The organism is Alkalicoccobacillus porphyridii (assembly GCF_007293315.1).
Taxonomy (GTDB): Bacteria; Bacillota; Bacilli; order Bacillales; family Bacillaceae_D; genus Alkalicoccobacillus; species Alkalicoccobacillus porphyridii.
Genome location: NZ_VLXZ01000001.1, coordinates 576,713 through 743,261, shown reverse-complemented (window position 1 = coordinate 743,261; position 166,549 = coordinate 576,713). Strand labels below are relative to the sequence as shown.

Here is a 166,549-nt window from a genome sequence, read left to right as displayed (position 1 = left end):
AGAGCAATACCAAGAGCCAGAGCCCGATACCCAGAAAGAAGCCCCGCATACCAAGAGGAACCAGAGCAATACCAAGAGCCAGAGCCCGATACCCAGAAAGAAGCCCCGCATACCAAGAGGAACCAGAGCAATACCAAGACCCGGAGCCCAATACCCAGAAAGAAGCCCGGCATAGCAAGAAGAACGAGCGCAATACCAAGACCCAGAAAGAAGCCCTGCATACCAAGAAGAACCAGCCTCCCACCAAGACCCAGAGCACGATACTCAGAAAGAAGCACCGCCTACCAAGAAGAATCCGCCCCATACCAAGCCCCGGAGCACATACCCAGAAAGCCCCCCCACCCCCCAACCCAAAAACTTGATCCCTCACCCTCTATAAGCTATAATCAACCTATAATAAGTTCCCTAGGGTTCCGCAGAGGCTATTAGCTCTGGTCTGGTCCGAGAGGGGGCGCGCGGTCGGATGGCTGTGACACGGAGGGATAAAAGCCCGGGAGATCTTTGCACAAGAATGTGCGGACATCTTCCGGGCTTTTTTGTGCGTATATGAGAGGTGAGAGCATGATGGGTAAGAATTGGTTGTATGTGGTGATTGGTGCGATGTTTGAGGTGGGCTGGGTGATTGGCTTGAATCGGGCGGGGACGTTTTGGCAGTGGGCCGTGACGGTGCTTGCGATTGTTGTGAGTTTTTTGCTGCTTATTCAGGCGACGAAACGGCTGCCGGTTGCGACAGCCTATGCGGTGTTTGTAGGCCTTGGTACGGTGGGGTCCGTTGCGGTGGATACGCTTCTTTTTGGGCAATCTCTTCCGCCACTAAAGCTTCTATTTATCGTTACGTTATTAGTGGGTGTGATAGGACTTAAGATGGTGACCAAAGAGGTCGATACAGGGGGTGTACGTGAAAATGGCTTGGATTAGTGTAATTATCGCTGGGCTTTGTGAGTTGTTTGGTGTGACGATGATGAATCAGCTTAAACAGAAAAAAAGTCTCGCACCCCTCATAGGTTTAATTGTGGGCTTTGCTTCTAGCTTTGTGCTTTTATCGTATGCCATGAATTCTCTACCGATGGGGACGGTCTATGCGGTTTGGACTGGGATCGGAGCGTTTGGTGGAGCGGTTGTAGGGATGATTTTTTATGGGGAATCTCGAAATGGATTGAGGTTGTTTTTTATTAGTTTGATCTTGCTTTCCGTTATTGGTCTTAAAGTCGTAAGTTAACAGATTTATACAGGCTGGGTGTTGCCGGACAGGCTAACACCGTCAAAACCGCGCTCGTCCTTATAATAAGGTGGTATATCTATATCTACTCTCTAATAAACTGTACCAATCACCAACACAGAATTAGGGAGGCGAGTCGTGTGCATGATTACATCAAAGAGCGAACTATCAAGATAGGCAGGTACATTGTTGAGACTCGAAAAACGGTGAGAACGATAGCCAAGGAGTTTGGAGTCTCAAAAAGTACCGTACACAAGGACCTCACGGAGCGTCTGCCCGAAATTAATGCGGAGCTAGCGAATGAAGTGAAGGATATACTTGAGTACCACAAATCTATTCGCCACTTACGGGGTGGTGAGGCAACAAAAGTAAAATATCGGAAGACGGTAGATGTATCGGATCATTTAATTGTAAAATCTCGTCAATAATTTTCCCCAAAATCGTCCCTGACCGAGCATATTATGATAAAATCTACAATTAGGTATATAGGCCTGTCAATCTAGACTCGAGCACGATATGAGTACTGCCCCAGCACTATGCATGATTGCAATTCTGTAAGGGTGACTCAGTAAGATGCTGGTAATAAGAGACGATAGCCTTTAGAAAATTGTAAATGATGACATAATGTTCATATCACAGGGAGGAACGTATCATGTTTGGTCGAGATATTGGAATTGATTTAGGAACAGCAAATGTATTAATTTTTGTTAAAGGAAGTGGAATTGTCCTAGATGAGCCATCTGTTGTGGCTATGGAAACCTCTACAAAACGCGTACTCGCAGTAGGTGAGGAAGCATATCGGATGGTAGGACGTACTCCTGGGAATATTGTTGCACTTCGCCCTATGCAGGATGGTGTCATTGCTGACTTTGATTTAACGGAGTCTATGCTTAAGCACTTTCTAGATAAGATTAAGGTGAGAAGCATGTTTAGTAAGCCTCGCATCTTAATCTGTTGCCCAACGAACATTACGTCTGTTGAGCAAAAGGCGATCCGTCAAGCAGCTGAAAGAAGTGGTGGTAAGGATGTCTATCTAGAAGAAGAGCCAAAGGTAGCAGCAATTGGCGCGGGCATGGATATTTTTCAGCCAAGTGGAAACATGGTCATTGATATAGGCGGTGGAACAACAGATGTTGCTGTTCTTTCGATGGGTGATATCGTCACCGCCTCATCCATAAAAGTAGCTGGGGATCGGTTTGATTCCGAGATTTTGACCTATATCAAAAAAGAGTACAAGCTCTTAATTGGTGTACGCACAGCTGAAAATATTAAAAAAACCGTGGCAACAGTTTTCCCAGGCGGACGTCAGGAGGAATTGGAAATTCGCGGTCGTGATCTAGTGAGTGGTCTTCCACGGACGATTACAGTAAAAACCGATGAGATCCAAGGGGCATTAATTGAATCAGCGGCTTATATTGTCCAAGCTGCAAAAGAAGTTTTAGAAAAAACACCACCAGAGCTGTCAGCAGACATTATTGACCGCGGCGTTATTTTAACAGGTGGGGGAGCGTTGCTTCATGGAATTGACCAGCTTCTTGCTGAGGAGCTAAAGGTTCCTGTACTTGTAGCAGAGGATCCAATGCACTGTGTGGCTAAAGGAACAGGCTTAATTTTAGAAAATCTAGATAAAATGGTGAAAAAACGAGTACGCGCATAATCCGAGAGGAGAGAGTAGATGCTACGAGGTTTATATGGCGCAGCGGCGGGAATGCTTACGCAGCAACAGCGTCAGGAGTTATTGACGAACAACATGGCCAATGCGAATACACCGGGATATAAAGCGGATCAATCCAGCATTCGTTCATTCCCTGAAATGCTACTTCAAGCAAGAAATGCTCAGTCGGTTACTGGAAGAGGTTATCAGGTTGGCAGTATTTCAACCGGTACCTATCTGCAGGAGGTACTGCCGAATTTTCGTCAGGGCTCGATTGTGGAGACGGGGAACGGAACAGATCTGGCGTTAATTGATGGCGTATTGCCAGAGGGTGAGAACGGGCAGCGAGGCATGCTTTTCTTTGCGGTTCAAGGAGATGACGGGCAAGCCCGTTATACCCGCAATGGTCAATTTGCAGTCAGTGACTCAGGCCAGCTTGTCACAACAGAGGGTCATCCGGTGTTAAATACAGCGGGTGAGACCATTCAAGTGGAAGATGAAGAGTTTATCGTTAACGAGTCGGGCATCGTGACAAGCTCTGCCGGGGCCAATCTAGGCCAAATTGGCATAAGCTATGCGGAGAACCCAGCTGAACTAGTGAAGGAAGGCAATGGCTTGGTACGCGCGGAGGAAGAGCTTCCTGCTGCGGCATTTGATTATCAAATTAGGCAGCGTTTTATAGAGCAATCTAACGTGGATGCCAACCAGACGATGACGGAAATGATGAGTGCCTTACGTTCCTTTGAAGCCAACCAAAAGGTCCTACAGGCGTATGATCAAAGTTTAGATAAAGCCGTGAATGAAGTAGGAAGAATTGGCTGATCGACAGCCGAATAAAGGAGCGTATGCATGAATATTTCATCTAATATTGCCTCGGGGACAATGAGACAGCTTCAAAGTAAGCTTGATATCATTTCGCATAATGTGGCAAACAGTGAAACCACTGGCTTCAAAAAGCGTGATGTCTCGTTCTCGGACCTCTTGCATCAGGAATATTCTAACCAACCAACGGAGGGCAACCGATTAACCCCTCCAGGACTACGTGTTGGCTCAGGAGCAAAAATTGCCCAAACACGTCTATCAAATGAACCGGGCATTGCGATGCAGACCGGACGAATGCTTGATTTTGCGCTGACAAACGGCTATCATTTCTTTCAGGTAGAAAGAAACGATAACGGAGCTTCGGATACAAGGCTGACTCGAGAGGGTGCCTTCTTCCTAACGGAAAATCCAGCGAATCCAGAAGAGCTAGTGATAGCGAATGAAAATGGATTCTATTTACTTGATGCGAATGGCGAACGAATGACGGTACCCTATACATTTGAATCCCTTCAGTTGATGGCAAATGGTCAGCTTGAAGCGCGACTTCAGGATGGAACGGTTGCCGCCGTAGGCCAGATTGGGCTCATGCAGGTTGCCAAGCCACAGCTTCTTGAAGCGGCAGGGGAAACAGATTTCCTGATGCCAGATGGGGAGAACCGCATGCAAGCCATCGCGGCCACAGACCAACTTGTTCAACAAGGAGCACTTGAGGGTTCAAATGTTGATATGGCTAAGGAAATGAGTGACTTAATCCTGACTCAGCGCCACTATCAGTTTAATGCCCGTTCCTTATCCATCGCCGACGAGATGTCAGGTCTTATCAATGGAATCCGTCGCTGATAGGTAACGAAGCTCACCGACTGGAGAGAGACGCATGAACAATGATCAAGCGAAGAACACAGATCAGAAGCTGGACGTTGAAGCTTCTGACACCAAAGCAAAGCAAACCAAAGCCAATCCCATGAACCGTGCGGAGATTCGTAAGGCAAAAGCAGAGCAAAAAGCTGCCCAAAAAGCCGAGGCCGAACCACGCACAAAAAAAGGTCGGATCCGCATCCTGCCTATTTGGCTACGTTTATATATTATCCTCACCCTCATCGGAGCCTCTCTATTCCTTGGAATGATGATAGGCTACGGAGTCATCGGCGGCGGTGACCCATTCGATATATTCAAACTAGAAACCTGGTATCACATCGTGGATTTGATGTCAGGAGTGGAAGACTAACGCGAAGAGCGTTAGTCTTTTTTTGTTGGGGGGATGGGATGGGGGATCAGCGGTGGTTCCCTTTAGAAGCTATCGTTTCACATAGGGGCCCATCGTTTCAAAGTGAGGACCTATCGTGTCACTCGGAGGTCCATCGTTTCAAAATGAGGACCTATCGTTTCACATAGAGGCCCATCGTTTCAAAATGAGGACCTATCGTTTCACATAGAGGTCCATCGTTTCGAAATGAGGATCTATCGTTTCACATGGGCGTCTATCGCGCCAATCCAGAGGTCCATCGCTCCAATTAAGGTTCCATCGCACCAATCCGGAGGTCTATCGCTCCAATTAGGCTTCCATCGCACCAATCCAGAGTCCCATCGCTCCACTTTAGGATCTATCGCACCAATCCAAGTTCCATCACTCCACCCCCTACCAAAAAAAAGAGAGCCTCGGCTCTCTTTCCATACTACTCACTTTTTTAAATCTCAACCTTCCTAGCAAGATACCACCAACATAACCAGTATGTTATAACGTAGAATATGATCTCAAAGATTTGGCCGCTAACATAAAGGAAGGGCTCCGCTTCTTCTGGACCTAAGAACATAGAGAAGTCTCCTTCAGAGAAGGTAATATGCTCTAAGCTTTCTAGATACACAGGGCCTTGCTCTAGAAAAGCAGGAGGATCAAAGGCTGAGAACCATGGAATGAAGATGATATAGACAAACGCGATCAAGCCTGCAAAGATCCACCCTTTCCAACCTCTCTCTCCTTTAATCATAAATACAATAAGTAACACCGGTATCGATCCTGCGATCGACGCATAAATGATCATGATTATAGCAAACAAGTATAGTGATGGAGGGAATTGACTGAGAATATGGTAAGTCCCTTCATGGATAATTGTATACGAGATGAGCCCCGAGGCCATCCAAAGGATTGAGCTAATTAGAAAGGTATAGATGATACATAGTAGAATAGAAATCAGCTTGCTCCATAATTTTGTATGAACAGAGCCAGGTAGCATAAGCCAATGGGCTGCTGTTTTCATTCGCCACTCTCGCCATACTGAGAAAATGGGAAGTAAAAAGGCGATCACAACATTTTGTATAAGAAAAAAGGTTAGAATACCAATATAAAGCATTTCGCCGTAACGGAAGGATAGTCCAATAAAGGTTAACACAATCAATAAGGCAATACCTGTATATCCAATCATCAGCGGCATCTGCAGCCTTAAATCTCGTTTTAAAAGGGTAACAAAAGAGGTCATTGGTTTACCTCCTTAAAGATTTGTTGAATGGTTTTGCCGTGTTCTAACCGCATCTTCTCTAGATCCTCTGTAAAGTAAACGAGACGAGAGTCCTTTATGATGATTAGACCGTCAATTAAAAACTCAATTTCATCATACTCATGAGTGGCGAAAATAATAAGGCGCTCTTCATCTAAGGTAAAAGTAGAGAGCAATTGAACCAAGTCTTCTTTTTTGTTGGTGTCAATACCAGATAGAGGCTCATCCAATACCAAAATGGGCGCAGGGTTTGCCAAAGTTAGGATCAAATTGAATAGGTTACGATGTCCTTTAGATAGGTTTTTTATTTTCTGATCAACGGATAGGCGAATGGTGTTGAGCATGTCGTAGACGCGGTCCACCTGAAATCCGGTAACCATTTTTTGGTGAAAGTCCACCTGATAGGCAATGGTTGAGAAGCCATCAAACGCCTCTTGATCGGATAAATAAGCAATTTGACTTCGGCGCTCTTCGGCATTCTTTTTTCCATTTACCTCAATGGTTCCTTTTGTGGGTCTGGCGAGTCCGCTAATCAACCGCAGCAGGGTGGATTTTCCGGTGCCATTTTCCCCGATTAATCCATAGATGCGGTTTCCTTCGAGGGTCAGAGTCAAATCCTCAATCACTTTCTTTGAGCCATATGACTTAGACAGATTCTTGATTTCAATTTTTTGCATGCGAGTCACCCTCCTGCCCTGCGAGTAACGCATCTACATGTTCTTTTATCTGATCGTTCGTAAACCCGAGCTTATGCAAAAACTCAACAAGCTCTTCTATACGGCTTTTGGCTAATCTAATGCGAAGCTGCTTCACGATTTCCTCATCCTCCGTTACAAAGGTCCCCTGACCACGTTTAGTAAAGGTCACACCATCACGTTCCATTTCTAAATAGGAACGCGACGCGGTATTTGGATTCACACGCAGCAATTGGGCGGTTTCCCTGACTGAAGGGAGTTTTTCTCCGGGAGGGAGCTCCCCATTGCTGATTTTTTGATAATAATATTCGGCAATTTGCCGGTATATGGGTTTTGACGGGTCAAACTCAATCGTCACTGAGATCCCATCCTTTCTTCGTTCGCTTTCTATGATAATACATCTTTCTTATGGAACACGAGATGAGCTGCCACCAACAAAGCTACGGAGTAGAGGGCAATCATGGTGAGAGAGAATCCGAGTGTCATGCCCTCGATTAAAGGGCCGCCTGCGTATTGAATCAACTCATTCTCGCTGTAGTACTGAAGGTTGAGGTTAGGAATAATTAAAAATTTTGACCACTCAAAGCGCTGGACGAACAGCATCAACACATTGCCTGTAAAATGCAACACAATGACAGCTGAAAGTGAAATCGCTGTACTTCTAGTCAGAATCGCCAAGCAAAGAGCCATGGCCTGATAAAAGAATAGCATTGGCATCCTATAAAGAACAAGCTGGGTTAAGGTAGAAAGGGATTCGCCAAACGTTGTGTTATTCTCAAAAAGAATGGCCCCTACTATCCAACTTAAAAAGGACAAGGCAATCAGGACTGCAAAGGAAGCAATATAAACCATGACCCACTTGGATAGTAAGATCTGCGCTCTTGAAACAGGGCGTATGAGTAACTGCTTCATCGTCCCATTTTTGTACTCACTCACCACACCTGATACAACCATCACGGTGCTAAAGACCAACACAAAAACAAACAAGGTATCAACCGCACCAGTAGCAAATTCTAGCGAACCAACTGCTGGAACGGGGACAGCATCTTCACCAAAATCATAGTTATTAAAAAATAGAGTCGCGCCAGCCCCGAGCAGCAGTAACCCAACCATCACTGAGCTAAAAATAATAAACTTATTACGGTGGTAGGCCTTCATCCATTCATTTTGGAGTAATGATACAAACATTTATTTCACATCCTTCCCTGTAAGCAGGTGGTACGTGTCCTCAAGTGATTTCTTAGAGGAAACATGATAAACCTCAATATTCTCCTGCACGAGCGCAGCCACAATGATCGGAATTTGATTTACCGTAATGCTTTCCACAATACAGCGATGATCCTCAATCCGAACATTTCCATACTGAGCAAGAAAGTCACTAGCTCTTTCCATCTCACTGAGCTCAAAAACTACAGTTACCTCTTGTTCACCGCCACGATCACTCTCATTAATGGCAACTTCATTCACGACCTGCCCCTTTTTAATAACAATCGCACGATCACACATCAGCTCGACCTCAGATAACAGGTGAGAGGAGACAAGAATGGCGACATTCTCTTTCTGCGCGAGATTCTTTAAGTACTCGCGTAGCTCGCGGATCCCCTTTGGATCAAGACCATTTGTTGGCTCATCTAAAATCAATACCTTTGGTTTGTGCAACATCGATAAAGCAATCCCAAGTCTCTGCTTCATTCCAAGCGAATAGGTTCTCACTTTTTTATCAATCGCATGGTCAAGTTCGACCATCTTCACAATTTCATCAATGCGCGAGGCGTCCACCTTGTCACGAGTCATTTTTGCAAAGTGTATTAGATTCTTACGCCCACTTAGATAATCATACAGATCCGGGTTCTCCACAATGGCCCCAATTTGCGCTAATGCCTCTTCCCGGTCCGTACGAATACTGAAGCCGCCAATCTTAACATCACCCTCATCCAGACTAATGAGACTCACAATCATACGGATCGTAGTCGTTTTTCCTGAACCATTGGGCCCTAAAAAGCCATAGATTTTCCCTGGCTCCACACTAAAAGACATGTTATCAATGATCTTTGTCCTACCAAGGGTTTTACTAACATTCTCTACAATTAGCGGAGAATCACTCAAGTGCTCAGCTCCTTTTTGTTATGGTGTATTAATCACATAGTACACTATGATAGTCTATGTAGCAAACAAATCATTTCTAAAAACAGCAACATTGTATGTGTTTTTAGCAGAATCATTCATTCTAGTAACCAGGATCACAGCGGTACAATACACATGATAGGAGGCGAACCAATGACTCAACCTAAACCTAAGCAACCGAAGCGCTTGGAAGTGATCATGTCATGGTGGGGAATGAATGGTCTGTTTGAAGATGAGAAGGGAACGGAGGAAAAAGTACATCTCATTGCAGAGGCAGGCTACGATGGGATTAACGGCTTTTTACCGGATGAAAGAGAAGCGGAGCAATGGCATAGATTATTGGACCAATACAATCTTTCCTTCAGTGTAAATGCGTATCCCAAAACGGTACATGATTTAGAAATATTTCTTAGAAGTGCTCAAGAATTTGGAAAAGTAGATTTCATTAATGTTCAAGTGATGAGACCTTTTCTTATAGGAGAGGAAGCAGTAAAATTACTTGATGGTATGGTTAGAATAAGTCGATCCATAGGAATTCCAGCGTACATAGAAACCCATCGCGGGACGATTACGCAGGATTTGATTCGCACGGCAGAGTATGTTCAATGTTTACCTGAGCTTAAGCTGACAATTGACCTTTCGCATTATATCGTTGCTGGAGAAATGCATACGATATCGGAAGAGGCGGAGGAGAAAATCCAATCATTACTTACGCAAACTACAAGTATTCACGCTAGAGTTTCAAATGGTGAGCAAATACAGGTTGATATAGATGAAGCAAATCATCAAGTGCTAGACCATTTTAAACGCTGGTGGCTGACAGGAATGCGTAATTGGAACGTCCATTCAGAGGATGAAGTATTACCATTTGTATGTGAACTGGGGCCACCTCCTTATGCAATCAAAGTTGGAGGCACTGAACCAGGTGATAGATGGTCACAGAGTTTAGAGTTTGCGCGTATTGCTCGGTCTTTGTGGGATCAGGTGTAAGTGTGAAGTGATCAGTTTGTGTTTAAGGCCCGCACCATTTAGATCAAATTTATTGTCATACTTTAAATAAGAGATTAGCCAACTTTGGCTAATCTCTTATTTTGTATAGAGTGCATAAGTTGGCTTTTCTTTTGGGCACTATAAATAGTTGAATGTCTTGAGTGATCCTCGATTTATTCCTTGTCACCTATTTCCAGAAAATATTTTAAATGAATACGTTTACATTTTTGAATAAGGATGATAGACTGACTAACATGTAATATTTATTACTAAAATAAATTAAAAAGTAATAATTAGTACTTGGGAGGAGTTGATTACATGGGTACTGCGGTTTGGGCACTAATTGCATTCATCGTTGTAGTATTAATTTGGGCCATTTTTACAAAACGTAATATTGGCGAAGCTATGATACTAGGCTTTATTATGACTCTTATTTTTTCGGGAAGTCAGGCTTTTGATTTATTTTTACCTAGTTTAATGACAGGGCTTACACACTCCGTTGTCTTTGCAACATTAGCCTTTATTTTTATGGCACAGTTAATTAACTACACAGGCCTTATAGGAAGGATTATTCAGATTCTAAATTCACTGCTTGGTCGTTTGCCAGGCGGAGCAGCATATGTAAATACGTTAGGGTCAGGGTTATTTGCTCTTGTTGCAGGGTCCGGTTCAGGGATTGCGGCAACAACGGGCTCCATAACCATCCCTTGGATGGAGCGTTCGGGCTGGCGTAAGGAGCATGCAGCGTCAGTTGTAGCGGGGAACTCGGGGTTTGGAAGTATTATTCCCCCAAACTCAACCATGTTTATTATGTTAGGGTTTGCACCTGTTGCAGCAAGCGTAGGTCAAGGGGACTTATTTATCGCATTATATGTAGCAGGTCTTTACGCATTAATCCACCGTGTTGTGGTTGTTTATATCATGACAAAGAAATATAACATTCAGCCTGTTCATGCTGATTTGATTCAGCCCATAAGTAAGTCATTTGCTGAAGGATGGACGTCTTTACTTATTTTCTTAGGTATTATCATCCCGCTTATTATTAATTTCGGACCGCTTGCTAACTGGTTCACGTCAGTGGATAACATTGGTGAGACGGCGATGGATGCCATATCGTTTATTGTTTGGGTTCCAGTCTTTATGATTATTTTTACATTACTAGTAGGTCGTAATCATTTGCCTAAAGGAAAAAGCCAATGGACCAAATTCTTTGAAGAAACGGCGCCAGCTTATTATGTCATTGGTCCGGTCTTAATCTTTACATTTGCGACGAGTGCTGTTCTTAATCAAATGGGATTAACAGATCAGCTGCAGGCGTTAATGACTTCTTTTGCAGTACCAAAATGGCTAATGATTGCAATTGTAGGCATCATTATTACCTTAGTGGCTACACCACTCGCTACGTCAGCCACGATTGCAACGATTGGACTTGCCTCGTTTGGTGCATTAACAGCAGTTGGAGTGGATCCACTACTCGCTGTTGTAACCATTATGATGTTTGGTGCAACGGAAGGTAGTACACCAACTTCAGGACCAATTTATGTCGCAACAGGAATGGCGCGGGTAGCACCAGAAAAGACGTATATGCCATTGCTTTTGTATTACACGCTTCCATTAATGATCATAAGCTGGTTGATAGGTATGGGCATTATACCTATCCCATTGTAGGAGGGATATTATGAGAAAGATCATTTTAACTATTTTTATACTTTCTGTGTTCTTATTTACTGTACTTGGCTCAGTATTAGTGTTTGGTCAAATGATTGGACTTTTTGCTTTACAAGGCAGCTGGGTAGTGGGACTAGATGAAAACTTAGCTAACACCGTTTATTTTATGACGTCCATTGCAGCGTTTTCAGGATATTTACTATCATACTTCAAAAAACCGAAAGTAAAGGAAGTGGAGAATTAACATGACAAATATAGAGATACATCATGCTCCAGAGGTGTTACCAAAGGATTGGGTGGAGAGAGCCAAAAAACTAAGCACAACACTCATAAGTGATGGCATGGATACGCCAGTTGAAATGAATCATCTAATTAAACCTTGTAATATAGACAGTGTATTAGTAGGAGCGGCAGTTACTATTGACGTCGAGAATGGTGACAATCTGGCCGTTCACCATGCCATTTATAACTCTCAACCTGGACATGTATTGGTTGTTGATGCGAATGGCTACGAGCAAAGGGCAATCATCGGGGAATTAATGGTGGCAGCAGCGTCTGCACTTCAATTAAGCGGCTTCGTGATAGATGGATTAATAAGGGACTACCATACCTTATCAAAAGCCTCACTTCCTGTGTTTAGTCGAGGGGCGATTTCAGGGGGACCAACAAAAAATGGTCCTGGTGTCTTAAACCAACCCATTACTTGTGGGGGCTTAGATGTTAAGCCCGGAGATTTCGTGATGGGTGATGCAGACGGCGTCATTGTTTTATCCAGAGACAAAGTGGAGGAAGCACTGGCAAAGGCTGAAGAGAAAGCAGCTTACGAAGACAACCGTTTAGAGCAAATAGCAGCAGGAAACATCCGACCCAAGTGGTTGAAATAAAAAAACAATAAATCTCCCTATAGAAGGATAATAGACACTCTAAGCGAAGTTAGATATGCTTTTTAAGAGAGCGTTTATTATCCTTTAGGAGTTGGCAGAATGAAAAACCCTTTAGAAACTTTAAAAGAGAAGGTAGGGTCTTTACCGAGATCTCAAAAATTAGTCGTTGATTATATTATTGATCATTATTCTGAGGTCGGATTTATGACAGTAGAACAATTATCTAAAAAAGTAGGAACAAGCACAACAACGATTATGAGGCTTATGTCTAATGTTGGTTATTCAGGTTACTCAGAATTTCAAAAGAATTTACAATCACATATACGAGAAGAAACAGCACCGCAAACGCGGTTTGAAAATAACCTGAAACACCTTTCGAAAAATGAAAGCTGGTTACGTCATTATGATTTGCAAATTGATCAAATTCAGAAAGCTAATCAATTAAATGAAGCAAGCCTTGATGACGCGGTCAAAATGATTAGCTCATCTTCAACGATTTATTGTACAAGTGTCAGAAGTGGGTTGCCTGTAGCCCAATATCTTACTCACAATTTAAATCGTATGCTAGGTAATACAAAACTGACCATTGCGGATTCAAGTGATTGGGTTGACGATGTCATTGCATTTACTGAGAACGATCTACTGATTGTTGTAAGCTTTGCTAGATATGGGGAACGTCTAATGTACTATGCGGAGCAAGCAAAGAGAAGAGGAACAAAAGTTATTGCGATCACAGATAAATTTTCATCGCCTGTAGTTTCATTTGCAGACATTGTATTGGCTTGTCCAGCAGATAGCATAGCCTCACATAATTCCATTGTTTCTTCTATTTTTATCGTAGATTATCTTATTGGATCATTATCTTTAGAGAAAACCGATATGATCTCTCAACGTTTGAAGGAAGTGGATGGCATTTTGACTCAGATGAATTACCATGTTCAAAAGAAAAATGTAGATTGAAATTAATAGAAATGAAAGGTGATAAAAATGAAAGTAGGCTTTTTAGGATATGGAGAAGCGGCTTATGAACTATCCAATGGATTAAAAGAAGAGGGACTCACTGAGATCAAGGCGTATGATGTGATGATGCGTCACGAGAAAATGGGCGCACAAATCAAAAGTCGAGCGGAGAGTGCTAACGTTCAACTTGTCGCAAGTCTTTCAGAGCTGATTCAAGATATTCAGATCCTTTTTGTTGCCGTACCAGCAAGTAAGGCACTGGAAGTGAGTCTAAATGTAAGAGAAGAATTGAAAGATCAATCCTTCTTGTACGTAGACGTATCCGCCTCAAACCCCTCAATTAAACAAGAAATTGAAAAGGCACTAACAGAGAGACATATTAAATTTGTAGATGCTGCGATGCTTGGTCCTTTACCAGTGTATAAGCATAAAGTTCCTATCTCAGCGAGCGGAACTGGAACACAGGAGCTTATTGACCAAATGAGTCCTTATCACATGAACATCACTGTGGTGGGAAATAAGGCTGGGGATGCATCCGCGATAAAATTAATTAGAAGCATATTTATGAAAGGCATTGTGGGTCTGTATCTGGAGACATTACAGGCTTCAGAATCCTATAACGTCTCTTCTGAAGTGCTAAGCTCATTAGAAGAGACAATGGACAGCCATCAATTTATGGATACGTTAAATCGACTGGTGACAGGTAGTGCCGTCCATGCTGAAAGAAGATCGTATGAACTTCAAAGCTCTATTGATATGTTAGACGAAGTAGGACTTAATTCAGATTTAACCAAGGCTGCTAAAGAAAAGTTGGTAGAGCTTGCGAAAGTGTCTACTAATCAATCTAATAAGCCATCTGACTGGAAAGAGGTATTAAGCTACTATTCTAAATAAATGGTATCTAAGTCAATAAATAAGGCAACAAATAGGGAGCTGACATTTATGACAAGTATACTAAGTAAAGATGCGTTGGAAGTCTTTATAAGAGACATCTTTAAGGGAGCAGGGCTAAACGAAGAAGATGCAAATATCATATCAAAACACCTTGTCCTAGCGAACTCAAGAGGAGTAGAGTCTCATGGGGTTAGTAGGGTGGATATATACACCAAAAGGCTAGACATAGGGATCACAAAAGGATCATCAGAACTACAAGTCATAAAGGAAACACCAGGAAGTCTTTTAATAGATGGCGATGGAAAAATAGGTGTAGTCACAGCAACAAAAGCAATGAGACGAGCCGTGGAAAAAGCAAAGAAAAATGGATTAGCCGTAGTCGCTATTAAAAACTCTACCCATTCCGGCATGCTGGCCGATTATTCAATGTATGCAGCGAAAAACGATTGTATTTCATTAAATATGACGAATGCTACGGCAAGTATGGCACCTTGGGGAGGGAAAACGGGATACTTCGGAACAAATCCAATGTCTTATGGTCTCCCAGCAGGGAAAGAGAATGATATCATTTTTGATATGGCAACAAGTGTAGTAGCACGAGGCAAGATTGCGTTAGCAAAGAAAAACAATCAAAATATTCCTATAGGATGGGCTATATCTAAAGAAGGCAAACCAACAAGTGATCCACATGAAGCATATGAAGGGCTTGTTTTACCAGTGGGTGGACCAAAGGGGTACGGTTTAGCTCTACTAGTGGATTCTTTATCAGGTCTATTTTCAGGCGCAGCTTACGGACCTCATGTAGCTAGCCTGTATAGGGATTTAGATAAAAATCAGAATGTCGGAAATTTCTTTCTGGTTATGAGAGCAGATCTATTTGAAGATCTAGACGCTTATAAACAAAGAACCGATCAGATGATTAACGAAATAAAGAACCTTCCGCTTGCTGAAGGCTACGATAGGATCTACTTACCGGGAGAAATAGAGCACAATCATATGGTTAAAGCCCAAAAAGAAGGCATTCATCTCTCAGATGCGGTGTTAAATGATTTGATACATGCAGCCAAAAAATATGATATTGATCACACAAGTTATCATATGATCGTGAATTGAAGAAAAAAGAAGAGTAGAGCAGCTATATTGCTGCTCTACTCTTTAGTTTCCACAACCCTCTTCATAAAATCCTCAATACAATAATCCCAATAATCCCATGTGTGCGGGGCTGGTGATTCTTCGTAGTGGGTGAGGTAATTCAGTTGTTTTAGATGGTCTCTAAAAGCAATGTTCATATCATAAAGAAAATCCTCTGTGCCACAATATTGATATAGCTCTGGCAATGTGCGTGCGTTCTCCTTATGCTCGGTGGCAAGATGGAAGAGGTCTCCTCCGAATGTGGTGAAGTCAGGGTTCTCTCCGAAGTTGGCATACATAATCTGTTTACGCTGATCATTCTGGCCCTCTGGTGCATAGAGGCCAGCTGCATCTAGTGCTCCGGAGAAGCTGGCAGCGGCCACAAAGCGTTCTGGCTGGTTAAGAGCTAGCTTAAAGGCGCCATAGCCTCCCATAGATAAACCGGCAACATAGGTAGAAGCAGGATTAGGCTTAATGCCGAAGAAGGTTTCTACGGCTTTGGGAAGCTCTTCAGACACATAGGTCCAGTAGGCTTTTCCGTATTTCATATTAGAATAAAAGCTCGTATCAACATTAGGCATAATAACAGTGAACCCATATGTATCCGCATATCGTTCAACAGCAGAACGGCGTGTCCAGGTTGTTTCATTGTCTGTCATGCCGTGTAGTAAATACATGACGCGTCGTTCTTTTTGTTGAAAGTGCTCTGGCTGAATGACATGAATTCCGGTTTGAAGACCTCCAAGTGCCTCAGAAGTAAATTGTCCCTGAAAAATCGCCAATGTAATCGCTTCCTTTCGTGTTATTTCTTTTATATTACACTAAAAGCAGTCAGGAGGCATCAGCAGATTCCAGAGGCAATTATGGTATAATGCCAGGTATGATACCTTGAGAGGATGTTGACAATGTTTACGATTGAACAGATTAAAGAAATTATTCCCCACCGCTACCCATTTCTATTGATTGATAAGGTTGTAGAGGTTGAAGAGGGTAAACGAGCAGTCGCAATCAAAAATGTAACCGCAAATGAAGAATTTTTTAATGGGCACTTTCCCGACTATCCGGTAATGCCTGGAGTTTTGATTCTTGAAGCTCTAGCACAGACTGGCGCCGTATCAATTTTAACGAAGGAAGAAAATAAAGGAAAAATTGGTTTGTTTGGCGGAATCGAGAAGTGTCGTTTCAAAAGACAAGTCAAGCCAGGGGATCAGCTGCGTCTTGAGGTGGAAATCATTCGCTTAAAAGGGCCAGTCGCTAAAGCTCACGGTGTCGCCACTGTGGATGGGGAAGTAGCGGTAGAAGCGGATATGACCTTTGCCTTACAGCAAAATAGCTAATTCTTCCTTTGAACATAGACCATCCACATCTATCGTTTGGCCTGAAATGTATGAAAGACCGTGTGAGATTGTATAAGTACAGCTAATACGATAGACGCTTGTCCGCTCCCGTTGGTAAGATGATGGTTGTATCACGATTATCAAGTCTGCGGGAGGTACCAGCATGTTTAAACCATCAAGATTAATTACTTCACTCCTTTCTGCAGTTGTATTCATGACCGCTTGCAGTGACGGTGAGCAGTCACCAAATTCATCAAGCACAAATCGGGAAAGTATAACGGATCCGGCCACGAAGGATGGCGAACCTCAGAACATGGAGGAAGAAGGAGACGTAGATCCTGATTTACAAATAGAAGAATCAGACGAGCAGATCATGGGTGATGAGGACGACGGTATGCAGAATGGATCTGTGGAACAGGAAGAAGACACAGAGTAGTACTATAGATGGATATAAAAGGAAGACCCCAATTCAGTATCGGGGTCTTTTTCCTATATGAGAAGATGAATAATATCATACAAAAGTCCTTTTTGCTTGAAAATATGCAGAATGCAAGTATACTTATAGAAATACACAAATAGCATGGAGGAGCCTATGGGTAGAGCTAGGATACTAATCATTGATAATCGGACATTACTGTTTGAACAGATCCGTTTAAAAGCAGAAGAGGATGGCTTACACGTTGTCTATCACAAGCCTGGCATCAATACCAATGAGGTAGTTGAACAACAAAGCCCTCAACTAGTCATTATTGGAAGTGAGCTTATGTCCACCTGCCAAGTGGAACTATGTAAAAAAATTAGATTGAAGCTATTAATCCCTATTATTGTTATTGAAACAATCGGTACCATAATGATCGATTCCTTTGAAGCGGGAGCCAATGATTTTTTGAAACAACCCTTGGACTACACGGAGTTATTTATTCGAATGAAATTACATCTAGGAAAATTTAGAAGAGAAGTAGAAGCAAGCCCATACAGTATCCATTACACCAATCTTTCCATTTACTTAATTACCCAGACGGTCCAGTTAAAAGGGGTAGACGTTGAACTATCCGCACAGGAATTTAAACTACTAACTTATCTAGCCTCTCAGCCCAAGCGAATTTCCAACTCAAAACAACTGTACGAACAAATATGGGGACCGGGAAGTTATCAGGATACCCGCACCGTATTAGTTCATATCAGTAACATACGAAGAAAACTAGCCACAGACTGCGATCTTCCCCCCTACATCCAAACCATCCGTGGCGTCGGATACAAATTCCATGAGTATTATTTGTAATTTACTAAATAATTTGAATAAATCAATTGCATATCAGTTATCTTATTAGTATAATTTTAATTGAAATGACAATAGTGTATTTGTCATTCCATTTTTCGTGGATCACCAATGGCTTGGCCCGCCTGACGTAATTTACGACGCGCTGTCTTGCTCCAGCTGGAAACCGTATGTAGAGACACCCCTTGTTCTTCTGCAACAGCTTTACGGCTTTTGCCTAGAATAAGAATCTGTTCCACATAGAGCCATTCACGCGCAGACAAATTTTGTAGAAAGGGTGTGAAGGAAAAATCGGCTGTAAGATCCATCATCTCTGCTGTCTCGTGTTCTAGCAGATGCTCTGTAGATTCACTCGTTAAGAGATAACGCTCACTATGCACTAGCTCTTTGCGCAAAGACGAAATCAACTCACCACGAACTCGTAGCTTAGCATAGGCCGCAAACTCACCCTTTTCAGGCTCGAATCTACGAAAGGCATCCCAAAGAGCGATGACGCCTACCTGATAATATTCGTCGTAATTCTGCGTAAGACGCAGCTTTTTAATCTGTCCTTTAATGAGAGGCGTGTATTGCTGTAAAACTTCATCGAATATCAAAGTCATCATATGCACCATTCTGAAAGCGCGCTTTCTAAGTATTCCGCGGTAAGGATAGAGTACGAAAGTTTGCTTACATACGCACATCAAGAAATGAAGCAAAACACGTAGTAGATAACCTGTTTTGACCGTTTTTGAGTAGCGTAAACTTACTAAACAAGCGATAACTTCCCTAGAATCGCTAAAAAGCGGCATATTTCCAACAAAAATTGTAGGAGGCGACTTTGAATGAAATATGAAAATAATGACAGAGAGATACGCTATGTACCAGATTATGATATCAATGAAAAGACATTACTTATTCTCCCTCACAAGGATATTGAATACGAGTCTAAAGTGTTCGAACCAAATATAGAGTATTACGTAAAACGAAAACCACTTGAACTGCTAGAACAATCATGTCTGGACAATGGATCTAATCTTCAAGGCCGAATTGACTTCGTACGCTCTCGACTAGGACAGCGAAATAAAGTACCTGTTCTTATCAAAGAAAATCAACCCGTTGTGGCCAGTCCTACTCATTCGCCTAAAAATCCAGAATGTCAGTGGATATTCACTACCCATATTTCAGATAGTAAACAGTATAAGAACTCCGGAAAGAACGGTACTCTAGTCACCTTCAAAGACCGCAGCATGATCTTTCTGAACATACCGAAAAGTCAATTCAGCATCATGGTCAACAGAGCACACATGTGCCATGGACTTATGAGGTATTTCTTAAAATAGATATAAAGTAAGCAACCGGCAGGCACTAGGTCCTGCCGGTTTGTTTCCTGTTTAGGTGCGGAGATGGGGAGGGAGGTTCTTGGTAAATGCGTTGAATTGGAGCGATAGGCAAGTGAATGGAGCGATAGAGAGGCAAAGTGAAACGATGGAACCTGAAGTGAAACGATAGAGAGGCAAAGTGAAACGATGGAACTTAAAGTGAAACGATAGAGAGGCAAAGTGAAACGATGGAACCTGAGGTGAAACGATAGAGGGGCAAAGTGAAACGATGGAACCTAAAGTGAAACGATAGAGGGGCAAAGTGAAACAAAGGAACCTAAAAGTGAAACGATGGAGAAAGAAAGTCGCCCAATAGAATCACCAAGCCACTCCCAATCCCTCCCATGTTTACCTCCTACCGCATCAGGGTAATGTTCCTCGATAATCTTATAGAGAGGACTGATAACATGTCCGAGATGTTATATGGTAATACGCCGCCATTTTTATGCGGCATTAACGGTACGACAGATTCAATCGACGAGGCTGATGTGCTCGTTTACGGTGTGCCCTGGGAAGGCGCGGTGACGTGGGGGGATTTCACGGGCTGTGAAATGGGTCCAAAGGTGATGCGTCTCTGCTCGGGCCGCTATTCTGGCTATCTACCCGAGCTTGAGCACATCGATGTTTTTGAGCATCTAACCCTTGCTGATATGGGGGACGTAGATGTGGTCCCTGCAGATGTCGAGGAGACGATGGACCGGATAGAATCGTTTGCAGCTGACATCTGGAAGACAAGCAAGTTCCCGATTGCCCTGGGCGGGGATCATGGCATTACCTACCCGATCGTACGCGGCTTAACCAAAGCCCATCCTAATAAAAAAATAGGCATTCTCCACCTGGATACTCACTATGACAACATGCCTCACCAAGACGGGGAACGTTTTGCCCGCTCAACTCCTTTTGCAAGATTGTATGAGCTTGACGGAGTTGTAAATGAAAGCCTCATCCACACAGGCATTCACGGCCCGCGTAATAAACCAGCTACCGGTCGCTATGCAAGAGACGCTGGTGCGAAAACCATCACAAGTAATCAAATTAGAGAAGCGGACGACCTGCGAACATTTGCTGGAGAGTTATATGAAATGGCCAGCGCCAATGTCGATGTTGTTTATCTCTCCATTTGTAGTGACGTGCTTGATGTGGCGTTTAACCCGGGTGGTCCTACCGATGTCAACGGACTCACTAGTTATGAACTACTAACTCTTGTATATGAGTTTACCTCCCGGGGCATTGTCGGCATGGATTTTGTGGAAGTGTACCCACAACAGGATCCGAACAACGTCTCCTCTCACTTTGCTTCAACATTAACCCTTTATGCCTTAGCCGGTCATATAAAAAGTAAATCTAGCAACACCCCCAGCTAAATCTTTAGCAGGGGGTTCTTTAGTCCTATGCGCTATATCAGTATGCAAATGTAATATTACAGTTTCGTTACAATGATAGATTAGAAGGCAAAAATCGTGTAGAATTTAAGGACATATTCGAATTTTATCCCTTATTTTGACAGAGAAGTGAGAGATAATGGACAGGTCTTCTGTAATAGATGACACATACAGCCGAAATAAATAATAACTAAGATAAATCATAAGGAGGTTCTATTTTTGAACCATACAGCTAGAATGAAGAAGGCCGTGTTAACATCAACCGTTGCTACTGGACTCGCATTGGCAATTCCTACTGTCGCAGACGCTGCACTTGGAGATCAAACACTTCGTCAAGGTATGAATCACTCCGATGTCACTCAGCTTCAGGATCAATTGAAATCTAAAGGGTTCTTTACATATGAGCAGTCTACTGGATACTTTGGTACGATCACAACTCAAGCCGTTCGTGACTTCCAAAAAGCCAACAATCTTAAAGTAGATGGAATCGCTGGACCACAAACAATTGGAGCACTTAAAGGTAACTCTTCAAACAGTAACAACAACAGCAATAATAATTCATCTTCAAATAATACAAGCAATGCATCATCTAATACGTCTTCATCTAATGTTTCCTACTCTGGAATCCTGCGTGTAGGAAGCCGAGGAAACCAAGTGACTCAGCTTCAATCACAGCTTCGTTCTGCTGGTTTCTTTAACCAGAACCCAACAGGCTATTATGGAAATGACACACGCGAAGCCGTACGTTCATTCCAACGTAGCAAGAACCTAACTGCTGATGGAATCGCTGGACCAAAAACATTCGGAGCACTTAACAATACTGGCGCCAAAGCACCAGCTCCAACCAATCAAACAAACAAAAACACAAACCAAGCAAGCCCAGCTCCATCAAGCTCAACCGTTCTACGTGTAGGAAGCCGAGGTGCCGCAGTAACTGATCTTCAAAACCAACTTAAATCAGTGGGCGTATTCAATCAGAACGCTACTGGCTACTATGGAAACGACACAAGAGACGCCGTACGTAAGTTCCAAAGCGCCAACGGCCTAACAGCAGACGGAATTGCTGGACCAAAAACGTTCGCTAAGCTAGGACAAGGCTCTACCTACAACCCAGGCACTAACGTAAAAAATGAAACAGCCAACAACAACTCTGGTAGCTCTAACTCTGGCGCAACCGTCACAAACCTCATTGCCGAAGCATCAAAACACATCGGCGTATCATACAGATGGGGCGGCGCAACACCAGCAGGATTTGACTGCAGCGGATTTATCCAATATGTCTTCAAACAACAAGGCATCAATGTACCAAGAACAGCAGCTTCCCAATACAGTGCTGGCCAAAGCGTATCTTCTCTACAAGTGGGAGATGTGGTCTTTTTCGAAACCTACAAATCAGGTCCGTCTCACAACGGAATCTACATCGGAAATAACCAGTTCATCCACTCAGGCACAAGCACAGGCGTAACCATTACTAGCATGGACAACAGCTACTGGAAGCCTCGCTACCTCGGCGCAAAACGATTTTAATTAAACGTTTATTTAACCCTCTCTAGTTGGTGCTGGAGAGGGGTTTTTGGGTTTGGGGAGAGGGAGTTGATCTTGATAAAGGAGAGGATCTTCTTGGCAAAACCTTAATCCTTCTTGGAGACGGCCCATGCTTCTTACTAAACCTCCCAATCTTCTTAGCAAAAGCCGGACCCTTACTTAGATCCAATCCCACCAACCCCCTTAGAAACAGTGCTCCTTGCCCTCACCACACCACAAAAAAACCCCCTCCGCCACCCAGGCGAAGAGGATCCCACTCTATCAATCTAACTCTAAATGCTCTCTCAATTCACTGCTCAAACTAGCAACCGTCTCATCGCTTAACAATACATACGATGCACCGTCAATAGTTTGCGTAGTATAATCAAACTCCAACTGATCTACAGTTCCTAATGCACTACGATAGTTGTTCTGAAGTGTCCACATCTGGTCCAAAGACATATCCGTTCTTACCGAACCACCAACTACATTCAAAATGTCGTTTGCTTTTGTAATAGAACTAAACTGTGCCGCTTCATTCATAACGGCTTCAAGAATTTCGCGCTGGCGAGCTGCGCGTCCAAGGTCGCCACGTGGATCTTCGTATCGCATACGAGAGTAAGCCAATGCTTCATCTCCACTTAAAAACTGCTGACCTTCTGGAAATGTGTATCCGCTAGACTCAAAAGCAAAATCATTATTAACCGTTACTCCGCCTAATGCATCAATTAACTCTTTAAAGCCTTCCATATTGATCGTTACATAGTGATCAATACTTACATCAAATAAATTCTCAACAGAATCCATCGCCATCGCAGCACCACCATAAGCATGTGCATGGTTAATCTTCTCAATCGTTCCACGTCCAATAATTTCAGTCCGTGTATCACGAGGAATACTTAGCATTTTAACTGAACGCTCCCCGGGATTTACGGTAACAAGAATCATAGTATCTGATCTGCCTGCTAGATCATCCCCTCTAGCATCAATACCAGCAATCAAAAACGATACAGGCTCAGCATTATCAATATCTACTTCTCTAGAAGGAAGCTCTCTATCGCCAATTGGCTCATGTATGGCAGAAGCCGTATCTCGTATAGAATCATAAACATAATAAGCAAACCCAGCACCAGCTAAAAACAAGACACCAACAATTATGATCGCAATTTTAAATCCTTTTCTCATATAATCAAAACGCCTCTCTCTTGATGTTGTATAGGTCTTAAGACCTCTAAGGCACTATTACTTTCATAAGTATAGAGAATATTTAACAGATTAACAAGAAAAAATTAGTCGATATTCCTTATGCAACTATGATATAATCCTGTTTAGCTATGAAAAGATATATAATGTAGGAGGTTTCTATACCGGATGGAAGAAACAATTAGTCTAAAAGACATATTTCAAACTCTCAAAAGACACTTTAAGCTGCTTATATTAATACCAATTGTGGCAATGGCAATAGCAGCGTTAGTGAGCTTTTTTTTACTAACGCCAATGTATCAGACAAGCACTCAGTTATTAATTAATCAAACAAACCAAAATCCAGATCAAATGTATAGTCAAAATGATATTCGCACTAACATTGAATTAATCAATACGTACAATACGATTATAAAAAGCCCGAGAATATTAGAACCGGTTATTGCCGAATCAGGAGTAGATTTAACTGTATCGAATCTACAAGACATTATCTCGGTTGAAAGCGCTGATCAATCCCAAGTATTAGATATTACTGTGCAAGATCGTTCGCCTGAAGAAGCGGTATTAATTGCAAATACAGTCGCTCAAGTCTTTGAAAATGAAATTCCTAGTATCATGAATGTGGATAACGTAAATATTTTGTCCGTAGCCTCTGTAGGTGAGAATCCTTCTCCAGTGAGCCCAAATCCAATTCTTAATATGTTAATTGCTGCCGTGGTAGGATTAATGATCGCTGTTGGTCTCGCATTCTTATTAGAATATTTAGATACTACAATTAAAACAGAGAAAGATATAGAAGACGCTTTAGGAATGCCTGTGTTAGGTGCAGTCTCCAACATGGATAGTTTAACAAACGAAAGCAACAAATAACACTCAAAAGAAAGTAGGTGTATGATGATGATGCAAACAAGATCGAGAAAGAAACCAAAAAGCGGAAGAATGAATAAGACTCAACGTCAACTAGTAGCAGACTTACATAAACATTCACCCATTTCGGAACAATATCGAACAATCCGTACAAATATTGAATACTCATCAGTGGACAAAGATTTACGTAGTTTTGTTGTTACCTCTGCGGGGCCAAGTGAAGGGAAGTCAACAACAGTAGCTAATCTTGCTATTGTTATGGCACAGAATGGACAAAAGGTACTAGTTGTTGATGCAGATATGCGTCGCCCAACTGTCCATTACACCTTTGCAATCCCTAATACTAGAGGCTTAACAAATGTATTATCAAAACAGACTTCTTTGGAAGAGGCTTCCCAGCAGACGACAATTGAGAACCTATTTATTTTAACATGTGGACCAATTCCGCCAAATCCGGCAGAACTCATTAATTCACAGATGATGGAGATTGTTCTTAGGGAGGCTCTTGAACAATTTGATGTAGTCTTTTTCGATGCACCTCCAGTTATGGCCGTAACGGACGCTCAATTACTAGCTAATAAAGCGGACGGAACAATTATCGTGACATCAAGCGGCAAAACAGATCGTGAAGAACTAATCAAAACAAAAGAGCTTCTAACTAAAACAAATGCTAATTTACTTGGTGTTATTTTAAACAACAAACCAGTTGATGAGAAAAACTATTATTATTACTCATAATAGAAGGTTTAATTAGAGAAGGGGATTTACTTTATGATAGATTGTCATTGCCATATCCTACCTAATCTAGATGACGGAGCAGCTTCACTTGCTCACAGTATAGAAATGGCAAAAGTAGCTGTTTCAGAGGGAATCTCAACTATTATTGCTACGCCACATCATGCTAATCCTTATTTTGATACAACAGCTGAACAAATGCTTACAGGAGTTGAAGAGGTAAATAGAGCCTTAGTAGCTGAATCTATTCCTTTAACCATTTTACCTGGACAGGAAATTAGACTTTATGGTGAATTATGCGAGCAATTAGCGCTTGGAAAGTCGCTACCGTTAACAGGAGAAGGACGTTATGTCTTAGTTGAGTTCCCGAGTAACTCAGTTCCAGCTTACAGTGAACGTTTGTTCTACGAATTAGCTGTACAAGGCTATATTCCAATTATTGCTCACCCTGAGCGTAATAAAGCACTAATAGAAAAGCCGAGTAAATTATTTGAGCTTGTTCGTAATGGGGCACTGACGCAAATAACAACATCAAGTGTAACAGGTCATTTTGGTAAGAATATTAAAGAATTCACGAATCAACTAATAGAAGCAAATCTTGCGCACATTCTTGCGTCCGATGCACATAATCTTGAAGCGCGTACTTTCAGGATGAGACAAGCAACGGAAATCATTGAAAAAGAGTATGGAAGTGGTACGTTATATCAATTTAGAGAAAATGCTGAAAGAATTGTCACTAATGAAGTTATGTCAATATTTCCTCCAGAGCCAATTAAAAAGAAAAAAAAGAGATTTAAAATCTTCGGATAAATAGTGCGATCCTTTGAAAAGAGGGTTTGTGCTATTTTTTTGTCAATAAATCTCGCAGATAGAAAATTAATAGATCTATATCGACAATTATTAATGTAAAGTTAATAGATATTAAAAAAATGTTAAGATACTATCGATATTTGTTAAGAAATGTAGTAAGATTAAATCATATTATGGGATAAATTAGTTTCTCAAGTTTATGGAGATGAATTGCTTTAATGATGAGAATCTAAGAATCTATTTTTAATGAGAGAGAAGAGCTAGAAAAGCGCTTAAGTAATTTACAGAGCGATTCTCTAGCTCTTTTTAAGTGACATGTAAAAAATATTTACGATTATAAAATTAAGGAAGTTTTTGAGGAGAGATGTTTATATGGGCATGAAGCAAAGACTGCTAATGCTGATTTCTGTTGATTCAGCAATTGTTTTATTTTCAATTTTTATTTGTAATTTTATTTTGTCTGCAGGTCATTCTCCATTAACTGAAGTACTCATTGTGAGTTCAATTGTATTACTACTAGTTCATCATCTGTGTGCATATCGATTTAGGTTATACAAGAGAGCATGGGAGTATGCAAGTGTGACTGAATTAAAATCGATTGTGTACGCTGTGACGATATCTATAATAGCTACAGCTTTAGTACAAATAGCAGTATTTCAAGTGTTTTATGTTAGAACATTAATTATGACTTGGATGATGCATGTCATCTTAATTGGTGGTTCAAGAATGTCATGGAGACTATATAAGGATACATACATGACCAATAAAAAAGCCGGAAAAAGAACGTTGATTATAGGAGCCGGTTCTGCTGGTGCTATGATTGCGCGACAATTAAAACAAGATCAGGATACAACATTAATGCCAATAGGGTTTATTGATGATAATTTTACTAAGCATGGATTAGAGATTATGAATATACCCATATTAGGTGGAACGAAAAGTATTAAAGAAATGGTATCATTACATAAGGTTGAGCATATTGTCATTGCGATTCCTTCACTTATAAAAACAGATTTAAATCGAATTGTGAAGCTTTGCACGGATACAAAAGTCAAGACGCAGATTCTTCCACGTCTGGAGGATCTTGTTCTTGGATCCGTGGAAGTAAGTCAATTTAAGGATGTCGAAGTAGAAGATTTATTAGGTCGCGAGCCCGTAGAATTAGATGTTGATGGTATTGCGGAATATATTACTGGTGAAACGATATTAGTAACTGGCGCGGGCGGATCAATAGGATCTGAAATATGTAGACAGGTTGCCAGATTCTCACCCAAGCAACTAATTCTATTAGGCCACGGTGAGAATAGTATCTATTCCATTGAAATGGAATTGCGAAGAACATTACCTGACTTAAGTATAGATACCGAGATTGCAGATATACAGGATAAAGAAAAAATGCATCTCGTTATGAGGAAACATCAGCCTCACGTTATCTTTCATGCAGCTGCGCATAAGCATGTGCCTTTAATGGAGCGTAACCCAGAGGAAGCCGTCAAGAACAATGTCATGGGAACACGTAATGTTGCAGAAGCAGCAGATGCAGCTGGAGTGAACACTTTTGTCATGATATCAAGTGATAAAGCCGTTAATCCTACCAGTGTGATGGGGTCAACAAAACGAATTGCCGAAATGGTGGTTCAGCATATGGATATGGTTAGTAACACACGTTTTGTAGCAGTTCGATTTGGTAATGTACTTGGTAGTCGTGGTAGTGTCATTCCATTATTTAAAGATCAAATAATAAATGGTGGTCCAGTAACAGTCACTCATCCAGATATGGTACGTTACTTTATGACAATACCAGAAGCTTCAAGACTAGTCCTTCAAGCTGGCTCTTTAGCAGAGGGGGGAGAAGTTTTTGTTTTGGACATGGGCGAACCAGTAAAAATTGCTGAATTAGCCAAAAATCTTATCCGCCTATCTGGATACAACGAGGAAGAAATCCCGGTTGTTTTCACAGGGATGAGACCTGGCGAAAAAATGTTCGAGGAGTTATTAGGCGAGGATGAAGTTCATAGTGAACAAGTATATCCAATGATCTATAGAGGTAAAACACCTGAAGTCGATATTAATGTAACCTATAACTTAATTGAAAGATTTCAAGGAAATAGTCAAGAGGATTTAAGACAAGGATTACTTGATATTGCTAATTTTAAAGTTAGAACATCAAGGGCTCTAAATGCTGTTAAATAGCTCTCCTATTTAAAAAAGTAAAAGAAGGAGTATTGTCTATGTATTTAAAAGTGAAAAGGTGTTTTGATTTAATCATTTCATTAGTAGGACTGGTCATGATATCACCTATCCTACTAGTGTTAGTTTTAGCAATTAAGCTTGAGTCTCCGGGACCTGTTTTCTTTAAACAAAAAAGAGTTGCAATAAATAAAACTTATTTTAGCATTTTAAAGTTTAGAACCATGCGTGTGGATACACCTAAAGACACCCCAACACACTTATTAAAGAATCCAGATCAATATATTACAAAAGTAGGGAAGTTTCTTAGGAAAACATCACTTGATGAGCTACCTCAAATATTTAATATTATAGCAGGACAAATGAGTATTATAGGTCCAAGACCAGCTCTATGGAATCAGTTTGATTTAATTGAAGAAAGAGATAAATATCACGCAAATGATATACGTCCAGGCTTGACTGGCTGGGCCCAAATCAATGGACGAGATGAATTACCCATTGACATTAAAGCAAAGTTGGATGGAGAGTACATTAAAAAGATAGGTGTTTTAATGGATATTAAATGCTTCTTTGGTACTTTTGTCAGTGTGGCGAAAAGTGATGGCGTGGTTGAAGGCTATAAAGAAGTAAAGGAAGAAGACAAAAAGGAGTATGTATCAAAATGAAAAACGTTCTAATTACTGGTGAGCACAGTTATGTTGGGAATTCCTTTGCCGAATGGGTGAAGAATGATTCTGAGATAAACATTGAGAAAGTCAGTTTGCGCGATGGGAAATGGCGCGAAAAGGATTTTTCAAAAGCTGATGTGGTATTGCATGTTGCGGGTATTGCTCATGTCTCTACAGATCCCAAACAAGAACAACTTTATTATGAAGTAAATAGAGATTTAACAATTGAAATTGCAATAAAAGCAAAACGAGCAGGAATTAAACAATTTATTTTTATGAGCAGTATTATTGTATATGGGGACAATATTAATGGTGGTGTGATAACAGAAGATACTATTCCAGATCCAGCAAATTTTTATGGTAAGAGTAAATTGGAAGCGGAAAAAGGGATTGTACCATTGCAAAGTGACCAATATGACGTTGTGATAGTACGACCACCAATGATTTATGGTAAAAATTCAAAAGGTAATTATCCAAAGTTAGCAAAGTTAGCAAAAAAATCCCCCTTTTTTCCAGACATAGATAACAAAAGAAGTATGCTGCATATTGATAACTTGTCAGAATTTATTAAGCTCCTAATTTATAATCAGGAAAAAGGTTATTTTTTTCCGCAGAATAAGGAGTATGTGAAGACTAGCGAAATGGTTAAAATGATAGCAAGTGTGCATGGTAAGAATATAAGACTTGTAAATGGCTTCAACCCCTTTATAAAACCACTGGTATCTAAAATTAATATACTAAATAAAGTTTTTGGAAATCTATACTATAAAGAAAATATAACTGCTTTAGGTAATTATCAGGTAAACGATTTAGAAAAATCGATTGCGGAAACTGAAAGTAGGAATAAGAATATATGAAAAAAAGAGTACTTTTTTTAGTTAATCATGATGTAGTAATCTATAATTTCAGAAAAGAAATAGTGGAAAAATTGATAGCTGAAGGATTCGAAGTCATAATTTCTTCTCCGGGGGGTGAAAGAATAGAAGATTTAAAGGCTATGGGTTGTGAATATGAAGAAATTATATTTGACAGACATGGAACGAATGTATTTAACGAATTAAAACTAATCAAGTATTATAAACAACTTATTAAACGTGTAAAAGCAGATGTAGTGCTGACTTTTACTATAAAACCAAATATTTATGGTGGGATTGCATGTAAAACTCTCGGGATACCATATATAGCCAATATAACCGGTCTTGGAACAGCTGTAGAAAACGGTGGTTTGATGCAAAAAATTACAACTGCATTATATAAAAATGCTTTCAAAAAAATCAATACAGTTTTCTTTCAGAATCAAGAAAATATGGATTTCTTCAAAAGAAGAAATATCGCTGTTAGTAAACATAAACTATTACCTGGTTCAGGTGTGAATTTGGAGCAATTTAACCTTCTAGATTATCCAAGTGATGATAAAATTGAATTTGTATTTATTTCGAGAATAATGAAACAAAAAGGAATAGAGCAATACTTAGAAGCTGCTGAATTTATAAAAGGTAAATATCCTAATACACGATTTCATATCTGTGGTTTTTGTGAAGAAGCATATGAAGATAAGTTGTATAAATATCATAATGAAGGCATTATTCACTACCATGGTATGATAAGGAATATTAATAATATCCTTGAAAGAACACATTGTACCATTCATCCAACATATTATCCGGAAGGTTTATCTAATGTACTGCTTGAAAGTGCCGCAGTAGGTAGGCCAATAATTACAACTGATAGAAGTGGTTGCCGAGAGGTTGTAGATGATGGAATAAATGGTTATATTGTCAAAGCGAATAATAGTGAGGATTTAATATTAAAAATTGAAGGCTTCTTAAAATTAGAGTTTTTAGTAAAAAAGCAAATGGGACTAGCCGGAAGAAAAAAAGTTGAAAAGAGTTTTGACAGAAATACTGTTATTAAAGCATATATGGAAGAAATAAATAAATGTTAAATTATCTTAAAACTAGTAATAAGGAGGAACATTTTCTTATGAATATTCTTGAAAACGCAAGACTTATAAAAAAAGAGCATTTCAATACTCCAACTGAAATAAGTCAAGAAAAAATTGAAAGATTAATTTGTGAAAAGATAAATAGTATAGAATTATGGATAGAAAATAGGAATTCAAAAATTTATAAGGTTAAGACTGATAGTTTAAAGAATTTAATCATAAAACAGAATAAAACAATGAACTTAAATAGTTTCAAAAGTGAATATGAATCACTTATTAATTTAGCATTAATTAAATCAAATAATTTATCAGTACCAAAGGCATACGGTTTCATTTCTGAAGACAATTTATATATGATGGACTTAGTAAATGGAGAATCAATTGCCTCTTTAGTAGATAAAAAAAAAACGGCTGAACTTTTAGAAGCATGTAGATTAGCGGGCAAAGTTATTTCAGAAATTCATTCATCATGGAATTGTAAGATTGAATATAAAAATAGTATAGAAGAAGTATTCGAAGATTTGAAAAAAATCCCTAAAGAATTAACTAGTAAAGAGAGAAAAATATTAGATAGATCTTTTCTGCTAATTCACAATAAAGGTTGCCCTATAGGAAAAGTATATAAAGATTTTGATCCCTTAAATTTATATTTTTTTCAAGGGGAAATATCTTTAATAGATCCACCAGAATCAGCAATGCAGAATACACTGTTTTGGGATCTCGCTACTTTTAATATTGGCTTGCGCAAAGCGTTTATAAAAAAAGGGTTATTTTTTAATAGGACAAGTGTAGAGGAATGTGAAAATATTTTCTTATTGGAATATAAAAAAAACCTAAACTTTGCTGACTTAAATGAGAAAGAATTTAATGTATTTCTATCTATTTTGGAATTACAGCGAATAGGCGAATTAATGATTTTTCAAGAAAAACATAAAATAAAGAATAAATTCTTATCTAAGAGCTCAGTTTATAATATATTTGCTTTTAAGATGCTACATTATGAAAGGCGAAGAGTAATAAGAAAACTTGAAAAAATAATATCAGTTAAATAAAAGGAATGATATTTATTAAAATATTACATGTTATAAATAGACTGAGTCCTGGTGGAGCTCAGAGATTACTTATAGATACAGTTCGTCTAATGAATCAAAAAAATAATATTGAGACAGATATTCTACTTCTTTCGGATGAAAAAAATATATTCAAAGATGAGATTATTAAAACTGGAATTAATGTTAAAAGTATTAAATTACAGAGTGTCTACAATCCGTTAAATAGTTTGTACATTAGAAATTTTATTAAAGAGGGGGATTATGATCTAGTGCATGTACACTTATTTCCGAGTAATTATTGGGTGTCGCTAGCATCAAAATCTCTTTTAAAAAGTAAAACTAAATTTTTAACTACTGAACATAGCACTCATAACAAGAGAAGAGATAAACTTTACTTAAGACATTTAGAAAAATTTATTTATAGAAGCTACAGTAAAGTTATATCAATATCGGACCATACTCAAAAAAATCTAATAAGTTGGTTAAAGCCTAAAAGAGAAGATTATAATAAATTCGCAGTCGTACATAATGGTGTGGATGTAAAGAAATTCAAAGTAGCTAAACCCTATTATAAAAGAGAAATAATTAATCATTTTACTGAAGAAACAAAATTGTTATGTATGGTTGGTAGCTTCTCACCCCAAAAAGATCAGGAAACTTTAATAAAAGCTATGATTCAATTACCCAGAGAAGTTCATTTATTATTAATAGGGGATGGAAAGAAGAAAGTAGAGCAAGAACAGCTAGCTAAGAATTTAAAAGTTGATGAAAGGGTGCATTTTTTAGGTGTTAGAAATGATGTTGATAGAGTTTTTAAGACTGTTGATATAATTTTAGTTTCATCGAATTGGGAAGGTTTTGGTTTAGTTGCAGCTGAAGGAATGGCTGCTGGGAAACCAGTTATTGCAAGTGATGTTCCTGGACTAAATGAAGTTGTACAAGATGCGGGTTTGTTTTTTAATAAAGGAGATACCCAGGAGTTAACTTATAATATTAATAATTTGTTAAATAACCATAAGCTATACCATGATGTACTAGAAAGATGCTCGCAAAAAGCAGAAATGTTTAGTATAGAATTATTAGTAGAAAAGTACCTTAAAGAGTACAAAAGTATCATATCATAGTACTTTATCATTATGTAAGTATTATTCTAAACTTAAAAAATGAACATTTTTAATTTATTTTCATGGAGATGAATATATGAAAAAAAAACATATTTGTTTTGTTACTAAATTTTATGGAGTTCCTAAAAATGGACCGAGTACATTTGCTAATAATTTTGTAAAGGAATTGGTGAATTCTAAAGAATATACTATAACAGTAATTTCTGGTGAAGATGTTGAATCGAAGTTCGGAGAAAATGTATTAGCTTATAAATCTAGTAAGCACATAGCAGATGGATTAAAAATAAGAAAGTTAATAAAAGAGTTAAGTAAAACAACCACTATTGATTTTATCTACTTTAATTGTTTTAGAAATGCGATTTTTTCATATGATCTAAATATACCTTTTTATTTAAATATTAACGATCACCATTCATTTATTAAAAGAAAATCTTTCATATGGAAATTATTAAGCTCTCCCGTATTTAAAAACTCAACTAAAAGCTTTGTTAATTCTAAATTTACATATAATAATATAAGTGTAAGTGATAGAGTAAGAAAAGAGAAATTTTTAGTTACAGGAAAAGCGATTAATCTAGAGGAATTCCAATTTAATTATAATCAAATACAGAAATCTGTTAATATACTTTATGTTGGTAGCGAATTCCAGAGAAAAGGTTTGGACATTGCATTGCATTCTATTAAAATATTTAAGGAGAAGACTTCATTTGATATTAGATTTGACGTTGTAGGAGAGAGTGTCAATCAATTATCAGTCTATAAAAAAATAGTTGAAGACTTTGATATAACTGAAAACGTAAACTTTCTTGGAAGGAAGAGCAAGGAAGAGATAATGAAGCTTCATGAAGATGCACACTTTTTTATATTACCTTCTCGAGAAGAAGCTTTTGGAGTAAGCTTGTTGGAAGCATTAGCTTCTGGAACAACTGTGGTAGCTTCTAATACTGGTGGCATACCTTCAATTATAACAGATGGACTAAACGGTTTATTAGTAGAAGTAGGAGATTATAAAGAATTAGCATCAAAATTAATTTACTTGACTAATAATGATACTACAAGAGAAAATATTACAAATGAAGGACTTAAAAGGTCTAAAGAGTATGACTTTAAAAATTTATACAAAGAAATTACTAGCTTCTTACCATAACAGCTGGTTGTATATAGGATTTTAAATAAATTGGTGGAGATTATAACTTGAATGAAAAAGACTTATTAAACAAAACTATTAATGGATTTTTATGGGTTTTTTTTGGGAATGGGATAAAGACCGTTTCAAAATTAGTATTTTTAATTATTATGGCTAGGCTTTTGTTTCCCGAAGATTTTGGTTTAGTTGCATCTTTAGGTATTATAATTAGTCTAATGGAAGTCATAAATAGGGCAGGTATTGCTCCATCTTTAATTAATATCAAAGAATTAAACAAGAATCATATTAGTACTGGATTTTCTTTATCGTTAATATTGGGCGTATTATTATATATATTTGTATACAGTTTGGCTCCAATATTTCAAAATTTTTTAAATGCAAATGAAGAATTTATATTAGCAATTAGAGTAATGGGTGTATTGTTTATTATAAATGGTATTTCAAGAGTATCAGACGGGATGTTACAAAGAAATCTAAACTTTAAAAGAATAAATCTTATACAAATTATATCTATGGTAATAGGTTATACTTTAGTGGGATTAATTTTAGGTTTTTTAGGATTTGGATACTGGGCTTTAATTATTGCGGAAATGACCAAAAAAACATTAAATACCATTCTCTTGTTTATAAGTTATAAGCATTCATTAAGTGTAAAAATTAAAAGAAAAGAGTTTAAAGAAATACTGAGTTATGGTGGGGGATTTACATTAGGAACACTAATTGATTATCTTGCTAATAGAGGAGACGAAATTATTATTGCTAGGGTGTTAGGAACCATTTCTTTAGGATACTATACAAGAGCATTTCAGTTAATGTCAGTGCCTGTTGAGATATTAAATCAAATTTTTGAAAAAGTACTCTTTCCCGTTATGTCCAAAATTAAAGATAATCCTAAAAAATTAGCTGATATATATCTGAAAAATATTTCATTTATATTTTTAATTTCCTTACCATTTAGTTTATATTTATTTTTGCTTTCTTCAGAGATTATAAGAGCTGTATTAGGGCCAAATTGGGAAGAAGCAATTGGGGTTTTAAAAGTATTAGCGATTGGAATGGTTTTTCGTTCTGGATATAAGGTAAGTGAATCTTTGGCAAATGCTAGTGGAGCAGTATATAAAAAAGCAGGTAGACAAGCCATATTCGTTACATTTATTTTTATTTTTGGTTGGATTGGACATTATTGGGGATTGGTGGGTATATCATCAGGGATACTACTTGCTTTTATATTAAACTTTCTAATAATGCAGTATTTAACTATTACTTTGGTTCCATTAAGCTTTAGTGATATCTTAAAATCTATACTCCCCTCAATTATTTTAACTTTTGTTTCTGGTGTCCCTTTATATATATTAACTATTACTTTAAGAAATATTGATTTGAACTTTATATTAATTGTATTAATTACCTTTACTTTATATATAATATTAATTTTATCTCTAATAAAAATTAAACCGATATTATTTTTAGGTTACGATGGTGCTAAACTGTTAAAATCAATATTAATAAGGTTTAAATTAGAGAAGTATTATTATATAAATATTTCAAAATAAACTTTTTCAATTAAAATTTAGGTTTAATTTTAAATACTATAAAAAATTTTTAATTCAGTTAGTTTATTGAATAATTTAATCTCATTAGATAAAAGGTTGATGATATGCTATTTTATTGGTTTAATTTATTTTTTATTATTTTGTTAAGTATAATTAGTATTACTGGAAAACAAAAAGTTTATAAAATTATTCATTGGATTATGTTTGTTCAGCTTTATCTAATAATAGCATTACGTGATTTTAGTGTAGGTTCAGATACATATAACTATATATGGTGGTTTGAAAGAGCTAAAGAATTTGCTTTTTGGGATTTTCAGTATAGTAGGCATGAACCAGGGTATTTATTTATAAATAAGATTTTTAGTTTTATCCAAGAACCCCAGCTCTTTGTAGCCATTATTGGAATCATACCTCTGTTTATAATATTTAAATTTATTGCTAATGAGTCCAAAATGGCATGGTTAAGCGTTTATCTTTTTATAACTTTGGGTTTTTACTCAGATTTGTTCAATCTGTTTAGGCAAATGCTCGCATTGTCTTGTATATTGGTTAGTTATAAATATTTGAATCAGAATAAATCAATTAAATTTGTAATAACCATTCTAATTGCATCCTTATTTCATATCTCTGCACTAGGTTTTATAATAGTATACTTTGTAAAAAAATATAAACCTTCATTTAAAATGCTTTACTTATATTTTATTGCAGGCTTAGGTTTATTTATTTTAGGTAAACCAATTATAAATTTTATGATAAGTAATTTTGCCACTCGGTCAAATATTGAAGTGTCATCACAGGGTGGTTTTTCACTACTTGGTGTTTTAATTATTACTTTAGTATTCGGATTAATTTTCAAGAAAAACGACTTGGAATTTAACGCTAAATCAAATATTCTTTTCAACATCTTATCGGTAGCAATTATGGTACAAATTTTAGCCTTAAACTTTTCTTTATTCACTAGGGTTACTTCTTATTTCATGTTTTTTATGATTATATTTATTCCAGAAATTCTAAACTCTATTAAAGATAAATCATTAAAAGTATTTAGTGTAATTATGGTAATTCTATTTGCTGCGTTATACTATTATTTATCTTTGTTAAGAGACAGCAGTGGTATAGTACCATATATCTTTAATTAAATTCTTAAATTGTTTTCTTATATAATAATTTAAAAAGGTTTTCCAATAAAAATCAGAAAATTTCCCTAGTAAAAATAAATTAAGTAAAGGCAGGCATAGTATATGAAAAATCTTGCGGTGGCCGGTACTGGCTACGTCGGACTCGTTACCGGTGTATGCATGGCAGAGAACGGACATAACGTAACATGTGTAGATATAGACGAACAAAAAGTACAAACCATGCGAGAAGGAATCTCTCCAATTTATGAGTCTGGTTTAGAAGAATTAATGCAGAAAAATATAGAAGCTGGTAGATTGCACTTCACGACGGATTATCAAGCTGCTTATAAAAATGCTGAGACTGTATTTATCGGTGTAGGTACACCAGAGCGAGAAGATGGTTCAGCTGATTTATCCTTTATAGCAACAGTCGCTAGACAAGTAGCAGAATCTATTGAACAAGATTGTCTTGTTGTTGTCAAATCTACTGTTCCAGTGGGGACGAATGATAAAGTAGAACAGTTTATTAGAGATTTCCTTATCAAAGATGTAAGAGTTGAAGTAGCATCAAACCCGGAATTCCTTGCACAAGGATCCGCAGTAAAAGATACATTGGAAGCAGACCGTATTGTTATTGGAACAGAAAGTGAATGGGCAGAAAAAGTATTAACTGAGGTGTATACTCCATTTAATTTGCCTATTGTTTCGGTAAACCGTCGATCTGCAGAAATGATTAAGTACGCTGCCAATGATTTTCTAGCTTTAAAAATCTCTTATATGAATGATATTGCGAATCTTTGTGAGTTAGTCGGCGCAGACATTCAAGATGTTGCTAAAGGAATGAGCTATGATGAGCGTATCGGCAGCAAATTCTTAAATGCAGGTATCGGCTATGGTGGCTCTTGCTTCCCAAAAGATACTAAAGCATTGGAATATATCGCAAAACAAAATGGCTACGAATTAAAAACAGTGAAAGCTGCAATTGATATTAATAATGAGCAGAAGCTTGCTCTTTATAATAAAGCTAGCAAACGTTTGATTACTTTTAATGGCTTGAAAATAGCAGTTCTTGGGCTAACCTTTAAACCAGGAACAGACGATTTACGTGAAGCCCCTTCCTTAGAGAATATACCGTTATTACTTAAGGACGGAGCAGATATCTATGCTTTTGATCCAGTAGGGGATAAGAACTTTGCTAAAGTGTATCCTGAGGGTAAACAAGAAAACGGAAGTATCACCTATGTAACTAGCCCGGAACAAGCATTACAAGATGCTAATGTGTGCTTTATCTTTACTGAGTGGGGAGAAATTAAAGCCGTGACCCCTACCCAGTATAAAGATCTAATGCGTACACCGCTTGTATACGATGGTCGCAATTTGCATAATATCATGGAGATGGACATGAACGGTGTGGAGTATCATTCTATAGGTAGACAGTTAATTAAATCCGCAAAAGGAGCTGTCTTAGCGTGAATGAGAGAAAAGTATTTTTTGTTACAGGTGCTGCTGGATTTGTTGGGTATTACCTTTCCAAAAAGCTCCTTGATCAAGGAAATATAGTAGTTGGTATTGACAATGTGAATGATTATTATGATGTGAAACTAAAAGAGACTCGCTTAAGCCAATTAGAGCCATACGGAAATTTCACGTTTATTAAAGCTGATATTGCTGACAAAGAACGTTTAATGAACCTCTTTGCAGAATATAAACCTTCTATTGTGGTGAATCTTGCTGCACAAGCTGGTGTTAGATATTCTATCGAAAATCCAGATGTTTATATGCAAAGCAACGTTATTGGTTTTTATAATATTTTAGAAGCTTGCCGCCATTATCCAGTGGATCATCTGATTTATGCGTCATCTAGCTCTGTATATGGCGCAAACAAAAAAGTACCGTTTGAAGAAAGTGATTTTGTAGATAATCCAGTATCGTTGTATGCATCTACAAAGAAATCAAATGAATTAATGGCTCATACTTATAGTCATTTATATAATATCCCGGCAACTGGACTGCGCTTTTTCACTGTCTATGGACCAATGGGAAGACCAGACATGGCTTATTTCGGATTTACGAATAAATTCTTTAACAATGAACCAATTCAAATCTTTAACAATGGAGACTTTGACAATGATCTATATAGAGACTTTACCTATATAGATGATATTGTAGAAGGTATTGAAAGGTTAGCCAGCCATGCTCCAACTGGGGATAATGGAGAGGTAAAACATAAAGTATTTAATATCGGAAACAACAATCCAGAAAAACTAATGACGTTCATAGAAACATTGGAAAAATGTATTGGTAAATCATTAGGGAAAGAAGTAGCTTTCCAGAAACAATTTGAACCAATCAAACCTGGTGACGTACCAGCTACATACGCGTCCACTGAGCAACTTCAGCAAGCTGTTGGATTCAAACCACAAACTACGATTGAAGAAGGGTTGCAGCAGTTTACAGATTGGTACGTGGAGTATTATGGGTTAAAAAGCTAATTATAGAATCCCCTTAAAATCTCATATAGGAGTTTTAAGGGGATCTTAATATGAACTTCTAAGAATTTAGTAGAGAGAATAATCAATTTATAGAAGAATAATATGCCTAATCCTTGATGGATGATTTATAGAAGAATCTTATTAAAATAGACTATAAGCTTTTCTTTATTGTAGTTAATATTCGTTACTTATTAGATGACATTGTACTATTATTTTTAATGAGGTGTAATATATGGATGTTTCAAATAGTATCTTGCTTGAAGTAATGATGAAGCTTAAGCGTGACGGAGAAGAAAATATAGAATTTACATTAGAAGAGGCTTTAACGTTTGTTGAAGAAGAATTGAAAATATTAGAATTAGCTCAATCTTCTATTAAATAATGTCCATAAAATAATACTGTCACAATTATAGATAAAGTCTAAGCAGTAGAAATTATTGTTTAAGGCATCATTTCCTCAAGCATAGAAGCAAGAAATAATCTCTTGTTAACCATATAATTCCCCTCGTAGCAAATATTCTATCTTCTTCAGATTACATTACTCAATTTATTTTCAAAAAATGCTTAAGTTTTAAGATAGAGTAGCTTTTATGCTTTTTATTAGAAGTTACTATGAAGTTTTGACCTTTATTTAATAAATTTCCTTATTCTCTCCTCTTTTTAAGACTCTTACATTATATATAGCTGCAACAATCCCCTGACTTCCTATTCGGTAACCCATGAATGCTAGTCCTGCTACTAACCTCCCATTTTTTACTCAATTCCCTATTTGAATAAGGGACTTTTGCAACTCGCTTCATCTTCTCTCTTATTTTACCATGGAAATAAAGTGAAATAATTGGATGGGGAGGGAAGAGATGAAGACACTTCAGGCATCGTTTGTTTATAGCATGATCGGTAATATGAAGTCTGATACGGCTACTCAGATGACGCAGTTGGCTACATATCAGGGGACACTCCTGCAATTTATTACAAACGAAGAAGCGATGACAGGTGCGGGCGGGGATGCCATCCGTGGATATTTTCAAGATGTACATTTGACCTTTGTTACGCACTTGGGAGACACGCTGCAAAGCTGGACGCATGGACTGGACAAGCTTGAAGCGGCGATTAAGGATTTGGACTCGGACGAAAATGCTTCGATCCGTGAGGAGTTTCTAGAAGGCGAGCTCATTCCCAAACTAAAAGATTTAAAAGAGTCCGTTACCACAGCTACAGATGGCATTAATGATGTCTTTAGTGAATATGCCGATGTCATCTCCTTAGATAGACTGAGCGATAGTGATGTTGTGCACGGATTACGCCAAGCAGAGGATGCCGCTGAGGGAATGATAGAGGATCTCTATCATATGGATCAGATGGGTATGAATATCATGCAACCGATAGAAGAGCGAATCGCTCTGATCTCTAGTTTCTTGCAAGAAATTACCGCAAGAACGATCGACGGTAGCCTTTCCCCGATTGGGTACAAGCGAAGCCAAATTGAAGATGTGCAAGACTGGCAAACCATCGCAAGCCAAAATGCAGCGGTTCGTAACGCGCATATGGCTAAGATACAAGAGACACAAATGTACGGCCACACCCTGCCGACTGAATATCTTTATAAAGGCATGTACGAACAAGCGCGAATTGATCCAGAAGTAAGCCCGTGGTATTACATGGAACATTTGCCGGTGAGTGCCGAGGTGAATACGGAAGCGGCGGTGAAGGCGTGTGGTCCGCCACCGGTCGGCGAGGAAGTCGAAAGAGTTTCAGTTGGAAATCAAGGTTACCTTGATGGATATATAAATTTCTTTAAAGGTGTTGGACAGGGAATCTGGAATGCTGGAAAAGATACTCTTGAAGGTCTCAATAATCTTGTAACGGATCCATTGGGCGTATACAATGACACCAAGGACTTCGTTGTCGCTGTAGTAGACGACCCTGCCATTCTAGTAGAAATGGGACAAGCGCTTGTAGACAGTTTTGAGAGAGATGTCATTAATGGTGATGTACAATCTGCAGGGCAATGGTATGGCTACGCTGCGGCAATTGTTGGTACATCTGTCGTTGGTGATAAAGGAATATCCAAAGTGGGCGGCGCTGGAAAGTTAGGAAAAGTAGGCGGTAGCCCAGGCAATACCAGCCAACATAACGTAGGGGTCCAACTCTCAACGCAGAATCCCGTTAGCAAGCCATCATTGACAAGCACCATAAAGCAAACAGGCTTAAATGGTGTCAACGCCATGAATGACTTTGCCCAAAAAACAATGACGAGCACAGCTCAGTTCGCAAACCAAACCGCTCAGAACGTACAAAGAGTCACCAATAAGGCGATAGATAAATCCGTAGAAGCCATGAGCAACCTCGCCGGAACTGGGACGGCAGCATTCGCAACCGTAACAAACGCCGGACGGGCTGTGCCGCCACCACCGAATGTGTTGAATGCAGCTAAGATTCAGAGTGATTTGAGAGTAGCGAATCAGGCGAATTTACGAAAGGTTGAGGCGAAGGCTGGATATCCGAATATATATTGGAATAAAGTTGCAACCTTTAATGGTGTAAAAGTTTATCAAAGAAATGATTTAATAGATCCAAATTTGAAAGATGCTAGAGGCAGAACAAATATTGAAAGAATGAGTAAAGGTTTAGCACCGCTAGGCCCCGATGGTAAGTCAATTAATTTGCACCATACTATCCAGAAGCATGATGGATCTATAGCAGAAGTTACGCACACTTTTCATAAGACTAATAGTTCTATTATCCATATAAATCCTAATACTATACCTTCAGGAATAGATAGGAAGGATTTTAATAAATGGAGAGCATCATACTGGAAAAGTCGAAAAAATGATTTTATAGGAGAATGAATATGACCAATGAGAAATATGAACTTGCCAAAAAGATAATTAAAGAAAATGATGATATTGCAGACTTCACAGATGGATGCTCTGATGTAGCAATTAAAAAAGCAGAGCATTTATTAAATCTAAAATTTGATGGTGTATATCTAGACTTCCTTTTAACGTTCGGAGCTGGAAATTTCGGTTCTCAAGAGATTTATGGTATTATACATGACGATTTTGAACAATCATCTGTTCCTGATAGTATATGGTTTACGTTGACTGAAAGAAAAGAACAAAACTTACCATCACACTTACTTGTAATTCATGATACAACTGTTGGAGAGTTATACTGTTTAGACTTCTCAAATACCAATGCATCTAATGAACCAAAAGTTGTATCATATATATTAGGTGTGGAACTAAATGAGCAGGTTTACAAATTAGTTGCTGATGATTTTGGAGAATTTCTATTGAACTTAGTTAGTCAAGAATTAGAATAATATCCAGTAGGGGGTGATAGATAAAATTTCTATTACTCCTATTAAATATATTAAACTAATACATAATTGTACATGAACTAAATATTGATTATGTAACAAGAGAAGGCTACCTGGTGGCCCGGATCGACTGTCAACTGATAATGGTGGTCATTTGATAGCGAGTATTATTAATGACTCTGGAGAGATTGATAACTTAGAGTTTTGTAAACTAAATGAGGCTATTAACGATACTAAAGATTTCGAATATGATATTTCTATAGAGCGTCGAAGAGGTGTTTTGAATATAATAAATAAAGATATAGAGCAATTAATTAAATTAGGTCAACAATATAATAGAAATGTGCCTTTAGAAATAAAGATTATTTAAAACATCCCTGAAAAGAGTCCATGATTTAGTTTATTCAAATCCTCCAGTCAAATTAGCATCTGACACTTCGACGGGATGGTTTGAAGAAATAAAAACAAGTTTATAAATTGACAAAATGATCGCAACTAATAATTAATTATTTTCTTTAAGGAAACGGCTATTTAGCCGTTTTTTTTTTGGACTTATGGAATATCTAAAGTAGGCGGTAACCCGGGCAAACTTGCCTTTACAGATTGAGAAGGATTCATCAAATTAGAAATGAGCCTAAAGGGAATTCTTTATTTATATAGATAGCGTACCACAACTATCTAACTCGAAAGGGGTGTGTTGTTCAAGCACAATGTCTATTATCCTATCATTATTACGTTTAAATAGAGGTCATTTATAAATGAAAGTTAATAAACTCTAAACGAATATTAGATTAATTGTAGTATTTATGTATTTCAACGGCGATCTCTAAATGTAAACGTGGGGGGACTAGACATAGTATTTTCAACAATAAAACTTGTACTATTGACCAGGATCATAGTAGGGAACAAAAAGAGTTATCCAAATAAAGGGGTATATATAAAACGATAGTATTTCTTAATTTCTATAAAAAAATTTTTAAAAACAGTTGTTTATACACAGTTCTTTAATCCTAGTTTAAATCCTTTTTAGTGTAATTTATCTAAGTTTTCAGTATCTTAATTATGGAATTTATTATGTTATTACACGATTTCTTTACTTTGTAATTACATTTTTGCTTGTCAGTATTTCTAACAATGGCTAAGTAATAGGCGTCGAAAGGTTTCATATCTTCAGGTCCTTCTATCAAAGTGCTTATGAACTTCTACTACACAAGTTAAAAAGTATTAAACATTTAATAAGTCTATATATATGAGTCTATTTACTTAAATAAAATCCAATTTTTAAAATAATTGAGTTGTTTATACGACTATTTGCGGGTGATTAAATTGACATGATATTTAATGATGATATGCTTTCTGTGTAAATATATGGAGTGGAATGACTCAATTTGTCGTATGTTCGATTAAAGTCATATATTTACCAATTAAATTAAAGGAGGGCAATATGAGAAAACAAAAAAGTTTTGTAAGAAAGAGCTTTATGTTACTGCTTATTTTCTTAATTCTTTTTTCTCCGTACGGGCAAGCTGGTTTGACGCAGGCTTCTGAAAGAGATTTTGATGAAGAGCTCGATATTTCAGTTGAAGGGTCGCCTAGCCGAGAGCAAGTTGTTCTTAAAGTGGAAACTAGTTATTCGGATTTGATGAATTTGGAGCTATTGCTTCCTAAAGGTGTGCAATACGACGCAAAGAGCACAAAAGATTTGAATTCTACTAGTCAAGTTACGTATGATGACGATGAAAATAGTTTAAATATTCCGAAAGAAGATACATCTTCTATATCTGAAAAGATTGTATTAACAGGATTTGATATAGGAGAGAACATTCTACAAGTGAGAGGTCATTTAGAGGAAGGTATGACGGATCGTGTAGAATATATCGTATATGTGGAAGAAGAATCTAGTGACTCGTTGAACGATGAGATTGTAGAAGAAGATTCCAATTTCGATGAAGTTGACGAAAGTAAGCCTGAGCAATCAGAATCAGATGGTTCAAGTAAGGATGAATCGTCCGAAGAACAGAATGCTGAAAGTGACACGCCCGAAAGTGAGAAATCTGATGAAGCAAGCGAAGGTACGGAAGATGAATCGTCCCCTCCAAACAGTGAAATAGAATCCCAACAACAAGAAGAATCAAATCAGCATGAAGAAAGCAATGAAAATGAAGATGAGCTTATCTTTACACCAATGGTAGGAGATCTTAATGTAGATATTGATATATCTCCGTTAAATACTAATGTGCTAGCTGGAAATGATGCGGCGTACAAATTAGTATTCAAAACAACTGGTGCTATTACAGAATACACAAATGCTACGATTACAGTGGATTTACCGCTCTCAAATGAAGTAGGATTTAATCAATCGTTGTCAGAACTAAGAATAGCTGGTGTCGAACCAACGTTTGATGCAGAAAATAATCAGTTAGTGTATCAATTTGACACGTTACAAGCAGGACAAACCTATGAAAATATTATTAAATTAACAACTACGAATGGTTTAATAGCGAATGGCTCAGAGCTTGAGGTACAAGCATCCTTTGAAGCGGATCAATTTGATGAAGTTCAAGACACCGCAACCGTCGTTGTTGATGCTTCGACCACGATCTCTGCTTCTAAGCGATATACCGAAGCCAGAGGTAATGATCGAAATATTCCTATTCCTAACGCCCAAACGGTTTGGGTTATGAATGTCGACATTCCGAAGAATAGTACTGGGCAAAACTATCTGGAGCCGGGTTCTCAGATTACTGTAGTAGATACGCTTCCAAATGGATTGTCTTATCATTCTATGGTTGACGGACCAGAACCTGAGCAAAGCGGTAATGTATTGACTTGGACATTCGAAGCACCAAGTATTGAAGATCAAGAAGCAGCAGAAGACACGTTGTTTAACACGGAGCTTGAGATAGTATTAACGGTAGGAAGTAATACAGTGGATCAAACTCTGACGAATAATATCGATGTGACTGCTCAGTTTATTGGTGATGATAATGAGAACAGTGTTAATGCAAATCATAGTGTAACGATCGCTGATTCTGATAGAGCAACTGGAGAAATACGAGGCAGTGTGTATGTTCCTAGTCATCTTGGTCCTATAAATGATAGAGGGAATGTGGGCTCGAATACCAATAGAGACCCCAATCCACTTGTATATGACGACGCGCTCTTAGCTTTTTATCATAATATTTCACCCTTGCATGAGAGCAGTGAAGGGGACTTCCAATCATATACAACAGTAATGAACATTGATGAGAATTTAGTTTTCAAAGAAATGAGAACAGGGGGAACGGCAGCTAGATTTATATATAGACCAACGGCTGATTTTCCACCCGGCGTTCCATTTTTAGATCCCCCTCGATTTAATATTGAGGCAGATATAGATGGACAGTCGAGAGTTGTTCTAATTGAGAATGCAGAGATTGGAAGGATTTACACTAGAAATGATTTAGGGATTGAAGCAAATGCAAGAGTAAATGCTATATACCTAAATTTCACTCATGCTCCTAGTGGCATGGGCGGTGCTCATCCAACATATTATTTTGAAGTTGAACCAGGCTATGTTGGTAATGTAACGAATGAATTTGATGTGTATGGTACTGGAGCCAATGGCACAGTATTTGGGAACAGCACAAATGGAAGGAAATATGGATCTCCAGATTTCTTTAATAATATTGGTGGTCCACGCTCAGCCCAAATTGCCCCAAGACCAACAGATCAGCCACCAATTGCTACAGTAGACGTAGAATTAACGAATCATCAAGGATCCTATGTTGATTTTGGTGATAACCGTATGCGAGTGAACTTAAATACGGAAAATAGTTCTACATTAGCGATGAGTGAGCCATTAGAGGCGATGGTGTTATTACCACCTGGTGTCACTATATCTGATGATCCAGACGCTGGTTTCACCGATGCGGATGGAAGAGCTTCAGATGGGTCATTTGAAATTGTAAGTGATAATTACAATGATACAGGACGACAGCTTGTTAAGTTTAATTGGACAGATCGTCTTCTTAGACCAGGTAAAAACGTAGCCTCTGAGATTAATGTTCAGATCAATGAAGGGGCAGCAAATGTCCTTACCTTTGATGTCTATGGTTTCTCAGGAGATGAGTCATTAACGGTCCCATCTGTTGATAATCCAGGACAAACAGATACTGTTTTACAGACGGATTCAGAAGATTTAAATGAGAATGGAAACACTGACCAACCTCGTTTGAAATCAGGCAACGAATATTATATGAGTGGTCAGTATAATATCCAGACAGAGAAGCTTGTCAGAGGAGAATTAGATGACGCGTTTACGACGTTTGGAAGAACGGTTCCTGGTGGGGCTATTGATTATCAATTAACCCTAACGAATACAACCGGAAGTACGATTTCTACGATGACATTAATGGATGTATTGCCATCTATTGGAGACTTAGGGATTACCGATAATATTGACCGGGGTAGTCAATTTACACCACAGCTGACAGAAGCGATTCAGCTTCCGTCACAATGGGAAGATCGAGTGGATGTGTATTATAGTACGGCACTCACTCCAGAACGAGATGACTTAACAAGAAATACAAACTATCCTGACACGACAGAACAGCTCTCTAACCCAGAAGGGGCACAGGCACCTAATTGGGTCTTGGCATCAGAGGTAGAGGATTGGTCTTCCATTCATTCCTTTAAAATTGAGCTTAGTGATGGAGTAGAGTGGATTGATGGGGAAGATATCGCCATTGCTTTCTCTATGATGGCTCCAGAAGCAGCGGACGTTGATCAAAGTGTATTGGATAAGACAATCAATCCTACACAAAGAGCCGCATGGAACTCTTTTGCCATCGCGACTGATCAAGGACAACCTGTTGAACCAGCAAGAGTTGGCGTGTATATGGATTTAGATAACTCTGTTCAACTTACTAAACAGAGTGAGGATGGAGAGCTCCTTGAGGGAGCCGTGTTTACGCTATTTAATGAGGTTGGTGAAGAGGTAGCTACCGGCTTAACAACCGATGAAAATGGTATTCTTTTCATTGAGGATCTTTTGCCTGGAAACTATGAATTAGTTGAGACACAGGCGCCAACGGGTTATGTGTTAGATGCTACACCTATTCCTTTTACCATTGATTTGGCAGTTCAAGAATTAATTGAACTGACAAAGGAGAATAGTCCCGTACCAGGATCTGTAGAACTTAGTAAAGTCGGAGAGGATGGCGAAACGCTTGAAGGAGCTGTTTTCAGCCTATTCGATTCCGACGATAATGAGCTTCAGACTGGTCTAACCACAAATGAAGAAGGTTTACTAGTAGTAGAAGACTTAGCGCCAGGCAGCTACTATTTTGTAGAGACGGAGGCACCATTTGGTTATGTGTTAGATGATACACCATTACCATTTGACATCGTTTTTAACCAAGAAGTACAGGTAGGAGTAACGAAAGAAAACACGTTAATACCAGGTGCGGTTGAACTGACGAAGGAAGATGAGGATGGAACGATTCTTGAAGGCGTAGAGTTTGAACTTCAGGATCGTGATGGCAATACAGTACGAGAAGGTTTGCTAACGGATGATGAAGGTAAACTTTTCATTGACGATTTAACACCGGGACGTTATCAATTGGTTGAAACAGCAACACTTCCAGGCTATGAGTTGGATCCAACACCGATCCCATTTGAGATTGGCTTAGGTCAAACAACCGTAACGGAAGTAAGCTTTGTGAATGAGTTTACACCAGGGTCTGTCGGTTTAACGAAAGTCGGCGAAAGTGGAGATACACTTGAAGGAGCTGTTTTCAGCCTTTTCGACTCCGAAGATAACGAATTACAAACAGGTCTAACGACTAATGAAGAAGGTCGATTGGTTGTAGAAGAACTAGCACCAGGCAGCTACTACTTTGTAGAGACGGAAGCACCGTTTGGTTATGAGCTGGATGATACGCCATTAGCATTTGACATCGACTTTAATCAAGAAGCGCAACTGGAACTAACAAGAGAAAATCTCTTGATTCCGGGAGCGGTTGAATTAACAAAAGTGGATGAAGAAGGAACCGTTCTTGAAGGCGTAGAGTTTGAGCTTCAAGATGCTGACGGAAATGTGTTACGTGAAGGATTACTTACAGATGAAGAAGGTACACTCTTTATTGATGATTTAACTCCAGGAAGCTATCAGTTGGTGGAAACAGCAACGCTCCCAGGATATGAACTGAATCCAACACCGATTCCTTTCGAAATTGGTTTAGGAGAGACGACAGTAGGAGAACTCAGCTTCATGAATGAGTTTACGCCGGGATCTGTTAGCCTAACAAAAGTTGGGCAAGACGAGGCAGTACTTGAAGGAGCAGTCTTCAGCTTATTTGATGCAGAAGATAATGAACTCCAAACAGGACTAACCACTAACGAAGACGGTCAAATCGTCGTCGAGGATTTGGCACCGGGTACCTACTATTTTGTAGAAACAGAAGCACCATTCGGCTATGAGTTAGATGCTACGCCGTTAGAGTTTGAGATCATCTTTAATCAAGAATCGCAGCTAGAATTAACCAAAGAAAACACGGTGATTCCAGGCGCTGTTGAATTGACGAAAGAAGATGAGGGTGGAGCTGTCCTAGAAGGTGTAGAATTTGCCCTTCAGGATCGTGAAGGAAATGTATTACAAGAGGGCTTGCTAACGGACGAAGATGGAACGTTGTTTATTGATGGTCTAGTACCAGGCAACTATCAACTAGTCGAAACAGCAGCGATTCCGGGATATGTATTAGATCCAACACCAATCCCGTTTGAGATTACACTTGGTCAAACAGAAACTGTAGAACTAAGCTTTGTAAATGAGTTTAGCCCAGGATCTGTTGGATTAACCAAGGTTGGGGAGAGTGGAGAAACACTTGAAGGAGCTGTTTTCAGCCTATTTGATGCAGAAGACAACGAACTTCAAACGGGACTAACCACAGATGAAGACGGAAGAATTGTCGTTGAAAACCTTGAACCAGGCAATTACTACTTTGTAGAGACGGAAGCGCCATTCGGCTATGAGTTGGATGACACACCGTTAGAGTTTGAGATTGTCTTTAATCAAGAGGCGCAATTGGAGCTAACGAAGGAAAACACCTTAATTCCAGGAGCGATTGAGCTAACAAAAGAAGACACAGACGGAACGGTTCTTGAAGGGGTAGAATTTGAACTTCAAGATAGCGAAGGAAACACCCTACGTGAAGGATTGCTCACAAATGAGGAAGGCAAGCTGTTGATTGATGATTTAGCACCAGGAAATTATCAACTCATTGAGACAGCAACGCTTCCTGGATATGAGCTAGATCCAACACCGATAGTGTTTGAAATTGGCTTAGGAGAAACAACGGTAGGAGAATTTAGTTTTGTTAATGAATTCACGCCAGGATCTGTCGGACTGACAAAAGTCGATCAAGAAGGAGAAACGCTTGAAGGAGCAGTCTTCAGTTTATTCGATGCAGAAGACAATGAACTGGAAACAGGACTAACTATAAATGAAGAAGGACGCTTGGTCGTAGAAGAGTTAGCACCAGGGGCGTACTACTTTGTGGAAACAGAAGCACCATTTGGATACGAGCTAGACTCTACACCACTCGAGTTTGAGATTGTATTCAATCAAGAAGCACAGCTAGAGGTAACAAAAGAAAACGTATTGATCTTAGGTTCCGTAGCGTTAGCAAAAGAAAACGAAAATGAAACAGGTCTTGAAGGGGTAGAATTTGAACTTCAGGACACTGAAGGAAATACATTGCGTGAAGGGCTACTCACAGACGAGAATGGTGTGCTGTTGTTAGATGATTTAGAACCAGGCAGCTATCAATTCGTTGAAACAGCTACAATTCCGGGATATGTGTTAGATCCAACACCGATCTCCTTTGAGATTGAACTAGGTCCAACGGATATCATTGAATTGAACTTCATCAATGAATTTACACTAGGATCTGTCGGACTGACTAAGGTCGATGAAGAGGGAGAAACGCTTGAAGGAGCGATCTTCAGTTTATTCGATGCAGAAGACAATGAACTTCAAACGGGACTGACAACAGATGAAGAAGGACGCTTAGTCGTAGAAGAGTTAGCACCAGGGACGTACTACTTTGTGGAAACAGAAGCACCGTTTGGGTACGAGCTAGACTCTACACCACTCAAGTTTGAGATTGTCTTTAATCAAGAAGCGCAGCTGGAATTAACAAAGGAAAATACCTTAATTCCAGGAGCGATTGAACTGACGAAAGAGGACGAAGATGGTACAGTGATTGAAGGAGTAGAGTTTGAGCTTCAAGACAGCGAAGGCAATATGCTGCGTGAGGGACTCCTTACAAACGAAGAAGGTAAGCTGTTGATAGATGATTTAGAACCAGGCAGCTATCAACTAGTGGAAACAGCGACGCTTCCAGGCTATGAGTTAGATCCAACACCGATTTCATTTGAAATTGGTTTAGGCCAGACAACGATTACTGAAGTAAGCTTTATCAATGAGTTTACGCTCGGGTCTGTCGCACTAACAAAAGTGGACGAAGAAGGAGATACGCTTGAAGGAGCGGTCTTCACATTATATGATGCAGAAGACAATGAACTCCAAACCGGTCTAACGACAGATGAAGAAGGTCGATTAGTCGTTGAAGAATTAGCAATAGGTAACTACTATTTCGAGGAAACGGAAGCACCAGTAGGGTATGAGCTTGATAACACGCCACTTGAGTTCGAGATTGTTTTTAACCAGGAAACTCAGCTGGAGGTTATAAAGGAAAACTCTGCAATTCCGGGCGCCGTTGAACTGACAAAAGTGGATGAAGAGGGAGAGAATCTCGAAGGAGCTGTCTTCACTCTATATGACTCTGAAGATAATGAACTCCAAACCGGTCTAACCACAAACGAAGAAGGCAAACTGGTGGTCAATGATTTAGCGCCAGGTAGCTACTATTTTGTAGAAACGGAAGCACCGTTTGGATACCAGATTGATGAGACTCCACGATTATTTGAAGTAGAGTTTAATCAGCAGGAAGTTGTCATGATTGAGGTAGTCAACGAATTGATTCTAGGTCATGTCACCATTATTAAAGTGGATTCGGAAACCGATGTTACCTTACAGGGTGCGGAATTTGAAATCCGAGATGGACAGGATCAAGTAGTTGAGACGGTCACGACAAATGATCTTGGCTTGGTAGATGTACAAGATTTAACGCCAGGTGACTATCAATTAATTGAAACGAAAGCGCCTGAAGGGTATCAACAGTTAGTTGAAGCAATTGCGTTTACGGTGCAGGTTGGAATGGAAGAAACTCTAGAGCTATTCGTACAAAACACGAAGCTGCCACCTGGAGAATCAACTCCACCACCACCAACTGAAACACCAGATCCACCGACTACACCAGAACCACCAGAACCATCTGATACGCCGCCAACAAGTGGATCATCAGAGGATGTTCCTAAAACATTGCCTCAAACAGGAGAAGAATGGTTTAGATATCTACTAATTGCAGGTTCATTATTGATCATTGTTGGAAGCTTACTCATTGTATTTAATCGAAGAAAAGTGACCATGGCTTAAACAAGAGGAGGTGAGTTCAATGAGAAAGGCAAAAGTAATAGCAGGAATGGTCTCCATACTCATTGGACTCATTCTTGTCTCTATTCCGTTTTATCATGAGTGGCAGACAGGAAAAGAGATTGACCAATTAACACAGGCTGTCAATCTTATCTCGAATGATGCACGTGCTGCGGAGGTAGCTGAGGAATTTGAGTATGCGAAGGATATAATCTGGTTAGAAATCCCTGATATTGACCTTAACCAAATGATCTTGCCTGAAACAACGGAAGAAACCTTGAATCTAGGATTGACCCAGATTAAACCTAATCAAGTCCCGGGAGAAGGGAATTTTACCGTTGCAGGTCATAGAGGTTATAGGGGAGATCGCTTTTTTCGTAATCTACCAGATGTACCCATTGGGGCTACGGTGAATCTAATCGTAGAAAACAAAACGTACACCTACGAAATTACCTCATCAGAGATTATTGAGCCTACGCAAACAGATATTTTGCTAGATGAAGAAGGTAAAAATGAAATTACGTTAATCACATGCACCGTTGATGGCAAACAACGAATTGCTCTCAAAGGAGATCTCGTCATGTAACAAAGAAACTGAATAAACGAGGCCACATCATTTGTCATAGAAATGGTGTGGTTTTTTTGAATCATATAAGATGGTTAAGTTCATACTAAACGCAAGTGATAAGGATTATGAGGAAAGAGTGACTAGATAATGAACGTTGAAGAAATGAATCTTAGATATGAAGAGATCATACATTCAAATCGGCCAGAGGAAATAAAGCAGAATCAATTAGAAATCCTATTAGTCTATATGGAAGGAGTGTACTCTATTCCAAGAAGGAAAAATGAAGAATGGGAAAGAAATAATAGAGAGGTAGCTCAACTATATAAGAAAATAGTCAAAAAGTGCAGTAGTGTTTGAACATCATTCACTTTGAAAATAATCTTGTAACCGTTTTTAAGACATGATACAATCGGAATATACAATTTTTTGTACTTTAGAAATGAGTGACAGCATGAATAGTTATGAGAGCATTTACTCCAAGAGCGGCATTACTTTACAGAAGGTCTCTGAAGAACTACTTTTTGTTGAGCTTAATCAACGAATTCCAAAGGTTGTTGATTTTGCTAACAAATTTGAGGTGGGTAGAGGTACCATTCAAACGGCATTAAGATACTTAGAACAAATTGATTGCATTAAGCTTGAATCAAGAGGACATCTTGGTACATTCTTACGGGAAAAAGATACGAATAAACTACTTAATCATTCGGGGATTAAGCAAATTACTGCAGTTATGCCTTTGCCTTATTCAAAGAAGTATGAGGGGCTTGCAACTGGTTTAACTTTTGAATTTGAAAGATTACATGTTCCTTTTAATATTGCATTTATGAGGGGGGATAAGCTTCGGTTAAGTGGATTGAAAGAAGGAAGATATGATTTTGCCCTTGTATCTAAGTTCTCTGCTTTAGAAGAAATAAAAGAAAGTGAAGAACTAACACTTGCTATGGGTTTTGGTGAAAAAAGCTACGTATCTAATCATGAGATGATTTTCTCGGATTCTCAAAAGAAAGAGATTAGGGACGGGATGAAGATTGGTATTGATATCAATTCTACGGACCAGGCGACTCTGATCGAAGCAGAAACTGAAGGTAAAAATGTAGAGTACGTAAAGCTGAATTATATGCACTTGTTAGAGCATCTTAAAGCGAACAATATTGATGCTACGGTATGGAGTACAGATGAAATGAAAGATCAATTTAATAGTCAGCCGCTATCTACAAAAAAAGCGATCGAATATGAAAAAAAGATGACAGAAGCCGTTTGCTTAATAGAAAAAGATAATCGCAAACTCGAGTACATTCTAAATCTGCTTTCTCAGGAAAAAATAATTGAGATACAAATGTTAGTTGAAGGGGGGGATTATATCCCTAGGTACTAATTTTTTAGAATCAAAATACAAAAAACTGTACTTTGAATAATGAGGAAGGGATATGAAGAATGATTCTACATACACGTTTAAAACTATTGCATTCCACTGGTACGGTAACTGATCAAGCTAATCTAGTATGTGAAAAAACCATTGAGAAGTTTATTGAAAAAGAGAACGAAGAGAGATATATCATGCTTATTACCCATTTGGCCATGGCCATCACAAGAATTGAAAGGGAGGAGGAACTAGCTTCTCCACCTGAAGTGATTATGAAGGAAGTTCGAGAATCTCCTCATCTTCCATTAGCACAAGAAAATGTTGAGTGGGTAGAGAATCAACTGGGTGTACGTTTACCAAACGAAGAAAGAGATTTCTTAATCATGCATTTTGTTAGTGTTCTAAATTAATTTCAATAAAAGGAAGGGTGTACATGCTATGAAAATTGTCATCGGTGGTCAGGTTGAAAAGAAAGAGATTGAATCCTTAGTTAAAGAGTTTGGTGGAGACAACGTAGAAACCGTCGTTAAATCAGATCTAGATGCAGCGATGCTAATGAAAAATGGTGGGGCGGATTACTACTTCGGTGCTTGCTATACAGGCGGTGGGGGGGCACTCGCTATGGCGATTACCTTGTTAGGTAAACCGAATTGTGCCACTGTTTCCATGCCTGGAAAGCCACCTGTCAAAGAGAAGATAGAAGAAGCAGTGACTGGTGGGGCAAAGGCATTTGGTTTTACAGGGGATCATAAGGAAAAGGCCGTACAGCTTCTGATGGAAACATTATTAACAAAATAAACAAGTTCATTCACTCTATTTATAAGGGGGTCACAATATGTTAGAACCTATTTTGATTGTTAGTATCGGTGTTGTTGCTGCTATTATGGCAAACCTAGGTATCGCCGTATTTAATGACGGTTTAAGGCCAATTGTACCAGAGAATTTAGAAGGACGAATGACACGCAAAGAGCTATCTGTCACGGCATTCGCGATGAGTTTTGGTCTTGTTATTGGTTTTGGTATTCCTATATCAATTGCGGGAAGCATTCTTTTAATTCATAGTATCTTACTTGGAACGGATATTATTGGTTTGACCTTTAATAAAGGCAAAATTAATACGGCTATAGCAGGAGTGCTAGGTGGGCTATATGGTGCTGGGATATATTTAGGGCTTCAAGCGGTTGTGAAGGTATTTGAGTCCTTGCCACTGAACTTTGTTGATGGGTTTAACTTAGTTGGAGAACCTGTTGTGGTGTCATTTATGGTATTTCCTGCAATTGCTGTCGCTCTTCAATTCACCATTAAAAAAGGGATACTAACCTTTTTGGTTTCAGCGATTGCTAGGCAGATTATTGTATTTTTAAATACAGAAGAACTTATTAGCATTGGCGATGCACCTGTTGTATTGAGTCCTGAAGGAATTGCCCTAGTTGTTGGGATGACGTTTCTCATGATTTTTGCTATGAAAGAAAAATCGACTGAACAGAATTTATCACAGCTAGCTACACTATTTGTAGACCGTGTGAATCGAATTAAGAAAAACATCTGGCTGATTATGGTCAGTGGAGCGCTTATATCAGCTGCTACTAATTTACTCATAATAGCTGGAGACCCTATTTCATTAAATCTACTGTCTGAAGGAAGGTTATCTGAGGGAGGAATTGCAGCACTTGCAAAGGCTGTTGGATTTGTTCCTCTGATTGCTAGTACAGCCATCGCAACAGGGGTATATGGACCTGCTGGTTTTACTTTTGTATTTGGAGCAGGAATCTTAGCACCGAACCCGCTTATTGCGGCTATTCTTGGAGCAGTCATCATATTCTTAGAAGTCTATTTATTATCAAAAATGGCTAAATTCTTGGATCGTTATCCGGGTGTACGCGCGTCAGGTGAAAATATCAGGACAGCTATGACAAGGGTACTAGAAGTTGCTTTACTGATTGGAGGAGCGAATGCTGCCAATGCGATCGTACCTGGATTTGGATTCTATGCAATCGCAGGGTTTTATCTATTAAATGAGGCAGGCGGTCGTCCAATTGTTCGAATGGCAGTAGGTCCATTAGGCGCGATTGCAGTCGGAATTATTGGAAACATCTTAGTCTTGCTTGGATTATTCACACCACCCGCCTAATAAAGGAGTCTTCTTATGTATATTCAAACAGTTTTAGGTAAAATCAAGCCAGAAGATTTAGGTGTTTGTGCGTGTCATGAGCACCTCTACATTGATCTGAGTCATATAAAACAAAATGAAGATACTCGCTTACAGGATATAGATTTAGTGATGGGGGACCTCCAGCATTTTCTAGATGCTGGAGGTAAAGCGATGATTGAAGTAACCAACGACGGTATGGGAAGAAACGTGCAACAGTTAATGGAAATGAGTCAAGTTCTTAATCTTCACATCGTTGCAAGTACAGGCTGTTATAAGGATCCCTTTATTCCTAAAGAAAAAAAGAACTGGACGAGAGATCAGTTTGCTAGTTGGATGATTGATGAAATTAAAAATGGAATCGATGGAACAAATATAAGACCAGGAATTATTGGTGAGATAGGAAGCAGCTTAAATACCTTTGAGCCGATTGAGGTGGAGCTTTTTCATGGAGCCATTGAAGCCGCTAAACAAACCCATCTGCCATTATCTACACACACTACACTCGGCACAATGGCAGTAGAACAAATCAATCTATTTACAAGAGAAGCGCTACCACTAAATCAAGTGATTATCGGACACCAAGACTTGAACAAGCATGATGATATTGTTCTGGATGTCCTGTCTTCAGGATCATTTGTAGCATTAGATACCATCGGCAAGGAGAATTACAGATCTGATGAGGACCGGATAACCTCTTTAATTCATTTCATCGACCGTGGCTATGAAGATCAGCTTTTACTATCTAGTGATTTAACACGCAAATCTCACTTACGTGTGAACGGTGGACAAGGCTATGACATTGTTCTAAGAGATTTTATCCCTCGTCTAAAAGAGAAGGGTGTACCAGAAAAAGTAATCCAAAAATTACTTGTTACGAATCCTCAAAGAGCATTTAGCATACGAGAAGAGGGTGACGCCATATGAGCAACAAATACGAGCAATCCGTGCTAGATAATATGAGTCTAGAGGAAGCAACGGCCTTACAGTTTCGTCTAATTGATGAGATCACGAAGGAATTTACGAACAATGAATTTTTTCAAGTGGGAGATGTAGGGCTACATTTAGAACATAATCGTCCGCTCACAACCGCAAGAGTTGAAAGGGTTTTGGCCAATACATTCGGTGCAGAGGCATGCGCCTTAGTTAGAGGCAGTGGGACGGGAGCTATTCGTATCACACTAAGTGTGCTGATGGAGGCTGGTGATACATGTATGGTTCATACGGCTCCAGTTTATATGACAACGAAAGAAACCTTTAGATTGATGGGTTTAAAGCAGAACGCTGTTAATTTTAATAATCTGGATGAACTGAAGCACGCACTCCAAACCGACACTGAGTCAAAGGTGTTCTACGTCCAGCACGCTCGTCAACAGCCAACAGATACCTATCAACTTCAAGAAGTGATTTCATTGGTCAAAGAGCTGCGCCCTGACCTGCCTATTGTAGTGGACGACAATTATTGTGCTATGAAAATGAAGGGTGTCGGTGTAGAGTACGGAGCGAACGTCTCTACGTTCTCAGGCTTTAAGCTATTAGGACCACAAGGGATTGGCGTTATTTTAGGTGAAAAAGAGCTAATCGAGACGATCCATACTCGGAATTATTCAGGTGGTGGACAGGTTCAAGGATTTGAGGCACATGAATTAGTCCGTAATATGACATTTGCTCCCGTTATGCTAGCAATTCAAAATGAACAAGTAGAAGAACTATGTGATCGCTTGCGTAATGGAGAGGTTAAAGGCATATCTGATGTGTATATTACCAACTCTCAATCAAAAAACGTCATTGTGGAATGGGAGAAACCGATTGCTTCACAAATCATTAATAAGGCTGCTAGTCATGGAGCAGCAACATTTCCTGTAGGGGCAGAATCGAAATATGAATTAATACCTATGATCTATCGTGTGTCTGGTAGTTTTCTTGAGAGTCAGCCTGAATTAAAGGATTATGGTATTCGAATCAATCCGATGAAATCCTCTGCAAGTACGCTTATTAGAATATTAAATAATGTATTGGGAGAGTTGTCGGAAGGATGAGATTGACATGTTTATAGATATGACTTTACGGAGAAATGAGGGTCTCATTAAAGCTGGGACAAAGCTACACCAAGAGGGGACCATTGCTGCAAATACGTATGTCATTGACTTAGATTCACTGGAATACAATGTGAAGTCTTTAAGTGAAACGGCGAGTGAACACTCATTAAGCCTTTACTATATGACAAAACAAATTGGAAGAAGTGGCTTCATTGGAGATATCATTGCCCGCAACGGTATAGAAAAAGCGGTTGCTGTTGACATAGATGAAGCCATTCAATTAAAGAGCAACAATTGTCAGATTGGTAATTTCGGGCATATTGTTCAACCAAGCCGATCTCAGTGGAAGTATGTTCTAACAGACCTTAAGCCAGAAGTGATTACATTATTCTCGTATGAGCGTGCCGAACAATTATCAAGGGCTGCTGAGTCTTTAGGGATAATTCAGGATGTGATTTTACGCGTTATAAGAACAACTGATAGTATTTACCCTGGTCAATTTGGTGGATTTCTCCTTCATGAGCTTGATCCAGACCTAGATAAGCTAAAGTCATTAAAAGGTATAACGGTTGTCGGCATTACTAGTTTTCCGGTACTGCAGATGAATGATACGAACGATGATTTTACGTTTACATCTAATCTTGAAACACTGAAGCTAGCAAGAGGGATTTTAGAAAATAACAATATAACCGTGAAGCACATCAACGCACCAAGTGCAACTAGCTGTTATACCATACCGATGCTAAAAGAACACGGGGTCACTCATGGTGAACCGGGACATGCAATCACAGGTACGACACCCTTGCACGCCTACAACCCATACCTTAAAGAAGTGCCGTCGATTATTTATGTATCTGAAATATCACATATGGATGATCAATCTGCCTACACAATCGCAGGAGGCTTTTACAATCGCTCTAATATGGAGTACGCCTTATTTGGACAGAATGGCTCACAGCTGACGAATCAATTAACTCAAGTAGGCTGCAATTCACCTACGAATATTGATTATTACGGAAGCCTTAAGAAGCAAGCTCAGATGAAGGTTGGTGATACCGCGATCTATGCATTTCGTACCCAAATATTTGTAACGAGGGCTCACATAGCATATGTCCGAGGCGTTAATACCAACAACCCTAAGCTTGTTTATCTTCAAAGAAGGGGAATGTAGACATGAGCAAAAAGATTACCTTACTCATCTTAGATGGCTTTGGCATGGGTTCTATGAAAGATTGTAAAGAAGTTAAGCCGGAAGATATAACAGCCAATACGTACAAAAATCTGCGGAAATCGATTGATCTGAAGATCCCTACTTTATACGAATTAGGTCTTAATCAGATTGCAGATCAAACAGGCAAACCTAAAGCTGCATACGGTAAAAGTAATCTAGCACACCACGGTGCTGACACATATATGGGTCACCAAGAGTTGATGGGAAGCTTACCAGGTATTCCCCAAAAACGTTTAATGAGTGAAGTAGCTTCATCATTAAAAGAAGCATTAGAGGCTAAGGGCTACAGCGTCACGTATCCAGTAGAGGGAGCAACGATTCTACTTGTGAATGATGCTATCGTCATTTGCGATAATATCGAATCTCAGCTAGGAAATATCATTAATGTTGTAGGAGATGTGAATCACTATACGTTTGAAGAGGTAACTGCAGTCGGTAAAGTGGTTAGAGAGCATATTGATACTAGCAGAGTGATTGTATTTGGAAATAAAAAGACGAATATCGAAACAATCTTGTCAACTGTAAGAGAAAACCACCCAGGACAATGGGGCGTTGATTCTCCAAAAGCTAATGTTTATGGAGAGGGCTACAAGGTCTTACATTTAGGCTACGGTGTTGACTTTGAGAAGCAATTTGCTCACATGGCAGAGGGGAATGGCTATCCCGTGTACCGTATAGGAAAAACAGCCGATGTGATTCAGGCGGATGGATATGAGGATCCGGTTGTGGATACCAAGAAAGTACTAGAAGCCTTTAAGTATATGTATCATCAAACACATGAAGATGCGGTATTTTTAGTGAATGTGCAAGAAACGGATTTAGCAGGACACAAAGAAGATTGTGAATGGTATAAAAACGTACTCGAATGTGCGGATCTTTTTTTGACTACATTTATACCGACATTAAAAGAGAATGAGCTGCTAATCATTACAGCTGATCATGGTAACGATCCTACAATTGGGCATTCAGGGCATACTAGAGAACAGACACCTATCCTGATAACGGGGCCAAATGTCAATCCTGTTTCAATAGGAACTAGAGCAACAATGGCAGACATTGCAGCAACAATGGCAGAGTACATAGGCATCAATAAACCCGAACATGGTGAGAGTTTTCTTTCAATCATTCAGAATGCCTAAACAGTTTTTTGAGGAAGTGAACACATGAGAATCATTGAAGCAGAAAATTATCAAACCGTAAGTGAAGCTGCAGCTAGTATCATCATAGATAAAGTGAAAACAACCCCACAACTGACTCTAGGTCTTGCAACCGGTGGAACACCTGTGGGCACATATGAGTGGTTAGTTAAAGACCATCAAAAGTATGATACATCTTATGAGCATGTATCAACATATAATCTAGACGAATATGTAGGCATTCATCCAAGTGACCAGCAAAGCTATCATCACTACATGGACAAGTACTTGTTTAACCACATTAATATCAAAAGAAGCCATATTCACATTCCAGATGGGACCGCGATGGATGTCCAAGCAGAAGCCAGTAGGTATGAAGGGCTCATTCATAGCATTAATGGTGTAGACTTGCAGCTACTTGGAATTGGAGGAAACGGTCATATAGGTTTTAATGAACCAGGCACTTCTTTTACAAAAGAAACTCATATTGCTACGTTAGCAAGGTCTACTAGAGAAGCCAATGCTCGCTTTTTCAGCTCAATGGAGAAAGTTCCAAAACAAGCCATTACAATGGGCATCCAAACGATTTTAAAAAGTAAAGAAATACTTTTACTTGCTTCAGGTGAACAGAAAGCAGGGGCACTGCTTGGATTGATTCGAGGAGATATCAGTGAAGATTGTCCGGTTAGTGTGTTAAGGAATCACGATCATGTGACGGTCATTGCTGATCACGCAGCACTGTCACTTATTAAGCAGAAGAATATGTAATAATTATAGACGATAGACACCACAGCAAGTAAGGCTGTGGTGTTTTTCCTTGCCTAACTATAAACTTTTAAATATACACGGGAGCTATTATCATTAATTCTGTCTAACCCGAGTAAGCAGAGAGAGACTCTTCTACTAAATACGCACCAAAAACTCAAGCATCTTAGATACTTGAGTTTTTTTATCTACTTACAAGCTTCCAACAACAGATCAACAATATGAACAGCTCTCACACTGTCGGATAAGCCTTCTCGCTCTATTCCTACCTTCATCTGTAATAGGCATCCTGGGTTTGTGGTAACGATGGTTGTTGCGTGTGTGGCTTTGACGTGTTCCATTTTGTGATCAAGTATTTGCATAGACATGTCACTTTCGACGATATTATAAATACCAGCTGACCCACAGCAGGAATCGGCCTGATCCATCTCTTTGTAGGCAGCACCTCCAATGGATTTTAACAGAGTCCGTGGGGCTACCTCGGTGCGCATAACATTGCGTAGGTGACATGAATCCTGGTAGGTAATAACCTGCGGAGCTACGTGTAGCTCACTATTCATATGGAAATCTAATTCAAACAGAATTTGAGTAATATCTTTCATTTTGGATGTGAACAGTTTAGCTCGCTGAGCGTATTGGGGATCATCCTTTAATAGATGATCATAATCCACTAAAAATGCACCACATCCACCGGCATTTGTAATAATATAATCTGCTTGTAGTTCTTCAAACGCATCAATATTTTGTTTAGCTAGTTTTTTTGCATGAGCTTTTTCACCACTATGTCCATGAAGGGCACCACAGCAGTTCTGCTCTTCTGGTATGACGATGTCACAGCCTGCTTTTTGCAGAAGTGTGATCGTTGCATTGTTTGTCTCATGAAACATGGTATCCATTAAACAACCAGTAAAGAAAGCAACCTTTGTGGTTGTTTCTTTTTGTGAAGAGAAAGTTCTTTCTCGTTTTTTCATTTCTCTGCGAGAAGGTACGGCAGGTAAGACTTTCTCCATCGTACTTAAATTCTTAGGAAGCAATTCCATGAACCCTAGCTTACGAACGGTTTTCTGCAGACCACTTCGTTGGTACAGGTTTAGTAAAGAAACAGAGTGTTCCATTCGATTTTGATGGGGGAATAGTCCTTCAAACACGGTCTTACGCACAGCTTTGGTTAATGGTTTGTATTGGTTATGGTCAGCGAATATATCACGAGCCTCTTCTAGTAAGTGGCCGTATTGTACGCCCGCAGGACAGACTGGTTCACAGGCACGACATCCGAGACAGACATCTAACGATCGTTCCACTTCCTCATCAGGAGCGATAAGTCCATCGTGTACCGCTTTCATTAAAGCAATTCGACCACGTGGTGAATGTGTTTCATCAAATCCTGTTTCGATATAGGTCGGACAGGATGGGAGGCAGAAGCCACAGCGCATACAGTTCAGCAGTTCCCCTTCATCCATCCGCTCACTAAATTCCTTTTGTATCGCTAGTTCTCGTTTGGTCATCGTCATTATGTGACCACCACTCTTTTTCTAGTTTCTTTGGCAAAGATTTTGTCTGGATTCATAATGTTATCCGGATCAAAGGAGTGCTTAATCGCTTTCATAATGGCTATACCTTCTGAACCAATTTTCCATTCTAAATAAGGAGCTTTCATCATTCCCACACCGTGCTCGCCCGTAATCGTTCCACCGAGTTCTATGGCTTTAGCGAAGATATCCTCGAATGCAGCTTCCACACGCTCCATTTCTTCATGATCTCGAGCATCTGTTGTACAGGTTGGGTGAAGGTTTCCATCTCCAGCGTGACCAAATGTTGCGATCGGCACTTGATGCTTCTCAGCAATCTCATTAATTGCTTTAACCATCTTGGCTATTTCTGACCGAGGAACCGTAGCATCTTCTAAAATCGTTGTTGGTTTTAGTCGCGCAAGGGCAGAGAGTGCAGCTCTTCTCGCTGTAGTCAGAGCAAGTGCTTCGGTTTCTGTAGCGGCAATTTGAACGGAAACGGCTTCTTCGTCCTTGCAAATCTGTTCAATTATTTTGATATCATTCATTACATTTTCAGTTGAACCATCTTGCTCTATGAGAAGAACGGCTTCAACATCAGTAGGCAAGCCAATTTTTGCAAAATCTTCAACAGCCACTAGCGTGGGCCGGTCCAAGAATTCGAGAGTCGCTGGAATAATTTTAGATGCAATGATGGCGCTTACGGTTTTTGCGGCAGCTTCCATATTCTGATAAAGAGCGAGTAGGGTCTTCTTTGTTGCTGGCATGGGCACAAGCTTCAAGGTTGCCTCAGTAATGACGGCAAGTGTGCCTTCTGAGCCGACAAGCAGTCTCGTTAGATCATATCCAGCTACGTCTTTTGCGAGCTTTCCGCCAGTACGAAAAATATCACCATTAGGTAAAACAGCTTCAAGTGCTAAGACATAATCACGTGTCACACCATACTTTAATCCACGTAGCCCTCCTGAATTTTCATTTATATTGCCACCTATTGTTGAGATTTTCATTGAGCTCGGATCGGGAGGATAGAACAATCCCTTTTTCTCGACCGCCTTAATCATGTCAAGCGTAATAACGCCTGGCTGTAAGGAGACTGTCAAATTCTCTTCATCAATTTCTAAGATGTCATTCATGTTTTTAAATAAAAGAACAATTCCACCTTGAGATGGGATTGTACCCGCAGCTAGGTTTGTTCCGGAACCCCGTGGGATGATCGGGATCTTGTGCTTGCTACAAACCTTAACTATCTGGGAGATTTCTTGAGTATTACGAGGTGCAATGACTGCGTCAGGCATTGCTTGAAAATTAGGTGTAGCATCATATGAATATACAAGGCGTCCCGTAGTAGACAGGATGACATTATCTGAGCCGACAATATCTTGAAATAGGCTAACAGTTTCTGAGGTAAGCAAAAAATATTCCCTCCTTTTTCTTTAGTTTACTAGGTTTCTTTGTAGAATAATATAGATTAAACACCAGAAAATGAAGGTATTTATTCGTTTAATTTGTATGTTCATCTAAAAAGAAGAATGCTAGATAGGTGGAGACTATGGAATCTGTTTTCTTTAAATCAAGATTTGTGAGCTGATGCCATCTCTTTAATCGGTAATGAAGAGTATTTATATGAATATTTAAAGCTTCTGCTGTACCCTTAATTGCCATGTTTTGTTGGAGGAATATTCGTACCGTATGGAGTAAAGTTTCCTCTTTCATTACTTGGGATAGGACTCTTTTTATATATTCTTTCTTAACTTCCGAGTTGATTTCTTGTAGACACAGGGATAATTGAAGATCCTTTTCAAAAACGATAGGGTTGTTTATGGATGATGCATTTAGCGCTTTTTTTGCTTGAGAGTAACTTCTTGATACTAGTTCAGGAGAGACGGCTTGGCCAACTCCTATCTTAGCGTTTGTGTATGTGCATAATTTCTTCAATTTTTGAGAAAGTATCGTCTCATCAGTGTAAACGGAATGTACTAGCAACAGCTGAGAATGTCCATGGTAAATAAAGAAATCAACATGGCGTTCATCATCCCAATAATCAGATATATTATGGACGCTATCATAAGAAAACATGCCTTCAATCAATATGATTTGCTTTGTTTGACTCAAGTCAATCTGGTAGACAAAAGCTCGATCCATTAGCTCCTGAGTGATTTCGTTCGCTTCAATCCAATCATCTACAAAAGTTTCAAGGTTTCGTAAACGCCATTGTGCTTGTTTGGAGTAGTAGTTTTCTTTGATAAGAAGCTCTGTCATTTTTCGAAGAAGTTTTCCATAAGCCAAAACGTCGTCTGGATTTCCAGTGACTCCAACAACTCCAATTAGCTGCTCATCAAAAAATATAGGCAGATTAATTCCGTTCTTAACGCCTTTTAATGTCTTTTCATCATTTTTATGTATAATCAACATATTTCTTTTTTGAATACAGATTAATGACCCTTCGTGTAGATTGCCAATACGTGAATGATCACTACTGGCTAATATGATGCCATCCGTTCCAGTAATAATGATCTCTTCATTAATATAAGTCTCTACATCATCAATTATTTTCTTAGCAAGAGAATGGGAAAGCATATCCTGCACCAACTTTTTTGATTTCAGTGTAGCATAATTTATTATATTTAAAGCATGATCCTTTCATTGCTATCCCTCCCTTGTTAGGAGCCCGAACGATGTACATGTATGTTTGGTTTCTTGTAATTGAAAAGGGATTTGTGGAAAGGGTTTCAATTTTATATAGTAGGATATATTTACCTATAGATTTATATGGATGGTGGGAGAAGATGAAGAAAAAGGTGTCGTTAGCTGTTTTATCAATAATTATTGTAGTAGGAAGTTATTTTGTCATTAGAGAGTTTACTCAAACGGGCGTCACAGCGCTAGATGACTCATTTACCCGTGAGTTTCTGGATGAAGATGTTGAGGTAGGGGATGGGTTTTATTTTTATGAGGCAAGGAATGGAAAGTATACGATGTGGTTATCGGAGGATTACTTTATTGTGCAGGAGCCTACGCTATTTTATAGCAAAGACCAATTAGAAAATATAAACCTAGAGCATAACAATAACTCTACTGAAATTAGGAAATCTATAAAGTTGCAATACAGAGGTAGGAATTATGATCATACTGAAACTGCATATAGAGATTTTGAGGAACTATCAGATATTTATTCGTTTGAGAATCAACATGAAGTTATAGAGGACGGAGACAGATTAATTTATTTTGGATCTTCAAATCAATGGAATGATGGAGGTAATATTGTCACGAGAGATAGTGGGGAATATGACCCTAATCGCTATTTTGCTTTAGTCAGTACAGTGAATGGAAGTCAATATGCAACTATCCAATATGGTATTTATTATGATGGAGAGGCATGCGGGTTAAATCAAAATGAAGAGGAGCAATTTTTTCAAGGTCTATTGCTGAACATTAGATTTAATTAATTATGAAAAAACCAATACATATGAAACCGAGACTAAAAGTAGAAAGCCATTTTTTTATTCTATATACTTAGAACTATGTTAATTAATGGAAAATGTTTGGATGGTGAGAGAAAATGAAGAAAAAAACAATGATATTCATATTATCAATTTTATTATTAGTAGGAGGCTTTTTTATCGTAAGAAGTGTTACCCAGACGGGCGTCACTGCTTTAGATGACTCATTTACCCGTGAGTTTCTGGATGAAGATGTTAAGGTAGGGGATGGGTTTTATTTATTTGAAAGTAGAAATGGGAAATATGACATGGTGTTTCCTGAGGATTTCCATATCGTTTCTCCGGGTTATGAAAGCAGTGAGAGGTTTGAGTCACTCCGTTTGTTGTTTGAGGATGTAATGAATGGGGTGAACGTGACAAAGAACATTCAAATAGATTACCGAGGTAGAGATCAACAAAGAAAGAGCGATTATGAAAGAGATTTTGAGAGAAGTTTACAAGCCCACTCTTTTGAAATGCAGTACCAAGAATATGAAAACAATGGGTATTTAATTAAGCATGGCTCTTCGTATCTAACACTTAATGGAAATGAAGTTGTTGCCACTAACCCTGAAGAGTATAATCCTAATACTTATTTTGCAATCATTTCTACAAGTGATTATAGTCAATACATATTGCTCAGATACCGCATTATATGTGAGGAAGAACACTGTAATAGTAATAAAGAACAAGAAGACAATTTTTTTAAGGAGCTAATAGAAGGGATTCAGTTTAATTAGCTTTTAATAAAAGATGGAATGAAATATAGAGATAGATTATCTAATTCTGCAGAAGAGAAAACGATGCTGAAGGTGGAAAGCCATTTTTCTTCAATGGAATAAAGGCAGATAAACGATTGGATGGTTGTAGATGAAGAAAAAAATATTAATCTTACTGTTATCACTACTGTTCTTAGTAGGGGGCTTTTTTATAGTTAGAAGTCTTACCCAGACGGGCGTCACGGCGCTAGATGACTCATTTACCCGTGAGTTTCTGGATGAGAATGTTGAAGTCGGGAAAGGTTTTTATTTTTATGAAGCGCGTAACGGTAATTATACAATGTGGTTTCCGGAGGATTTTTATATTGAGGGAGACCCAGCACAATTTGAAAGTAAAGACCATTTTGAATTAATTCATTCTTATTATGAGGAAGAGAATCCAGAGGGCATATCTAAGTCTTTGCAATTTAACTATGATGGGGATAGTAATCAGACATTACAGTCAATGGATCGTTTTTTAGATAGACTCTTAAAGGAATTTTCTTATGAGGGTCAATATGAAAAAAAGGAATTAGATAATAAGGTATTGTACTTTGGATCTTCTTATGTAGAGTTGGAAGATAAGAAACTAATGCATTACGAAGCTAATGGTAATGCTAATAACTATTTTGCTCTGATTCATAATCAAGATGGAACTAAGGCCGTTTCGGTGAGGTATAGTATCTTTTGTAGTGATGAAAAGAAAAGCTGTTCTTTAGAGCAAGAAAATGAGGATAATTTTTTTCGGAGATTAATAGAGAGCATTAGTTTCTAATAGTTAAGTAAGATAAACGTTTGAATGGAGGGAGACGATGAAGAAAAAACTATTAATATCATTTATATCAATTTTCATTGTAGTGGGAGGGATTTTTGTAGTTAGAGGATTTACTCAGACAGGTGTCACCGCATTGGATGATTCGTTCACCCGTGAGTTCTTGGATGAAGATATAGAGGTGGGGAAAGGGTTTTATTTTTATGAGGCGCGTAATGGAAAGTATACGATGTGGTTTCCGGAGGATTTTTATATTAATAAGGATCAATCCTTTTATCAGAGTAACGAAAGAATGGAACTTGTAAGACTTCTAAGTAGTGAATCTGCTAAATATGATGAGTCAATACAATTAAACTATAGAGGCCGGAGTCATGATAATAAGAATACGATAGAAAGCAGGTTTCAAGAGCTATTAGTAGCCTTGTCTTTCAATTCGTAATATGAAGAATTTCAAATAGGTAACAATACTATCTATTTCGGATCTTCTTATCAAGAATTAATAGATAGAAACGTGGTAAACAAAGATCCAAACGAAAATAATCCTAATGCCTATTTTGGTTTGGTCTTTAATGAAGAAGCTAACCAATTCGTAACATTGAGGTATTTAATTTCTTGCAGCAAAGAAGAATGTACGAATAGTAAAGACAAGCTAGATACGTTTATTAAACAGCTTTTAACCAGCGTAAGCTTCCATTAAAGTAATAAAAAACCGTTAAAAGTGTTTCAGACCTCATATAGGAGGATATATTCACATATAGGTAAGTGCAAGGAAAATATAACCATATGAATAACGCAAAAGTCTAGTTTTTTGTCATTTGTCTACTGAGGGTGGAAAGCCAATTTTTACTTTTATATAATTGGAATGAATAACCATAACAAAAGCTAACAGTTAACTAAGATAAACGGTTGAATGGTGGGAGACAATGAAGAAAAAAATAGTAATATCCATACTAACAGTTCTGATTGTAGTGGGAGGGATTTTTGTGGTTAGAGGATTTACCCAGACGGGTGTTACAGCTTTGGATGATTCGTTTACTCGTGAGTTTTTGGATGAGGATGTAGAGGTCGGGGATGGGTTTTATTTTTATGAAGCGCGGAACGGGAAATATACAATGTGGTTTCCGGAGGATTTTTATATATCTGACGATCCAAGTTTATTCAGTAGTAGTGAACATTTTGAAAATCTAGAAATATATCAAAACGGTAAAGATGATAGTGGGTTAGAAAGAACAATACAAGTTATTTATGATGGCAACAACTATGAAAATGATAAACAATTTAGATTGAATTCTCTTTTGGAGGATTTCTCTTCAAGTGGAGAAATCAACACGGAGGAAGTTGATGGTAATACAATTTATTATGGTTCTTCATACATTGAAATGAACGGTAAAGAACGGGTTGTTAATGATGAAGACCAAAAATGGTCTAATAGATATTATGCATTAGTTTCTAATCATAATGAATCTAAATTGCTTGAAATTCGTTATCGACTCTATTGTGAAGATGAGGAAAGCTGTGCAAAAAATCAAGAAAATGAATTACTCCTATTCAACAATTTAATTAAAAACGTTAAGTTTTTTTAGGGGGTGAATTTTATCAATAATTCAAAACCAATTTTAGATAATAATATCCGTAACGAGTTGACAGCATTACAGTATGAAAATGACGATAATTCTTTTGATTTACATTCAGTAATAAATGTAATTAATTCGAATGATGAAATACAATTCGATAGTAATGACATAAATGTTTATAAAACTGATGGACAGAATATTTCAGACACTATTGGATTAAATTCTGGGTTTGATGGAGCAGCAGTCCACATAACTAAAGATAAGCCACCTGTGAACGAGATATATTTCTTTTACAGAGGTACAGAGCCTAATCAAACAGAAGATATCTTGTACGATGCAATGGGTATAGTAGGGGGCACAAATATACAACAAATAGAGGATGCTGAAAAGTTTTATAAAGAGGTCATTAGTAATGTGGAGGACGATTCTAACATTAAACTTAAACAGCATGGAGATGGCCATTCACTTGGTGGTCATTTAATTGCTACAACCGCTTTAGTTAACAGTAATTTTTCATCTGTGAGAGGAATTAATGATGCACCGGTGAACTTAAAACAGTTAACAACAGTTGATGAGAAATTTAGAGACTTTTTATTTGAATATTTAGAAGTAACATCTATGGAAAATGTAAAAAGTAATGATTTGATAGAGGCTGCTCAAGTTTACTACTCAGAAGAATCCAAAGTCATCACCCACGAAAGAATCAAAGGAGAGCCACTCTACGCTCAGACTATACCAAATACAGCCTACCTTGGCCATAAGATTAACTACTACGGCGATCCGACTACAGCAGAGTTCCCTAACCTCTATGAAGCTCCTACATCATATGGAATTTTTCATAGAATCGCATCTCCAATCTCCCCAGCTCTTTTAACGGTCAATCGATTTATGTACGATCAAACCATGACTGGTTTAACGAATACGATGGGTCGTATTGGTGAGAATTACACGGTGGCTGAGGCAAATGCGTTTATCACTTCCGCGTATCATTACGGTTTGATTATGCCATCAGATCAAAAAGTAGCATTGGGCGTCACTGGTGGTGCAGGAGCAGGGCTAGTCTTTCTCACAAATCCTCTATTTGCCGTAAAAGGGTATGATATCGGGATGGCTTGGGGGCAAATGGATCTTCATAGTATGAATGTCTTTATTGATGCTTATCAGGAAGCCGATAAACCGGTTTTGGTTCAATATGTAGATCCAGGTTCAGGTAAGCGGATTTTTGTAAATGCAGATACATTACTTCAGGTTCGTGATACGTTAAAAAAGGCTTTAGAAGAGAAGGAACAAGCGTTACAAAAGCTCAAAGAATATTCAGAGCATACGATTTATGAACAAGCTTCATTACAGAAGAGTCGCTTTAGGGTTGAGATGAGTGAAAAAGAAGCGAACTGGCGTCAATTCTTAGCCTCTGAAGGTAAAACATACGGTGAATTCGATCTCTATAAACCGACTGGCATTTCATTTAGAAGAGAATTCGACGAAATTGATTCTGGTATATATGATTCAATATCAGAAATGATTGACCTTTATCAGATGGAGTATGACCAACTAAAGAAGCTTTGTTCTAGTTTTGAAAGCAATCTTCATACTATATTTGAAGTAGATGAAGAGCTAGCACAGAAGATATCATCGTAAAGGAGTAGGATGATGTGGGACTTTTTTAATCCTTGGGTAGGTAGTTATACGTTGTTATTCGATAAAGATGATTTTAGTGAAATGATGCAATCCAATCTGAGAACCGTTCGTGACCATGCCGATATTGGGAATGAAGCCATTAATTATGCTCAGGCGACCCTCTCTGAACAAGAGGGAACGTTTGTTGATGAGGCAGTAAAGACATTAAACCTTCTTCATATGACAAGCCAAAGTAATGATATTCTTATCTCAGCCAATGCCATGAATCATATTCACTCGTTTGAAGGGTATCTCAATAAACAGGCTAAACAGAAATACGACATCTTTAAAGAGCTAGATATGGCTGCAGTAGAACGCATGGGGAAACGTTCTCACTTTTGATGTATGGTTCGTTATAATGAATGGTTAATAAGAGAATATCTGTTCATAGCCACATGTTCTGGTCATGTGGTTTTTTGGTTTTCTACTAGATTTCATTTTATATAAAACCCCAAGTGACTGTATTAAATCATGTAAGCTTGTAGAATTCTGACTCATTATCAGGTTAAGAATGATAAAAAGTAGCACCATTCATCAGAAATCCTTCCATGTTGACTAATGAAATGATAAAAAAGTGCTAATTTTTGAATATTCTATATCATTATATATAATTGTTCGTTATAATGAACGTAATTTATAAAGAACGAGAATAGATAGATAGTAGTGAAACATTCAAAAAAAGGAGAGATCAACTAAATGAATCCTGTCAAAAAAGCCATTATTCCTGCTGCCGGTCTTGGAACACGTTTTCTTCCTGCAACAAAAGCGATGCCTAAGGAAATGCTACCGATTGTTGATAAGCCGACGATTCAATATATTGTCGAGGAGGCGATTGCCTCAGGTATTGAGGATATTATCATTGTGACTGGTAAGGGCAAGCGAGCGATTGAGGATCATTTTGACCATGCGGTGGAGCTGGAACTGAATCTTTTAGAGAAGCAAAAGCTGGACCTGCTTGAGAAGGTGACGGCAGCTTCTAAGGTGGAGCTTCATTACATCCGTCAGAAGGAGCCAAAGGGGCTTGGCCACGCAGTTTGGACAGCACGGAAGTTTATTGGGAACGATCCATTTGCTGTGTTACTTGGAGATGATATCGTTCAGGATAATACGCCATGCACAAAGCAACTCATTGATCAATACAACGAGATGGGATGCTCGGTGGTTGGGGTACAAACGGTTGGAGATTTTGAAACCGATCGCTATGGCATCATTGATCCACTTGTGTCGACAGGACGCTTATATGAAGTGAATCGTTTTGTAGAAAAACCCGCGCTTGGTGAGGCACCATCCAATTTGGCTATTATGGGACGTTACGTGCTCACGCCAGAGATCTTCTATTATCTTGAGCGACAGGAAATTGGCGCTGGTGGAGAAGTGCAACTAACGGACGCCATACAGATGCTCAACCAGGAGCAGCGAGTTTTTGCCTATGATTTTGAAGGTGTCCGCTATGACGTGGGTGAGAAGCTAGGCTTTGTTTTAACGACACTTGATTTTGCGATGCAGCGAGAGGAATTGAAGGATGAGCTGATTAAGAAGATGCGGGAGTATGTGGGGAGTGAGGAAAGCTTAGTTAAATAAGCAATTGGTCAGGAAATTGATTTAATAAATAATAAAATATGCTGCATGGAGAAATTCTTTCTAGCAATAGATTGCATGAAAGAAGAGAATCGGATAAAGGTCGAACAGAAACCCTTTATGGACAGCGAGTAGTAATTTTATAAGAGAAAGAAAATAATGTCATACGAAACTCTATTTAGAGTCCGTATGACTTTTTGATTGTTGCAAGCAAAAGCGAGGGCTAAATAAGGAATAGATATCTAAAACGAATATTATGGCATTAGTCGAATATTGATAAAAGCCTACGCATATACATCTAACATTGTTTAAATCAATTCCTATTGGAGTAATTATAGGTTAATGCCTTTACTTGCCCTTTAGTCATAAAACATTCACCTTCAATTCAACACAATGATAAAAAATCTAAATTTCTAAAAAATAGGAGGGAAATGGATGACAAATGGCGAGTTTTTTATACCTCATATAAAAAATACTGGAACAGATGAATGGATACCATTCGATGCTGCGGCGATTAATAACGGGATAGAACGTGTAGATGTGGATAGAATTAAAGAAATTGATTTGCAGGTAAAAGTTGTTTCAGAAGGCTTAAACCAAAGATTCCTAAACGTCTTAAATCATGCTTTTGGTGCATATGGTGACGGCGAATCACATCCTTTATCTGCACAGTTTAAGACTTTAGAGGAGGCAAGAGAGGTATACCCCCATGCAACTAGTCTTAATGATGAAGTTGATTGGTGTGCCATTCAAAAAGCAATAAATTATGTAGAATTAAGAGCGACTTTAAAGGTTTATAGTTCGACTTTAAGATTAATGTACAATACAGAAGGACTTAAAGAGGTCTATCTTCCAAGTGGAATTTATTTACTAGGAACAAAAACCCTATCTATAAATGTTTCAACAACTTCACTGATTGGCAATGGATCATTTTTAGATTGTAGAAATACAAATTTGGGAATTAGACTTTATGGTGGAGATCATGTAGGTAGAATTCAAAATTTCACTACCTTAAAGGATATAAATTTATTTGGTAATAGAGGATCTGGTTCAACAGCAATACTTTTAAGAGGAGAATCCTCTGATAGGTCGGTACAATGGATTAATTGTGAAAACATAAACATCCAGCACTTTGGAACAGCCTTGAAGTTTGAAAGAAATGCACACCAAATCAATTTTTTTAACTTTACTTCTTCTCGCTGTGAAATAAACATACACGTGGCAAATGAAAGTAACATGGGGGAAAGGTTAACTTTTATTGGAGGAACGATAAGTGATTCTACTTTAAATATATTCATGGAATGTATGAATGGCAGTATTAAACTTACAAATGTATCTATAGATTATTCAGATCAATATATTAAAGTTACAGGTGGTAGAGTATCGCTTGCCAATTGCCATATAGAAGGTAGCTCAGATGTAGCTCATGGTATAGAGGTTTATGGGAATGCTTCTGCCGTTCAACTTAATCAAACAGAGATTCTGCCAGGTAGACGTAATCAACATGCATTTGGCTATTCTGATGAAAGTGTTAATTTTGGTGGTTTATCAATTACTGATTGCCATATCTTTGGTGGTGCCTACAATGTAAATACATTAATTAGTGGAAAGGGAAGAGTAGTAGCTAAGAATGTGGCTAGATTTAGATCAGATAGGAGGTTTATTATCGCTCCCTATCTAAATATGTTTGGAAACGGTAATTTTAAACGTAATATAGGTTTAGGTGACTTTACTTTCACAAGCAATGATCAACCTATATTAGATATTGTAGAGTTTGATACAGAAGATGCATCTTTAGTTTTTGCCACAACTGCAAACCCCTTTTGTGAAGCTAGAACGATCAATTATCCACTATTACCAGGGCACATAATGAATTATAGTTTAAAGTATAAATCTATTGGCATAGCAAGTGGGAGAGATGAATTTAAAATAACATATCAGTTTAAAAATGAAGCGAATCATATATTGTCCTCTGGCACTAAGACCATTAGTATTCATTCAGAAGATTGGATTTACACTAACGAAGGAGCATTAATAACCCCTGTAGGATCTACTAAAGTTTCATTTATATTTATAACAAGTAGATGGGGTGCTAACTCTTCCTCACGTTTCTGGATAGACGAATTTATACTTAACATACAATAATAAAAATAGAAAAACACTGCGACAATATTTTAGAATAATGTATCCAAGAAGAGATGGGTCATCGAAAGAACTATTTTTCCATGATTATCTTTGTTAGTTACGATTGCACTCATTAATATATGAGAATTCCGTAGAAGCTGATTCTAAATAAAAAAGACCATTATAAGCCCGACTCATAGAGTTAGGGTTTTTCAAATTTGTAGTTTGCTAAGCAACGTTCTCGTTTTGAGAGTTAGTCTACTGTCTTCATTCTATTGTCAGTGTCATGATAAAAAAATGTCTAAATTCTTAACAAAGCCTATCATTCTTCCCTTCTGTTCTTTATAATGAACAGAAGGGAAGAATGATAGTTGTCGCAAATTGAGAGACTTGGGCAGATTATTCAACATAAGTCTAAGTCTAAACTAATTGAAAGACAGAGGGTGAAAAATGTCTTTATACAGAAATATTGGTTGGTCAATGATAAATATTATAGGAATTCAATTTATTGGATTATTATTTAGCATTGTTTTAGCCAGGATAATGTACCCTGAAATATTTGGTTTACTAGGTATGGCAATGGTTTTTATGGGCTTAGTTGTAGTGTTGCAAGAAGCTGGAATAAGTTCTTATCTAATTTATGTTGAAAAAATTAGTAGCAAACTTAAAACGACTTCTTTTGTTACTAATATCAGTTTCTCAATCATTCTTTGCGTTATTTTGAATATAATTGCAAACTCAATAGCTGAATTTTATGGTCAAAAAGAAGTAGAGCTATTGATAAGATATGTTTCAATTGGAATCTTTATCTCATCTTTTGGAATAGTTAATAAAACGTTATTAACTCGGAATAAACAATTTAAGACTATTACTAAGATTGAGATTATTGCTGAGATTATTACAGGGATTGTATCTGTTCTTCTAGCTATAAATGGTCAAGAACTGCTTGCAATATCATCAAGATTTTTAGTAAGACCAATTATAGTAACAATATTATTTGTTATGAATAATCCAAGAGGACTAATAGGGAAATTTTATGTTTCAGAATTTAAGATTTTATTCCCCTACAGTATTAGTGTGTTAAATTCAAAAATATTCTTATATGTAGTTAATAATTTAGATTATTTTATCATTGGGCGCTTATTAGGTAGTTTTGATTTAGGGTTATACACCATCGCTTTTCAATGGTCTGTTATTGCAAGAAATTACATAGCAGGTGCAGTTTCACGTGTTTTATTTCCTGAATTTTCAACAAACAGAGAAAATAGAAGTCATGTTAAAGAAATGTTTTTACATGTTACTAAGAATATTTCATTTGTTGCGTTTCCACTTTGTCTTGGACTTGCAACGCTATCTTATGAATTTATGTATCTGTTTTATGGGGGGAATTGGATTAACGCAAGTGCTCCATTAAGTATACTACTCATTACAGGGATGATTACAGCTATAGGAAATACTTTTAGCCCCATTTTCTTAGGATTGGGTAAACCGAGAATAGAATTAAGTATTAACATTATATCAGCTTTATTAATGTGCTTGTTATTAATTGTAAGTGCTAAATATGGTCTGGTTATATTATGTTTTGCAGTATTAGTTCACTCTTTAATTATTGAATCAATAAGAATGCATTTTGCATTCAAATTAATTGAATGTAAGGTTTCAATGTTTATAAGAAGCTTAACAAGCAATCTGCTTTGTTCGCTATTAATGATAGTAGGGGTTATAACTGTGAAGGCACTAACTCATGAGTGGAGCATGGTCATTTCATTCATTTTGTCTATCGTTACTGGCATAATCTTGTATGTTTTAATATCAATTGTTTTCAATAAAAAAACTACAATGAATTTAATAAATAATATTAGATCTAGATAGTCTCATGTTAAATATAAGGAATAAAAGCTGTATCCCAATGATCCAGCTTTTACAACTTATCTTATTTGTAAACAAGGGGCTAAAATATCAACAAATACTATCATTCTCTCATCATGTTCGTTATAATGAACGTACTTTAAAAAGAACGTTGGCATTAAATGAAAATAGTCAAATAAAAAAAAGGGGTGACTATTAAGGGTTCTAGTGTAAAAACAATTGCTTGCATGCAATAAAAATCTATAACTAAGTAAATGTATCTAAAGATAGGTTTTATCGGTAGACGCAAGAACAACCATTGTCTAATCAAGACGATAGGATTCGAACTGCAAATAATAACTATTATTGAGAAAAATAAAAATAAGTTTGAGCCTGAATCTGATGATGAATGGTGGGGCTGATGCTAATGATACATCGAACGATAAATGGCATGAACTCAGAGCGGATGATCATAGTCTTAGGTGGATTTATCGTAGGTCTATGCACCATTACGTTAGAAATGCACTCTTTTCTATTACTTGCAATACCGATACTGATATTCTTAATCATTCAATCAAGGTACCTTTTATATTCATTTTTAATGTTTCTTCCTTTTACAAAGGTGCTCTCAGCTAACATTGGTGGAATTAGCTTCACAATCGCAGATCTGTTAGTAGGTTTTATGTTCTTAGTCGTTTTTTTGCATGCATTACAATTTAAAAAGATATCACTTGAAAATAATGATGCAAATAAAATTCTTTTATTAAAATTATTTTTTATTGGATTAGGCTTTATTAGTAGCTTCTATATGGCAAGTAACCTCATGCATTCTCCTTCATTGCCTGCATGGGCTTTAGGTGAGAATCTATATACCATTGCTTTGAGTACAAATGTAAGATCGTTCATACCGTTATTTGTCCTATACATCATGTTTAAGTTTATGAATTCAGTGGACAAGTACAAAACAACAATTAAATATACTGTTATTGGTAGTTTTCTTTCATGCATATATGGAGTTTATGAATTTATTATTAAACAGCTGGATTTAGGCTTTGGTTATCTTCTGCCAGGACATGCAAATGAGATTTTGTATTTTGAAGGGTTTAATCGATTATCAGGAACCTTTGGGGAACCAGGATATTTTGCAGGATTTATCGTGATCTCTTTAATTCTAACACTTCATTCAAGATCTTTAAAAATCTTTAGACAGCCATTTATCATTTGTTTACTTCTAGTGCAAATTTTCTGTCTTGTTATGACATTTTCAACTGTAGGAATGTTAAGTCTTATTTTAGTATTGTTTATCTTAAGCTTATTTAGATTTAAGGAGCAAACGATCATTATACTTGTTCCTTTAGCTATTTTTTTATTCCTAGTTCTACAAATTGAGATTATTAATGATGTTGTCTCAAAACCACTGAATAGTGAGTCAGCTTCAAGTGTTGACCGGAGTGCTACTGCTGTTGCCGGCTTTAACATGTTTTTAGATTATCCTATTTTAGGTATTGGGCCAGGTAATTTCGGCCTACTTTTTAACGAATATATGCCTACTTGGGGAATACCAAATGTCAATGAGGCCATAGCTAATAATGTCTATGTAGACTTATTAAGTTCATATGGTGTTTTAGGATTAATACTGATCTTAGGCTTCATTTTTATTTTAATTAGAAACCTGATACATGTATTTCTAACAGATACTAAACGTGTGTTTTCGCCTTACATGATTTCCGCACTTGCTTCGTTACTTGTTATCGTTGTTGCCTATCCAACGTATAGATATGCATTCCTATGGGTCGTTGTCTCATTGCTCATTGTATCTAAACAAATGAATGATCAGTATAGGAAGGAGTCTCAAAGACTATGAATTTATTATTAGTTTGGCATGCAGGAGGGATCTCCTCATATACAAAAAGAGTCGAAGAATTAAGCAGAAACTTTCATCAAGTCCTACTTATTATACCCGAAGAGTGGAAGGAGGGTGGAAAGGTTATTAAAGGATCATATGCAAAAATTAGTGACAATTGCGAGATAAAAACAATAAAAACCTATTTAAATATTCATGCTTCTACTTATTTATTTAATATGAAGAAGTTGAATCAATATGTGAAAGATTTCAAACCTAATATTATACATATACATGAAGAACCATGGTGCCTCTCAGCTTATCAAGTTATTTTTTCCACTCGATTATTAAAAAATCCTCATATTATCATTGATTCAGCCGTCATTAACGACAAAAAGAAACCAATTCCATTTAATCTAATTGAAAAAAAGGTTTATAAGAATTCCTCGTTATTTTTTGCAAGGAATCAAAAAGTAAAAGAATCTTTAGAGGCAAGGGGGTGTATTTCACCCATATATTTGCTTCCAAACGGAGTAGATACTGAATTGTTCAAAGAAATTGATTATAAATCAAATAAATTAAAAGATACAGAGCTCTCAGCTTTTATAAATGAGAGCATGGTTTTAGCATATGTAGGAAGGATGATTGAAGAGAAAGGGATATACGATTTTGTGCAAGCAGCTAAAATACTAGTAAATAAATATAAAGTCGACTGTAAGTTTGTCATGATAGGTAGTGGAGATGAGTTATCAGAAATAAAGGACCTAATTGCAGAGTTAGAGATGGAAGAGCATTTTTATGTCAATGACAAAATTAGCTCAAGTACAGTGCCTGATTTGATGAATTTAATTAATATTTTGGTTTTACCATCCAGGACCCAATCTAATTGGGAAGAACAATTTGGAAGAGTATTAGTAGAAGCTATGTGTTGTCGAAAAGTGGTTATAGGGTCTAGCTCAGGGGCTATACCTGATGTGATATCGAATGATAACTGTATATTTAAAGAAGGTGAAGAGGAAGAATTAGCATTCATTGCCAATAGATTAATCAAAGATAGTGATCTTTACAAGTCAATTGCAGATGATAACTATCATAAAGCCGTAAATGCCTATAGCTGGAGATATCTAGCTGAATACTATAAAACTACTTTGTCAAAGGAGGGTATAGATGATCATATACATTAATGGAAGGTTTCTAACTCAATCAATTACCGGGGTCCAAAGGTATGCTATTGAATTGGTAAAAGAGTTAGATCAAATATTATCAGAACAAAATGTTGAGCACGAGTATATCATTCTTACTCCTAAGAATGCAGTTAATATAGGGCTAAATAAGATTACTCAAAAAACAGTAGGCAATTTGAAGGGGCAATTTTGGGAACAACTTGAATTACCTTTTTACTCAAAGGGTTGCCTTCTTATTAATTTTTGTAATCTATCTCCTCTATTTAAGAGAAACCAGATTATCACTATTCATGATTGTGCAGTTTTTGAAGAATTTAATAACCTATCAACATTATTCAAACTGTGGTATCAGGTGAATTACAAGGTGTTTAAAAAGCGCTTTAAAAAAGTAATAACAGTGTCTAAGTTTTCAGAGAAAAGAATACAAGAATTTAACATTGTAACACAGGATAAAATAAGAGTTATATATGAAGGAAAAGAACATTTGGAAGCAATTGAAGAACAGCCAGATTCATTAAAGAAATATGATATTGAAAGCATGCCATTTATTCTAGCCGTTAGCAGTATGAACCCTACAAAAAACTTTAAAGGGATCGTTCAAGCATTAGCATATTTAGATTCAACATCTTTTAATGTAGTCATTGCAGGAGGGACGAACCCAAAAGTATTTGGGTCATCAGAATTAAAATTCCCCGAGAATGTAAAACACATTGGTTATGTTAGTGATGCTGAATTGAAACAATTATACAAAAAGGCAACTGGCTTCATCTACCCATCTCTCTATGAGGGTTTTGGGTTGCCACCACTCGAAGCGATGTCTATGGGGTGCCCGGTTATTGTGTCAGATGCAGCTTCTCTACCTGAAGTATGTGAAGAGGCAGCTTTATATTGTAATCCAATGGATGCTTCTGATATTGCGGATAAAATTCTACGACTTACAGAAGACAGCTGTTTAAGAGAAGAACTAAGTATTAGAGGTATCGCTCAGTCAAAGAAATTCAGTTGGAGAGAAGCAGCCTTTGAAACAAAAAAAATAATAGAAAGTTCGCTTTAAGCTAAAAAAATTTCTCTTTTAGGATGGAGGAAGGGACGATCTATGTTAAGTAAAAACATCGCCGTTGTAGGCACAGGCTACGTTGGACTCGTCACAGGTGTCGCTCTCTCGGAAATAGGGCATACCGTCACATGTGTGGATGTTGATGAAGAGAAGGTGGCTTTGTTGAAGGACGGGGTCTCTCCGATCTATGAGCCGGAGCTTTCCGAATTAATGAAGAAGAATTATGAAGCAGGGCGGCTTAGCTTTACGACCTCTCATCGCATTGCTTTTGCGGGTGCGGACGCGATTTATATTGCGGTAGGGACCCCGCAGAATGAAGATGGGACGGCGGATCTGCGTTTTATAGAGTCGGTCGTGCGTAACATAGCTGATTATATAACGAAGTACGTGGTGATTGTGACCAAAAGCACAGTCCCAGTTGGCACAAATCATCATATCAAGCGTTATCTAGAGGGGGAGACGGAAGTTCCATTTGATGTGGTGTCTAACCCAGAATTTTTGCGTGAGGGTTCTGCTATCCAGGATACATTTGATGGGGATCGAATTGTCATTGGTGCAGATACGGAGATGGCAGCTACCTTACTTGAGGAGATGAATGAGCCATTTGGCATTCCGATTTTTAAAACGGATGTGCGTAGTGCGGAGATGATTAAATATGCGTCGAATGCGTTTCTTGCGACAAAGATTAGCTTTGTAAATGAGATTGCTACTCTGTGTGAGAAGCTGGAAGCCAATGTGGAGGATGTAGCGCACGGCATGGGTCTGGATAAACGGATTGGCGAGAAGTTCCTGCAAGCGGGCATAGGTTATGGTGGCTCTTGTTTTCCAAAGGACACCAATGCCCTCGTTCAAATCGCAGGGAACGTTGAACATGAATTCACGCTACTTAAAGCAGTCATTGAAGTGAACTATAAGCAACAGCGATTACTCGTGGAAAAGGCGAAGCAGCACTTTGGTTCCTTGCGTGGTAAGAGGATTGCCCTGCTTGGTACGGCGTTTAAACCTAATACCGACGACATGCGCGAGGCTGCCTCAACGGTTATAGCGGAGGAGCTTGTCTTAGCGGGTGCGCAGGTTGTGGCCTACGATCCGATTGCAATGGCACAGGCAAAAGTGGAGTTTCCAGAGGCCGTTAATTTTGCTGAAAGTGCCGAAGCTGCTTTAGATGGAGCAGATGCCGCTTTTTTAGTAACGGAGTGGGAGGAATTTAAGGTAATTAAGGCGAATCACTATGTAAAGCTGTTAAAGAAACCCGTGCTGTTTGATGGGCGTAATTGTTATAACCTAGAGGAAATGAAACGAGCAGGACTCGATTATTATTCGGTGGGAAGGCCGGCGGTGAGAGCAGAACGAGAAATGGTGTAAGGTTCTGTGGTCCCCTCTTCCTCCACGAGTGTAAGAAGGGACCATACATAATGAAGCGAGGTGTCGAGGAATGAGTCATTCATCTAGAGCGAGACGAACGTATATGTATTCCATAGATGGGTACTGCTTGTTAGATAAAATGAATCGTTTAATTAAAGTTCACCATCCTAGAGAGCATTGCAACTCCTATCAATTAACGGTAAGCCATTTAATACATAATCACTCGTATTCTTTTTCACCCTCATTAAAGCAAAATTTCCTCAAATCGATTCCTATCCGCCACAAAGTCTGTCATTTTGTACCTATTAGTAAGCAAGAGTATAAGATATTGCTTACTCTCTATACGGAATTAAAAGCGAAATACACCCCAAAAAATGAGCGAGTTAAAGTCCGTTAAAGACTCATCACTGCCTCATGTTTTTTTGAAATATATATACCATCCATTCGGGTATCAATTGCATAATATGTAAGTAATTCGACTAGTCGAGCAGCCCCTAGCTTAGCTACGATCAGGTAGGCCGAAGATGTAGTGAGTGAGGACATCTTAGCTAAGGATAAGTGTGATACCGTATCAGGAGTAAGTTCGTTTTTTGCGATTTCTATCTGTAATTGAATCAGGTCAAGTTGATTTAATTGCTTACCTACTCGCCCTAGTACAATAAATAAACCATCTTTTTCATCAATGACTTGCTTTAAATCTTTCCATGATTGAATCTCTACCATTGCTAACCCCTTATACCCTTTTTTCTTTTTTATCGGCTAGGTCTTATTATCTCTTAACTTGTCACTAGGCTCAATATGTTATAGGTTGGGATATTAAAAAAAATAGCCCTCCATAAGGAGCGCTGTTTTATTGTATCTACTCAATTCGAGACTTTCCACAGATAATACATTCGTTGGTGTAGTAGCTATATTTATGTTTCTTTTTAAACTTACATTTAAACCAAGCTTTTAGCTTCACACTAGCACCACCTTCTAAAACTTTTATATCATATTCCCTTGTTTACAAAAATATAAACCACATTCAGAGTTATTTTTATATAGTGTCGGGAAAGATTTTGTAAATGTTTGACTAAAGTTTGGTCTTTCATGGCCGATATCTACTATACTAATAACAAAAAGGTTTTTATTTATAAGGAATATGAGGTCATGTCTATGAACAATATACGAATATTTTTATTAGCCTCTTTCTTAATGATCATTTTTTCTTTTTTTCCACATCCATTGTTTGCTTCAGATGACCAGACCCCATCAGGCATTCCCCTATCTGAATTGGAAACAAGCATTGATGATTATGTAGCGCCCTTTATTGGAAATACAACGGCTGGTGCTAGTGTCCTTGTGTTAAAAAATCATGACATCGTCTTCTCGAAAGGCTATGGATTTTCTGCAATTGAGGATCAGCTTCCTATGCAGCCAGAACAAACGATTATGGAATGGGGGTCTATCAGTAAGCTGTTTGTGTACGTAGCTGCGATGCAGTTGGTCGAAGAAGGGAAGCTTGATCTTGAAGAGGACATCACGACTTATCTACCGGAAGACTTCCTAACGAAGCTTAGCTATGATAAACCCTTAACCATGCTTCATTTAATGCACCATACCGCAGGATTTGAGGAGTACATATTTGATGTCGGATTTGGTTCATCTGATCGAGTTACATCACTTGAGGAAGGACTTCAGCTCGCGGAACCCCATCAAGTGTATCCACCTGGCGAGGTGGTGGCCTATTCCAATTATTCCACCTCACTTGCTGCATATATTATAGAATGTATAACGAGTGAGCCTTTTTATGAGTATGTTGAAGAGAATATATTCCAACCGTTAGGTATGACACAAACCGTTATACATCCAACCTTTGAAGGAAACGAAGAGCTCTTAACCAATAAGGCAAAGGGCTATATTGCCAGTGAACCTGCTGAATTTATTGAAGCGGATTGGCTTTATATGTCGTTGTATCCAAGTGGGTCAATTAATGGCACAGCCGAAAACTTAGCAGCATTTGCCCAAGCCTTATTACCAGCTGACGGAGAGATTTCGCCGTTATTTGAGAAGGAAGAAACATTAGAAGCCTTCCTCTCCCAAAGCTATACAGCGAATGACCAGGCAAGTGGCATTGCCCACGGCATGTGGGAGTATCCAGGTGCCTCTCGTGGGTTAACCCATGGCGGGAACACCACCTCCTTTTCAAGTAATCTGCATCTCGTGCCAGAGGAAGACTTTGCCGTTATCATCCTGACCAACCAAGCTGGCGAACTTGATATTAACTATGGCTTAACGGCTCTTCTTGTAGGAGAAAAAGACCAGCTTAATCTAGCTGATAACCTACCCAGTACAGGGGAGGTAGAAGGATCCTTTCTACCTGCCAGAAGACCTCACCATAGTTTTATTAGTTTATATTTTTATCTCATGCCCTATCATGTAACCACCATTCAAGAGAATGAAATTCAAATTAGTTATGCTGGTTTAACAGCAAATTATAGACAAACAAGTCCCTATGTTTATGAGATGATGGAAGGGGACAGCTTTTTCCATTCAATGAAAAACCTCACCTTTCAAGTCGAGGATGGAAAGGTAGCACAGATCTCAACCGCCATATCAGACTATTTACCATATCCAGCGGGGAAGACTCCACCATTTTTAATGATTCATGTAGTTTTGGCTATCATCTGTGTGCTGTTTTTCTTAATCTGCCCTATCATATTACTGGTTAAGAGTATTAAAAATAGAAAAAGAAAAATGAAACGAATGTCCATTTGGCCTAGCATCCTGATTATGAGCGGCACAGCAACAGTTATAAATGTTGTCATCCTTGCAGCAAGACTGCTTACAAAATATGAGCGCGCATATGCAGAGATTGCGTTTCAGGTCATGCTTAACTCCATTTTTTCGGGAATAGCGATTGTTTCAATGATCTTACTAGCGTGGCAGTGGCGTAGAGCTAGGCTAACACGTGCTCATAAAGTGGGCTATAGCGTATCTATTGGTATGTCAGCTATGTTGATTGCCTTGTTAACTATTTGGCATTTTTATTCTTAATATTATCCATCAACCTTACGGGTTGGTGGATTTTTTAGTGAGGAGCTGAATGCGCGGAATATCATAGGTGGAGCATGAGAATATGTAGAAGAGCTCTAAAGAAGGATCTGTTGACATCCAATTCCTTCCTCATTGGTAGTAGTATATGCCCTCTTGTCTAAGGGTCGATAGAAGTGTTCTGATAAAAATAAATAAAAAGTGTTTATCTGAATACGGAGGTGGTATCGATATATTATACACATCAAAGGAGGAGAATTTGCATGAAGAAGAAATGGTTAGCCGTTGTACCTGCTCTTGCACTGGTCGCTGCTCCACTACCTTTCCAAAGCGCAGATGCAGCCTCACAAGATGAATATGTACAAATCGCAGAATCTGAAATTCCTGAGGGTTATGAGGCTATATTAGAATGGCCAGCTGAGGAGCAACCCTTAGTTCAACAGGGCAGTCAAAGCTTTGAGGCGGAATTTATCCAAGTGATGTTAGTGCACTTTGGTCATGACACAGACGTTGATGGAGTGTTTGGTCCACACACACACGAGCAAGTGAAAAGTTTACAAGCAGAAAAAGGATTAACTCAGGATGGAATCGTTGGCGTACAAACTTGGACGGTTCTACTTGATGAATATGTAGCTCAGTCATTTACAGCAGAAGATGCGGTAACAATTGCCGAAAAAGCATTAGATAATGATGATCTTGTATTTAGTAGTAATGGCGAAAAACATTGGGACTCGGAGGGGAATGCCTTTTATAATTTAAGAGCCCAAAGCCAAGAATTGATTGATGGTGGTGGAACTGGTACTGTCGGACATTATGATGTCTTTCAAAATGGGGACGTCGTTGAAGCAGATCCAAAATAAGTGGTTTGATAAAGCTCTGACTTAGTCAGGGCTTTTTTTCATGATTCATGAATACTTTTCCAAATTAAGGTCATTCTAACGTTAAACCTATATTGGAGGAGTGAATAAAATGAACTACCTTAAAAGTATAAGTATGTTATGTCTTGTTTCAATTATGTTGGTTGGATGTGGCATGAATAACGATAATAATGGTGAAAATACAGCTCAAAACTATGATCAACAGCCAATGGGACAGGACGAAAATAGGAATATGAATCGAGCTGACAATCATGACGAGGGGTATGTTCACGACGAAGTTAAACAAAAAGTCGATGAGATCGATGGAGTCAGAACCTCACATGTAGTGGTTGTAGGAAATGATGCTTATGTAGCCGTGATGTTAGATAATGATAACAACAATCAAGAAGAGATTCCTAAAGACTTAAAAGAAAAAGTATCAGATAAAGTAAAAGAAGAAGATCCGTCTATCTCTGCAGTGTACGTTTCATCAAATCCTGATTTTCTCGGCCACATGCAAAACTACAGTGATCGGTTGCAACAAGGTGAGCCATTCACAGGGTTATATGACGAATTTGCAGAAATGACCAAACGAGTATTTCCAGATAGACAAGAACGCTAAATAGATAGATGAAAGAACCAATACGTTATGTGTTGGTTTTTTTATTTTGCCATTTTTGAAGGGAGGATAAGTTCAGATCATATTGAAATGTTGCATTTACAATTCTGTGCACCTAACGAACTAACACCAAAGTCTAGTTTTTAGTCATCTTCTCTTATTGCATGGCTTAGCTAGATTTTCTTCTATATAATTGGAATGAATAACCATAAAAAGACTAATTGTTTATATAAAAAGATCAATGTACGGATTGGTGGGAGACAATGAAAAAAAAGGTACTAATCTCCGTCATAACATTATTGCTGATTGTAGGAGGTGTGTTTGTGGTCAGAGGATTTACGCAGACTGGAGTGACAGCGTTAGATGATTCGTTTACCCGCGAATTTCTGGATGAGGAAGTAGAGGTCGGCGAAGGTTTTTATTTATTCGAAGCGCGCAATGGTCAGTATACAATGTGGTTTCCGGAGAATTATTATATAGCAAATGACAGATTTGCGTATGAAAGCAGTAACGTTTTTGAAGTGTTTAATGTAGGTTCTGGAAAAGAAATTTCAGAAGCATTCAACCGTACCTTGCAAGTCGATTATCGAGGAAGAGATGATCAAAACTTAGAAGATGTTCAAGAAGAGTTCATTCGGTTATTAGCTAGCTCTTCATACCAGGATGAATTTAAGGAATATAATCTTGAAGAACAAATAATACAATACGGTTATTCTCATATAACAGCAGGTGGTCATAATATAGAAGTTAAAAATCCAAACGAGCTAGCGCCTAATACGTTTTTTGGTATCGCAAGTAAAAAAGATGGCAGTGAATTTGTGATGATTCAATATGACATTTTGTGCGATGAAAAGCAACCCTGTGATGTGAATGCAAATGAGGAAATAGAATTCTTTGAATCATTGATTGAGCATGTGAATTTTAAATAGAAGGGGTGATAATATGGGTCAAAGTCAATTAGATACAGATATAAGAAACGAACTTACAGCGTTACAATATGAAAACGCGGAAAGTGGAATTGTCTTTGATCAAGAATCAGTATATGAAATATTAGAACATCATGGAGTGAAAGGAATATCTAAAGAGGATATACAAATATACAAATCAGATGGTACACAAATTAAACAAAGCATTGGAGAACATTCAGGTTTTGATGGAGCGGCCGTTCACATTCATAATGAAGATGCTTCCATGAATGATGTATACTTTATTTATAGAGGAACTGAATTTTCTACAGATAATTTAGAGGATGTAGTATATGATGCATTCGGTGTTGTTGGAGGTAGTTCCACCGAGCAAGTGGACGACGCACTTACATTTTATCGTGAAGTAAAAAAAGAAATACAAGAAGTGACTGACAATGAGTTAACTATTTATGGAGATGGGCATTCATTAGGTGGTCACTTAATCGTAAGTACAGCACTGATTGAAAAAGAATTTAATGATGTCAGAGGAATTAACGATGCACCCGTTCATTTTGATCAATTGGTTCGTTTGGATCCTGAGTTTGGAAGATATGCGAATAGGATGTCTAAGGACGGGGTGTTACATGCATCAGAAGAAGAGCTCCTTTCACTTGCCCAAACCTTCTACTCCGAAGAATCCAAAGTCATTACTCATGAACGGATGAAAGGTGAGCCTCTTTACGCGCAAACCATTCCCAACACAGCGTATCTTGGTCGCAAAATTAATTACTATGGAGATCCGCACGCGGCGGAATTTCCGAACCTCTATGAAGCTCCAAAACCATTGGGGATTTTTCATAATCTTCACCCTCAGCTCATGATGTATGATTTTATGTATGATCAAACGCTGAACCATTTAACACATTCATTGGGGAGGGCCGGGGAGACGTATACGGTTGCGGAGGCTAATGCTTTTTTAACGTCTGCTTATCATTATGCGACGATCATGCCAATGAATCAGAAGGTAGCCCTTGGTGCAACGGGCATAACAGGAGGCAGCATGGCGTTTCTATCAAATCCATTATTCGCAGTCAAAGGCTACGAGGTTATCTCATCCATGGATCAAATGGACCTTCACAGCATGAATGCGTTTATTGAGGCTTACAGTCGAGTAGATAGACCCGTTTTGGTTCAATACACGGAACCAGGCACCGGAAAACGAATTTTTGTTAATGTAGATAAATTACTTCAGGTTCGTGACACCTTAAAAAGGGCTTTAGAGGAAAAAGGACAAGCGTTAAAACGATTAAAAGGATATACAGAGGAAGAAATTTCTGATCTAGCATCATCTCATAAGAATCGTTTTAGAGTGGAGATGAGTGATAAGGAAGCGAGCTGGCGCGCTTTTTTAGCGTCTGAAGGCAAAACGTATAGAGAGTCAGACCTTTACAAACCAACCGGAATCACCTTCCGAAGAGATTTCGAAAATATAGACGACAGCGTACATGAACCATTATTAGATATGATTGAAGTCTATCAAGCTGAGTTTCATCAGCTAGAGAAGCTATACAATAGCTTTGAATCCAATTTGCATGAACTATTTGAAGTAGATGAAGAGCTAAGTCGACAAATTTCATCGTAAGGAGTAAAGCCATGTTGGACTTTTTTAATCCATGGGTAGGTAGCTATACATTCCAATTTGATAGTGAGGACTTTCGTGAGAGACTGCAATCAACAATGACCGCCGTGCGAGATCAAATGGATACAGGCAACGAAGCCATACATTATGCAATCAAAACCCTCTCTGAACAAGAGGGGAAATTTATTGATGAGGCCGAAAAGGCATTACATCTTCTATATACACATGGGCAAGGTAATGAGATTCTTACCTCAGCTCAAGCTATGAATCATATTCATTCATTTGAACATTATCTGAACAAGCAGTCCAAACAGAAATATGATATACATAAGGAATTAGACATGGCTGCAGTAGAATTATTAGGTAGACGCTCACATTTTTGATAGAGTGTTCTTTATAATGAATGGACAGGCAGATTGATAACGATAAAAAGCGGGCGGACATAGTCTATGTGCGTTCTTTTTGTTGTGCGTAGTCATTGGAAAATGAGTGTGTGGAGAGGAGAGTAGCTTTAGTGCATTATTTGGCGGAGCTTATAAATGAAAAACTGCTGGCTAGCCGTTTCATTATTAAGGTTTTGGCGCATTTCTGAATTAATTAAGTGTATGTATTAAATCGGCGAGTGCCCTCACGCCCCCTTGATTATTAGATTTGTTTAACTGGTTCTACGACCTGGTCTGCCCGAATTCGTCTAGCTGACACTATTAGTTGTTCATCATCCTTATACATAAATCCCCCTTTAATAGCATGGTGAATAATATGATTTGGATTTTCTAGGTAAATGATAGTTTTGAAATAGTAGCATTTCCCATTATGGAAAAGTAATCGATAAAAAAAGATAAAGCATATCCCCTTTTGGCTTTGTTTATATAGTTAAATATAGCGGGGGTGTAACAGGTATTATTTACCTGTTTTGTGAGAGCACTCTATAGAATATATCGAAACATTGGAGATATTCTTTGCGTGATGAACCACTACGAGCGCACTACTTTGGATGAGCAACTCAAGCAATGATTAGGGTTTGTCAGTCATTTAGTTAGATTTTACAAAAATAAAAAAATCTATTTCCTTCGACCTAATTCTTTCCTCAGTATAGTTATCTTAATTTTCCCAACGTTTCTGATAAACGGTTCAAAATTGATTGAATTAGTATGATTTTAATAAGAGATGATCTTACATAAAGCCTTTTCCATTCATACTTACAATGAATTTATCTAAACAAATGCAGTAATGTGAGTCGAGAGAAAAATAGTTTCTGTCAAAAAGGTGCATCTAATATACATATTTTTTGCAATTATTCGACTTGATATGCTGTTTTTGGACAAACCTCATGACCTAACACCTAGAAATCAATAAAAAAGAAAGGGGAAGTAGAGTCAGGGGAGGAGCCTTGAACCAACTAACACAGGAGATAAAGGGAGGAATTCAATTGAAAAACAGAAAGTTTGATTACAAGAAGAAGATGAATGCAAGACGTCGTCTAGCAACGAAACGAACAGCAGCCATTGTAACAGCATCCACACTTGTTTTCACCTCGGCACAACTGGGGCTTCCAGCAATCAGTGGTATGAATCCTTTAACCAATCCTAACGTGGCATTAGCATCGGAAGTTAGTGTGCAAAACATTGCCAATATTACGATTCTGCAAAATGCTAGCTTGGTTTCAAATAATGGACAAACGCAAGAAAAAAATGAAGCAGGAAACTACGACATTGACCTATCGCTACAAGGAAGTGGGATAGCAGAACTTGGTCTTCTTGATGATAAGGTAGTGGTTTTTACATTACCTGAAGAATTACAGGGGTCTGTTATTGGTCAGCCTACCGTCACAGTTTCAGCTCAGCTTACTGCCATTACCCCTGGTGATGTCCCTGGTGTGTCACCAATTGTAAATGTTGTTGGTGATGCCATTAATGCTTTAAGTAATGTTCCTGGTATTAATAATGAAATTGACTTAGATCCATTAAATACAGCTTTTGATACTGTACGAAATGCTCAGGACCTTGGCTCCTATGAAGTAACAGTAGATGGTATTGTTTCTGAGGACGGTACAACGATTACTGTTGATTTTACTGAAGGTCTTGGGGAATATGTGAGAGACGCATTTACAGGCTTATTTGATCCGTTAAGAGATGCCATTAACGAATTAGAATATAACGGCTTCATTCCTGGTATACGTACAGCGATCCAAGCGCTTCAAACAGCAGCTAATCCTTTATACGATTTGTTAAATGAAATTGCGGATGGCAGCAGTAATGTATTAACTGAAGCACTTGATGGCAATCTGCTTGGAAATTCAGAGTTTAATTTACAAGCTGAAATTAGCGACCCACTTGTTCCAAGCGCCACGGTTAGTGCGGCAGCTATAAATGAACCGCTCATTAATCCAGATATACTTAGCTCCATTCGTGAAGGTGGCTCACAAGAAACACTGATTTTTGATGATGAAAGTGACGGAGATGCTGACGCCGATGCGGATGCCGACGCTGATGCGGATGCCGACGCGGATGCGGATGCCGATGCGGATGCCGACGCCGACGCCGATGCTGACGCGGATGCGGATGCCGACGCGGATGCGGATGCCGACGCGGATGCTGACGCCGATGCGGATGCTGACGCTGATGCGGATGCCGACGCGGATGCGGATGCCGACGCAGATGCGGATGCGGATGCTGACGCCGATGCGGATGCAGATGCTGACGCAGATGCGGATGCGGATGCCGACGCTGATGCGGATGCCGACGCTGATGCGGATGCCGATGCGGATGCCGACGCCGATGCTGACGCGGATGCGGATGCCGACGCTGATGCGGATGCCGACGCGGATGCTGACGCCGATGCGGATGCTGACGCAGATGCGGATGCCGACGCTGATGCGGATGCCGACGCAGATGCGGATGCGGATGCAGATGCTGACGCAGATGCGGATGCGGATGCCGACGCGGATGCGGATGCTGACGCGGATGCGGATGCTGACGCCGATGCTGACGCAGATGCGGACGCTGACGCTGACGCTGACGCCGATGCGGATGCTGACGCTGATGCTGACGCGGATGCGGATGCCGACGCTGATGCGGATGCTGACGCCGATGCTGATGCCGACGCCGACGCGGATGCGGATGCTGATTCAGACGGAGATGGGGATGAACCTGGAGAGGTAATTCTTCCAGATGCTCCTGAGAGTACGATTATTTATGAGGATGAGACGACTTTAGCAGGTGAAGGTTTAGTTGGATCCACTGTTTTTGCAGCTGTGGATGGTGAGGTTATTGGCTCTAGTGAGGTTGAGAGTATTCGACTATTCCAAGAGATCATTATCGACAATAATGGTGTATTCACCATTGATTTGGATGAACCACTTCCTGCTGGAACGATCATTGAGTTTTACCAAGTGACTGAGGAAGGTGAAACAAGTGAGTCCTCTTTCGCTCAAGTGCTGCCAGTAGATGAAAGTGACGCTGATGCGGATGCCGACGCGGATGCGGATGCTGACGCTGATGCTGACGCTGATGCGGATGCTGACGCTGATGCTGATGCCGACGCCGATGCTGATGCCGATGCGGATGCTGACGCGGATGCGGATGCGGATGCTGATGCCGACGCTGATGCTGATGCTGATGCCGACGCGGATGCTGATGCCGACGCGGATGCTGATGCCGACGCTGACGCTGATGCCGATGCTGATGCTGACGCCGATGCCGACGCTGATTCAGATGCTGATGGAGACCAACCAGGGGATACAATTGTACCGGATGCTCCTGTTGGCATCATTGTCTATGAAGATGATCTGATATTAACGGGTGCAGGTTTAGTTGGATCGACCGTATATGCGCTGGTTAACGGTGAAGTCATTGGCTCTGCGTTAGTAGAGGACATTAGAACGTTGGGTGAAATTGTTGTTGATAATAATGGCGTCTTCACGATTGAACTTGAAGATACGCTAGCGGCTGGTACCATTATTGAATTTTATCAGGTGACTGAGGATGGAGAAACTAGTGAGTCCTCTTTTGTTCAAGTGTTACCGGTAGATGATAGTGACGCTGATGCGGATGCTGACGCTGATGCGGATGCTGATGCGGATGCCGATGCGGATGCGGATGCTGACGCTGATAGCGATGGTGATTCCGATGGGGATTATAATGGGGATCGCGATGATCATAAAGGAGATAAGCTTCCTAACACGGCTACCCATGTATGGGCGTATGGAGCAGCTGGTCTTATGGCATTGCTCAGCGGATTTGTAGCAAAATTGTTCGGTAGAAGAAAATCATAATTTAGACGAGGAGGGGGTCTTCTCTCCCCTCCTTCCTTTTAAAATAATAATCATAAGAAGGGAGTAAGAGAATGGGATTCACTCAATTGGTGCGTTCAGAGTCAAAAATAGAACAAGAATTAAATCATTTTTACGATGCCTTACAGAAGGAACCATCCTTCCAACCCCTACAAATGTCCACTCATGTGGTGTTATTTCTTTCAATGGGCTGCCGTCATAAGCGAGCGGATGTTTTTCAAGTCAATCACTCAAGTATGAAGAAGGCTTGGAAAACGGTTAAGAAAGAAGCCCTTCAAAAAATTAGCCAATACAAAAGAGCATATGAGTGGTTTAAAATAGATGTTGTAGAAAATGAGGAAATTCTCAGCATCGACCAATTTATCCATATGATTTCTGAAACAAAGAAGAATTACTTTCGCAAAGGAATTTCTTTCGATAAGCACTATCAATGTGCGTTTTTAGAGCAAGAGTTAAATGGCAATGCCGTGATTCAGCTCGATGAGAAGTCGAAACGTGGTTTTATTCAAGAAAGGAACTTGCAGCATTACATTAAGCAACATAGACCCACTATTACCTCCACATCTTTTTTACATGAGGCTCGACACATTCGCCTCTTTACCACACGCTCGTTCTTTTTTGAAAAGGGTAGACTCTATTCACTTAAGTCTACAGACCTTGATAATGGAAGGAGAGATGTTCAACTTGATGACAAACATGTAAAAGACCTCATTGTCAGCAGCTCCACTTTTTTAGCTAACCAAGTTCAACAAGATGGAAGGTTTACCTATGGATACTTCTCATGCTTCGATAAAGAGATCCAATTTTATAATATCCTTCGTCACGCGAGCACCTTGTACTCTATGTCAGAAGCTTATGAGCTCTTTCCAAATGAGCAGCTAAAACAATCGATTAAACGAGGCATAGCCTTTTTAAAGAATGAAGGTAGTCGGGTGTATGAAGTGAATGGAACCGAGCTCGCTTATATGATCGATGGCCAATCGACAGCTAATGAAGAGATTAAGCTTGGGGCCAATGCCGCGGCGATTCTGGCTCTAACTAAATATCAAGAGGTCTTTGACGATTCAAGCTACCTTCCATTTGCACAAAAGCTGGCTGATGGTATTTTGCATATGCAACATGACACAGGGCGTTTTGATCACGTGCTATATGCATCTTCCTTAGAAGTGAAGGAAGCCTTCCGTATCATTTATTACGATGGCGAGGCCGCTTTTGCTTTAATGCGTCTGTACGCGTTAGATAAACAACAGAAATGGATTGAAACGGTTGAACGAGCATTTTCATATTTTATTGCAAAAAAACATTGGAGACACCACGATCACTGGCTTAGCTATTGTACCAATGAGCTGACAAAGTATCGTCCAAAACACGACTACTTCCTATTTGGACTTAAAAACGTAAGTGACAAGCTTCCGTTTATTTACCAGCGCCAAACCACGTACCCTACGTTTCTAGAGCTGACCCTGGCCGGTTGGAACATGACAGAAAGAATGAAGAACACGGGTTATGGTAATTTACTACGTGACGATATTCAAAGCAGGTTAGAACAGACTGTTCACAAACGAGCAGAGTATCAAAGGAATGGCTACTTTTATCCTGAGATGGCGATGTATTTTAAAAATCCAGAGCGTATCCTTAATAGCTTTTTCATTCGTCATCATTCGTTCCGCTCGCGTATAGATGACACTGAGCACTACTTGTCGGGATATTGCGCTTACTATACGTTTTTAGTGGGTAAACATTCATGAAGCGGGTAGGGAATATCTTGATTGTTGTGGGCATCTGTTTGTTAGTGTGGTTTGGCTACACTCAGTTTAAGCAGGGGGCGATGCAGCAGAACGCTTTAGATGAAGCGTGGCTATTAGTTGAAGGGGACCAGCAACTAGTAGGAGAGACGGAGCCGATGGAGGCGCAAAATGAAGAGCCCGTGACTCTTTCCGCACCGGACACGCAGACTGATCACTCCTATGAAGCCTACGAATCCTTTGACATCCCTGAACAACAAGCCTTTGCCATATTAGATATTGAGGCCTTAGATCGCAGCCTTCCCATTGTTGATGGAACACAACCTGAGGACTTAGATAAAGGTGTGGGGCATGTCAGACAGACATCCTTGCCAGGAGGGGGAGAGCAAATTGTTCTCTCGGGTCATCGCGACACCGTTTTCCGTGATTTTGGCTCATTGGAGCTTGGTGATACCTTTTTAGTCCACATGCCCTACGGCTCCTTTCATTATGAAATCAAAGAAACTGAAATTGTAGATGCTGAAGATCGAACCGTCATTAGAGACATGGGTGAGGAAGTATTAGTTGTGACGACCTGCTATCCATTTCATTATATCAATCAAGCCCCTGAGCGGTTTGTCATCTATGCGTACCCAGTTTAATTCACGAAACGAGATGCCATTAGCTTTTTTTCACATTTATCTATCGCACCACGAATAGCTTCACCCTTTAATTGTATTGCTTAACCTATTTGCATCACATAACAATGGGGGGATAAGAGTGAAAATCACGAATTACACAGAGTATGCATTGAGAACACTTATGTATATTAATGCCCAATCCAAAGAAAGCCTGGTCACTGTCGAAGAAGTTGCGAACTTCTATGGCCTCCCGATGAATCATTTAAAAAAAATCTTCTGGAAACTGAACGAATTAGGTTACATTAATTCCGTCCGAGGGAGAAATGGTGGCTATCATCTCGACGTCAACCCACAAAAAGTCCAACTCGGAGACCTCATTCGAAAGCTCGAGAATCTAGAATTAACATCACTCGTGAAAAATAAAGTAAACGCTCAATTTAACCATCCTTGTTTTTTAACGATGTACGTAGATGAAGCCTTATCCGCCTTTATAGAAAAAATGAATCAATACACGCTTGAGGATCTGGTCGAAAGCAACCTAAGCATCCCACAAAAAACTTGCTTATGAGCACACGCTTTTTAAATAGAACATAGATAGAAAAAAAAGAGGCTGAGGCCTCTTTTTTGTTTGTTTTAGGGGGTGGGGAAATAAGGAAACGGCTGGCTAGCCGTTTTTCATTATGATTAAAAGCTGTAGCAGAAGCAGGGGGGACGAATGCACGATAATAAGCGGTCAATGCGCGATAAATTCGGGAATGAGCGGAACGAAAGGGGATGTGCGCGGAAAGCGAGATGACATGCGCGATAAGGATGAGGTGCTGCGCGTAAACAGCATCGATATGCTCGAATACGTAATAAGGAAACGGCTAGCTAGCCGTTTTCATTATAAAAAAGACTCGTAACCCCCTCCGTACATACTTCTGGGGAATCTAGGAATAAGTTGGATCGCCAACCAATTATCTTTTTCTGAACATTTGTTCAAGTTGATGAAAGCGCCTTCTCTTTTGTTCAAAGCGAGATTATAATAAAGCCACTTGAACAAAAGATCATTCAAGTGAACAAATGTAAAGGTTTGAGGGGGAGGAGGCTAAGGGTGTACGAGAGAGAGGATCTCATTCGAGCCGCGAAGATGTATTATGAGCTGGGTATGACTCAGCAGCAGATTTCATCAAGAATGAAGTATTCAAGGCCAACGATTAGTCGGATGCTAGAGAGTGCGATGGATCAAGGCATTGTCAAAGTAGAGATACAATATGCCCTTAACTCCATTGGAGAGCTTGAGGAGAGAATTAAACAAACGTTTGATTTAAAAAAAGTATTTGTCGCACCGGTTTACGTAGAGAAGGAGTCTCTCATTCGTAAAGATGTTGGCATGGCCTTGGCTGAATATCTTCTGAATCTTGTAAAGGATGAGGATTTGATTGGCGTTTCGTGGGGCACGACGCTTAGTGCTGTAGCAGAAACATTGTCTCAAGCGGATGTGAAAGGTGTAAAGGTTGTTCAGCTGAATGGGGGAATTTCCAAGAACACGTTTGCTACGGGTTCTATGGCTCTTCTTGAGCAGTTTGGTAAGGCATTTAAAGCAGATTTTCATCTTCTACCGGTTCCAACCATTATGGATTCTGCTGAAATTGTAAGCGCAATAATGACGGACTCGAGTACACAGGAGATTGTCCATTTAGGTGAAAAATCAACCATTGCTTTGTTTGGGATTGGTCGGGTCTCACATGAATCGGTTCTATATAAGGGTGGATATTTTAGCCCGGAGAATTATCAGGAGCTGATGGATAAAGGGGCGGTTGGCGATATTTGTTCCCGTTTCTATGATGTCAACGGTCAACTTGTGGACGATGACTTAAATTCGAGAACGATAGGCTTACAGCTTGAAGAGCTCAAGCAGAAGCAGCATTCAATAGCAATGGCAGTGGGCAAAGAAAAGGTTGAGGCCGTGCTTGGTGCGCTGCGGGGTGGATATTTAAATACGTTATTTATAGATGAAGAGTTAGCCGAGGGGTTATTACAAATAGAGGAGAGTGCAAGACGTGAAAGCAGTAAAGTTGTACGAGCCAGGTAACTTACAAGTAGAGACAGCAGAGGTGCCAAAGATTAGCGATAATGAAGTGCTCATTCGCGTAAAAGCAGTAGGCATTTGTGGCTCGGATATTCCAAGAGCATTAGAAAAAGGGGCTTATTATCAGGGTTTAACCTTGGGGCATGAATTTGCAGGGGAAATCGTAGAGTGCGGTGCAAAGGTAGCTGGATGGGAGACAGGAAACCGAGTAACAGTGGCGCCACTGCTTCCGTGCTACGAATGTGAGTACTGTCAAAAGGAAGTCTATGCGCTGTGTGAGACTTATAGCTATTACGGTTCACGAACAGACGGGGCCATGGCTCATTATATTAAAGTTGATCCTAAAAACTTGTTACTTTTACCTGATGAAGTATCTTATGAGGCTGGAGCGATGGTAGATCCTGCGGCAAACGCGGTGCATGGAATCTGGCGTGGGAAGCTAAAGTCAGGCGACGTAGCGGTTGTGTTTGGACTAGGTGCGATTGGACTGTTTTCGGTTCAGTTCGCAAAAGAGATGGGTGCGAGCAAGGTAGTTGCTATTGACATCTTTGATGAAAAGCTAGAGATTGCCAAGCAGATTGGTGCAGATATTGTCATTAACTCAATGAACGAGGATCCAATTCAGGTTTTAGCTGACTATAATGTCGATTTTGTTATTGATACGTCAGGTTCACCGATTGCTCAAAGTACTGCAGTCGCCTTAGCAGGTAAGCTGTCTCGTGTGGTGTTTCTTGGTATCTCTAATAGAGAACTAACCTTATCTAAAGAAGCAGTCGATCGCTTATTGCGACATGAGATGGAGATCAATGGCTCGTGGAACTCCTTTTCTAGTCCGTTTCCAGGCAAAGAATGGACATATGCGATAGAAAAAATGGCGGAGGGAAGCATTCAGACAGAGCTACTTATCTCACATCGTTTTCCTTTAGAAGAAACACCGGCTGTATTTGAAAAGATTAAAAACAAAGAAATCGTCTTTAACAAGATCCTAATATTGCCGGAGGATTGATACCATGAGTACCACAAACCTGACATTAGGCATTGATATAGGAACACAGTCACTAAAGATCGGTCTCTATACAGTCAAAGGAGATTTGGTCGCGGCTGAGCAGGAAGGCTTTTTCACCTATTATGAATCCGGTGGTCGTACAGAGCAGGATCCTCATGATTGGTGGAATGCGCTACAGCTTTGTCTGAATCGAGCGGGTGAAAAAGTAGACCTTACCGCGGTAAAAGCTGTGGCCATGTGTGCTACGTCCTCTACTGTTGTTCTGACAGATAAAAACGTTCAACCTTTGACCAGAGCGCTCTGCTGGATGGATCAGCGATCTGTGAAAGAGGAAGAATCCATTAATCATAATCAGGATGAATGGGTGAAGGAAGTCCTGAAGTACTCTGGTGGTAAAGTGTCCGTTGAATGGATGGTCACGAAAGCACTTTGGATTAAAAACAATTATGACCTGGATGGAAAATATATTTTAGAACAGCTTGATTGGATGAATTATCAGCTGACAGACACGTTAGCTGCCTCCCAGTGTAATGCGAGCTGTAAGTGGAATTATGTTGGCATTTTGGACGGATTTTCAACGACATTTTTCGAACGAATTGGTTTGGAAGGGATTCAGGAGGTTTGGCCAAAGCAGGTACGAAGAGTGGGGGATCAGGTTGGAAAGATCTCGACCTCAGCTGCGTCAGCTCTTGGACTCGTTGAAGGGACTCCCGTTTATCAAGGTGGTATTGATGCGCATATCGGCATGATTGGTTCACAGGCTTTGGAGCCGGGCAATCTTTGTATGATAACCGGGACAAGCTTTGTGCATTTAGTTCATCACGATGAACCAGTGTTTCAGGATGGTTTATGGGGTCCTTATGATTCACCTATTATTGATGGTCACTGGTTGCTTGAAGGTGGACAGCTATCCTGTGGCTCGACAGTCTCTTGGTTTTTAAAGGAATTTTATTCTGATCGAAAAGACTATGATGAGCTTTTTCAGGAGCTAGAACAAGCGGCAGAACAAATGGAGATTGGTAGTCACGGGCTGATCGCGATGGATAGCTGGCAAGGAAACCGTACTCCTTACCGAGATCCCTATGCGAGCGGGGCTTTTATTGGATTGACCTCGGCGCATACGAAACAACATATCTATCGGGCCATCTTAGAATCCATTGCATTTGGAACAAAAAATGTAATGGAGACCTTTAAAGAAGCAGGTGTTCCCATTCATCGATTGATTGCTGGAGGAGGTTTAATTAAAAACCGATTGCTCATGCAGATGATTTCAGATATGACACAGCTACCAATCTATACGACAGATTCAAATGAGACTGGCGCAAAAGGCTCGGCTATTATCGCTGCCTATGGTATGGGGGCTTATGCAAGCTTGACGGAGGCTTCAAAGCAAATGGTCCAGGTTAAGCTTTCTTTTCAACCAAACCCAGACCACTATGACGACTATTTGCGAGTCTTTAAGCTCTATTTGTCCATTAATGAATCTTTGCGTCCGTTTATGAAAACATTGCGTCTGGGGAAGGAGGATGTACATGAGTGTCTTGCTTGAAATGAAAAAAATAAGTAAGTCATTTCCTGGAGTCAGAGCTTTACATGAAGTCGATTTTTCTGTACAGCAAGGTGAGATTCATTGCTTAATTGGTGCGAATGGGGCAGGGAAATCTACATTAATGAAGGCGCTGGCTGGGGTGTTAAAGGAAGACAGTGGCGAAATTTTATTTAATGGGGAGTCAATCTCAGTGTCGAAGCCTTCCGACAGTTTAGATCTTGGCATTACGACCATCTATCAGGAATTATCATTGGTGGAGGAGTTAACCGTTGGGGAGAACGTGTACATTGGACGTTATTTTAAGAAAAAAAGTGGTCTGATTGACTGGAAGCTTATTCATGAGAAAACAAGAGACTGTCTAGCTTTTATGGAGATGGATATTCATCCAAAAACAAGAGTTGGAGACCTCAGCATGGGCAAAAAGCAGCTCGTAGAAATTGCTAAAGCAATCGCTGCGGATTCCAAGCTGATTATTATGGACGAGCCATCAACCGCCTTGTCTGAGGGAGAGGTCGAAAAGCTGTTCCACGTGATGAAAGAGCTGAAAAAGCAAGGAATGACGATCATTTATATCTCTCATAAGCTAGATGAGCTTTACGCCATTGGTGATCGAGTGACTGTGCTGAGAAATGGTGAGTACGTTCTAACAGAAGCACTAGAAGACATAACAAAGCAGGATTTAATTAAAGCGATTACAGGCAGACAGCTAGGTGAAAGCAGAGTAGCTACTTCTGTTGAGGAGAAAGAAGAGTATGTCAGGGTAGAGAATTTCTGCAACCACAAGCTCAAGAATATCTCATTTGAAGTAAAAAAGGGTGAGATTCTTGGACTGTATGGCTTGGTTGGAGCAGGGCGAACCGAGGTGCTTCGTGCGATCTATGGGGCTGATTCAATTGATGCGGGTAGTCTTACGATTGATGGCAAAAAAAGAGTCATTCGCTCGCCGAAGGATGCCGTAAAGCTTGGTATGGGGCTTTTACCTGAGAACCGAAAAACAGAAGGTGCCGTGCTTGATTTGTCCATTACTGAAAATGCCGTGTTGCCATCTCTTGGAAAGTTCTCGTCCTACTCTTTCCTAAACGGGCGAAAAGTAAAATCAAAAGTCAAAGAAGCTATTAAAAAGCTAAATGTGAAAACAGCGAGTCAGCATACCTTGATGCGACAGCTTAGTGGAGGCAATCAACAGAAGGTCATCATCTCGAAATGGCTTTTACATGAATCAGAGCTGATGCTATTTGATGAACCAACTCAAGGAATTGACATCGGAGCCAAAGCTGAGATTTATGACATTATGAAAGAGCTGGCATCAAAGGGCACAAGTGTATTAGTGACTTCTGCAGAGGTAGATGAGCTTTTACTAGTGTGTGACCGGGTGTTGGTCATGTTTGAGGGTAGAATTATTAAAGAATTTAATCAGCCCTCGGGATATAAATCGGACATTCTTCATGCTGCTGTTTCTGGAGAATGAAAGCGCTTAATGATGGAGGGGAAATCATGTCGAACACAGTATCAGAACCGATCAAAGATAAAAAAGTTACTAAGCTTCCAATCGGTGCATTTATAAAACAATATAATCTCTTTCTAATATTTATCGTCTTCTTAATTATTGGTAGTACATTATCGGATAAATTTTTATCCGTACAGAATATCTTAAACATCTTGCAACAATCATCCTTTGTAGGACTCGCTGCACTCGGAATGACCTTTGTAATCCTCACACGAGGCATTGATTTATCGGTGGGTTCCGTCCTAGCTTTATCAGGGATGATCGCCGCTTACCTGATGACTTCAGGTGTACATCCGGCAGCTGCTATTCCAATTACTTTATTGGCGGGAACGGCTTTAGGATTTATCAATGGTTTTATTAGTACAAAATATAAGGTCCCAGCCTTCATTGCAACATTAGCGATGATGGTTACGGCTAGAGGGCTTGCCCTGTTAACAACGGATGGTCAGCCACTCTATAATCTGCCTGAATCCTTTCAAGCGTTAGGCGGTACCGTGTTTGGTCGTATTCCAATACCAGCTGTCATTTGGGTGGTCCTCACGATTATGTCTGTCATCGTTCTAAAGTATACGACTTTTGGACGACGACTGTACGCAATTGGGGGCAACCCAGAATCAGCAAAGCTTTCAGGTATTTCGGTTGATAAGCATATCACCATTACCTTTATGATTTCAGGTTTTATGGCTGCCGCAGCTGGTATTCTGCTATCTGCATGGTTAACAGTCGGTCAGCCAACCGCAGGACAAGCACTTGAACTTGATGCGATTGCCGCAGTTGTTATCGGTGGCACAAGTCTCTTTGGAGGAAAAGGCGGGGTGGGAGGAACCTTTATAGGCGTTCTGATCATGAGTATGATTGTTAATATTTTCAATCTACTTGGACTTTCATCCTATTACCAATCGGTTTTTATGGGCGTCATTATTGTTCTGGCTCTCATATTAAATCAATATATAGCAAACAGAAAATAAGGGGGAAATGAGAATGAAGACATTTTGGAAGGGTTTTATCGCTGCTGGGAGTTTGTTAGTTGTGTTGGGTGCATGCTCAAGCGGAAACGATGAAGCAGGTGGCTCAGAAACAGCAGAAGGTCAAGAAGAGCAACAGGAAATTACAATCGGTTTTTCCCAGGTCACATTAGAGTCTCCTTTCTACATTGAACTTGTAAACGGAGCAGAGGAAGCAGCAGCAGAGCAAGGGGTCACACTGGATATTGTTGATGCACAAAACGATATCGAAAAGCAAAATTCAGATGTAAACTCTTTAATTACAAAAGGAATCGATGTCCTACTTTTAAATCCAGCCAATCCTTCATCAGTGGCACCGTCCCTGAAGGCAGCTGAAAATGCTGGAGTTCCAGTTATTACAATTGACCGTGAAACAAATGATGAAGTGACAGCCTATGTTGGCCGTGATAATAAAGAGATGGGTATGTATGCCGGGGAGAAAGCTGTTGACCTTCTTGGTGGAAAAGGAAATGCAAAGGGTAAGATCATTGAAATCCAAGGTGACGCAGGCGGAATTGTGATGCAAGCACGTCATGACGGCTTCCACCACATCGTTTCAGAAGAAGAGGGCATCGAGGTCATCGAAGGACCATATAGCGAGTACATTCGTTCAAAGGCAGTATCCGCTATGCAAGACTTACTACAAGCACATCCTGACGTTGATCTTGTTTACGCACACAATGATGATATGGCGCTTGGAGCTATTCAAGTACTAAGTCAATCCAACATGCTGGATGATGTCAAAGTCGTGGGTGTGGATGGACTAATGGAAGCATTAAAGAAGATTGATGCTGGTGAGATGGATGGAACAGTGATTAATGATCCATACGAGTTAGGTACACTAGCTGTTGAAGCAGCAATCAAAGCTGCAAATGGTGAAGAAATCGATAAATTTATTGTAGGTGGAACTGGCTTAATTGATCAAAGCAATGTAGGAAACTACCTAGATGAAGAGTCAAGCTTTGCCCGAATTCAATAAAAGGAGAGTTTACCTATGAACCAATTAATCGACCATACGGTACTAAAGGCAGATACAACTCGTCAAATGGTTCAACAAGTCTGTGAAGAAGCCATACGTTACTCATTTGCATCTGTATGTATCAATCCTTATTTTGTCCCTTTAGCCAAAGAGTTACTAAAGGATTCATCAGTAAAAGTATGCACCGTCATTGGCTTCCCTTTGGGAGCAAACCAAACCAACGTCAAACTGTATGAAGCTGAACAAGCCCTTAGCGATGGGGCAGATGAGTTAGATTATGTCATCAATGTGAGTGCAGTAAAAGACGGAGAATGGGAGCAAATCAAAGATGAAATGGTCCAGTTCGCTTCTTTAAAAGTAAAGAACGCAGAGCTATGCATCAAAATCATTCTGGAAACCTGCTACCTCACTAATAAAGATATTCAAATTGCTAGCGAACTAGCCAAAGCCGCCGGACTCGACTTTGTCAAAACCTCCACCGGCTTTGGCACAGCCGGCGCCACTGTGGAGCACGTCCAACTCATGCGCAAAGCCGTTGGACCAACCATCGGCGTCAAAGCATCAGGCGGCATTCGCTCCTTGGAAGACGCCACAGCCATGGTCGAAGCCGGCGCCACCCGCCTCGGCTGCTCCAGCGGCGTCGCCATCGCAGAAGGCAGCAAACAGCTTTCCAAAGACGCCTATTGATTTAAATAAGGAGAGCTCTGACATCACTAAGAACGTGTGATGTCAGAGCTTTTTTGATTTGGTTTGTGGGTGGTGGGGGAAGGAGGGGTGCAGCTTAAAAATTATTGGAATGCGCGAAAAACAGTGTGCGGTGCTCAAAAACAAAACAGCTGTGCTCAAAAAATCCAAAAACGCGCGAAATTATGCAAGGAATGCGCGGAGAGAGGCGATGCTCGAATGGCGAGCAACCAACTGAGCCTGAGAACGTACCCAGAACCAATAGCAGCCCACCACAACCAACATCCAATAAATTATCAGATATTATATTAAGTTTTTAGTCTTTTTTATGAAGATGAGTGTGTCATAATGATTTTTGAAAGCGATTTCATTAGAGGGGGGATTTGCTTGGTTGGTAAAGGGTTAAGTAAATACGTTTATTCTGGAGCTGCGATAGCGACGTTAGCTGCGCTTACTGCATGCGGCGGAAATACGGAGGATGCGGGCGGCGCGAATAGTGATGGGGTTGTGGAGTTGAGCTTTTGGGCTTCGGCGAACCCGGATCGTGATGATTTTAAGCTGACGATGGAGCGTGTGGAACAGTTTAATGAAGAACATGATGAGATTCAGATAAATGTAGAAACAACGGCTCATGCGGATTATCGAACGCGCTTAAATACACAAGCGGCGGGCGGTCAACTTCCAGATATTTTTCAAGTGTGGCCGGGTGCTGAGCTTCAGCCACTTGTAGATGGTGAGGCTGTAGGATCACTTAATAATATAGTGGATCATTGGACCGAAGATGATCTTTTGAATGATGATGCGTTGGCCGATTTTACGTTTGATGGAGAAGTGTATGCAATTCCGACGGCGCAAAATCCTACTAGCTTTGTATTTTACAATGTAGATATGCTGAATGAGATGGGCTATGAAGAATTTCCTGATACGTATGATGATTTTAAAAAGCTTATTGAAGACGTTCGTGAGCAGGACATGACTCCAATTGCACTTGGGAATTCAGCTTCGTGGCCGCTACAATCTGTTTATATTTCGACAATTGCGGATCGTTTTACTGGAAATGATTTTATCCCTGAGGTGCTTGAGGGCAACCGATCGTTTACAGATGACGATTTTGTTGAGGCACTTGGTGTCATTGAAGAGATGGTTGAGATTGGTGCGTTTAATGAGGATTTAAATACGTTAGATGATAATCAGATGCTTGAGTATTTCTTACAAGAGCGTTCGGCGATGGTGATCGATGGTAACTGGGGTGCAATTAGCATGCTGACAAATAAGCCGGATGATATGAATATAGGCATTGCTCCTTTTCCACTTGGAGATACGCCAACCATTTCAACGGTTTATGGAAACTCGTGGGCTGTGAACTCTGATTTAGAGGGTGAAGAGAGGGAAGCGGCAGAAACCTTCTTCAAATGGATGTTCAGCGAGGATTTCTACCAGGAATTAATAGGTGTTGGTCGAATTGTAGCTGCAGATGTGGAGGCTCCTGAGGGTGCTGACCTTGATCCATTATTTGTGGATATGCTTGAATTGACTCAAGCATCACCACCTGCACCAGTGTATGATGCGGTCTTGCCGCAAGCTGTTAATAATGTATTGCAGAATGAGCTTCAGGCGATTACGATTGGGCGTTCCACTCCTGAAGAGGCTGCACAAAATATTCAAAATGCTGTAAATGCACAATAATGCTATAGTAGACGAAATAGAGCAGGGCATTCTTTTATAGATGCGCTGCTTTTTCAACTACTTGAACATAAAAGGACTGGCGCTTACGATGGGGTATTTTAGAGATTGGAGCTTACGGTGGAAGTCGTTCCTTATTCTGTTATCACTTATTTTTATTCCTGCCTCGACAGTGAGTTTCCTTGTATATTATCAGTCAAACACAATTCTTGAGAAGCAGGTAATGGAAAGGATCGAGCAGCATTTGTGGCATATTGAGCTTAATTTGCTTGAGGTCATGAGTGAGATGGAGGAGCTATCAAGCTATATTATTTACAGTGAGGAATTTAGGCAATACATGACCCTGCCCTTTGATGAAGAGGGTAGTGATCCTGAGGAAATGCAGCAGCTTCAGGATCATATTCGTGGTTTTTTTACGTTTCATTTGAATAACAAAAGCTATGTCAATTCCGCAACTATTGAGGGTGAGAACGGCGTGCATCTTCGTCTTGGAGAACGAATGAGTGGAGATGAACATGAGTGGGAGGCGCAGTCGGAACAAGCACACGGAAGACTTGTTTGGACCGATCCTTATCTTATGACACGCGGTGATTGGATCACTGAGGATTTTCAAGTGATTTCTTTGTTTCGTGTGATCAACAATTTATTTGATATCACTGAGCCAATTGGTCATGTCCGGATCCGGTTAAATGAACGAGAGCTATATGCGTATATGACCAATGGGTACAATAATCCCAATGATGAAATGGTGCTACTTCAAAAGAATGGACGCGTCCTCTCCCACCAAAATAGTAATCTTGTAGGTAGCTTGTATCCAAATCAAAATCTAATTGAAAAGGTGCAAACAGGCGCGTCTCATTTTCAATATGAAGAGGATGGTGAAACGTATTACGCTGTGGCAAGAGAAGTAGAAGGAAGGGATCTTCACCTTGTATCAACTGTCAATGAAGATTATATTCTAAACGAATCAAGCGGTATTCGTCATACGATGCAAATCATTATGATAGCAGCCGGAGTCATTGGTTTGATTGCATTTACTGGCTTTATGATAACAATTATTAGACCCATTACCGAGCTGACCCGTGAAACAAAAAGGCTTGAGGAGGGTGATTTTTCAGCACAGGTCCATGTAAGGTCTCAAGATGAAATTGGACAGCTGGGCACGCGTTTTAATAAAGCCGTTACTCACATCCAGTATTTAATTGATACAAAATATAAGCTTGAAATTCAAAATAAGGAGTCTGAATTAAAAGCTCTTCAAAGCCATATTAATCCTCATTTTCTCTACAATACATTAGACATGATTCGTTGGACGGCTAGGCTTGAAAAAGCAAGTGAAACAGGGAAAAGCATTGAAGATTTATCAAAGTTATTCCGCATTAGTTTAAGCCAGGGCAAGCTCTGGATTCCACTTAAAGATGAAATGTCATATGTGCAAAGCTATCTGGAATTACAGAAACGACGACTAGGTGGACTGCTCAGTTTTTCGGTACACATGGAAAAGGATATTGAAGAATGTCACGTGTTAAAGCTCCTCCTTCAACCGTTAGTAGAGAATTGCCTTAAGCATGGATTTCTTGAACTAGATCCTGCTCATAACATTAAAATACGTGCATTCAGAGAGCACAACTCCGTCTATATCGATGTAATAGATAATGGCGTAGGTTTGCCAATAGATGTGGAGACATTTAATCATAATTTAAATCAACCTAGTAAAAACGAGGATGCCTATGCACTGCGTAACATTCATGAACGATTAGAGAACACATGTGGAAGTGGATATGGATTAACGGCTTTACAGTCGGAATCAGGTGCACATATCCGCGTTACGATTCCGTACCAGAAGCATAAAGGGGGAGACCATTCTTGATAAAGATGTTAATTGTGGATGACGAACCGGTCATTTGTCAGGGGCTAGCGCAAACGATACTGTGGGAAAGTATCGGCGTGGAAGTTGTTGGCGTAGCTTTTAATGGAAAACAAGCATTACAGAAAATTGAAGAGCATCAGGTCGACCTAGTGCTAACGGATGTGTCGATGCCTGTTATGGACGGTCTTGAATTAGCCGCATGTGTGGCACAGCAATTATCTGAAACAAAGCTCATTATCATCAGTGGTTTTGATGAATTTGATTATGCGCGAACCGCTCTTCGTTTAGGTGTTGAGGATTATTTGTTAAAACCTGTCGATGTGGATGAATTAATGACACTTGTTCAAAGCGTGAGCAAACGCATTGCCGCCAAGAAAAAGGAGATCATTCAAGATGAACATAAAACAATGGAAAATCTCTTATTTGACGCTGTTTTTCGTACGCCAAGTTCAAAGGACATTTTTTTAGAGTTGACTGACAGATATGCTGCACATCGGATGATTGTTTGTGAGTTACCAGGTTATTCTCAGGAGACTAATTTATGGACTAAGCAGGTTGAAGCTGTCTTTGAACAAATTTCTCCGACGTATGGCATCCATTACGTTTCATTAGGTGGACATGAAAACGAGTGGGTTCTTTTCTTATATGGTGATAGCATGCAAGAGCTTTCCGATCATCAGCTTGCAATAATCTGGGAGGAAGTGAGTGGGCGGCTAGATTTTCCGTTACAGGCCGTTGTCTCAGAGACCAGTGAGACGGCAGCGAACTGTCATAAACAATACCAGCAATCCCTAGAACTACTTGACCAACTGCGTGGACATGGTGAGGGACTTTATTTTTTTGGAGCTGAAGTATCGTCCTCTGAAGCCCCTTACCCGAAGGCAGCAGAAGATTGCCTTTTGGAAGCGATTATTAAGCAAGACGAAATAAAGATTAGAGCATGCATAAACGAGATGATAGCTACATTTGCAGACAGTGGTTATTCATTGAGTCAGACCGTACATGTCTGTCGTGAACTAGAGCTTGTACTTAAACGCAAGCTACAGGAGCGACTGCCAAATAAACCCTTTGACCATCTAAATCTGCATCTGCATAAAGAGGTTGACCTACGAATCATGAATACATTTGAAGTCATTGAAGAAATAGTTGTGAGGGATATGATTGGGTTTTTAGGAGAAGTTGAATTAACCGAACAGCAGCACTGGGTAATTGAAAATATTCGCCGGTATATTCACAAGCATTATCAACAGGATTTGCGCGCATCCGAGGTAGCGGAAAAACACTTTATTACACCGAATTATTTCAGCATGTTATTTAAGCAGGAAACTGGCAAAAGCTTCTCAGAGTATCTCAACGGATTACGTATTAACCAAGCCTCCGAGCTTTTGCTGTCAACCTCTAATAAGGTGTTTGAGATTGCGGAGTATGTTGGCTACAAGGAATACAAATACTTTGTGCAGGTATTCAAAAAGCACGTCGGACTAACCCCCACGCACTATCGACGATTAAATGCTTCACACGATACGAGAAAAAAACAGATATAATCGTAGCTTTTAGGATTCTTGAATAAATGAAGTCACTTTACACTGTAAACAGTAACCGCTTTCATATATTGGAGAAAGGATGTGAATGATATGCATCTATTAAAAAGTCGCTGGAAAATCGCCTTAGGTGTGCTCCCGGCCTTACTTGTCTATAGCATTTTCAGTATCATTCCGATCTTTATTTCGTTTTATTATTCATTTATGTCCTGGAATGGATTTTCCCCGATGCAATATGTGGGGCTAGCTAATTTCCAAGCGATTCTTAACGACTCTGTTTTTTGGTTATCCGTTCGCAATAACTTAATTGTGGTGGCCGCGTCCGTATTTGGTCAGATTCCGATTGCGCTTGTACTTGCTCTTCTTCTGAACCAAAAGGTTAAAGGTGGTAAATTTTTTCGAACGATTGCTTTTTTGCCAGTTGTCATCTCCACCGTGGTTATCTCTTTAACATGGCGAATGATTTATAACGTGGAGCAAGGCATGCTTAATCAATTGCTTCACAATCTTGGGCTAAGTTCACTAGCACAAAACTGGCTAGGCAACGCAGACTACGCTATGTATGCGATCGCGGCCGTAATCATATGGCAATTCGTTGGTCTTTATTTCATTATTTTCTTATCCGCGCTTCAGACTGTGCCAAAGGATATCTTAGAGGCAGCAGAGCTAGATGGGGCCTCCGAGTGGCAAAAAACACGGTACGTAACCCTGCCATCCATTTGGGGTGTCATTATGGTTGCGGTCATTCTTTGTATCAGCGGTAGCTTAAAAACATTCGATCTCATCTTTGTGATGACGGGCGGTGGACCCGCTAACTCAACAGAAGTGATGGCAACCTATATGTACACAGAAACATTCCAAGGGCTACGTTACGGTTATGGAAGTGCGATCTCTGTATTAATCTTTATCTTTAGCATCGTCATGATTGTGCTCGCCAATCTTCTATTAAAAAGGCGGGGCACGAAAAAGCTCAAAGATGTGACATAAAGGAGGGAAACGTATGCAAGTAGAAAATGAGGTCAGAACACCTGTAAAGCCGATAAATGAAAAAGCAGCACGAATTAAAAAAATAACTAGACGCACATTCATCTATATTATTTTGTGCGCCTTTGCTATCGTAAATGCCTATCCAATCCTCTGGATGATTATGAATTCATTTAAGTCCGGACAGGATTTTGCGCTTAATCCATTTGGGCTGCCCACTGAATGGATCTGGACGAACTATATAGACGCCTGGTTCACAGCGAACATCAACACCTACTTTTTTAACAGTGTATTTGTTGGAATTGTTGCCGTGCTATTGACCGTTCTATTCGGTGCACTCGCATCGTATTTCCTAGCCCGATTCCAATTCAAAGGGCAAAAAGTATTGTACGGATTTTTTATACTAGGATTGCTTGTACCCATCCATGCGACACTTGTCCCGATGTTTATCCTGATGCAAAACATTGGCTTATTAGATACACGTCTAGCGTTGATCTTTCCATACATCGCATTCAATTTATCGATCACAATCTTTTTATTAACCAGCTTCATGAAGTCCTTTCCTAAAGAAATTGAAGAATCCGCCATCATGGACGGAGCCGGCGTCTTCCGCATCTTCTGGGCCATCATTCTACCAATGACTCGCCCCGTCCTTGCGACAGCCATCATCATCAATTTCATCAACAATTGGAATGAGTTCAGCTTTGCGCTTGTCCTCATCAATTCAGATGCCTTACGCACCTTACCACTAGGACTCGCCAACTTTGCCGGTCAGCACTCAACCAACTACACCGCGCAAATGGCCGCCCTAACCATTGTACTCATACCAACCATCATCTTCTATTTGATTATGGAGAAGCAAATCATTCAAGGGATGACGCAGGGTGCGGTGAAGGGATAGATTAAAGATAGGAAAGAGCTGAGCCCTTGAGGGGAGGCTCTTTTTTGTATGGGGAGAAGGGGGGGCTCAAAAAAATCAAAATGCGAAAAATAGAGATAAATTGCTCAACCCAAGCAGGTTTAGACGCTCGAGATAAACCCAGTTAACTAATCACAACGAATAAAATGAAAGTCTAGTTTTTTACTTTTACCTTTGAAGCATGGAAAATCCCTTTATATGTACGGAAAAGTAAATGAGATGACAGCTTTGACAGAGGCCACCAGTCATGTCATCACCTTTGAAAACTATATCCAAAAACAACATAAGCAAAAATATGATATACATAAAGAATTAGATATGGTCACTGTGGATTTGTTAGGTCGCAGACCACATTTTTGAATAATGAGCTAGCCGATCTGTTTGATGTACCTCGTTTGACGGTTGGAAGAGACATCCACACGATTGAAGCGCAGATATTTTCCAACGAATGTTAGTTAATGAAAAACCGGCTGAAGGGGCCTTTTTTTTGTTTTGAAGGTGGCTGGTGATAGGGATTATTATTCGTTATGGGGTGGAGACTTTGCACAGGGTAGAATGCACGCCTCAGGTGAATTGCTCTTAGCTATTATTAACATTAAATATATTTAATAAATAAAGCGTTAATATAATTGTAAAGAGGGTATAAGCAAAAGGGTAAATTCGAATCATGAGAATATTGGTTCTTTTGTATGGTTTATATGTAATCAGTTTGCTTGTCTATTGTTATTTAAGTCTTTTCTCATATTTCGGTAAAAATATGCAAGTATTACAATGGTAAAGTGTGGTACGTGTGTCAGTGTAACGGAAGTAATAGAAGGAAGGTGACGAGATGACGTTAACCTCAGGACCAGCTAAAATTGAAGTGAGTGACGAGCAGCTTGAACAATTACAAAGTGTGTATCAAGCGCTGCAGGAGGATATAAATAGTATGCTTACGGACTTTTTTACTCCGTTTGAATTGATGGTTGGAGAAGAAATATTTGTAGGCGAATCGGCAGAAGCCTTTGCTTCCTACTGCACTTTGGTTAGAAGTTATTTAGAAGCAAGAGCTGATGTTTCACTAACAGAGCTTCAGCATGCGGGTCAAACCTTTTCAAATAAAATAAATGAAGTGGAGTCTATCTAATAGAAAGGAGCACTCATTGTGACACTGAGAATTCAAGTAGATCCAGATGCGGTAAAGAGCTTAGTTGATAAGGCGAGGCAGGTTCCTTCTGGACGAGTGAACACCGCGTTAGACAAATTAGCTAGTTTAAAGGAAGCAACATCCACTTGGAAAGGTAATGCTCCCGGTGATCATGATGCGGCGATTCAAGAGCTAGAGAAGGTCATTACAAATTCAAAAGTATTGATGGAAGCCATCCTTGTAGCAATGGATCAAGCTGTTGATAATTTTGAACAAATAGATGAAGAGATTAGCTCAAAGTTTGAAATCATGGCAAGTCAGTATACGTCGGAGAATTAGGAGGATGACAAGTGGATAGCAGTTTGCAAATCGCTTCACTGAACCAAAGAATTTCCTCTAAACAATCCTCGGTCAATAGTCTTTCCTATCAAAATCAATCGCTCCATATTCAGTATCAAGATGGTATAACAGAGCTGGGACGGTTAGAACGAGAATTAGAGGAGTTGCTTCACACACAGCAAGGTTTAGTCGGGCAATTAGATAATATAGAAGCTTTAACCTTAGGTGAAGGCTCCCCTATGGCCCGAATTAAATTCTATTCCCCTGGTGTTCTGGAAGGTCGTGCGTTACAAAGAATTCAAGAAAGAGTTGTCATAAGACAAGAACAACAATTGCAGGGTCGCAATACGATTCAAGCAGCAATTGAACAGGCAGAAGACCAAGCGAGTGAACTTGAAGGAAGAATCGCTGAGCAAAGAGCAGTAAACTATAACCTTGAAACAACCATTTCAAACAACCAAAATCGTATCAACCAGCTCAGAACACAGATTGCATCTGACCGAAGTAGATTACGGATGCTCTAGAGGGGAAGAGGATATGGGTCAACATAAGGCGGATAAGCAAGAATTAAATCAAATCATACAAGAATACGAAGCCACAATTGAAACGTATAAAGATAATATGAATGTAGTTGAACAGCTAGCTTATAACATAAACTTCAACGTCTCAAACAATATAGATATGGCCATCGAAGCTAAGGAGGATATAGAGCTGGTTAAGAGGTACTGGGAAGGTATGGTTGAAGCTGATGAAACAGCTAAAAATGATTACTCTCATGCTCAATCAGGTCTTTTGTTATATAACTCAACCATTACTGAGTTTCTTGAAGCATTGGGGCAAGGTGGAGAGAATATAGGTGCCTTGAACGTCGAACATTTAATGAATGTTATCAATCAGGATAACTTATTAACGGAAACCCTACTTAGCAAAATGGAAAGTGGCATACCTTTAACATATGCTGAACGAGAGATTCTGTATGGATATATTCAGGATGTTGTCTTGACGGATGAAATGAGAAGAGATGCTGCAGCGATTGCAAGCATGATGAACGAAGGTGAGATCGGATTATTAGAAGATCATATTAACTATACAGTGCTTGAAACAGAAGCGTCATTTGACGAAGAAATTGCAAGAATACAAGCTTATCTATTTAGTGGAAATTTAGATTCCTCACAGCACCACGCTGATTATGAAACGCAAAAAAAGTTGCAAATGTACTTGGAAATGCTGCAAAACCATAAAGTAGTGCTTGCAGATCTTAGAAATGATTTAGAAAGAGGCGGTGGGAATGAGATTACCGGGGATCCTCTTTTTGGTAAGGTTGAATTAGATTATCAATTAAGTGATAATGGGAATCACCATACCTTGTCATCGGATGTATTTTTTAGCATTTACCAATATGACAACATGACGAGGGAAGAATATATTAACATGCCTAACGATCGCGTATCGCGAGCTAACTCTTCCGTCATCGAGTATTACTCTGGGGGATTAGCCGGATTACAGCTACAGAACGATCAATATGAAAGCTTACGAGGCCAACAAGTGAATCTTAGTCAAGAAACAGCTACCGCTGAACTATCAAGCTTCTTAGCTTCCAATCTTGCAGGTAGGGCGGCTCCAGTTGTAGACATTGCAGGGGCCTATGCTGATTACATGGCTGAAAGAGGAGAGCTCAATCGTAGAATTGAATTCCAAGAAGCAGAAATGCTAACCACCAATTTAAATATGGAAGTGCTTATTTCACGTCAAGAAGTTCCTGGATGGGAAGGATTAAAAGGGGATGACGTTAATATAACCGTTCAACCCACTTTTTCTACAATGAACATTCTTGATAGATGGAAATACGCTTCTCTTATTATGGAGGATGTACCTTATCCTGATAATCTTATTAGGGATCAGGATTGGATGGGAGTCTCTGAATTTGCACTTAGTGACGTAGCTGAATTAGACCAAAACTATCCTGGATTAACTAACTATATTTTTGATGGCGATATTCCTATAGATCAGGAAACACTTAACGCATTGAACCTAGATACAGAGTAAAGGCACAAAGGAGAAGCTATGCAATCTAAACGAATTCTATTCATGACTGTATTTATCGTATTAATTGGTGGTATAGTAGCCTACTTCTTACTGAATAATTTAAATGAGAAGGAACAGGCAGAGGAGGTAGAAGAATTGGAAGATTATTATGTGAATCGAGGAGATATCTTAGCATTAGAAACAAACACTGATACATTTAACGAAACAGGCGATGTTACTGATATTTCCTATGCAGCTACTCAAAGAACAGAGACACGTATTAATCGATGGAGAGACATCTCAAATGCCTATCCCAAAATTGAATTCCCTGAAGAAGATATCCAGAACGAAAACTGGGATGCTGTGCTCACCTTTTTTCTCGATAGCGTTAAGGACATGACCGAAGTCTCAACAGAAATCGCTGAAAAAGCACCAGAAGGAAATAAACCAAGCATTAATAATATTGAATTTTTCATTTTAAATGGGGACGTTGAAGATTTTGTGAAAGAAGAGTTTGAGGAAAAAGGGATTACGGTGGAATAAATTAAAAAGGTGATCATGGAAGAATTCCGTGGTCATCTTTTTCTGTTAAGGGAACTTAAATGATTACTAGATGGTCTATAGTAACCGAGGGAGAAAGAATGTGCACGATCTGTGACAAACTTTATTCATTTAATTGTTGTTTCATATTGTGAATTCCTATATGATAATCCATAAACATACGCAGAGGTGTATATTATGTTATATCAATCAGCACCAACCCATTCCACACAACTTCATCATCATACTTGATAGTCTTGCTAATTCGATCCCTTTAAAAAATCGAACATAGGAAGACTATTTATAATGAACCGCATTGACTAAGTGAATCTACTTAAGCGCAATGCGGTTTTTTGTATTCAAAACTAATTGGAGGCGACAGACATGAAAAAAATGAGCTATCAAAATGTTAAAGGAACGCAGGATTTTATGCCAGAAGAACAAACAACAAGACGAAAGATTCAGCGCGTATTAGAAGAGACATTCACAGCATACGGCTGCAAACCACTGGAAACACCAATCTTAAACTACACATCTCTCTTAGCTTCAAAATATGCAGGAGGCGCAGAAATTTTGAATGAAATGTACAGATTGACCGACAGAGGAGAACGGGATTTAGCCTTACGTTATGACCTGACAATACCTTTTGCAAAAGTCGTAGCCCTTAACCCAACAATCGGTATGCCATTTAAACGATATGAAATTGGTAAAGTCTTTCGAGACGGCCCGATCAAAAAAGGCAGACTGAGAGAGTTTACCCAATGCGACGTTGATATCGTTGGAGTGAAGTCACAAATCGCTGAAGCTGAGCTAATGATGATGGCGATAGATGCCTTTAAGAAACTTGAATTAGATGTCATTGTCCAATACAACAATCGAAAGCTGTTAGTTGGCATGCTAGAAGTATTTCAAGTGCCAGAGAATTTAATGAATAAGGTCATTCTAGTCATTGACAAGCTAGAAAAGATAGGAGTAGATGCCATCCGTGTAGAGCTTACGGAGTTGGATATTCCCTCCACATCATTAGAGCAAATCATCACCTTTTTACAATCTGACAGTAAAGATTTCTTAGAAAAATATGCTGAGCAGAATGACAGCATCAAACAAGGAATAACTGAGATAGATGAATTGCAAACCTATCTTGAATATCTAGACATGACAGATCAGTGTATCTTCAATCCTCTTCTTGCCCGAGGCTTAGAAATTTACACAGGCACAATATATGAGATGTTTGTAAGGGGCGGTTCTATAAAATCCAGCATTGGTAGCGGGGGACGATATGACAATGCTATTGCTGGATTAGTAGGAACTGTAGAAAATGTGGCCACCGTTGGAATTTCGTTTGGTCTGGATGTGATAGCAGTGGCGATGCAGAATCGTGATGAAGTTTTATCTGAATTAGATTATTACATTATTCCGATGCAGACACAGAAAGAATCATTGAAGCTGGCAAGGAGTCTAAGACAGGAAGGTTATCATGTTGAGTGCGAATTAGGTGGTAAGAAATTGAGCAAAGCGATGGAGAAAGCAACTAAGTTAAATGCGAGATATGTAGTGGTAGTAGGACAGCAGGAAGTTGATTGGAATGGGTATAAAGTAAAAGATATGAGAACGGGCAAGGAAAAAAGCGTAGGGTTTGAATTTTAAATAAGTGATAAGACCCGTAACTTAATGGGTCTTTTTTTAATGTTAGCACTTTATTTTTACATTATATTCTAACATTATAGTTACTTTATCATAGTATTTTAGTATAATAGGATGGAATTTACAACGTTGGAGGAGATTGAATGACATCAGGATGGAAAGAAAAAGTGGGGGAAGGCCTTTCGAAGGTTCAAGGAGGCATTGATCAAGGTAAGCAAAAACTTCAGACCACCCAGGAGGCAACAAGGTTAAAACGTGACCTTCAACATAGATACTCTGATAAGTCCGAAATATTATTACAATTAGGGCAAGAAGCGTATCGAAAGCTCCGTGAAGGAACTTTAGTTGATCCAGAACTCGAAGGATTGAGTGCAAAGCTTATAGAGAAAGATGTTTCTATTTTTATGAATCAGAAAGAACTCACCAACCTTATGAATGATGATTCGCAGGCTGTTGTGCAGTGTAGTCATTGTCAGAAGGAGAATGCTGCAGATGCTTTATTTTGTGGAGGGTGTGGTACAGCCATTGCAGCTCCTGTTACTGAAGAAGAAGCTATGGTGTCGTGCCATGTATGTTCGATTGATCGACCACAAACGGCAAACTTCTGCCCATGCTGTGGTACCTCTACTCTTAAGAAAGAAGTAGGGTAGGTAGATAACGATGTATTGTAAACAATGTGGTACAAAAGCTCATAGCCATGCGGTATATTGTGCAAACGACGGGGTTGAATTGAGAAACATAAAAGAAGACGGAGCTTCTCTTACGCAGAGCGGGGCTAATTTTTGTTCATTTTGTAGCCAAGGTTTAGGGAATGATGCGAATTATTGCACAAGCTGTGGAAGAACGACTGAAGGGCGAGAAACCCAAAAGAAAAGTGAGCAAGTTAACGTGACGGCAGAGCCAGTAAACGTTAGACAACAAGCAACAATTCCATTCATTAAACTAATCCTTTATCCAATAGCGGGGATGTTTATTGTAATGGTTGTAGCGTCTATGATGGCTGGCCGCGTCAATTCTTTCATAAGCTATGAGATCTTTGAAGGCTTTGGACTAGAGCGGAGTATTGAGCTAATTACGTTATCAGATATCGTTATGCTGTTTCATTCAATCGGGGCAACCCTTAACATCACATCAGTGGAAGAGTTAGAACGAATATCACTAGTTTCTCAAGGCGGCTTTCTTCTTTTACTACTAATACCAGCCACTATTCTTTCTATTTTAGGCATGATAGTAGGTAAAGAAAAACTTCCATCTCTTAAACAGAAAGCGATTAGCATTTTCATTCCAGCCTTCATTTATGCATTGGCGGCAGGGGTTATCAGTATATTCGCTTCAAAGCAACTTACTTTCATGGACGACTGGTACGATGAAATTACAGTGGCTTCCGAGTACGGCTTCTTGAATGCTAGCTTTCATGCGTTTGTTATCAGTGCCGTATGTATAACGATTGGTGTGGCTATTACAGAGTCATTAAGAGGTTCTACCTTCTTACATACCTTCAAAAGAGCAGCCATTTATTCACTGATCTGCTTGGTAGCTGTAACAGTAGTTGCGGGAGTGAGCAATGATCAACTGAAAGAAGATCTAAAAGATAGCGGAATTTCCCATCACCTTGTGACCACTCAGCTCGGGGCATATTATTGGAATATTAGTCAGCTTTCTACGGTTAAAATGGATGCAGATATGGATTATAGGCCTTATACAATAAGTCATTCTGCTTTTGGGGGTACGACTGTTTCGCCTTTTGATTTTGAGGTGAAAAAAGAAGTGGATGAGGTAATGGATGCCTCCAAATTTTTATTTATCCTACCTATTCTCATTCATACTTTCGCTGGGTACAGTTGGATCGCCAAACAGGCAGCTTCGCCTCGAATGAGGATTCTTGTTTTCTATGCATTATCTGCAGGTTTTCTTCATGCAATGATCATTTGGTTAACAACCTTTTCATTTGATGTTTGGTATACAAGTATAACTGTAGGATCAAATTGGTTAATTGGTTTCCTACTAAGCTCAGTTATAGCTGGTGTTTCTGCATGGGGCGGATCATTAATTAGAAAAAACACCCACCGACTTTCTAGTGCAGATTCATATAGCAAAGCAGCCTAACCAACTTAGAATAGACACGGAGTGAGGAATATGAAAATCTGTCCACAATGTCATACTCAGAATCAGGATCAACCTTTTTGTAGCAAATGTGGAGCAAAGCTACCAGAGACGGCGTCGCCTCAACAAACTAAAGAACCTATGAAAACAAGTAAAAAAATCCTGATTGGATCAGTGGCGGGCATCGCAGTCCTTGCCGGAGGGTTATTTTTCACAGGTAAAGCTTTGGCCGATAAGGATCGAGTCGTCAATTCCTTTCTTGAGGCGGTAGCTGATCAAAACACAAAAGCAATCAAAAAACATCTCGGATCTAATAGAGAGGGCCTTACAGTAGAAGATAAGCATGTGGAGGATTTCCTCGTCTATTTAGAGGAAGACGAAGATGCCAAAGCGGAGCTAATAAAGAAATGGTTATCTGAAGCAGAATCAATAGACGATCCAAGAATGGTCAGTTACTACGATGGTTACTATAATGACTTTCCTATTTATTTCACAAAAACAGGAAAGAAGTGGCTACTATTTGATGAATACCAATTCGTGATGGAAGCTAAGCCTCTATACGTTGAAAGTAACATAGAACTTGATGAGATTACATTCACCTTGGATGAAGAGAAGGTTGAACCAGAATATGATGAGCAAGGCTACTTCTTTGGGCATCATCTACCAGGAATCTATCAAGTGACAGGTAACATGGAGAATGACTTTGGAGTAAACGAGAAATCGGTCGAAGCTGACCTTTACTACCAAGATTACTACACCCTTTACTTTGATTTAGAGATCGCTTCGTTATATATGGACTCCATCATAAACGGAACAAAGCTTGTCCTTGAAGATTCAAAGAAAGAGCTAGACGTCACAAGCTCCCCAATGGAGTTTGGCCCATTACTAACAGATGGCACGTTATCTTATCACCTAGAAGCAGATTCTCCTTTTGGACTTCTAAAGAGTAACTCTTTACCACTCTACTATGAGAATATGGATCATGCTTTGGCACCGAATGATGAATTGAAGAAAGAGCTGGGTGAGATGATTAACGAGTATTTATTGGGGTATCGTGTGGCTTCACAAGAAAAGAATGTAGATAAGCTCGTTCACGCAAGTGGGGTTCTCTATAACTGGGTCGAAAAAGAAATTCATGAATTAAAAATGTGGGATGAATACTTTGCCGGGTACTTACTAGAGTCAGGCATAGCCTGGGAGCAAGCGGAGATATTTGAATCAGCATCTACTTGGGGTGTGTATGTACCAGTCTATGAAAAATGGGAGCAAGCCGTGTTTAATTCTGGAGAGATACCAGAATTAGAGCATGAGGAGTATCATAGAATCTACGAATTTGCATACCAAGATGATGTATGGAAGATGGTCGATGTAAACGTAAATGCTTATTATTTCGATCCAACAGAAACCTTTGAATTCAGCAAAGAAGATCAAGATGAAGTCTCCGCAACTGAAGCAGTAGTAAAAGAAGGAGCAAAGATAAAGCTATCACAGTATGATGCAGATGAATTAATTTTTTCGTTTGCAAGTGAATATGCAGATGCTGTAAGACATGGGGTGCCGAGCTATGTGGACGATTATGTCACAAGCGACTACAAAAAGAAAATTGAACCCAATATCATGTATTTTTTTGATAACGGGATTGATGAATACTTAATTAATGCCGAAGCAACGAATCTATCAGCAAATGATGATGGAAGTTATACGATGACAACAAAAGAAATCTATGAAATTTATCACCCAAAAAATGGGGATAAAGTAAAGACATTTACCACAACATATACCGTAGTTTACGATGAAGATGATTATTATTGGAAAATATCTGAGTTAGTGGGTGAACCGAAGGAAATCAAGAGTGAGGATATATAAATGTATTGACTATATTTGTTGAAAATGAAGGATCCCTGCAGAGTCATGGCATCTTTTTATATTTAAAAGAAATCTAAGAGTTGAAATGGGTTTGAAAGAAATTCTAGGATGAGTAAAGATGCAAAGAAAAAAATCGAAAAATAAATGAAAAAATTATTAAACATTCACCTGCATCCTCCGATATAACTAAAGAACATGCCAGCCACCCGCGGCGGCCGCGACGGTTGACCTGGCTGTTTACAAAATTATTCACCCCACACAAGGACGTGTACGGGGCAAAATCAGGGAGGAAACACATAATGATTATCAATCACAATCTATCTGCTATGAACGCTCACCGTCAACTTGGTGCTAACCAAGCTGCTGGAGCAAAAGCTCAAGAAAAACTTTCTTCAGGACTTCGCATCAACCGTGCAGGGGATGACGCTGCTGGTCTTGCAATCTCCGAAAAAATGCGTGCTCAAGTTCGTGGCTTGGATCAAGCTTCACGTAACGCACAAGATGGTATCTCTTTAATTCAAACAGCTGAGGGAGCTCTTAACGAAACTCACTCAATTCTACAACGTATGCGTGAGCTTGCTGTACAAGCGGCGAATGATACGAATGATGACGATACTGACAGAGCAGCTATTCAAGAAGAAGTTAAAGCTTTAATTGAAGAAATCGATCGTATTTCAACTGACACTAAGTTTAACGGTAAAGATTTATTAACTGGAACTGAGACTGACTTTACCTTCCATATTGGTGCTGATACAGGTCAAATGCTAGAATTATCAATTGCAGATATGTCAGCTGAAGGTTTGAGTGTAAATACTATAGATTTATCTACTCGTGCTGAAGCAGATACTGCAATTGAAACTATTAATACAGCAATCAATTTAGTATCAACCGAACGTTCTAAGCTAGGAGCTGTTCAAAACCGTCTAGAGCATACAATCTCTAACCTAGACAACTCTGCTGAAAACTTACAAGCTGCTGAATCGCGTATTCGTGACGTAGACATGGCAAAAGAAATTATGGAGTTCACTAAGAACAACATTCTTTCTCAAGCATCTCAAGCTATGCTTGCGCAAGCAAACCAAGCTCCACAAGCAGTACTTCAGCTTCTAGGATAATTATTTTTAAAAAAGCAGGTTCTAAATCATAGAGCCTGTTTTTTTAATATAGGAGGACTTTAAAGTGAATTGGGATACACAGATCACTCAATCAAAAAATATAGTGAATACTTTACTTGAAGCAAGTGAGTATCTACTTGTGTTAATGAAAGAGAAAAAAATGACTGAAGGTATTGCTGTTTATAGCTCGATTGTAGAGGGTTACGAGGCGGTTGAAGCCTTTCAGTTAAATTATGAACTTCCACCGGATTTTGTTAATGAAACAGTAAAAATAAAGAAGCAACTTATGCAAGTAGTCACTGGTTTTGAGTCAAATAATTCAAATCAGATAGCAGGTGTTCTTCAATTTTCCCTTATTCCACTAATGAAAAAATGGAAGAAACTTTACAACGATTTTATATTAGAGGAAGTTGGGACTAATCAATCTAATATTGGAGTCTATCTATGTCATGCTTCTCCAAGAAAAGCATACCCTAAAGAGAGAATCCAGGCATTAGTGGAGGAAGGGAAACTACAAGGACAGAATCTTATTTTGTTCTCATCAAAGGATATAAACTTTGAAGAAAAAACAATTAAAGCAGAAATAAATAGAAACGGGAAATGGGAAGAGGACGTTTTTGAATTTCCTCGTGTTATACATAATATCTTTCCAAAAGGGAAAAGTTTTCAATCTAAAGAAGAACGAAAGCTTAGAAAATTAATTCCTTTCACAAGTTTCTCTGTTGGTAACAAATACTCAGTGCCAGAAAAATTAGTTAAAACAGGTAGATTCGCTGAATATTTCATTCAGTTTCGAGTATGCACTGATTTAGATATCATATATTCTCATTTAGATCAACATAAATCAGTTGTATTTAAGCCGATTTTAGGAAGGCAAGGTCAACACATCTATTTTGTAGAGAAAGATAATAATAAATATATTATTTCACAACATAAACATAAAAAATCATATAATAAGGATAACTTTCACATCTGGTTACAAGATATTATTTTAAAAGAAAATAAGAGTTACATCGTCCAACCATTTATAAAGAGTCAGACTAAGAAAAAAGAACCTTTTGATATCCGTGCACACGTTCAAAAAAACGGTGAAGGTAAATGGGTTATAACTAAAATGTATCCAAGAATTGGTGATAACAAGAGTATTCTCAGTAATATTAGCAGAGGTGGGTACACTGAGGATATGGATATGTTTTTAAAGAGAGAATATAAAGATAAAGCAAATCTATATAAAGATAACCTTGTTGAATTAACTATGGGATTAACCTCTCACCTTGATAAGGTGTATGGTTTCGCCCTGGATGAATTAGGTCTTGATATTGCTATTGATGAAACAGGAAGATTTTGGTTTCATGAAGTAAATAACGGTCCCCAGAGCACTTATCATGAAAAAGAGCGAGCGGAAAATACGATTGCATATGCAAGGTATGTAAAGGAAAATGGGTTATTTTTAAAAAATGAATTTGAAAAAAGACCTGCTTTAAAAGGACAATTTTTTGCGAAAAATTCTAACATAGATAAAGTTGACTTTAAATTTCCAACTACTATTGGATTATTAATCGATGATAAAAAGAAAGGTCAAAAGTTAGCAGAGGCTTGTGCGTACGTAGCCGCCTATGAAGAGAGTAACTTTTTTATGTTTTCTCCGAACGATATCGATTTTGAAGAAATGCTTATTAAAGGCTCCATCTTTGAAAAAGGTGTTTGGGTTAATAAGGTAGTAAACTATCCGGATGTTATTTATGATCGTCTAAGAGCAAAAGGTATTAAAGGATATAATTATATATATGAAGAACTAGAAGGAATCAAATTCACGAATGAGTTAAGAGGAGATTCTGCTAATAAAAATGAAATTTATGAAAAATTAATAGAATCAGATCAATTTAATGATTTCATCATTCCTTACAAGAGAGTTACAAGAAGTATAGAAGTATTGAAGTTAATTAAAAAGTATAATGCTATCATAATGAAACCAGAAGTAGGGTCTTATACAAAGGGAATACTATTTATTGAACTGAGAGGTATGAATGACTACTTTATTGCCGATGGAGACGATAAAAGACATATAACTGAAATTGAGTTAATAAAAATTATTAAGGAAAGAATTAAATCGTCAAATTACTTGGTGCAAAAATACATTGAAACTAGAACACTTGATAATCAACCATTTGATGTAAGAGTACATTTACTTAAAGGGAGAGAAAACGAGTGGGTTCTATCGAAAATGTATCCTAGAATAGGAACACGTCATGCCGTCATAATGCTCGCAAAGAACGGTGGATATATTGGAGAAATTAAAGGTTTCTTAAAAAGAAATTATGGGGAAGAAAAGAGTACTAAGATACATTCTGAAATATTAGATTTGACACATAACATAGCAAAAGATTTTGAAGGGAATTATGAAAACGGACTTACTGATATAGCATTTGACATAGCAATAGATAAAGAAGGTAATCTATTTATAATTGAACTAAATCTAAATAAGCCTGGTGTAGGATTTCATGAGTTGGAGGTTGCCCAGATTGTAATACCTTATTGTAAAACAATTTCAAATAATAAAGACTGACTTGTTTTAAGATCTCATGCTGCAATGAGGTCTTCTTTCTTTGCTTGCATTCCCCTTCTTCACCCGATAGAATAGTACCCATTGATTTAATCATTTAAATGTTTTACATTTTAACGTTTATTTTACAGTGGTGAAGGGTGCAATAGGATGAACAGGCTGCTTACGTAAACTGTGATTGAATTGTATATCACTCTTAAGAATAATACGTAAGCGTTTAGAACGACTAGGAGGGCATACTTTGCTTTCAATTAGACAAAAGGAATTACTTGAGCGTTTGATGAGTGAGCGTGATTTTTTATCGCTTGAATCGATAAAAGAAGTGTATCAGCTATCCCCTCGGACAATTCGGCAGGATTTGTTAGAGATTGAGGAATGGTTGCTTGAGGTTGGGGCGGAGTTGACGCTTGAGCGTAACCGAAAGCGAGGGGCTAGGTTAGTTGTAACGAGTGAACAGGAGCAGACTGTTTTGAGAGCGCTTCATAGGAATCAAGATTTTCTTAATGCGAATCAGCGGTGGGTCGACATGATGAAGCGGCTGCTGTTGCAGGAAGTTATTCCGTTAGAGGAGCTAGAAGAGGAATATTCTATTAGTCACAGTACGATGCAAAATGATTTGAATCGTTTAAAGGAACAGCTGGCGGATTATGAGCTTATGCTTGTAAGGGAGAGTAAAAGGCTTTTTCTGAAAGGGAATGAGCGGCATAAGCGCATGCTATTCGTTGATTTGTTACGTGATGTGATACCTGAGCAGGATGTGTTTCCGTTGTTTATTAGTGAGGACCGGGTGATTCTTCCCTCGGACCCTTTGCTACGAGTTAGCCAGCTGTGGGTCTCAGACCTCATCCATTTGATTCATATCTTAGAGTCCCATGGAGCTAGCGAGTTTGTTGATGATAGCAAGTATGAGTTGTTTTTGAATGGGATAGCTCAGGTCAGCAGAGTGAGACGGGGTCATTTGATTGAATTAACTGTGGATGATGAGCTTCGTATTTTTGAACAGGCTTCCTATGGTCAAGCGAGAGAAGTATTTGCTCGTCTTCTTCATCTTGACGAAAACACGAAACCCCTTAAAAAGGAAATGTCCTATTTTGCGATGCATATACTAGGGGCTAGACGTTTAAGTCAGTCTACTCAAGTATCCTTTTCACATGAACAGACAGCTCGGGCTATTGTGACTCGTTTTGAGCAAGAGAATCAAACGAGGCTTAGTCGAAGAGAGGATGTCATTTCAGGACTGGCGATTCATCTGAAATCAGCTATCTATCGTTTGAAGTTTGGTACAACAATTGAAAATTCTTTTTATCCCCAGCTAGAAAAAGAGTATGGGCTTTATTTAGATCAGTTGGCATCATTTATTAAAAGCTCGCCGGAGTGGAGGCTTACTGACATGAGTAAGCATGAGATTGGATTTCTTGCTATTCATCTTTGTGCTGCTTTAGTGCATAAGCCGCAGCTCCCTGTGAGGAGAGTGGCAATTGTTTGTAGCTCAGGGGTAGGAACATCCATGATGCTTGAGGGAGCGATTCGTCGGTTGTTTCCACAGGTGGTCATTATAGGCCAATACTCTGTTCAGCAAGCACATCAATTACAACAGGATGAGGTTGATTTACTCATTACTACAATACCTTTCACCACATCGGTCCATATTGATTGGATTAAGGTTTCTCCGCTTGTAAATATGAAGGAGCAACAAGAGCTAGAAATACGATTAGGAGTAAAAGCTGCTCAAGAGAAAACAGATCTTGAAATGATTGATACTGTGCAATCTGTGTTTGATCTTGTCATGTCTCATGCAAAGCCAGATCAGCCAAGGGCCTTATATCAGGACTTGTATCGATTCTTTACAGGGAGTCGAAAGCAAGATCAAGGACATGTGACCTCATTCATCTCCATCGATAGTATTCATCTTCAAGTATCAGGGAAGGATTGGCGAAGCTGTATTCAGGTTCTACACACATGTCTGGAACGGAATCATTTCGTTAGCTCCGGCTATGGAGAAGAGATTATTAGAGAGGTGGAATCTGGCCATCACTCTTATATCATTGCACCGGGTATTGCATTTCCTCACCTAAGAAGTCCATCCGTTCTAAGCTGTGGGTTTGCTATAATGACATTAGAAGAACCAATACGGTTTGGTCATTCAGATGATTATATCTGGTGGATCATTTTATTAGCGCCAGTCGATCAATCTCAGCACAGTAAAGTGGTGGAGATGATTCTTGAAACGATTCACTCTGAAAAAAAGTTAAAGTGGCTTCAAGAGGAGTCAAATATAGAAAACGTGTGGGACTGGATGCGTGTCTTTGAGGAGGGTGATCATTATGCGTAAAATACTCGTTGTATGTTCCGGTGGGCTAGGTACAAGTCTTATGCTAAAAATACAAGTCTCAAAACTAATAGAGGATTGGGGCATACATCATGTATGGATTGAGCAAATGGATGTGGGAAGTGCCTCCTTCACTCAAGCAGACCTCATCATTGGTGCGAAACAGGTTGTAGATCCATTAATAGGTGGAGATACAGAAGTGGTCAGCTTAACGTATGTGGCTGATAGACAGCATGTGGAAGAGGAACTACATAAATCTAAGGCCATACAAGGATGGCGGTCCTCCGTATGAGTCCGTTTGAATTCTTTGGGGGGCAGGTTATTGGGGAGCCCACCTTATTATTAGGATTAGCTGCATTTATTGGATTTCTTCTTGCTCGCGTCAGCTTTTATCGCACGCTCAGTGGAACTATTAAGGTGATGGTAGGAACTGCATTACTGCAAATAGGTGCATCAGCTGCAGGGGTATCCTTGTCGAATTTAGCTGTGATGGTGCAGGACCGTTTCCAAATTATCGGTTTTATCCCCCATAATGAGGCTGTCATGGCCTTGGTTCAAATTAATTTTGGTCGGGAGGTTGCTCTCACTGTCACCGTTGCTTTAGTGTTGCATCTTTTGCTAGCTCGATTCACCCCTTTTAAATATATATTTTTATCAGGTCACCAGGTTCTTTTTATGGGGGCGGTCATTGTAGCTGTGCTGCAACCTACGTATTTAGGTTCTTGGCAATTTCTGATCGGTGGGGGCGTGCTAGCTTTATCTATGACATTTGCGCCTGCCTTAATTCAACCTTATGTAAGGAGTGTGACAGGAGATAATAGCATAGCTATCGGTCACTTTAATAGTGTTGGTTATTTTCTCTCCGGTGCGCTTAGTAAGGCTCTATTTAAGAAACGGGAGCAAAGCTATCAGTTTCCAGCCTTTTTGAGAAGGTTTGAGCCCTTGATGCAGGATCATATTCTAGTGATATGTTTATTTTCCTTTGTTCTCTTCTTTGGGGCGGCCTTATTTTCTTTTCAAGAAGGGATGACTAGTTTGTTTGGAAATCAGCCATTCTTTGTGTACGCTATGATCCAATCACTGTGGTTTACTGCGGGTATGTACAGTATTATTAATGGAGTACGAATGATGGTGTCAGAAATTGTACCTGCTTTTGAGGGGATTTCACGTAAATGGATTAAGGGCTCTATTCCAGCTATAGATGCCCCTGTGCTTTTTCCTTATGCTCCCCTTGCTGCGATTGTTGGATTTTTGTTAAGCTTTGGCGCGGGAATATTGGCCATGCTTGTTATGGTTCAAATTCAATATACAATTATTATTCCTGGGGTGATTCCTCATTTCTTCTCTGGAGGAGCTGCGGGTGTGATTGCCTATCGGTTAAGGGGGATTCGAGCATTGCTTGTGATTGGTCCGATTCATGGACTACTTATTTCTCTGCTCCCGTTGCTTTTATTACCGTTCTTAACAGAGTTGGGTTATACACGGACGACCTTTGGGGATTCAGACCTCCAGCTCATTGGCATCTTACTTGGATGGTTGCTTCAATAATTGAATAATTTTTTTTAGAAGACCAAATCTCTGCCTATTTAAACGGCAGAGATTTGGTCTTCTTTTTGTAAACGCATACAAGTATGCTTTGTTTATAAAGACAAGGGGGTAAGAATGATGAAAAAACATTGGATGCTTGCAGGTGGACTTGTTGGATTACTTGCATTAGGAGCTTGTTCACAAGGTGACGAATCAGGTGGCACCTTAACGGTATATGTAGGGTTTCAAGAAGATCACGCGGTAGCAGCTATCGATAAATTTACAGAAGAAACTGGTATTGATGTCAATATGGTTCGTATGTCTGCTGGAGAAATTCTAGCTAAAATTCGAGCGGAGAAAAATAATCCTCAAGCTGATATTTGGTATGGAGGACCCGCAGATACATTCGTTGCCGCTCAAAAGGAAGGCTTACTTCATGCCTATCAATCACCTGAAGCGGACGTGATTCCAGATGAATATAAGGATAGTGAAGGATATTGGTCAGGTGTTTATGTTGGTGTCATTGGCTTTGCAACAAACCAAAATTTCTTAGATGATAACGGACTAGAAGCCCCGACAAGCTGGGATGATTTGCTTGATCCGGCTTATCAAAATGAACTAGTTATGGCACATCCGAGCTCTTCTGGGACAGCCTATACGGCGTTGTATTCCATTTTAGAATCTAAAGGTGGAGACGATCCAGGTTTTGATTATTTAGAACAGCTTCATCCGCAAATTCAACAATACACAACAAGTGGATCCGCACCTGGTCGTATGGTTGGGCTAAATGAAGCAGGGGCAGGCATTCTATTTGCACACGATATTATTAAATATCAAGAAGAGGGATTTGAAGACATTGTGCTTTCTTTCCCAGAAGAAGGGACAGGCTTTGAAATTGGTTCATCTGCCATTATTGAAGGGTCTAAAAATGAAGAACTGGCAGAGCAATTCATCGACTGGTCTGTATCACCAAGTGCCCAGGAAGTTGGACAAACAACAAGTAACTATCAGAACTTAACCCATCCAGATGCAGAAGAACCAGAGGAAGCCGTTAAGCTTGATGAGTTAACACTTGTAGATTCAGATCCTCTTGAAGCTGGTGATAGACGTCAAGATATCATTGATCGATTTGAACGTGACATTATTAATTAAGATAGAAGGGTGGGATTTAGGTGAAAGCCAAAGTACAAGACTTATTTAAACAGCCATTAAGGCTTATCCTAATTGTTCTAATTATGGCCTGCCTGATTGTTTTTATTGCCTATCCGCTCGTTCAGATATTCTTAGCGAGCTTCATTTCCAATCAAGAACTTTCATTTGAGGGCTATAAACGTGTTTTATCGGGGGGGCAGCTATCAAGCTCCCTCATCAATTCCATTTTATTAGCTAGTATTGTATCTGTATTATCCACAGCGATTGCCTATTTCTTCGCTTATGTTTTTGCTTATGTCAAGATTCCATTCAAAATGGTGTTTAATGGGATTGCTATTTTACCTATTATCTCACCACCATTCGTGATTGCTTTATCAGCTATTTTATTGTTTGGTCGTAATGGATTTATTTCAAGCTCACTATTAGGCATTGAGAATGCAAACATTTATGGTCTTCATGGGTTGATTTTAGTGCAGACGCTTACGTTCTTTCCAGTAGCCTTTCTTGTGTTATCGGGATTGCTTCGATCTATCAGTCCAGCACTTGAAGAAGCGAGTGATAATCTGGGTTCAACCAAATGGCAGACCTTTGCACGAGTCACCTTACCGCTATCTCTACCTGGTATCGGAAATGCATTTCTACTTGTATTCATCCAGTCCATGGCTGATTTCGGTAACCCTATGACAATCGGGGGAGACTATAACACGGTAGCAAGAGAAATCTATCTTCAAGCTGTAGGAAGCTATAATATGCAATCAGGTGCAGCGCTTGCTATGCTCTTGCTCTCTGTTACGGTCATTCTCTATGCGATTCAGAAATTCTGGTTAGGTAAGAAAAACTATGTCACCGTTACAGGGAAACCAACATCGGCTAGAAGACTTGTTTCTGATGGACCGTTTCGTTTAGCTGTCATTACGATTTGTTACGCGATTTCCGCAACAGTAGCACTCTTTTATATTCTTGTACCCATTGGCTCTTTCATTCAACTTTGGGGAGTGAACAATAGCTTTACGTTAGATCATTATCAATACGTATTCTCTATAGGTCAGAAGGCAGTGATTGATACATTTAAATTATCCGCCATCGCTACCCCTATCGGAGGTTTGTTCGCTATGGTTCTTGCGTATTTAATTGTACGCCAGAGATTTGCCGGTAAGCGAGTGATGGAAGGGTTAAGCATGATGTCCATTGCCATTCCTGGGACGGTTATAGGGATTTCGTATATTCTAGCCTTTAACCAAGCTCCTTTAGCTATTACAGGAACAGCATTAATCATCATAGCAGCCTTTATCGTTCGTGCCATGCCTGTTGGAATTCGCTCAGGTGTCACCTCGCTTCAACAAATTGATCCATCCATTGAAGAGGCAGCGACAAACTTAGGGGCAAGCGGCTCTAAAACGTTTTTTACGATCGTTCTTCCGCTTATTCGTCCAGCATTCTTTAGCTCACTCGTCTACACATTTGTAAAAAGTATGACAGCGATGAGCGCCGTTATCTTCTTGATTTCAGCAAAATATAACTTAATCACGGCTTCCATTTTAGCCCAAGTTGAATCAGGTAGAATTGGTGTAGCCAGTGCCTATTGTACATTATTAATTATTTTGATGATTATTGCGATGCTCATCCTTAACGTGTTAACCAATCTCTTTACGAAACGGTGGACTTTCCCACGTAAAGGAAAGAAAGACCAAGTGAAGGAAGTTGCAGCGCAGGATAGTATATCCCTTTAAGGAGGAAGAAGAGATGGCTAAGTCCGTTAAACTAGAAAATGTTACAAAAACCTTTACTGATGATCAAAGAAAGTCTACTCATGCAGTTGATCATATTAATCTTCATATTAAAGAAGGACAATTCACAACCCTTCTTGGGCCATCAGGCTGCGGCAAAACAACCACGTTACGTATGATTGCAGGCTTTGAGGATTTGTCTGAGGGAAATATCTTCTTTGGGGATGAAAATGTAAAGCAAATTCCCGCTAATAAACGAGATTGTACAATGGTCTTTCAATCCTATGCCTTATTCCCGCATATGACGGTTTATGATAATATTTGTTATGGCTTAAGATTAAAAAAGCTTTCGAAGCAAGAAATAGATAAAAGAGTCACGCCTATTATGGATATAATGAATCTCCATGTTAATGCTAACCGTATGCCTAATCAATTATCTGGTGGACAGCAGCAACGGGTGGCACTAGCAAGAGCGTTGGTCATGGAACCAGGAGTATTACTATTTGATGAGCCGTTATCAAATTTAGATGCAAAACTACGAATTACGATGAGAGATGAAATACGTCGAATTCAAAAAAAGCTTGGTATTACGGCTGTATATGTTACACACGATCAAAGTGAAGCAATGAGTTTAAGTGATCAAATTGTTGTCATGAACGCGGGTAAGATTGAACAGGTAGGAACCCCAATGGAAATCTATCAACAACCAACATCTAAGTTTGTATCCGATTTTATTGGAACAGCGAATTTCTTAGATGGAAAGGTAGAGAGCCAATCGGATGACATGCTAACCGTTCAAACCAAGGATACAAAATTGGATGTTTATCAGGATAATGCTCTTTCATTTAGAGAAGGACAACCCGTCTCTATTGTTGTTCGTCCTGAAGCCATTATCATTGATGAACAGGGCACAGAAAAAGCAAAAGTGACAAAGAGTGTATTTATGGGTCATATTCAAGAGTATGAGGTTGAATATGGTGGAGTCTCACTATACGCGATTGTAGCTGATCCTGGTGGAAAGAAAACATATTCAGCAGGAGATGAGGTCTCGGTCCGCTTTTCTCAGCAGTCCTTGCATGTTGTACCTGCTTCCTAAAAGAGAGAGGAGGATATTGTGAGAGGAAAAGTCTGTATTTATGTGCTAATCATTCTTATTTTATCCTCTTGTCAGGTGCAAGAGTCAAAAGATGTTCTCTACATCTATGCCGGGATGGATGATGCCCATGCAATAAAGGCATTTGAACAATTCGAGCGGGATACGGGAATTCAGGTTGTGTTTAAACGACTCAGTAATGGAAAAATCCTTCAGCTATTGGAAGAAGGAGAAACAAAGATTGATGTTTGGTATGGTGGTCCTTCAGTATTATTTGAAGAAGCGAAGCGTGAAGGGCTACTCATGCCATATCGTTCAGAAAAAAGGAAAGACATTGATCCCTTATACTATGATGCGGATGGAAACTGGACGGGAGTTTATGTTAGTGTATTAGCCCTTGTTGCGAATCGCCAATGGCATCTAGAACAAGGAGTAGAGTTGCCCAAAAGATGGACAGATTTACAACGTGTAGAGTATAAAGGTTGGCTCACTCTTCCTGATCCTCGAATTACAGGTACGGGCTATTTAACGTTAACGATGCTACACCAATTGTATGGAGAGTCACGGACACGTTCAGTTGTGGAGAACATTGACACAAATGTCTCTGACTACGCATCAACGGGTATTTCACCTGGTAGAGTTATTGGATCAAAAAAAGGTGCAGCGACCATTATGTTCGCTCATGATGCCATGCGTTTAAAGCATGAGGGCTATAACGAATTAGTGATTATTTACCCAACAGAACCAACAATGTATGAAGTCGGAGCGGTGGCCATCAGTCAGACAACGAAGAATCCTGAGCAAGCTAAACTGTTTGTGGACTGGGCGTTATCTATAGAGGCTCAAGAAATAGGCAAGCGGGTTGGAAGCTATCAGTATTTAACCAATCATTCAGCCATTCAGCCTGAACAAGCCATTGATCCAGCGGATTTATTAGTCATTGATCCTGATCACGCCCAATCAAGCACCGAAAGACAAAATTGGATTAGTCAGTTTCAAGAATGGACGAAGGTAGATAATTAGGGGGCTAGGATGGAAGCGTATAAATCATTTATAGAGAAAACTCTAAACGAAGCAAAGCAATTAATTGATGAAAGAATTCAAGAGTTTACAGTAGAAACGAAAGCCAATGCAAATGATTTAGTAACAAACGTCGATCGTTTAGTCGAAGCCTACTTTGTGAATCAAATCCAGTTAAACTTTCCGAAAGACCATATTATCGGAGAGGAAGGAATGGCATCCCCGCCTAAGGACCTTTCAGGAACTGTTTGGATTATTGATCCGATCGATGGCACCATGAATTTTGTGCATCAACAAAAGCATTTCGCCATTTCAATAGGAGTTTTGGTTGATGGAAAGCCAGTGTTAGGCTATGTTTTAGACGTACATGAAAATGACCTTTACTCTGCTGAAGCAGGAAAAGGGGCCAGGTTAAATGGCACGTTGCTTAAAAAGAAACAGAGCACTCCTTTAAATGAGGCAGTTATCGCTTTTGATCATAGCTTTTTTGACCTTCAACCTTCCATAAATGATATACGCTCTAAAGTTCGAGGGATTCGTATGATGGGTGTTGGAGCTATAGAGCTAGCCTATGTCGCTGCTGGTAAACTCGATGGATTTGTAACGGCAAAGATTAACCCTTGGGATTATGCAGGAGCAGCCGTCTTAGTGCAGGAGACAGATGTAGAGCTTACTCAATTATCAGGCGAACCATTAAATTATGTAAATCAAAGTGATTTGTGGTGTGGCAATGTTCAAAATAAAGAACAACTTTGGAAAAAGACCTCGTTATAGTGGTCTTTTTCTATTACATACAATCCCCTCTTCCTTAGAAGTGTTATTTCTCAACAAATTCTTGCAATCTCCCCGCCCACCCGCTAGAATAGTATCCATTGATTAAATTATTTGAATGTTTGATATTTTAACATTTATTTTACAGAAGTGAAGGGTGCCGGGACAACATGATGAACAGAATGCTACAGCGTACGTTAACTGTGATTGAGAGGCTTGGGAATTTGCTTCCTCAGCCAATTACAATTTTTTTACTTTTGATCGGGGTATTGGTTGCTACTTCTACTGTTCTACAGTTGCTTGGGGTAACAGTAATAAATCCGGGCACGGGTGAGGAAACAGAGATTCAAAGCTTATTAAGTGGTGAGGGTGTTAATTTTATAACGAGCTCACTTGTTAGTAACTTCACGGGGTTTGCACCACTTGGTGTGGTGCTTGTGATGATGCTTGGGATTGGACTTGCTGAGCGAGTCGGGCTTTTGACGGCTTTGATTAAAAAGCTTATGATGTCTGCACCCGTTTGGTTGATCCCGTATGCGGTCTTTTTCACAGGGAACTTTGCTGTAGTTGGTACGGACTCGGCGTTTTTGATTGTGCCACCGCTGGCTGGAATTATTTATTATTCACTAGGTAAACACCCGGTAGCTGGAGTGATTACTGGTTTTGTTGGTGTAGCGAGTGGTTACGCGACGGGTGTTGTGATTACGGCGAATGAGCCTTTACTCGCAGGGATTACGAATGAGGCCATGGGTGTGATTGGCCTTGAAGGAACCGTTTCAGCTATAAGTAACTATTACTTCATGGTGGCGGGAGTTTTTCTATGTACATTGATTGGTGGAACGATTACTCGTAAGTTAACAGAGCCAAGGCTTGGGGAATTTACGGGAGAAGTGGACGAATCTACGGAGCCAGTGACAAAAGAGGAAACGGCTGCGTTAAAAGCAACAGGTATTGTAGGCCTAGTGTATGTGGCGGTGATAGCCGTTGGTGTATTTATACCAAATAGTTTCCTTTTGAATGAAGAGGGAGGACTAATTCCTTCACCACTATTAAATGGAATTGTCGTCTATCTATTAGTATTATTTGCGTTACTAGGTTTGACCTATGGGTATAAAATGGGCAAAATTAGCGGAATGAAAGATATTGCAGCATACATGGGTGAAGCGATAGGTAGTATGCGTAATTTTATTGTATTGGTTTTCTTCATCAGCCAATTCACCGCATTATTTGCATGGTCAGGCATTGGCTTATGGGTATCTGTAAATGGAACGGAATTTCTAGAGGCGATGAATTTTACAGGTATTGGACTGATTATTGGATTTATTCTGATGACGTCCATGTTAAATTTAATTATTACGAGTGGCTCCGGACAATGGGCAATCTTTGCACCCATCTTTATCCCGATGTTTATCCAGCTAGGGTATGACCCCGCCTTTGCGCAAATGGCATACCGTGTAGGAGATTCTTCGACAAGTATGATTACACCTCTTTCGCCTTATATACTAATCACATTAGAGTTTGTGCGAAAGTATCAAAAGGACGCAGGACTAGGATCGCTAATTTCTTATACACTTCCTTATAGTATCTGTCTACTAGTAGGAATGACGACACTCATCATCATTTTCTACCTATTCGGCATCCCAGTAGGACCAGACGGAGGAGTGTTTTTAGATTAATTTTTTCTTGGTTCAACGTATTAAGCGTACGAAATGGGAAGGACGACACCTCCGGGAATTACAGGATGATATTGAATTTTTATATCAACAAAACTTAGCTTTCATTTTGTTAAATGTCATTTGTTTGATCAGATCATTAGCGGAAGGAGAACCCGTAGACTCCTGCGGAACAGAACGTGTCTGAAGACATCGAAGGGGTGGTTTTCCACTTCGAGGGCTGAGGCCGTTCCCGCGGAAAGCGTAGGGTTCTCCTGTAGCGGCGCCATTCAGCTATGGCCTCGATATAAAGGTCCATTTTGCATATCTCCCACGCATAAAGGCAAGACTCTCTTGTATAAGCAGAGTGTTAAAGGTCAGAAAAACGGGTATAGTACACTAACTGGCCAGTCTATCACCTAAACAGCGATGGAGGGTTTGACATATGTTTAAACGCATACTGGTAGCAACGGACGGATCAAAGCATGCAAAACGAGGATTAATAAAGGCTGTAGATATGATACAGCCATATAAATCCGAGGTTCACATTGACTTGGTGTACTGTGTCGATGTGCGAGGACATTCAGAAGTCTTTCTATACAGTGACAATGCAGAGGCGGATGCACTAGCAAAAAAAATGCTTGCAGAGAGTTTAGAGTTTTTGGAGGCGCAGGGTGTGTCGGCAGGTAGCTTCTATTTAAGAGGCGAGCCAGCTCGTATGGTGATGCTTCATCTAAAGGACCATGAATACGATTGCTTAGTTGTCGGAAGTCGTGGGCGTAATGAGCTACAAACCTTAGTGCTTGGAAGTGTCAGCCATAAGCTAGCTAAGCATGCCAAGATTCCTGTACTGATTGTTCGATAATATAAAAAGTAGAACCTTTTTGGAGAGGGTTCTGCTTTTTTTGCTTACATTTCACGTAATAGACAGAGTTAGATGGATATTATCACCATAACTATGCAATAATTGATATCATGTATTGAAGTCGGCAAGAAAAGGTGTGATTGAATGGATAGGCTAACTTTACGTGCGGTTGTTCCAACTTCGGCTGTCCTACTTTTAGCAACAGGCTGTAACACGGACAAGCCTGCTGAGCAAGCAGAATGGGAGCATGAATATGTAGAGCATTTGACGCAGGTGGAAGAAGAGCTGGCACAAACGCAGGATGCTGTAATCCGTCTTTTTAATGGGTTAATGGAGGATGGCCATTACGTTAATTCCTTATTGCATATAGAAGAAAAGCAGGACCAGTTGGATGAATCCATGACGGCTTTTATAGATCGTACAACGGAGGATGGAGTACCAGAAGCATATCTGGAGCTCCATATCCAACTCCTCTATTTAAAGAGTAACCATGAAGAGATTGTAACGGTGGGCGAGCAATCTTTAGCAGATGATGAATTGTTAGAGCGTGTCGATGATTTTGCTCAAACCATCGAAAAATATGATCAACAGCTAGAGGAATATCAGGAAAAAGTAGAAGAGAATGATCGGTCCACGAACTTATCCCCTTACCGTGAGCTACTTCATGATAAGGATTATTCCGTTCGCGATCTAAAGGCTGTACTTGTAGGTATGCAAATTGATGGTTATGTGGGACTTTTTCATGAGCACATGGAACAGTTTATGGAGGAAGAAATATGGTTGGAAGAATATAAAAATATAATAGAAGAAACTGGACTGTCAGAGATAAGTGAAGAGGAGCGGCAGGATATATTAGAAGCTGTGGATCAACAACGTGCGATTGTCCAAGCTTTTCTTAATCAACCCTATCCAAATGAGGCTGAAGACCTTTACGATTTTCTCTATGAGGAAGCACAGGAATTCCTTGATTTAAATCTTCTTTTATATAGCAGCGTGGATGCAGGCAATGAATTGCTTGCACAGGACACCGTTGAGAGACTAAACCAACTGGCACAGGAAATAGAAACAAAAAAAGAGGAAAAAGAACAAATCATTGAAGAGATCAAGCAGAGGGCTGTCTAGGATATTGAGAAAATCTAGCATTGTTGTTTATGGAAAATAATGCTACAATCTTATTTTATATAAGAAGAAAGAAAGAACGGTGATTCCTTGCAAGAGAAAACTAAGATGCTCCTCACAACTGCTCTGCTTCTTGGAGTCATTGGGCTCATTTTTTATTCAACTTCTCAGCCTTACTCACATCAGGATTTGCGACCAACATTAAATAAATTACCGATTCATTGGCTAGAGAACACCTTTCTTAGCAGGATCTCCTTTACCTATGGAGGGTACGAACGAAGCATCGAGGCAAGTGGGGTAGCAGGGTTTCTGGAGTTTTTTATCCGTAAAGCCTCCCATCTCACTGTGTTTGCAGCGATTGGTTTTCTTGCTACACGATTGCTTGCTTTTTTTGTGTCAGTTCGTTGGGCTGCACTTATTACACTGATTACGGTATTTACCTATGCATGCATTGATGAGTTAAGACAATATTTCAGTGAGGATCGCCAAGGATTAATTGGAGATGTCATTATCGATACTGTTGGCGGAGCTATTGGAATTCTATTTATGGTAGGATGGCTAAGCTGGAGAAGTAATCGTAGAAAAAAGCGTATAAGAAATAACAACAGACGCAGTGCCTCTTGAGGAGGAGCTGTGTTTTTTTGATTCCTATGAATAGGTGGATTAAGATGGAACAAATAGGGAATCGATTATCAGCGGATAGTGAGAAAAGAGGAGATATATGACTATACATAAACAGTTGATTGGATTAAGCTTGCTTGTTTTAGTAGGATGTCAAAGCATTAGTGAGACACCAGTGGATCAATCCACTAGTACGGATACATTCGATCCATTTGTGAGTGTTCAAGACTATACAGGAGAAGGCTATACGTTAGATGGTGGTAAGGAAACGCAGCCGATTGCGGATGAGAATTTGAAGAAGATCGAAGAAACGGTGAAAAGGTTCTTTGTAGAGGAATATAAGACAGAAGTTATTGTTCATAACGTCGTTGGAGCATTGAATGCAGCCACGGTGTTTGTTGAATCGGTTGGGGAGCCTCATTTTTATACGTATGCGGTGGTGCCGATTGATGTGGAACATCTTAAGGTGCAAAGTGAAGAAGTTTATTCACAAAATGATACAGTTGAGAATGCGATAAGGACGGGTATATATGGAATGGCTTATGACAAAGAATTTACTGAGCTGAATGACTTTATCCAGGAGGTAGCCCCTGAGTTAGGTGTTGCAGGCATCACTGAAGAAGCTTTAGCAAATGTGAAAGGAAATGGGTATAGCACATCATTTATGTACACCTCAATGGGAGATTTTGCTTTAGAAGGACTCAATGAAAAGTATCTAGAGAATCCTTCATTTAAAGCATCAGAATGGATAAGCTTCCTAGAAGAAAATAAAGTAAATTCTGAGGGGGTTTTAATCACTATTCAACTATTTATGGAAGATGAAACTGCTAAACCCAATGAAGATGCTTTGGAGTCAATCGTTACATATATCGAGCAGAGTGATGATCTCCCAGTTGGATTATATAGTGTGTATATAAATGATAATAAGATAAACAAGCGCACAGCTAATGGAAATGATGAACATCAAATAAAACGAGCGCATCCTTACGACATTAGAAAAGAGTAATACCCCATCCTTCTTAATCTAAGAAATGAGGAGTGATATGCTAATACGGAAAAGGGCAATTGTCATTTGTTTAATAACGCTTTTACTCCTTTTAGGAGGTTGCTTTCAATTGACTAATCCATCAACAAAGCAGCCATCTAGAGCAGAGGCTTTAGATCCTTTTGTACCTGTTCAATATTATTCAGGAGAAGGTTATACGTTAGATGGTGGGGAGGTAACACAGCCAATTGCGGACGAGAATCTGCCAGAAATAGAGGAGGTAGAGAAGAGGTTTTTCAAAGATAAATATAAAACAGATGTCATTGTACATAATGTTGTAGGTGCCAATAATGCGGCAACGCTTTATGTTGAAGCGGTAGGAGAAGTCTCTTTTAACACTTTTGCAATTATACCTAAGGATATCACAAAGGAAGAAGTAGTTGCTGATCAGATTTGGGTAGAGGAAGATCAGGTAGAGCAAGCTATAAGTGGAGGTATTAACAGCTTAATATATGAGGAAGAAATATCGAACTTACATACATTCATCCAAGAATTTGCGGAAAGAAATAACTTAGTAGGTTTTAATGAGAAGGCTTTAGAGAATGTAAGAGGAACAGGTTTTAGTACCCTATGGTTAAGTTACTGTGTGTATAAAGTATGGAGGTCTTTAGGCTCACAAATCTACTTTTAGGGTTTCATTTGGAGAAACATGGGTAAGTAAATATTACATTTGTTGTATATACTTCCTCAATGCGACTTATTATGATGGAATATAGAGGAAACATCAGAATCTTCATCCAAGAAACGAGGAGAGCCATGAACATTCTTAGAAGGTTAACTACAGCAATATCAATACTAACTATCACATTACTTTTAGGAGGATGTTTTAATTTGACTACTAATCCATCAACAGATGATCACGAAGAAAATCCGCCAGCTAATGGTGAGGGAGAAAATCCACCGGACAATCAGCCTTCAGGTGCTAATGATTCTGATCCTTACATACCGATTCAAGAATATACTGGAGAAGGCTATGAGTTAGATGGCGGCGAGCTAACACAACCCATAGCGAATGAAAACCTGCCTGAGATTGAGGAGGCAGTGAAGAAATTTTTTATTGATGAATACAAGACAGAAGTGATTGTCCATAACGTGGTTGGTGCACGTGAAGCAGCTACAGTATTTGTTGAATCAGTCGGGGAGCCCCATTTTTATTCATTCGCAGTGGTACCAATTGACTTAGCAAATGAAAATGTTTTACTAGAAGAAGTTTTCTCTGAAAATGGTCAGGTGGAAATGGCTATCGTAACAGGTGTTTACGCCATGATTTATAAAGAAGAAATGAAAAATATTGATGATTACTTAAGTGATATCGCCATAGAGTATCCGGTTACAGGAATGTCAGTGGAAGCTATAGAGAATGTAGGGGGTTCAGGCTTTGCTACAGAGTATTATTACTTATCAGGACTTGAGAAAGCTTTTGATGGAATAGTTGAAAAGTATAAAGAAAATCCCGAAAGAAGTCGTGATGAGTGGGAAGAATTATATCCTAAGGATGAGTTAGATCCAGAGAATATATTTTTCACGATAAGGCTTCATATGGATCAAGAAAATGTAGATGTGGATGAGGAGCTATTTGAAAAATTGGAGAAAGATATTGAGTCCATAGATAATGTACCTCCTGGACGATATAGTATCTTTCTATACGATAATAATATTGATCCAAGAAATCTACAAGGTAGCAGAACAAATGTTATGGAACGTGCGGTCCCCAATGAAATTATAAAACCATAATGATAATGGTTTGAATATTATATTTCAAGTTGTCTAGGAGTGATATGATGAATCCCCCCGTAGAAGAATCTCTTGACACAAATTTGGTAGAATTGGCTGGATATCATGCTTATAGAAATTATCAAATAAACTCCATAATTAATGCTAATGATAATATGTTTCGTGTAGTTAACACTATATACGATCATCCTACTGGGCTGGATGCTCTTACGGTTGAATCTTTAGAAACTGGTGAGTTTACTGTAGTTTATGTTGGTACAGCCACTGAAACAAGCACAGGCGAATTCTCCTCTGCAGACATTGTCACAGATATGATGCTGGTCAGTGATCTTGACGTACCCCAGCTTGAGGCAGCAGAAGCTTATTATAGAGAGATGGATCAAAAATATGGCGTTGATTCAGTTGCGGGTAATTCCTTAGGGGGAGCACTTGCTAATAACGTAGCCGTCCAACATGAAGATGTTCGCTCTGTTACTTTAAATCCCGCTCTCCTTCCTTTTAATGGGGTCATGGACCCGAATAAAGTTTACGATAATATCACAAATTATTTTAGTGAATATGATGCTTTAACTAAGGGACTTTCTTCAATAGGTATGTCCGAGCAGATACCAGGTCAGGTCTATAATATTAATAACGGAATCCCTTTATTGAATGCGATAGGTAGTAACCACACTGGGTATGTCAATCGTGCTGATGGTGGTCAATTCTATGAAATTGGTACGAAAGGCGAGCCTGGTTATGGTCAAATACATATTGCTGCTCACGAGCACATCGTCACAAGTATTTGGACAGGTCTACCATTACACGGTGGTTCCACGGATCGCATATTAATTAATCAGGAGTCCTTAGAAACATTAGCTAGTTCGTTAAACGGATATGTAAAAGAACGACTTGTTCTATCTCATGAATATATGGAGAATGCTTTAGCAATTATTCAACATGAACGAGATACGAGAGCCGAGCGCGAGCGGAAACTGAAAGAACAGTTCTTTGAACGAATGGAGACCTTTCAACAAATGCATTTAACGATGACATCAGGTGCTCATACGATTTTAAGTACAACTGTTCAAAATGCATTAGATATTGCAGGTCGAATGGGTGGGCCCATTGGTACGTTGATCTCAATTTTAAATTCACCTCCTGCCAAATTAGTAGATCATTTATTTTTGCCTAACATTGATTTATTTGAACGTTATACAGAAATAAGTGATAGAATTTTTGAAGCCTTAGAACAGGCTGGGGAATTCCAACTAGAACTTCAAAACCTAACGGATAATGCACTGACAGAACTTTTTAGTCCGGTTACAGGAAATTTCTCAGATGCGGTTGTGGATGAGTTATATGAACATTATGTTATTGTAAATCAAAATTATGCTCATGTGACGGCACATCTAGGTGCACATGCTCTGAATGTATCAACTGTTGGGTGTCAGTTTACCGATAATGATGAGGCGGTTGCAAGTACTATAAGTGGGCAAGGGGTAGGTAGTTCAAATCATACCTTTGCGAGAACTGATTTCTCTCTGAATGATTCGGAATATCTTGAAAATGCACTTAATTTAAAACAACTGCATGTAGACGTTAAATTTCAAGCCTTAAAAACTCTTGGCGTAGCTAGATTAACAAAACCTTTGTCATTAATACTAGTTAAAATATTTGCTGTAGAAGGTGCTATTTTTTTATTAAAAGAGAGTGTAAGAAATATAGCCTCTCGCATTAGAACGGCCGCCTCAACTTTACCTTTTTCAGATATTGATCAATTGAATCTATATGAAGTACTTGTTAAAACACCGGTTGAGTCTATTATTAATGTGTTAGACGATCTGGAAAGTTTTGTACGGGGACTACGCACGGTCATGTCAGGATTGATCAGTGGTCTGCCAACGGTTTTTGACGAGTTCAAACCTTATATCGACACAGCCATCTTTAATGATAGTTCCTATCTAAACGTTCAGCTGTACACAACGTCTGCCGCTGCGCTTAATGCCAATATGAAACTATTATTTAATGATGTAAATTACCAACTAACAGACCAACAGGGAAATGCGATAGTCAAACTGCACAGTGAGTCAGTAAAGTTTACAGATAACATGAATGTCTTGGATGAACAGGTTCAAAGAGGGACGGTGATTTAAGAGAAGTTTTTAGGAAAAGTATAGAGATTGATCAGAACCTTTGGGAAATGATTCTCAGGGTTTTTTTTATGTGTAAAAATTGTAAAAATACATTACTTGATAACCGATATAAAAAAGTGACAATTGTTTTAATAAATTTGAATAATGTGTGATAATGTTGAAATTAATAGAATTTTATTTAAAAATTTGATGGTTTATATTAGATTTTGTAGTATAATCGAACTGGTAGTTTAGCATGATTGCTACCCTATTATACTTGAAAAGGAGTTTGGTATGAAGAAAAAAGTAAGCATTATTGTGGTTCTGCTTCTTCTGTTCAATCTTTTGTCGCCATATGCTGCATACGCTGCAGAAAAAGTCGAAATCGAAGAGGATACATACGAGCTTGAGGATGTAAATGCTTGTTTAGTAGACCTTCTTGATAGAGAAGAGCTAGGTGAAGAAGATCTATTGGATTTTCACCCTGATCAATTACAGCTTAATGAAGAGGAAGAAGTAATCTTTGAAGATTGCTTGGCGCTTCTTTCATTAGATGAGCAAGAAGCTGTAACGGAAGAGGGGTCAGAGGAGCCTGCGACTGAAGAAGGAACAGAAGAAGCTGTGACTGAAGAGGAAGCAGAAGAGCCTGCAACCGAAGAGGGAACTGAAGAAGCTGTAACTGAAGAGGAAGCAGAAGAGCCTGCAACCGAAGAAGGAACAGAGGAAGCTGTGACTGAAGAGGAAGCAGAAGAGCCTGCAACTGACGAAGGAACAGAAGAAACTGTGACTGAAGAGGAAGCAGAAGAGTCTGCATCTGAAGAAGGAACAGAAGAAGCGGTAACGGAAGATGAAGAAGATTCGATGATTATGTTCTCTATGAAAGCTGAGAGCACTCCAGTGACTAAGTCAACGAGTAGATTGGGTCATCTTTACAGTAGTACTAAGGTGTATCGTAATCTAGGAGACACTAATACTCTTAATGCCTCGCAATTAACTCATGCCGTTTATTATATTAAGCAAGAAGCACAATATAATGGCAGCACGTATTACCTACTTAGTACAAGTCCAAGTGCCACGAACGGTGTCGTAGGTTGGGCGTTAGCTTCACAACTAACTACCTATGCTCATACAGTGGTAGATAGACAAGGTAAAACATTCCAAGTAAAGGGTACAAGCAATGCTTATACAAAAGCTTGGGGTGGAAATAAAGACATAGTTTATAACCTAGCAAATGAAAAGGGTAAAACGTTCCAGGTTCACCTTACTGAAAAAGTTGGGAATGACATTTGGTATCGTGGAACTCTTAATAACCGTACAGTCTGGATTCATAGTTCCCATGTTGAGTCAGTCGGTAAAGCTACCAGCAGACTGGGGCATTTGTACAGTAGTACGAAAGTGTATCCTAATTTAGGAGATAACAAGACTTTAAATTCATCTCAATTAACTCATGCCGTTTATTATATTAAGAGAGAGACACAATATAATGGCAGCACATATTACTTACTTAGTACAAGTCCAAGTGCAACTACTGGTACAGTAGGTTGGGCGAGAGCATCAGAATTAACAACTCATGCTCATACTGTAGTAGATAAACAGAGCAAAAGCTTTCAAGTTAAAGGTTCAGGTAGTGCCTACACTAAAGCCTGGGGCGGGAATAAAGATTTAGTTTATAACCTTGCAAATGAAAAGGGCAAGACGTTCCAAGTTCATTTAACTGAGAAGGTTGGTAACAATACTTGGTATCGTGGAACATTAAATAATCGCACAGTTTGGATTCATAGCTCACATGTAGAAACGACTGGGAAAGCAACAAGTAGATTAGGTCACTTATACAGCAGTACAAAGGTATATCGTAACTTAGGTGATTCAGCTACATTAAATGCATCTCAATTAACTCATGCTGTTTACTATATTAAGCGTGAAGCTCAATATAACGGCAGTACGTACTATCTCCTTAGCACAAGCCCAAGTGCAACGAATGGTGTTGTTGGATGGGCAAGAGCTTCCGAGCTTACAACTCATGCTCATACAGTGGTAGATAAAAATAGTAAGAATTTCATTGTAAGTGGTTCTGGAAGTGCTTATACAAAGGCTTGGGGTGGAAATAAGGACCTCGTTTATAATCTTTCAAATGAAAGAGGAAAGACGTTCCAAGTTCACTTAACTGAAAAAGTTGGTAACAATACTTGGTACCGTGGAACATTAAATAATCGTACGGTCTGGATTCATTCAAGTCACGTAACAACCAATCAGACTACTCGCACGAATTACGACATTACTCTTGATCGCGCTGCTACCTTGCAACAGGGAGCAAACGCACAAACGGATCGTTATACTCAATATGTGCATAAAGACTATGTACGTCGAAGCGGCAGCAACTATTTTGTCAATGCTACTTCATTAAATGTTCGTAGTGGTCCAGGCACAAATTATGCAGTAGTCGATACGTTAAGAAACGGACAGAGACTTTCTATTCGTCGTCAAACGGGTGATTGGTATCAGTTATTCTGGGTAGATGCAAATAAGTCAGATATTATTTACAACATGAACCCAAATAACTTTATTAATGATCGTGTTCAGCAGTTCCAGTTCCTTGATTTAGCTAAGACAAGTGGAGCGACTGCGTCAGCATTAAATAATTTCCTTCGTGGAAAAGGTACTCTTGCAGGACAAGGACAAGCCTTCATTGATGCAGGACGCACACATGGAATCAATGATGTGTATCTTCTGTCTCATGCTTTGCTTGAAACAGGACACGGCACGTCAACCTTAGCTCGTGGTGTTCAAGTAAATGGAGTGACTGTTTACAACATGTACGGAATTGGTGCAAGAGATCATTGCCCAATTGAATGTGGATCTCAATATGCTTATGACCAAGGCTGGACAACTCCATATAAATCAATTGTTGGTGGGGCAGCATTTATTGGTAATAGCTATGTTAAAGCAGGACAAAATACATTATACAAAATGCGCTGGAACCCAGAAGCATTGGTTAGAAATGGTCGTCCAACACATCAATATGCAACAGATATTGGCTGGGCATCCAAGCAAGTACACACAATGTATAACCTGTATCAAGGAATAGGCTCCTATTCATTGATTTTGGATATACCGGTATATAGATAAGAGATGAAGACAAAGGAGTAAGTTCCTTTGTCTTTTTCATTTTAATGAGTATAAAAGTCTTAGATTTAAAGTATCGTTTAATTCAATTCTTATGTTGAATTATTTATAATGAAACTAATATAGTAGCTGAATAGTGAGTTTGATTGAATGTTAACTCATCTAGCAGAATCTATTAAAAGGTTTATAGGAAATGGAGTATGAAATTTGAGATGCAACACTAGCAACACTACAAGAATCTAATTTGAAGTGGATTGCGGGGCTCAGTAGCTAAATGGAAAACTCTTTAACAGGTTAGGCGAGGTTGAGATTGGGGAAGCCATTAAGGACCAATCAAAGATCGAAACCTATGATTTCCTCTTTGATAACGTCTTTGTCGTTCATCAGTCTGCAGCTGTATTAGAAGATCGAGGAGAAGCCAGAAGCCATAATTACGTTGGTAACTAGCACCAATCGGGGCAGAGAATCTATTGGAAATACTTGTTATTAAAGGGAAGCTCAGTTAACTAAGTTCTATATTATAAAATACCTTTACTTTATCTAGAACAAAGATTCTCTAGCTGATGAGCATTCACTTTAAAAACGTTGTACAACTAACTGTAAGTAAAGATATTAAATTAAACTTCAAAATGCCTAGATCAACTCACGCCGAATGTTCATCAAAAAATGATCATTCGGCGTTTCTTTTTTATGAAGGTAATGAGCAGGTCTGACAATTTCTTAATGGTTAGCTCCAATTCTAGTTGAATTGGAGCATTTTCTGTCTTTTAGACATTTAAAGTTTGTCTTATTTTATCCTAGCTCGACACATAGAGCGCTTACAATATGTCAATTGATAAATTCGGCTTAAATTCGTTCTTTATAATGAAAAAAATGCGAGTTTTTAGTTGAGTATTTGTATTTAGTACTTTATAATGAACAAAAAAGTTCTTATTAAAGAACGACGTTCGTCATTTTCTTTTTTCGGTTATTCCTTTCTGACCCGTTATCATCGGAAGGACTCGGTTACTTTGTGGGTTTTCATAACCTTAGGCGCGTGTCGCCGTTGAAGTAATGTGAGGAGAGGTTAGATGCCTAGGGGAAACCCATCATTTTTTACAATATGTGTATATACAGTCGTTATGGGTTGTTCTTATTAAAGAACGGGTGTTTAATCTGTTTCTATCGGAGGCGTATTATGAACATATCTAAAGAATCTCATGCAGCTTCTCAAGGTAGACAAGCGAGATCAGAAATAGATTATCGCTTCTATGATTTAGTTAAACGAACAATCGATGTGTGTGGAGCAATTTTTGGAATTATAATGACACTACCGTTATGCCTTCTAATTAGTCTCTCCTATCTATTTGAAGAGAAGAAGGGACCTATTTTTTTCAAGCAGTTGCGTGTTGGGAAGAATGGAAAATTATTTTATATTTACAAATTCCGTTCTATGGCATTGAATGCGGAAGAGAGGCTCCACTCTGATAGAGAACTGTACAAAAAGTATGTTGACAATAACTATAAATTGGAACCTCATGAAGACCCTCGTGTAACGACTATGGGGGCTTTTTTACGTAAGACAAGCCTTGATGAACTACCACAATTAATTAACGTGTTAAAAGGAGAAATGAGTTTAGTTGGTCCACGACCAGTTGTTAAGGAAGAGCTTGCCGAATATCAAGATCATGTGACGACTTTTCTATCTGTGAAACCTGGTGTCACAGGTTTTTGGCAAGTTAGCGGGCGTAGTCAAGTTGTATACCCTGAACGAGTGGATGTTGAGTTGTATTATGTGGACAATCGAAGTATGGTATTAGATTTGCAGATAATATTCAGAACAGTTTGGAAAGTCTTTATTCGTAGTGGAGCTTACTGACCATATTAAAGAAATCTAATTAACGGTATATATCTTGATCAGGTTCCTTAACCTTTAGTTTAGACATCCAATTTAATAATTGGGATAGCAGATGGAGCATAAAAGCTTCAAACTCTTTCAATTTGAAAAGTGTGATAACAGCTTTAATTTCTGTGGAAAATGAATGATCCGAATGTCTAAGAATGTAGTATGGAAAATAATGGAAATTATTTTATCAACAAGGATTTGGTTTACCACCACTGGAGACATCATGAGGAACACTTATGCTTCCATCCCAATATTTTAATTTGAGGATTTATTCTCGATCATCTTAATTTTAAAGTGTTTGGCCAGTGGTATTTCTAGACACTTGAGTATTTAAAAGGTACCTCTCATGTAAAGATGTTTACATGGAAATGAAGTGTCGAAGAGCATTTGAAGGGGATGGTAGGAACATGAAAGTAGCCATAGTTCATGATTGGTTGGTCACCTATGCAGGGTCAGAGAAGGTTCTTGAGGCGCTGCTTGCTATTTACCCTGATGCCGATTTATTTAGTACTGTTAATTTCCTTGAGAAGGATCAACGGGGGTTCATCCAGGAAAAAGAAGTGAATACGACATTCATTCAGAAGCTGCCATTTTCAAAAAAACGGTTTCGGTTTTATCTGCCTCTTATGCCTTTAGCCATTGAGCAGCTTGATGTTTCTGCCTATGATGTAGTCATTTCAAGCTCTCATGCTGTGGCAAAAGGAGTCATAACAGGGCCGGATCAGCTTCACATTTCGTATGTTCACTCACCCATTCGCTATGCGTGGGATTTGCAGCATCAATATCTAAAAGAATCAAACTTGCAAAAGGGTATTAAAGGCATAGTTGCGAAATCCATTCTTCATTATATGCGTATGTGGGATTATCGCACGTCAAACAGTGTAGATCACTTCTTAGCCAATTCTACGTTTATAGGAAATCGTATTAAAAAGGTCTATCATCGCAATTCTACGGTGATCTATCCACCAGTGGATGTGTCTGCTTTTTGTTTACATGAAAAGAAAGAAGACTTTTATTTAACTGCTTCAAGAATGGTGCCTTATAAAAAAATGGATCTAATTGTTGAAGCTTTTGCGGACATGCCTGACAAAAAACTTGTGGTGATTGGTGCTGGACCCGATTTTGAAAAGGTCAAGAGCAAGGCGACAGACAATATCACGATGATGGGATATCAGGCATTTGACGTGCTACTAAATCATATGCAAAGAGCCAAAGCCTTTGTATTTGCTGCAGAGGAGGACTTTGGGATTATTCCAGTAGAAGCTCAGGCTTGTGGTACACCCGTAATCGCCTTTGGAAAAGGCGGAGCACTTGAGACGGTTGTAGGTCTTGATAAAGAGCATCCTACAGGCGTTTTCTTTGATAAGCAGGATCAGGAGTCTTTAAAACAGGCAGTTCAAACATTCGAGAGGCATTCAGCAAAATTTATTTCAGCTGACATTAGAAAACATGCGCTTAAATTTGCTCCAGAAATATTTAAGAAGGAATTTGAAGAATATGTCCTGGCAGAGTACAAAAAATTTGGTTGAGGAGTGTTGTGTTTGAATATTGTCCTATTATCAGGTGGTTCAGGAAAAAGACTATGGCCTTTATCCAACGATACACGCTCAAAACAGTTTTTGAAGGTCCTTCGAAATCAATATGGTGAGAGTGAATCTATGTTACAGAGGGTTTGGGGGCAGCTGAATGAAGTGGGACTTGCTCAGTACTCTGTAGTAACAACTGGAAAGTCTCAAATGGAGATGATTAATAACCAGCTTGGTTCGGGAGTAGATATTGTCGTGGAACCTGAGCGAAGAGATACCTTTCCTGCTATTGCACTATCTGCTGTTTACTTGTATTCAGTTAGGGGCATATCACCTGAAGAATCTGTATGTATATTGCCGGTGGACTCTTATGTAGAGGATGAATTCTTTTTAAAAGTAAAGGAATTGAGCACTGTGTTAATGGAAAGTGATGCGGATATTGCTCTTGTCGGGGTAAAACCCACATATCCATCTGAAAAGTACGGTTATATTATTCCAGAGCCTTCTGAGGAGAAGCATTATTCTAGAGTTCAGTATTTTAAGGAGAAACCTGATCAGGAGTTAGCAAAATCTCTGATTAAGGGGGATGCGCTCTGGAACTGCGGTGTATTTGCTTTTAAGATTGACTACATTATATCAATGCTTGAAGAAGCAGGGTTACCGATTTCATATAGTGCACTTGTAAATCAGTATTCATCGCTGAAAAAAGAGAGCTTTGACTATGCGGTCCTTGAAAAAGCAAAGGATATTGCAGTGATTTCTTATGATGGCTACTGGAAGGACCTAGGGACATGGAATACATTAACCGAGGAAATGCCAGCTGCTCTTACTGGAAAAGGGATTATCTCTGAGGATTCTTATAACTCGCACTTAATTAATGAATTAGATATCCCTGTTGCCATATTAGGGCTTCCAGATGCGGTGGTTGCAGTAAGTCCGGATGGAATATTAGTATCGAGTAAACAAGCTAGTCCAAGGGTGAAGGAACTCACCTCCCCTATTGAATCTAGACCAATGTACGAGGAGCGAAGATGGGGGTGGTATCGGGTATTAGACTATATTAATATCGATGATGGTGTAGAGGTTCTTACGAAACGGATTGGCATCCATGCTGGCAAAAATATTAGTTATCAAGTGCATGCCCATCGCAGTGAGGTTTGGACCGTCATTAAAGGAGAAGGAGAGTGTGTCATTGATGACCAGCTCTTCAGAGTGGGGGCAGGTGATGTCCTGAGGATTCCGGTTGGAACTAAGCATGCAATCAAGGCATTAACAGATATAGAGTTCATTGAAGTTCAGACTGGACAGCAGCTTGTGGAGGAAGATGTTGTACGAATTCGGATGACATGGGAAGAAGTTGAACAATTTATAATTATTTAACAGCATGTTTACACTGACACTTTTTTCACCCATTTTTTATTCAATTGAATAGGATATGGAGAGTAGATGACAAAAAACAAAACAGGGGGTCATTTAAATGAAAGGTGTTATCTTAGCTGGAGGAAATGGAACGCGCCTATATCCTTTGACAGCCGTCATGAACAAGCACATGCTGCCTGTTGGAAAGTACCCGATGGTAATGCATGGTGTTGCTAGAATGAAGGAGGCAGGCATTAAAGATATATTAATCGTCGTAGGAAAAAACCATGCTGGTGGTTTTTTGAATTTGCTTGGAAGTGGTGATCAATTAGGCGTTAATCTTTCCTATCGCGTACAGGAATCTTCTGGTGGGATAGCGGATGCCCTGCGTTTAGCAGAAGATTTTACAGGAAATGAGAACATCATGGTATTACTTGGTGATAATATCTTTACGGAGTCACTGGCTAATGCAGTTCAAACGTTTGAAGGGAATCGATATGGTGCACAAGTGTTTATTAAAGCCGTTAGCGACCCACAACGCTTTGGGGTTCCTATCTTAATGAATAATCGTATTCAAGCCATTGAAGAGAAACCATTAAATCCTCTATCAAAATATGCTGTAACCGGCATTTATATGTACAGCCCTTCTGTGTACTCTATTATAAAAACGATTCAGCCATCAGATCGTGGTGAGTTAGAGATTACGGATGTTAATAATATCTATATTTCACTTAGTCAGCTTGGATTTGAAGAGTTACGTGGTGAGTGGATAGATGCTGGTACTCATGAGTCTCTTGCAAAAGCAAATAAGATGACGGAGCATATCCATTTAGAAAAAATCTTCCACCATCCGATAGAAAACACAAATTCAATGATGCTTAAATGAGAGAGGGTAGGGAAATTTGGAAATCAAAGAACTGGAATTAGAAGGGGTAAAGTTAATTAAGCCCACTGTTTTTCAAGACAACCGTGGCTTTTTTACCGAAAGCTATCAGCGTGATGCTTGGCTGGATGCAGGTATTACTATAGATTTTATACAAGATAATCATTCCCTTTCATGTGAAACTGGTGTCATCCGAGGTTTGCACTTTCAAGTGGGTGAAGCTGCACAAACGAAGCTAGTGCGGGTCATCGCAGGAGCTATCTTTGATGTAGTTGTTGATATTCGCAAGGAATCACCTACATTTAAGAAATGGATAAGTGTTGTTTTAAAAGCAGGTGATCATAATCAGCTTCTTGTTCCTAAAGGCTTTGCACACGGTTTTTGTACGTTACAACCGAATACGGAAGTGTTATATAAGGTGGATCAGCTGTATAATCGAGACAAAGAACGAGGGATTTATTGGGCAGACCCTTCATTAAATATTACATGGCCATTAGAGAATCCTGTTTTGTCAGGCAAAGATGAACAGCTACCAATATTAGAGGACGTCTTATCAGAGTTACATGAAAGGGAAGGGATACTATGAAGTTATTTGTTACTGGAGGAGCGGGCTTTATTGGCAGCCACTTTATCCGATACATTCTTGACCAATACGAAGATTATGAAGTGATCAATTTTGATGCATTAACATACGCTGGCAATTTGGATAATGTAAGCTCTATTGCGGATTCACCAAGGTACCAATTTGTACATGGAGACATTACAAATCGAGCTCATATTGATCAGGTTATGCTGACATCCTCTATTGATGCAGTTGTTCATTTTGCTGCAGAATCACATGTAGACCGTAGTATTGAATCTCCTGGTAAATTTGTTGAGACCAATGTCATTGGAACGCAGAACCTTCTTGACTGTGCAAGATTATATGGGGTAGGTACATTTGTACACATCTCAACTGATGAAGTGTACGGAACATTACCAAAAGAAGGGTATTTTACAGAAGAAACCCCTCTTGCTCCAAACAGCCCATATGCAGCGAGCAAAGCAAGCGCAGACATGTTTGTGCGTGCATATTACGAAACTTATGGTATGGATACCAGAATTACACGCTGTTCAAATAATTATGGACCTAATCAATATCGGGAGAAGCTCATTCCAGTGACCATCTTACGAGCACTAGATGGGTTACCGATCCCGTTATACGGAGATGGTCAAAACGTTCGAGATTGGTTACATGTTCATGATCACTGTACAGCAATTGATGCGGTGCTTCATAAGGCAAAACCAGGAAGTGTCTATAATATTGGTTCAAACAATGAATGGAATAATATTGATTTGGTTGAGAAGATATTGGATTATCTTGAGGTGCCAAGAAACCAAATTGCTAGAGTGACAGATCGCTTAGGTCATGACAGAAGGTATGCCATTGATGCTAGCAGGATAAAAGGTGAGCTTGGTTGGCAACCAATGCATACCTTTGAAGAAGGTCTAAAAGAGACCATTGATTGGTTTACCGAAAAACATCGCACAGCAAGTCAAATGAGTCAATCTTATGGAAACTAAAAGCAAGTCCTCCACATCTCAATCTGTTGCCATTATTTTATTAAATTGGAATAGCTATAAGGATACTCAGGCTTGTATGAAATCATTAGAAAATCTTAATTATCCAAGCTTTCATGTTTACGTTGTAGATAATGCCTCGACTGACGATTCGTTTGAACAGTTAAGTCATGATATATTTAATGCTGTTTACTCTTATAATTGGACTTTGCATGCCTCCGAGAATAATGGGGGATTTGCATGCGGAAATAATATTGCTATTAAAGATGCATGTCAAAAAGGCTTCTCTTTCATATGGTTATTGAATAACGATACGCTTGTTGAACCCGATTCGTTAGAAACACTTGTAAGTCCAATGAATCATGATACTAGCGTTGGCATAACTGGTTCAAAGATTTATTTTGAAGGATCTGATGTACTTTGGTTTGCTGGGGGAATTATTAACAAGCGCACGGGAGCTAATCGGCATGAAGGTATGATGAGTGTAGATCGAGGTCAATATGATCAAGAAAGGGAAGTTGACTATATTGTGGGTTGTAGTTTGTTAATTCGAACGGATATAGTCAAAGAGGTGGGTCCGCTGGAAGAAGGATATTTCTTATATTATGAAGACAGTGATTGGAACTTAAAAGTGCGGGAAAGAGGATGGAGAGTGTTGTATGTGCCTGCCTCGATTATCCATCACAAGGTCTCCCAATCCATAAAAACAGATGATCTCTCGGCTTTATCGACGTATTATAACATCCGGAATGCATATTTAATGGCTAAAAATTTTAGTAGTAATAAAGTATATGACCTTCCAGCGTTGCTTTGGCTATACCGCAATTTTTATTGGTACCATTTGAAAATTATTTTACGTAGACAAAAAAACAAACGTAAACGAAGTCAATTAATTGTGAGGGCTCTGAGTGATTCCTTAAAAGGGCGTTCAGGTAAATATTTTGAAGATAAAGATAAAATGAGGCTGAATCATGGAGCAAAAAAAACTGGTTAATGAGTCGAGGTTATTGAGTCAGAAGCTTTTATCAGGAGGCGTATGGGCATTTTTAGGTAAAGCTTCCAATGCAGTACTTGCCTTAATAATCAATGGTATGATTGCTAGAATGCTTAATCCCTCCGATGCAGGTTTGTACTTTTTAGGGTTTAATATAGCCTTATTTGGTGCTTATTTTGGATTGTTGGGGTTAGAGCAAACTTCAACTCGCTTCATTGCAGAGGGAGTAGGAAATAAACGGTATAACCAAATTGTTTCGGTGATAAAGAGGACAAGCTTTATTGTTTCCATTGGAACATTAGTTGTTGGTGGAGGTTACTATGTAATCGCCACTTTTTTATTTGGTGCTCTTTTTCCTTCATCAAATATGGCGTCACTTACCGTGTTCATTTCAATTTGGATAGCTGGTAATGTCTTTCATTTACTATTAGCAGAATATTTTAGAGGCTTACATGATATTCGGCTTGCTTCTATATTTGGTGGTTTTTTCTACAACTCTACCCTAATTTGTAGCTTATTTGTCTTTGGCTTCGTGACGGCAGATTCAATGACTATTGTGCATGCAATCAATTTGACTATAGGGTCATTAATTTTTTCTAGTTTAATTGGCTGGCTTCTACTTTTTAATAAGCTGAGATTTTACCAGAAACAAAAAGAAGCATACGTATCTAACGTATCCAATCGTAAGCTTTATCAAACAGCATGGCCGATTCTTGGTGTGACCCTTAGCTTATTTTTATTAAGTCAATCAGATTTATGGATTGTTGGATTGGTAGCTAATGAAGAAACGATTGCCCTTTATGGAGCTGCTTTAAGACTTACGGCAATTGTTTCCATGCCAATCATCGTCCTTAATGCGGTAGTGGCACCATTTATAGCAGCAAAAAATGGACAAGGAAAAATGAAAGATCTAGAGTCTATACTACGCTTAATGGGAGGCATTGCTCTTCTGCCTGCTTTGGCGCTTGTTATATTGTTTTCTATCTTTCCAGGTCAGGTTATGTCACTTTTGTTTGGGCCCTTTTATGGGGGGGCTGCATTGTTTTTGATTCTACTTAGTTTAAAGCAACTAGTTATTGTCTGGAACGGGGCATGCGGTATCTTAATGTTGATGGCTGATAAACAGCGGCAATTAATGAAAATTACCGTTAGTACAGGCATTCTAGCATTGTGTCTCACAACAGGATTAGGTCTATTATTTGGTGGAATAGGAGTTGCCATTGGGTCACTCATTGCAAATGTAATATGTCAGATTTGCATGTGGGCAGTTGTGAGAGCAAGTATGAATATAAGAGTGGATGCTAGCCTTAAAGCTGTTTATAAATTGGTGTTAAAGTATAATTCAAGATTTGTGCAACGTCTGGGTAAAACAAATGAGAGATAAAAGGGAGGATTAAAATCATGCAGCCAACTAGAATTTCAGTTGTAGGGACTGGATTTATTGCTAGAGGACTTATACAAGCCCTGAGAATTGCCCCCGACCTTGAGGTAAATAGGGTTTTGACAAGGAGAGACAAGCAAAGTGTTTATGGGATTCCTTATGAACAATTAACTCAATCCTTAGAAGAATTACTTGAGAACACAGACATTTTGATTGAATGCAGTGGAGATGTACAACATGGAACGGAAATCATTATGCGCGCTTTTGAATACGACATTCCTGTAATCACGATGAATGCTGAGTTACAGGTCACGACGGGGTCCTATTTAGCAACTAAGGGTTTTCTGACTGAGGCGGAAGGTGATCAGCCTGGTAGTCTTGCTGCTTTAAAAGAAAATGCTGTCGGTATGGGTTTCAAACCAGTTGTATATGGAAATATAAAGGGGTTTCTTAATTTGAATCCGACTGAAGAGGAAATGAGATATTGGTCAGAACGTAATGGTCTATCTCTTGAGATGGTCACTTCTTTTACGGATGGAACAAAGGTTCAAGTAGAACAAGCTTTGGTCGCAAATGGATTAGGAGCAGATATACTCTACCAGGGATTAAATGGTCAGGAAGCAGCAAAACTTGAGGATGGAGCATACAATCTTGCTGAGCTTTCACTTAAATACGGTCACGCTATCAGTGACTATTTACTTTGTCCAAGTGGCCCACCTGGTGTATTTATTACTGCAACTCATCATGAAGAACAAGCTGCCGCTCTTGAGTACTTCAAACTCGGCAAAGGACCATTTTACACTCTCATCCAACCGTTTCATTTGTGTCACTTAGAGATCCTTAAAACCATTCGTCGAGTTGAACGAGGTGACGGAATTCTTTTAAATAACAGTACGCAGCCTCGTATCAGTGTGGCTGCCATTGCAAAAAATCCATTGCAAGCAGGAGAATTAATTAGCAAAGGAATAGGTAGTTTTCAGGTTAGAGGTGAAGCCGTTAAGATAGAGAATGAACCTAACCATATTCCGATTGGGCTCCTTCAACAAGCAAGGGTGATTAGACCTATTGAAGAGGGAGAAATTCTTACATTTAATGATGTTGAAATTGATGGAAGTACAGCTCTTAAAGCATGGTTAGATGTAAAAGAACGAGTTGATTTGGGTCAAGTAAATTAAGTGTTCAGATATGCTGACGAACGGGCTATGAATAACCTTAACAACAGGTATAGGGTATTCGTAGTACCTGCCAGTCATGTTCTATCTCTCCCATAAGTGGGTATAGTACTTACAGGGAGGCGATCATCATGATTCGTCAAAGAGGATTTGCGCGCGGATTGTTTTGGGGAATCCTGCTTAACATTCCTCTCTGGGCCATGATCATTGGCGTCATTGATTGGGTAGCAGGGTCATAAGCTTAAATAAACATTTGTTTAATTGAGTAAAGCCCCTATGATTGTATAAATATATCTAAATAAGCGGACGAAAATAGTGGGCTGACACCTGCGGGATAAAAAGAAGATCACTGAAAAAGTCATCTACAAATGAGCTATGCACCGCTACAGGAGAACCCTACGCTTTCCGCGGGAACGGCCTCAGCCCTCGAAGTGGAAAACCACCACTTCGATGTCTTCAGACTCATTCTGTTCCGCAGGAGTCTTCGGGTTCTCCTTCCGCTCATGTTCCCGATCAGACAAGTGACCAATATTCCTTTCTAAGGGAATGAGGTCTGTTTTTTTTAGATTCATTATGATTTAAAACCTCTTTTCAGTGGGATCAAAAAACAAGTTCATTGAGATAAAAGGTCAGCTCCCATTAGCGCAGGTACCTTCCCGCTTAAGCGTGCCCCCATATTCGGGAGCGGCAGCCGGAGAAACGAAACATGATTCATCCGCTATTTTCTTACATCGGCTTTACTTCTCGCACCATATTGGCTAAGATATGAGTATTAATAAGATTGGAGGTGGGTCATAGTGAATCATTCCATTGGAAGTGAGTCTGATTTTTTAGCATTTCTGTTAATATGTCGGGCTCTATTTTCCACAGCCGTTACGAAATTGGATCAGTCTGTCCAATTTACATTCGTAACTGCATAGGAAAAAACCAATGGAAGAGACATTTGCCCACCTATAGATATTAAGACGGCAGAGTGATTCTGCCGTCTTTTTTGGTATGGACAAATGGTCTACTTCCTAATCATAAGGAGTAGATAAACAATGACGATCGTCTATTTACATGAGGTTTCTCAATCGTTTGGGGTGCATCTGGTATTTGAGAAGCTTTCATTAGAAATAAAGCAAGGGGAACGAGTTGGGCTTGTAGGGCGAAATGGTGAAGGAAAAACAAGTTTGCTGCATATTATGGGCGAGGTGACACAGCCTTCAGCAGGAAGAGTTGGTTGGAAAAAGGGATGTACAAAGGGGACCCTTGAGCAAAATCCAGAGTATGGGGACGTATTGGTTTCTGACATTCTTGCCGACGTCTTCCATGAGCTACGCTATATCGAGATCAGATTACGTGAGCTAGAAGCAGAGTTAGAGAGAGTAGAGGATACTGCAAAAATGGAAAAGCTGCTTGCCAGATATGGTGAGCTACAACAGCAATTTATGGAATTGGGAGGATACGAGGTAGAAGCTGATATTCGTAGAGTCAGCTCGGGGCTAGGCATACAGACGCTGTTAGGTAAGCAATGGGAGCAGCTTAGTGGTGGCGAACGTACGAAGGTAGGGCTAGCTAGATTGTTATTACGTAAACCAAACCTATTACTACTGGATGAGCCAACCAACCACCTCGATTTACAAGCGTCTGAATGGCTTACAGATTGGATTAAGCAGTACAAAGGCACAGTGGTCAGCATTTCTCATGATCGTGCATTTTTAGATGACACCGTTACACGAATTATTGAAATGGATAATGGAGAACTACAAACGTATCATACCAACTACTCTGGCTTTGTGAAGGAGCGCGAAGAAAGATTATTACTTGAGTTCCAGCAATACCAGGATCAACAGAAAAAAATTAAGAAGATGCAGGAAGCTATTAAACGCTTGAAAGACTGGGCCAATCGATCCAACCCGCCAAATGCTGGTTTGCATAAGAAAGCGAAAAGTATGGAAAAGGCACTAGCTCGTATCAACCTCTTAAAAAAACCAGTTCTGCAGCAAAGAAAAATGCACTTATCCTTCGATCAAAAAGGGAGAAGCGGGACAGATGTTGTCACTTTAACGAATGTAAATAAAGGCTTTGGAACAGAGCAACCTGTGCTAAAGGATGTTAACTTCCAGTTAGCTTATCAGGAAAGAGTAGCTATTGTTGGAGCGAATGGGGCTGGTAAGTCGACTCTTTTCCAACTAATTCTCGGTGAGATGAAAGCAGACTTTGGCGATGTCAAGGTTGGAGAGAGTGTATCTATCGGCTCTCTTTCCCAGCACGGCAATGAACTTTTGCCCGAGCAACGTGTCATTGATGCCTTTCGTGACAGTGCTCATGTAGAAGAAGGTGCAGCAAGAAACGAGCTTGCCGGTTTCTTATTTTATGGAGAGGATGTCTTTAAAAAAGTAAAAGACCTTAGCGGGGGCGAGCGTATGAGGTTACGCCTTGCTCAGCTTCTCCATGAGCAGCATAATCTTCTTCTGCTGGATGAGCCAACCAACCATCTTGATATTGATTCAAGAGAGATACTCGAGGAGGCTCTTGAGGCATTTCAAGGTACTATTCTCTGCATCTCGCATGATCGCTATTTTCTAAATAAGCTATTTCAGAGAACGTGCTGGCTTGAAGAAGGGAAACTGACGAGTTATGTTGGGAATTATGAGTATGCGAGGAATAAAAAGTTTTACTAAATTATAATTTTGTTTATAATAAAGGAAGATTGAGATTTAATGGGGTGCTCAGATGGCAGTGACAATTAAGGACATAGCAAATAGTGTAGGGTTATCAATAGCAACCGTATCTAGGGTGTTAAATCAGGACCCAAATCTCTCTGTGACAGATCGAACAAGAGAACGGATCTATGAGGCGGCTGACAAACTAGGATACAAGAAAAAAGCCTATAAGCATTCTCTAAAAAAAGTAGCCTTCCTTTATTGGTTTACGGAACGTGAAGAGCTAGAAGATATTTACTTTCAAGAAATTCGGGAAGGAATTAGTGCGCAAGCTGATGAGCGTCAAATTAATCTAACCCTGTATACGATAGCAGACGGAGTCGAAGCGGTGGATCCAACGACGGAAGGTATTATTGCTATTGGTCGTTTTAAAGACGTGGAGCTAGAGAAGCTTCGTCAGGTTACACCTCATATCGTGTTTATTGATACCTCACCTGATGAAGATCGATATGACTCAGTCAGGCCAAACCTGAAAAGAATTATTGAAAAGATGGTAGAATACTATGTTGAAAATGGTCATCGCTCTGTCGGTTTTATTGGTGGCGACGACTTTGACATTAACACAGGCGAGCGCCTGAAAGATGTGAGAGAATCTGCTTTTCGTAAGTGTGCAACAGCTCATCAGCTTCTGGTGGAAGATTGTATTTACATTGGAGATCGTTTCTCTGTAGAGCAAGGGTATCAATTAATGCTACGAGCAATTGATGAGCATGGAGATCATCTACCCTCTGCTTTTTGTGTAGCCAGTGATTCATTAGCGGTAGGCTGTCTTCAAGCATTAAATGAACGAGGCTTTGACCTGCCAAATCGAGTGAATGTATTTAGTATTAATGATAGTCATGTCTCTAAGTACGTATCTCCTCCTTTAACAACGTTTCGGATTTACACCTCATTATTATGTGAGACAGCAGTGGACCTCATGATGGAACGGCTTGTCGATCGGCGTGAGCTGTGCAAGACGGTTTATATTGCTTCAACCCCTGTTTATCGAAAGAGTACAAAAAGTCTTGATTCAAAAGGAGCTCCAGCAAAAGAAACGACCCAATGAGGTCGTTTCTTTTTTTTGTGGTTTAAACATAAAGTAAAACTTTTTAGCTGATAAAAATAATGACATTCACTTGTAAAAGTCGCCTCTATCTTAATACGCATATGCTTACTCACTCACTCTTTCCCCCGTTAGTAAAACATTTTACTTAAATTAATTAATAAAATATATTTACAATTTTCATAAACACTGATATTCTTCTACTTAAGAAAGCGTTTTCTTATTCGTGTTTTTTATAAATATAGTAGGGGGAACGAAGATGAAAAAGGGTAAATGGCTTTTAACAACAGGTGCTTGTACTTTAATGGCTGCGGCGCTCACAGCATGTGGACCAGGGGAAGAGGATCCTTCGGCTTCAAATGAAGAGGGATCTTCTGGATCTAACACACTGCTCGTATGGGAGGATATTCAGAAATCAGAAGGGATTACCGAAGCCGTGGAGCAATTTGAGCAAGAGCATGATGTTCAAATAGAGGTTATTGAAAAGGGCTATGCTGGACAAATTGAAGATCTTCGACTAGATGGTCCTTCTGGTAGTGGCCCAGATGTTATTACCGTTCCACATGATCAAATTGGAACAGCTGTAACAGAGGGGTTATTAGCGGAGTTAGACGTCTCTGATGACGTGACGAGTTTGTATACTGAAGAAACGATGCTCTCTCAAATGGTGGATGGCAAGGTTTACGGTTTGCCTAAAGCTGTAGAGACAACCGTTCTATTCTACAATAAAGAATTAGTTGATGAGAATAACCTTCCTGAAACATTGGAAGAATGGTATGACTTATCAGTGGATCAAACCAAAGATGGTCAATATGGTTTTTTAGCAAAATGGGATGAAGTCTATTATGCGCAAAGTGTGCTTGGCGGTTACGGAGGCTATGTTTTTCCGCAGGACGCTGATGGAAATTATGATGTAACAGATATTGGATTAAACAATGAAGGCGCTGTAGAAGGCGGAGAATATATTCAAACCTTTTTTAAAGAAGGATTGTTTCCAGCAGGTATTATAGGGGAGCAAGGGATCAATGTACTTGACTCATTATTCACAGAGCAAAAAGCTGCAGCTGTGATTTCAGGACCATGGTCATTTGGTCCTTATGCAGAAGCGGGAGTAGATTATGGGGTTGCACCGTTACCATTGCTTTCAAATGGGGAAAATATGAGCTCCTTCCTAGGAGTCAAAAGCTATAACGTTTCTTCTTACTCTGACAATGCAGAGCTGGCTCAAGAATTTGTAGAGTTCCTGACAAACTTTGAAAACTCCAAGAAACGATTTGAAATAACTCAAGAGGTTCCACCATTGGTTGATTTAATTGACGATCCAGTAGTGACGGAAAATGAGAATGCGGCGGCGATGGCTGAACAGAGTTTAAATGCTAGCTTAACGCCTAATATCCCTGAAATGGCAGAGGTTTGGACACCTGTAGACAATGCGTTAGGTTTAATTGCGACCGACCGTGCAGAGGTACAGCAGGCTTTAGACGAAGCAGTGCAAACCATTGATTCTCAAATTCAAGCAAATCATTCTAGATAACAATAAAGCGAAAGGCAGACGTGCGCGATAGCTACGTCTGCTCGCTTATTAGATTTTAAATAAGAAGGTGTGTGGCATTGGAAGATAACCTTGAGTACGGTGCAGTGTCAAAGAAGCATCGCAGACGTGCCCTCGCATTGTCAATTATTCCTGGGGTTGGTCAGCTATATAATCGTCAATTTGCAAAGGGGTCTGTGTTTCTAGTATTTGGTTTCGCCTTTATCGTTGTTTTTAAGGATTTATTTAATATGGGCTTTTGGGGATTGTTCACATTAGGTGTACAGACTCCTCGGGATAATTCCGTGTTTTTATTAGCTGAGGGGATCATTGCTGTGATAGTAGCAACCCTTGGACTCACTCTTTATTATTTTATGATGAAGGATGCGTATGTGAATGGGAAACGGCGCGATGAACGCGTGCCTTTGCATTCCATTCGTGCCCAGTATCATTTGTTATTAGATCAAGGCTTTCCGTATTTAATGAGTACACCTGGTTTCTTTTTGCTCATATTTACTGTCGTATTTCCGATTCTGTTTAGCTTCGCCCTCGCTTTTACAAATTATGATTTATATCATTCGCCACCGGCTAACTTGTTTGATTGGGTCGGGCTACAGAACTTCACGAATATCTTTACTGTAGATATTTGGAGAGCGACATTTTTTGATGTGTTAGGCTGGACGATCATTTGGACGCTGCTCGCTACAACCTTACAGTGTGCACTTGGAATCTGGCTCGCGGTGTTAGTCAATCAAAAGGAAATTAAGTTTAAGAGCTTTTTTCGCACGATCTTGATTTTACCATGGGCCGTACCGGGATTTGTGACGATTTTAATTTTTGCAGGGCTTTTTAATGATACGTTCGGAGCGATAAATAACGATATCTTTGCTTTTATAGGAATTGATCCGAAGCCTTGGTTGACCGATCCGTTTTGGAGCAAGGTTGCGTTAATCTTTATGCAGATGTGGCTTGGCTTTCCTTTTGTATTTATTATGACAACGGGTGTTCTGCAAGCTATTCCGCAGGATTTATATGAAGCTGCAACCATTGATGGTGCTGGGACCATGAGCAAGTTCCGCTTAATTACCTTGCCGCTTGTTCTGTATTCCATTGCTCCAATCTTAATTACTCAATATACCTTTAACTTTAATAATTTCAATATTATTTATCTCTTTAATGGCGGTGGTCCACCAGTGTCAGGCTCCACGGCTGGAGGAACGGATATTCTCGTTTCGTGGATTTACAAGCTGACCATGCAGTCTTCACAGTATGCGCTAGCTGCAGCGATTACCATTTTGCTTTCTATCTTTGTGATTTCGATTGCGCTTTGGCAATTTAAGCGAACCAATTCCTTCAAAGAGGAGGATATGATGTAGCATGAATACTAAACGATCAACGATGGTACGACTTACTGCGACGTATACGGTTTTAATTGTAGTCGTGGCCGCCATTTTATATCCTCTCTTATGGGCAATTGGCGCTTCGTTTAATCCGGGAAACAGTTTGGTTAGTACAACCATGATTCCTAGTAACCCAACGCTTTCCCATTATGTAGAGCTTTTTACGTCAAATCGAGTGCTTTATCTTCAGTGGTATATCAACTCTATGAAGATTGGCTTAATTACGATGATTCTTACGTTAATTATGGTTAGCTTTACTGGTTATGCTTTTTCGCGGTTTCGTTTCAAGGGGCGCAAAAACGGGCTAATGCTGTTTTTGCTTCTACAAATGATTCCGCAATTCTCTGCATTAATTGCCATTTTTGTCTTAGCGCAAATGCTTGGATTAATTAATAGTCATCTAGCGTTAATTTTGATCTATGCAGGTGGACAAATTCCGATGAACACTTATTTAATGAAAGGATATTTGGATTCCATCCCGAAAGACTTAGATGAGTCTGCGCGGATAGATGGAGCGAGCCACTTTCGGATTTTTCTTCAAATCATTATGCCGCTTGCCAAACCAATTCTAGCGGTAGTTGCGATTAACTCGTTTACTGGTCCACTTGGAGACTTTATTTTAGCGAGTGTTATTGTTCGCTCACCAGAAATGTATACATTACCTATTGGTCTTTATAATCTTGTTGCGGACCCAATGGGAGCAAGCTACACCACTTTTGCTGCTGGAGCCCTACTCATTGCGATTCCAGTAACGATCCTGTTCCTAATCGTACAGAAGCAGTTCGTCTCGGGACTCACACAAGGTGGAACAAAAGGTTAATTCTATTATGAAAAAAGGGAAGTGAACTGATGCGTTACCCACTGATACACAAAAACGTGAAGGGTTTTATGCACGGCGGAGATTATAACCCTGATCAATGGCAGCACATGCCAGAAATTATTGAACAAGACTATCGCTTAATGAAGCTAGCTCATACAAATACCTTCTCTATAAATATCTTTGGCTGGAGTGCGATTGAAAAAACGGAAGGTCAGTTTGATTTTGGTTGGCTTGATGAGATTATGAACCGATTAGCAGAGGAAGGCAGTCATGTGATTCTTGCAACACCAAGTGGAGCACGCCCTGCATGGCTATCGCAAACATACCCTGAAGTCTTACGTGTGGAGAAAAACCGTGTCCGTAATTTACATGGACAGCGCCATAATCATTGTTTCACCTCTCCGGTTTACCGAGAGAAAGTTCAGATCATGAATCAGAAGCTAGCTGAAAGGTATAGCAACCATCCCGCGCTTATTATGTGGCACATCTCAAATGAATATGGGGGAGAGTGTCATTGCGACCTTTGTCAGGATGCTTTCCGCGCCTGGTTGAAAAAGAAGTATAACAATGATCTGGAGCTGCTGAATCAACAATGGTGGACAGGATTCTGGAGCCATACCTTCACAAATTGGGAGCAAATTGAATCTCCTGCACCACACGGGGAGAGTATGGTACACGGGATGAACCTTGACTGGAGACGGTTTGTAGACGATCAAACGATCGACTTCTTTAAGCATGAAATCGCACCTTTACGTCAAGCAGATCCATCCATCCCGGTCACTACAAACTTTATGGGTAACTATCCTCATATGCGTCCGTTCTTAGGCTTAGATTATAATAAGTTTGCTAAGGAGCTAGACATTGTTACGTGGGATAGCTATCCAGCGTGGCATCATGATGGTCAAAGTACAGAGAATCTTGCTTCGGACGTCGGGTTTGTACATGATGTATTTCGCTCTTTAAAGGATGGTCAGCCATTCTTAATTATGGAAAATACGCCAAGTCTCGTAAACTGGCATGATATCAATAAAGCAAAAGAGGATGGCGTTCACGCGCTTTCTGCTATTCAAGCCGTTGCACATGGCGCAGATTCCATTCTTTATTTCCAGTGGAGACAGGGACGAGGAGCCTCCGAAAAATTCCACGGAGCCGTTGTTGATCATTCCGGCTCTGAACATACCAGAGTATTTCAAGAGGTGGCAAAGCTAGGTCAGCAGTTAGAAACACTTGAGCCAGTAGCTGGCACTTCTGTGAAACCAGAGGTAGGCATCATTTTTGATTGGGAGAATCATTGGGCCATTGATGATGCTCAAGCACTCAATAACGTGAACAAGAAATATTCAGAGCAGTGCCAGGCGCATTATCGTG

General features: G+C 39.3%; 140 protein-coding genes, 1 pseudogene and 1 riboswitch (1 of these 142 only partly in view). Of the genes and pseudogenes, 129 read left to right on the top strand and 12 right to left on the bottom strand.

The genetic code is table 11. The features are described 5' to 3' along the window. The first annotated feature begins 394 nt into the window (after window positions 1-394). A riboswitch (guanidine-I (ykkC/yxkD leader) is annotated at window positions 395-499 on the top strand. A gap of 2 nt (window positions 500-501) precedes the next feature. The 7 genes from FN960_RS03350 to FN960_RS03320 all read left to right on the top strand — a co-directional run bounded on the left by FN960_RS03350 (window position 502) and on the right by FN960_RS03320 (window position 4,920). After that, complete coding sequence (locus tag FN960_RS03350; RefSeq protein ID WP_306461598.1) at window positions 502-918, top strand: DMT family transporter; 417 nt, start codon at window positions 502-504, stop codon at window positions 916-918. Continuing rightward, on the top strand, window positions 905-1,219 hold the full coding sequence (locus FN960_RS03345; RefSeq protein ID WP_143846984.1) for a DMT family transporter: 315 nt from the start codon (window positions 905-907) through the stop codon (window positions 1,217-1,219). Before FN960_RS03350 ends, FN960_RS03345 begins: the two co-directional genes overlap by 14 nt. A gap of 140 nt (window positions 1,220-1,359) precedes the next feature. Then, window positions 1,360-1,647, top strand: coding sequence for a sporulation transcriptional regulator SpoIIID (gene spoIIID, locus FN960_RS03340; protein ID WP_143846942.1), 288 nt, complete (start codon window positions 1,360-1,362; stop codon window positions 1,645-1,647). A 224-nt stretch (window positions 1,648-1,871) separates the two neighbouring features. Further along, window positions 1,872-2,876: a rod shape-determining protein gene (locus FN960_RS03335; protein ID WP_143846941.1), complete on the top strand. Its 1,005-nt coding sequence runs from the start codon at window positions 1,872-1,874 to the stop codon at window positions 2,874-2,876. A gap of 18 nt (window positions 2,877-2,894) precedes the next feature. Beyond that, window positions 2,895-3,695 (top strand): flagellar hook-basal body protein, encoded by an 801-nt coding sequence (locus FN960_RS03330; RefSeq protein ID WP_143846940.1) that lies wholly within the window; start codon window positions 2,895-2,897, stop codon window positions 3,693-3,695. Between the two features lie 27 nt (window positions 3,696-3,722). Further along, window positions 3,723-4,535 (top strand): flagellar hook-basal body protein, encoded by an 813-nt coding sequence (locus FN960_RS03325; protein WP_143846939.1) that lies wholly within the window; start codon window positions 3,723-3,725, stop codon window positions 4,533-4,535. Between the two features lie 34 nt (window positions 4,536-4,569). Further along, the gene (locus tag FN960_RS03320; RefSeq protein ID WP_260681904.1) at window positions 4,570-4,920 is read left to right on the top strand and encodes a DNA-directed RNA polymerase subunit beta; all 351 of its coding nucleotides are present in this window, start codon (window positions 4,570-4,572) and stop codon (window positions 4,918-4,920) included. Between the two features lie 460 nt (window positions 4,921-5,380). Here the strand turns inward: FN960_RS03320 and FN960_RS03315 are convergent, their stop codons facing one another. The 5 genes from FN960_RS03315 to FN960_RS03295 are packed head-to-tail and all read right to left on the bottom strand — an operon-like array spanning window position 5,381 to window position 8,988. Further along, complete coding sequence (locus FN960_RS03315) at window positions 5,381-6,169, bottom strand: hypothetical protein (protein WP_143846938.1); 789 nt, start codon at window positions 6,167-6,169, stop codon at window positions 5,381-5,383. Further along, entirely contained in the window at window positions 6,166-6,864 is a 699-nt protein-coding gene (locus FN960_RS03310) for an ATP-binding cassette domain-containing protein (RefSeq protein WP_185970890.1), read from the bottom strand. Before FN960_RS03310 ends, FN960_RS03315 begins: the two co-directional genes overlap by 4 nt. After that, a complete protein-coding gene (locus FN960_RS03305) occupies window positions 6,851-7,240 on the bottom strand; it encodes a GntR family transcriptional regulator (RefSeq protein WP_260681903.1) in 390 nt (129 codons plus the stop codon). The genes FN960_RS03310 and FN960_RS03305 overlap by 14 nt, the downstream gene beginning before the upstream one ends. A 29-nt stretch (window positions 7,241-7,269) precedes the next feature. Next, complete coding sequence (locus FN960_RS03300; RefSeq protein WP_143846936.1) at window positions 7,270-8,070, bottom strand: DUF2705 family protein; 801 nt, start codon at window positions 8,068-8,070, stop codon at window positions 7,270-7,272. After that, the gene (locus FN960_RS03295; RefSeq protein ID WP_143846935.1) at window positions 8,071-8,988 is read right to left on the bottom strand and encodes an ABC transporter ATP-binding protein; all 918 of its coding nucleotides are present in this window, start codon (window positions 8,986-8,988) and stop codon (window positions 8,071-8,073) included. Window positions 8,989-9,159: 171 nt separating this feature from the next. On the opposite strand from FN960_RS03295, the gene FN960_RS03290 reads away from it, so the two are divergent. The 7 genes from FN960_RS03290 (at window position 9,160) to FN960_RS03260 (ending at window position 15,515) form a co-directional block, all read left to right on the top strand. After that, window positions 9,160-9,996, top strand: a complete 837-nt coding sequence (locus tag FN960_RS03290) for a sugar phosphate isomerase/epimerase family protein (protein WP_260681902.1) — start codon at window positions 9,160-9,162, stop codon at window positions 9,994-9,996. A gap of 318 nt (window positions 9,997-10,314) precedes the next feature. Continuing rightward, window positions 10,315-11,664, top strand: coding sequence for a TRAP transporter large permease subunit (locus tag FN960_RS03285; RefSeq protein ID WP_143846934.1), 1,350 nt, complete (start codon window positions 10,315-10,317; stop codon window positions 11,662-11,664). A 10-nt stretch (window positions 11,665-11,674) separates the two neighbouring features. Further along, a complete protein-coding gene (locus FN960_RS03280; RefSeq protein ID WP_143846933.1) occupies window positions 11,675-11,908 on the top strand; it encodes a hypothetical protein in 234 nt (77 codons plus the stop codon). Between the two features lies 1 nt (window position 11,909). Further along, on the top strand, window positions 11,910-12,548 hold the full coding sequence (locus tag FN960_RS03275; RefSeq protein ID WP_143846932.1) for an RraA family protein: 639 nt from the start codon (window positions 11,910-11,912) through the stop codon (window positions 12,546-12,548). A 99-nt stretch (window positions 12,549-12,647) separates the two neighbouring features. Then, window positions 12,648-13,508 (top strand): MurR/RpiR family transcriptional regulator, encoded by an 861-nt coding sequence (locus FN960_RS03270; RefSeq protein ID WP_143846931.1) that lies wholly within the window; start codon window positions 12,648-12,650, stop codon window positions 13,506-13,508. Window positions 13,509-13,535: 27 nt separating this feature from the next. Then, on the top strand, window positions 13,536-14,402 hold the full coding sequence (locus FN960_RS03265; protein ID WP_143846930.1) for an NAD(P)-dependent oxidoreductase: 867 nt from the start codon (window positions 13,536-13,538) through the stop codon (window positions 14,400-14,402). 48 nt (window positions 14,403-14,450) lie between these two features. Then, window positions 14,451-15,515 carry an Ldh family oxidoreductase gene (locus FN960_RS03260; protein ID WP_185970889.1) on the top strand — a complete coding sequence of 355 codons (1,065 nt, stop codon included), beginning with the start codon at window positions 14,451-14,453 and terminating at the stop codon, window positions 15,513-15,515. Between the two features lie 35 nt (window positions 15,516-15,550). Here FN960_RS03260 and FN960_RS03255 read toward each other — a convergent pair whose 3' ends face one another. Further along, the gene (locus tag FN960_RS03255) at window positions 15,551-16,315 is read right to left on the bottom strand and encodes an alpha/beta hydrolase (RefSeq protein WP_185970888.1); all 765 of its coding nucleotides are present in this window, start codon (window positions 16,313-16,315) and stop codon (window positions 15,551-15,553) included. A 123-nt stretch (window positions 16,316-16,438) separates the two neighbouring features. Here FN960_RS03255 and fabZ point away from each other — a divergent pair, with 123 nt between their 5' ends. The 3 genes from fabZ (at window position 16,439) to FN960_RS03240 (ending at window position 18,152) form a co-directional block, all read left to right on the top strand. Then, entirely contained in the window at window positions 16,439-16,870 is a 432-nt protein-coding gene (gene fabZ, locus FN960_RS03250) for a 3-hydroxyacyl-ACP dehydratase FabZ (RefSeq protein WP_143846927.1), read from the top strand. Window positions 16,871-17,033: 163 nt separating this feature from the next. Next, a complete protein-coding gene (locus FN960_RS03245) occupies window positions 17,034-17,306 on the top strand; it encodes a hypothetical protein (protein ID WP_143846926.1) in 273 nt (90 codons plus the stop codon). Between the two features lie 156 nt (window positions 17,307-17,462). Then, the gene (locus FN960_RS03240) at window positions 17,463-18,152 is read left to right on the top strand and encodes a winged helix-turn-helix domain-containing protein (RefSeq protein WP_185970887.1); all 690 of its coding nucleotides are present in this window, start codon (window positions 17,463-17,465) and stop codon (window positions 18,150-18,152) included. An 83-nt stretch (window positions 18,153-18,235) separates the two neighbouring features. Here the strand turns inward: FN960_RS03240 and FN960_RS03235 are convergent, their stop codons facing one another. Next, window positions 18,236-18,754, bottom strand: coding sequence for a sigma-70 family RNA polymerase sigma factor (locus tag FN960_RS03235; protein WP_185970886.1), 519 nt, complete (start codon window positions 18,752-18,754; stop codon window positions 18,236-18,238). A gap of 219 nt (window positions 18,755-18,973) precedes the next feature. Here FN960_RS03235 and FN960_RS03230 point away from each other — a divergent pair, with 219 nt between their 5' ends. From FN960_RS03230 to FN960_RS03220, 3 genes are all read left to right on the top strand, one after another. Next, the gene (locus FN960_RS03230; RefSeq protein ID WP_143846923.1) at window positions 18,974-19,471 is read left to right on the top strand and encodes a competence protein ComK; all 498 of its coding nucleotides are present in this window, start codon (window positions 18,974-18,976) and stop codon (window positions 19,469-19,471) included. A 446-nt stretch (window positions 19,472-19,917) separates the two neighbouring features. Then, on the top strand, window positions 19,918-20,874 hold the full coding sequence (locus FN960_RS03225) for an agmatinase family protein (RefSeq protein WP_143846922.1): 957 nt from the start codon (window positions 19,918-19,920) through the stop codon (window positions 20,872-20,874). 237 nt (window positions 20,875-21,111) lie between these two features. Then, on the top strand, window positions 21,112-22,419 hold the full coding sequence (locus tag FN960_RS03220) for a C40 family peptidase (protein WP_260681901.1): 1,308 nt from the start codon (window positions 21,112-21,114) through the stop codon (window positions 22,417-22,419). Between the two features lie 279 nt (window positions 22,420-22,698). Here the strand turns inward: FN960_RS03220 and FN960_RS03215 are convergent, their stop codons facing one another. Then, entirely contained in the window at window positions 22,699-23,601 is a 903-nt protein-coding gene (locus tag FN960_RS03215) for an LCP family glycopolymer transferase (protein WP_143846921.1), read from the bottom strand. Between the two features lie 186 nt (window positions 23,602-23,787). Here FN960_RS03215 and FN960_RS03210 point away from each other — a divergent pair, with 186 nt between their 5' ends. The 30 genes from FN960_RS03210 to nagB all read left to right on the top strand — a co-directional run bounded on the left by FN960_RS03210 (window position 23,788) and on the right by nagB (window position 61,434). Beyond that, window positions 23,788-24,489, top strand: coding sequence for a YveK family protein (locus tag FN960_RS03210; RefSeq protein ID WP_143846920.1), 702 nt, complete (start codon window positions 23,788-23,790; stop codon window positions 24,487-24,489). 69 nt (window positions 24,490-24,558) lie between these two features. Then, a complete protein-coding gene (locus FN960_RS03205) occupies window positions 24,559-25,224 on the top strand; it encodes a CpsD/CapB family tyrosine-protein kinase (protein ID WP_260681900.1) in 666 nt (221 codons plus the stop codon). 33 nt (window positions 25,225-25,257) lie between these two features. After that, window positions 25,258-26,031, top strand: coding sequence for a tyrosine-protein phosphatase (locus FN960_RS03200; RefSeq protein ID WP_143846919.1), 774 nt, complete (start codon window positions 25,258-25,260; stop codon window positions 26,029-26,031). A 372-nt stretch (window positions 26,032-26,403) separates the two neighbouring features. Beyond that, a complete protein-coding gene (locus FN960_RS03195) occupies window positions 26,404-28,224 on the top strand; it encodes a polysaccharide biosynthesis protein (RefSeq protein ID WP_143846918.1) in 1,821 nt (606 codons plus the stop codon). Between the two features lie 38 nt (window positions 28,225-28,262). Beyond that, window positions 28,263-28,886 (top strand): sugar transferase, encoded by a 624-nt coding sequence (locus FN960_RS03190; protein WP_143846917.1) that lies wholly within the window; start codon window positions 28,263-28,265, stop codon window positions 28,884-28,886. Beyond that, a complete protein-coding gene (locus FN960_RS03185; RefSeq protein WP_143846916.1) occupies window positions 28,883-29,746 on the top strand; it encodes an NAD-dependent epimerase/dehydratase family protein in 864 nt (287 codons plus the stop codon). Before FN960_RS03190 ends, FN960_RS03185 begins: the two co-directional genes overlap by 4 nt. Beyond that, the gene (locus tag FN960_RS03180) at window positions 29,743-30,834 is read left to right on the top strand and encodes a glycosyltransferase family 4 protein (protein WP_143846915.1); all 1,092 of its coding nucleotides are present in this window, start codon (window positions 29,743-29,745) and stop codon (window positions 30,832-30,834) included. The genes FN960_RS03185 and FN960_RS03180 overlap by 4 nt, the downstream gene beginning before the upstream one ends. A 38-nt stretch (window positions 30,835-30,872) precedes the next feature. Further along, the gene (locus FN960_RS03175) at window positions 30,873-31,886 is read left to right on the top strand and encodes a hypothetical protein (protein ID WP_143846914.1); all 1,014 of its coding nucleotides are present in this window, start codon (window positions 30,873-30,875) and stop codon (window positions 31,884-31,886) included. A 5-nt stretch (window positions 31,887-31,891) separates the two neighbouring features. Continuing rightward, the gene (locus FN960_RS03170) at window positions 31,892-33,010 is read left to right on the top strand and encodes a glycosyltransferase (protein ID WP_143846913.1); all 1,119 of its coding nucleotides are present in this window, start codon (window positions 31,892-31,894) and stop codon (window positions 33,008-33,010) included. Window positions 33,011-33,086: 76 nt separating this feature from the next. Further along, window positions 33,087-34,157: a glycosyltransferase family 4 protein gene (locus FN960_RS03165; RefSeq protein WP_143846912.1), complete on the top strand. Its 1,071-nt coding sequence runs from the start codon at window positions 33,087-33,089 to the stop codon at window positions 34,155-34,157. 47 nt (window positions 34,158-34,204) lie between these two features. Beyond that, window positions 34,205-35,710 carry a lipopolysaccharide biosynthesis protein gene (locus FN960_RS03160; protein WP_185970884.1) on the top strand — a complete coding sequence of 502 codons (1,506 nt, stop codon included), beginning with the start codon at window positions 34,205-34,207 and terminating at the stop codon, window positions 35,708-35,710. 104 nt (window positions 35,711-35,814) lie between these two features. Next, window positions 35,815-36,849, top strand: coding sequence for an EpsG family protein (locus tag FN960_RS03155; protein WP_143846910.1), 1,035 nt, complete (start codon window positions 35,815-35,817; stop codon window positions 36,847-36,849). Window positions 36,850-36,951: 102 nt separating this feature from the next. Next, window positions 36,952-38,301: a UDP-glucose dehydrogenase family protein gene (locus FN960_RS03150; RefSeq protein WP_143846909.1), complete on the top strand. Its 1,350-nt coding sequence runs from the start codon at window positions 36,952-36,954 to the stop codon at window positions 38,299-38,301. Then, window positions 38,298-39,320 (top strand): GDP-mannose 4,6-dehydratase, encoded by a 1,023-nt coding sequence (locus FN960_RS03145; protein WP_143846908.1) that lies wholly within the window; start codon window positions 38,298-38,300, stop codon window positions 39,318-39,320. The genes FN960_RS03150 and FN960_RS03145 overlap by 4 nt, the downstream gene beginning before the upstream one ends. Before the next feature lie 232 nt (window positions 39,321-39,552). Further along, window positions 39,553-39,702 (top strand): hypothetical protein, encoded by a 150-nt coding sequence (locus FN960_RS22695; protein WP_185970883.1) that lies wholly within the window; start codon window positions 39,553-39,555, stop codon window positions 39,700-39,702. A 475-nt stretch (window positions 39,703-40,177) separates the two neighbouring features. Beyond that, complete coding sequence (locus tag FN960_RS03140; protein ID WP_221936785.1) at window positions 40,178-42,169, top strand: T7SS effector LXG polymorphic toxin; 1,992 nt, start codon at window positions 40,178-40,180, stop codon at window positions 42,167-42,169. Between the two features lie 2 nt (window positions 42,170-42,171). After that, a complete protein-coding gene (locus FN960_RS03135) occupies window positions 42,172-42,645 on the top strand; it encodes an SMI1/KNR4 family protein (protein ID WP_143846907.1) in 474 nt (157 codons plus the stop codon). 151 nt (window positions 42,646-42,796) lie between these two features. Further along, window positions 42,797-43,012 (top strand): hypothetical protein, encoded by a 216-nt coding sequence (locus FN960_RS23135; protein ID WP_143846906.1) that lies wholly within the window; start codon window positions 42,797-42,799, stop codon window positions 43,010-43,012. 1,074 nt (window positions 43,013-44,086) lie between these two features. After that, on the top strand, window positions 44,087-52,183 hold the full coding sequence (locus tag FN960_RS03125) for a SpaA isopeptide-forming pilin-related protein (protein ID WP_143846905.1): 8,097 nt from the start codon (window positions 44,087-44,089) through the stop codon (window positions 52,181-52,183). A 19-nt stretch (window positions 52,184-52,202) separates the two neighbouring features. After that, window positions 52,203-52,766 carry a class D sortase gene (locus tag FN960_RS03120; RefSeq protein ID WP_143846904.1) on the top strand — a complete coding sequence of 188 codons (564 nt, stop codon included), beginning with the start codon at window positions 52,203-52,205 and terminating at the stop codon, window positions 52,764-52,766. A gap of 129 nt (window positions 52,767-52,895) precedes the next feature. Further along, a complete protein-coding gene (locus FN960_RS03115) occupies window positions 52,896-53,105 on the top strand; it encodes a hypothetical protein (protein ID WP_143846903.1) in 210 nt (69 codons plus the stop codon). Between the two features lie 94 nt (window positions 53,106-53,199). Continuing rightward, window positions 53,200-54,123 carry a GntR family transcriptional regulator YhfZ gene (yhfZ, locus tag FN960_RS03110; RefSeq protein WP_143846902.1) on the top strand — a complete coding sequence of 308 codons (924 nt, stop codon included), beginning with the start codon at window positions 53,200-53,202 and terminating at the stop codon, window positions 54,121-54,123. A gap of 59 nt (window positions 54,124-54,182) precedes the next feature. Beyond that, window positions 54,183-54,521 carry a PRD domain-containing protein gene (locus tag FN960_RS03105; RefSeq protein WP_143846901.1) on the top strand — a complete coding sequence of 113 codons (339 nt, stop codon included), beginning with the start codon at window positions 54,183-54,185 and terminating at the stop codon, window positions 54,519-54,521. A gap of 28 nt (window positions 54,522-54,549) precedes the next feature. Beyond that, window positions 54,550-54,909: a DUF2620 domain-containing protein gene (locus tag FN960_RS03100; RefSeq protein ID WP_143846900.1), complete on the top strand. Its 360-nt coding sequence runs from the start codon at window positions 54,550-54,552 to the stop codon at window positions 54,907-54,909. A gap of 37 nt (window positions 54,910-54,946) precedes the next feature. Next, a complete protein-coding gene (locus FN960_RS03095; RefSeq protein ID WP_143846899.1) occupies window positions 54,947-56,242 on the top strand; it encodes a YhfT family protein in 1,296 nt (431 codons plus the stop codon). A 15-nt stretch (window positions 56,243-56,257) separates the two neighbouring features. Beyond that, entirely contained in the window at window positions 56,258-57,187 is a 930-nt protein-coding gene (locus FN960_RS03090) for a phosphotriesterase family protein (protein ID WP_143846898.1), read from the top strand. Beyond that, window positions 57,184-58,299, top strand: a complete 1,116-nt coding sequence (locus tag FN960_RS03085; RefSeq protein ID WP_143846897.1) for an aminotransferase class V-fold PLP-dependent enzyme — start codon at window positions 57,184-57,186, stop codon at window positions 58,297-58,299. Before FN960_RS03090 ends, FN960_RS03085 begins: the two co-directional genes overlap by 4 nt. A 7-nt stretch (window positions 58,300-58,306) precedes the next feature. Further along, the gene (locus FN960_RS03080) at window positions 58,307-59,470 is read left to right on the top strand and encodes an alanine racemase (RefSeq protein WP_143846896.1); all 1,164 of its coding nucleotides are present in this window, start codon (window positions 58,307-58,309) and stop codon (window positions 59,468-59,470) included. Between the two features lie 2 nt (window positions 59,471-59,472). After that, window positions 59,473-60,669 (top strand): phosphopentomutase, encoded by a 1,197-nt coding sequence (locus FN960_RS03075; RefSeq protein ID WP_143846895.1) that lies wholly within the window; start codon window positions 59,473-59,475, stop codon window positions 60,667-60,669. 24 nt (window positions 60,670-60,693) lie between these two features. Then, the gene (gene nagB, locus FN960_RS03070; protein ID WP_143846894.1) at window positions 60,694-61,434 is read left to right on the top strand and encodes a glucosamine-6-phosphate deaminase; all 741 of its coding nucleotides are present in this window, start codon (window positions 60,694-60,696) and stop codon (window positions 61,432-61,434) included. A 185-nt stretch (window positions 61,435-61,619) separates the two neighbouring features. On the opposite strand, the gene FN960_RS03065 is transcribed toward nagB, so the two are convergent. The 3 genes from FN960_RS03065 to FN960_RS03055 form a co-directional block, all read right to left on the bottom strand. Then, window positions 61,620-62,942 carry a (Fe-S)-binding protein gene (locus tag FN960_RS03065; RefSeq protein WP_143846893.1) on the bottom strand — a complete coding sequence of 441 codons (1,323 nt, stop codon included), beginning with the start codon at window positions 62,940-62,942 and terminating at the stop codon, window positions 61,620-61,622. Next, complete coding sequence (gene glcD, locus FN960_RS03060) at window positions 62,942-64,351, bottom strand: glycolate oxidase subunit GlcD (RefSeq protein ID WP_143846892.1); 1,410 nt, start codon at window positions 64,349-64,351, stop codon at window positions 62,942-62,944. Before glcD ends, FN960_RS03065 begins: the two co-directional genes overlap by 1 nt. A gap of 88 nt (window positions 64,352-64,439) precedes the next feature. After that, a complete protein-coding gene (locus tag FN960_RS03055) occupies window positions 64,440-65,516 on the bottom strand; it encodes a CdaR family transcriptional regulator (protein WP_143846891.1) in 1,077 nt (358 codons plus the stop codon). Window positions 65,517-65,614: 98 nt separating this feature from the next. Between FN960_RS03055 and FN960_RS03050 the strand changes: the two genes are divergently transcribed. The 14 genes and pseudogenes from FN960_RS03050 to FN960_RS02985 all read left to right on the top strand — a co-directional run bounded on the left by FN960_RS03050 (window position 65,615) and on the right by FN960_RS02985 (window position 82,198). Next, the gene (locus FN960_RS03050; protein ID WP_185970882.1) at window positions 65,615-66,385 is read left to right on the top strand and encodes a YvcA-related protein; all 771 of its coding nucleotides are present in this window, start codon (window positions 65,615-65,617) and stop codon (window positions 66,383-66,385) included. A gap of 113 nt (window positions 66,386-66,498) precedes the next feature. Beyond that, window positions 66,499-67,158, top strand: coding sequence for a YvcA-related protein (locus FN960_RS03045; RefSeq protein WP_143846889.1), 660 nt, complete (start codon window positions 66,499-66,501; stop codon window positions 67,156-67,158). Window positions 67,159-67,288: 130 nt separating this feature from the next. Beyond that, window positions 67,289-67,951 carry a YvcA-related protein gene (locus FN960_RS03040; protein ID WP_143846888.1) on the top strand — a complete coding sequence of 221 codons (663 nt, stop codon included), beginning with the start codon at window positions 67,289-67,291 and terminating at the stop codon, window positions 67,949-67,951. 37 nt (window positions 67,952-67,988) lie between these two features. Beyond that, window positions 67,989-68,645: pseudogene (locus tag FN960_RS24905) on the top strand (YvcA-related protein). Window positions 68,646-68,871: 226 nt separating this feature from the next. Beyond that, window positions 68,872-69,531 carry a YvcA-related protein gene (locus FN960_RS03030; RefSeq protein ID WP_143846886.1) on the top strand — a complete coding sequence of 220 codons (660 nt, stop codon included), beginning with the start codon at window positions 68,872-68,874 and terminating at the stop codon, window positions 69,529-69,531. 3 nt (window positions 69,532-69,534) lie between these two features. Further along, window positions 69,535-71,160 (top strand): DUF6792 domain-containing protein, encoded by a 1,626-nt coding sequence (locus FN960_RS03025; RefSeq protein WP_143846885.1) that lies wholly within the window; start codon window positions 69,535-69,537, stop codon window positions 71,158-71,160. 9 nt (window positions 71,161-71,169) lie between these two features. Further along, entirely contained in the window at window positions 71,170-71,541 is a 372-nt protein-coding gene (locus tag FN960_RS03020) for a hypothetical protein (protein ID WP_143846884.1), read from the top strand. Between the two features lie 354 nt (window positions 71,542-71,895). Beyond that, on the top strand, window positions 71,896-72,780 hold the full coding sequence (galU, locus tag FN960_RS03015) for a UTP--glucose-1-phosphate uridylyltransferase GalU (protein WP_143846883.1): 885 nt from the start codon (window positions 71,896-71,898) through the stop codon (window positions 72,778-72,780). Between the two features lie 432 nt (window positions 72,781-73,212). Continuing rightward, window positions 73,213-74,922 carry a hypothetical protein gene (locus FN960_RS03010; RefSeq protein WP_143846882.1) on the top strand — a complete coding sequence of 570 codons (1,710 nt, stop codon included), beginning with the start codon at window positions 73,213-73,215 and terminating at the stop codon, window positions 74,920-74,922. Window positions 74,923-75,351: 429 nt separating this feature from the next. Continuing rightward, complete coding sequence (locus FN960_RS03005) at window positions 75,352-76,773, top strand: lipopolysaccharide biosynthesis protein (protein WP_143846881.1); 1,422 nt, start codon at window positions 75,352-75,354, stop codon at window positions 76,771-76,773. A gap of 403 nt (window positions 76,774-77,176) precedes the next feature. After that, a complete protein-coding gene (locus FN960_RS03000; protein WP_185970881.1) occupies window positions 77,177-78,613 on the top strand; it encodes an O-antigen ligase family protein in 1,437 nt (478 codons plus the stop codon). Further along, window positions 78,610-79,776, top strand: a complete 1,167-nt coding sequence (locus FN960_RS02995; protein WP_143846879.1) for a glycosyltransferase family 4 protein — start codon at window positions 78,610-78,612, stop codon at window positions 79,774-79,776. Before FN960_RS03000 ends, FN960_RS02995 begins: the two co-directional genes overlap by 4 nt. Further along, window positions 79,760-80,830: a glycosyltransferase family 4 protein gene (locus FN960_RS02990; RefSeq protein WP_143846878.1), complete on the top strand. Its 1,071-nt coding sequence runs from the start codon at window positions 79,760-79,762 to the stop codon at window positions 80,828-80,830. Before FN960_RS02995 ends, FN960_RS02990 begins: the two co-directional genes overlap by 17 nt. Window positions 80,831-80,872: 42 nt before the next feature. Next, window positions 80,873-82,198 (top strand): UDP-glucose dehydrogenase family protein, encoded by a 1,326-nt coding sequence (locus FN960_RS02985; protein WP_143846877.1) that lies wholly within the window; start codon window positions 80,873-80,875, stop codon window positions 82,196-82,198. A gap of 393 nt (window positions 82,199-82,591) precedes the next feature. On the opposite strand, the gene FN960_RS02980 is transcribed toward FN960_RS02985, so the two are convergent. Further along, on the bottom strand, window positions 82,592-82,921 hold the full coding sequence (locus FN960_RS02980) for a hypothetical protein (RefSeq protein WP_143846876.1): 330 nt from the start codon (window positions 82,919-82,921) through the stop codon (window positions 82,592-82,594). 432 nt (window positions 82,922-83,353) lie between these two features. On the opposite strand from FN960_RS02980, the gene FN960_RS02975 reads away from it, so the two are divergent. The 65 genes from FN960_RS02975 to FN960_RS02650 all read left to right on the top strand — a co-directional run. Continuing rightward, window positions 83,354-85,234: a serine hydrolase domain-containing protein gene (locus FN960_RS02975; RefSeq protein WP_185970880.1), complete on the top strand. Its 1,881-nt coding sequence runs from the start codon at window positions 83,354-83,356 to the stop codon at window positions 85,232-85,234. Between the two features lie 260 nt (window positions 85,235-85,494). Continuing rightward, a complete protein-coding gene (locus FN960_RS02970; protein ID WP_143846874.1) occupies window positions 85,495-86,091 on the top strand; it encodes a peptidoglycan-binding domain-containing protein in 597 nt (198 codons plus the stop codon). A gap of 109 nt (window positions 86,092-86,200) precedes the next feature. Next, a complete protein-coding gene (locus FN960_RS02965) occupies window positions 86,201-86,710 on the top strand; it encodes a YhcN/YlaJ family sporulation lipoprotein (protein ID WP_143846873.1) in 510 nt (169 codons plus the stop codon). A gap of 260 nt (window positions 86,711-86,970) precedes the next feature. After that, a complete protein-coding gene (locus FN960_RS02960) occupies window positions 86,971-87,636 on the top strand; it encodes a YvcA-related protein (RefSeq protein WP_143846872.1) in 666 nt (221 codons plus the stop codon). 13 nt (window positions 87,637-87,649) lie between these two features. Then, window positions 87,650-89,254, top strand: a complete 1,605-nt coding sequence (locus tag FN960_RS02955) for a DUF6792 domain-containing protein (RefSeq protein WP_143846871.1) — start codon at window positions 87,650-87,652, stop codon at window positions 89,252-89,254. 11 nt (window positions 89,255-89,265) lie between these two features. Next, the gene (locus tag FN960_RS02950; RefSeq protein WP_143846870.1) at window positions 89,266-89,634 is read left to right on the top strand and encodes a hypothetical protein; all 369 of its coding nucleotides are present in this window, start codon (window positions 89,266-89,268) and stop codon (window positions 89,632-89,634) included. 1,046 nt (window positions 89,635-90,680) lie between these two features. Then, window positions 90,681-93,524: an adhesive domain-containing protein gene (locus tag FN960_RS22690; RefSeq protein WP_185970879.1), complete on the top strand. Its 2,844-nt coding sequence runs from the start codon at window positions 90,681-90,683 to the stop codon at window positions 93,522-93,524. Between the two features lie 71 nt (window positions 93,525-93,595). After that, window positions 93,596-95,290 (top strand): hypothetical protein, encoded by a 1,695-nt coding sequence (locus FN960_RS02935; protein ID WP_143846869.1) that lies wholly within the window; start codon window positions 93,596-93,598, stop codon window positions 95,288-95,290. Then, complete coding sequence (gene srtD, locus FN960_RS02930; RefSeq protein WP_143846868.1) at window positions 95,287-95,928, top strand: class D sortase, LPxTATN-specific; 642 nt, start codon at window positions 95,287-95,289, stop codon at window positions 95,926-95,928. The genes FN960_RS02935 and srtD overlap by 4 nt, the downstream gene beginning before the upstream one ends. Window positions 95,929-96,046: 118 nt before the next feature. Further along, complete coding sequence (locus tag FN960_RS02925; protein WP_143846867.1) at window positions 96,047-96,475, top strand: RrF2 family transcriptional regulator; 429 nt, start codon at window positions 96,047-96,049, stop codon at window positions 96,473-96,475. 525 nt (window positions 96,476-97,000) lie between these two features. After that, window positions 97,001-97,981 carry a sugar-binding transcriptional regulator gene (locus FN960_RS02920; protein WP_143846866.1) on the top strand — a complete coding sequence of 327 codons (981 nt, stop codon included), beginning with the start codon at window positions 97,001-97,003 and terminating at the stop codon, window positions 97,979-97,981. Next, window positions 97,950-98,984: a galactitol-1-phosphate 5-dehydrogenase gene (locus FN960_RS02915; RefSeq protein WP_143846865.1), complete on the top strand. Its 1,035-nt coding sequence runs from the start codon at window positions 97,950-97,952 to the stop codon at window positions 98,982-98,984. The genes FN960_RS02920 and FN960_RS02915 overlap by 32 nt, the downstream gene beginning before the upstream one ends. Window positions 98,985-98,988: 4 nt before the next feature. Continuing rightward, the gene (locus tag FN960_RS02910; RefSeq protein ID WP_143846864.1) at window positions 98,989-100,533 is read left to right on the top strand and encodes an FGGY-family carbohydrate kinase; all 1,545 of its coding nucleotides are present in this window, start codon (window positions 98,989-98,991) and stop codon (window positions 100,531-100,533) included. Further along, window positions 100,517-102,001, top strand: a complete 1,485-nt coding sequence (locus FN960_RS02905) for a sugar ABC transporter ATP-binding protein (protein ID WP_185970878.1) — start codon at window positions 100,517-100,519, stop codon at window positions 101,999-102,001. The genes FN960_RS02910 and FN960_RS02905 overlap by 17 nt, the downstream gene beginning before the upstream one ends. A 26-nt stretch (window positions 102,002-102,027) precedes the next feature. Next, a complete protein-coding gene (locus FN960_RS02900) occupies window positions 102,028-103,008 on the top strand; it encodes an ABC transporter permease (RefSeq protein WP_143846862.1) in 981 nt (326 codons plus the stop codon). 13 nt (window positions 103,009-103,021) lie between these two features. After that, window positions 103,022-104,023, top strand: coding sequence for a substrate-binding domain-containing protein (locus tag FN960_RS02895; protein WP_185970877.1), 1,002 nt, complete (start codon window positions 103,022-103,024; stop codon window positions 104,021-104,023). 15 nt (window positions 104,024-104,038) lie between these two features. Continuing rightward, complete coding sequence (gene deoC, locus FN960_RS02890; protein WP_143846860.1) at window positions 104,039-104,710, top strand: deoxyribose-phosphate aldolase; 672 nt, start codon at window positions 104,039-104,041, stop codon at window positions 104,708-104,710. A gap of 384 nt (window positions 104,711-105,094) precedes the next feature. Further along, the gene (locus FN960_RS02885; protein ID WP_260681899.1) at window positions 105,095-106,393 is read left to right on the top strand and encodes an extracellular solute-binding protein; all 1,299 of its coding nucleotides are present in this window, start codon (window positions 105,095-105,097) and stop codon (window positions 106,391-106,393) included. An 88-nt stretch (window positions 106,394-106,481) separates the two neighbouring features. Next, a complete protein-coding gene (locus FN960_RS02880) occupies window positions 106,482-108,260 on the top strand; it encodes a sensor histidine kinase (RefSeq protein WP_185970876.1) in 1,779 nt (592 codons plus the stop codon). Window positions 108,261-108,265: 5 nt separating this feature from the next. Then, window positions 108,266-109,804: a response regulator transcription factor gene (locus tag FN960_RS02875; RefSeq protein WP_260681906.1), complete on the top strand. Its 1,539-nt coding sequence runs from the start codon at window positions 108,266-108,268 to the stop codon at window positions 109,802-109,804. A 90-nt stretch (window positions 109,805-109,894) separates the two neighbouring features. Then, on the top strand, window positions 109,895-110,788 hold the full coding sequence (locus FN960_RS02870) for a carbohydrate ABC transporter permease (RefSeq protein WP_143846856.1): 894 nt from the start codon (window positions 109,895-109,897) through the stop codon (window positions 110,786-110,788). Window positions 110,789-110,801: 13 nt separating this feature from the next. Further along, window positions 110,802-111,686 (top strand): carbohydrate ABC transporter permease, encoded by an 885-nt coding sequence (locus tag FN960_RS02865; protein ID WP_143846855.1) that lies wholly within the window; start codon window positions 110,802-110,804, stop codon window positions 111,684-111,686. 847 nt (window positions 111,687-112,533) lie between these two features. Beyond that, entirely contained in the window at window positions 112,534-112,830 is a 297-nt protein-coding gene (locus FN960_RS02860) for a hypothetical protein (RefSeq protein WP_143846854.1), read from the top strand. Window positions 112,831-112,848: 18 nt separating this feature from the next. Continuing rightward, window positions 112,849-113,169 carry a WXG100 family type VII secretion target gene (locus tag FN960_RS02855; RefSeq protein WP_143846853.1) on the top strand — a complete coding sequence of 107 codons (321 nt, stop codon included), beginning with the start codon at window positions 112,849-112,851 and terminating at the stop codon, window positions 113,167-113,169. A gap of 11 nt (window positions 113,170-113,180) precedes the next feature. Beyond that, window positions 113,181-113,693: a hypothetical protein gene (locus FN960_RS02850; protein WP_143846852.1), complete on the top strand. Its 513-nt coding sequence runs from the start codon at window positions 113,181-113,183 to the stop codon at window positions 113,691-113,693. 13 nt (window positions 113,694-113,706) lie between these two features. After that, window positions 113,707-115,215, top strand: a complete 1,509-nt coding sequence (locus tag FN960_RS02845) for a hypothetical protein (RefSeq protein ID WP_143846851.1) — start codon at window positions 113,707-113,709, stop codon at window positions 115,213-115,215. An 18-nt stretch (window positions 115,216-115,233) separates the two neighbouring features. Beyond that, the gene (locus FN960_RS02840; RefSeq protein WP_143846850.1) at window positions 115,234-115,737 is read left to right on the top strand and encodes a hypothetical protein; all 504 of its coding nucleotides are present in this window, start codon (window positions 115,234-115,236) and stop codon (window positions 115,735-115,737) included. Window positions 115,738-116,118: 381 nt separating this feature from the next. Further along, window positions 116,119-117,381, top strand: coding sequence for a histidine--tRNA ligase (locus FN960_RS02835; RefSeq protein WP_143846849.1), 1,263 nt, complete (start codon window positions 116,119-116,121; stop codon window positions 117,379-117,381). Between the two features lie 140 nt (window positions 117,382-117,521). Continuing rightward, complete coding sequence (locus FN960_RS02830; protein ID WP_143846848.1) at window positions 117,522-118,028, top strand: zinc ribbon domain-containing protein; 507 nt, start codon at window positions 117,522-117,524, stop codon at window positions 118,026-118,028. Between the two features lie 10 nt (window positions 118,029-118,038). Continuing rightward, window positions 118,039-119,484: a zinc ribbon domain-containing protein gene (locus FN960_RS02825; protein WP_143846847.1), complete on the top strand. Its 1,446-nt coding sequence runs from the start codon at window positions 118,039-118,041 to the stop codon at window positions 119,482-119,484. Window positions 119,485-119,514: 30 nt separating this feature from the next. Continuing rightward, window positions 119,515-121,347: a TcaA second domain-containing protein gene (locus tag FN960_RS02820; RefSeq protein ID WP_143846846.1), complete on the top strand. Its 1,833-nt coding sequence runs from the start codon at window positions 119,515-119,517 to the stop codon at window positions 121,345-121,347. A 299-nt stretch (window positions 121,348-121,646) separates the two neighbouring features. Next, window positions 121,647-122,462 (top strand): flagellin Hag, encoded by an 816-nt coding sequence (hag, locus tag FN960_RS02815; protein WP_143846845.1) that lies wholly within the window; start codon window positions 121,647-121,649, stop codon window positions 122,460-122,462. Window positions 122,463-122,526: 64 nt separating this feature from the next. Beyond that, window positions 122,527-125,028 (top strand): YheC/YheD family protein, encoded by a 2,502-nt coding sequence (locus FN960_RS02810; protein ID WP_143846844.1) that lies wholly within the window; start codon window positions 122,527-122,529, stop codon window positions 125,026-125,028. 238 nt (window positions 125,029-125,266) lie between these two features. Next, window positions 125,267-127,357, top strand: a complete 2,091-nt coding sequence (locus FN960_RS02805) for a BglG family transcription antiterminator (RefSeq protein ID WP_143846843.1) — start codon at window positions 125,267-125,269, stop codon at window positions 127,355-127,357. Further along, the gene (locus tag FN960_RS02800) at window positions 127,350-127,646 is read left to right on the top strand and encodes a PTS sugar transporter subunit IIB (protein WP_143846842.1); all 297 of its coding nucleotides are present in this window, start codon (window positions 127,350-127,352) and stop codon (window positions 127,644-127,646) included. Before FN960_RS02805 ends, FN960_RS02800 begins: the two co-directional genes overlap by 8 nt. Beyond that, on the top strand, window positions 127,643-128,902 hold the full coding sequence (locus tag FN960_RS02795) for a PTS transporter subunit IIC (protein WP_143846841.1): 1,260 nt from the start codon (window positions 127,643-127,645) through the stop codon (window positions 128,900-128,902). The genes FN960_RS02800 and FN960_RS02795 overlap by 4 nt, the downstream gene beginning before the upstream one ends. Before the next feature lie 114 nt (window positions 128,903-129,016). Beyond that, a complete protein-coding gene (locus tag FN960_RS02790; protein WP_260681898.1) occupies window positions 129,017-130,033 on the top strand; it encodes an ABC transporter substrate-binding protein in 1,017 nt (338 codons plus the stop codon). Between the two features lie 20 nt (window positions 130,034-130,053). After that, window positions 130,054-131,763: an ABC transporter permease gene (locus FN960_RS02785; protein ID WP_260681897.1), complete on the top strand. Its 1,710-nt coding sequence runs from the start codon at window positions 130,054-130,056 to the stop codon at window positions 131,761-131,763. A gap of 13 nt (window positions 131,764-131,776) precedes the next feature. Then, on the top strand, window positions 131,777-132,856 hold the full coding sequence (locus tag FN960_RS02780) for an ABC transporter ATP-binding protein (RefSeq protein WP_143846840.1): 1,080 nt from the start codon (window positions 131,777-131,779) through the stop codon (window positions 132,854-132,856). 18 nt (window positions 132,857-132,874) lie between these two features. Beyond that, a complete protein-coding gene (locus tag FN960_RS02775; RefSeq protein WP_143846839.1) occupies window positions 132,875-133,876 on the top strand; it encodes an extracellular solute-binding protein in 1,002 nt (333 codons plus the stop codon). A gap of 9 nt (window positions 133,877-133,885) precedes the next feature. Continuing rightward, entirely contained in the window at window positions 133,886-134,647 is a 762-nt protein-coding gene (locus FN960_RS02770; RefSeq protein WP_143846838.1) for an inositol monophosphatase family protein, read from the top strand. A 167-nt stretch (window positions 134,648-134,814) separates the two neighbouring features. Continuing rightward, entirely contained in the window at window positions 134,815-136,320 is a 1,506-nt protein-coding gene (locus FN960_RS02765) for an AbgT family transporter (protein ID WP_143846837.1), read from the top strand. A 421-nt stretch (window positions 136,321-136,741) separates the two neighbouring features. Then, window positions 136,742-137,161, top strand: a complete 420-nt coding sequence (locus FN960_RS02760) for a universal stress protein (RefSeq protein WP_143846836.1) — start codon at window positions 136,742-136,744, stop codon at window positions 137,159-137,161. 144 nt (window positions 137,162-137,305) lie between these two features. Beyond that, a complete protein-coding gene (locus FN960_RS02755) occupies window positions 137,306-138,283 on the top strand; it encodes a hypothetical protein (RefSeq protein ID WP_143846835.1) in 978 nt (325 codons plus the stop codon). Between the two features lie 105 nt (window positions 138,284-138,388). Further along, on the top strand, window positions 138,389-138,904 hold the full coding sequence (locus FN960_RS02750; protein WP_143846834.1) for a VanZ family protein: 516 nt from the start codon (window positions 138,389-138,391) through the stop codon (window positions 138,902-138,904). Between the two features lie 97 nt (window positions 138,905-139,001). After that, entirely contained in the window at window positions 139,002-139,907 is a 906-nt protein-coding gene (locus FN960_RS02745; RefSeq protein WP_143846833.1) for a DUF1672 family protein, read from the top strand. 109 nt (window positions 139,908-140,016) lie between these two features. Next, a complete protein-coding gene (locus FN960_RS02740) occupies window positions 140,017-140,577 on the top strand; it encodes a DUF1672 family protein (RefSeq protein ID WP_185970875.1) in 561 nt (186 codons plus the stop codon). A 200-nt stretch (window positions 140,578-140,777) separates the two neighbouring features. After that, entirely contained in the window at window positions 140,778-141,680 is a 903-nt protein-coding gene (locus FN960_RS02735; protein ID WP_185970874.1) for a DUF1672 family protein, read from the top strand. 44 nt (window positions 141,681-141,724) lie between these two features. Continuing rightward, window positions 141,725-143,815 carry an SA1320 family protein gene (locus tag FN960_RS02730; RefSeq protein WP_143846830.1) on the top strand — a complete coding sequence of 697 codons (2,091 nt, stop codon included), beginning with the start codon at window positions 141,725-141,727 and terminating at the stop codon, window positions 143,813-143,815. Window positions 143,816-144,088: 273 nt separating this feature from the next. Beyond that, the gene (locus FN960_RS02725) at window positions 144,089-146,920 is read left to right on the top strand and encodes an N-acetylglucosaminidase (protein ID WP_143846829.1); all 2,832 of its coding nucleotides are present in this window, start codon (window positions 144,089-144,091) and stop codon (window positions 146,918-146,920) included. Between the two features lie 1,174 nt (window positions 146,921-148,094). Next, complete coding sequence (locus tag FN960_RS02720; RefSeq protein WP_143846828.1) at window positions 148,095-148,775, top strand: sugar transferase; 681 nt, start codon at window positions 148,095-148,097, stop codon at window positions 148,773-148,775. A gap of 434 nt (window positions 148,776-149,209) precedes the next feature. Then, entirely contained in the window at window positions 149,210-150,331 is a 1,122-nt protein-coding gene (locus FN960_RS02715; RefSeq protein WP_143846827.1) for a glycosyltransferase family 4 protein, read from the top strand. Between the two features lie 12 nt (window positions 150,332-150,343). Beyond that, window positions 150,344-151,708, top strand: coding sequence for a sugar phosphate nucleotidyltransferase (locus tag FN960_RS02710; RefSeq protein WP_143846826.1), 1,365 nt, complete (start codon window positions 150,344-150,346; stop codon window positions 151,706-151,708). A gap of 97 nt (window positions 151,709-151,805) precedes the next feature. After that, a complete protein-coding gene (locus FN960_RS02705; protein ID WP_143846825.1) occupies window positions 151,806-152,573 on the top strand; it encodes a sugar phosphate nucleotidyltransferase in 768 nt (255 codons plus the stop codon). Window positions 152,574-152,589: 16 nt separating this feature from the next. Further along, window positions 152,590-153,156, top strand: a complete 567-nt coding sequence (rfbC, locus tag FN960_RS02700) for a dTDP-4-dehydrorhamnose 3,5-epimerase (protein ID WP_143846824.1) — start codon at window positions 152,590-152,592, stop codon at window positions 153,154-153,156. Then, window positions 153,153-154,133, top strand: a complete 981-nt coding sequence (rfbB, locus tag FN960_RS02695; protein WP_143846823.1) for a dTDP-glucose 4,6-dehydratase — start codon at window positions 153,153-153,155, stop codon at window positions 154,131-154,133. The genes rfbC and rfbB overlap by 4 nt, the downstream gene beginning before the upstream one ends. Then, window positions 154,123-155,124 (top strand): glycosyltransferase family 2 protein, encoded by a 1,002-nt coding sequence (locus tag FN960_RS02690; protein WP_143846822.1) that lies wholly within the window; start codon window positions 154,123-154,125, stop codon window positions 155,122-155,124. Before rfbB ends, FN960_RS02690 begins: the two co-directional genes overlap by 11 nt. Next, window positions 155,102-156,508, top strand: a complete 1,407-nt coding sequence (locus tag FN960_RS02685) for a lipopolysaccharide biosynthesis protein (RefSeq protein WP_143846821.1) — start codon at window positions 155,102-155,104, stop codon at window positions 156,506-156,508. Before FN960_RS02690 ends, FN960_RS02685 begins: the two co-directional genes overlap by 23 nt. 17 nt (window positions 156,509-156,525) lie before the next feature. Beyond that, window positions 156,526-157,680, top strand: a complete 1,155-nt coding sequence (locus tag FN960_RS02680) for an NAD(P)-dependent oxidoreductase (protein WP_143846820.1) — start codon at window positions 156,526-156,528, stop codon at window positions 157,678-157,680. Window positions 157,681-158,717: 1,037 nt separating this feature from the next. Next, complete coding sequence (abc-f, locus tag FN960_RS02675) at window positions 158,718-160,343, top strand: ribosomal protection-like ABC-F family protein (protein ID WP_143846819.1); 1,626 nt, start codon at window positions 158,718-158,720, stop codon at window positions 160,341-160,343. Window positions 160,344-160,395: 52 nt separating this feature from the next. After that, window positions 160,396-161,433 carry a LacI family DNA-binding transcriptional regulator gene (locus tag FN960_RS02670; RefSeq protein ID WP_143846818.1) on the top strand — a complete coding sequence of 346 codons (1,038 nt, stop codon included), beginning with the start codon at window positions 160,396-160,398 and terminating at the stop codon, window positions 161,431-161,433. Window positions 161,434-161,689: 256 nt separating this feature from the next. Continuing rightward, window positions 161,690-162,964: a galactooligosaccharide ABC transporter substrate-binding protein GanS gene (gene ganS, locus FN960_RS02665; protein WP_143846817.1), complete on the top strand. Its 1,275-nt coding sequence runs from the start codon at window positions 161,690-161,692 to the stop codon at window positions 162,962-162,964. Window positions 162,965-163,041: 77 nt separating this feature from the next. After that, the gene (locus tag FN960_RS02660) at window positions 163,042-164,337 is read left to right on the top strand and encodes a carbohydrate ABC transporter permease (protein ID WP_306461597.1); all 1,296 of its coding nucleotides are present in this window, start codon (window positions 163,042-163,044) and stop codon (window positions 164,335-164,337) included. 22 nt (window positions 164,338-164,359) lie between these two features. After that, window positions 164,360-165,181 carry a sugar ABC transporter permease gene (locus tag FN960_RS02655; RefSeq protein WP_438799592.1) on the top strand — a complete coding sequence of 274 codons (822 nt, stop codon included), beginning with the start codon at window positions 164,360-164,362 and terminating at the stop codon, window positions 165,179-165,181. 29 nt (window positions 165,182-165,210) lie between these two features. After that, window positions 165,211-166,549, top strand: partial view of a beta-galactosidase gene (locus FN960_RS02650; RefSeq protein ID WP_143846815.1) — the 5' portion only. The gene runs 719 nt beyond the window's last position; only the first 1,339 of its 2,058 coding nucleotides appear in the window; its start codon is at window positions 165,211-165,213; its stop codon lies beyond the right edge, outside the window.

Bases quoted from the DNA above. Each gene is read 5' to 3' on its own strand.
- FN960_RS03235 (WP_185970886.1), bottom strand. From the start codon at position 18,754: ATGATGACTTTGATATTCGATGAAGTTTTACAGCAATACACGCCTCTC.
- FN960_RS03335 (WP_143846941.1), top strand. From the start codon at position 1,872: ATGTTTGGTCGAGATATTGGAATTGATTTAGGAACAGCAAATGTATTA.
- FN960_RS02825 (WP_143846847.1), top strand. From the start codon at position 118,039: ATGTATTGTAAACAATGTGGTACAAAAGCTCATAGCCATGCGGTATAT.
- FN960_RS03155 (WP_143846910.1), top strand. From the start codon at position 35,815: ATGCTATTTTATTGGTTTAATTTATTTTTTATTATTTTGTTAAGTATA.
- FN960_RS02780 (WP_143846840.1), top strand. From the start codon at position 131,777: ATGGCTAAGTCCGTTAAACTAGAAAATGTTACAAAAACCTTTACTGAT.
- FN960_RS02980 (WP_143846876.1), bottom strand. From the start codon at position 82,921: ATGGTAGAGATTCAATCATGGAAAGATTTAAAGCAAGTCATTGATGAA.
- FN960_RS03165 (WP_143846912.1), top strand. From the start codon at position 33,087: ATGAAAAAAAAACATATTTGTTTTGTTACTAAATTTTATGGAGTTCCT.
- FN960_RS03020 (WP_143846884.1), top strand. From the start codon at position 71,170: ATGATGTGGGACTTTTTTAATCCTTGGGTAGGTAGTTATACGTTGTTA.
- FN960_RS03175 (WP_143846914.1), top strand. From the start codon at position 30,873: ATGAATATTCTTGAAAACGCAAGACTTATAAAAAAAGAGCATTTCAAT.
- FN960_RS02680 (WP_143846820.1), top strand. From the start codon at position 156,526: ATGCAGCCAACTAGAATTTCAGTTGTAGGGACTGGATTTATTGCTAGA.
- FN960_RS03270 (WP_143846931.1), top strand. From the start codon at position 12,648: ATGAAAAACCCTTTAGAAACTTTAAAAGAGAAGGTAGGGTCTTTACCG.
- FN960_RS03100 (WP_143846900.1), top strand. From the start codon at position 54,550: ATGAAAATTGTCATCGGTGGTCAGGTTGAAAAGAAAGAGATTGAATCC.
- FN960_RS02790 (WP_260681898.1), top strand. From the start codon at position 129,017: ATGATGAAAAAACATTGGATGCTTGCAGGTGGACTTGTTGGATTACTT.
- FN960_RS02770 (WP_143846838.1), top strand. From the start codon at position 133,886: ATGGAAGCGTATAAATCATTTATAGAGAAAACTCTAAACGAAGCAAAG.
- FN960_RS03005 (WP_143846881.1), top strand. From the start codon at position 75,352: ATGTCTTTATACAGAAATATTGGTTGGTCAATGATAAATATTATAGGA.
- FN960_RS03190 (WP_143846917.1), top strand. From the start codon at position 28,263: ATGTATTTAAAAGTGAAAAGGTGTTTTGATTTAATCATTTCATTAGTA.
- FN960_RS02990 (WP_143846878.1), top strand. From the start codon at position 79,760: ATGATCATATACATTAATGGAAGGTTTCTAACTCAATCAATTACCGGG.
- FN960_RS03095 (WP_143846899.1), top strand. From the start codon at position 54,947: ATGTTAGAACCTATTTTGATTGTTAGTATCGGTGTTGTTGCTGCTATT.
- FN960_RS03345 (WP_143846984.1), top strand. From the start codon at position 905: ATGGCTTGGATTAGTGTAATTATCGCTGGGCTTTGTGAGTTGTTTGGT.
- FN960_RS02895 (WP_185970877.1), top strand. From the start codon at position 103,022: ATGAAGACATTTTGGAAGGGTTTTATCGCTGCTGGGAGTTTGTTAGTT.
- FN960_RS02900 (WP_143846862.1), top strand. From the start codon at position 102,028: ATGTCGAACACAGTATCAGAACCGATCAAAGATAAAAAAGTTACTAAG.
- FN960_RS03225 (WP_143846922.1), top strand. From the start codon at position 19,918: ATGTCCGAGATGTTATATGGTAATACGCCGCCATTTTTATGCGGCATT.
- FN960_RS03125 (WP_143846905.1), top strand. From the start codon at position 44,087: ATGAGAAAACAAAAAAGTTTTGTAAGAAAGAGCTTTATGTTACTGCTT.
- FN960_RS02970 (WP_143846874.1), top strand. From the start codon at position 85,495: ATGAAGAAGAAATGGTTAGCCGTTGTACCTGCTCTTGCACTGGTCGCT.
- fabZ (WP_143846927.1), top strand. From the start codon at position 16,439: ATGTTTACGATTGAACAGATTAAAGAAATTATTCCCCACCGCTACCCA.
- FN960_RS02840 (WP_143846850.1), top strand. From the start codon at position 115,234: ATGCAATCTAAACGAATTCTATTCATGACTGTATTTATCGTATTAATT.
- FN960_RS03185 (WP_143846916.1), top strand. From the start codon at position 28,883: ATGAAAAACGTTCTAATTACTGGTGAGCACAGTTATGTTGGGAATTCC.
- FN960_RS02865 (WP_143846855.1), top strand. From the start codon at position 110,802: ATGCAAGTAGAAAATGAGGTCAGAACACCTGTAAAGCCGATAAATGAA.
- FN960_RS03000 (WP_185970881.1), top strand. From the start codon at position 77,177: ATGATACATCGAACGATAAATGGCATGAACTCAGAGCGGATGATCATA.
- deoC (WP_143846860.1), top strand. From the start codon at position 104,039: ATGAACCAATTAATCGACCATACGGTACTAAAGGCAGATACAACTCGT.
- FN960_RS03045 (WP_143846889.1), top strand. From the start codon at position 66,499: ATGAAGAAAAAAACAATGATATTCATATTATCAATTTTATTATTAGTA.
- FN960_RS03325 (WP_143846939.1), top strand. From the start codon at position 3,723: ATGAATATTTCATCTAATATTGCCTCGGGGACAATGAGACAGCTTCAA.
- FN960_RS02870 (WP_143846856.1), top strand. From the start codon at position 109,895: ATGCATCTATTAAAAAGTCGCTGGAAAATCGCCTTAGGTGTGCTCCCG.
- FN960_RS03300 (WP_143846936.1), bottom strand. From the start codon at position 8,070: ATGTTTGTATCATTACTCCAAAATGAATGGATGAAGGCCTACCACCGT.
- FN960_RS03135 (WP_143846907.1), top strand. From the start codon at position 42,172: ATGACCAATGAGAAATATGAACTTGCCAAAAAGATAATTAAAGAAAAT.
- FN960_RS02875 (WP_260681906.1), top strand. From the start codon at position 108,266: ATGTTAATTGTGGATGACGAACCGGTCATTTGTCAGGGGCTAGCGCAA.
- FN960_RS02820 (WP_143846846.1), top strand. From the start codon at position 119,515: ATGAAAATCTGTCCACAATGTCATACTCAGAATCAGGATCAACCTTTT.
- FN960_RS03040 (WP_143846888.1), top strand. From the start codon at position 67,289: ATGAAGAAAAAAATATTAATCTTACTGTTATCACTACTGTTCTTAGTA.
- nagB (WP_143846894.1), top strand. From the start codon at position 60,694: ATGAGAATCATTGAAGCAGAAAATTATCAAACCGTAAGTGAAGCTGCA.
- FN960_RS02975 (WP_185970880.1), top strand. From the start codon at position 83,354: ATGAACAATATACGAATATTTTTATTAGCCTCTTTCTTAATGATCATT.
- FN960_RS03075 (WP_143846895.1), top strand. From the start codon at position 59,473: ATGAGCAAAAAGATTACCTTACTCATCTTAGATGGCTTTGGCATGGGT.
- FN960_RS02860 (WP_143846854.1), top strand. From the start codon at position 112,534: ATGACGTTAACCTCAGGACCAGCTAAAATTGAAGTGAGTGACGAGCAG.
- FN960_RS03205 (WP_260681900.1), top strand. From the start codon at position 24,559: ATGAATAAGACTCAACGTCAACTAGTAGCAGACTTACATAAACATTCA.
- srtD (WP_143846868.1), top strand. From the start codon at position 95,287: ATGAAGCGGGTAGGGAATATCTTGATTGTTGTGGGCATCTGTTTGTTA.
- FN960_RS02845 (WP_143846851.1), top strand. From the start codon at position 113,707: ATGGGTCAACATAAGGCGGATAAGCAAGAATTAAATCAAATCATACAA.
- galU (WP_143846883.1), top strand. From the start codon at position 71,896: ATGAATCCTGTCAAAAAAGCCATTATTCCTGCTGCCGGTCTTGGAACA.
- ganS (WP_143846817.1), top strand. From the start codon at position 161,690: ATGAAAAAGGGTAAATGGCTTTTAACAACAGGTGCTTGTACTTTAATG.
- FN960_RS02765 (WP_143846837.1), top strand. From the start codon at position 134,815: ATGATGAACAGAATGCTACAGCGTACGTTAACTGTGATTGAGAGGCTT.
- FN960_RS22695 (WP_185970883.1), top strand. From the start codon at position 39,553: ATGGATGTTTCAAATAGTATCTTGCTTGAAGTAATGATGAAGCTTAAG.
- FN960_RS02995 (WP_143846879.1), top strand. From the start codon at position 78,610: ATGAATTTATTATTAGTTTGGCATGCAGGAGGGATCTCCTCATATACA.
- FN960_RS03010 (WP_143846882.1), top strand. From the start codon at position 73,213: ATGACAAATGGCGAGTTTTTTATACCTCATATAAAAAATACTGGAACA.
- FN960_RS02905 (WP_185970878.1), top strand. From the start codon at position 100,517: ATGAGTGTCTTGCTTGAAATGAAAAAAATAAGTAAGTCATTTCCTGGA.
- FN960_RS03245 (WP_143846926.1), top strand. From the start codon at position 17,034: ATGTTTAAACCATCAAGATTAATTACTTCACTCCTTTCTGCAGTTGTA.
- FN960_RS02685 (WP_143846821.1), top strand. From the start codon at position 155,102: ATGGAGCAAAAAAAACTGGTTAATGAGTCGAGGTTATTGAGTCAGAAG.
- FN960_RS03210 (WP_143846920.1), top strand. From the start codon at position 23,788: ATGGAAGAAACAATTAGTCTAAAAGACATATTTCAAACTCTCAAAAGA.
- FN960_RS02705 (WP_143846825.1), top strand. From the start codon at position 151,806: ATGAAAGGTGTTATCTTAGCTGGAGGAAATGGAACGCGCCTATATCCT.
- FN960_RS02655 (WP_438799592.1), top strand. From the start codon at position 164,360: ATGGTACGACTTACTGCGACGTATACGGTTTTAATTGTAGTCGTGGCC.
- abc-f (WP_143846819.1), top strand. From the start codon at position 158,718: ATGACGATCGTCTATTTACATGAGGTTTCTCAATCGTTTGGGGTGCAT.
- FN960_RS02800 (WP_143846842.1), top strand. From the start codon at position 127,350: ATGCGTAAAATACTCGTTGTATGTTCCGGTGGGCTAGGTACAAGTCTT.
- rfbB (WP_143846823.1), top strand. From the start codon at position 153,153: ATGAAGTTATTTGTTACTGGAGGAGCGGGCTTTATTGGCAGCCACTTT.
- FN960_RS02730 (WP_143846830.1), top strand. From the start codon at position 141,725: ATGATGAATCCCCCCGTAGAAGAATCTCTTGACACAAATTTGGTAGAA.
- FN960_RS02720 (WP_143846828.1), top strand. From the start codon at position 148,095: ATGAACATATCTAAAGAATCTCATGCAGCTTCTCAAGGTAGACAAGCG.
- FN960_RS03275 (WP_143846932.1), top strand. From the start codon at position 11,910: ATGACAAATATAGAGATACATCATGCTCCAGAGGTGTTACCAAAGGAT.
- FN960_RS03115 (WP_143846903.1), top strand. From the start codon at position 52,896: ATGAACGTTGAAGAAATGAATCTTAGATATGAAGAGATCATACATTCA.
- FN960_RS02715 (WP_143846827.1), top strand. From the start codon at position 149,210: ATGAAAGTAGCCATAGTTCATGATTGGTTGGTCACCTATGCAGGGTCA.
- FN960_RS02830 (WP_143846848.1), top strand. From the start codon at position 117,522: ATGACATCAGGATGGAAAGAAAAAGTGGGGGAAGGCCTTTCGAAGGTT.
- FN960_RS03140 (WP_221936785.1), top strand. From the start codon at position 40,178: ATGAAGACACTTCAGGCATCGTTTGTTTATAGCATGATCGGTAATATG.
- FN960_RS03290 (WP_260681902.1), top strand. From the start codon at position 9,160: ATGACTCAACCTAAACCTAAGCAACCGAAGCGCTTGGAAGTGATCATG.
- FN960_RS03195 (WP_143846918.1), top strand. From the start codon at position 26,404: ATGGGCATGAAGCAAAGACTGCTAATGCTGATTTCTGTTGATTCAGCA.
- FN960_RS03105 (WP_143846901.1), top strand. From the start codon at position 54,183: ATGATTCTACATACACGTTTAAAACTATTGCATTCCACTGGTACGGTA.
- FN960_RS02760 (WP_143846836.1), top strand. From the start codon at position 136,742: ATGTTTAAACGCATACTGGTAGCAACGGACGGATCAAAGCATGCAAAA.
- FN960_RS02750 (WP_143846834.1), top strand. From the start codon at position 138,389: ATGCTCCTCACAACTGCTCTGCTTCTTGGAGTCATTGGGCTCATTTTT.
- FN960_RS03310 (WP_185970890.1), bottom strand. From the start codon at position 6,864: ATGCAAAAAATTGAAATCAAGAATCTGTCTAAGTCATATGGCTCAAAG.
- FN960_RS03030 (WP_143846886.1), top strand. From the start codon at position 68,872: ATGAAGAAAAAAATAGTAATATCCATACTAACAGTTCTGATTGTAGTG.
- FN960_RS03315 (WP_143846938.1), bottom strand. From the start codon at position 6,169: ATGACCTCTTTTGTTACCCTTTTAAAACGAGATTTAAGGCTGCAGATG.
- FN960_RS02910 (WP_143846864.1), top strand. From the start codon at position 98,989: ATGAGTACCACAAACCTGACATTAGGCATTGATATAGGAACACAGTCA.
- FN960_RS03180 (WP_143846915.1), top strand. From the start codon at position 29,743: ATGAAAAAAAGAGTACTTTTTTTAGTTAATCATGATGTAGTAATCTAT.
- hag (WP_143846845.1), top strand. From the start codon at position 121,647: ATGATTATCAATCACAATCTATCTGCTATGAACGCTCACCGTCAACTT.
- FN960_RS02835 (WP_143846849.1), top strand. From the start codon at position 116,119: ATGAAAAAAATGAGCTATCAAAATGTTAAAGGAACGCAGGATTTTATG.
- FN960_RS02960 (WP_143846872.1), top strand. From the start codon at position 86,971: ATGAAAAAAAAGGTACTAATCTCCGTCATAACATTATTGCTGATTGTA.
- FN960_RS03120 (WP_143846904.1), top strand. From the start codon at position 52,203: ATGAGAAAGGCAAAAGTAATAGCAGGAATGGTCTCCATACTCATTGGA.
- FN960_RS03265 (WP_143846930.1), top strand. From the start codon at position 13,536: ATGAAAGTAGGCTTTTTAGGATATGGAGAAGCGGCTTATGAACTATCC.
- FN960_RS02950 (WP_143846870.1), top strand. From the start codon at position 89,266: ATGTTGGACTTTTTTAATCCATGGGTAGGTAGCTATACATTCCAATTT.
- FN960_RS02880 (WP_185970876.1), top strand. From the start codon at position 106,482: ATGGGGTATTTTAGAGATTGGAGCTTACGGTGGAAGTCGTTCCTTATT.
- FN960_RS02745 (WP_143846833.1), top strand. From the start codon at position 139,002: ATGACTATACATAAACAGTTGATTGGATTAAGCTTGCTTGTTTTAGTA.
- FN960_RS03090 (WP_143846898.1), top strand. From the start codon at position 56,258: ATGTATATTCAAACAGTTTTAGGTAAAATCAAGCCAGAAGATTTAGGT.
- FN960_RS03240 (WP_185970887.1), top strand. From the start codon at position 17,463: ATGGGTAGAGCTAGGATACTAATCATTGATAATCGGACATTACTGTTT.
- FN960_RS02795 (WP_143846841.1), top strand. From the start codon at position 127,643: ATGAGTCCGTTTGAATTCTTTGGGGGGCAGGTTATTGGGGAGCCCACC.
- FN960_RS02690 (WP_143846822.1), top strand. From the start codon at position 154,123: ATGGAAACTAAAAGCAAGTCCTCCACATCTCAATCTGTTGCCATTATT.
- FN960_RS02965 (WP_143846873.1), top strand. From the start codon at position 86,201: ATGAACTACCTTAAAAGTATAAGTATGTTATGTCTTGTTTCAATTATG.
- FN960_RS02955 (WP_143846871.1), top strand. From the start codon at position 87,650: ATGGGTCAAAGTCAATTAGATACAGATATAAGAAACGAACTTACAGCG.
- FN960_RS02725 (WP_143846829.1), top strand. From the start codon at position 144,089: ATGAAGAAAAAAGTAAGCATTATTGTGGTTCTGCTTCTTCTGTTCAAT.
- FN960_RS03320 (WP_260681904.1), top strand. From the start codon at position 4,570: ATGAACAATGATCAAGCGAAGAACACAGATCAGAAGCTGGACGTTGAA.
- FN960_RS03065 (WP_143846893.1), bottom strand. From the start codon at position 62,942: ATGACGATGACCAAACGAGAACTAGCGATACAAAAGGAATTTAGTGAG.
- FN960_RS03230 (WP_143846923.1), top strand. From the start codon at position 18,974: ATGAAATATGAAAATAATGACAGAGAGATACGCTATGTACCAGATTAT.
- FN960_RS03200 (WP_143846919.1), top strand. From the start codon at position 25,258: ATGATAGATTGTCATTGCCATATCCTACCTAATCTAGATGACGGAGCA.
- FN960_RS03055 (WP_143846891.1), bottom strand. From the start codon at position 65,516: ATGCTTTCCCATTCTCTTGCTAAGAAAATAATTGATGATGTAGAGACT.
- FN960_RS02755 (WP_143846835.1), top strand. From the start codon at position 137,306: ATGGATAGGCTAACTTTACGTGCGGTTGTTCCAACTTCGGCTGTCCTA.
- FN960_RS03260 (WP_185970889.1), top strand. From the start codon at position 14,451: ATGACAAGTATACTAAGTAAAGATGCGTTGGAAGTCTTTATAAGAGAC.
- FN960_RS03050 (WP_185970882.1), top strand. From the start codon at position 65,615: ATGTACATGTATGTTTGGTTTCTTGTAATTGAAAAGGGATTTGTGGAA.
- FN960_RS03285 (WP_143846934.1), top strand. From the start codon at position 10,315: ATGGGTACTGCGGTTTGGGCACTAATTGCATTCATCGTTGTAGTATTA.
- FN960_RS03085 (WP_143846897.1), top strand. From the start codon at position 57,184: ATGAGCAACAAATACGAGCAATCCGTGCTAGATAATATGAGTCTAGAG.
- FN960_RS02670 (WP_143846818.1), top strand. From the start codon at position 160,396: ATGGCAGTGACAATTAAGGACATAGCAAATAGTGTAGGGTTATCAATA.
- FN960_RS03150 (WP_143846909.1), top strand. From the start codon at position 36,952: ATGAAAAATCTTGCGGTGGCCGGTACTGGCTACGTCGGACTCGTTACC.
- FN960_RS03080 (WP_143846896.1), top strand. From the start codon at position 58,307: ATGTTTATAGATATGACTTTACGGAGAAATGAGGGTCTCATTAAAGCT.
- FN960_RS03215 (WP_143846921.1), bottom strand. From the start codon at position 23,601: ATGAGAAAAGGATTTAAAATTGCGATCATAATTGTTGGTGTCTTGTTT.
- yhfZ (WP_143846902.1), top strand. From the start codon at position 53,200: ATGAATAGTTATGAGAGCATTTACTCCAAGAGCGGCATTACTTTACAG.
- FN960_RS03330 (WP_143846940.1), top strand. From the start codon at position 2,895: ATGCTACGAGGTTTATATGGCGCAGCGGCGGGAATGCTTACGCAGCAA.
- FN960_RS03170 (WP_143846913.1), top strand. From the start codon at position 31,892: ATGATATTTATTAAAATATTACATGTTATAAATAGACTGAGTCCTGGT.
- FN960_RS02935 (WP_143846869.1), top strand. From the start codon at position 93,596: ATGGGATTCACTCAATTGGTGCGTTCAGAGTCAAAAATAGAACAAGAA.
- FN960_RS03280 (WP_143846933.1), top strand. From the start codon at position 11,675: ATGAGAAAGATCATTTTAACTATTTTTATACTTTCTGTGTTCTTATTT.
- FN960_RS02985 (WP_143846877.1), top strand. From the start codon at position 80,873: ATGTTAAGTAAAAACATCGCCGTTGTAGGCACAGGCTACGTTGGACTC.